The 162,123-nt window shown below is 60.7% G+C and carries 162 protein-coding genes, 2 other RNA genes and 2 pseudogenes; 102 read left to right on the top strand and 64 right to left on the bottom strand.

All coding sequences use genetic code 11. The features are described 5' to 3' along the window. Positions 1–318: 318 nt before the first annotated feature. Positions 319–1,356 carry a patatin-like phospholipase family protein gene (locus HBR93_RS17015; protein WP_057439200.1) on the bottom strand — a complete coding sequence of 346 codons (1,038 nt, stop codon included), beginning with the start codon at positions 1,354–1,356 and terminating at the stop codon, positions 319–321. Between the two features lie 216 nt (positions 1,357–1,572). Between HBR93_RS17015 and HBR93_RS17020 the strand changes: the two genes are divergently transcribed. From HBR93_RS17020 to HBR93_RS17030, 3 genes are all read left to right on the top strand, one after another. Continuing rightward, on the top strand, positions 1,573–1,851 hold the full coding sequence (locus HBR93_RS17020) for a hypothetical protein (protein ID WP_029300795.1): 279 nt from the start codon (positions 1,573–1,575) through the stop codon (positions 1,849–1,851). 95 nt (positions 1,852–1,946) lie between these two features. Beyond that, positions 1,947–2,708: a CHAD domain-containing protein gene (locus HBR93_RS17025; protein WP_057958917.1), complete on the top strand. Its 762-nt coding sequence runs from the start codon at positions 1,947–1,949 to the stop codon at positions 2,706–2,708. A 101-nt stretch (positions 2,709–2,809) separates the two neighbouring features. Continuing rightward, positions 2,810–3,607, top strand: a complete 798-nt coding sequence (locus HBR93_RS17030) for a thioesterase family protein (RefSeq protein ID WP_057439199.1) — start codon at positions 2,810–2,812, stop codon at positions 3,605–3,607. A gap of 7 nt (positions 3,608–3,614) precedes the next feature. On the opposite strand, the gene HBR93_RS17035 is transcribed toward HBR93_RS17030, so the two are convergent. The 3 genes from HBR93_RS17035 to HBR93_RS17045 all read right to left on the bottom strand — a co-directional run bounded on the left by HBR93_RS17035 (position 3,615) and on the right by HBR93_RS17045 (position 6,506). Continuing rightward, entirely contained in the window at positions 3,615–3,977 is a 363-nt protein-coding gene (locus tag HBR93_RS17035) for an Mpo1-like protein (RefSeq protein WP_104911974.1), read from the bottom strand. Positions 3,978–4,121: 144 nt separating this feature from the next. After that, positions 4,122–5,603 carry a methyl-accepting chemotaxis protein gene (locus tag HBR93_RS17040; RefSeq protein ID WP_169960734.1) on the bottom strand — a complete coding sequence of 494 codons (1,482 nt, stop codon included), beginning with the start codon at positions 5,601–5,603 and terminating at the stop codon, positions 4,122–4,124. Between the two features lie 96 nt (positions 5,604–5,699). Beyond that, a complete protein-coding gene (locus HBR93_RS17045) occupies positions 5,700–6,506 on the bottom strand; it encodes a TatD family hydrolase (RefSeq protein WP_169960735.1) in 807 nt (268 codons plus the stop codon). 235 nt (positions 6,507–6,741) lie between these two features. Between HBR93_RS17045 and HBR93_RS17050 the strand changes: the two genes are divergently transcribed. The 3 genes from HBR93_RS17050 (at position 6,742) to HBR93_RS17060 (ending at position 9,258) form a co-directional block, all read left to right on the top strand. After that, positions 6,742–8,163: a transglycosylase SLT domain-containing protein gene (locus HBR93_RS17050; protein ID WP_057439196.1), complete on the top strand. Its 1,422-nt coding sequence runs from the start codon at positions 6,742–6,744 to the stop codon at positions 8,161–8,163. Positions 8,164–8,267: 104 nt separating this feature from the next. After that, a complete protein-coding gene (locus HBR93_RS17055; RefSeq protein WP_057439195.1) occupies positions 8,268–8,702 on the top strand; it encodes a DoxX family protein in 435 nt (144 codons plus the stop codon). A gap of 247 nt (positions 8,703–8,949) precedes the next feature. Beyond that, the gene (locus tag HBR93_RS17060; protein WP_057439194.1) at positions 8,950–9,258 is read left to right on the top strand and encodes a hypothetical protein; all 309 of its coding nucleotides are present in this window, start codon (positions 8,950–8,952) and stop codon (positions 9,256–9,258) included. Between the two features lie 21 nt (positions 9,259–9,279). Here HBR93_RS17060 and HBR93_RS17065 read toward each other — a convergent pair whose 3' ends face one another. Genes HBR93_RS17065 through HBR93_RS17075 form a run of 3 tightly spaced genes read right to left on the bottom strand, consistent with a single transcriptional unit; the run spans position 9,280 to position 12,736 of the window. Continuing rightward, entirely contained in the window at positions 9,280–11,073 is a 1,794-nt protein-coding gene (locus tag HBR93_RS17065) for a Gldg family protein (protein ID WP_169960736.1), read from the bottom strand. A 14-nt stretch (positions 11,074–11,087) separates the two neighbouring features. Further along, positions 11,088–11,813, bottom strand: coding sequence for an ABC transporter permease (locus tag HBR93_RS17070; protein WP_057439193.1), 726 nt, complete (start codon positions 11,811–11,813; stop codon positions 11,088–11,090). Next, the gene (locus tag HBR93_RS17075) at positions 11,810–12,736 is read right to left on the bottom strand and encodes an ABC transporter ATP-binding protein (RefSeq protein ID WP_115129376.1); all 927 of its coding nucleotides are present in this window, start codon (positions 12,734–12,736) and stop codon (positions 11,810–11,812) included. The genes HBR93_RS17070 and HBR93_RS17075 overlap by 4 nt, the downstream gene beginning before the upstream one ends. Before the next feature lie 311 nt (positions 12,737–13,047). Between HBR93_RS17075 and HBR93_RS17080 the strand changes: the two genes are divergently transcribed. Continuing rightward, complete coding sequence (locus HBR93_RS17080; protein ID WP_169960737.1) at positions 13,048–14,211, top strand: hypothetical protein; 1,164 nt, start codon at positions 13,048–13,050, stop codon at positions 14,209–14,211. 137 nt (positions 14,212–14,348) lie between these two features. After that, positions 14,349–14,822: a transcription elongation factor GreB gene (gene greB / locus HBR93_RS17085; protein ID WP_057439191.1), complete on the top strand. Its 474-nt coding sequence runs from the start codon at positions 14,349–14,351 to the stop codon at positions 14,820–14,822. Positions 14,823–14,867: 45 nt separating this feature from the next. Here the strand turns inward: greB and HBR93_RS17090 are convergent, their stop codons facing one another. Both HBR93_RS17090 and HBR93_RS17095 read right to left on the bottom strand, forming a co-directional pair. Continuing rightward, on the bottom strand, positions 14,868–17,378 hold the full coding sequence (locus HBR93_RS17090) for an ABC transporter permease (RefSeq protein WP_169960738.1): 2,511 nt from the start codon (positions 17,376–17,378) through the stop codon (positions 14,868–14,870). Beyond that, positions 17,378–18,061, bottom strand: coding sequence for an ABC transporter ATP-binding protein (locus tag HBR93_RS17095; RefSeq protein WP_057439231.1), 684 nt, complete (start codon positions 18,059–18,061; stop codon positions 17,378–17,380). The genes HBR93_RS17090 and HBR93_RS17095 overlap by 1 nt, the downstream gene beginning before the upstream one ends. Before the next feature lie 10 nt (positions 18,062–18,071). Between HBR93_RS17095 and HBR93_RS17100 the strand changes: the two genes are divergently transcribed. From HBR93_RS17100 to HBR93_RS17110, 3 genes are read left to right on the top strand one after another with little or no spacing between them, the layout of a single operon-like run. After that, complete coding sequence (locus tag HBR93_RS17100; RefSeq protein WP_115127846.1) at positions 18,072–18,677, top strand: arylesterase; 606 nt, start codon at positions 18,072–18,074, stop codon at positions 18,675–18,677. 56 nt (positions 18,678–18,733) lie between these two features. Next, positions 18,734–19,030: a hypothetical protein gene (locus tag HBR93_RS17105; RefSeq protein ID WP_029297976.1), complete on the top strand. Its 297-nt coding sequence runs from the start codon at positions 18,734–18,736 to the stop codon at positions 19,028–19,030. A 58-nt stretch (positions 19,031–19,088) separates the two neighbouring features. Then, positions 19,089–20,057 (top strand): L,D-transpeptidase family protein, encoded by a 969-nt coding sequence (locus HBR93_RS17110; RefSeq protein ID WP_057439189.1) that lies wholly within the window; start codon positions 19,089–19,091, stop codon positions 20,055–20,057. Between the two features lie 133 nt (positions 20,058–20,190). Here HBR93_RS17110 and oprI read toward each other — a convergent pair whose 3' ends face one another. Next, positions 20,191–20,442 (bottom strand): outer membrane lipoprotei OprI, encoded by a 252-nt coding sequence (gene oprI / locus HBR93_RS17115; protein WP_003172710.1) that lies wholly within the window; start codon positions 20,440–20,442, stop codon positions 20,191–20,193. A gap of 614 nt (positions 20,443–21,056) precedes the next feature. On the opposite strand from oprI, the gene HBR93_RS17120 reads away from it, so the two are divergent. Then, positions 21,057–21,338 carry a GNAT family N-acetyltransferase gene (locus tag HBR93_RS17120; RefSeq protein WP_029297992.1) on the top strand — a complete coding sequence of 94 codons (282 nt, stop codon included), beginning with the start codon at positions 21,057–21,059 and terminating at the stop codon, positions 21,336–21,338. A 56-nt stretch (positions 21,339–21,394) separates the two neighbouring features. Here HBR93_RS17120 and HBR93_RS17125 read toward each other — a convergent pair whose 3' ends face one another. Continuing rightward, positions 21,395–22,471 carry a 3-deoxy-7-phosphoheptulonate synthase gene (locus HBR93_RS17125; RefSeq protein ID WP_029297994.1) on the bottom strand — a complete coding sequence of 359 codons (1,077 nt, stop codon included), beginning with the start codon at positions 22,469–22,471 and terminating at the stop codon, positions 21,395–21,397. A gap of 187 nt (positions 22,472–22,658) precedes the next feature. On the opposite strand from HBR93_RS17125, the gene HBR93_RS17130 reads away from it, so the two are divergent. The 5 genes from HBR93_RS17130 to cysB all read left to right on the top strand — a co-directional run bounded on the left by HBR93_RS17130 (position 22,659) and on the right by cysB (position 26,530). Next, positions 22,659–22,994 carry a thioredoxin gene (locus HBR93_RS17130; protein WP_115127847.1) on the top strand — a complete coding sequence of 112 codons (336 nt, stop codon included), beginning with the start codon at positions 22,659–22,661 and terminating at the stop codon, positions 22,992–22,994. Next, positions 22,991–23,953 carry a putative 2-dehydropantoate 2-reductase gene (locus tag HBR93_RS17135; RefSeq protein ID WP_169960739.1) on the top strand — a complete coding sequence of 321 codons (963 nt, stop codon included), beginning with the start codon at positions 22,991–22,993 and terminating at the stop codon, positions 23,951–23,953. Before HBR93_RS17130 ends, HBR93_RS17135 begins: the two co-directional genes overlap by 4 nt. A gap of 9 nt (positions 23,954–23,962) precedes the next feature. Continuing rightward, positions 23,963–24,880 (top strand): 5'-nucleotidase, encoded by a 918-nt coding sequence (locus tag HBR93_RS17140; RefSeq protein WP_038447487.1) that lies wholly within the window; start codon positions 23,963–23,965, stop codon positions 24,878–24,880. Positions 24,881–24,950: 70 nt separating this feature from the next. After that, positions 24,951–25,451, top strand: a complete 501-nt coding sequence (locus tag HBR93_RS17145; protein WP_057439186.1) for a universal stress protein — start codon at positions 24,951–24,953, stop codon at positions 25,449–25,451. Between the two features lie 104 nt (positions 25,452–25,555). Next, on the top strand, positions 25,556–26,530 hold the full coding sequence (gene cysB / locus HBR93_RS17150) for an HTH-type transcriptional regulator CysB (RefSeq protein ID WP_057439185.1): 975 nt from the start codon (positions 25,556–25,558) through the stop codon (positions 26,528–26,530). 5 nt (positions 26,531–26,535) lie between these two features. Here the strand turns inward: cysB and HBR93_RS17155 are convergent, their stop codons facing one another. Both HBR93_RS17155 and HBR93_RS17160 read right to left on the bottom strand, forming a co-directional pair. Beyond that, positions 26,536–27,018, bottom strand: coding sequence for a GreA/GreB family elongation factor (locus HBR93_RS17155; RefSeq protein ID WP_057444675.1), 483 nt, complete (start codon positions 27,016–27,018; stop codon positions 26,536–26,538). 14 nt (positions 27,019–27,032) lie between these two features. Further along, positions 27,033–27,401 (bottom strand): hypothetical protein, encoded by a 369-nt coding sequence (locus HBR93_RS17160; protein ID WP_057444674.1) that lies wholly within the window; start codon positions 27,399–27,401, stop codon positions 27,033–27,035. Positions 27,402–27,533: 132 nt separating this feature from the next. Here HBR93_RS17160 and earP point away from each other — a divergent pair, with 132 nt between their 5' ends. Beyond that, positions 27,534–28,667, top strand: a complete 1,134-nt coding sequence (gene earP / locus HBR93_RS17165) for an elongation factor P maturation arginine rhamnosyltransferase EarP (protein WP_169960740.1) — start codon at positions 27,534–27,536, stop codon at positions 28,665–28,667. Between the two features lie 49 nt (positions 28,668–28,716). After that, positions 28,717–29,289, top strand: coding sequence for an elongation factor P (locus HBR93_RS17170; RefSeq protein ID WP_003172723.1), 573 nt, complete (start codon positions 28,717–28,719; stop codon positions 29,287–29,289). A gap of 61 nt (positions 29,290–29,350) precedes the next feature. Here HBR93_RS17170 and HBR93_RS17175 read toward each other — a convergent pair whose 3' ends face one another. From HBR93_RS17175 to HBR93_RS17185, 3 genes are all read right to left on the bottom strand, one after another. Beyond that, on the bottom strand, positions 29,351–29,770 hold the full coding sequence (locus HBR93_RS17175) for an organic hydroperoxide resistance protein (protein WP_057439183.1): 420 nt from the start codon (positions 29,768–29,770) through the stop codon (positions 29,351–29,353). Positions 29,771–29,899: 129 nt separating this feature from the next. Beyond that, complete coding sequence (locus HBR93_RS17180; protein WP_057439182.1) at positions 29,900–30,343, bottom strand: MarR family transcriptional regulator; 444 nt, start codon at positions 30,341–30,343, stop codon at positions 29,900–29,902. 77 nt (positions 30,344–30,420) lie between these two features. Next, positions 30,421–31,371, bottom strand: coding sequence for a LysR family transcriptional regulator (locus tag HBR93_RS17185; RefSeq protein WP_169960741.1), 951 nt, complete (start codon positions 31,369–31,371; stop codon positions 30,421–30,423). 111 nt (positions 31,372–31,482) lie between these two features. On the opposite strand from HBR93_RS17185, the gene HBR93_RS17190 reads away from it, so the two are divergent. Continuing rightward, on the top strand, positions 31,483–32,232 hold the full coding sequence (locus HBR93_RS17190; RefSeq protein WP_169960766.1) for a sulfite exporter TauE/SafE family protein: 750 nt from the start codon (positions 31,483–31,485) through the stop codon (positions 32,230–32,232). Here HBR93_RS17190 and HBR93_RS17195 read toward each other — a convergent pair. Next, entirely contained in the window at positions 32,222–33,103 is an 882-nt protein-coding gene (locus HBR93_RS17195) for a LysR family transcriptional regulator (protein ID WP_057439228.1), read from the bottom strand. The two genes, HBR93_RS17190 and HBR93_RS17195, sit on opposite strands and share 11 nt — an antisense overlap. Before the next feature lie 357 nt (positions 33,104–33,460). After that, positions 33,461–34,180, bottom strand: coding sequence for a helix-turn-helix transcriptional regulator (locus tag HBR93_RS27160; RefSeq protein ID WP_169877211.1), 720 nt, complete (start codon positions 34,178–34,180; stop codon positions 33,461–33,463). A 156-nt stretch (positions 34,181–34,336) separates the two neighbouring features. On the opposite strand from HBR93_RS27160, the gene HBR93_RS17205 reads away from it, so the two are divergent. The 49 genes and pseudogenes from HBR93_RS17205 (at position 34,337) to HBR93_RS17445 (ending at position 68,200) form a co-directional block, all read left to right on the top strand. Then, a complete protein-coding gene (locus HBR93_RS17205) occupies positions 34,337–34,681 on the top strand; it encodes a helix-turn-helix domain-containing protein (protein ID WP_169877210.1) in 345 nt (114 codons plus the stop codon). Continuing rightward, the gene (locus tag HBR93_RS17210) at positions 34,674–36,707 is read left to right on the top strand and encodes a Mu transposase C-terminal domain-containing protein (protein ID WP_169877209.1); all 2,034 of its coding nucleotides are present in this window, start codon (positions 34,674–34,676) and stop codon (positions 36,705–36,707) included. Before HBR93_RS17205 ends, HBR93_RS17210 begins: the two co-directional genes overlap by 8 nt. 60 nt (positions 36,708–36,767) lie before the next feature. Next, positions 36,768–37,490, top strand: coding sequence for an ATP-binding protein (locus tag HBR93_RS17215; protein WP_034112594.1), 723 nt, complete (start codon positions 36,768–36,770; stop codon positions 37,488–37,490). Further along, a complete protein-coding gene (locus HBR93_RS17220; protein ID WP_169877208.1) occupies positions 37,490–38,227 on the top strand; it encodes a hypothetical protein in 738 nt (245 codons plus the stop codon). Before HBR93_RS17215 ends, HBR93_RS17220 begins: the two co-directional genes overlap by 1 nt. Further along, positions 38,224–38,601: a hypothetical protein gene (locus HBR93_RS17225; RefSeq protein WP_262377312.1), complete on the top strand. Its 378-nt coding sequence runs from the start codon at positions 38,224–38,226 to the stop codon at positions 38,599–38,601. Before HBR93_RS17220 ends, HBR93_RS17225 begins: the two co-directional genes overlap by 4 nt. Continuing rightward, a complete protein-coding gene (locus tag HBR93_RS17230) occupies positions 38,585–38,767 on the top strand; it encodes a hypothetical protein (RefSeq protein WP_169877207.1) in 183 nt (60 codons plus the stop codon). The genes HBR93_RS17225 and HBR93_RS17230 overlap by 17 nt, the downstream gene beginning before the upstream one ends. Further along, on the top strand, positions 38,767–39,258 hold the full coding sequence (locus HBR93_RS17235; RefSeq protein ID WP_169877206.1) for a hypothetical protein: 492 nt from the start codon (positions 38,767–38,769) through the stop codon (positions 39,256–39,258). The genes HBR93_RS17230 and HBR93_RS17235 overlap by 1 nt, the downstream gene beginning before the upstream one ends. Beyond that, positions 39,251–39,634 carry a hypothetical protein gene (locus HBR93_RS17240; RefSeq protein ID WP_169877205.1) on the top strand — a complete coding sequence of 128 codons (384 nt, stop codon included), beginning with the start codon at positions 39,251–39,253 and terminating at the stop codon, positions 39,632–39,634. Before HBR93_RS17235 ends, HBR93_RS17240 begins: the two co-directional genes overlap by 8 nt. 4 nt (positions 39,635–39,638) lie before the next feature. Further along, positions 39,639–40,280 carry a DUF3164 family protein gene (locus HBR93_RS17245; protein WP_169877204.1) on the top strand — a complete coding sequence of 214 codons (642 nt, stop codon included), beginning with the start codon at positions 39,639–39,641 and terminating at the stop codon, positions 40,278–40,280. Positions 40,281–40,339: 59 nt separating this feature from the next. Next, entirely contained in the window at positions 40,340–40,585 is a 246-nt protein-coding gene (locus tag HBR93_RS17250; protein WP_169877203.1) for a hypothetical protein, read from the top strand. Beyond that, positions 40,584–40,655, top strand: an RNA gene (locus HBR93_RS17255) — hammerhead ribozyme type II. The genes HBR93_RS17250 and HBR93_RS17255 overlap by 2 nt, the downstream gene beginning before the upstream one ends. Positions 40,656–40,660: 5 nt before the next feature. Continuing rightward, positions 40,661–41,332, top strand: coding sequence for a DUF2786 domain-containing protein (locus tag HBR93_RS17260; protein WP_169877202.1), 672 nt, complete (start codon positions 40,661–40,663; stop codon positions 41,330–41,332). Next, an RNA gene (locus tag HBR93_RS17265) (hammerhead ribozyme type II) lies at positions 41,331–41,400 on the top strand. Before HBR93_RS17260 ends, HBR93_RS17265 begins: the two co-directional genes overlap by 2 nt. 21 nt (positions 41,401–41,421) lie before the next feature. Continuing rightward, positions 41,422–41,841, top strand: a complete 420-nt coding sequence (locus HBR93_RS17270; protein WP_169877201.1) for a regulatory protein GemA — start codon at positions 41,422–41,424, stop codon at positions 41,839–41,841. Continuing rightward, a complete protein-coding gene (locus HBR93_RS17275; RefSeq protein ID WP_169877200.1) occupies positions 41,838–42,281 on the top strand; it encodes a Mor transcription activator family protein in 444 nt (147 codons plus the stop codon). Before HBR93_RS17270 ends, HBR93_RS17275 begins: the two co-directional genes overlap by 4 nt. Positions 42,282–42,440: 159 nt before the next feature. Then, positions 42,441–42,779 (top strand): hypothetical protein, encoded by a 339-nt coding sequence (locus HBR93_RS17280; RefSeq protein ID WP_169877199.1) that lies wholly within the window; start codon positions 42,441–42,443, stop codon positions 42,777–42,779. A 122-nt stretch (positions 42,780–42,901) separates the two neighbouring features. Then, positions 42,902–43,219 carry a hypothetical protein gene (locus HBR93_RS17285; protein ID WP_169877198.1) on the top strand — a complete coding sequence of 106 codons (318 nt, stop codon included), beginning with the start codon at positions 42,902–42,904 and terminating at the stop codon, positions 43,217–43,219. Then, a complete protein-coding gene (locus HBR93_RS17290) occupies positions 43,219–43,506 on the top strand; it encodes a putative holin (protein WP_262377313.1) in 288 nt (95 codons plus the stop codon). The genes HBR93_RS17285 and HBR93_RS17290 overlap by 1 nt, the downstream gene beginning before the upstream one ends. A 2-nt stretch (positions 43,507–43,508) precedes the next feature. Continuing rightward, a complete protein-coding gene (locus HBR93_RS17295) occupies positions 43,509–44,144 on the top strand; it encodes a transglycosylase SLT domain-containing protein (protein ID WP_169877197.1) in 636 nt (211 codons plus the stop codon). Continuing rightward, positions 44,141–44,779, top strand: a complete 639-nt coding sequence (locus tag HBR93_RS17300) for a DNA-packaging protein (RefSeq protein WP_169877196.1) — start codon at positions 44,141–44,143, stop codon at positions 44,777–44,779. Before HBR93_RS17295 ends, HBR93_RS17300 begins: the two co-directional genes overlap by 4 nt. Continuing rightward, positions 44,766–44,981, top strand: coding sequence for a TraR/DksA C4-type zinc finger protein (locus tag HBR93_RS17305; protein ID WP_169877195.1), 216 nt, complete (start codon positions 44,766–44,768; stop codon positions 44,979–44,981). Before HBR93_RS17300 ends, HBR93_RS17305 begins: the two co-directional genes overlap by 14 nt. Beyond that, positions 44,978–45,289, top strand: coding sequence for a hypothetical protein (locus tag HBR93_RS17310; RefSeq protein ID WP_169877194.1), 312 nt, complete (start codon positions 44,978–44,980; stop codon positions 45,287–45,289). The genes HBR93_RS17305 and HBR93_RS17310 overlap by 4 nt, the downstream gene beginning before the upstream one ends. Then, the gene (locus HBR93_RS17315; RefSeq protein ID WP_169877193.1) at positions 45,286–45,597 is read left to right on the top strand and encodes a hypothetical protein; all 312 of its coding nucleotides are present in this window, start codon (positions 45,286–45,288) and stop codon (positions 45,595–45,597) included. Before HBR93_RS17310 ends, HBR93_RS17315 begins: the two co-directional genes overlap by 4 nt. A 3-nt stretch (positions 45,598–45,600) precedes the next feature. Further along, positions 45,601–46,113, top strand: a complete 513-nt coding sequence (locus HBR93_RS17320; RefSeq protein WP_034112617.1) for a DUF3486 family protein — start codon at positions 45,601–45,603, stop codon at positions 46,111–46,113. Next, positions 46,110–47,666 carry a hypothetical protein gene (locus tag HBR93_RS17325; RefSeq protein WP_169877192.1) on the top strand — a complete coding sequence of 519 codons (1,557 nt, stop codon included), beginning with the start codon at positions 46,110–46,112 and terminating at the stop codon, positions 47,664–47,666. Before HBR93_RS17320 ends, HBR93_RS17325 begins: the two co-directional genes overlap by 4 nt. Beyond that, entirely contained in the window at positions 47,666–49,222 is a 1,557-nt protein-coding gene (locus HBR93_RS17330; protein WP_169877191.1) for a DUF935 domain-containing protein, read from the top strand. The genes HBR93_RS17325 and HBR93_RS17330 overlap by 1 nt, the downstream gene beginning before the upstream one ends. Beyond that, positions 49,222–50,508: a PBECR2 nuclease fold domain-containing protein gene (locus HBR93_RS17335; protein WP_169877190.1), complete on the top strand. Its 1,287-nt coding sequence runs from the start codon at positions 49,222–49,224 to the stop codon at positions 50,506–50,508. Before HBR93_RS17330 ends, HBR93_RS17335 begins: the two co-directional genes overlap by 1 nt. 103 nt (positions 50,509–50,611) lie before the next feature. Then, positions 50,612–51,166 carry a phage virion morphogenesis protein gene (locus HBR93_RS17340; RefSeq protein ID WP_169877189.1) on the top strand — a complete coding sequence of 185 codons (555 nt, stop codon included), beginning with the start codon at positions 50,612–50,614 and terminating at the stop codon, positions 51,164–51,166. A gap of 255 nt (positions 51,167–51,421) precedes the next feature. After that, the gene (locus tag HBR93_RS17345; RefSeq protein ID WP_169877188.1) at positions 51,422–52,390 is read left to right on the top strand and encodes a phage protease; all 969 of its coding nucleotides are present in this window, start codon (positions 51,422–51,424) and stop codon (positions 52,388–52,390) included. 25 nt (positions 52,391–52,415) lie between these two features. Beyond that, the gene (locus HBR93_RS17350) at positions 52,416–53,309 is read left to right on the top strand and encodes a Mu-like prophage major head subunit gpT family protein (RefSeq protein ID WP_169877187.1); all 894 of its coding nucleotides are present in this window, start codon (positions 52,416–52,418) and stop codon (positions 53,307–53,309) included. A 9-nt stretch (positions 53,310–53,318) separates the two neighbouring features. Further along, the gene (locus HBR93_RS17355; RefSeq protein WP_169877186.1) at positions 53,319–53,858 is read left to right on the top strand and encodes an HI1506-related protein; all 540 of its coding nucleotides are present in this window, start codon (positions 53,319–53,321) and stop codon (positions 53,856–53,858) included. Next, positions 53,855–54,346: a phage protein Gp36 family protein gene (locus HBR93_RS17360; protein ID WP_169877185.1), complete on the top strand. Its 492-nt coding sequence runs from the start codon at positions 53,855–53,857 to the stop codon at positions 54,344–54,346. The genes HBR93_RS17355 and HBR93_RS17360 overlap by 4 nt, the downstream gene beginning before the upstream one ends. Next, a complete protein-coding gene (locus tag HBR93_RS17365) occupies positions 54,346–54,912 on the top strand; it encodes a phage protein Gp37 (RefSeq protein WP_169877184.1) in 567 nt (188 codons plus the stop codon). The genes HBR93_RS17360 and HBR93_RS17365 overlap by 1 nt, the downstream gene beginning before the upstream one ends. Continuing rightward, a complete protein-coding gene (locus HBR93_RS17370; protein ID WP_169877183.1) occupies positions 54,912–55,106 on the top strand; it encodes a hypothetical protein in 195 nt (64 codons plus the stop codon). Before HBR93_RS17365 ends, HBR93_RS17370 begins: the two co-directional genes overlap by 1 nt. Next, positions 55,103–56,206, top strand: a complete 1,104-nt coding sequence (locus tag HBR93_RS17375) for a phage tail sheath C-terminal domain-containing protein (protein WP_169877182.1) — start codon at positions 55,103–55,105, stop codon at positions 56,204–56,206. The genes HBR93_RS17370 and HBR93_RS17375 overlap by 4 nt, the downstream gene beginning before the upstream one ends. A 13-nt stretch (positions 56,207–56,219) precedes the next feature. After that, positions 56,220–56,591, top strand: coding sequence for a phage tail protein (locus HBR93_RS17380; RefSeq protein ID WP_169877181.1), 372 nt, complete (start codon positions 56,220–56,222; stop codon positions 56,589–56,591). A gap of 5 nt (positions 56,592–56,596) precedes the next feature. Further along, positions 56,597–56,983 carry a hypothetical protein gene (locus tag HBR93_RS17385; RefSeq protein WP_169877180.1) on the top strand — a complete coding sequence of 129 codons (387 nt, stop codon included), beginning with the start codon at positions 56,597–56,599 and terminating at the stop codon, positions 56,981–56,983. Positions 56,984–57,160: 177 nt separating this feature from the next. Beyond that, positions 57,161–59,389 carry a phage tail tape measure protein gene (locus HBR93_RS17390; RefSeq protein ID WP_169877179.1) on the top strand — a complete coding sequence of 743 codons (2,229 nt, stop codon included), beginning with the start codon at positions 57,161–57,163 and terminating at the stop codon, positions 59,387–59,389. Then, positions 59,386–60,711: a DNA circularization N-terminal domain-containing protein gene (locus HBR93_RS17395; RefSeq protein WP_169877178.1), complete on the top strand. Its 1,326-nt coding sequence runs from the start codon at positions 59,386–59,388 to the stop codon at positions 60,709–60,711. The genes HBR93_RS17390 and HBR93_RS17395 overlap by 4 nt, the downstream gene beginning before the upstream one ends. Further along, positions 60,695–61,822, top strand: a complete 1,128-nt coding sequence (locus HBR93_RS17400; protein ID WP_338126068.1) for a phage baseplate assembly protein — start codon at positions 60,695–60,697, stop codon at positions 61,820–61,822. Before HBR93_RS17395 ends, HBR93_RS17400 begins: the two co-directional genes overlap by 17 nt. 44 nt (positions 61,823–61,866) lie before the next feature. Further along, positions 61,867–62,382: a phage baseplate assembly protein gene (locus tag HBR93_RS17405; RefSeq protein ID WP_262377315.1), complete on the top strand. Its 516-nt coding sequence runs from the start codon at positions 61,867–61,869 to the stop codon at positions 62,380–62,382. Positions 62,383–62,440: 58 nt separating this feature from the next. Further along, complete coding sequence (locus tag HBR93_RS17410; RefSeq protein ID WP_169877176.1) at positions 62,441–63,154, top strand: hypothetical protein; 714 nt, start codon at positions 62,441–62,443, stop codon at positions 63,152–63,154. A 113-nt stretch (positions 63,155–63,267) separates the two neighbouring features. Next, a complete protein-coding gene (locus tag HBR93_RS17415) occupies positions 63,268–63,585 on the top strand; it encodes a phage GP46 family protein (protein ID WP_338126070.1) in 318 nt (105 codons plus the stop codon). Between the two features lies 1 nt (position 63,586). Continuing rightward, positions 63,587–64,657, top strand: a complete 1,071-nt coding sequence (locus HBR93_RS17420) for a baseplate J/gp47 family protein (RefSeq protein ID WP_169877174.1) — start codon at positions 63,587–63,589, stop codon at positions 64,655–64,657. Beyond that, entirely contained in the window at positions 64,654–65,229 is a 576-nt protein-coding gene (locus tag HBR93_RS17425; RefSeq protein ID WP_169877173.1) for a YmfQ family protein, read from the top strand. The genes HBR93_RS17420 and HBR93_RS17425 overlap by 4 nt, the downstream gene beginning before the upstream one ends. Further along, complete coding sequence (locus HBR93_RS27020) at positions 65,229–66,299, top strand: hypothetical protein (RefSeq protein ID WP_262377317.1); 1,071 nt, start codon at positions 65,229–65,231, stop codon at positions 66,297–66,299. The genes HBR93_RS17425 and HBR93_RS27020 overlap by 1 nt, the downstream gene beginning before the upstream one ends. Then, on the top strand, positions 66,299–66,718 hold the full coding sequence (locus HBR93_RS17435; RefSeq protein WP_262377318.1) for a tail fiber assembly protein: 420 nt from the start codon (positions 66,299–66,301) through the stop codon (positions 66,716–66,718). Before HBR93_RS27020 ends, HBR93_RS17435 begins: the two co-directional genes overlap by 1 nt. Positions 66,719–66,813: 95 nt before the next feature. Then, positions 66,814–66,924, top strand: a pseudogene (locus HBR93_RS27165) (DUF1127 domain-containing protein); the annotation flags it as partial. Positions 66,925–66,967: 43 nt separating this feature from the next. Further along, a complete protein-coding gene (locus HBR93_RS17445; protein ID WP_169960743.1) occupies positions 66,968–68,200 on the top strand; it encodes a winged helix-turn-helix domain-containing protein in 1,233 nt (410 codons plus the stop codon). Between the two features lie 88 nt (positions 68,201–68,288). On the opposite strand, the gene HBR93_RS17450 is transcribed toward HBR93_RS17445, so the two are convergent. Next, a complete protein-coding gene (locus tag HBR93_RS17450) occupies positions 68,289–69,635 on the bottom strand; it encodes a 3-deoxy-7-phosphoheptulonate synthase class II (RefSeq protein ID WP_057958936.1) in 1,347 nt (448 codons plus the stop codon). A gap of 142 nt (positions 69,636–69,777) precedes the next feature. Here HBR93_RS17450 and HBR93_RS17455 point away from each other — a divergent pair, with 142 nt between their 5' ends. After that, entirely contained in the window at positions 69,778–70,533 is a 756-nt protein-coding gene (locus HBR93_RS17455) for a spermidine synthase (protein ID WP_169960744.1), read from the top strand. Between the two features lie 334 nt (positions 70,534–70,867). On the opposite strand, the gene HBR93_RS17460 is transcribed toward HBR93_RS17455, so the two are convergent. Beyond that, complete coding sequence (locus HBR93_RS17460; protein WP_057439178.1) at positions 70,868–71,659, bottom strand: crotonase/enoyl-CoA hydratase family protein; 792 nt, start codon at positions 71,657–71,659, stop codon at positions 70,868–70,870. A gap of 422 nt (positions 71,660–72,081) precedes the next feature. Here HBR93_RS17460 and HBR93_RS17465 point away from each other — a divergent pair, with 422 nt between their 5' ends. After that, complete coding sequence (locus HBR93_RS17465; protein ID WP_017136163.1) at positions 72,082–73,755, top strand: DEAD/DEAH box helicase; 1,674 nt, start codon at positions 72,082–72,084, stop codon at positions 73,753–73,755. Between the two features lie 97 nt (positions 73,756–73,852). Here the strand turns inward: HBR93_RS17465 and HBR93_RS17470 are convergent, their stop codons facing one another. Continuing rightward, positions 73,853–74,620, bottom strand: a complete 768-nt coding sequence (locus tag HBR93_RS17470) for a class III extradiol ring-cleavage dioxygenase (RefSeq protein ID WP_115127853.1) — start codon at positions 74,618–74,620, stop codon at positions 73,853–73,855. A 103-nt stretch (positions 74,621–74,723) separates the two neighbouring features. Between HBR93_RS17470 and HBR93_RS17475 the strand changes: the two genes are divergently transcribed. Continuing rightward, positions 74,724–75,380, top strand: coding sequence for a thiopurine S-methyltransferase (locus HBR93_RS17475; protein ID WP_057439175.1), 657 nt, complete (start codon positions 74,724–74,726; stop codon positions 75,378–75,380). A 57-nt stretch (positions 75,381–75,437) separates the two neighbouring features. Here HBR93_RS17475 and htpX read toward each other — a convergent pair whose 3' ends face one another. Both htpX and HBR93_RS17485 read right to left on the bottom strand, forming a co-directional pair. Then, positions 75,438–76,325: a protease HtpX gene (htpX, locus tag HBR93_RS17480; RefSeq protein ID WP_029298042.1), complete on the bottom strand. Its 888-nt coding sequence runs from the start codon at positions 76,323–76,325 to the stop codon at positions 75,438–75,440. Positions 76,326–76,629: 304 nt separating this feature from the next. Further along, positions 76,630–77,841, bottom strand: coding sequence for a pyridoxal phosphate-dependent aminotransferase (locus tag HBR93_RS17485; RefSeq protein WP_029298044.1), 1,212 nt, complete (start codon positions 77,839–77,841; stop codon positions 76,630–76,632). Positions 77,842–78,044: 203 nt separating this feature from the next. Between HBR93_RS17485 and msrB the strand changes: the two genes are divergently transcribed. From msrB to HBR93_RS17500, 3 genes are all read left to right on the top strand, one after another. After that, positions 78,045–78,437, top strand: coding sequence for a peptide-methionine (R)-S-oxide reductase MsrB (msrB, locus tag HBR93_RS17490; protein WP_115127855.1), 393 nt, complete (start codon positions 78,045–78,047; stop codon positions 78,435–78,437). A gap of 149 nt (positions 78,438–78,586) precedes the next feature. Continuing rightward, a complete protein-coding gene (locus HBR93_RS17495) occupies positions 78,587–79,072 on the top strand; it encodes a glutathione peroxidase (RefSeq protein WP_057439173.1) in 486 nt (161 codons plus the stop codon). Next, positions 79,069–79,530 carry a MarR family transcriptional regulator gene (locus tag HBR93_RS17500; protein WP_057439172.1) on the top strand — a complete coding sequence of 154 codons (462 nt, stop codon included), beginning with the start codon at positions 79,069–79,071 and terminating at the stop codon, positions 79,528–79,530. The genes HBR93_RS17495 and HBR93_RS17500 overlap by 4 nt, the downstream gene beginning before the upstream one ends. On the opposite strand, the gene HBR93_RS17505 is transcribed toward HBR93_RS17500, so the two are convergent. Beyond that, complete coding sequence (locus HBR93_RS17505; RefSeq protein ID WP_169960767.1) at positions 79,514–81,838, bottom strand: response regulator; 2,325 nt, start codon at positions 81,836–81,838, stop codon at positions 79,514–79,516. The two genes, HBR93_RS17500 and HBR93_RS17505, sit on opposite strands and share 17 nt — an antisense overlap. A gap of 166 nt (positions 81,839–82,004) precedes the next feature. On the opposite strand from HBR93_RS17505, the gene HBR93_RS17510 reads away from it, so the two are divergent. Together HBR93_RS17510 and HBR93_RS17515 are read left to right on the top strand one after the other, a co-directional pair. After that, the gene (locus tag HBR93_RS17510; RefSeq protein ID WP_029298058.1) at positions 82,005–82,895 is read left to right on the top strand and encodes an ATP-binding protein; all 891 of its coding nucleotides are present in this window, start codon (positions 82,005–82,007) and stop codon (positions 82,893–82,895) included. Then, positions 82,892–83,374, top strand: a complete 483-nt coding sequence (locus HBR93_RS17515; RefSeq protein ID WP_169960745.1) for a GAF domain-containing protein — start codon at positions 82,892–82,894, stop codon at positions 83,372–83,374. The genes HBR93_RS17510 and HBR93_RS17515 overlap by 4 nt, the downstream gene beginning before the upstream one ends. Before the next feature lie 130 nt (positions 83,375–83,504). Here the strand turns inward: HBR93_RS17515 and HBR93_RS17520 are convergent, their stop codons facing one another. The 8 genes from HBR93_RS17520 to HBR93_RS17555 all read right to left on the bottom strand — a co-directional run bounded on the left by HBR93_RS17520 (position 83,505) and on the right by HBR93_RS17555 (position 92,470). Further along, complete coding sequence (locus tag HBR93_RS17520) at positions 83,505–87,131, bottom strand: transporter substrate-binding domain-containing protein (RefSeq protein ID WP_169960746.1); 3,627 nt, start codon at positions 87,129–87,131, stop codon at positions 83,505–83,507. 8 nt (positions 87,132–87,139) lie between these two features. After that, positions 87,140–87,766, bottom strand: a complete 627-nt coding sequence (locus HBR93_RS17525; RefSeq protein ID WP_057439169.1) for a response regulator transcription factor — start codon at positions 87,764–87,766, stop codon at positions 87,140–87,142. 352 nt (positions 87,767–88,118) lie between these two features. After that, a complete protein-coding gene (locus tag HBR93_RS17530; RefSeq protein ID WP_115127859.1) occupies positions 88,119–88,520 on the bottom strand; it encodes a response regulator in 402 nt (133 codons plus the stop codon). Positions 88,521–88,767: 247 nt separating this feature from the next. Continuing rightward, entirely contained in the window at positions 88,768–90,099 is a 1,332-nt protein-coding gene (locus tag HBR93_RS17535) for a deoxyguanosinetriphosphate triphosphohydrolase (RefSeq protein WP_057439167.1), read from the bottom strand. A 72-nt stretch (positions 90,100–90,171) separates the two neighbouring features. Further along, complete coding sequence (locus HBR93_RS17540) at positions 90,172–91,335, bottom strand: EAL domain-containing protein (protein WP_169960747.1); 1,164 nt, start codon at positions 91,333–91,335, stop codon at positions 90,172–90,174. A 93-nt stretch (positions 91,336–91,428) separates the two neighbouring features. Further along, positions 91,429–91,770 (bottom strand): hypothetical protein, encoded by a 342-nt coding sequence (locus HBR93_RS17545; RefSeq protein WP_057439165.1) that lies wholly within the window; start codon positions 91,768–91,770, stop codon positions 91,429–91,431. Next, on the bottom strand, positions 91,767–92,153 hold the full coding sequence (locus HBR93_RS17550; RefSeq protein WP_057439164.1) for a phage holin family protein: 387 nt from the start codon (positions 92,151–92,153) through the stop codon (positions 91,767–91,769). The genes HBR93_RS17545 and HBR93_RS17550 overlap by 4 nt, the downstream gene beginning before the upstream one ends. Before the next feature lie 2 nt (positions 92,154–92,155). Further along, positions 92,156–92,470: a YqjD family protein gene (locus HBR93_RS17555; RefSeq protein WP_057439163.1), complete on the bottom strand. Its 315-nt coding sequence runs from the start codon at positions 92,468–92,470 to the stop codon at positions 92,156–92,158. Positions 92,471–92,825: 355 nt separating this feature from the next. Between HBR93_RS17555 and HBR93_RS17560 the strand changes: the two genes are divergently transcribed. After that, positions 92,826–94,034 carry an ammonium transporter gene (locus HBR93_RS17560; protein WP_057439162.1) on the top strand — a complete coding sequence of 403 codons (1,209 nt, stop codon included), beginning with the start codon at positions 92,826–92,828 and terminating at the stop codon, positions 94,032–94,034. On the opposite strand, the gene HBR93_RS17565 is transcribed toward HBR93_RS17560, so the two are convergent. Continuing rightward, positions 94,021–95,751, bottom strand: coding sequence for a monovalent cation:proton antiporter-2 (CPA2) family protein (locus HBR93_RS17565; protein WP_169960748.1), 1,731 nt, complete (start codon positions 95,749–95,751; stop codon positions 94,021–94,023). The genes HBR93_RS17560 and HBR93_RS17565 overlap by 14 nt on opposite strands. Before the next feature lie 154 nt (positions 95,752–95,905). Between HBR93_RS17565 and HBR93_RS17570 the strand changes: the two genes are divergently transcribed. From HBR93_RS17570 to HBR93_RS17580, 3 genes are all read left to right on the top strand, one after another. Further along, a complete protein-coding gene (locus HBR93_RS17570) occupies positions 95,906–96,142 on the top strand; it encodes a glutaredoxin family protein (protein WP_057439227.1) in 237 nt (78 codons plus the stop codon). Between the two features lie 76 nt (positions 96,143–96,218). Further along, positions 96,219–96,554, top strand: a complete 336-nt coding sequence (locus HBR93_RS17575; RefSeq protein WP_029298086.1) for a hypothetical protein — start codon at positions 96,219–96,221, stop codon at positions 96,552–96,554. Positions 96,555–96,605: 51 nt separating this feature from the next. Further along, positions 96,606–97,496 carry a pseudouridine synthase gene (locus tag HBR93_RS17580; RefSeq protein ID WP_057439160.1) on the top strand — a complete coding sequence of 297 codons (891 nt, stop codon included), beginning with the start codon at positions 96,606–96,608 and terminating at the stop codon, positions 97,494–97,496. A gap of 68 nt (positions 97,497–97,564) precedes the next feature. Here HBR93_RS17580 and HBR93_RS17585 read toward each other — a convergent pair whose 3' ends face one another. Both HBR93_RS17585 and mobA read right to left on the bottom strand, forming a co-directional pair. Then, complete coding sequence (locus HBR93_RS17585; RefSeq protein ID WP_029298091.1) at positions 97,565–97,786, bottom strand: YgdI/YgdR family lipoprotein; 222 nt, start codon at positions 97,784–97,786, stop codon at positions 97,565–97,567. Between the two features lie 80 nt (positions 97,787–97,866). Continuing rightward, the gene (gene mobA, locus HBR93_RS17590; protein WP_057439159.1) at positions 97,867–98,469 is read right to left on the bottom strand and encodes a molybdenum cofactor guanylyltransferase MobA; all 603 of its coding nucleotides are present in this window, start codon (positions 98,467–98,469) and stop codon (positions 97,867–97,869) included. A 76-nt stretch (positions 98,470–98,545) separates the two neighbouring features. Between mobA and moaB the strand changes: the two genes are divergently transcribed. The 3 genes and pseudogenes from moaB to yegS all read left to right on the top strand — a co-directional run. Further along, positions 98,546–99,085: a molybdenum cofactor biosynthesis protein B gene (moaB, locus tag HBR93_RS17595; protein WP_029298095.1), complete on the top strand. Its 540-nt coding sequence runs from the start codon at positions 98,546–98,548 to the stop codon at positions 99,083–99,085. A gap of 22 nt (positions 99,086–99,107) precedes the next feature. Continuing rightward, a complete protein-coding gene (gene glp / locus HBR93_RS17600) occupies positions 99,108–100,295 on the top strand; it encodes a gephyrin-like molybdotransferase Glp (RefSeq protein WP_262377321.1) in 1,188 nt (395 codons plus the stop codon). Positions 100,296–100,382: 87 nt separating this feature from the next. After that, positions 100,383–101,307 (top strand): annotated as a pseudogene (gene yegS / locus HBR93_RS17605) (lipid kinase YegS); the annotation flags it as partial. On the opposite strand, the gene HBR93_RS17610 reads toward yegS, so the two are convergent. The 3 genes from HBR93_RS17610 to HBR93_RS17620 all read right to left on the bottom strand — a co-directional run bounded on the left by HBR93_RS17610 (position 101,269) and on the right by HBR93_RS17620 (position 103,601). Continuing rightward, on the bottom strand, positions 101,269–101,928 hold the full coding sequence (locus HBR93_RS17610) for a response regulator transcription factor (protein WP_057439157.1): 660 nt from the start codon (positions 101,926–101,928) through the stop codon (positions 101,269–101,271). The pseudogene yegS and the gene HBR93_RS17610 sit on opposite strands and share 39 nt — an antisense overlap. Next, positions 101,925–102,818: a sensor histidine kinase gene (locus HBR93_RS17615; RefSeq protein ID WP_057439156.1), complete on the bottom strand. Its 894-nt coding sequence runs from the start codon at positions 102,816–102,818 to the stop codon at positions 101,925–101,927. The genes HBR93_RS17610 and HBR93_RS17615 overlap by 4 nt, the downstream gene beginning before the upstream one ends. A 333-nt stretch (positions 102,819–103,151) precedes the next feature. Further along, a complete protein-coding gene (locus HBR93_RS17620; protein ID WP_057439155.1) occupies positions 103,152–103,601 on the bottom strand; it encodes a hypothetical protein in 450 nt (149 codons plus the stop codon). A gap of 554 nt (positions 103,602–104,155) precedes the next feature. On the opposite strand from HBR93_RS17620, the gene HBR93_RS17625 reads away from it, so the two are divergent. Both HBR93_RS17625 and HBR93_RS17630 read left to right on the top strand, forming a co-directional pair. Continuing rightward, positions 104,156–105,091 carry a chemotaxis protein CheV gene (locus HBR93_RS17625; protein WP_057960227.1) on the top strand — a complete coding sequence of 312 codons (936 nt, stop codon included), beginning with the start codon at positions 104,156–104,158 and terminating at the stop codon, positions 105,089–105,091. 105 nt (positions 105,092–105,196) lie between these two features. Then, positions 105,197–106,003, top strand: a complete 807-nt coding sequence (locus HBR93_RS17630) for an MOSC domain-containing protein (RefSeq protein ID WP_057439154.1) — start codon at positions 105,197–105,199, stop codon at positions 106,001–106,003. 63 nt (positions 106,004–106,066) lie between these two features. On the opposite strand, the gene HBR93_RS17635 is transcribed toward HBR93_RS17630, so the two are convergent. The 8 genes from HBR93_RS17635 to HBR93_RS17670 all read right to left on the bottom strand — a co-directional run bounded on the left by HBR93_RS17635 (position 106,067) and on the right by HBR93_RS17670 (position 115,320). Further along, positions 106,067–106,351 (bottom strand): pyrimidine/purine nucleoside phosphorylase, encoded by a 285-nt coding sequence (locus HBR93_RS17635; RefSeq protein WP_032862771.1) that lies wholly within the window; start codon positions 106,349–106,351, stop codon positions 106,067–106,069. A gap of 48 nt (positions 106,352–106,399) precedes the next feature. Then, positions 106,400–106,942: an exonuclease domain-containing protein gene (locus tag HBR93_RS17640; RefSeq protein WP_057439153.1), complete on the bottom strand. Its 543-nt coding sequence runs from the start codon at positions 106,940–106,942 to the stop codon at positions 106,400–106,402. Positions 106,943–107,012: 70 nt separating this feature from the next. Further along, complete coding sequence (locus tag HBR93_RS17645; protein WP_169960751.1) at positions 107,013–108,947, bottom strand: acetyl/propionyl/methylcrotonyl-CoA carboxylase subunit alpha; 1,935 nt, start codon at positions 108,945–108,947, stop codon at positions 107,013–107,015. A gap of 132 nt (positions 108,948–109,079) precedes the next feature. Beyond that, a complete protein-coding gene (locus tag HBR93_RS17650; protein ID WP_115127864.1) occupies positions 109,080–109,862 on the bottom strand; it encodes an enoyl-CoA hydratase-related protein in 783 nt (260 codons plus the stop codon). Beyond that, complete coding sequence (atuD, locus tag HBR93_RS17655; protein WP_057439150.1) at positions 109,859–111,016, bottom strand: citronellyl-CoA dehydrogenase; 1,158 nt, start codon at positions 111,014–111,016, stop codon at positions 109,859–109,861. The genes HBR93_RS17650 and atuD overlap by 4 nt, the downstream gene beginning before the upstream one ends. A gap of 20 nt (positions 111,017–111,036) precedes the next feature. Beyond that, entirely contained in the window at positions 111,037–112,653 is a 1,617-nt protein-coding gene (atuC, locus tag HBR93_RS17660; RefSeq protein WP_169960752.1) for a geranyl-CoA carboxylase subunit beta, read from the bottom strand. A 3-nt stretch (positions 112,654–112,656) separates the two neighbouring features. After that, positions 112,657–113,529: an SDR family oxidoreductase gene (locus tag HBR93_RS17665; protein ID WP_057439149.1), complete on the bottom strand. Its 873-nt coding sequence runs from the start codon at positions 113,527–113,529 to the stop codon at positions 112,657–112,659. 12 nt (positions 113,530–113,541) lie between these two features. Beyond that, on the bottom strand, positions 113,542–115,320 hold the full coding sequence (locus tag HBR93_RS17670; RefSeq protein ID WP_169960753.1) for an acyclic terpene utilization AtuA family protein: 1,779 nt from the start codon (positions 115,318–115,320) through the stop codon (positions 113,542–113,544). Positions 115,321–115,477: 157 nt separating this feature from the next. Between HBR93_RS17670 and HBR93_RS17675 the strand changes: the two genes are divergently transcribed. From HBR93_RS17675 to HBR93_RS17685, 3 genes are all read left to right on the top strand, one after another. After that, entirely contained in the window at positions 115,478–116,101 is a 624-nt protein-coding gene (locus tag HBR93_RS17675) for a TetR/AcrR family transcriptional regulator (protein WP_057439148.1), read from the top strand. Between the two features lie 99 nt (positions 116,102–116,200). Next, on the top strand, positions 116,201–116,998 hold the full coding sequence (locus HBR93_RS17680) for a transporter substrate-binding domain-containing protein (RefSeq protein ID WP_169960754.1): 798 nt from the start codon (positions 116,201–116,203) through the stop codon (positions 116,996–116,998). A gap of 81 nt (positions 116,999–117,079) precedes the next feature. Next, on the top strand, positions 117,080–118,093 hold the full coding sequence (locus HBR93_RS17685) for a GNAT family N-acetyltransferase (protein ID WP_169960755.1): 1,014 nt from the start codon (positions 117,080–117,082) through the stop codon (positions 118,091–118,093). A gap of 160 nt (positions 118,094–118,253) precedes the next feature. Here the strand turns inward: HBR93_RS17685 and HBR93_RS17690 are convergent, their stop codons facing one another. Next, on the bottom strand, positions 118,254–118,805 hold the full coding sequence (locus tag HBR93_RS17690; RefSeq protein WP_029298131.1) for an RNA polymerase factor sigma-70: 552 nt from the start codon (positions 118,803–118,805) through the stop codon (positions 118,254–118,256). Positions 118,806–119,117: 312 nt separating this feature from the next. Between HBR93_RS17690 and HBR93_RS17695 the strand changes: the two genes are divergently transcribed. The 3 genes from HBR93_RS17695 to HBR93_RS17705 all read left to right on the top strand — a co-directional run bounded on the left by HBR93_RS17695 (position 119,118) and on the right by HBR93_RS17705 (position 136,491). Further along, complete coding sequence (locus HBR93_RS17695; RefSeq protein WP_169960756.1) at positions 119,118–119,876, top strand: alpha/beta fold hydrolase; 759 nt, start codon at positions 119,118–119,120, stop codon at positions 119,874–119,876. Between the two features lie 70 nt (positions 119,877–119,946). Then, positions 119,947–132,891, top strand: coding sequence for a non-ribosomal peptide synthetase (locus HBR93_RS17700; RefSeq protein ID WP_169960757.1), 12,945 nt, complete (start codon positions 119,947–119,949; stop codon positions 132,889–132,891). A 177-nt stretch (positions 132,892–133,068) separates the two neighbouring features. Further along, the gene (locus HBR93_RS17705) at positions 133,069–136,491 is read left to right on the top strand and encodes a hypothetical protein (protein WP_169960758.1); all 3,423 of its coding nucleotides are present in this window, start codon (positions 133,069–133,071) and stop codon (positions 136,489–136,491) included. Between the two features lie 129 nt (positions 136,492–136,620). Here HBR93_RS17705 and dsbG read toward each other — a convergent pair whose 3' ends face one another. The 3 genes from dsbG to dsbD are packed head-to-tail and all read right to left on the bottom strand — an operon-like array spanning position 136,621 to position 139,957. Next, on the bottom strand, positions 136,621–137,382 hold the full coding sequence (dsbG, locus tag HBR93_RS17710; RefSeq protein WP_057439145.1) for a thiol:disulfide interchange protein DsbG: 762 nt from the start codon (positions 137,380–137,382) through the stop codon (positions 136,621–136,623). Then, the gene (locus HBR93_RS17715; protein ID WP_057439144.1) at positions 137,358–138,227 is read right to left on the bottom strand and encodes a TlpA disulfide reductase family protein; all 870 of its coding nucleotides are present in this window, start codon (positions 138,225–138,227) and stop codon (positions 137,358–137,360) included. The genes dsbG and HBR93_RS17715 overlap by 25 nt, the downstream gene beginning before the upstream one ends. After that, on the bottom strand, positions 138,227–139,957 hold the full coding sequence (dsbD, locus tag HBR93_RS17720) for a protein-disulfide reductase DsbD (protein ID WP_169960759.1): 1,731 nt from the start codon (positions 139,955–139,957) through the stop codon (positions 138,227–138,229). Before dsbD ends, HBR93_RS17715 begins: the two co-directional genes overlap by 1 nt. Positions 139,958–140,128: 171 nt before the next feature. Between dsbD and HBR93_RS17725 the strand changes: the two genes are divergently transcribed. The 5 genes from HBR93_RS17725 (at position 140,129) to HBR93_RS17745 (ending at position 144,894) form a co-directional block, all read left to right on the top strand. Continuing rightward, positions 140,129–140,809: a response regulator transcription factor gene (locus HBR93_RS17725; protein WP_057439143.1), complete on the top strand. Its 681-nt coding sequence runs from the start codon at positions 140,129–140,131 to the stop codon at positions 140,807–140,809. Beyond that, positions 140,809–142,128 carry an ATP-binding protein gene (locus tag HBR93_RS17730; RefSeq protein ID WP_057960212.1) on the top strand — a complete coding sequence of 440 codons (1,320 nt, stop codon included), beginning with the start codon at positions 140,809–140,811 and terminating at the stop codon, positions 142,126–142,128. Before HBR93_RS17725 ends, HBR93_RS17730 begins: the two co-directional genes overlap by 1 nt. 123 nt (positions 142,129–142,251) lie before the next feature. Next, complete coding sequence (locus HBR93_RS17735) at positions 142,252–143,025, top strand: N-acetylmuramoyl-L-alanine amidase (RefSeq protein WP_169960760.1); 774 nt, start codon at positions 142,252–142,254, stop codon at positions 143,023–143,025. Positions 143,026–143,177: 152 nt separating this feature from the next. Beyond that, positions 143,178–144,590: an aspartate aminotransferase family protein gene (locus HBR93_RS17740; protein ID WP_169960761.1), complete on the top strand. Its 1,413-nt coding sequence runs from the start codon at positions 143,178–143,180 to the stop codon at positions 144,588–144,590. 79 nt (positions 144,591–144,669) lie between these two features. Beyond that, complete coding sequence (locus tag HBR93_RS17745) at positions 144,670–144,894, top strand: MbtH family protein (protein WP_032862749.1); 225 nt, start codon at positions 144,670–144,672, stop codon at positions 144,892–144,894. A gap of 942 nt (positions 144,895–145,836) precedes the next feature. On the opposite strand, the gene HBR93_RS17750 is transcribed toward HBR93_RS17745, so the two are convergent. The 9 genes from HBR93_RS17750 to HBR93_RS17790 all read right to left on the bottom strand — a co-directional run bounded on the left by HBR93_RS17750 (position 145,837) and on the right by HBR93_RS17790 (position 152,838). After that, positions 145,837–146,760: a zinc ABC transporter substrate-binding protein gene (locus HBR93_RS17750; RefSeq protein WP_169960762.1), complete on the bottom strand. Its 924-nt coding sequence runs from the start codon at positions 146,758–146,760 to the stop codon at positions 145,837–145,839. Next, positions 146,760–147,659 (bottom strand): metal ABC transporter permease, encoded by a 900-nt coding sequence (locus HBR93_RS17755; RefSeq protein WP_057441446.1) that lies wholly within the window; start codon positions 147,657–147,659, stop codon positions 146,760–146,762. Before HBR93_RS17755 ends, HBR93_RS17750 begins: the two co-directional genes overlap by 1 nt. Continuing rightward, positions 147,656–148,402 carry a metal ABC transporter ATP-binding protein gene (locus HBR93_RS17760; protein WP_057441447.1) on the bottom strand — a complete coding sequence of 249 codons (747 nt, stop codon included), beginning with the start codon at positions 148,400–148,402 and terminating at the stop codon, positions 147,656–147,658. The genes HBR93_RS17755 and HBR93_RS17760 overlap by 4 nt, the downstream gene beginning before the upstream one ends. Further along, entirely contained in the window at positions 148,399–149,319 is a 921-nt protein-coding gene (locus tag HBR93_RS17765; RefSeq protein ID WP_057960209.1) for a metal ABC transporter substrate-binding protein, read from the bottom strand. The genes HBR93_RS17760 and HBR93_RS17765 overlap by 4 nt, the downstream gene beginning before the upstream one ends. Positions 149,320–149,353: 34 nt before the next feature. Continuing rightward, the gene (locus tag HBR93_RS17770; RefSeq protein WP_057441451.1) at positions 149,354–149,920 is read right to left on the bottom strand and encodes a DUF6162 family protein; all 567 of its coding nucleotides are present in this window, start codon (positions 149,918–149,920) and stop codon (positions 149,354–149,356) included. A gap of 5 nt (positions 149,921–149,925) precedes the next feature. Further along, the gene (locus HBR93_RS17775) at positions 149,926–150,255 is read right to left on the bottom strand and encodes a hypothetical protein (protein WP_057441453.1); all 330 of its coding nucleotides are present in this window, start codon (positions 150,253–150,255) and stop codon (positions 149,926–149,928) included. Further along, positions 150,252–150,791: a thiamine pyrophosphate-binding protein gene (locus tag HBR93_RS17780; protein WP_169960763.1), complete on the bottom strand. Its 540-nt coding sequence runs from the start codon at positions 150,789–150,791 to the stop codon at positions 150,252–150,254. Before HBR93_RS17780 ends, HBR93_RS17775 begins: the two co-directional genes overlap by 4 nt. Next, positions 150,791–151,999: a PepSY domain-containing protein gene (locus HBR93_RS17785; protein ID WP_115127881.1), complete on the bottom strand. Its 1,209-nt coding sequence runs from the start codon at positions 151,997–151,999 to the stop codon at positions 150,791–150,793. The genes HBR93_RS17780 and HBR93_RS17785 overlap by 1 nt, the downstream gene beginning before the upstream one ends. Positions 152,000–152,382: 383 nt before the next feature. Next, entirely contained in the window at positions 152,383–152,838 is a 456-nt protein-coding gene (locus tag HBR93_RS17790) for a VOC family protein (protein ID WP_057441459.1), read from the bottom strand. A 192-nt stretch (positions 152,839–153,030) separates the two neighbouring features. Here HBR93_RS17790 and HBR93_RS17795 point away from each other — a divergent pair, with 192 nt between their 5' ends. Then, entirely contained in the window at positions 153,031–153,396 is a 366-nt protein-coding gene (locus HBR93_RS17795; RefSeq protein ID WP_115127882.1) for an antibiotic biosynthesis monooxygenase, read from the top strand. Here the strand turns inward: HBR93_RS17795 and HBR93_RS17800 are convergent. Then, positions 153,385–154,488, bottom strand: a complete 1,104-nt coding sequence (locus HBR93_RS17800) for a sigma-54 dependent transcriptional regulator (protein ID WP_115127883.1) — start codon at positions 154,486–154,488, stop codon at positions 153,385–153,387. The genes HBR93_RS17795 and HBR93_RS17800 overlap by 12 nt on opposite strands. A 315-nt stretch (positions 154,489–154,803) precedes the next feature. On the opposite strand from HBR93_RS17800, the gene HBR93_RS17805 reads away from it, so the two are divergent. The 3 genes from HBR93_RS17805 to HBR93_RS17815 all read left to right on the top strand — a co-directional run bounded on the left by HBR93_RS17805 (position 154,804) and on the right by HBR93_RS17815 (position 158,313). Continuing rightward, positions 154,804–155,073: a hypothetical protein gene (locus tag HBR93_RS17805; RefSeq protein WP_169960764.1), complete on the top strand. Its 270-nt coding sequence runs from the start codon at positions 154,804–154,806 to the stop codon at positions 155,071–155,073. A 233-nt stretch (positions 155,074–155,306) separates the two neighbouring features. Then, entirely contained in the window at positions 155,307–156,467 is a 1,161-nt protein-coding gene (locus HBR93_RS17810) for an aminotransferase class V-fold PLP-dependent enzyme (protein ID WP_115127885.1), read from the top strand. A gap of 37 nt (positions 156,468–156,504) precedes the next feature. Beyond that, a complete protein-coding gene (locus tag HBR93_RS17815) occupies positions 156,505–158,313 on the top strand; it encodes an aminopeptidase P family protein (RefSeq protein WP_169960765.1) in 1,809 nt (602 codons plus the stop codon). Positions 158,314–158,357: 44 nt separating this feature from the next. On the opposite strand, the gene HBR93_RS17820 is transcribed toward HBR93_RS17815, so the two are convergent. Both HBR93_RS17820 and HBR93_RS17825 read right to left on the bottom strand, forming a co-directional pair. Further along, a complete protein-coding gene (locus HBR93_RS17820; RefSeq protein WP_057441468.1) occupies positions 158,358–158,948 on the bottom strand; it encodes a 2-hydroxychromene-2-carboxylate isomerase in 591 nt (196 codons plus the stop codon). A 36-nt stretch (positions 158,949–158,984) separates the two neighbouring features. Beyond that, the gene (locus HBR93_RS17825) at positions 158,985–159,716 is read right to left on the bottom strand and encodes an SDR family oxidoreductase (protein WP_057441470.1); all 732 of its coding nucleotides are present in this window, start codon (positions 159,714–159,716) and stop codon (positions 158,985–158,987) included. A 90-nt stretch (positions 159,717–159,806) separates the two neighbouring features. Here HBR93_RS17825 and HBR93_RS17830 point away from each other — a divergent pair, with 90 nt between their 5' ends. Continuing rightward, positions 159,807–160,367 carry a TetR/AcrR family transcriptional regulator gene (locus tag HBR93_RS17830; protein WP_115127889.1) on the top strand — a complete coding sequence of 187 codons (561 nt, stop codon included), beginning with the start codon at positions 159,807–159,809 and terminating at the stop codon, positions 160,365–160,367. A gap of 4 nt (positions 160,368–160,371) precedes the next feature. Here the strand turns inward: HBR93_RS17830 and HBR93_RS17835 are convergent, their stop codons facing one another. Beyond that, complete coding sequence (locus HBR93_RS17835) at positions 160,372–160,653, bottom strand: hypothetical protein (protein WP_057445083.1); 282 nt, start codon at positions 160,651–160,653, stop codon at positions 160,372–160,374. A 169-nt stretch (positions 160,654–160,822) separates the two neighbouring features. After that, on the bottom strand, positions 160,823–161,710 hold the full coding sequence (rhtA, locus tag HBR93_RS17840; RefSeq protein ID WP_057441473.1) for a threonine/homoserine exporter RhtA: 888 nt from the start codon (positions 161,708–161,710) through the stop codon (positions 160,823–160,825). Positions 161,711–162,123 lie beyond the last annotated feature (413 nt).

A 162,123-nucleotide genomic window follows, 5' to 3' on the forward strand; every position in this document is an offset into this window, starting at 1 on the left:
CAGGTCGGCTGTCAGGCCGCCTCGCTTTGCTTGTGATTTTGATCTTAGGCGTCCCGTTAAACCACGCTGCCCCCCAAATCAATGTCGGATGACGGGCACACCGAGCCTAGGCGAGGTGCCGAGTGGTGGGGTAAGAGCCCTTTTGGTTACTTTTGGCTGGGCCGGCACTCCGGGCTCTTTTCCAAAAGTGAGCCGCCGTAAGGGCGGAACCAATAGCCGCCGTGACCGCAGCAACGGATATGTACACAACCCCAAGAACCACGAAAGAGTTGTGTAGATACCTATGCCGCGATAGCGCCTCAAGCCCCAGCGAAGATCTCAACTCTGCTCACTCTCATACCGATCCAGCGTATCACTGGCAATCTCCCGCCCCAGCGCGATCAATTCCGGCGCCTTGTAGAACTCGAAGAACCGGCACACGCGCTTGGGTACGTTGATCAGCACATCCGGCGGGTAGCCGGCAATTTTGTACTGGGCCAACGACGTCTGCATCACCTCGAAACTCTGGTTGATCAAATCCAGCAGCGACGCCGGCCCGACGTTGTCGATGATGAACGAACCGGTTGCCGACTTGGGGGCGCCAGCGGTTTCCGGGGCTGCGGCCGGTTGCTGGGCTTCCGGCTCGGCGCCTTCGAGCCAGGGGTTGATATCGGCGGCCTGCGCCTGCAGCGCTTCCTGTTCCAGCAACAATAATTGTTCGGCCTGCTTGCGCCGAAACGGCAGATGGGAACCCAGTGAACGTACCAGGTTGTCGAAGCGGCTCTTGAACGCCGGCGGGCGCTGGATTACCGGCAGGGTGTAGTGTTTCTGGTTGGTGGCGTTGAGGTTGACCGCAATGATCAGGTCGCAATGACTCGACACCACCGGCACGATAGGCAGCGGGTTGAGCAGGCCGCCATCCACCAGCATGCGGTTGCCTTGCATCACCGGGGTGAAGAGGCTGGGGATCGCTGCCGAGGCGCGCATCGCCTGGTGCAGGCAGCCTTCCTGGAACCAGATTTCCTGCTGGTTGGTCAGGTCGGTGGCGACCGCCGTGTAGGGAATGCGCAGGTCTTCGATATTGATCTCGCCGACGATCTTGCGGATCTGCCCGAAGACTTTTTCGCCGCGTATCGCCCCCAGGCGAAAGCTCACATCCACCAGGCGCAGCACGTCCAGATAGTCCAGGCTTTCGATCCAGTTCCGGTAGTCCTGCAGTTTGCCCGCAGCATAGATCCCGCCCACCACTGCTCCCATGGAGCAGCCGGCGATACAGGCGATTTCATAACCGCGTTTTTCAATCTCTTCGATCACCCCGATATGGGCGTAACCCCTTGCTCCGCCTGAGCCCAGGACCAATGCAACGCGTTTTTTCATGACTGGATCCTTCGTAAAACAGCTGTCCACAATGCACCCAAGCAGGGGGCTGCTTCAATCCTAGCGGAGCAGAACGATAATTTTCGTAAGCCGAGCTATTTGCTCGGGTATGCTTTGGCTATCAGCACTGGGCATTTCAGGCTGTGTGATAAGGCACTTTTCGATGTAGGCAACGTCTACATCCCACGACTGTTTTCTTTTCTTGAGGTGTCATTGATGAAAGCCTGGATGTGTTTGCCTGTGATTGTGTTGGCTCTGGCCGGTTGTGCCGGCAAAACGGCCTATCGTGATAGCTGCGGCAGCCAGCTGGATGCCGCCTGGCACGAGCTGGACCTGGCCAAGGCTGAAGGTTTTGCCGGTACGGTCAGCTATTCCAAGGCCCTGTCGTTGCTGACTGGCGCCAAGACCCAGCAGCAATTCGAAGCGTTCGAAGGCTGTGCCAGCAAAGCGGAAAAAGCCCGTTTCTATATTCGTGAGTCGCGCGCGGGCCGTTGATCCGCGTCAGCGTAACGCGTTGTTGGAGTGGTTAAGGTGGTCCCAGGCGCCTGTTTTGTGCGGGTGTATGGCGGTTGTTTGACAGGGGAAACAGCATGTCGGCGTTGGTGGATCAGTTAGTCGCCCAGGTCATCGGCCTGGAAGTCGGATTGTTGAGTTGTCAGGCGCGCCTGGCGGCGGTGACCGATGACGAGGCGCTGCACGACCTGCGCACCACCGTGCGCCGCCTGCGCAGCCTGTTGCGCCCTTTGCGCGGGCTGCCCGGCGTCGAGCAATTGGAGGCCGCCGCCAGCGCGGTCGGCCAATTGACCACGCCGCTGCGCGACCGCGAAGTGCTGGCGGCCTACCTGCAGCAACATGGCCATCACGAAGCGGCGGCCCGGCGTCTGCGCCAGCAGCCGCAGACTTATCGGCAGGTGGCCCAGAGCGCGGAATTGGCGCAGCTGTTGCAGATCATGGCCGCCTTTCCGCGATTTATCCGCGCCTCCCAGCATCAAAAACTACTCAAGCGCCTGCGCGCCCGTATCGAAAAACGCCTGGGCAAACAATGGCAGGCTCTCGAGGTGGCGTTGCACGATCCCGACCACGACCGCCATCGCCTGCGTTTGTTGATCAAGCGCGTGCGCTACGCGGCCGAGGCCTATCCGCAATTGGGCCAGGTACCGGCCAAGGCCATGTCCCGTCTCAAGTCCGCCCAAGGCGCCCTGGGCGATTGGCACGACTGCTGGCAATGGTTGGCGCAAGCCAGGCTCCAGGCAGACTTGCAACCTTGCGTTGCAGTCTGGCATCGCACCATGGCCGAAGCTGAAGGCAAAGCCGATCGGGTACTCGACAAGCTGGCGGCGGATTGTTTCTGAGCCTGCGGCTTATCTGTCTGGGTATTTGGCCGGAATAAGTGCTGTACCGGGCTGGCGCGCTGGTTAAGATCGCTCATCGGTTTTCTTGATGTGAGGTCGCCATGCGCTTTAGTGATTTGCTCGACGCTGCCCGTAACAACCCGTTGGACGTGTCTATTCCGGCCGAGTGGGCCCAGGGGCGCGCCACGTTTGGCGGGCTGGTTGCCGCCTTGCAATACGAAGCGTTGCGTGCCCAGGTGCCGGCTGATCGCCCATTGCGTTCGTTGGCCGTGACGTTTGTCGGGCCCGTGGCGCCCGACGTATCCGCCCGTTATCAAGTCGAAGTACTGCGCGAAGGCAAGGCCGTCAGCCAGTTGCTGGGGCGGGTGGTGCAGGACGGTGAAGTGATGACCCTGGCCCAGGCCAGCTTCGGCGCATCGCGGCCTTCAGAGATCGACGTGCCGGCCTTGCCCGCGCCGACTTTCAAACATTGGGACGAGTGCCAGGAACTGCCCTATATCAAAGGCGTGACGCCTGAGTTCATGCGCCACTTGGCGATGCGCTGGAGCGTCGGTGGCTTGCCGTTCACCGGCAATAAATCCCGGGAAATGGGCGGCTGGGTGCGCTTGCGGGGGGATGTGAAAGAAGAGCCTTTGACCGAAGCCCATATCCTCGCGCTGGTGGATGCCTGGCCGCCGGCGCTCTTACCGCACCTGAAGAAGCCGGCACCCGGCAGCACCCTGACCTGGACCATCGAATTCATCCAGCCCCTGGCACAGTTGACGACCCTGGACTGGTGCCAGTACCACGTCCAGATCGAGCATGCTCGCGACGGCTATGGCCATGCTGCTGCGATGTTGTGGGGGCCTGACGGCCAGTTGATCGCTATCAGCCGCCAGACCGTGGTGGTCTTCGCCTGACCCGGCCTCAGTGGCGGTGGCGCTGACGCCAGGCCTGCCACCAGCCACCGCTGAGGACAAAACGCGGAAAGGTTACGAACTGCTCGACCACCAGGCGCTGCACTGCATCTTTACGATCACTGAACGGCTCGCTGGCCTGGGCTTCCAGGCTATGGCCGTGGCGTTGCAGCGCCAGGCCGGCGAGTACGCCGACCACACCGATGGCGAAACTGGCCAGGCTCAGGCTGAACACGCCGGACACAATCAGCAGAAACCCGACGATGAACAGCGGCACGGCAATCAGGTGCAACACCAGGTTGGTCGGGTGCTGATGATTCTGCGGGTAGGCGCGCCATTGCCAGGCCGGGAGATTGGGGTGACGTTTGCCCATGATGATAAATCCTCTGTCCATTGAAACTCGATGGACAGAGTTTAGGTCGGGCGGGCAGGGGCGGCGAATTGGGGTTGGCTATGGGGGTTATAGCGTTTTGATCGATCCGCCAGCGGCAGGCGCTGGCGGATCGGCGGGCAACCGTCACAGTTTGAGTTGGCCGATGGCCTTGCTCAACTCGCCGGCCAGGGTTGCCAGTTCATTGCTGGTGGTCGCCGAATCCACGGTCTGTTGCACGGTGTTTTCCGTGACATCGCGAATACTCACCACCGCGCGGTTCATCTCCTCGGCCACATGGCTCTGCTGCTCGGCAGCCACCGCAATCTGCGTGTTGCTCTCGCGCATCTGCGCCACGGCGCTGGTGATTTCGGCCAGTGAAGCGCCGGCTTCCTGGGCCTGCTGCACACAGTTGTCGGCCTTGAACGAGCTTTCCTGCATAAAGTCCACCGCATCCCGGGTGCCGGCCTGCAAGGCCGAGACCATGCGGGTGATCTCATCGGTGGAGCTTTGCACGCGCTTGGCCAGGTTGCGCACTTCGTCGGCCACCACCGCAAAGCCGCGCCCCATTTCCCCGGCGCGGGCCGCTTCGATGGCGGCGTTGAGGGCCAGCAGGTTGGTCTGTTCGGCAATGCTGTGGATCACGCCAACCACGCCATTGATTTTCTGGCTGTCCTCGGCCAGCTTCTGGATCATTTCTGCGGTTTGCTGCACACCGGTGGACAGCCCGGCAATCGAGCGCTGAACCCGGGTTACCACTTCCTGACCGCTGCCGGCCAGGGTGTCGGCGGTCTGGGACAAGTCGCGAGTGGCGCCGGCGTGTTGGGCGATGTGATACACGGTGGCGGTCATTTCATTGATCGCGGTCGCCGCCTGATCGGTCTCGCTTTGCTGGCCGAGCATGCCGTGCTGCACTTCATTCATGCTGCTGGCCAAGCGTGCCGCGCCGTCATCCAACAGTTTGGCGGTGCGCGCTACCGTACTGACCACCCGCTGGTAGCCGGCCTGCATGGCGTTGAAGGCACTGGCCATCTGCCCGACCTCGTCCTTGCACGCCAGGGGCACGCGGGCCGAGAGGTCGCCGGTTTTCTCTACGTGCAGCATCACGTCTTTCAAGGTGTTGAGTTGGGCGAGCAAAAAGCGGATCAACAGTTGCGAGGCACAGAGCATGGCGAGCATCAGGATCAGCACCGCCACCGCGTAGTTGGTAAAGCGCTCGGTAAACACCTGGCTCAGGCTCGGCGCATAGGCCAGCACGGCGACTTGTTGGCCACCGGCGCGGGAGATGACTTCGGCGCCCAGCAACGGGTTTTCGCCGAACAGCGGCATATGATTGAACTCGACCCAACCGTTGGCTTCGCTCAGGGCTGACAGGTCCTGGTCCGCCAACTGGGGCGCCTGGCCCCGGGCAAACGCCAGCCAGTGCTCGCCCTGGGGCAGCGGCTGCCCGGCCGGCCAGGCGCTGAGCAAGCGGCCCTGGGCTTGTGCCGAGGCTTGGGCGGCATGGCTGCGGGCCTGTTGTTCAAGCTGCACGGCATACAGCACCAGCAGCAGCGTGGTGATGAAAGCGACCGCGTTCACGGCCCAGAATTTGTACTTCAGCGAGATATTGCTAAGCCAGGCACCCATGGAAGGTTTTCTCTGATAGCGGAAACAGTATTGGCAAGGTGCCAGTATTGTGCCGCTATCCGGAAAAGGGGTGTTGATATGGGTCAATGCACCGCGTCAATCCGGCACAGGCAGGCCGAAAAACGCACGGGCGCAGGCGGTGCTGTGCTGGGCCAGGTCTTCCAGGCTTTCTTCTCGGTGCAGGGCCACTTCGCGCAAGACTTCCGGCAGATAGGCCGGCTCATTGCGCCCGTTCTTCGGTTTGGGGCGCAGGGTGCGTGGCAGCAGGTAGGGCGCATCGCTTTCCAGCATCAAGCGGCCCCGGGGGATTTCCCTGACCAGTGGGTGCAGGTGCGTGCCACGCCGTTCGTCACAGATCCAGCCGGTGATGCCGATATGCAGGTCCAGATCGAGATAACTGAACAGCGCGCGTTGTTCGCCGGTGAAGCAGTGCACCACGGCGGCGGGCAGTTGATCGCGGTAATCGCGCAGGATCTCCAGCAGGCGCTGGTTGGCGTCCCGTTCATGGAGAAACACTGGCAGTTGCAATTCGACGGCCAGTGCCAGGTGGGCTTCGAGGACCTTTTCCTGCTGGGGGCGGGGCGAGAAGTCACGGTTGAAGTCCAGCCCGCATTCACCCACGGCACGTACCCGCTCCTGGCTGAGCAGGTCGCGCAGTTGCCGGGCGCTGTCGGCGTTCCAATCGCTGGCGCTATGGGGGTGGATACCGGCGGTGGAGAACAGCCGTCGGGCGCTTTCGTCCCAACGCTGGCACAGCTCCAGGGCCTGTTCGCTGCCTTGCACGCTGGTGCCGGTGACGACCAATTGGCCCACGCCGGCATCATAGGCGCGGTCGAGCACGGCCTGGTGTTTGTCGTCGAAACTGGAGTTGGTCAGGTTGACGCCAATATCAATGAGTTGCATGGTGCTATCTCCGCCTGCGGCCGGAAAGTCTATCAGAGCTGTAGATTTATAATAAAAACCAAGAACTACAACGAGTTATCGCTGTCTTTGAACGTCGCAAGTCACACCGTGGTTGGCCGAAGGCCTGCTGCTGTGCCACCCTTGCGCCCAAAGTCTGCGCCTCTGGCGCTCTGTTTCTGTCCCCCAATGCGGCGTTTTTCGCGGTGCATGGGGCCTTGTTCTTTCCGGAGAGCGGATGATCCGACCCTCGGCATTGCTTATGGTGTGCCTGACGCTGCTGCTGCCCACGGCGGCGGTTGCGCGCCTGGACGGGCCGCTGGAAGTGACCAAGTCGGGCAAAGTCCGTGACCTGGCAGAAATCCGCAGCAGCCGCACCTTGCGGGTGCTGGTCAACCAGAGCCGCAACAGCTCCGGTGAAGTCCAGGGCCAGTCGATTGGTGTTGAGTACCACCGCCTGCGCGCCTTCGAACACTACCTCAACGGCCGCGCCCGCGACGGCCAGGAAATCAACCTCAAGATCATTCCCAAGGCCAAGGATCAGTTGCTGGGGGCCTTGGCCCGCGGCGAAGGTGACCTGGTGGCGCCCGGCGAACTGCTGGATACGACGGGGGCGCACAAAATCAGCAGCAGTGATCCGATTGCCAGCGACGTGCCGCTGTGGCTGGTGGGCCTCAAGGGCGAGCGGCGGTTTACCCGGCTCGAGCAGTTGTCTGGGCGCACCCTGGCCCTGACCACGGGCAGCGCAGCGGGGGAGGCGGTCAACCAGATCAATCAGAAGCTGGCACTGCGCAAGCTGCCGCCGGTCAAGGTGGAATGGGTGGACCCCAGCCTGGCGGTGGAAGATGTGCTGGAGATGGTCCAGGCGGGGATCTTCCACCTGACCATTGTCGAGCGGCCGATTGCCGAGCGCTGGTCAAAGATCCTGCCCAAGCTGCGTTTCGACAAGCAAGTGGCGATCAGCGAGCCGGGCGAGGAGTACTGGTTCGTGCGCCAGGATGCCTCGATGCTGCGGGCGAGCATCGACCGCTTCCTGAAAACCTACAAGACTCCGTCGGACCAGGACGTGGCCTTCCAGCGCATCTATCGTCGTCTCTATCAGGTGCGCTACCCCTTGGCGCGGGCTGATCGCCAGCGCCTGGAGAAACTGCGCCCGGTCCTGCAGAAACACGCCCGGGAACAAGGCATGGACTGGCTGAACCTGGCGGCCCTGGCCTTCAAGGAATCGTCCCTCAACCCCGCCGCGAAAAGCGGCAGCGGGCCGACGGGCTTGATGCAGATCACCCCTTCAGCGGCCCAGCGGGTGGGGGTCAACAATATCCAGACCCTGGACAGCAATGTGCAGGCAGGGGCGCGTTACCTGGCATTGATTCGCCGCAAGTTCTTCGCCAGCCCCAAGCTGAACGAGCGCGAGCGTATGGCGTTCGTCCTGGCGGCCTACAACATGGGGCCGGAGCGGGTGCAGGGCATGCGTGCCGAGGCGCGCCGCCGGGGTTTGAACCCTAATCAGTGGTTCTTCCAGGTCGAGCGCATCGCCATGGAGCAGGTCGGAATGGGCGGCGTCAGCTATGTTAATAGCGTGAACAAGTACTACTTGGCCTTTGATCGGGAACGGGACTCCCTGGAGCCGGTGACGTCCAAGATCGTCTCACGCAAATAATCTAATTATTAGATATTGATTAGCGCTTTTTTCGGCTTTTATCATTATCTAAACTGATTAATATAGCGGCCAACCAACCCCCTTCATCGAAAAGGATTAGCAATATGAGCCCAATGATCAAAAACCTCCTGTCCACCCGTGCCGGCTATGGCCTGACTGTCCTGCGGATTTTTGTCGGTATCATTTTTGCCGCCCATGGTTCGCAAAAACTCTTTGGCTGGTTTGGCGGCGGCGGCCTGGCGGGCACGGCGCAGTGGATGGAGAGCATCGGCCTGGCCCCGGGTACCCTGATGGCATTGTTGTCGGGCGGTACTGAGTTCTTCGCCGGCCTGGCGCTGATCATTGGCCTGCTGGCACGTCCGGCGGCGCTGGGGTTGACCATCGTGTCGCTGGTGGCGATTTTCTCGGTGCATATCAGCAACGGTTTGTTCATGGCCAACAACGGCTATGAGTTCGCCCTGGCACTGCTGGGCGGCACAGTGGCGGTGCTGTTTGAAGGTGCTGGCAAGCTGTCTGCCGACCGCGCCATCGCCAACTGATCGCGCAGCTCACCTGTTAAAGGCCCGCCTCGCGCGGGCCTTTTTCGTTGTACGGGATTCTTGACACTGCCCCACCGGCTTCTCTAGGATGCTGCATGCGCCGATTTAAACAGCTAATTGCGGGGCGCCACAGGGACTCGCTGCAGTCCCGACAGAAGCCTGCTCCAGGTTTCGAAATACCGCTAAAGCGCTGGTTCGGTGTTGCCTCTCACCTGCCCGCAGACTTTTGAGGCAGAGACACGACACGATGAATGCACTACGACCTCTTGTACGCCTGGCCCCGATCACTGCGGGCCTGACTCAACGCAATCCGAAAATTCTCCTTGGCGGCAAGCACCAGCCGACGTTGCTGCGTTACCTGGATGGCTGGCCCCGGCGGACTGGCCGACCTTCGGCGTTCCTGATCCAGTTTGTCGAAGATGGCGAGTCCCTGGCGCGCTTTGCCACAAACAGCTTTGACCTGGCGGTAATCCAGGCGCCGAACGCTGAGGATGCCAACGAGTTTATTCACCACCTGACCCGCGTGGCGCGCCAGGGTTTGATTACCCGGCGTTAATCGAGGCTGAGAGAACCACGTTCAGTAGAACGCTGCGGCAGGTGGATGTTGGCGACGGCGACGCGAGATAAAGATCCCCAGGCCCAGCAGGCTCACTATCAGTGGCACGGTGATCGTCGTGAGTACCACCACAGCGAGTTCCAACCGGCGGACGCTCTTGTAGGCTTCTTTTTGCAGGGTGTGAAGCTCCATGCGTAATCGCAGGCGCTCTTTGTTTAGCGCTTGCAACAGCGTATTTGAAGAGATGGCCTGAGTCTCCAGCATGGAGGGCGGCGTGTTCAGCAACCGCCATTCCTTTTCCGTCTGGGCCAGCCGTTGCTCCATCAGGGCAGCCTTTTTTCGGTAGGATTGCGCAGCCTCGTGGCGCAGCCTGTCCAGCAACCCGGGCTGTTGCCGGTCGCTTGCACGAGGGCTGATAGCACTCAGGGTGTCGGGTGCTGACAGGTTATCCAATGTATTCAAGACAAACCGGGCATTGCCCGGGCGCCGCGCTTTCTGTCCGTTGGCATTGCGTGCGGCCAGCCAGACGCGGTCGCTGAGCATGTCAATATCGGCGACCACCACTACATGGATATTGGTCGCCTTTTGCAGTGTGGCCTTCTGGCCGTTGCTGCCGTCAGGGAATGCGGAGTAGGCGGGCCCTTCGATACGGGCTGCGATCACATTCGGCCGGCCACGACTGACGGCCTCGCCAATCATGGAGGCGAATTCGTCCGGTTGAGTGAAGCGTACCCCATCGAACGTACTGGCCTGCCCGGAACTCTGGAGCAGCGGGGTGAATGTGGTGCGGCTTTTTTTCAGCGGCACGAGTGTGCCTGGATTCAACAGTGTCACGCTGTCAACGCCCCAGGTGCTGACGTCCTGTTGCGCCATCGCTTCTCGGGGCAGGGTGAGCGCCCCGGGATGACGCACGGGCGGCTGGCCGCTGGTCACGACCACCGGGGTTGCATAGAGGTTGTCCGCCAATACCTTATTCGCCGGCATCTGCACGCCCCAGGCGGCGAGCAGGGTTTGCAGGCCGGTGGTGTCGGCGGTTGAGTCCTGATCGTTCAAGGGGTCGACAAACATCATCAGCTTTCCCCCCGCCAGGACAAATTGGTCAATGGCAAATAGTGCCTGTTCCGGCAGCCGAGAGGGCTGGACCACCATCAGGGTCTTGATGTGAGCGGGGATGCGCGAGGTGTCGCTGCCCAGGGTCATCAGATTGAACTGGCTGCGTATTTCCTTGAATAACTGCCACGGCGGCGTGGCTTCCTGGGGGCGTCCATTCAGGTTGCCGTCCATGGCTAATTCGTAGATCAGGCCGATGGTGGGTTGCTCCTCGCGGGCGACGTTGTGGATCAGGCGACTGATCTCATATTCCAGGAAACTCGCCTGGGCGGGGTCGAATCGTTCGATTTTCTGCGGCTCATGGTTGGCACGGGTGCCGATGAGTCCAAACAGTCCTTGCTGGCTATCCAGGCCCAGTAACTCAGCCTTGTACTCGTCCTCTGAAAAGGGGGCTGGATCAATCAGGTGCAGCGTAACGTTGCCTTTCGACGCACTTTCATAGGCCTTGAGCAGCAGGGCAATGTACTCGCCATGGTTGTTCAGGGCGTCACTTTTGCGGGGATGGCTGCCATTGAAAAAATACAAATCCATGGGGGTTTCAAGTGCCGCGAGCAGGGCGTCGGTCGAAGGTGACAGGGTGTGGATTTTTTTCTCTGAAAGGTCCAGTCGATAGTTGGGCAGTTTCAGTACCCATACCAGATTGAAGGCGAGAAAAAGCAGGGCGATGACGCTCAACGTCACGCCGAAGTTTATAAGGTTCCTCATGGGGATTTCCTTTCTCAGCCTTTTCTGAAGTTTAAAGTTAGGGTGGTTGCGGTGAGGAAAGCGATGATCATGCTTATGAAGTACGACGTGTCATGCAGGGTCAGGAGGCCACTGTCTATCGCGCTGAAACGTACCCGCGGGTTGAGTGAAATCAAGCTGTCGATCACCCAGATAGGGGCCTGATGGGTCAGCATGTCCAGCACTGACGATAAAGTGCTGGTGAGCAATAATAACGCGAGTGTGATGCCGAAAATAATCAGGCGATTATAGGCCACTACACAGACAAGGCAGGAGAATGAGAGATAAGCGCCTGCCAGTAACCAACTCCCTATGAATTGGCCGAGGATGGTTGAGTTGTCCGCCATGGCCAGATAGTTAATGATGATGACCAGTGGGAAGTCCAAGGCGAGTGTGAGTGCGCAAACGGTCCAAGCGGCCAGGAACTTGCCCAATGTCAGTTCGAGGGCCGAGACCGGCAAGGTATTTGTAAAGGAGCGTGCATTTTCGTTGTGCTCATCCGACCAGAGCAGTGTGGAAATAAATGGAATGAAAAAAAGATAAAGCCAGGGGTGAAACTGGAAGAAGGCGTGAAGGTCTGTCGGATTTCCGTTTAAGAAGTTTCCTACATAAAAGCCTAGTGTGGTGTTAGTAATCAGAAACATAGCGACGCCAAAATAGGTGGCCGGGCTCGACAAGTAGTTGTTGAGTTGCCGTTTGAATATCACGGGTAGACGTTTCAATTGGGTGCCTCCTGGCTCAAGTGGTGGATGACGTCGCTCAGGCGTCCCGGCTCAAGGCTCAAGGTATTGATCTTCCAGCGACGGTTGGCGACCAGGGCATTGATGTGGGGATAGATGACCTGCCCTGGCATCGCGAGTACCGTCACGCTGCCGTAGGCGTGCCGGTCTTCTTCGATGCCAGCCACCCCCGGAAGCACGGCCAGCGCCAATAGGTCCAGGGGGGTATCGGCGGCCAGGGTGATTGCCTGGTAATGGCGCGAGCTACGCTGCAGCTCGGTGACAGGGGCGTCGGCGAGCAACCGGCCCTCGGCCAGGACCAGCGCCCGTTGGCAGATGCAGGAGAATTCCTCGGGGTTGCGCGAGGCGACAATGACCGTCATGTCTTCGGTCAACGACTGGATGAGGGTGCCGACCTTCTGTTTTTGCAGGGTGTCCAGGCCCTCTGTGGGTTCATCGAGCAGCAGCAGCTTGGGGTCATGCAGGATGGCCTGGGCCAGCGCGACTTTGCGCCGGTGCCCTGGGGGAAGGGCTGCGACAGGTGAGTCAAGTACTCGCCAAAGTTCCAGGCGGGTGATGGCGCGGTCAACCATCTTGCGCTTTTCCAGGCCACGAAGTCCGCGAACTTCGGCCATGAAACCCAGAAAGCTTTTTACCTTCATATTGCCGTGGCTGAGGGCGAATTCAGGCTGGTAGCCTATTATTTTTTTTGCCCTTATCGGATGGGTCGCGATATCTATGTCATGTATTTTTATATTGCCGGAAGTTGCGGGAGTTGCGCCTGAGAGCAATTTCAGTAGTGTGCTTTTGCCAGCGCCATCGTGTCCGAACAACCCCAGGCATTCCCCTGGGCGGACACTGAATGTCATATTGTCGATGGCAATCGCTCGTCCCGTTTTTTTTGTTAGATTGGTTATTTCGATCATTAGGCTTTTCTGCTTGGTTGTTTGCCGGGGCATGCTGAATATGCAGGGGGCTCAATAAGCCTGTGTGTTCAGGTTGAGAATTGCCGAGGGTGGAAAATGAAAAGTATTGATCAAGTGTTTCAGGTGCGGCTTTGTTAAAAAATGGTACGTTCAATAGGGGCGCTTGGAAACGCTAAAGCGCTTGAATAAGGTAAGTCCTACATGTGCCTCAATCACTCGCTGAAACAATTGCGTTGTTTTTGCAGGATTGTTGATTTTGATTTGAAAAATGGCGTGTATATGAAGTACTACGGTAATGGAGTCCGACACTCATGATGCTTCTACGTACTCTTGTTCTTGAACACTCTGGTCATGATTCCCCCGTTAACGGTGCGTTGCTCTGTTGTTTTGCGATACCGCAAATTGCTTCGAACTTTCTTGTCTACAGTCTGGACGAGGAGGTTGAGCCCGGAAGCTCTCGGGTCTACATCGCCGCGTTGCGCAAAAAGTCCGAGCGGTATTTTCTTGGAAGCATCGAGTCCAAGGAGAGCCTGCAACTGGCAATGAGCGTCCTCAAGCAGATCATCACCCTTGCCACGGCATCTGGGGGCAATGCCGCCGGGCCCCAGGTGCCTTATCATTTCATTGACCTGAAGGGCAGCAAGCTACCGACGGCCCGACCGGAGGATCACCACTCGCTGATGATCAAGAAGGCATTGGTGATGAAGGTGATCACCCTGGGCACTTCAGTCATTGGTCTGCCCGCGATAGAGAGCACCGAGTTGATTGTGCCGTCTATTCGCTTCTCGTCAAAAATGGTATCGCCACCCGGTACGGCAAATCGTGAGGATATGACGCAGGAGCTCCATGAGGAGCCAGTGGTCGTCTTGCCTGAGCCATTGCCTCCGCCGCCGAAGGAACCGGAGGCACAGGAGGTACCTGCACCGCAGGCCCCGGAGCCGCAGCCTGTTGCACCGCCCGCAGTCGTCCCGCCAGTCGTGGCGGCGGATCAGTCGTCCCTGCATGAAGTAGACACCACGCTGACCAATCTTGCCCGTGTGGCGCATGAGTTGACGCAACAGAAACGCGCAGTGCTCCAGCAGCAGGAGGCGCTTGAACTGCAAAGGGACCAGCTACTACGGGAAAAGGCCACATTGGAGCAGGCCAATCAACAGTTGGCCGCGCAGGAGCTTGCTTTGCAGCAGCGAGCCGAAGCGTTGAATAGCCGTGAGGAGCACCTGGCCCGGGATGCGCAGTTGCAGCAGGCAGAACAACGCCGCCTGGAGGGCTGGGCTCAACAGATGGAAGACGAGTCGTTCAGGCTACAGGCGCAGGACCGGGCATCCCAGCAACAGGCTGAGCAACTGGCGACCGGGCTGGGGCAGTTGTCGGGCTTCAGGGGCGACTTGAAGGCACTGCTTTATCGCCTGGATGGCACCCTGTTTCCTGTGGAAAATGTTGAGCAGCAATCCAGTAAATTGCTTGGTGCCGATTGACCGGGGAATCAGGCCTGGCTACTTTCTGGCGTTCATTTATCATCAGACCCGGCCGATTGCCGTCAGGCAGCCAATGCATCCTTGGCTGATGCAGAGGGGGTTTGAACCAATGGATATTTCCTGGGGATGTGACGCTTTTGAGTACCAAGCTGATTACCAAAGAAGGTCATGAGGCACTGAAAAAAGAGCTCGATTACCTGTGGCGAGAAAAACGTCCTGATACAACGCGCAAGGTGACGTGGGCTGCTTCGCTGGGAGACCGCAGCGAGAACGCCGACTACCAGTACAACAAGAAGCTGCTGCGTGAAATTGATCGCCGGGTGCGTTACCTGCGCAAGCGCCTGGAAGATATGCGGGTGGTGGAGTACATGCCCGAGCAGGAGGGCAAGGTATTTTTCGGCGCCTGGGTGGATATCGAGAACGAGCAGGGCGAGACCAAGCGTTTTCGCATCGTGGGTTATGACGAGATTTATGAGCGCATGGACTACATCTCCATCGACTCCCCCATGGCCAGGGCCTTGCTGCGCAAAGAAGTGGACGATGAGGCCATTGTGCAGACGCCAAATGGCGAAATGTGCTGGTGGATCACAGGTATCGAATACATCAAGTAACTGTGAGTGGCCCGCTCCTCAAGGAGGAAGCGGGCCATTTTTGTTTCAGCCTTCGCGCAGTACCGCCAGTGGGCTGGCGTTCAGCGCGCGGCGTGTACCGAACACCCCGGCACCACCGATCAGCACTGCACCGATCACTGGCAGCACCAGCAGCCATGGGTGAGGGTGCCAGACCAGGTCGAATGCGTAGCGATACAGCACCAGGGTCACCAGCTCGGTACCCAGTGCCGCCAGCAACCCGCTGACCGCGCCCAGCAGCCCGAACTCGATACGACGGGCCTTGACCAGCAACTTGCGCTCCGCGCCCAGGGCGCGCAACAAGGCGCCCTGGCGGATGCGTTCGTCCAGGGTGGCCTGCAGGCCGGAGAACAGCACCGCCATGCCTGCCGCGAGGACAAACAGCAGCACGTATTCCACGGCCAGCGTGACCTGGGCCAGGATGCTGCGCAGTTGGGCCAGCAGCGCCTCGACCTGCAGGATGGTCACGGCCGGGAAGGCCCGGGACAGGTCGACGATCTGCTGGTCATGGCCGGCGGCCAGATAGAAGCTGGTCAGGTACGTGGCCGGCAGGTCCTTCAGGGTGCCAGGCTGGAAGATCATGAAGAAGTTGGGTTGGAAATTGTCCCAGTTGATCTCCCGCAGGCTGGTGACCCGGGCTTCACGGTTTTCCCCGCCAACGGTAAAGATCAGGTGGTCGTTGAGCTTGAGCTTGAGGCTTTCGGCGACCTTGGCTTCGACCGAGACCCCCGGTATTTCATCGCTCGGCTGATCCGCCCACCAGGTGCCCGATGTCAGGGTATTGCCAGGGGGCAGGTTGGCCGCCCAGGTCAGGCTCAGGTCTCGCTGTATCGCCCGATCGCCACTGGAGTCCTTGCTGACAATTTCCTGCACCGGTTCGCCGTTGATGCTGATCAGGCGTCCCGGCACCACCGGATACAAGGGCGCGGCCTGTGCCTGCAGTGCAAGCAGGCGGGCACCGAAGGCGTCCTTGTCGGCCGGCAGGATGTTAAGCGCGAAATAGTTGGGGGCATCCTTGGGCAGTTGGTTCTGCCAGGTGTCCAGCAACTCGCCACGCAGCAGGGCGATCAAACCCATCGACAGCAGGATCAGGCCGAACGCCAGGGACTGGCCCGCCGCCGCCAGCGGGTGGCGCAACAGTTGGCCCAACCCCAGGCGCCAGGGCAGGGCAGCACGCGCCAGCAGGCGGCGCAGGCTTTGCAAGAGCAACAGCAGCAGGCCACCGAGGAGCAGCGCGGCGATCACCCCGCCGCCCAGCAGGGCGAAGGTCAGCACCAGATCCAGGCTCAGGCGCCACATGATCAGGCCCAGGGCAAACAGCGCCGCGCCATACACCATCCAGGTGCTGGAGGGGATCGGCAGCAAGTCGCGTCGCAGCACCCGCAACGGCGGCACTCGGCCCAGGGCTGCAAGAGGGGGCAGGGCAAAGCCGGCCAGGGCCACCAGGCCGGTACCGATGCCGGCGACGGCCGGTAGCAATCCGCCGGGTGGCACGTCTGCCGGCAGCAGGTCGTTCAACAGGTAAAACAGGCCCAGTTGGGCGAACCAGCCCAGAGCTGCACCGGCGAGGCTCGCCAGCAAGCCCAGGACGGTCAGTTGCAGGCTGAACAGCAGCATGGTTTCCCGTCGCGACAGACCCAGGCAGCGCAGCAGCGCACTGGCGTCGAAGCGGCGGCTGGCAAAGCGGTTGGCCGACAGGGCCACGGCCACGCCGGAGAGCAACACGGCGACCAGACTGGCCATGTTCAGGTAGCGCTCGGCCTTGCCCAGGGCACCACCGATCTGCTGGTTGCCGTCCCGCGCATCCTGCAGGCGCTGGTTGGCGGCCAGCCCTGGGGTGATCTGGTCGCGGTAGGTTTGCAGCGCGACACTGGCTGGCGGCGCACGCCACAACTCGCGGTAGCTGACCCGGCTTCCCGGCTGCACCACGCCGGTGGCCTCAAGGTCGGCCAGGTTGATCATCACCCGCGGGGTGAGGCTATAGAGGTTGCCGGCCCGATCCGGCTCATAGGTGAGTACGCGGGCCAGGCGCAGGGTCTTCATGCCGACGTCGATACTGTCGCCGATTTTCAGGTCCAGTGCGGTCAGCAGGCGGGCCTCGACCCAGGCTTCGCCGGATTTCGGCCCGCCGCCCGGGGTGTCTTCGGCGAACGGTTCGGCCGCGCTTTTCAACTGGCCGCGCAGCGGGTACTGCTCGTTGACCGCCTTGATGCTCGATAACTGAATACCGTTGTCGGTGGCGATGACGCTGGAAAACTCCACCACCCTGGCATGTGCCAAGCCCAGTTGCGTGCCACTGGTTATCTGCTCGGGCCGGGCCGGGGAACTGCCCTCCAGCACCAGGTCGGCGCCAAGGAACTCGGTGGCGCGCAACAGCATCGCGCCGTTGAGTCGTGCGCCGAAGTAGCCGATGGCCGTGCTGGCGGCTACGGCCACCAGCAGGGCGAAGAATAGGACGCGCAACTCACCGGCGCGGGCATCGCGCAGCAATTGGCGCAGGGCAAGGCTGAACAGGCGCAACAGCGGCAAACGTGCCATCAAGGCTCCAGGGGCTCGACCATCTGGCCGGCTTCAAGGCGGATCAGGCGTCGGCAGCGATGGGCCAGCCGCTCGTCGTGGGTCACCAGCACCAGGGTGGTGCCGTTCTCTTTGTTGAGCTCGAACAGCAGGTCGCTGATGCGCTCGCCGGTGTGGCTGTCGAGGTTGCCGGTGGGTTCATCGGCAAACAGTACGTCCGGCTCGGCGGCGAATGCACGGGCAATGGCCACTCGTTGTTGCTCGCCACCAGAGAGCTGGCGGGGCGAGTGAGTCAGGCGCTGGCCCAGGCCGACCCGTTCGAGCAAGTGCCGGGCGCGTTCGCGGGCGTCTTTGCGACCGTCCAGCTCCAGGGGCAGCATGACGTTTTCCAGGGCATTGAGGCTGTCGAGCAATTGGAAAGACTGGAACACAAAGCCGACGTGTTCGGCGCGGATGCGTGCCCGTTGATCTTCGTCCAGGACACTCAGGGCCTGGCCGGCGAGGGTGACTTCACCGCTGCTGGGCAGGTCGAGCCCGGCCAGCAGGCCAAGGAGCGTGGATTTTCCCGAGCCGGAGCTGCCGACGATAGCCAGGCTATCGCCCTTGTTCAGTTCCAGGCTCAGTTCGTGCAGGATGGTCAGTTCACCTTCCGCGCTGGGAACCACTTTGCTAAGGTTCTGCGCGGTGAGAATGCATGCGCCCATGGAGAATCCGATGCGAATATGGTTTTTGAGTGCTGGCCTGGCCCTGATGTGCATGGCCCAGAACGCAGCGGCGGGTACTGTCCTGATCGTTGGCGATAGTATCAGTGCCGGTTTCGGCCTGGATACCAGCAAAGGGTGGGTGGCACTGCTGGAGCAACGGCTCAAGCAGGAGGGTTTCGACGATAAAGTGGTCAACGCCTCCATCAGCGGCGACACCAGTGCCGGAGGCTTGGCGCGGCTGCCGGCGGCGCTTGCAGAGCATAAGCCGGACGTGGTGGTGATCGAGTTGGGCGGCAACGACGGCTTGCGTGGACAGCCCCCGGCACAATTGCAACAAAATCTTGCGTCGATGATCGACCAGTCCAAGGCCGGTGGCGCCAAGGTGTTGCTGCTGGGGATGCAGTTGCCACCCAATTATGGCCCGCGCTACACCACGGCATTTGCCGAAGTCTATGGCGTGCTGGCCAAGGAAAAAAACGTTCCCCTGGTACCGTTTTTTCTTGAAGGGGTGGGGGGGCATCCGGAGATGATGCAGGCGGATCAACTGCACCCGGCAGTCGGCGCCCAGGCGAAGTTGCTGGAAAATGTCTGGCCGACGCTAAAACCGCTGTTATGACGCTTTTCTAGCAGCGGTCTTTCGGCTAAGGTGGCGCCCCCGATTTGGAGCCCCCGATGTCGTCGCGTCCTGCCTGGTCCCTATTTGCCTACCAACTGATCGAGCCTGACGAGCAGCTGGATCTGTTCGCCTGCCAGGAAGTGAAGGTGCACCTGGTAACACGTCAGCTGGAGCTGGGCGGCACGATCGACCGTACGCTCTGCGGCACATTGCTGCCGGCCCAGCCACGCTGGTCTTCGGTGGATCGCTCGATCTTCCAGGACCAGCGCCTGTGCCCCTTGTGCCGGGCGATTCTCGAATCGCAAAAGCGTGGCACACCGCCTATCTGGCCTGAACTGCGCTTCGAGCTTTAAGGGCTGCTACACGCTACAATCGCCATTTACCCCCGTCGATCTGCGAAGGATTTTCCGGATGTTGTCGCGTCTGCCTGTCGTCACCCGTTGCCTGTCTCTCGCTGCCTTATGTGCAGCCGGTCCTGTTGCGGCTCTGCAACTGCCCCTGCCACCGCCGGGTGAAGACATTGTCGGCGAGGTCCAGGTGATCAAGGCCAAGTACGAAGACACCTTTGCCGACCTGGGCGTGACTTACGACCTGGGCTATTCGGAGATGGTCGCGGCCAACCCCGGCGTGGATGCCTGGCTACCGGGCACCGGCGCGGAGATTGTGCTGCCGACCCGTTTCATCCTGCCGCCGGGGCCCCGCGAAGGCATCGTGATCAACCTCGCCGAGTACCGTCTGTACTACTACCCCAAGGGCCAGGACGTGGTGTACACCTTCCCGCTGGGGATCGGTCGCGAGGGTTGGGGTTCGCCGATTGCCCACACCAGCATCATTGCCAAGACACCCAACCCGACCTGGACTCCTCCTGCGTCGATCAAGGCCGAACACGCAGCAGACGGTGACCCGCTGCCCAACGTGGTGCCGGCAGGTCCGGACAACCCCCTGGGGCCATTCAAGTTTACCCTGGGCACGCCGGGCTACCTGATTCATGGCTCCAACAAGAAGTTCGGTATCGGTACCCGTACCAGTCATGGTTGCTTCCGCATGTTCAACAACAACGTGCTGGAGATGGCCAAGATGGTTCCGGTGGGCACGTCGGTGCGGATCATCAATGACGCCTACAAATTCGGCATCAGCGGCGGCAAGGTCTATCTGGAGGCGCATGCGCCGTTGAACGACGATGGCACGCCGTCGGTGGTCGACAAGCACACGGCAGTCATCAATGCGATGCTCAAGCGCGAAGACCTGGCCAATAACCTGCGGGTCGATTGGGATCAAGTGCGTGATGTGGTGGCGGCCGAAGATGGTTTGCCGGCGCAAATTGGCGAACCGGGCGCGGCGCCGATGGTCAGCAGCATGCCGGTCGATCTGCAGCAGTAACGCCTGTCTCCCATCGAAGCCCGCCACGGATTGCCCCTGGCGGGCTTTTTATTGCCTGGGATCCGTAGCCGAATCCCAGGCAATAAAAAGCCGATCCAAAATGGATCGGCTAGATAACAACCCCGAAGGATTATTACTTGCGGCTAGCTTTTTCAAGCATGCGCAGAGCGCGCTCGTTAGCTTCGTCAGCAGTCTGTTGTGCTTTTTGAGCAGCAGCCAGAGCTTCATCAGCTTTACGGTAGGCTTCGTCTGCACGAGCCTGGGAGCGAGCTGCTGCGTCTTCAGTTGCAGTCAGACGAGCTTCGGTTTCTTTGGAGACGCTGCTGCAACCGGTAGCCAGAACTGCGGCCAGAGCCAGAGCAGAGAATTTCAGAACGTTGTTCATCGTGTTCCCCTTCAAGGACTTTCTAATTAATGGCTAATTTCTCAGAGTGAGCTAATAGCCGGCGTACATACTACCCATTACTTGTAGTAAGTAAACTGACGTAGCGCAAGAAGCAAAAAAAATTCTTGTGCTGAATCTGTTTTGGCTAATCTTTAGAGGGTCTGTATAAAAAATATCCAGTTTTTGACGCTTGGTCAAAGATTGGATCCAGGCTGAAAGCGCCGCCTGGCAAGTGTTAAACGTTGTAAGCCGATGTCAATTTATATATCTGCCCCCATACTATTGTTCAGATTGTCCCGGGGTTGCCGGGCATCTTTCGCGCATGTAGAGGTGACTTTAAAAGCGCGGGTTCGTCTCACGCTTCAACTGCCGGCAATGTTCAGGCTATCGACCACAGGATGTTCGATCAGCCCTTTCTATGTTCGCGAGCCAAATGGATGACGAGTGTCCCTTGAGCAATGACAGGATTGGTGCCTACTATTCCTGCGTGCGGGGCGTGAGTGCTGTAGGGCTTTTCTCGTTGTCGAAACCGGCACGGGGTGGCGTAGATGTTCCTTCGCCGGAAAAACATCGGTAAGGTAGGGGTCAGAAACCAAGACCCGCGAGGAGTAGTGATGAGCGAGGCGTTGTCCATCCACCATGACCAGGCTGGTCATCAGTTCGAGACCAATGTGGACGGTCATCGTGCCTATCTGACCTACATGGACCTGGGGAAGCAGACCCTGGATATTTACCGCACGTTTGTGCCCAATGCCCTGCGTGGGCGCGGCATTGCCGCTGCGCTGACCGAAGAAGCGCTGCAATACGCCGAGAGCATGGGCTACACGGTGATTCCGTCCTGCTCCTACGTCGAGCGCTACATGGAGCGCCACCAGCGCCATGCCGCGAAGCTGTGAAAGCAAACAGGCAGGCATAAAAAAACGCCGGGCTTAGCCCGGCGTTTTTGTGTGCGTCAGGTACGTTTGCGCTTGGGCAATACGTCCTTGAGCTTGGCGTGCATGCTGCGCAGGGTGGTCTCGGTGGCGGACCAGTCGATGCAGGCGTCGGTGATCGAGACGCCGTATTGCAGGTCGGCCAGATCCTTTGGAATCGCCTGGCAGCCCCAGTTCAGGTGGCTTTCGACCATCAGGCCGATAATCGACTGGTTGCCTTCCAGGATCTGGTTGGCCACGTTCTCCATCACCAGCGGTTGCAGGGCCGGATCCTTGTTGGAGTTGGCGTGACTGCAATCGACCATGATGTTCGGCTTGATCTTCGCCTTGGTCAGTGCCTGTTCGCACAGGGCCACGCTGACCGAATCATAGTTGGGCTTGCCATTGCCGCCACGCAGGACCACGTGGCCATAGGCGTTGCCCTTGGTGGTGACGATGGACACGCCACCTTCCTGGTTGATCCCCAGGAAACGGTGTGGGCTGGAAACCGACTGCAGGGCGTTGATCGCCACGGTCAGGCCACCATCGGTACCGTTCTTGAAACCCACGGCCGAGGACAGGCCAGAGGCCATTTCGCGGTGGGTTTGCGATTCGGTAGTGCGCGCGCCGATCGCCGACCAACTGATCAGGTCCTGCAGGTATTGCGGGGAAATCGGGTCCAGGGCTTCGGTGGCCGTTGGCAGGCCCATTTCAGCCAGGTCCAGCAGCAGCTTGCGGCCGATATGCAAACCATCCTGGATCTTGAACGAGTCGTCCAGGTACGGATCGTTGATCAGACCTTTCCAGCCCACGGTAGTGCGCGGCTTCTCGAAGTACACGCGCATCACCAGGTACAGGGTGTCGGACACTTCCGCAGCCAGCACTTTGAGGCGTTCGGCGTACTCGTGGGCGGCCTTGAGGTCGTGGATCGAGCAGGGCCCGATCACCACGAACAGGCGGTGGTCAGTGCCGTCGAGGATGTCACGAATGACTTCGCGGCCCTTGGTGACGGTCTGCAATGCAGCGTCGCTCAGAGGGATTTCGCGCTTGAGCTGATCGGGCGTGATCAGGGTCTCGTTGGATTCGACGTTTAGGTCGTTGATCGGTAAATCAGCCATCGTGTTACTCGTCAGGGTCACGGGTGCCGGCCGCCAGCGAACCCCGTGCGGCGGAGCACAGCATGATTTAAATGCAGCGGGGAGCCGAACCTTAGCGCGTACAAGCCGGCTCGACAATGGGCAATTGCGCGCGGTGTCGTGCGGCCTGATAGTGTGTTGCCTGGTTAAAGGGTGTGGTGCAGATCGAGTGAAAGCGTTTGAATTGACGGATTTGGATATCGACCAGCAGTTGCTGGCGTTGCCGGGTGCTTCGCTGCTGGTGTTTACCAGTGTCGGCTGTTCCAGTTGCCGCTGGGCGCGCCAGCAGTTGCCCGGCTGGGAGCTGCCGGTTGCGCGCATCTGCTGGATCGACGCCGGGCACAATGGCGGCGCGGTGCAGCGCTACGGGATCTTTCATTTGCCGGCGCTGTTTGTGGTGTGCGAGGGGCAGTTCCACGGCGCATTGCAGACGGGTCTGAATGCCGGCGACCTACGTGAGGCTATAGAAGAAGCGCTCAAACGAGAACCAGAGGAGTTGCCATGACGAGTGCAGTTGAGCCAGGGCCACGCATTGGGATTATCGGTGCCGGTGCCATTGGTGGTTTTTACGGGTTGATGCTGGCGCGCGCCGGTTTCGATGTGCATTTCCTGCTGCGCAGTGAATTTGCGGCGGTCAGTGAGCGTGGCTTGCAGCTCAATAGTGCGGTGCATGGCGCCTTGCGCCTGCACCCGGTCAAGGCCTATGCCAGCGCGGCCGACATGCCGCCTTGCGACTGGCTGCTGGTGGGCACCAAGACCACCGGTAACGTTGAACTGGCGCCCACCATTGCCCAGGTCGCGGCGCCCGATGCCAAGGTTGTATTGCTGCAAAACGGCCTCGCCGTCGAGGACAGCCTGCGCGAGTATCTGCCCGAGTCCCTGCACCTGCTTGGCGGGCTTTGTTATATCTGCGTGCACCGTTCCGGGCCGGGGATCGTCGAGCACCAGGCCATGGGCCGGGTCAGCCTTGGCTATCACAGCGGCACTGCCATCGCTGATGCTGCACGCCGCCAGGCGATTGTCGAAGAGGGCGCCGGGCTGTTCCGCCACGCCGGGATCGACGCCCAGGCCATGCCCGACCTGGATCAGGCACGCTGGCATAAGTTGGTGTGGAATGTGCCGTACAACGGCCTGTCGGTGCTGCTCGGTGCCAATACCTCGCAGTTGATGGCCGACGCATCCAGCCGGGAATTGATCCAGGGCCTGATGGCCGAAGTGGTGCAGGGCGCCCAGGCGTGCGGCCATGAGATCGCGCCCGGCTACCCCGAGCAGATGTTCAGCATGACCGAGCGTTTGACGGATTACTGGCCCAGCATGTATCACGATCATCTGCACCGGCGACCCCTGGAACTGGCCGCGATCTACGCTCGCCCGCTGGCTGCTGCCAGGGCCGCGGGCTGCGAGTTGCCGCGGATGCAGGCGTTGTACCAGGCCTTGAGTTTTATTGATCGACGCAACGACTGAGGAACACACATGGCCAAAGGGATGAGCGACAAACTGGTGCTGGCGATTTCCTCGCGTGCCCTGTTCGACCTGGGTGAAAGCCATAAGGTTTATCTGGCCCAGGGCGTCGAGGCCTACCGCAAATATCAGATCGACCACGAGGAAGAAATCCTCGAGCCGGGGGATGCCTTCCCCTTGGTCAAGAAACTCCTGACCCTGAATGCCAGCCTCGGCCGCGCACGGGTCGAGGTGGTACTGGTGTCGCGCAACAGCGCCGACACCGGGTTGCGTGTGTTCAATTCGATCCAGCACTACGGCCTGGATATTTCCCGCGCCGCCTTTGTCGGTGGGCGTAACCCCCACCCTTATCTGGCGGCGTTTGGCAGCCACCTGTTCCTCTCGACCCACGCCGAAGATGTGCGCAGCGCGCTGGATGCCGGTTTTGCGGCAGCGACCATTTTGTCCGGCGGCGCTCGTCGGGCTTCCAGCGCTGAGTTGCGGATTGCCTTCGACGGTGACGCGGTGCTGTTTTCCGACGAGTCAGAGCGCGTCTACCAAAGCGGCGGCCTGGAAGCGTTCCAGGCCAGCGAGCGGCAAGCGGCCCGCGAGCCGTTGCGCGGTGGGCCATTCAAGGGCTTCCTGGCGGCCCTCAATCTGCTGCAGCGCGAGTTCCCCGATGAGTCTTGCCCGATCCGCACCGCGCTGGTGACGGCGCGTTCGGCACCGTCCCATGAGCGAGTGATCCGCACCTTGCGTGAGTGGGATATCCGCCTGGACGAGTCGCTGTTTCTCGGCGGCCTGGAAAAATCGGCGTTCCTTGAAGCGTTTGCCGCCGACGTGTTTTTTGACGACCAGGCCGGCCATTGCGAGAAAGCCAGGGAGGTGGTGGCCACCGGGCATGTGCCCCATGGCGTGAGCAATGAGCCGAAAGTCCAGGTCGAGAGCTAAGTTCATCGCAGTCGCGGAGGCGCTGCTAAGCTGAAACAATCCCCGCCATCCTGGCAGTCCAGGAGGTTCTATGATTCGGTCGATGTTGTATGCCTCAGACCTGGGTGTATATGCGCCTTACGTGATGCAACATGCGCTGGCGATGGCGCGCACATTCAAGGCGGAGCTGTATGTGATTCATGTGGTCGAGCCGATCGGGCTGTTCGCAGAATCGGTGCTGCAAACCTATCTTGATGAACAGGCCCTGAGCGAATGGCAGAGCCAGGGCCTCAATACAGTGATGGCAAACATCGAACAGCGGGTGCTGGACAGTTTTCGTGAAGAGTTGCAGGACGGCGAGCAGGACTTGCAGGCGATTCGTTCGGTGCGGGTGATCCAGGGGGATCCCGCCCAAGTGATTCTCGACCAGGCGCAGAAACTCTCGGTGGATTTGTTGATCGTAGGGAGTCATAGCCAGGGCGAAGGAGCCTCGACCCCGTTGGGGCGTACGGCGGCGCGGGTGTTGCAGTTGTCCCAGGTGCCGGTCTATCTGGTGCCTTTGCTGCAACGTCGACGCAGTGATGATGTGTGATGGGGTGTAAACGATAAAAAGTTCTAGATTTATCAATCCAACCTTTAATATAGTTATATACCGTCGCTGATATCCGTGGCGTCTATCTGCTTTGAGGGACACATATGAAGCTTCAACAACTGCGCTACATCTGGGAAGTGGCGCACCACGACCTCAACGTTTCCGCCACGGCTCAAAGCCTCTACACCTCGCAACCGGGTATCAGTAAGCAAATCCGCCTGCTTGAAGACGAATTGGGCGTCGAAGTGTTCGCCCGCAGCGGCAAGCACCTGACCCGCGTCACGCCTGCCGGTGAGCGCATCATTACCACCGCCGGCGAAATCCTGCGCAAGGTAGAAAGCATCAAGCAGATCGCCCAGGAATTCTCCAACGAGAAAAAAGGCACCCTGTCGATCGCCACCACCCACACCCAGGCCCGTTATGCGCTGCCGCCGGTGATCAGCTCGTTCATCAAGCAGTACCCGGACGTGGCCTTGCACATGCACCAGGGTTCGCCGATGCAGATCGCTGAAATGGCGGCTGACGGCACCGTCGACTTCGCCATCGCCACCGAAGCCCTGGAGCTGTTCGGCGACCTGGTGATGATGCCGTGCTATCGCTGGAACCGCTGCGTCGTGGTACCCCAGGGCCACCCGCTGGCCAAACTGCCGAAGCTGACCCTGGAAGCGCTGGCGGAATACCCGATTGTCACTTACGTGTTCGGCTTCACCGGCCGCTCCAAGCTCGACGAAGCCTTCAGCCATCGCGGCCTCACGCCCAAAGTGGTGTTTACCGCAGCTGACGCCGACGTGATCAAGACCTACGTACGCCTGGGCCTGGGCGTCGGTATCGTGGCCAAGATGGCCGTCGATGCCAAGCTCGACAGCGATCTGGTGGTACTGGATGCCAGCGAGTTGTTCGAGTCCAGCGTGACCAAGATCGGCTTCCGTCGTGGCACGTTCCTGCGTGGCTTCATGTGCGATTTCATCGAGAAGTTCGCCCCGCACCTGACCCGTGAAATCATGGCCAAGGCGATCCAGTGCCATAACAAGCAGGAACTGGAAGAGCTGTTCGACGGCGTTGAACTACCGGTTCACTGATCGGCCTAGCGGGCCTCGGTCACCACGAATTGTTGCCGGGCGCCCGCCACCGTAATCTCCACCTCATCTCCCTCGAATTTGCCCAGCAGGCTTTTGCCCAGCGGCGAGCGGGGGGTGATGACGGTCACCAACTGCCCCACCACATAGACTTTCAGGCCTGCCGCGTCCGGCGCCAGGAACAGCCATTGCTGGCGGCCGTCGTCATCTTCCAGGCCGAGCAGGGCGCCCACCTCGATACCCCGTTGTTCATCGTAGGGGCGCAGGTTGAGGTTCTGGCACAGCGCCAGTGATTGCTTGATCTCCTCGACGCGTTTGGCTTGCCCGGCAGCCAGGTAAGACGCTTCCAGGCCCAGGGTGTCGTACTTGTTTTCGGCGATGTTTTCTTCGTGGGTTGCGGTCTCGTAGGCAGTTTGCGCGGCGCGTTGTGCCACATCCAGATCGGCGACGAGTTTTTCCAGGATCAACTGGAGGACGGCGTGTTTATTCATGGGCGGTTTTCGGCTCAATCACAAAATTGCAGGACGTTGGCCCGGCTCTTGTCGCTGGGGGCGTTCTGGTCCTGCTGGAGCCAGAACTGGCATTTGGGGTTGGACAGGTTGCGCGGGTTGTCCCGGGCCTGATCCAGCGCCTGCTGCTGTTCCTGCTTGTGCAGGTTTTGTTGGTATTGCTCAAACATACGGTTCGGTGGCTCGGGCGTCACGGCAGGCGGTTTGCCCAGTTGCTGCACGGCCTGGGTGACGGCGGCCACGGGTTGTTCAAGCAGGTAGCGCGAGGCCAGCCAGCCGGTCAGGGCGATGGCGACAAAGCCCAGCCACAGGCCCAGGGCCACGGCAATACTGAGTTTGAACATCGACAACGGGCGATCGGACATGGTGGCCTCCTGGCGGGCGTTTGCGGCGAGCTGGGGATTGTCGCATAGCCGGCGTGCAGAATAATCGCGATCAACCCTTCTGCATGGCGGCAATTATGCGGACAATCGAGCCTTTGACTGATGGAGCCCGGAATGAAAGCCCGCTGGGATATTTTTTGCAGCGTCGTCGATAACTACGGCGACATCGGCGTGACCTGGCGCCTGGCCCGGCAATTGGTGGCTGAACAGGGCTGTGCGGTGCGGTTGTGGGTCGATGACCTGCGGGCGTTCGAGCGCATGTGCCCTGAGGTTGATGTGCAGGCGGCGCAGCAGTGGCAGGAGGGCGTGGACGTGCGCCACTGGCCGGCGCACTGGCCCACCACACCGGCGGCGGACGTGGTGATCGCCGCCTTTGCCTGCCAGTTGCCCCCGGACTATATGGAAGCCATGGCCGCTCGCGAGCGCACGCCGCTGTGGATGAACCTGGATTACCTGAGCGCCGAGGAGTGGGTGGTCGGTTGCCATGGCTTGCCGTCGGTCAAGTTCAAGGGCGTGCAAAAGTACTTCTTCTTTCCGGGATTCCGTCCTGGGACCGGGGGCTTGCTGCGTGAGGCCGGGTTGATCGAGCAGCGTCAGGCGTTTCAGCGTGATTCCCAGGCTCAGCAACAATTCCTACAAGACTTGGGCGTTGTTCCTGTGGCGGGCGCACGATTGATCTCGCTGTTTGCCTACGAAAATGCCGGCCTGGCCAGTTGGCTGGAGGTGTTGGCGGCCGACGGGCAGCCCACCCATCTGCTGGTGCCGGAAGGGCGCATCCTTGGTGATGTGCAGCGCTGGCTGGGCGTCGAGGCGCTGGGCGTGGGGCAGGTACACCTGCGTAGCGCGCTGACGGTGCAGGTGCTGCCGTTCGTGCGCCAGGAGCAGTACGACCGCCTGTTGTGGTGCTGCGACTTCAATGCGGTGCGCGGCGAGGATTCCTTCGTCCGTGCGCAATGGGCCGGGCGCCCGCTGTTGTGGCATATCTACCGTCAGGATGAAGACATTCACCTGGACAAGCTAGATGCATTCCTTGAGCGCTACACCGAGGGCCTGTCCCCCGCAGCCAAAGGTGCACTGATTGCCCTTTGGCAAGCCTGGAACACGGACGCTGACATGGCCGCCAACTGGAAAATGCTCCTTGAGCATTGGCCTGAGGTGACCGCACATGCCGAAAAATGGTGTCTGGAACAGGCCTTGCAGGCCGATCTTGCGACGGCGCTGGTACACTTTTATGAAAATTGGATATGATACGCGACCTTGATTTTTGTAAATCCCATCCAAATTTCGGATATTCGTAATGAAAACTGGTAAAGAACTGAAACCCGGTACAGTGATCCGTCTCGAAAACGACCCTTGGCTGGTTCAGAAAGCTGAGTTCACCAAGTCTGGTCGTAACAGCGCAATCATGAAGACCAAGCTGAAGAACCTGCTGACCGGTTACAAGACCGAGATCGTCTACAGCGCCGATGACAAACTGGATGACGTGATCCTCGACCGCAAAGAAGCGACCCTGTCGTTCATCAGCGGCGACACCTACACGTTCATGGACACTACCGACTACACCATGTACGAGCTGAACGCTGAAGATATCGAAGCTGTTCTGCCGTTCATCGAAGAAGGCATGGAAGACGTCTGCGAAGCCATTTTCTTCGAAGAGCGCCTGGTTTCCGTAGAGCTGCCGACCACCATCGTGCGTAAGGTTGCCTACACCGAAGGTTCCGCTCGCGGCGACACTTCGGGCAAAGTGATGAAGCCTGCCAAGCTGTCTAACGGTACCGAACTGCAAGTTGCTGATTTCATCGAAATCGACGACCTGATCGAAATCGACACCCGTGAAGGTGGTTCGTACAAAGGTCGCGCCAAGAAGTAATTCTGGTGTTACCAATAAAAAACCCGACCAAGAGTCGGGTTTTTTTATGCCTGTTTACCTGTCACACCGTGACATGCAAGCGCACATCCACATTGCCACGGGTAGCGTTGGAGTACGGGCAGACTTGATGTGCAGCGTCTACCAGGCTCTGTGCTTCATCTTGCGCCAGGCCGGGCAGGGATATGTGAAGGTCGATGTCCAGGCCAAAACCACCGGGAATCTGGCCGATGCCGACGTGGGCGGTGATCGAAGCATCATCGGGGATTTTGCGTTTGCTCTGGCTGGCGACGAATTTCAGGGCGCCGATAAAGCAGGCCGAGTAGCCAGCAGCGAACAGTTGTTCCGGGTTGGTGGCCTGGCCGCCCGCGCCGCCCAGCTCTTTAGGGGTAGAGAGCTTGACATCGAGGATGCTGTCGCTGGAAACGGCACGACCATCTCGGCCGCCGGTGGCGGTGGCTACTGCGGTATAGAGGGTTTGCATCAGGGATTCCTCGCTGGTGTTTGCGCTAAAGGTTTGCGCGCAAAGTAAGTGGCGAGATGAATGTATCGCGCAAATGTTTAGCGCGCAATATAAATTTTGAAGTGATCGTCATCACCTTTGGGGGGGCGGCTAGACGCTGGCCTGTAGATTCCTGCGCAGCTCCAGCAAGTCGGCTTGCAGCTTCTGCAGTTGCTCCATCTGCAGGCCGCTGGCGCCAAGGATGCAGGGGGGAACATCCATGGCCTTGTCCCGCAGTGCTCGGCCAGCCTCGGTCAACTCCACCACAACCACACGCTCATCGGCGCGGCTGCGGGTGCGGCTTAACAGGCCTTCGGCTTCCAGGCGCTTGAGCAGTGGGGTCAGTGAGCCCGGATCGGTGAGCAGGCGATTGCTGATTTCACCCACGGTCAAACCATCTTGTTCCCACAACACCATCATGGCCAAGTACTGCGGGTAGGTCAGGCCAAGGGCCTGCAGCAGGGGTTTGTAGACCTTGGTCATCAACAACGAGGTGGAGTGCAGGGCGAAGCACAGTTGGTTGTCGAGGAGCAGGGCGTCGCAAGAGTGGGTCATGGCAGTGCCTTAAAGCGTATTTGATCTGGAATCTAGCGGCCAAACCTTTAACGCGCCAGACAATTCTGCAGGCGCAGTCAGCCCCAGCCGCTCTGCAACGCCAGATCCCACGGCGGGACGGGGCTGAAACGGCTCTTGAGGTACTCCAGCAGCAGACGGCTGCGAGCATTGGCTTGCTGTTCCAGGCGCAGGGCGTAGATGCCGGCGGTTTCTGCGGTCGGCAGGCCGTTTTCGCAGAATAACGGCACCAGTTCGCCGCGCACCAGGTACTCACTGGTCAGCCAGGTGGGCAGGTGAGCGATGCCCAGTCCGGCCAGAGCGCCCGATAGCAGGGCTTCGGCATTGTTGGCGCTCATGCGGATGCGCTGTGGGCGGTAGGTGTTCTTGCGACCATCCAGTTCAAAACGCCAGGCGAACATCGGCGCCAGACCTTCCCAGTCCAGGCCGTCGTGTTCGTTGAGTTGGCTGGGATGGGTCGGCATGCCACGGTTTTTCAGGTAGGCCGGGCTGGCGCAGGCGATTCGCACGATGCTGGCCAAAGGCGTGGCGATCAGCCGTGTGTCGACGATATGTCCGGCCCGCAGCACCAGGTCGACCTTGCCCAGGTGCTCGCCCTGCATGTCGACAAAGCTGTCGATCAGATGCAGGTGCACGTCCAGGCCCGGATAGACCGTTAGAAAGTCCGCGATTGCCGGTGCCAGGTGTCGCCGGCCAAAGGCGGCGGGCGCGTCCACGCGAATCAGGCCCTCGGGCGCATGGCTGAGTGATACCGCCTCGGCTCGCGCCAGTTGCAATTCCCGGACAATCCGCCGCGCCCGCTCGGCAAATGCCAGGCCGGCAGGGGTAGGCAGCACCGCATGGGTACTGCGCAGGAACAGCTGGCTGCCCAGGGCGCTTTCCAGGCTGTCGATCCGCCGGGCCACGGCCGAGGGCGTCAGCGGATGGCGCCGCGCCGCTGCGGAAAAGCTTCCGGCCTCCAGCACGTCGAGGAACAGGCCCAGTTGATCGGTCAAGGTCGTGGGGTTCATGGGGGGATTCGCTTGTGCGGATTTGGCATAGCCATTGTGCGTTGCTGTGCGTTCCCATACCAGAGTGGACTGCGTAGCATGCAGGGCTTGAGACGGTGCAGGGGTACGGTTGTGGTGGATATGGCGATGTATGTGGTGCTGGGCATAGCCCTGGGTACCGTCGGCGGGCTGTTTGGCATTGGTGGCGGGCTTATCGCGATTCCGGTCCTGGGCGTCTTGTTTGGCCTGGATCAGCAAATCGCCCAAGGCACTGCGCTGGTGATGGTCGTGCCCAATGTGATGTTGGCGCTGTGGCGTTATCACCAGCGCAACCGCATTGAGCTGCGCCATGCCTCGCCGCTTGGCATCACGGGGTTTTGCTTTGCCTGGCTGGGTTCGATCTGGGCGGTAGGCATTGATGCGGGCGTGATGCGCATTGGTTTTATCGCATTTTTGGTGGCCCTGTCGGCGTACAACCTGGTGCGCATGGTCACCAGCAATGCGCCACCTTCGGCGCAGATGCGCTATTCCTGGCCGTGGCTGGGGGTATTGGGCGCGGCGTCGGGATCCATGGGTGGCCTGTTTGGTGTTGGCGGCGCGGTGGTTGCCACACCGGTGTTGACCAGCGTGTTCGGCACCACCCAGGTGGTTGCACAGGGCTTGTCCCTGGCACTGGCCTTGCCCAGCACCGGCGTCACCCTGGTGACTTATGCCTGGCACCAGGAAGTGGATTGGCTGATCGGCGTGCCCTTGGCGGTCGGCGGGCTGCTGAGTATCAGTTGGGGGGTGAAAATCGCCCACGCGTTGCGGGAGCGTCTGCTGCGCGGTTTGTTCTGCGGCTTCCTGGTGGTATGCGCGGTGATGTTGACCTTTAAAGTCTGAAGCCTTCGAGGATGTACTCGGCCAGGCACTCGGTGATGGGCGAGGTCATATTCGGGTTGCGCAGCAGGCGCAAGTTGACCGTGTGCAGTGGGCCGAAACCTTCGTCACTGCCGAGTATCCGCAGATCGTCGGGGACCAGGCTTTCCATCATCACCGTCACCGCCAGCCCCGCACCCACCACGGCCTGGATCGCCGCACCGTTGGAGCTGTGGTAGGCCAGGCGATACTCGCGCCCCACGGCCTCCAGCGAGGCGCGCGCCCATTGCGTGCAAAAGCTGTCCAGGCCGGCGATCGCCAGGGGCAGGGTCTCGTGTTCATCCACGCAGAAGCACGGTGACGCCACCCAGACCATGCGCTCGTTGCGCAGCTGTTCGCCGATTTCATTCCCCGGTTCACGGCTGACCACGGTCAACGCGAGGTCACGTCGCTGCATCAACACGGGCGTACCTTCGCAGTGCATTTCGATCTGGATCAGCGGGTAGGCCTTGGAAAAGCGCTTGAGGATACCGGGCAGGTAGCGCATCACGTAGTCGTCCGGGGTGCCGATGCGCACCAGCCCGACCATATGCGGCTCGCGCAAGGTATTGAACACCTCGCTGTGCAGCTTCAGGATGCGCCGCGCATACCCCAGCAACACCTGCCCCTCCGGCGTAAGCCTGACCTGCCGGCCATCACGCTCGAACAACTTGCGCTGCAACACGTCCTCCTCCAGACGTTTCATTTGCATACTGACCGCCGATTGGGTGCGGTTGACCTTCTCGCCGGCGCGGGTGAAACCACCCTGGTCGGCGATGGCGACGAAGGTGCGCAGCACGTCGGTATCAATGCTCGGGTAGTTGTTCAATTGATCAATCTCTGAGATGTGTTGCATAAAAAACATTCGTTGGATTGATCATAGCCCCAGGCCCAGACTTTAGTCATCCCCACTGGAGGGCGAGATGATGAAGGGTCAAAGAGGTTATGTGTTGTTGGTGAAACGCCCGTTGGCCGGGGTGTTTCAAAGGGTTTGCCGTTGGTACGCCGTGCAGCGCGAGCGTCAGTGTGAGGCTGTGGGAGATATGGCACTAAGGAAACTGGTGGGAAGAAGAGGGAAGAAAACGGGCAAGCCAGGAAAGGCGGGCTCTGAATGGGCCAGGTAGCCCTAACCGGTGCCAAAAGGGGCGCTAAGTGTAAAAAAACGGATTCCAACAAAAAGCCCGCATTTAGCGGGCTTTTTGGCACTTGGGATTTAGATCATCCATCCGCCAGACCAGACCACCCGTCCTACCACTTGCAAACGTTCTAGGCGATCTGCCGGGACATTGATAGACGGATAGGCCGTATTGGCGCTGATAACCAGGACGCCACCGTCGAGCTGCCGCTGCAACCGCTTGGCGTAGAGCAGATCGTCCAGGCGGATCACATAGAAAGCCTCCCCCTGGATTAGGTTACGGGACAGGTCAACCATCACCGTGTCGCCATCCTTAAGGAATGGCTCGTTGGAATCCCCGTCAACGCGCACGGCGGCGAGCTGTGATGCCTGCAAGCCTTTCTTGTTGAGGCTGTACTTAGTGAAGGCAAGCATCGTTAGAACGCGTGCGCCGTCGCTCCAGGCCCCATGGCCCTGACTGATGCGTGCGTCATATAGCGGCACGTAGGCATAAGAAAGCTCGTCGCCTGGTTGTGCCGGGCTTCCCTCGGTCGGGTACATCTCCCCTCGACCCGATGCGATCCAGTCGAGAGATACGCCTACAGCGGCAGCTAGCAGCGCGAGCGAATTGAACGCGGGCATTCCTTCCCCGGCGATCCACCTATGAAGTGACGACAGTCCGACTTGAGCAGCTTCCGCAGCCTGTTTTCGGGATTCAAAAAGGCCCGCCACTGTTGCTATTCGGGTTTCTATTCCCGGATTCGGAAAAGAAACTGCGTTTTCGCCAAGCTGTGGATGTTTCTTTTCCGTGTAAGTCACTGATTCCACGTGCCTTTTCTCAATACGATCATTGCTAAGCCCGAAAACGGGAATAAAAACTCCCGCATTCGGTTTACCTAATCCCGTATACGGGATATATTGTGCTGAACCGGCCGTTAGAAAGCCAAAAAAACCACCCTGACTGATGGTTATGTAATGGAAACCTTCGACATACCGCTCGATTTAGAACGCCGCTGGGAATGGATCAAATTCCAACTCCGTGTTCGCGGAACCAATCTTGCCGAGCTGGCGAGAGACCAAGGGCTCAGCGACAGCGCCGTGCGTAACGCCAAGAAGCGTCCGTACCCGAGCGTAGAGCGTGAAATTGCTAAGGCTCTCGGGCTCCAGCCGGTCCAGCTTTGGCCCGAGCGCTGGAACCCAGATGGTTCGCCAATTCGTCAGCGGCCCAATCGTGCAGAGTCCAATACGGTATCCCCAAAGCATACCGAAAAAGGTCCGGTTGGTCACAGTAAAACCCAGCGGAAAGAGACCGATGCGTAACTGGTATACATCTCAAGAACTTGCAGGCCTTCCGGGGCTTCCAGGCTCGGTGCCGGGCATTCGTAAGCTTGCTGCGCGCCTTGAGTGGGAATGCCGGAAACGTGCTGCAAGTAAAGCGGTTGAGTATCCATTCGCCTGTCTACCAGTTGAGACTCAAGCCGCGCTGATGGCGAAGTCGGTTGCCGAGGTCATGCCAGCAGTTGTGGTGCAGCCTGAACAGGCTGTTGCTATCAAAAGTGACCAGCCAGAGATCCGTTCGTCCGCTCGACTGACTGACGCACAGCGGGAAGTCATGGTGGCGCGGTTGTGCTTCATTCGTGAAATTGAGCGGATGACCACGGTAGGCCCTCAAAGCCGAGCAATTGAGATCCTGGTTAAACAGGCGCATGACGGAGCCCTGAGCCCCTATCTGATGGAGCGGGTTGAGCTGGCGAACCATAAGAAAGCCGGTGGCCGGGCACTATCCGAGCGGACCCTCAAGCGTTGGATTGCCGCATACCGTGAAGGTGGAGAAGTTGGGCTTGCCCCGCTGCGTCGGCGGCCAGATCTGACCGTACCTGACTGGGCAAAAGACTTTCTGCGGTGCTATCAGCGCCCAACAAAACCAAGCGTTGTTGCCAGCTATTCGGAGTTTGCCCGCAACTACACCGGCAAACTGCCCAGCATCCACGCAGTTCAGCGTTTCTTGAAAAAGCTGTCGCCGGAGGCTCTACAGGCGGGGCGCATGAGCCCTCAAGAGCTTAAATCGCTCCAGCCGTTCAGACGGCGGACTACCAAGAACATGTTCCCAGGTGATGTTTACACCGCCGATGGGCACAAGTTTGACGCCGAAGTCATCAACCCGATCACTGGCAAGCCTTACCGGCCGGAAATCACCACAGTCCTGGACGTGGCAACACGTCGAATTGTCGGCGTCTCCGTAGGTGAAGCGGAGTCGGCTATCGGAGTATTGGATGCACTGCGTGATGCCGTTCGTCGCTGCATGTTCGGAATCTTCTACGTCGACAACGGTTCCGGCTTCGACAACGACATGGTGCGGGAGGTTGTGGACCGCCTCGGTGGGACCATGCAGCACTCGATTCCTTATAACAGCCAGGCACGCGGTCTTTCCGAGCGTGGGCACAAGACCGTTTGGGTTCGGGCAGCCAAGAAGCTGACCAGCTACATCGGCGCCGACATGGATAAGCACGCGGGGACCAGGGTTCACCGGCTTGGCCGCAAGCAGCTCAAGGAACTGGGCACTACCCGGTTAATGCCGACTTTCGGAGAGTTCATGGCAGGGGTCGAGGATGAAATAGCGACCTATAACCGAACCCCACATCGCGGTCTCCAAAAGATCAGGGACCCGTTCACTGGCCTTCAACGATACCCAAGCCCCGACGAAGCATGGCAATTAGCACTGGATCAGGGTTGGGAGCCAGTGGTGGCTACACCCGAGCTAGTTGAATCGCTGATGCGGCCGCAAGTCATCCGCAAGACCCATCGTGGGGAAGTTCAGTGGATGAACAACACCTATTTCATGGATGCGCTGAGGTCCTTGCACGGGCAAGAAATACGGTTGGCCTACGACGTTAGAGATGCTGCACGTGTCTGGGCATACACGTTAGACGGGGAAATGGTTGGGGAGGCGCTTTTGGATGGTAACGCCTCGGACTATATGCCGATGAGCCTACTGGAGAAGAGCCGCGCCAAGCGTGAGCAAGGCCAGGTCAAGCGCTCGATGGACAAGCTGGAGACGCTGACTGGGCACCGGGTGGAGATGATCGCACCGTCCACCCGTCCTTCGGCAACGCTTAGTAGTGAGGCCCTGACGCTCGCACAAGAGTACGCCTTAGAGCTGGATGCTGAACGCCCGCAATTCACTGTTCCAGGGGATGACGTAGCCCGATATCGGCTTTGGATAAAGCTCGATGAGCGCGTTAAGTCAGGAGAAGAATTGAACGCTGATGAAGCCAGGTGGTGGGAGTTGTATCCCTCCCACCCGGACTTCACAGCGATGCAAGAAGTGTTTCAACGCGCGGGGTGAGTCTCGCGTTTTACAGCAGTAAACGAGCCTGCCAGCTCGTTCTTAAGGAGAGACAACACAATGAGTGTAACCAAAATCGTTCCATTGACCAATGTGGGCTTGCTTGCCGGTGCCATGAAGCGCGCACAGGTGCGTCCGGCTGGACTTCCTGGCCTGGTCACCATGTACGGCCCTAGCGGTTTCGGGAAGAGCGCAGCTGCTGCCTTTGCGGCGAATATGCACCGCGCCTATTACGTGGAATGCCGGGACACCTGGAGTAAGAAAGCCTTTCTACAGTCGGTCCTTCGTGAGATGTCGGTACACCCGACGCGCACAATGTCGGAAATGGTTGATCAGATTGCCGTCCAACTCACTGCATCTAACCGTCCTTTGATTATTGATGATGTTCAGTACCTGCTAGATAAAGCGGCAGCGAACGTATTGACGGATATCTACAACGCCAGTCAGGGAACCATCGTTCTGATTGGCGAAGAGCGAGTGCCCGCGTCTTTGTCCAGGCTGGAGCGCCTGCACAATCGGGTGCTTGAATGGGTTCCGGCCCAAGCAGCCACGCTGGAAGACCTGAAACAGCTCGCTACCGCCAGTTATCCGAAATTGCATATCGCTGACGATCTGCTGGAAGACCTGAATCGTGCCACTAGTGGTTGCCTGCGCCGTGCGGCGGTGAATCTTTACAGGGTTCAGTCCGAAGCCGCAGCCCAGATGCTTGATCGAATCGACCTTTCCGCGTGGGGCAAGCGTGGCTGGGACAATGGCGAAGCTCCTGCCCGGAGGACTCGCTAATGGCTAAGGCAACTCAGCTTCGCTTGGTCGGCGGCAAAGAGCCTCGCCAATTCATGTGGGAGGCAGTTCGCGATAATCGTAAAGGCTTCACCACACGGCAAATTGTGCAGTTGTCCGGCCAGTCCGACGGCAGCGTCAAGAACTACATTCGCGCCCTCAATAAAGCCGCACTTATTGAGCTGGTTGATGGGGCTGGTGAGTTTGCTGATCACCGATGGCGTCTCGTAAGGGACGAAGGCGCCGAGCACCCAAAGGTAACGCTATCCGGGGACCGCTCGCTCCACGGTGCTGGCGCGGAAAATCTTTGGCGTAGTCTGCGCATTATTGGCGAAATGACTGCCGCACAAGCTGCGGAAATGGCAAGCATCGGAGATGTGAGAGTTTCGCAGGCATACGCGCTTAATTACTTCGCTGCGTTGACCAAGGCCGGATATCTCATTGCAAGCGAGTATGACTATCAGGGGCCTCAAACTTTCAAGTTTGCGCCAGGGATGTCTACCGGCCCACGTCATCCCATTATTCAGAAATCGGTATCGCTCCAGGTATTTGATCCAAATCTGAACAAGGTGGTTTTTTCCAACGTCGAGTCGGGTGGCGTATCGGGAGAGTCTTCTCCCTCCAACGATATGCAGGAACAAAACACCAGGCTGAAAAAGTTGCTGGCGGAGTTTGTTGCAGCCGGTGTTTCCGGGCCAGGAGTCAGCCTTCTCCAGCGCGCTCAGTTGGAGTTGGCATGATGAACCAAGTTGATATTTCAAAGTGGGGCAACCAGCCGCCGTTATTTGTACGCCTGCTAGCGGCGGAAGTCGGAGAAACCAATCGTACACGTGCAGCTGAGCGCGTCGGGATCAGCCGCACTGCCGTCAGCCTTGTACTTAACAATAAGTATTCCAGCCCCAGCACTAAGGGGGTGGAGCGCCGCGTGCTAGACGCACTTGGACGCATTGACTGCATCGCGGTTGGCGAGGTTCTGACAATCGAACAGTGCCAAACCTACCGTGAAAAAGCGCCACCAACGCATAACCCTCAATCAATGCAGCTTTGGCGAGCCTGCCAGCACTGCCCCAACAACCCCAACTGCGCAGGTGCCGGAAATGCAACTGTCCACTGAGATTGTTCAACCACAAGTGCCGGTCGTTCAAATTTATATCTCTGGCCGCAGCCTTATTCGGCTGTACCAGGGCGAGAAGTGCGTCGGGTTTTCTGAAACTTACAAGTTCGCCTGCATTCGTGCGGAAGAACTTGAGAAGACTGAACAAAAGCGGGAGGTGCATTAATGCGCACTCGATGCCCAAATTGCGGAACGACTATCAGCCTTGATGCTTTGATTGCGCATGACGGTGCCCGCGAAGCGCTCGGAGTTGCGTTCAAGCTGTCCGGTCCACTCGGTAACGCCTTGATTCGCTATGTAGGCCTGTTCCGGCCGGAGACGCGGGAACTGACCATGGATCGGGTGGGCAAGCTTCTTACCGAAGTGTTGCCGGATATCCAGGCCCAGCGCATTGAGCGTAACGGCGTTGTATTCAACGCCCCGGCCGCTTGTTGGGTCTGGGCCATTGAACAAACGCTTGGGGCTCGCGACTCGGGACGCCTGGCGACGCCACTTAAAGGGCACGGTTGGTTGTACCAGGTGATGAGCCAGTGGCAAGGCGAGAGCACTTCTAATGCGCTGGTTCCTGTAGTGGCTGCGGCTAAGCCTGCCGCAATGGTCCGGCCCAGCCAGACCTCCTATGCATTGCAAGCTTTGCAGGAACGATTGAATGGCTGATGACTGGCTACAGCGCGAGGTCATCGCGGGGCTTATGGGGCTGGTCGCCTTACGCCTGGATGGCGCGCCCGCTGCCGACGCCGTTACCCACACCCTGGACGTTTGGATGGTCGCCTTGAGAAAGGCCCAGCGATGGGACGAGAAGACAGACGCAGTGCGGGTTCGGTCAGCGTTTGAGGCTTTGTTTGCAAGCTGTGAACGATGGCCCGCACCGGCAACATTGATAAGAGCGATACCGGGTAGGCCAAGCCTCCAGGCGCCACCTAAACCGGTTCTTACAGACCAACAACGTGCGAACGGCCGTATGAGGATCAGCGAGATCATCGACGTCCTTAAGCACCGCAACACCAAATCAGACACGAATATGGAGCAGTAAAGAAATGATCACTCAAGAAGGATATCGCCAAGACGCCAAAGGCCATTTGGTCCCGGTCGAACTTATCAAACCCATTGATCTGGCTCGCGATGAGCTGGTTACTGAGCTTGTTAAGAAGGCAAAGAGCGTTTCCGCACTGTTGGGCGAATTCAAAGCGGCCGCATTCGGCGACATCAAGGCATTTGTGGAAATGTCAGCTGAGCAGTACGGCGCCGCCATCGGCGGAAAGAAGGGGAATGTCACGCTGCTGACGTTCGACGGCCGCTTCAAAATTATTCATGCAGTTCAGGACTCTATCAAGTTCGACGAACGCCTCCAGGCAGCCCGGGCATTGATTGATGAGTGTGCGGCGGAATGGACTCAGGACGCTCGTAGTGAGGTGCGCGTCCTGGTCAACGAAGCGTTCCGCACAGACAAAGCCGGAGAGATCAGCACCGGCCGTGTGCTGGGCCTTCGCAGGCTGGAGATTCAGGACGGGCGATGGCAACGAGCGATGCAGGCCATCGGTGAGGCAGTCCAGGTGGTTGGTTCTAAAAGCTATCTGCGGGTGTATGAGCGGATTGGAGACTCGGATCAATACGCGCCTATCCCTCTGGATATCGCAAGCATCTTCGTTGCGGAACCTCCGCCGCCGAAGCTGCATTGATCTGACATCAAGCCTCAAACACCACCAGACGCCCCACACCTATTGCGAGTACAGCCCACATGGCCAAGATCCATATCACTATCGAAGACAACAACACCGATGGCGTGTCCATCTCCGTAAACAGCCCGAACAGCCCCAGCCAAGTCAGCGGCAGCAAAGCCGCCCTGATCGCCAGCGCGATGGTCCGTGGTGGAAAAGTCATTGCCCGTATTCCATTTGAAGCGACCGGGATGCACGTCTCCTGCGACTGCGAGATATGCCAGGCAATGATTGAAAAAGTCCTGACGAAGCCAACCATTCACTAAGCGAAACCGCTCCGGGAATTCCGGGGCGGTCTGCTCGGCGCGGTGGCCGGGTACTGATGAGCAGCCGAGGAAGCAATGGACCACGCAAAAGCCCTGGAAAAGATTAAAAAGTGTTTACGGCTCGCCGGTAGTGCGAACCCTCACGAGGCGGCTGCGGCAATGCGCCAGGCGCGTGCCTTGATGGAAAAATTCCGTATTGAGGAGGGCGATGTTTTGCTTTCTGAGGTGCTGGAGTGCGCGGCCCGTAGCGGGTCGAAAATTACGCCAGTTCAGTGGGAAGCGAATCTGGCCGGGGCAGTTATGAAGGCGTATGCATGCAAAGTGTTGTTCATGGCAGGGCTCGGGGAGTGGCGCTTTATTGGTGAACTCGCAGAGATCGCGAGTTACACGATGACGATTCTTCTGCGACAGGTACGCCAAGCTCGACGCGACTTCATCACCCAGCACCTCAAACGCTGCAAGCCCGCAACGAAAACAAAGCGAGCGGACGTGTTTTGCAGTGCGTGGGTCTGGGAGGTCCGTGACAGGGTGATGGAGTTCGCCGGAAATGATGAGCCGTCCCTGGCCGCAAATGCCTACATGCTCAAGCATCACCCTGAAACTGAGAAGGGCAGCGCACGGAACCGGAGCGCGGGAAAAGGGACAGGCGTTCGGTCTCTAACCGATGCGATGCACGGCATCCGGGCCGCGAGCGATGTTCGTTTGAATCACGGGGTCGATGGTCAAGATCAGCTAGCGCTTCACTGAGCGAAACCGCTCCAGGTAACTGGACGGTCTATCCGGTGTGGCGGCCGGATACTGATGAGCTGCCGAGGAAGTGAAGGAGAAAGGAGAAAATGAATCGACGTAATTTACAGCTATCAAAGATCCACATCGCCAAGAAGGACTTGGGCCTTGATGACGATACATACCGGGCGCTGCTCAAGCGTGTCGCAGGCGTCACGTCTTCAAAGGACATAACTCCGATGCAGGCAGTGGCAGTGCTGGCCGAATTTAAGCGGCTGGGGTGGGAGCAGAAGGCGAAGCCAAAAACCAAGGGACGCGCAGTGCCAAATGTCGCGCCAGATCGGAAAAAGCTTGTTGGGAAAATTCAGGCCTTCTTGGCTGAGGCTGATCGCCCTTGGGAATATGCCGATGGTATGGCGCTGCGGATGTTCAAGGTCGAGCGCGTAGATTGGCTGGACGCTAAGCAACTGGGTGGCCTTATCACTGCGTTGGCCTACGACGCGAAACGCCATGGGAGGCCGACACAATGAGCAACGATCAGTTATTCGAGGATGACTCCGACAGGTTGGACCCGCTCAAGGTGCTGGCCCACATGGAGAATCCCACGGTTATGCGTCGTTGGGAGGGTACGATCAAGGAAATGGTGGGGATTGCTGAGGCGGAGTTGAAGGTGAGACTCCTGGATCGGCCGGACGTGGTGCCTGAAATTGCCCGCTCAGTGGTTTTTGCGATCTGCGACACGATGGGGGGCGCGGTGGTTTACCTCCCCCGAGGTGATGCACTCAAGAAGGCCATGCGAGACGCTGCGATCTTCCAAGACTGGCACGATAGCAACATTCAGCCCCCTGAGCTGGTGCGTAAGTACAAGCTTGCGTCACCTACCATTTATGAGATTATCTCCCGCCAAAGGGCCTTGCACCGTCGCAACGAGCCTGACTTATTTGGCTACGACGAAGGGACAGTCCATTAAATGATGGTTTTGAGAGCGGTATTAGTGGCTTCTGCCTTGTATGCATCGACGGCTTACTCGGATACAACCTCTAGTGCTGCTCTCAAGGATGACCTGAGCCAAGCCAAGCTCACTCGGTCTCTAGCTCAAGAACTTTGGGCGAAAAACCAGGATGCTTGTGTGACCCGTGATACGTCTGCGCTTGCCGACGTGATGCGCTCCGCGAACGATAGGATTCGCGCCCGAGCCGTTTATTCAGCATTCCCAGCGTGCCTGCAAATGTTGACGGACATCACCTACATCAACGGTGGTTGCTACACCGGCAAGCTGTCACAGGATGAGCTGAACCACTCTCGCGGTAACTGGGAAAAAGACAGCGCCGAGTGCGATGCACAGATTGCAAATCCGTCTGCTGACTCTCTCAAGGAACAATCGGACGCGGAGTGGGAAGCCGAGCAGCGTAAAGGCGGAGCCTCAGACAGCGATATCGAAATGATGAAGACGCTCAGACGTTTGTAATTCCTCACCTACTTCTCAAAGCCTCGCCCCGTGCGGGGCTTTTTCTTGTGCGTTTAAGAAACACAGCGGCGCACCCGCCCAGGCGAATCTAGACCGGACATACACTCCGGCAGGGTTCGCCAATGGCTTCCGCACCTCGATCATCCAGGCAGTACGCCCAGCTCGTCATCGACGCGCCCTTTGAGGATGAGGTGCGGGCGCTCTTGGACAAATGCCCCCCGGAGTGGCGTGTAAGCGTTGAGTTGATCGTGGCAAGCCACGAACGCCGTGTTGCCGAATTTGTGCGGCAAAAGGAAAAGCTGCGCCCAAAGCACCTCACCACATCGCCAGTATTTGGCACCTACCAAGAGCAAGCGCCAATCCGGGGCAATCCCGTTGTTGCTGCGCGCTCGATGGCGGAAATCCGCTCCGTACTCAAACCAATGAAGGAAGCTCGTTGATGGCCCCTTTCCATCGGCGCCCCCGTGCGCCACGTATGACCGACTGGACCTTGATCACCATTGCACTTCTGTTGTGCCTGGCAATCGTTGCTCCCACCAAACTCCCGGTTGTTCTCTATAAATGCGGCCTGGTCACTTTGGGCGGTGTACTCGGTTACTGGATCGACCGGGCGCTGTTCCCGTATGCCCGGCCGAACCAGGTTCGACGCTATGACCGCTCGATGGCAGGTATCCGGCGCGCTCTGGTCGTGCTGGCTTGTGTCCTCGGCCTGACGTTGGGGCTCTGACTATGCGCTCGCGTGTTCTTCTATATATGGGGGCCGTAGCTTTGGGGTTGGCTGTGATAGCCACCTTTAGTACGCCTGCCAAGGCTGAGATCCCCGACCAGGCCGAGCGCTACCGCCGAGACCTGACCCGAATCGCCCAGGCGGAATGGGGCCTTGATGCTCCGGTGGCAACGTTCGCCGCACAGATCCACCAGGAAAGCCGCTGGCGGTTCGATGCCAAGTCGCCTGTTGGTGCGCAAGGCTTGGGCCAGGTGATGCCCTCGACCGCCACCTGGTTGGCTCAACTTTTCCCAAAAGCCCTCGGTAAGGTCGAGCCTTTTAATCCTGTCTGGTCCATGCAAGCCCTGGTCAGCTACGACCGCTGGCTGGCAAGCCGCATTCAGGCGCGCAATGCCTGCGAGCAAGGGGCGCTGATCCTGTCCTCCTACAACGGTGGGCTGGGCTGGGTTATTCGCGACCGTAAGTTGGCATCGGCTAAGGGAGCCGATCCGCTGACCTGGTTCGGATCTGTCGAGCGGTTCAATGATGGCCGCTCGGCCGCAGCCTTCAAGGAAAACCGTCAATACCCGCAGCTCATTCTCCGTCGCTGGGAGGCTTTGTATGTGACTGCTGGTTGGGGCAAGGGGGTGTGCCAATGAAAGGCTTACTCGACTTGATCAGCCCGGTTGCCTGGTATCTCGCTTTGATTGGTGTGGTGGTCTTCGGTCTACACCTCAACCGCCAGGAGGGATATGACGAAGGCCTCGCCCGTGGCCGGGCCGATGGCGCCGCAGCCGTTGCGGCTGTCGAGAAAAAGCACGCCCAAGAGAAACAGGGGCTCGCTGAGGCTGCCGTCGAGGCGGCGAAAAAGGTAGTTGCCGAACTCCTGGCTGAAAAGGCCAGGGGGCGAGCGCTTGAAACTGAGCTTGCTGAGACCAAAGCCAGCTATCGCCGCACCACTGACAAACTCCAGGGAGAGATAGCCCGTGTCACGACTCTTTACCGCCGCAGCCTTAAAGCTGAACCCGAAGCGCTTCCTGTTGGCGTGTTCACTACTGGCTTTGTCCGCGTGTGGAACGAAGCCCTCAATCCCGTCACCGCTGTGCCTGCCACCAGCCAGCCCCCCGGCGGGACTGCTGATTCTTCCGGAACAGCCGGAGCCGCTGACCAGCTCGACTCAAGAGTGAGCCAGCCAGACATCCTCAAAAACCACGTGCGCAACAGCGAGGGATACGCCTCCTGCCGCGTGCAGCTTAAAAGCCTTATCGAGTGGTACACCCATGGACGTATTTGATCGCGCATCTGTAGTAGAGGAAGCGACCCGAGAGGCTGCAATAGCGGCTCATTTGGCACAGGCCCGCCAACTGGTTGGCGTGTCTGCCACCCACTGTGGGGATTGCGGCACCGTGATCCCTGAAGCCCGACGGCTCGCACTGCCCGGCGTTCTGTTGTGTGTGGACTGCAAGTCCGTTCACGAAGAGATGAACCGTAAATGACGACTATCGAAATGCCGGTATGGCAGTTGGTCGGAACGGCCGTGACCTTGCTCGCGATGTTCGCGGGCATGGTCAAGGTTCTGCTGGCTCAAATGGAAAGCCGACTGGATGACCGCTTTGCGGCGGTTGCCAAAGACTCCGAGCGACTACGCCAGGTTGAACTTGGCCTTGAGCGCCTGCGGGGTGACATGCCGCTGCACTACGTCCGTCGTGAAGACTACGTGCGCAACCAAACAGTAATTGAGGCCAAGCTCGATGCCTTGGCCTTGCGTCTCGAAAATGTACGGCTCAAAGGAGCGCGTGAATGATCCCTGACCCAGCCAAGGTACGGCGCGAATCTCTGCGCTGGTACATCCTTCTTACCCTCAACACTTCCCGGCCGGTGGACCCACATGAGGCCGTCGTGCTTTCCACCATCCAGGGCATCTATCCCGACGGCACCCAACTGGAGCTGCGCCGCGAACTGGATTACCTGGCCGACCGTTCCCTGGTCACGCTGAACAAGTCGCCTTCTGGCACCTGGATCTGTGGCTTGACCCACTACGGCGTCGATATCGCCGAGTACACCATCGAATGCCGACCAGGTATTGCTCGCCCTGAAAAGTATTGGTCGTGACCCATGCCGCCCCGTAGCAAAGTGGCCGCGCTTCCGGCCAAGGTAAAGGAGTGGCTTGATAACTCCCTCATGGAGTCGAACTTTTCCGGCTATGAGGCATTGGCTGCGGAGTTGGAGCGCCGTGGCTTTTCCATTGGGAAAAGTGCCCTGCATCGCTATGGCTCGGAGTTCGAAGACAAGCTGGCGTCGCTCAAGATGGCTTCTGAACAGGCAAGGGCCGTTGTTCTGGCTGCGCCAGATGATGAGGGTTCAGTCAATGAAGCGTTGATGCGGTTAGTCCAGGAACGGCTGTTCACTTTGCTGATGAGTGACGGCGGCAAGATGGACTTAACAAAAGTCGCCAAAGCTGTGGCCGAGCTGGGTAAAGCCTCTGTCGTCCAGAAGAAATGGCAGGCGGAGTATCGCGAGAAGGCCGAGGCGGCAGCATCCCGTGTTGAAAAGATCGCCAAAAAAGGCGGCTTGAATCAGGCAACGGTTGACGAGATCCGCCGTGAGATCCTGGGGATGGCGTCGTGAGCCTGCCGCTTGTCCTGGACAGCACCCATGCCTTGAGCGCTCCAGCCGTCCTGCTCGAATACCAGAAAGACTGGATCGGCATCCGTGCGCCGCTCAAGGTCGGGGAAAAGTCCCGCCGTATAGGCCTCACCTGGGCCGAGGCAGCGGACAACGTACTGGTAGCCGCTGCCGAAAAACCAGCGGGAGGCCAGACTGTCTATTACCTGGGCTATAACCAGGACATGACGGTCGAGTACATCCAGGCCTGCGCCATGTGGGCTCGGGCCTTCAACTATGCGGCCGAAGAGATCGAAGAAGGCATATGGCCGGATAGCGATCCAGATAAGCACATTAAGACGTACACCATCGTGTTCCCTAGTGGGCACCGCATTGTTGCGCTCACCAGCCGCCCGTCCAACCTTCGGGGGCGTCAGGGCGTGGTCGTGATTGATGAGGCGGCGTTCCACCAGGACTTGGCCGAGCTGCTGAAAGCCGCGCTCGCGCTATTGATCTGGGGCGGGGAAGTCCATGTGATCAGCACTCACGACGGCACCGAGAACGCATTTAATGAACTGATCAATGACATCCGGGCAGGCAAGCGTAAGGGCAAGCTGTTCCGTTGTTCATTCCGTGAAGCTGTCGCCGATGGGCTTTATAAGCGGGTGTGTCTGCGTAAGGGCATCGAGTACAAGCCCGAAGAAGAAGCCGCGTGGGTGCAGGACGTGTACGACTTCTACGGTGATGCCGCCGATGAAGAGCTTGATTGCGTTCCATCTCAAGGCGGAGGCGCTTTTCTTAGCATGGCCTTGGTCGAACAGCGAAGTAACCGTGCCGTGCCGGTGGTGCGCCTGGAGTATCCGCAGGGCTACGAAACAATCTCTGAACACCTGCGTCTAGCTGAGTCACTGGAGTGGTGCGAAGAACATTTGCTCCCGCTGCTTTCAGCCATTCCGCTGGACGTTCAAAGCTTTTACGGAATGGACTTCGGGCGTACCGGCGACCTTTCGGTCATCTGGCCGTTGCTCAAGGAACAGAACCTGCGCAAGCGCACGCCCTTTGTGGTGGAGCTGCGTAATGTCCCGTTCAAGCAACAGGAACAAGTCAAGTTTTACATCCTTCGGCGCCTGCCCAACCTGCTCAAAGGTGCCGATGACGCCAGGGGTAACGGTTCGCAATTGTCGGAAGCCACTGCCATTGAGTTTGGCTTCAACCGCATTGAGCGCGTGATGCTTACCGAGGGTTGGTATCGCGACAACATGCCGCTTTTCAAGGCGGCACTGGAGGACGACACCTTCTACGACATCCCGGCCGACAAGGATGTGGTCAGCGATGTGCGTGCGTTTCGGATGGTCAAGGGCGTGGCCCGTATTCCAGAAAAACGCACCAACGAGAAAGGCGAAAAGTCCGGACCCAAGAAGCGCCACGGCGACGCCGGTATTGCTGCGGCACTGGCTGACTATGCGTCACGCCAGGAAGTAGAGATCATCGAATATCACCGAGTTCAGCCCGCGTCCCAGCATGATCGTGAGATCCAGACTGGCGCCGGGTGGCGCTCCAAAAAAGGCATTTGGTAATGGCCCAATCCAAAATCGTCGACCAGTACGGTCGCCCGATCCAGTACGACCTACTCACGGAAGAGCTGGCTGCAGCTCGTACCACCAGCATTCGCCAGGTTTGGCACCAGTCGGTAGCGAATGGCCTGACACCTGGTCGCCTTGCAAGCATTCTGCAAGCCGCTGCGGACGGCTCGGCTCATGACTATCTGACCCTTGCAGAGGAAATGGAGGAACGGGATCTGCATTACGCCTCGGTATTAGGCACCCGTAAGCTCGCCGTTTCTGGCTTAGAAATTCGTGTGGAGGCTGCGAGCGATGATCCCGAGGATGTACGTCGAGCTGACCAACTCAAGGAAATTGTGGGAGCCCCTGAGTTTGGCGAGCTGCAAGCAGACCTGACCGATGCCATGGGCAAAGGCTATGCCGTTTCGGAAATCATGTGGGACCGTAGCGGCAAGACCTGGAACCCGCTACGGTTTGAGCCGCGTGACCAGCGCTTTTTCCAGTTCGACCGCGATACCGGCCGGGAACTGCGGCTGCTCGATGAGGCAGATCCGGTCAATGGCATCGCTTTGGCGCCTTGCAAGTTCATTCTGCATCTGCCACGTATCCGTTCAGGGTTGCCGATCCGGGGCGGTCTGGCCCGCCTGGCCGCTGTTGGCTATATGTGCAAGGCATGGACCTGGAAAGACTGGATGGGCTTCGCGGATATCTTCGGTATGCCGATGCGCGTGGGACGTTATGGGCCTGGTGCCAGTAAGGAAGATATCTCGACTCTGATGTCGGCAGTCGCCAACCTGGGCAGCGATGCCGCAGCTGTGATCCCGGACAGTATGCGTATCGACTTCACCCAGGCCGCGAACGTAACCGGTGCCGGAGACTTCTTCAAAGGCCTGGCCGAGTGGTGGGATAAGCAGGTCAGTAAGGCGGTGGTGGGTCAGACCATGTCTACGGACGATGGCTCCAGCCAGGCGCAGGCGACGATTCACAATGAGGTGCGTCTTGATCTGCTCCAGGCTGATGCCAAGGCCGAATCTAATACGCTGAACCGCTACTTTGTTCGCCCCTGGTGCGACCTGAACTTTGCACCTGGTCGACCGTACCCGCGTTTGATCATTGATGTCCCGCAGCCGGAAAACACCAAGATCCTCATCGAAGCGCTCAAGGAATTGGTGCCGCTGGGGTTGAAGGTCGAGCAGTCGGTTATCCGTGACAAGCTCAATCTCCCTGAGCCCGCAGAGGGTGCCGAGCTGTTGGGCGTACCTTCACCGGTTGCAGACCTACCACTGGCCCGAGCCGCGAATCGGGAGCAGGTGAAAGCCAGGCCAGCCGCAGTGCGGGACATTGTGGATAACCAGGTTAACGTCTTGGAGGCCGCAGCCGGTCCGTACATGGATGACATGGTCGACCGTCTTAAAGAGCTGCTGGACTCGGTCGGTAGCCTGGAAGAGTTCCGGGATAGGCTGATCGAAACCTATCCTGAAATGAGTACAAACCAGATGGCCGATGTCATGGCGGATGGTCTGGCAGCGGCCAGCCTGGCTGGTCGTGCCGATATTCTGAGGGGGCTTTAATGGCGGTATCCCATGGCTCCTTGCCGTTCCAGGAACAGATCGACTATTTCCGGGGTAAGACAGATATCCCCACTCGGGCGTGGACCGACATCTATAACGTCGAGCATGACTGGGCTTTTGTGGTGGCCGGAGCCACTAAGAGCGATCTGTTGAGCGACATGCGCGGCGCTGTCGAGAAGGCGATCACCAAGGGGCTGACCCTGGATCAGTTCAGGAAAGACTTTGACTTGGTCGTTGGCAAGCACGGCTGGCAGTACAACGGCGGTCGTGGATGGCGCTCCCGCGTGATCTATGAAACGAACTTGCGGCAGTCCTACAACGCCGGTCGTGAAACTCAAATGGCCGACCCGGAATTGCGTAAGCGTCGGCCGTATGGCGTCTACCGGCATGGCGACAGCGCCCACCCCAGGGCTGAACATCTTTTCTGGGATGGCACCACGTTGCCACTTGATGACCCCTGGTGGGCGACACATACGCCGCAGAACGGCTGGGGCTGCAAGTGCAAGAAGTTTATGGCGAGCCAGCGGGATGTTGATCGCATGGGGCTGACAGTCGGCCCGGCGCCTGCTGTGGAATACGAGAATCGCACTATCGGCATGAACAGCCCCAACGGACCGCGTGTCGTCCGTGTACCTAAAGGTATTGATCCGGGTTTTGACTATGCACCTGGTCAATCGCGCCTTAATGCCGCCGTACCGCCCTTGCGTGCATACGATCCGCTACCCGATCCAGGGGCGCGGGCCAGTAGCGTGCAAGGTGCTGGTCTACCAAACCGCCGCGCACCTGGTGCATTACCAGCAGCCCGCGAGATGTCTGCAAATCGTCTGTTGCCCACGGGCCTGACTGACTCCGAGTATGCGGGCCGCTTCCTGGCGGAGTTCGGTGCGACTGAGGCAGCGCCTGTAGTGTTTAAGGACGTGACGGGCGATGCCGTGGTGATCGGGCGGGAGCTATTCACCAATGCCAAAACCGGCGCGTTAAAGATCAGGAAGCGCGGGCACGCAAGGGAACTGTTGTTGCTGGCCGATGCGATCAAAGACCCGGACGAGGTATGGGTAAGGTTGGAATGGCTCTATTCCAGGAACAAGGCTGTGGTCCGGCGTCGGTACATCTCGCGCTACCAGATCGACGGCGAGCCAGTACCAGCGCTGTCTGTATTTGAAGTGGGTGACGATGGGTGGGACGGGGTAACGACGTTCTCCCCGGAGTCAAGTGATCCTGACTACCTGGAACAACTGAGGATCGGTGTTCGGCTGTACCGCAGGCCGCAGATCGATAAGAAGTGATGAAACCGCGCGCCGCCACACGCGATTAAACCCTGAGTGTAGGCCTGGAGGTCCTGGCGGGGACTGCTCACTCAATGGGGTAACTGGATAGTAGGAGGTGAGAGTGGCAGGTGCAATGCTAAATGTTGGACTAGACGACAGCCGGGCAGGTGCAGCGCTCAACGAGCTGGCTGACCGGCTGGAGGACTTGAGCGTCCCGCTGCTTGATATTGCCGAATATCTGCATCAATCAACCGACAATCGCTTTCGTCAGCAGGTCGCGCCAGACGGCTCGCCATGGGCGCCACTGGCTGCGTCAACCATTGCCAAGAAGGGCAATAACAAGATCCTGCGTCAGGGTGGCGACTTGCAAGACACCATCCGGCACCAGGTCAGCGGTAATACGCTGGAGTTCGGTACGGACCGGCCCTATGGTGCTATTCACCAGCTCGGCGGCAAGGTCGACCATGCAGCACGATCCCAGCAGGTTTATTTCAGCGCCAAGAACGGCACAGTGGGCAATCGCTTTGTGAAGCGCAGTAAGTCCAACTTTGCCCAGTGGGTGACTCGCGGGGCACACTCTACGGAGATGCCAGCCCGTCCATATTTGGGGCTGTCATCTGAGGACGACGCTGAGATCCTCGCCATCATCTCCGACTACCTTTCGGAACCTCTATAAGTCGAGTTCAGAGAAAGCCCGCTGACGGCGTTTTAGGGGGCTTGCAGGTACAACCATGGCGGGCAGTCTGACGAACTACCGTTAGAGATGCGTTAGATTTGGCCGTAGGGCTAAAACTGCATGGGGGCTGCGCAGTAATTCGTTCTATGCGTATAGAATGGGCTCCCCTGAAACATCGCCCCCCATTTTTCAGCGGCTATAACCTTAAGCCGTCCTGAAACTCTCCGCTTGATCCTGGCCGCCCAAACTGGCGGCATGAAAAAGACACTTCTCGCACTCAATACTGACCTCTCCGCTACCGTCTCTGACGGCAAAGCGCCGGAGTGGGTCGAGCTGATTCCAGCAGGTCCGACTGTTTCCGGTCGCGACGGCCGTCAGTGGCTGTTCGATGAACAGGGCCAGGCCCTGGTGCTTTCCAGCTTCACTGATCGGGCCATTGATCTACCGATTGATTGGGAACACTCCACCCAGCACCGCGCAACGAAAGGTGAAGACGCCCCGGCCGGTGGCTGGATCAAGCAGTTGGAAACCCGCGACGGTGCCTTGTGGGGCCAGGTCGACTGGACGCCCCGTGCCTCGCTCCAGGTCATCAACCGCGAGTACCGCTTTCTCTCTCCCGTATTCGACTACGACGCTGTGACCATGCGCATTGCGCGCCTGGTCAGCGCGGGCCTGACCAACAAGCCGAATTTCCTCCTGACAGCACTCAACCAAGAAGACCCGGAGACCACGCCAGTGAAACTTTCACCTGCGCTTTTGGCACTGCTCGGCCTGCCTGAGACCGCCACCGAAGAAGACGCCATTGCGGCTATCAACAAACTCAAGACCGCCCAGGCGGCCAACTCCGAACAGCCGAACTTGGCTCTGTTCGTTCCGCGTGCCGACTACGACGCCTTGAGCGGTCGAGCGACCAATGCGGAGCAAGCACTGGTCAAGCTTCAAAGGGCTGACCACGACAAGGAAGTGGACGCCGTCCTCACCGCAGCCACCCAGGCCGGGAAGATAGTTCCAGCGACTTTGGAATACCACCGCGCTAGCTGCCAGGACGCCGAAGGTTTGAAGCGTCTGAAAGACTTCGTGGCGGCGGCGCCATCGGTGGGCGATCCGACGGACCTGGGCAAGCGTAAGCCCGATAACACCGAAACCGCGCTCAATGCCGAAGAGCAAAAGGTCGCTTCGCTGCTGGGCATGAGCGAATCGGAATTCATCAAGGGCAAGGCGTAACTCCCCTCTATATAGGAAGCGTTTCATGATTATCACTACCGCCGCCTTGCAGGCGCTGTTCACAGCGTTCAAGGCAGAGTTTCAAAATGCGCAGGCCGCAACCCCTACTGACTGGCAGCGCATCGCCACTCTGGTGCCGTCGTCTTCGGCCAGTAACACCTATGGTTGGCTGGGCCAGTTCCCGACTTTCCGTGAGTGGATCGGCGACCGCGTACTCAAGGACATGGCAGCGCACAGCTATTCCATCGCCAACAAGAAGTTTGAGTCTTCTATCGGCGTTCCACGCGATGCCATCGAAGACGACGAGATCGGCGTCTACAAACCACTGTTCCAGGAAATGGGCCGAGCATCTACGGCTCACCCTGACGAGCTGGTGTTTGGTCTGCTGAAAAAAGGGCTCGCCACTCTCTGCTACGACGGCCAGAACTTCTTTGACGTGGACCACCCGGTCTATCCAAATACCGACGGCACCGGCACGGCGGTCTCTGTCAGTAACTATCAGGCTGGTGAAGGCCCGGCCTGGTATCTGCTCGATGTCAGCCGCGCAATCAAGCCGATCATCTTTCAAAAGCGCCGCGACTACGCACTGAAAGCGATGACCAGCATGGATGACGAACAAGTGTTCATGCGCGACGAATACCGTTATGGCGTCGATGCTCGCGCCAACGTCGGGTTTGGTTTCTGGCAGTTCGCCTTCTGCTCGAATGCGCCACTGACGGCGGAAAACTACGGTGCCGCTCGGGCTGCTATGAAGAACTTCCACGCAGACGGTGGCCGCCCTCTTGGTGTTAATCCCGGCCTGCTGGTCGTTCCGTCCCAGTTGGAAGGTGCGGCCCGCAAGATCCTGGTTAAAGACGCTGATAACGGCAACGAGTGGGCAGGCACCGCCGAGGTTCTGTCGCCTAGCTGGTTGGGCTAAGGGGGCGTTATGACCATCGTTATCAAGGCAAGGCATAACGGTTTTCGCCGTTGTGGTATCGCGCACCCAAGCCAGCCGACCAAGTACGCGGACGACTTCTTCACGGAAGAGCAGCTGAAAGCTCTGATCAAAGAGCCTCAATTGATCCTTGCCTATGAGGAGGATGAATTCGACCAGGTACAGGACGAGCCAAATGAAGACATCTCGCAAGCTGCGCTTTCGCAAGCGACCGACTCCGCTCCAGCTTCCCAGTCGCAAGCGTCTGAAACAGTCATTGCGCCTGTGGCTGCTCCAGTGGTCAGCATCCCCGAGTCAGTCCTGGTCGACAACGTGCCTGGAATTGCAGGTGCAGAACCCGTGCTGGACGGCACCAGTGACGATGCCACTGGGCCATTGACCGGCCAAGCGGCTGAGGTGGTGGTTGCTCCGGTTGTCAGCGGTGTTGAGCCGGTCCAGGGCGATGCAAGCGAGCCTGCGGAGAAGATTGTCCCGGTGGTTGCTAGGCCTGAAAAGGCCCGTGTAGCCAAGCCAAAGGACGCCACTAAATGAACCTGTCCCTGCCGTCTGCTAGCCAGCTCCTGATTCGCTTCGGTGCCCGGGACATCACGCAAGTCTCCGTGCCTGACAACAAGCGGCTCATTGAGCCGGAGTTGCTGACAGCGGCGGCGGCAGGTGAGCCCCTGGACGGCTGGGATGCCGAAGATGTGGCGATTGCAGTCATGGCGTTGGCAAGGATCGCCGACGCAGTGACTCGGGCGCGAAGTGAGGTTTCGTTTTATCTGCGCTTTCGCCCGGCTGGAGAGGACGCCCCGGAATGGGTGACGGCCGACCTAGCCGAGATCGCCCGGTATCACCTCTACGACGACGCAGGCAAGGAAGAGTCGACCGTGCGGGTGCTTTACAAAGATGTCTTAAAGCGCCTGGAAACCTTGGCTTTGGAGGACAAAGAACGTGGTGCGGCCGAGGCTGGACGGTCTGGTATGCAGATCGTCAGTCAGCTCCGGTTGATGGATCGCCGCACACTGAGGGGGCTTTGATGCTGGGCGAACTGGAGGACTTGATCGAGGCCCGCTTGAAAGAGCTGGCTGCCAAGCTTCGAAGCCTCAAGGTTGAGAGCTACGGCGGCGAACTGAGCGACCCAGACCTGTTATCCGATTTGCTCAAACGTTGCCCAGCGGTACTGCTGACGGTCCCAAAGGCGACGTTTAAACCGCGCAGCCAGGACCGCTACACGATGCCAATTACCTTTCGCCTGATCATCGTCACTCGCCATCCCCGAGGTGAGCGGGAGACTCGACGCGGCAGTGGCCCCAATGACATCGGCAGCTATGACCTGTGGCAGGCCTGCATGCACAAACTCGTCGACTGGCAGCCCTGGGAGGGCCGCGCAGCCATCAAACCAACTGAGCTTTCCAACCTGGTCACCGGCAAGTTTTCCAATGACCACTTATCAGTCCTGGGCCAGTCGTTCGTGATTGAGCTGGATTGGGTGAAACCAAAAGAGGATCTGCCGGACTTCCTGGGTATGTCCCTGGAGTACCACACCCCATCGGAAAACCCCGAGCCGGTGGTAACAGACCGTATCGAATTGAGGGACGTGTAATGCGCGTAATCGCTGCACCTGGTCATCGGGTGCCAATGGAAAAAGATCCATTCAAATACATCGAGGGGGAAGAGGCAGTCGAAGTGCCGGATACCTCCTACTACCGCCGCCGTCTGGCTGCGGAAGAACTTTTAGTGCCCGCGAAGCAATCGCCCGGCAGTGCCAAAAAAGCCGCAAAGGAGTCCGATCAATGAGCAGTATTGAATTCGACACGATCCCGGCGTCCATTCGTAAGCCTGGCGTTTACATGGAGTTCAACCTTCGCCTGGCTGTACGAAATCTGCCGACCAACAAACAGAACGTATGCCTGATCGTTCCGCTTGGCGAGGGTGCGACCGTTGAGGCAAATGTGCCAACACCGTTCTACAGTTCGCCGGAGGCCAAGGACTTGTTCGGTGGCACCGTGGCCGAAGAAATGGCCGCTGCCTTTATCGGTGCGTATCGGTACGCTTCTATCTCTGCGGTGGGTGTGGCTGTTCAAGGCGATGTCGAGCCCGATATCAAGGCGGCGCTGGACGCCACGGCCATGGGTGGTTTTACGATCCTGGTTCCGGCCTGGTACAGCCAGACAGCCCTTACTGCGTTGCGTACGCATATTGAGACCTGGACCAACTCGATGGAGCAGCAAGGCATCATCGGGGTGGCAGCCAATACCACCAGTCTGTCCGCTGCTACCACCCTGGCTGCGTCCTTGAACAACGGCGCAATCAGTCTGGCGTCGTTGCCTGGCACTCCATCGACTGCCCGTCAGGTCGCTGCGGCCTATGCTGCGATGATCGCTTCTGAGGAAGACCCAGCGCGGCCGCTGAATACGCTGATTCTGGCAGGCATCAAAGTGCCGCCTATGGCTAAGCGTCTCGGGCGCGTCGAGCAAGAAACGGCCCTGGCAAACGGTGTAACCCCATTGGAAGTCGGTGCGGGTGACGTCATCCAGATCGTCCGGGCAGTGACGACCTATACCAAGTCTGCGGCGGGTGCGACTGACGTGTCGTTGTTAGATCTGACCAGCATTCGCACCTTGTACTACGTGCGTACAGCTTGCCGCGACCGAATCCGCTTGCGTTTTCCTCGCTCCAAACTCTCCAGCAAAACTCCTCCGGCTGTCCGTGGCGAATTGCTGGATGTACTGAAAAAGCTGGAAGAGTTGGAGATCGTGGAGAACGTCGATGAGAACGCCGACGGGCTCGTTTGTGAGCGCTCGCTCCAGGACGCGAATCGCATCAACTCGTCCATTCCTGTCGATATCGTCAACGGCCTGCATGTGTTCGCCGGTCGCATTGACATGCTCTTGTAAGAGGTGATTTGAGATGTCTGATAATTACGTAGGGCAGATCGTCCTGGAGATCAACGGCACCGACTACGAGGTCACGAGCGTAGAGCCGAGCCTCAAGACTGGTCGCAAGATCGTCAAGACGATGAACCGCACCGGTCGGCCTACCGGGACCGCAAAAGGTATCGAAGAGCACGACCTGAAAATCTCCGTGCCTATCCCGAAATCCGGCGAGCCCGACTGGCGCGCCTTGCTGGACGCCAAGCTCACCATTTATCCCCAGGACGGCGGCAGCAAGCGTCAGACCTGGACCGGCTGCTCTTTGATGGAGATGGGCAGTAAATACCAGGTGGAGGGTGAGGCAACCCGCGATCTGACCATTGCCGCCTTGAACTACTACACGGAGTAAAGGCAATGACCGAGCAACAGCTAAAGCAATGGAAAGGCCTGACCATCACGCGTGAGTTGAATGTGGGGGTGTATTACGCCGGAGTGTTCCACAAGACATTCACTCTGCGCGTTCCTGTGACTGGCGACCTTATTTCCGCCCAGGAAGAACATCCGAACGGTCCGCTTCAACTGGTAACGGTTGAGGTCTATCGCCGCCAGTTGCTCTCTCTTGGCGACATTCCAGAAGAGGCGCTGACGACTGACCTTCTGCGGGCGTCCCTCACAGAGAGCGACCTGGGCGTCATCGCTGACGCTGATGAGGAACTGGAAAAAAAGCTCGAGCCGCAGAACGCGGCCTTACCGACTGGCGACGAATCGAACACGGACTTGTCCAGCGCGGTTACCGCCTAGAGGAAATCAGGCGGATGACCAAGCCTGAGATCGACGCGCGTATCGACCTTATTGTCGGCAAGACCACTACCACGCGCTATGTCGCAAAACGTAAGCGGACGCCTCTCCCAAAACCCAAGTAACGCGAGGCTCATTTATGGGCCTTTCTTGTACCTCTAAGCCTTTCGGGAGTAACCCATGAGTTCCGACCTGCGCGTCGCACTACGTTTTCAGGCCCATGCAGGCAACAGTCGACGTGAGATCGCACAACTTACCGGCGACCTTCGCAAGGCTGGTAAGGACGGCGCGAAGTCTCTGGCGGATGAGAGCTGGAAAGCCAGCTCGGCAATCACTAAGGTCGGCCAGGCCGGTGCCAGCAGCTACAAGACTATTCGCAGTGCCATGCGGGAAACTGCAAAAGCGGGTGGTGAAACTCGGTTGGTAGTCAGCAAGACCGCCGAAGAGTTAAAGGTGATGGCTAACGCTGCCCGCAAGGCTGCCCGCGATACCAAAACTGAACTTGCCAGTGCGGACAGACAGGGCGTGCAGCCGCTGCGCCAAAGCGTTGAAAGGACTGAATCTGCGTTCCGGCGCCTGGCACAGAACGGCGGGCGGAATCTTCGCGTGCTTAAGACAATTGCGACCGGTGTTCGCCAGGAATTCGACCGAATCAAGGGCCTGGGTAGCAGTGCCCAAGGGCAGCTTGCCGGGCTGGGGCTCGGTATCGGCGTTGTATCCGGTTTGACCGGTAACGCTCGCTTGGACCGTCAACTGATCCGCACCAAACAAACCGCCGATATGACACCCGATCAAAAGGATGAGTGGCGTGACGAGGGGTGGCGGATCGCGAAGGCCTATGGCGTCAATCGTGAAGACGTAGACAGTGGCTTCAATACCTTGATTGCTTCGGGTGTGAAGTATGACGCGGCGAAGAAAACCGCCGACGCTATCGGCCAGTCGACATCAGTCACAGGGGCCGACTCCGCAGTGTTGGGCAAGGCGGTGGTCGCGGGTGCAAGTGCGTTCAACATTGACCTGAACAAGGAAGGTGCGGCACTGGATCTGCTCCAAAAAATGACGGTGGCCGGGCGACTCGGTAACGCTGAACTTGAAAACCTTGCCGACCTCTTTCCTAAAATTGGTGGTGCCGCTGCGGCCGCGGGCATGTCCATGGCCCAAGCGTTGGCATTCACGGAAACCCTCTCCACGGTTGAGATGCAGCCAGACCGCCTCGGCACGTTGGCCGAGTCCACGTTGCGAGTGTTCAGTACCAAGCAGTATCGGGACCAGGTCACCAAAACCAGTGGCGTGACATTCTTTAACAAGGACGGCAGCTCGCGGAACCCGCAGGACGTTTTCGGCGATCTGAAAGGCAAGTACGCCAAGATGAAAACCGATGAGCAGCGCGCCAAGTTCATGGGCGTTGTATTCAAGGGGATGGACCAGGACACCGTGCGAGGGATGCGCATCATGTTGTCGGGGGACCGGCTGAACACCATGGGTGAGCAAACTAAGACAATCGGTGGCTCAGACGCCGTTATCGGCCGGGACCTCAAGGAAAACACCGAGAGTGCCAGCGGCACGGCTGCCAGGATGAAAGCGACGCTCGGGCAGGCAATCGACCGTATGGCGACCCCCTTGAACAAGGGCTTTGCCGATATGGGTAGCTACTTACTTGATGACTTGAATTTGTCTGGTGAGCAGATGCTGGCCGGTGGTGCAGCGTTGGGTATTGGCGGCTACTACGCCGGGCGCGGTGCCAAATCGGGTGCAGGTGCTTTGCTCAATAAGTTCATGGGCGGGCCTGAGACCCTAAAAAACATCGCCGTGGGAAAGGTGCTGGAAGAGGCCACGGGCGTTACATCTGTGTTCGTTACCAACTGGCCGGCCGGTGTACCGCTCGGTGGTGGATTGCCTGATCTGCCCAACGGCACAACAGCTGGTAAGGGGAAGCCTGGTGGTTTCGTGGCTCCCTGGCTGGGACCTATAGCTATCGGCGCGACAGCCACGCAAATCAGCGGTGCAAGTACGACTGGCACAGATGCGGGTCGGTTAGACGCCGCCATGCGAAGCAAGCTTTTGAACGATGGGGAGCGAACCTATCAGACGGCGTTCTACCGGAACCGCCTTGACCTGGCTGGGCAGAACCCCAACCAGAGTTCGGACTGGTTGTCGTCCCAGGCTCAACGCCTGTCGCACCAGCAAACCGGCATGACGGCCGCAGGACTTCCCGTTGATGGCGCCAACCAATGGGCCGCAGGTATCGCAAACCGCGCTGTCACCGCCGGGGCAGAAACTCCAGCGGCCGCAGCTCGATTACAACGCCTGCTTGATCAGCCGCTGGTCATTGAGTTGCGTATGGACTCCAACATGATCCAGGCCGAAGTCGAGCGACGAACTGACATCCAAATGAGGCGCGGCCGATGAGTTGGGCAGAAACCCTCCTGGACGCATCCTTTCGAGGCGTGCCGATCCAAGTCGTAAGTGAAAACCTTCAATGGCAGCGGGCGCTGTCCGAGCATGGAACACCGTTCAAAGATGGCGATAGTGTGGTCGACCTGGGCCGTGGGGCTCGGCGGCTCCCGATGCAGATCATCGTCTACGGCGTTAACTACGAGATCGAACTACAGAACCTATTGGCTGCTCTTGGGCAGCGTGGCCCTGGTGAACTGATCCACCCGATCTATGGCAGCCTGAGCGTCGTCTCACACAACGTTGATGTGAAGCACGACGCTGACAATCCAGACTCCGCCCAGGTCAGCCTTGTGTTTGTTGAAGACACGCCGGACCTGCCATTTTTCGCACGGCAGTTTGAGTTCGTCGACATTGGCGTCCTGGAGCAAGAGGACGCCTACCGCTGGCAAGACGGGGTCTTTGATCTATTCGGCCGGATCGACTCCCTGGTCAGCGAGATTCAATCGTGGATTGGTGGCGGGTGGGTGGGCCTGATCGAAAAGGCACTGGGCTTGCCGGGCATCTTCCTGCGCGTGCAGCAGCTGCGCTCCCAGATTCTCGGTGTAGTGTCCGGCGTAATCGCCATGGCGAAAAACCCATCGGCCGCATTCGATCCCCTGGTCGACCTGTTCCGCACGCCTTCGCAGATCCGCAGCTCCATCCAGGACAACACACCCAGCACCTCGGCGGCGCTGCTGTCTCGCGCTGGTGTTCCTGCATCCATGCCGGGCGGCGACAGCTTGACCACCGAACCGGCGCGCGCGGCCAACGCCTTTTTGATCAGTGCCCGCCAGGGCGTTGCGCCGGACGCGAGCCTGTTGCCCGACCGCATGCCAGACGATCCCGTCGAGGCCAGTGGTTTTGCCCTGGTCGTCCTGGTCATCACCGAACTAGCCGTCTCCCATGCCCAGGCGGTTGCCATCGTGATCGAGGACGAAAGCAAGAAACCAACCTTGAGCCCGGATGAACTGGAGGGCCTGGTTAACCTGGTGCGCTCGTTGGTGCAGGGCGCAATCCTGTTGCATCGCCGTTTGTTCGACGTGGAAGCGTCTCTGCCGGTGATCGAAGCACTGCGCAACACTGCCGCCATGATCCAAGCCCGTGCCCGCCAGGTCATCCTGTTGAGTCCGCCGATGATTGAGCGGGAAGTTGAGTCGCCTGCCAGCCTGCGTTTATTGGCCCATCGTTGGTATGGCGACCATGAGCGCGCTATCGAGTTGATCCGGCTCAATCCTGACTTGAAAACGCCGCATAACATTCCTACTGGGAGGATGCTGCGTGCTTACGCTGAATGATTCTGTTCCGTCCATCCGACTTGCCATTGGTGGCCTGGCGCATGACACCTGGGACGGTTGGTCGATTGAATCCGATTTACTGACTCCGGCTGATGCTTTTGAACTTGAGCTGCACACCAAGAACGCTACACGCTTACCGGACGTCATCAAGGAAGGCGCGCCATGTTCGCTGACCCTGGATGGCGACCGGGTACTCACCGGCCAGATCGATGAGTTTGAACACGATATTTCCCGCAGGGGCATCTCCATGCGCATTAATGGCCGCGACCTGGCGGCGCCCCTGGTGGATTGTTCGTCGCCTTTCGTGTCCATGCGGGAGGCAACCCTGGCGCAGATTCTGGACCAGGTGGTTAAGCCTTTGGGAGCCTACAAGGTCGAGATCCGCGCCGACCAGGCTAAGACCCGTCGACGCGTACAGATTGAACCAGGGCAAACCGCCTGGGAGGCTCTGCTCCAAGTGTCCGAGGCCAACGGCCTCTGGCCCTGGGTGGAGCCGGATGGCCGTCTGATCATCGGCGGGCCTGATTACACGACCCCGCCCGTAGGGGCGTTGGTGATGCGTGAGGATGGCGTAGGTAACAACGTAGAGCGCTTAGCCGTGCGCCGCTCTATTGCTAACAGATACAGCCAAATCACGGTGCTCGGCCAGCATGGGCAGTACGCCAATGACGGGCTGGACACCAAGCGTTCCCATCTGCGCTCCCAGGTCCAGGACGAAACGCTGGCCCGTCGTGGGATCTTTCGCCCCAAGGTGGTGGTGGATAGCTCCAGCGAAAGCCAGGACATGGCGACAACCCGCGCTCGTAAGCTCTTGGCCGATAGTCGCTTGGAGGGTTTCGAGATCCGCGCTGTAGTCAAAGGCCATCGGGCCGACAACGGGCAGGTCTGGACCCCAGGCCAGCGTGTTTACGTGCGCAGTGAGCCCCATGGCCTGAATGACATCTACTTTCTGATGTCTCGCACATTGCGCCTGGCCCGTGGCGAAGGGGCTATCACTGAGCTGCGCTTGCGTGAAGACAAAATGTGGGTGCTGGACGGTAACAAGGTGAAGAAACACAAAGGCAAGTCCAACCCGGACGCTGCGTTCATCCAGATGATTAAGGGGCTCTAATGAGTGTCATGGCGCAGCTTGTGCGTGACCAAGTGTGGAGGGCGATGAGCAAGGTCCGCCAGGCGTTTCGTGCCACTGCGGTTAGCAACACCCATGGGCCGTTGATTGGCGTCGAAATGCAGGGGCTGGCGGGTGAGTCCGTGTCGGCTGAGTTAGCACAGCACTATGGTTTTAGCTCGGCGCCATTAGCTGGTGCCGAGTATGTGGTGATCCCCATCGGAGGTAACAGTAGCCATTGTGTCGTGGTCGCCAGTGAGGATGGCCGGTATCGGCTCCAGCTTAAGGACGGTGAGGTATCGCTCTATACCGACGAGGGCGACTACGTGCATATGAAGCGTGGCAGGGTCATTGAGGTCGTGACTGACGAACTGTTGTTCAAGGTCAAGAACAAGGTGCGGTTTGAGACGCCCATGGTGGAGATATCCGGCGATCAGCATGTTGAGGGCGGTATCAAGGCTGATGGGGAGATCGAAGACCATACGCGGTCGATGCAGGGCGGGCGCGATATCTACAATGCACATGACCATGGGGGTGGTCCGAAGCCGTCGCAAATGCAGTGACTTTCTGATATTTCTGTTACTCGTATGAACCGTAATGTCTTTAGGAAAGTAGGCGCCCATGGCAAAAAAGATCATCGTGTTAGTCCGCTTCTTTAAAAAAGAAATGCATCGTGACGCTTTTTTGCGCGGTGATCTGTACATGAACCGTTTGAAGTTCTTTAAGGCGTATGAGGAACAGGACGGATGTAATATCGGGGATGTGCATGAGGGGACGTCAAGTTGGCATCAGCCAGGTAGCGTAAAGCTAACCATCATGAATAATGATACTGGGGAGGAGCGGGAGTTAACGGATTTTGCGGGTCCAATATTAATGGGGCTCACGCGCCATAATGACTACCACGTTTACTGTATGTCTGCCGTCTACGGGGACGATGAGTTGTCTTTTGACACGTTCGAGGACCTTAAGTCCTACATGATGTTAGATGTCGATAAAGGCGATTTAGGTGAATACTGCGCGATAGTTCCCGCAGTAGAGCTGATCAACCGCATAGACACGGCGCTGAAAACGGAGGTTCAGTTAGGGCATATTGTTGGGCGTGGATTAGTTGAGTATTTTGATCCGGAAACCTTCAGTGGCTCTTTCGAAGAAGATCAGGCGATCATGCGAAAGAAAAACACCTTTAGCCATCAAAAGGAATATCGGATTTTCGTCTACAACGGAACATCGGGTGATGATGCAAGAATCCTTAAGCTTGGCGACTTATCAGATATTGCTCATTGCTGCGACAAAAAAGACTTTCATAAAACGTTTGTTATCAGTCAGAACAATTAGAAAGACAGCCCGGCAAGCGTCAAAACCTTAAGCCCTCCCGAAATAAACTTCCCCCGCGTGCCCCTGCACCATGCCTCCCCATGGACGCAGGCATAAACCCAACTACAGGCGACTTGACGGGCCAGCGTATTAAAACGCTGGCAAACGCCGTTTACGTGCGCCTTATGACCCCCCTCGGCACCTGGTGGAAAGATCCCACCCTGGGCTCCCGCCTGCACGAACTTCGCCGCGCAAAAGACCTCCCTCGGGTGGGCATCCTTGCCAAGCAATACGCCGAGCAATCGCTCAAACCCCTGCTGGATGACGGCCGCTCCAAGACGATCACCGTCACTACTGAGCAGCCCCATAACGGCTGGCTCACGCTGCAAATCGACATCATCGACGCCACCGGCAATCCGCAGGTGTTTCGCCAACCTGTAAGGGTGATTTGACATGGCCTTTTCCGCTCCCAATCTTGAGACCGTTCTCGCTGGCATTTTGCGGGATATCAAAGCGCTCAACGACGAAGCCGACATCGGCACCGACAGCGACCATTACATCCGTTCAGTGGCAGTTGCTGCTGCAATCGAAGGCATCTATCAGAAGCTGGCCTGGATTTATCGCCAGATCTTCCCAGACACCGCCGACGAGGAAGAGTTGGTGCGCAGTGCTGGCATCCGAGGAGTACAACGTAAGGCTCCAGTGGCGGCAACGGCTCCAGTGGCCTTGAAAGGCACTGCTCGGGTAGAGCTATTGCAAGGCTCGACATTGACGCACCGTACAACCGGCGAGCAGTTCGACAGCCTGGCTAGCGCGACAATTGGCACCGATGGCACCGCCACCGTTCAGGTCAGGGCGCAAATCGTGGGTGCATCGCTCAATGGCTTGACCGGTGACCTGGTTCTCACCAGTCCGCCTCTGGGAATGGACGCCAATGCGAGTTTCGTCAGTGCGACCACTGGGGGCGAAGATCAGGAAAGTTTGGATTCGCTACTGGCCCGCTACCTCGATGTTATTCAGGAGCCACCAGCGGGTGGAAACCTTGCGGACTACAGACGCTGGGCCAAGGAAGTAGATGGCGTTTCAGATGTCCTGGTATTGCCCAAGCGTCGTGGTGGGGGCTCTATAGACCTGGTGCTGACAGCAAGCACCGGCAACCCCTCGGCCGAGGTCATAACCCGTTGCCAAGAACACGTGAGCAGTATGTGTTCAGTTATTGCTGACGTACTAGCGTATGCCCCGACCATTCGTAAGGTCGATGCGGCAGCCTTGGTTGAAATTGCAGAGGGTTACGACCTGGCGGACGTGCAAGTCGCAGCCCAGGCCGGTTACGACGCCTTGCTAGGCGCCTTGCTGCCTCGCCAGACGCTCAAACGTTCGCAGATAGAGGCCATGATCAACAACCTTGCGGGTGTCGTTGACCGGGAAGTCACTGCGCCCATGGGCAACGTCCTGGCGTCAGACGATCCGCAGTTGGTCGGCTGGATTCGCCCCGGCGCTCTGGTACTGGGGCTACTGGAATGACCCAGCTCGCCGATCAGTTGCGGTTGCTGCTTCCTCCCGTCTCCTACGACGGCAACGCACCGCAACTTTCCGCCACCATTGAGGCCGAGGCGAACGCCCTGACGCAGTCCGACGCCCAGGCCGAGGCTGTCTACAGCGCGATCTTTGCCGACTCAGGCATGGGGCTGGCTGACTGGGAGCGCGTGCTTGCACTGCCGGACCCATGCCTGGTCGATGTGTCTCAATCAGTGCGTCAGCGTGTACAGGCTGTTGTCAGCAAGCTCCAGGCACGTGGGGGACAGAGCCGACCATTCTTTATCGCTCTGGCGAAAGCCCTCGGCTACGACATCACTATCACCACTTTTCGTCCTGCGCGTGCGGGCATAGCGCGGGCGGGCGACCGGCTCTATGGCGGTGATTGGGACTACGCCTGGCGGGTCAATGCCCCGTCCGTGACCGTCAACTATGCCAGGGCGGGACTCACCGCCGCAGGCGATCCCCTGGCGTCCTGGGGTAACAAAATACTTGAATGTCGACTTAGCCAAATGAAACCGGCCGAGTCCACTTTGCTATTTGGCTACGGAGACAACTGATGCAGAAAATCGGGAGTAGCACCTCAACTGCGAATGGCGCTGGTGAATTCACCTCGGGCCAGCCGGGTTCAGGTATTGATGCAACTATGATCATGGCAGCCTGGCTGAATACGATTCAGCGGGAGCTGGTAAACGTAGTGCAGGCGGGCGGCCAGGTCTTAGACCCAGCGGATGACGCACAGGTGTTGAAAGCCATCAAGGCCTTGCAAGAGCTTGCAAGTACCTGGGCCAAAATCAGCGGAAAGCCCACTACCATCAATGGTTTTGGAATCACTGACGCCTTCACTAAAACGGAAACCAGCAACGCAATTCATCTGGCTGTAGCAGACTTGGTCGGGTCCTCGCCTGATGCACTCGATACGTTGAAAGAGCTTGCTGATGCCCTTGGGAACGATCCCAACTTCGCTACCACCATGACGAACGCCCTTGCGGGAAAGGCTGCCAAAGCTACGACGTTGGCCGGTTACGGTATTTCAACAGCGTTGGGTTCCGAGGTTATCGCTGGCTCGAACGATACTAAACCAATCACCCCGGCTGGATTCGCAGCGGGTGTTGCTGCGGCAATCGCGGCGATTGATCCGTGGGCGATGCAGCAGATAGGCGTGCCTATTGCCATCTTTGATCATATAAACGGCGTGGCAATCCCTCCCACGACGAATGGCTATCGCTACATCAAGCTCACAGCCAGTGATGCTTACAACGCGGGTGTATTGACCTCAGAAAGCGTAACTGGCACCGCACCACTCGTTAATGCCACGGCACTCATCAACCTTGCTGGAAGCCCGATAAATGGACAGGCCGTTCGCCTGATAAATACTGAGCGTCGAGGTCTGCGCGCTGGTAGTAGTGGTGTAGCCCAGGATGACCAGTTTCAGGGCCACTCTTTTGGGGACGGCAGCAGAGCCATGAGGTCCGCGCCAGCTGGGGTAACCGATGGCGGGGAGTTCCTCAGATTGAGCTCGGGCGGCCTGCTGTCAATTATGACTGACGGGGTGAATGGCACACCACGAATCGGCAACGAGACCCGCTCCCGGAACGTCGGTGCTACCTACTATATGAGGATCAAATAATGCCTTATGCAGCCAACGGCTTAGTCCAGCAAGACCCCATCGATGGGGGCGTAGAAATTACTGAGGACCAGTATCTTGAAGCTGTGGAGGGGATGTGCGCGGGGCTAATGGTCACAATTGATGGTGGGTTTAAGGTTGTAGCGGTCCCTGAGCCCGCGCCAATCGTCCCCCCCGTACCGACACTGGCAGAACTGTCCAGCATAGCGCTACGTCAGCGTGACTATTTATTGTCGGTTGCCGCTATTCGTATTGCCCCTTTACAAGACGCCGTGGACCTCCGTAGAGCGACAGAGACCGAGATAGCCAGCCTCACGCGGTGGAAGGACTACAGAATCGACCTTAATCGCATCGACCAGCAAACAACGTTTCCGGTGACTATCGACTGGCCGTTGGCACCCGGAGCGGCAGTAGCGGAGTAGATGCCAAACAAAGCGCTAAGTTGGTGGCAGTCCTTGTGTTTTGCTTATGCCAACTATCGCGCAACGCGGTGCCAAATCCGGCGCTCGCTTACAGTCAGGTCCTGGCAGAAATGAGTGATGACTCACTCAAGGATATTGGCTTGACCCGGGCGGATGTCGAGCATGAACGCCACCGGTCTGTGTGGAATGACCCGTTGGGTAAATGACGGCCACCGCGCTACAGTCTGCGGGCGTAATCAGGAGATGCACATGCCCGCAGAACTGCGCTTTTCCCTCAAGCAAGCACGCCGCCTGGCACTGGCGGCCCAAGGCTTTTCCGGGCGCCAGCCGCCCGCACAGATCAAGGCAGCCCAGGTCAATCGTCTGATCGAGCGCCTGGGTGTGTTGCAGATCGATTCGGTCAATGCCGTGGTGCGCTCCCACTACCTGCCGCTGTTTTCCCGCCTGGGTCATTACTCGCCGTTGCTGCTGGAACAGGCGGCCTGGAGCCAGGGGCGCAAGCGTACGCTGTTCGAGTATTGGGGGCATGAGGCCTCGCTGCTGCCGATGGCGCTGTATCCGCTGATGCGCTGGCGCATGCAGCGGGCGTCCGAGGGGCAGGGGATCTATCAGCAGATGGCGCGTTTTGGGCGCGAGCAACAGGCGACCATCCGCCGCGTGCTGGCCATCGTCGAACAGCAGGGTGCGTTGGGGGCGGGCAGCCTGTCGACCCGTGAAGAGCGCGCCGGGCCGTGGTGGGACTGGAGTGATGAAAAGCAGGCCCTGGAATGGCTGTTTGCCGCAGGGCTGGTGACGGTGGCCGGGCGCCGTGGTTTCGAGCGGCTGTACGACCTGCCGGAGCGGGTTATCCCGGCAGCTATCCTGCAACAGGCACCCTTGAGCGAGCACAGTGCCCAGCGTGGCCTGTTGCTGCATGCCGCGACGGCGCTGGGTATCGCCACGGAAAAGGACCTGCGCGATTATTTTCGCCTGACCCCGGCAGAGAGTCGTGGGCGCCTCGCCGAGTTGGTCGAGGATGGGCAATTGCAGGTCTGCCAGGTCCAGGGTTGGAAACAGCCGGCGTATTGCCTGCCCGAGCCAACGGTCCCGCGCAAGGTGACAGCCAGTGCCTTGCTGTCGCCCTTCGATTCATTGATCTGGGAGCGTAGCCGTACCGAGCGTCTGTTCGACTTTCGCTATCGGCTGGAGATCTACACCCCGCAGGACAAGCGGGTGTACGGCTATTACGTGCTGCCGTTCCTGCACAACGAACGCATCGCCGCACGGGTGGACCTGCGCGCCGAGCGTGCCAATGCGCGGTTGGCAGTGCATGCCGTGCATGAGGAAGAGCCAGGGTTGGATGAGGCGGGGATGTTGGCGCTGGCGTTGAGCCTGCGGCAGATGGCGGATTGGCTGGGGTTGGAGCAGGTGCAGATCAATTGTCAGCGGCACAGCGCAGCCCGGTTGCGGGTGGCAATGCTGGCAATGGAGGCTGGCAGATAGGACGCTATCGCGGGCAAGCCCGGCTCCCACATTGACCGTGGTGGGAGCCCGGCTTGCTCGCGATAGCGTTGGTTCAGGCCACACCTGCCTAGCGTTTGACCTGCTTCAACGTCTCGGCAATCAGGAACGCCAGCTCCAGCGACTGATCGGCATTCATCCGCGGGTCGCAATGGGTGTGGTACCGGTCCGACAAGCCATCCTCGGTAATCGGCCGCGCACCGCCGATGCACTCGGTGACATTCTGCCCGGTCATTTCAATATGAATCCCGCCAGCATAAGTGCCTTCGGCTTCATGGACCTGGAAGAATTCCTTCACTTCACTGAGGATTTGTGCGAAGTCCCGGGTCTTGTAGCCGCTGCTGGCCTTGATGGTGTTGCCATGCATCGGGTCGCTGCTCCACAACACCTGCTTGCCTTCGCGCTGCACGGCGCGAATCAGGTTGGGCAGGTGGTCGCCGACCTTGTTGGCGCCCATGCGTGCGATCAGGTTCAGGCGGCCGGGATCGTTGTCCGGGTTTAGAATGTCGATCAGGCGAAGCAGATCCTCGGGGTTCATGCTCGGGCCGACCTTGACCCCGATCGGGTTGTTCACCCCGCGCAGGAACTCGACGTGGGCACCATCGAGCTGGCGTGTACGGTCGCCGATCCACAGCATATGGGCCGAACAGTCGTAGTAGTCGTTGGTCAGGCTGTCACGACGCACAAAGGCTTGCTCGTAGTTGAGCAGCAGCGCTTCGTGGGCGGTGAAGAAACTGGTCTCGCGCAGTTGTGGCGAGCTGTCCATGCCGCAGGCGCGCATGAAGGCCAGGGTTTCGTCGATGCGGTTTGCCAGTTGGCTGTACTTGTCGGCCAGCGCAGAGTTGGCGATAAAGTCCAGGTTCCACTTGTGCACTTGGTGCAGGTCGGCAAAACCGCCCTGAGCGAAGGCTCGCAGCAGGTTCAGGGTCGCGGTGGACTGGTGGTAGGACTGCAACAGGCGGTCCGGATCCGGGACGCGGCTTTTCTCGTCGAAGCCAATACCGTTGACGATATCGCCACGGTAGGCGGGCAGGGTGATGCCGTCGATGGTTTCATCGTTGGCCGAGCGCGGCTTGGCGAACTGGCCGGCCATGCGCCCGACCTTGACCACCGGGCAGCCTGCGGCGAAGGTCATGACAATGGCCATCTGCAGCAGCACTTTGAAGGTGTCGCGGATTTTTGCGGCGGAGAACTCGGCAAAGCTCTCGGCGCAGTCGCCACCTTGCAGCAGGAACGCGCGACCCTGGGTCACTTCGGCAAACTGGCGGCGCAACTCCCGGGCTTCACCGGCGAACACCAGCGGCGGGTAACTGGCCAGGCTCTGCTCGACCTGCAGCAAGTGCGCGGCGTCAGGGTAGTGGGGTTGTTGCTGGATCGGCAGGGCGCGCCAGCTGTCGGGGCTCCAGGGTTGGCTCATCGTGAACTCGAATGAATGTCGGGAACGTGCATGTTATCAGCAATTAGTGCGTGACCTGCTGGCGCCGCTTGGCCGACAATCGCGCCTTTCCCGCTTGCTACCAGGCGGCTTGAACCCGTGCCCGGGCCCATTAGGAGATGAAATGACTGAGGAGCGCGTCGAGCGCCTGTTGGCTGAGGTCCATGATGACTTCGGCATGATCCGTGTGCTGGAAGTGGCCGATTACCGCTTTCTCGAGTTTGGCGATGCCATCGAGCAGAGCTGTGTGTTCACCGCCGATCCAAGCTGGCTGGAGTATGACTACACCCGTGCCATGTTGATTGGCGCCTTGTGCCACGAGCATCCCGAAAGTGCGCTGTTCCTTGGCCTGGGGGCGGGGACGCTGACCCAGGCCTGCCTCAAGTTCCTGCCCCTGGAAGATGTCGAAGCCATTGAACTGCGCCCGGATGTACCGCGCCTGGCCATCGAATACCTGGGGCTGGATGATGATCCGCGGCTGTACATCCGCGTGGGCGATGCGCTGGAGTTGCTGGAGACGGCGGAGCCGGCGGACCTGATTTTCGTCGACTTGTATACCGATGTGGGGCCGGGGGTTGGCCACCTGGCCTGGACCTTCCTGGAGAACTGCCAGAAGAAGCTCAACCCTGGTGGTTGGCTGGTGATCAATCAATGGGCCACCGATGATGGCAAGCCCCTGGGCGCTGCGTTGTTGCGTGGGCTTTATCATCGGCATTACTGGGAGCTGCCGGTGAAGGAGGGCAATGTGATCCTGATCGTGCCGGCGGACCTGGACCAGACGCTGGACCTGGCGGCGGTGTCTGCGCGGGCCGAGGCGCTGGCGCCGCGCCTGGGGTATTCGTTGCAGGCCTTGATCAAGGCGGTTCGTACGGCGACTTAGTTGCCTGGACTGGCCGCATTGCGGCCCAGGTCTCTGCACATCTCTTTAGTGCTTCTCAGGTTTGTGTACATATCTGTTGCTGCGGGCATGCCGAGCCTAGGCGAGGCACCGAGTGGTGGCAAAAGCGCTTTGGTTATTTTCGCGCTTTTCGAAAGTGGCCCGCCGTCAGGGCGGAACCAATAGCCGCCGTTACCGCAGCAATGGCTATGTACACATACCGAGAAAAGAGTTGTGTAGAGACCTATGCTCATCGCGGGCAAGCCCACAGATGTACGCGGTCAAATGGGACGGTGCGCCGATTCGACTTGCCCACGAGGAGGCCATCACTGTCTGCTCACAACCCCTTGAATACCCCCGGCCGCTTCTCCAGCATCGCCCGCACCCCTTCCTTGGCATCCTCGCTGTTAAGCAGTTTTTCGACCAGCACCGGCAACCCGGCCGCCGCAGCGGTCTCGCCTTCATCCCGCGCCTGGCGCGCCGATGTCAACGTCGCCTGCACGCCCAGCGGTGCCTGGCTGGCAATCCGGTTGGCCAGGGTCAGTGCTCGAGGCAGCAGGTCCTCGCTGGCCATGACCTCTTGCACCAGTCCCAGTCTTAAAGCTTCATGGGCATCGAACTCATCGCCCGTCAGCAGCCAGCGCATGGCGTTGCCCCAGCCGGCGATCTGGTGCAGGCGCAGGGTGGCACCACCAAAAGGAAAGATCCCGCGCTGCACTTCCATCTGCGCAAAGCGCGTATTGCTGGCACACAGGTTGATATCTGCCGCGAGCATCAATTCGATACCGATGGTCAGGCAATAGCCCTGGGCGGCAACGATCACCGGCTTGCTGACCCTGGGCCCGGCGAACACGCCCCACGGGTCGCAACCGCCCAGCGGCGGCTGCCAGCCTTGGGCCATGGTGTGGGCGACGTTGATCAGGTCCAGTCCGGCGGTGAAATGCTCGCCATGCCCGAACACCACGGCCACCCGCGCTTCTTCATTACGATCGAATTCGCCATAGGCCAGGCTCAGTTCGTTGAGCAGATCGAGGTCAAAGGCGTTGCGCTTGGCTACCCGATCGAGCCCCAGCAGCAGGACATGCCCTTGTAGTTCACGGCTGACGCGGCTGCTACTGGCTTGACTCATGGGGGCATCCTCGGGCGCGAAAGGCAGTTTCGGACCGAAGGGCCCACTGCAAAAGGTGAAGCGTTTAAGCGCAATGACCAACGGGGCCGGGCCTTTGAAAAATAGACGTTCCTGCGAAGATGCGCAAAGCCAGTGACACAGAGCAGTGGAATGGCCTTTTCCGATAAAAAAAGCTCCCTTTTTCAGGGATTTCCGGTATAGTGCGCGCCGGCCTTTAACCGGGCCGCGTTTAGGTAGCGCAATTCCCCGAAGTCAGCTTCGGCTGCACGTCCGCACAGCGGACTCTCCCTTGACGAATCTTTTTCATTCATTCGTTTTCGCAAATCCCCGCCGACAAAGCAGCCAGGGCGACTCTTGAGTCTCAACACGGCATGCGCAGCTTTGGAGCATGGGTCTTTGCGGATGCACTTAGAGGCAGACCCATGACCCAGGAAACCGGCGGCTTCGCCGCTTTTAATCTTAACCCGAACATTCTTGCTGCCGTCATTGCGACCGGCTACGAAGAACCTTCGGCTATTCAGCAGCAATCGATCCCGATCATCATGGCCGGCCAAGACATGATTGGCCAGGCGCAAACCGGTACCGGTAAAACCGCCGCGTTCGCCCTGCCAATCCTGCACTGCATCGATCCTGCCAAGCGCGAGCCGCAAGCCCTGATCCTGGCGCCAACCCGTGAGTTGGCGCTGCAAGTAGCAACCGCTTTCGAAACCTACGCCAAGCAAATGCCGGGCGTTACCGTTGTGGCCGTTTACGGCGGCGCGCCTATGGGCCCACAACTGAAAGCAATCCGTAATGGCGCACAGATTGTTGTCGCCACGCCGGGCCGTCTGTGCGACCACCTGCGTCGTGACGAAAAAGTCCTGTCGACCGTGAACCACCTGGTTCTCGACGAAGCTGACGAAATGTTGAAGCTGGGCTTTATGGATGACCTGGAAGTCATCTTCAAGGCGCTGCCACCGACCCGTCAGACCGTACTGTTCTCGGCTACCCTGCCACAGTCGATCCGTGCCATTGCCGAACGCCATCTGCGCGATCCGCAACATGTGAAGATCCAGACCAAGACCCAGACCGTTACCGCGATCGAACAGGCTCACCTGTTGGTTCACGCTGACCAGAAGACCTCGGCTGTATTGAGCCTGCTGGAAGTCGAAGATTTCGACGCCCTGATCATGTTCGTGCGCACCAAGCAAGCGACCCTGGACCTGGCCAGTGCCCTGGAAGCCAAAGGCTACAAAGCCGCTGCGCTGAACGGTGACATTGCCCAGAACCAACGTGAGCGCGTCATCGACTCCCTCAAGGATGGTCGTCTGGACATCGTTGTGGCGACCGACGTAGCTGCCCGTGGTCTCGACGTTCCACGTATCACCCACGTGTTCAACGTTGACATGCCGTACGACCCAGAGTCCTACGTTCACCGTATCGGCCGTACCGGCCGTGCCGGTCGCGAAGGTCGTGCACTGCTGCTGGTGACTCCGCGTGAGCGCCGCATGCTGCAAGTGATCGAGCGTGTAACCGGTCAGAAAGTTGCCGAAGTCCGCCTGCCGGATGCCCAGGCCGTTCTCGATGCCCGCATCAAGAAACTGACCAACAGCCTGTCGCCGCTGGTGGCTGACGCTGAATCGACCCACGGCGACCTGCTGGACCGCCTGACCGCCGATATCGGTTGCACCCCACGTGCCCTGGCAGCAGCCCTGCTGCGCAAGGCTACCAACGGTCAGGCCCTGACCCTGGCGGCGATCGAGAAAGAGCGTCCACTGGTGCCGAACAACGCCCCGCGCGGTGATCGTCCAGAGCGTACTGGCGACCGTCCGGACCGTGGTGATCGTGAGCGTCGTGCGCCGGTTCCATTGGCCGAAGGCCGTGCTCGCTGCCGTACCGCGCTGGGTGCGCGTGATGGCATCGCTGCCAAGAACCTGCTGGGCGCTATCCTCAACGAGGGTGGCCTGGCACGTGAAGCGATCGGTCGCATCCAGGTGCGTGACAGCTTCTCTCTGGTTGAGCTGCCGGAAGATGGCCTGGAGAAGTTGCTGGCCAAGCTGAAAGACACCCGCGTTGCCGGCAAGCAGCTCAAGCTGCGTCGCTATCGCGAAGATTGATCAGCCCTTGGGTTGATTGATCGAACATAAAAAATCCCCGACTGGTTCGGGGATTTTTTTTGCCTGGGTTTCCCCGGGGCCCTACAAAAAACCGTGGCTAAGCAAAACGATAGATATCCATCCCCAGCGCCCCCAGGGTGAACCCCTGGTGGACCACACTGAACTGCCCGCCCGCACCGCGCGCGAAATACAGTGGCAACAAGTGCTCATCGCTGGGATGGCTGCGTACTGCATGGGGTGCCTGGCGGCGGTAGTCGTGCAAGGCAGCTTCATCCTCGGCGCCGAGTTGGTCGACGACCCAGTCGCGGAACTCCCGTGCCCAGGGCTCGATGCTTTGCGGCCCGGCCTGCCAGTCCAGTTCGCCGAGGTTATGGGTGATGCTGCCCGAGCCGATCAACAGCACGCCCTGTTCGCGCAAGCCGCGCAGTGCCTGGCCGATGCGGGTTTGCAGGGCGGGGCCCATATGGCTGGGCAGGGAGACCTGCACCACAGGGATGTCGGCCGCCGGGTACATCAGCGACAGCGGCACCCAGGTGCCATGGTCGAACGGGCGCTGGTGATCGAGGCGGGCTTGCAAGCCATCGGCGATGAGCAACTCGACGATCTGCTGGGCCAGTGCCGGATCACCCGGGGCCGGATACTGCACGGCAAACAGTTCGCGGGGGAAGCCGCCGAAGTCGTGCCAGGTCTCTGGGGCGGGGCTGGCGCTGACCAGCAGTTCACGGCTTTCCCAGTGTGCGGACATCACCACGATTGCCTTGGGGCGTGGCAAGTCCGCCGCCAGGCGTGCAAGGGCCGGCCCGCTGGCGCCGGGTTGCAGGGCAAGCATGGGCGAGCCGTGGGAAATAAACAGGCTGGGCAGCATGAGTGGGGTCCTCAAGGTTAAGATGGGACCATCTTCAATCAGATCATTGATCTAAATCTAATATAAGTTTTAGCGCTATTTGATCGAATTTTCAGGATTATTCATGGACTCCACCTTTTGGCATGACCGCTGGGCACGTAATCAGATCGGCTTTCACCTGCCCGAGGTCAATCCCTATTTGCAGCGACACTGGCCGGGCCTGGGGTTGGCCGGCGGGGTGGGGGTGCTGGTGCCGCTATGTGGCAAGAGCCTGGATCTGGTCTGGCTGGCGAACCAGGGGCATCGAGTCCTGGGGGTGGAACTGTCGGAAAAGGCCATTGAAGAGTTTTTCCAGGAGCAGCGCCTGGTTGCGCAAGTCAGCCAACGGGGTAGCTTCAAGGTGTATCAGGCAGGCGCTATCGAGCTGTGGTGCGGTGACTTCTTCGAGTTGAGCCGCGAAGATGTGGCGGGCTGCACGGCCGTCTACGACCGGGCGGCGCTGATCGCCTTGCCGCCGTTGACGCGCGAGCGTTATGCCGCGCATTTGCAGGCGATTGCGCCGCAGGTGGACAGTGGCCTGCTGATCAGCCTGGACTATGAGCAGGCCCTGAAGGGAGGCCCGCCGTTTGCCGTGAGCGACGATGAAGTCCGTGGGCTGCTGGGAGTGCACTGGCGCCTGAGCGTCCTGGAGCAGCGGGATATCCTGGCCGAGAGCCCGAAGTTCGCCCAGGGCGGTGTCACGCGGCTGGAGGAGCGGGTTTACCGGTTGGCGCCGCTGTAAATCACGCGCCCACAAAAAAGGGGCGATTCAATCGCCCCTTTTTTTACCCGCTGGCTGTCAGCCGCGACGACGCAGTGCGTCGATCCGCTCTTCCAGTGGCGGGTGGCTCATGAACATCCGCGCCAGGCCTTGCTTGACGCCACCGTTGATGCCGAAGGCATTCAGGGTGTCCGGCATATGCACCGGCAGGCCCTGTTCGGAGCGCAGGCGTTGCAGGGCGCCGATCATGGCGGCAGTACCGGCCAGTTGCGCGCCGGCTTCGTCGGCGCGGAATTCGCGTTTGCGCGAGAACCACATCACGATGGAGCTGGCAAGGAAGCCCAGTACCAGTTCGGCAAAGATGGTCGCCACGTAGTAGGCGATACCCTGGCCGCCTTCGTTCTTGAAGATCACCTTGTCGACAAAGTTGCCGATGATCCGTGCAAAGAACATCACGAAGGTGTTCACCACGCCCTGGACCAGCGCCAGCGTGACCATGTCACCGTTGGCGACGTGGCCGATCTCGTGGGCCAGCACGGCCTTTACTTCGTCGGGCGAGAAACGCTCCAGCAAACCCTGGCTGACGGCAACAAGAGCATCGTTCTTGTTCCAGCCAGTGGCGAAGGCGTTGGCCTCGTAGGCCGGGAAGATCCCGACTTCGGGCATCTTGATCCCGGCTTCGCGGGACAGTTGCTCGACGGTCTGCAGCAGCCATTGCTCATGCCGGGTGCGTGGCTGGGTGATGATCTGGGTGCTGGTGCTCATCTTCGCCATCCACTTGGAGATGAACAGCGAGAAGATCGAGCCGGCAAAACCAAAGACGGCACAGAAAACCAGCAGCTGATTGAGGTTCAGATCAACCCCGTTGGCCGCCATGAACCCGTTGAAGCCGAAAAGGCTCAGGGTGATGCTGGCAATCAGCACGACCGCCAGGTTAGTGGCCAAGAACAGCAGGATGCGCATCATGGTTGTAGAGTTCTCCTCATGCTTAATATGTCGCGTACTGCGGGGTATATAAGGTGCGGCAGTGGGCTATTCAACCGGGCGACTATTTCAAACTGTGTCCTACAGCATGAATGTAGAGGCTTGCAGGGATTTTCCGAGGCTTCGGACCCGTGAAAATTGCCCTTGGCTGGCGTCTGCGCCCCACGATTGCGGGTAAGTACAGGGTAGAGGGGAAGCGGGCGGAGCAGAAGGTGTATCTGGGTACAGAATGTGTTGCCAGATACTCGCTGTACGACCTTTTGCGGGCCGTACAGCGAAAGCCGGGTTACTGGCGATAGGACTTCAGGAAGTTGCCAATGCGCCCGATGGCCATGTCCAGGTCATCCACGCGCGGCAGGGTCACCACGCGGAAGTGGTCGGGCCACGGCCAGTTGAACGCCGTGCCCTGGACCACCAGCAGCTTTTCCGACAGCAGCAGGTCGAGGACGAACTTCTCGTCGTTGTGGATCGGGCAGACCTTCGGGTCAATCCGTGGGAACGCATACAGGGCGCCCATGGGTTTGACGCAACTGACGCCGGGAATGTCGTTGAGCAGTTCCCAGGTACGGTTGCGCTGCTCCAGCAGGCGGCCGGCCGGCAGTACCAGGTCGTTGATGCTCTGGTAGCCACCCAGCGCGGTCTGGATCGCGTGCTGGCTCGGCACGTTGGCGCACAGGCGCATATTGGCCAGCATATCGATGCCTTCGATGTAGCTCTGGGCATTGTGCTTGGGCCCGGAGATGGCCACCCAGCCGGAACGGAAACCCGCCACCCGGTAGGACTTGGACAGGCCGTTGAAGGTCAGGCACAGCAGGTCCGGGGCCAGGGAGGCGGTGCAGATGTGCACGGCGTCGTCGTAGAGGATCTTGTCGTAGATCTCGTCGGAGAACACCACCAGGTTGTGCTGGCGCGCCAGTTCCAGCATGCCCAGCAGCACTTCCTTGGAATACACTGCGCCCGTCGGGTTGTTCGGGTTGATGATCACCAGCGCCTTGGTATTGGGCGTGATCTTGGCCTTGATATCAGCCAGGTCCGGCCACCAGTTGGCTTGCTCGTCGCACAGGTAATGCACCGGATGGCCGCCCGCCAGGGTCACGGCCGCCGTCCACAGCGGGTAGTCAGGCGCCGGCACCAGCACTTCGTCGCCGTTGTTGAGCAGGGCCTGCATGGCCATCACGATCAGCTCGGAGACGCCGTTGCCCAGGTAGATATCTTCGATACCGACCCCTTCCACCTGCTTTTGCTGGTAGTACTGCATCACGGCCTTGCGCGCGCTGAACAAGCCTTTGGAGTCGCTATAGCCTTGGGCGGTGGGCAGGTTGCGGATCACATCCTGGAGGATTTCGTCCGGTGCTTCGAAACCAAAGGGCGCCGGGTTGCCAATGTTCAGCTTGAGGATGCGATGGCCTTCCTCTTCCAGGCGTTTGGCGTGCTTGAGCACTGGGCCGCGAATGTCGTAGCAGACGTTGGCGAGCTTGTTCGATTTGCTGACCTGCATGGCGATGTGATCCCGAAAATGAACGATCCAGACGATGTGAAGACTACCGTGCTGGGAATCCTGCGTGTGGCCTGACCCATAAATACGTTTGAATGCCGATAACGCGGGTGCCAGACTGGCGCTTTGAAGAGGCGCAATCATACGTGCCGCCTGATCCATGGAAAAGACACAGATCAGGCTTTTTCAGTTGTCGAGGTGGATTGATGGAAAAGTTGGATAAGACCCTGGATGAATGGCGGGAAATGCTCGACCCGGCGCAGTATCAAGTGTGCCGTCTCAAGGGCACCGAGCGGCCGTTTTCCGGCAAGTACAACGCGACTACGACCGATGGTGTGTATCACTGCATTTGCTGCAATGAGCCACTGTTCGATTCAAAGACCAAGTTCGATGCCGGTTGTGGCTGGCCCAGTTTTTATGAGCCGATTGCTGATAGCGCGATGATTGAGATTCGTGATGTCAGCCACGGGATGATCCGTACTGAAGTGACCTGTGCCAGGTGCGATGCGCACTTGGGGCATGTGTTCCCGGATGGTCCGCCGCCTACTGGCTTGCGTTACTGCATCAACTCGGTGTGCCTGGACCTGGTTCCCCGCTGAAATCCCCTGTAGCGAGGGGCTGTGGTGATGAGGGGGCAAGCCCCCCTCGTCACACGCTGATGTCGGGTTATCAGTCTGGTCAATTAAATTGCATACAATTTAATTGCTCGCTATGTTTTCACAACCTTCTCTGCATCTGAGGCGTTCTCATGAGCAACAACCTGCTGACCATCCCCTGCACCACCATCAAGGGTGAGCAAAAGACCCTGGCGGACTTCGCCGGCAAGGCGATCCTGGTGGTCAATACCGCCAGCAAGTGCGGTTTCACCCCGCAGTACAAAGGCCTTGAACAGCTTTGGCAGCAGTACAAGGACCAGGGCCTGGTGGTATTGGGCTTTCCGTGCAATCAGTTCGGCAAGCAGGAACCGGGTGACGAGGGGGCCATTACAGAGTTTTGCGAGCTGAATTTCGGCGTCAGTTTCCCGTTGTTCAAGAAGGTCGATGTCAACGGCGGCGAGGCCCACCCGCTGTTTGTGCAATTGAAACAGCGCGCACCGGGTCTGCTGGGCTCCAAGGGCATCAAGTGGAACTTCACCAAGTTCCTGATCGGTCGCGACGGTCAGGTGGTCAAGCGTTTTGCCCCCACCACCAAACCTCAGGAACTGACCCAAGAGATCGAAGCGTTGCTCAAATGACCGACTTGCCTGCCGTATCCCTGGCCCTGGATGACCAGTTGTGCTTCAAGCTGTACGCCGCCTCCCGGGCGGTGACGCGGGCCTACAAACCGATGCTCGACGAGTTGGGCCTGACGTATCCGCAATACCTGGTCATGTTGGTGTTGTGGGAGTGGCACGCCGTTGCGCCGCCCCAGCCGACGGTCAAGGCGCTGGGGGAGCGCTTGTTGCTCGACTCCGGCACGTTGACGCCGTTGCTCAAGCGCCTCGAACAGCTGGCGTTGATCACGCGCCGGCGCAGTACCCGGGATGAGCGCGAAGTGCACTTGTGTCTTGCCGACGCGGGCCAGGCGTTGCGTGAGCGCGTCCAGCCGCTGAAGGCCCGCCTGTTGTGTGACAGTGGTGTGGACCTGAGCCAGGCGGACGCCTTGCGCCATGGCCTCGACCAGTTACTCCGGCAGATCACAGACTTGTCGTAGTCGGCACCCAGAGGTCGAGCAGGGCGTTGAGTTCTTCGCGGCGGAAGGGTTTGGCCAGGTAGTCGTTCATACCGGCGGCCCGGCACCGTTCGCGCTCCTCGGCCAGGGCATTGGCGGTCAGCGCGACAATCGGCAGCTCCGGCCAGCGCCCGCTACGGCGAATCTGCCGGCTCGCCTCGTAGCCATCCATCACCGGCATGTTGCAGTCCATCAGCACCATATCGAAGCGCTGTTCTTCCAGTTGCTTCAGTGCCTCGCCGCCATGGGCCGCGACCACCACCTCGCAGCCCAGCTTGCCGAGCATGCCCTTGGCCACCAGTTGATTGACCGGGTTGTCCTCCACCAAAAGGATGCGCGCCCGATGCGCGACCGGGCCGGTTTCCAGTTGGGCCAGGTCGAGGACGATTTCGCTGTCGGCGCGCAGGGTGCGGTGCAGGACCTGATACAGCGCAGCGCGGCTCAGCGGGCGAGCCTGCTGTTGCAGGGGGGCCAGGGCGGCCACTTCTTCGCTGGGCATGAAGTTGCCGTAGGCGGTAATCAGCAGAATCGGTGCGCTGACGGTCGGGCGCAGGCGGAACAGGCACTCGGGGCAGTCGGTGATCAGGATGTCCGGCGCCAGGCCGGTCAAGTCGTCGTCGATGGTGTAGCACTGCGGCGTCAATCCCCAGTGCGGCAGCAAGGTCAGCAGCAGTTCTGCCAGGCCACTGCTGGCCCCGGTAATCACCGCGACCGCGCCGGTCAATGGTCCCAGCCGCGCCGCCGGTGTGTGGGCGGGCAGTGGCAGTTCGGCGCAGAACTGACTGCCGAAGCCGGTTTCCGAGCTGATGGTCAGCCGCCCGCGCATGGCCTCGCAAAGGTTGTGGGTCAGCGCCAACCCCAGGCCAGTCCCGCCAAACTGACGGGTAATGCCGGCGCCCGCTTGGGTGAAAGGTTTGAAAATCCGCGTCTGGGCCTCCTGGGCAATGCCGATGCCGGTGTCGCACACTTCGATGCGCACGCCATCGGGTTGTGCACTGAGGCGTACGTCGACGCGGCCGAAACGGGTGAACTTCAAGGCATTCGACAGCAGGTTACTGACGATCTGCCGCACCCGGGTCGGATCACCCACGACCTGGGCGGGAAACTGCGGGTCGATCAGGCAGGTCAATTCGACGCTGGGGGCGGCGTTCTGCGACAGCAGGTTGGCGGTGTCTTCCACCAGGGAGCCGAGATCAAAAGGGATGCTCTCCAGTTCCAGTTGCCCGGCATCGAACTTGGACAGGTCGAGAATATCGTTGAGCAGTTCTACCAGGACCTTGCCGGAGTCATGGGCAATCGACAATTGTTGGCGCTGCTCGGCATTCAGTGTGCTGTCCAGGGACAGCGCGATCATGCCGAGCAGGCCGTTGAGCGGGGTACGGATTTCATGGCTCATGTTGGCGAGGAAGGCCGCACGCGCCTGGGCCATGCCCAGGGCAGTCATTTTCGACGCTTCCAGTTCCTCGTTGGACTGGCTTAGCCGCTGGTTGATCGCCTTGAGCTCGGTGGTACGCGCCGAAACAATATCTTCCAGTTGGCCGAGGTACTCGGTCAGGCGGTCCTCGGCGTGGCGCCGTTGCTGGATTTCGGTCTCCATGTTCTCGAACTGTTGGTTGGCGACATTGACCAGTACACCGATCTCATCGTGTTCGTGCCCCGGCGGGCAGTCCAGGCGAGCCAGGGGCGCATTGCCGGGGCTGCGGGTGCTCAGCTCGCGGATGATCCGCACCAGGGGTTGGGTCAGCATCACGTAGAACAGGCCTAGAAGGATGCCGGTCAGGATCAGGCTGCGAGCAAAGCCATTGAGCAGGGTGATCTCCGCTCGGCGTAGGAATCGGCTGCCAAACGCGTACGTATCGACGTCAAGGCGCAATACGCCGAGGGATTCGCCGGGCATATGGGTAAGATACAACCGGTTTTCGAACTGGCGGTTGGCGCCGAACAAAAAGTCGCTGATGGGGCGGTAGCTGCTCTCTGTGCGCGGCCGATTAACGTCAGCCAGCACCAGGCCATTGTTGTCGACCAACTGTGCCCGCGTGATGGCGGGGGAGTGCAGCAGGCCCAGGGTCAGTTCCTGGGCCAGTTCGGCGTCGATGTTGTAGGCGATGCGTGAGGCGGGGTTATGGCTGATTTCAATCAGCGCGTGTATTTCACGGTTGATGGACGCGTCTTCGCTGGCATAATCAATGCCGATTTGGATCAGGCTGAGCAAGGTTCCCAATACGAAACCGACCAGCACAGTCAGTCTGGCTTGTTTATAAGACAAGCGGTGGGCGAACTTGATATCCATTGGGTGCTGAGCCACTTTACGTTTCCCTTCGCCTGGCAAGCATAGCTGAACATCTTCAGCGTCCGCCTTGCCCGGTATGAATCGTTTTTTCAGGTGCAGCCGTCTGGCAACTGCGTCAGGGTTGCCAATACGCCATCTTTTACAAGAACTTGCCACAGGAATAGTCATGGATTCTCGATTGAATGCCTTTCTTGAGCGGGCCGATGCGGTGCTTGCTCGTCTGGAACCCCTGTTGCCAGCACCTCGCGCGGTGATTGACTGGAACCACTGCCTGGCGGCCCGCTGGCAGCGTGAGGGGCGCAGCGGTTTTCTGCTGCCCCTGGAAGTCAGCCTGGATATGCGCCTGTCCGACCTGATTGGAGTCGACAAGCAGCGTGAGCAATTGGCCCGCAATACCCAGCAGTTTCTCGACGGCCTGCCCGCCAACCACGCGTTGCTCTGGGGCTCGCGTGGCACTGGCAAATCGTCCATGGTCCGCGCCTTGCTGGCCCAGCATGCCAAAGCCGGCTTGCGCCTGATCGAAATCGAGCGTGACCACCTGGCCGACCTGCCGCGGGTGGTCGAGCAACTGCTCAAGCTGCCCCAGCGTTTTATCCTGTTCTGCGACGACCTGTCGTTCGAGGCCGGCGAAGGCGATTACCGTGTGCTCAAGAGCGTGCTCGACGGTTCGCTGGAGCAGGCCCCGGAAAACGTGCTGCTGTACGCCACCTCCAACCGTCGTCACCTGGTACCGGAAAACCAGAGCGACAACGACAATTGGAAACGCGTGGACGGTGAACTGCACCCCAGTGAAGCGGTGGAAGACAAGATCGCCTTGTCCGACCGTTTTGGCTTGTGGCTGTCGTTCTATCCTTTCACCCAGGAGCACTTCCTGGACGTGGTGGAGCACTGGATCGGCGAGTTGGCCAACAAAGCGGGTTTGCAGTGGCAGCGCGATGAAGCACTCGACATCCTTGCGGTGCGCTGGGCCACCGGCCGTGGCAATCGCAACGGCCGTTGCGCCTACCAGTTCGCCCGCTACTGGGTGGGGCTTAAATTGCTGGAGCGTCAGCCATGATTGATTTGCAACAGTCGGGCAGCGGCCTTAATGGGTACGCCATGCTCTGTGCACAGCTGGAATCGCTGCTGGCCGATGAGCGCGACTTTATCGCCAACGCGGCGCAGTTTTCGGCGTTCCTGTTCAACCAACTCGATGACTTGAACTGGGCGGGCTTCTATCTCAATCGTGATGAGGAACTGGTGCTGGGGCCTTTCCAGGGGCAGATCGCCTGTGTGCGGATCCCGTTTGGTCGAGGGGTGTGTGGTGCGGCGGCGGCTTCACGGCAAACCCAGCGGGTGGAAGATGTGCATGCCTTTGCCGGGCATATTGCTTGCGACAGTGCTTCCAACAGTGAGCTGGTGGTGCCATTGATCAAGGATGGACGGTTGATTGGGGTGCTGGATCTGGATAGCCCGAAACTGGCGCGTTTCAGGCTTGAGGATCAGATGGGGATTGAGCAACTGGCGGCAATCTTCCTGCGGTTGACTGACTGCTGAGTGAGCGCAGCTGCATTCCTTGTGGGTGCTGGCTTGCCTGCGATGGCGCCGGGAAGAACACTGGGGGGCGGGCCCCCCACGTCTACGTTAACGACCATCGCCGCGATGCGGCGACCCGACAAGCCCGCCCCTACAGTGGCGCCATATTCTCCAACTGCTCTTGCAGCACGTGCTCAAGGTCGAGCATGGCTTGTTCTATGGCCTTGATCCAAATTTCGACCTGCACCGGGTCGGCTGCCTCGCCAGCCTGTTCCAGCACCTCACATTGCTTGGCCAGTGTGCGGGCCTGGACGATCCTGGCAGCGCCCTTGATCTTGTGGGCCTGGTCGACCAGGTCCTGAAGCGTGCCTTGTCCGAGCATTGCCATGAGTTCCTCGCGATCACGCCGGCTGCTGCTCAACAATTCTTCCAACAGACGCTGGCTTAACAGTGGATCACCACCGGTGAGGGTGTTCAGGCTATCGAGATCAAAGATCCGCCCTGGTGACAGTGGGGTGATCTCGGCCAGATGGCGCTCCAGTGTGGTAAGGCTGATGGGTTTGAACAGGCAGTCGTTCATGCCTGCATCCCGGCAGCGCTGTTTTTCCTCCGGCTGGGCATTGGCGGTAAAGCCCAGGATGATGCAGGGCGTGATGTCCTCCCGTTGCTCATGTTCGCGGATCGACCGTGCCAGTTCATAGCCGTTCATGATCGGCATATTACAGTCGGCAATGATCAGGTCGAAGTGCTCCTGGCGCCAGGCCTGGAACCCCGCCGCGCCATGCTGGACTGCAGTGAACCGGTGCCCGAGGAAACCCAGTTGCTGACACATGAGCAGGCGGTTGGCCGGATGGTCGTCCACCACCAGCACATTGAGCACCGCCGCAGCATCCTGGGTCGCAGGCTTGAGCTCGATCAGCGGGTAGGCAGGTGGCAGGCTGGTCATCTGCAGCGAGACAAACACCTGGGTGCCGACCCTGGGCACGCTGCTCAGGGTCAGTTGCCCTCCCATCATTTCGCATAGGCTACGACAGATGACCAGCCCAAGACCGGCGCCGCTCCTGGCCAGGTGCCCGGAATTGTCGGCCTGGGAAAACGGTTCGAACAGGCGCTGCTGATCGTCCCGGCTGATCCCGATGCCGGTGTCCTCGACCACCAGTTTCATCTCGATTTGCTGTGGCTCGCCGGTGGTCTGGATATCCACCCTGATCTTCACTTCGCCCTGCTCGGTGAACTTGATGGCATTGCTCACCAGGTTCGACAGGACTTGTTTGAAGCGCAGGGGGTCGATCTGCACATCACGTTCTTCAACGCCGGGATTGAACTCCAGTAGCAAATTGAGACTCTTCTGGCGTGCCAGCCCATCGAACACACGCACCACCGACTCGATCAGTTCCCGCAGGTTGACGCGTTCCGGCGCCAGGCTCAGGCGACCCGACTCGATGCGTGCGATGTCGAGGATGTCGCCAATCAACTCCAGCAAATCCTTGGCCGAGTTGTAGGCCACCTCGATGGCCGGACGATCCAGATGCCCATGATCGGCACGCTTGAGAGTCAACTCCAGCATGCCGATCACCGCGTTCATGGGGGTGCGGATCTCATGACTCATGGTCGCCAGGAATGTGCTTTTCGCGCGATTGGCCTCATCGGCACGGTCCTTGGCGCTGCGCAGGTCATCGAACAATTGGCGGCGTTCGCTGATATCAATCCAGCCGCCGATGATGCCCTGGACCTTACCGACCGAATCGCGGTACGGCAGGATCCAGTGATAGATCGTCAGGTGCTGCCCATGAATATGCAGGGCGCGATCCAGGATCAGCGGCTTGCCTTCGGCGACTACCCGCAGATAGTCGGCATGGTACTGACGGGCTTGTGCTTCGTTTTCCAGGTTGATCTGCATGACACTCTTGCCGATGACGTCCTCGCGCTTGACGCCGAAGACCTGCAAGTAACTGTCATTGCAGGTCTGTAGCAAACCGTTGCGATCACGCACGTAGATCGGATGAGGGGTCTCATTGACCAGGGCGCGCATGAATTCGTATTGATCGCTCAGGGCCCGTTCCGCCATCTGCCGCTGCTTGATCTGCCGGCGCATGTAGCCGTTCCAGGCCAGGGATGTAAGTAGCAGCAGCCCGGCGGCACTGACGATCTGGATAATCAGACGGTGGTAGTTGCGCCAATAGCTGTCGGAGGCGGCCGTGTAGCCACGCCAGCGGTTGTTGATGACCCCAAGTTCGTCCGGCGCGATGCTGAGCAGGGCCTTGTCAAGAATGGAGGCCAGTTCGGTGGCGCTGCGTGATGTCGCCAGGGAAAAAGAGGCCAGTTGCGTGCCGATACTCGAACTGACCTGCAACCGGCCCTGAAAGAAGTGGGATGAGAGGAAGTAGTTGGCAACCACCAACGAGTTGACGGCCCCATCTACCTGCCCCTGGGCCAGCATTTCCGAGGCTTTGAAGGTGTCGCTGGCCTCTACTAGGGTGATCTGCGCAAATTCGCGGCGCAGGTACTCCACCAGTGGGTTGCCTTCGGTGATTGCCAGTTTTTTTCCCGCCAGTTGCTCAAGACTCGAGGGTGCCCCAGGTTCCTTGCGTGTCAGCAGGACATAGGAGTTCTGCAGGTACGGGCGGCTGAAATTGAGCTTGGCTTCGCGTTCGCGGCTGGGGCTGATGGCGGCAATGATGTCGGCATTGCCGTTCTCCACCTGTTCGATCATCTGGTTGACGTTGCGGGTGTTCTGGAACTCCAGACGCAAGCCCGTACGGAGCCGGATCAACTCCAGCAGGTCGGCGGTCATGCCCCGCAGTTGGCCATCTGAATCGGCGAACGTCAGTGGCGCGAAGGTTTCGTTGATGACCACTTTCACCACTGGGTGATCCTTGATCCAGCGCTCTTCACGCTGGCTCAACTGCAACTTATGGTCGGTCAGCAGGATATCGCTGCCTGCACTCCAGCGTTTGGCGATATTCTCCCGCTCGTAGGTCCCGACACCGGCGAGGACCGTATCGACGATGTCCAGCAGGGTCTGCTGGTCGCGGTGTACGGCAAAGCTGAAACCGTATGCTTCGTGCTTGCCGAAATTGGCCATGCGGATGTTCTTCAGGTAGCCCTTGTTGATCATGTAATGGGTGGAAATGGTATCGCCGAGAAACACATCGGCCTGGTCGAAGGCCACGGCATTCAGCGCATTCAAATAGGACGGATAGACCTGGATGATCGCATTGGGGTACAGCGCTTCGACTTCCTTCAAGGGCAGGTAGTGGTAGACGAGGCTCAAGCGCAGGCCCGCCAGCCCGTCATCGAGCGGGCGGGTTTCTGTATCACGGGTGACCAGTACCGGCTGGTCGACCGCATAGGGTGTTGACAGGACGATGTCGGCGTTGCTCGCTTCAAATCCGTTGGCGCTGCCCAGCAGGTCGATTTTCCCCTCTTCCAGTGCCTGGATTGCCGCCTCCCGCGAGGGGTAGCGCACCACCGTGACTGGCAATGCCAGGGCTTTGGCGAGGATGCCCGCGTAATCGGCAGTAATACCTTCATAGTCATGACCGCTGGCGGTGATGTCGAAAGGTGGGTAGTCGGGTGTCGAGGCTCCCAGCAGCAGTTCCCGTTTGTTTTGTAGCCAATGGCGCTGCGTGGGGGTCAGTTGAGTGTCCAACTGAACGATGCCGGCACGACTCAGCAGTGCGTAGCGTTCTGGAGCGGTTTGAGCGGCTGGCACGGCTGTACTCAAGCACAGCCCGGTACTCAAAATGATTAGATAGTCCTTTAAACGCCTTGGCATCCTGTTTCTCACACTAACGCGTTGCGTTTTGCCATCTCGATAAGTTCTACCAAGGACTTGGCCTTAAGTTTTTGCATAAGTCGTTTTTTATAAGTGCTAACAGTTTTATTGCTAAGGAACATGCCTTTGGCGATTTCCTTGTTTGTACGGCCTTGCGCAAAAAGTTGTAGGACCATAAGTTCTCGGTCATTAACGGCTTTGAAAAGATTCAATTCTTCGTTTTCGCCCACATCGGTGCCAGTGCTGTTTAATGCCTGGCTTGGGAAATAGTTGTAACCTGAAAGTACAGCTCTGACGGCACTTAGCAGTTCACTTAGGTCGCCTTCTTTGCAAACATAGCCATCAGCACCGGAACGCATGCAGCGTGTCGCAAAAAGTGTCGGGGATTGGGCCGTCAAGATCAGGGTTTTCATTGGCGTGCTCATTGCATTGAACCTGCAGAGAACCTCCAGCCCGTCAAGTTTTGGAATGCTGATGTCAAGAATTATGAGGTCTGGGAGGCATTCGCGGACCATTTGTATTGCATCACAACCGTTATCTGTTTCGCCGACTACTTTGTAACCTTCATGTTCCAGCAACATTCGGATTGCAAGTCGAATGACCGGGTGGTCGTCAATAATAAAAACTGTATTCATGAGCCAATTCCATACTAGTGCAAATAAGCGCGCACATTAGCTCAGAAGGTAGGGCAGGAGCATGAAGGGAAGGCTGAGTAGATATAAAACAGGAAAATTCCTACGTCCAAAAAGGTATTGGACTACGACCTGCTAAGGCTTTATTGGCCGTATTGTAAGAGTTTCTTAGGTGAAAGGTTTGAAAGTTGTGCGGTGTTATTTGTCACTTGGATGGAGGTAATATTTCAGTTGCAAGAGTGTTTAATGTCCTACATTAATATTTGAAAAAATACTTTGGCTGGGCTCGGTGTGTTGATGTAGTGGGGGAACAGTTTGGTCAGATGGTTTCTGGGCAAGTGCAAGGGCGCACTCTTTAATCATCGGCAAGCCCCGATTGGCTGATCAATTCGATCCAGGCTTCTTTATTCAAGGGCTTAGCCAAATATCCAAGCAGGCGCAAGTCACGTTGTATTGCCAGGGTTTTCAAATACTCCAGTTCGAGGGCGGGCAGTCCACTTAGCAATACCGCACTTTTGACGAAGCCCGTATGGCAGGCTATCTCCACCAGCTCCAACCCGGTGAGGTCCGGCAGGCATTGATCGCATAACATGATATCGAAGGGGGCCTCGGTTGTTCTCATCAACTTGATCGCCTGCTCCGCACTCTCGGCAGGGGTCAGTTGGTTGAAGCCGAAACTCTTGAGCAGGCACTGAATGGCCAGGAGTTGAAAAGGGTGATCTTCCACCAACAGGATGCGCAATTTTCGTTCGGGCATAGGAGTTTCCGTGGAAGTAGCAGCGGTCGGAAACACGTCGGCCGATGCCTGTGTCTGTTTGCTCGGTGAGCCAGGCGCTGGGCTATCGTGGGGTTGCGTGAATGTAGGAGCTGATCGCTGGAGCGGATAAGAGAGGGGTGATTATTCATCGGGTGTTGGGGCGAATTCGATCAGGCTGCTCTGGTGCCTGCGTAGGTCGATTCTTTGAGGTAAGCGCCCAGGCAGGAAAACCTGCCCGGGGTGTGGGTCATTGAGGGTTTGAGTGGCCGGTCATCTCCCGGGCCATTTCGCTGGCGTAGCTATCGGTCATGCCGGCGATGAAGTCGATCATGCGCAGGAATGAACGATGCAGTGGCCAGTCAGGATGGGGGGCGCTGTTGCCCAGCAGATCCAGGACGCGTCGATTCTTGAAGGATGGTGTACGGCCGCCATGTTGCTCCAGGGCCGCGCCGCAGAACGTGTTCAGGAGGATTTCCAGGGTGGTGTAGGCGCCGATCTCATGCAGGGTCTTGCGCTTGTCCTGGAAGATTTTCTTGCGGGCCATGTCCTTGGCATTCAGTACGCAGCGCTTGGCCGGGCCGTGCATGTGTTCCACCAGGTCGCCTTGCAGGGTCCCGGCCAGTAGCGCAGGCTGTTGTTCGACGAACGCCCGCGCGGCGGCGTTGGTCAGGTGCTCGATCGCCTTACCCCGCAGGATCGCGAGTTTGCGTCGCCTGGAATCCTCGGGCCCCAGCTGCCGATAGGTTTCCGGCAGGTCATCACCGACCAGGTTCAACAGCAACGACTCGACCTCGGCGTATTCCAGCAACTCCATTTCCAGGCCATCTTCCAGGTCGATCAGGGCGTAGCAGATGTCGTCGGCCGCCTCCATCAGATAGACCAGTGGGTGGCGCGCCCAGCGCTGTTCCTCGAGTTGTGGCAGGCCGAGCTTCTGGGCGATCTGCTCAAGGATCGGCAGCTCGCTCTGATAGCAGCCGAACTTATGTTTCTTGTAGCCCAGGGAGTCGGCGTGGCGGGCGGTCCACGGGTACTTCAGGTAGGTGCCCAGGGTGGCGTAGGTCAGGCGCGTGCCGCCGTCGAACTGGTGGTATTCCAGCTGTGTCAGCACGCGGAAGCCTTGCGCGTTGCCTTCGAAATTGAGGAAGTCATTGCGTTCGGCGCTGCTCATGTCATCCAGCCAACCACGGCCGGCTGCCTGCTGGAACCAATGGCGAATGGCATCTTCGCCGGAATGACCGAACGGTGGGTTGCCGATGTCGTGGGCCAGGCAGGCCGATTGCACGATCATCCCCAGGTCACTGGGGTCGCACCAGTCGGGCAGGGCGCTGCGAATGGTCTCGCCGACGCGCATACCCAGGGAACGCCCCACACAACTGACTTCCAGCGAGTGGGTCAGCCGGGTATGGATATGATCGTTGCTGGTCACCGGGTGAACTTGCGTCTTGCGGCCCAGGCGGCGAAAGGCCCCGGAGAAGATAATCCGGTCATGGTCTTTGTGAAACGGGCTGCGGCCCAGTTCTTCCGGGCTGTGCAGGGGTTTTCCAAGGCGTTCGCGGGTAAGCAGGGTAGGCCAATCCAAGGCGAGTGCTCTCCGTAGGATGAATGTCGACCCCCAGCTTCCCGGTTCGGCGTGCCGGGAGCAAGCGAAAAACTACAGTCCGGCGGCGTCAATATCGATTAACAGCAAGCGCTGACCGTTATCGAAGAATTGTCCTGCTGTCAGGCAGTGTTGATTGGTCGTGGCGTCACGGTAGGTGTTGGAAAGAATCAGGCGGCGCTCTTCCCAGCCTTCGGCCAGCAGATGATAGAAGTAGGGGCGCCATGACCAGTTGTGGCCCAGGTAGCGGCTGTCGGCTTGCCAGGCATCCTGGCGCCATTCGAAGTTGGGGGTCAGTTGGGTGCCGTGGCTATCGCACTGATAAAACCGCAGTAACCGGGGAAAACCCGGCAGCCATGGCAGTTGGCTCAGGGGGGCCTGGGCCAGGGCCCAGCCTTGCAGGATCTGCATCAGTTCGATCAATTGCTGGCGCAATTGCATGATCCGTCCGCGCTCCGTCAGTTTCAGCTGCACATAAGCCTGGCGCAGCACGGCAAAGCGCGGGACGAAGGCATCGGCGGCGAACCAGTCCCGTTGCGCCTGGGCAAACAGATAGCCTTGGACATAACGTGCGCCACACTCAAGGGCAAAGCTCAGTTGCGCTTCGGTTTCCACGCCTTCGGCGATGATCCAGCATCCGGTTTTTTCCGCCATTTGCGCCAGGGCGCGCACCACCTCGCCGCTCGGGCCACCCAGTGCCGCGGCCTGGAACAGGCGCATATCCAACTTGAGGATATCCGGGCGCAGGGCCAGGACCCGATCCAGTTGCGAATAACCGGCGCCGAAATCATCAATGGCAATTCGTGCGCCCGCCTCACGATAGCGGGCGACGACTTCGGCCAGGCGCTGGCTGTCGCCACCCAGCTCGGTGATCTCAAACACGATGCGTTTTGGATCGACGTCATGGGCCTGCAACTGTTTCAGGCTGGGCAGGGCTTGTCCGGGTCGCAGCAACGTGATCCAGCGTGGCGAGATATTAAGGCTCAGAAACCAGTCTTCAGGTGCTTCATGCAGGCGGCTCAGGGCATTGTCGCGGATCTTGCGGTCCAGGCGGCGTAACGCCGAGGTGGGCGTGCGTGCATCGGCGAACAGTGGGCCTACCGAGTGCAGTTGCCCATCTGTCTGGAGCAGGCGGCCCAGCGCTTCCACCCCGGCGATGCGTCCGGTGGCGGTGTCGATAAACGGTTGAAAACAGGCGAGCGGTTGCCCGTCAATCACAGAGCCTCCTTAGGTGCTTCGGCATGAAAAAGGCCCGGCCCCTACAGAGAGGGCGCCGGGCCAGATCCGTTTGCAAGAATGCAGCCAGTTACGTCAGGGCTTGCGGGACGCACCCTGCATGGCGAGCTTGATCAACGGGATCAGGCCCGCACCAAGCCGTACCAGGCGGGTCATGGTGCCGATGCCGCCACCCTTGGCGCCTTTGCCGGTGAAGAATCCCAGCAGGGTCACAGCGGCGACGCCCCACAGCGGCGCATGCTTGATACCAAACCCGTCCTGCCAGCTTTGGCCCATGTTGCGCACCTTTTGCAAGGGCAGCAGCAATTGCTGGGACTCGTGGCGAATTTCCTGGCGGTGCATTTCCATGCGCAGGCGGATCAAGGCCTTGCGCATTTCTCGCCGGGAGTTGGTGTGCGGCAATTCAGTCAGGCTCATGGCAGCAGGCGCTCCCGATCATTGGCCAACTCTTCGAGGGTGGCGTGGAAAGGCGTGGATTCATCGAATACCGCCGCCTTCAAGCGCAACCCGCAGAACCCTGCGGCCAGAACGTAAAATACGCAAAGGCTGATGATCCCGGTCAGGCGGTAGGTATCCCAGACCAGGATCATGACCAGCGCCGATAACCCCACCAGCAGCAACAGGGCGAACACCAGTGCCAGCCCGGCAAACAGCAACAGGCTGACGGTGCGTGCTTTCTGTTCCTGCAACTCGATGCCGAACAGCTCGACATGGCTGTGCAGCAAGCCCAGGACAGCCGCGCCGAGGCGCCGCGATGTGGAACTTGGGCCCGCGGACGAGCCGGTTTCGCCGATAGACATGATTAGCGCCTTGTAGCCAGCAGACCGATCAGGAAGCCCACGCCGGCAGCGATGCCAACGGATTGCCAAGGGTTGGCCTGCACGTAGTCCTCGGTGGCAGTGACTGCTGCCTTGCCGCGTTCGCGCAGGGAGTCCTCAGTCAACTTCAGTGTTTCCCGGGCCTGCAGCAGGCTGTCATGGATCTTCGAGCGCAGCTCGTCAGCCTGGTCACCGGCCAGAATCGCGGTGTCGTCCAGCAGCTTTTCGGTATCGCTGACCAGGGTCTGGAAATCTTCCATCAATATTTCTTGAGCAGTCTTTGCCGATTTTCTGGCCATGGTTATCTCCGTGAGTGGCTGTCTGGTGCTTTTACAGGGTTTTGCTTGAGAGTCACCGGTATTGGTGAAGGTTCACTGCAATTGTCTGGTACAGCTTTTGCTTTGCCTTGGTGCGTCAGCCGCAAGGCTTGCGCGCAATGTGGGCGGTTTCGGCCAACGCCTTGAAAAACCTTACCCTAAATCCCTAAAACCCGTGGAAAAACCCGCAAGTCACTGCCTTATTCAATGGTCGTCGCGCCAAAGCGGTTCATTCCCTCTGAAGAAGGGTAGAACGCGCAGTGCCAATTTAGTGCGCGATTGTTGGGCAATGAACTGCTTTGGTGCTTTTTCCTGAACTGCAGGCCTGCCAATCCCCATGGAAAATGTGCAAAGCGCGGTGGACACTCTCGTCCATAGCTCCAATACGCTGTTTATTCTGATTGGCGCGGTGATGGTCCTGGCGATGCATGCCGGCTTCGCGTTTCTGGAAGTCGGTACGGTACGGCAGAAGAACCAAGTCAACGCGTTGTCGAAAATCCTCAGTGATTTTGCGGTTTCGACCCTGGCCTATTTCTTTATAGGCTATTGGATCTCCTACGGGGTCAGCTTTATGCAGCCGGCCGCAGTGCTCAGTGCCGACCATGGTTATGGCCTGGTGAAGTTCTTTTTCCTGCTGACCTTCGCAGCTGCCATCCCGGCGATCATCTCCGGGGGCATTGCCGAGCGTGCACGCTTTGTTCCACAACTGTGTGCCACGGCGCTGATCGTGGCATTCATCTACCCGTTTTTCGAGGGCATGGTGTGGAATGGCAACTTTGGCCTGCAAGCCTGGTTGTTGGCGACCTTCGGCGCATCCTTCCATGACTTTGCCGGTTCGGTGGTGGTACATGCCATGGGCGGTTGGCTGGCGCTGGCGGCGGTGTTGCTGCTGGGGCCGCGTCAGGGGCGTTACCGCGACGGGCGTCTGGTGGCGTTTGCGCCGTCGAGCATTCCGTTCCTGGCACTGGGCTCGTGGATATTGATCGTCGGCTGGTTCGGCTTCAACGTGATGAGTGCGCAGACCTTGTCCGGGGTGAGCGGGCTGGTGGCGGTCAACTCGTTGATGGCCATGGTCGGTGGGACCGTGGCGGCGCTGGTGATCGGGCGTAACGACCCGGGCTTCTTGCACAATGGCCCGTTGGCCGGGCTGGTGGCGATCTGCGCGGGCTCCGACCTGATGCATCCGGTGGGCGCGCTGGTCACCGGCGTGGTGGCCGGTGGCCTGTTTGTGTGGTGCTTTATCGCCGCCCAGAACCTGTGGAAGATCGACGATGTGCTGGGTGTCTGGCCGTTGCATGGCTTGTGTGGTGTGTGGGGCGGGATTGCCTGCGGGATTTTCGGTCAGAGCGCCTTGGGTGGACTGGGCGGCGTGAGCCTGATCAGCCAGTTGATCGGTACCGCCCTGGGGGTGGTAGTGGCCCTGGCGGGCGGGTTGCTGGTGTACGGCGTGCTCAAGCGCCTCTGCGGCCTGCGCTTGAGCCAGGAAGAGGAGTACTACGGCGCGGACTTGTCGATCCATAAGATTGGTGCAGTCAGTCAGGATTGATCGGGGCTTCACGGTTGTCGTCGGTATGCTGGTAGAAACCGTGGAGCAAGCGGTAGCGATTGCGCCGTACTTCGTCGACGCGGTCGCGCACCTGCTGGTCGGGCAGGCCGAGCATGATCATTGCGTGCGACGCGAGCATCAGGCTCGACTCCAGTAGTTCGGGCACCACCTCGCTGGCCCCGGCGGCCTTCAGTTCAGTCAACTGGCTGTCGTCGCGGGTGCGCACCAGGATCGGCACTTTGTGGTTGATCCGTCGCGCTTCCTTGAGCACCACCAGGGCCACGTCGCTATTGTCCACGGCAATCACCACCAGGCGTGCTCGCTCCAGGCCGACTGCGCTGAGCAGGGCGCCGCGCCGGCAATCGCCATAATGCACGCTGCTGTCCTCGGTGGCGGCTTCCTGCACCCGTTCGGGGTCATCGTCCAGGGCAATGAACGCCTGTTGTTCACGGCGCAGGAAACGCCCGATGGATTGGCCGACCCGGCCATAACCGCAGATCAGCACATGCCCGCGCAGCTCGGCGTTGAGCGCGGTGATTGCCTCCAGCTGCACTTGCTGGTTGGGCTTGCGGTGCAGGCGCAGGGCAATAGAGGGAGCGGCTCGCAGCAGCAGGGGCGTCAGCAGCATGGAGCAGAACGTCGCGGCCAGCAGCAGGCTGCTGATTTCGCCGGGCAGCATATTGCTCAACTGCATTTGCGCCATCAGTGCAAAACAGAACTCACCGCCCTGGGCCAGGGCCAGGCCGCTGCGCCAGGCTGTCTCGCTGTCGCTGCCGCGCAGCTTGACCAGCGCGGCGACAATGCAGCCCTTGATCAACATCAGTGCCAGGGTCAGTCCGAGGATCTGCAGGGCGTGACTGACGAACAGTTGCAAGTCGATCAGCATGCCGATACTGACAAAGAACAACCCCAGCAGGATGTCGCGAAACGGTCGGATATCCGCTTCGATCTGGTGCCGGTAATGGCTTTCCCCCAGCAGCATGCCCGCCAGGAACGCGCCGAGGGCTGGCGACAGGCCCAGCAGGTGTGTGAGCCAGGCCGTAAGCAACACAATCACCAGGGCCAGCAGCACGAACAGTTCCGCCGAATGCGAGGCGGCTACTTCATGGAACAGGCGCGGCAGCAGCCAGCGGCTGGCGAGCAGCAGGCCGAGGAACAACACCACGGTCTTGCCCAGGGTCAGGGGCAGTGCCCAGTACCAGGCCTGCTCGCTACTGCCGGCGAACACCGGGACCAGGGTCAGCAACAGCACCGCGACCACGTCCTGGAACAACAGCACGCCAATCGCATTCTGCCCATGAGTGCTGAATATCTCCCCGAGGCTGGTCAGCTCCTTGCTCACAATGGCGGTGGATGACAGTGCCAGCCCGGCCCCCAGCAGCAAGGCGGCCACCGGCGACATGCCCATCAACAGCAGCAGGGCACCCAGCACTACCGCGGAGCACAGCACCTGCAGGCTGCCGAGGCCGAACACCACCCGGCGCAGGCTGAGCATCTTGGACAGGGAGAACTCCAGGCCCAGGGAAAACAGCAGGAATACCACGCCCAGTTCGGCGAGGTCTGGCAGGTCTTCGCTGTCATTGACCCAGTCCAGGGCTGTTGGCCCGACGGCCAGGCCCACGCACAGGTAGCCGAGCACCGGTGGCAGTTGCAGCCGACGGAACAGCGCAATGACGACCAGGGATGAGGCAAGAATGATCAGCAGGTTGGCAAACACAGACATCTCCGTCGGGGTGTTGCAGGAAAAAAGCCGCGAGAATCGCTGAATCAGTTATAGGCCATGGTGATCTGGATCAGGTCTTTGGCATGACTCGACGAGGTTTTTCTCGCGGCCTAGAATGGGTACCTGTTTCTTATCGGATCTGTTCGCCATGCCTCCTGAATGCCAGTTGTTCGGCACCCTGGGCTGCCATCTGTGTGAGCTTGCGGAAGCTGAAATCATGCCGTTGGTCGAATGCGGGCTGTTGGTCGAGTTGGTGGATATCGCCGATTCGCAAGAGCTGTTTGAAGCCTATGGCCTAAGTATTCCGGTGCTGCGCCGGGTGGATACCGGGGCGGAACTGGGCTGGCCGTTCGAAACTGAACAGGTGGTCGCCTTTTTAAGTTAGCGCTAATCCCGTGGCAGGTTGCTGATTATTCGGTTACTGTATGTTTGTACAGCGATTTGAGTGAGAGGGAACGCCCGTGGTGAATGTCGAACAACTGAAAAGCAGCGTCAACCGCATGTCCGTCGATATCGTACGCGATGCGGTGAATGAGCTGCGGCTCGATGGCCTGGTCACGGAAGGCAAGACGCCGTTCAACAAAGTGCATTTCAATACCTGCTTTGCCGAAATCGAAGCCTTGTTCCAGCGCGCCGGTTATCACAAGCAGTTGGATGTGGTCGGGTATCAGGGCTTGCTGTATGCGCTGTACGATCCCGGCCGCTGGGAAGCGGTGGACGTCCTGCGTTGGCTCAAGGAGTTTACCGAGGCTGCCAGTGCCTCGCCGGTGCTGCGGGCCGAATTGGTCAGGGCTTGAGATTCTGGGGGATAATGCCCCCTTAGTATTTCCAGGCCCTTGAGTGTACGCATGTCCGATACCGGTTTTTCCGCTGCCCAGAACCAAGCCAGTACGCTGTACCTGCCGCCTGGGCCCTGGGCGACGGTGCTCGACTGCCTGTGCGAGCACTTTCGCGCCATCGGCCGCGAGCAGTGGCTGGACCGCATCGCCCGTGGCCGGGTGCTGGATGGCAATGGCCAGCCCATCGCCGTGGATCTGGCCTACAAGGAAGGTTTGCGCATCCACTACTTTCGCGAAGTGCCGGATGAGAAGCCGATCCCGGTGCAGGAGTCCATCCTGTATGCCGATGAGCATCTGGTGGTGGCCGACAAACCACACTTCCTGCCAGTGACGCCCGCCGGCGAATATGTCGAGCAGACTTTACTGCGCCGCCTGATCCGCCGCCTGGATAACCCGTCGCTGGTGCCGCTGCATCGCATTGATCGCCATACTGCCGGGCTGGTGCTGTTCTCTGCCAACCCGCAAAGCCGCTCGGCGTATCAACAACTGTTCCCCACCCGCCAGATTGATAAGTTCTACGAAGCCATTGCCCCGGCCTTGCCCGCGCTGACATTCCCGCTGGTGCACAAGAGTCGCCTGGTGGAGGGCGAACCGTTCTTCCGCATGCAGGAAGGGCCTGGTGCAAGCAACACGGAAACGGCGGTGCAGGTGCGCGAGAAGAATGGCGACCTATGGCGCTATGGTCTGTTTCCAGTGACAGGCAAGAAGCATCAACTGCGCGTGCATATGACGGCACTGGGGGCGAGCATCTGCAATGACCCGTTTTATCCCGAGGTCATCAAGGATGCCGTGGATGACTACGCCAACCCGCTCAAGTTGCTGGCCCAGGGCGTACGGTTTATCGACCCGGTGACCGGCGAGCAGCGCGACTTCAGCAGCCGGATCGTGCTTGAGTGGTGATGTTTCCCATGCGCCAGATACAACAAAGCCCGCTTAAGAGCGGGCTTTGTTGTATCTGGCGTTAAGACTTACAGGTCTTTAACGGTGCGAACCTGATCCTTGTTGATGCGGGTACGCTTGCCATCCAGTTGTTCGAATTCGTAGAAGCCCGAATCCTGATCGAATTTAGGGGTATCGACAGCCTGGATTTCGCGACCGTCATTCAGGGTGATCACTGTAGGCGAGGCGCAACCGGCGAGGGTAGCAAGGCCCAGTGCAAGCATGAGAGCGGCGATGGTCCGTTGGGTCATGAGTCTTCTCCGAGAGTAATACTGTGTTGAGTTCTGACCTTGTGACGTATGCAACGTCGGCAAAGTTCCTTGTCTAGCGCTCATTCTGACACGCCGGGGCGTGGGTGCAACAACTCTGGTGTATTGAGGTTGGCCAGGCGCGGGTCGTTCTCGGCGCAATCGAGCGCCTGCGCCCCCAGTTTCAGCAGGATCTGGCGCGGGCTGCGCTCTGCAGCCAGCCAGGCGTCCTCCACCGCGTCGCGCAGGCGCGTCGGTATGACGCAGAGCAAAGGCTCCCAGAACGCCCCGTGGCGGATCATCACCGGCACCTGGGGGTGCTGCCGCGCGGTTTCGAGCAGGTCTGCCAGCAGTTGCCCGTCGATATGCGGCACATCGCAGGGCAAGATCAATAGATGTTCATGGCGCGCGGCGGCCAGGCCGGCGCGGATACCGGCCAAGGGGCCCGGGAAGTCAGGACTGTCGTCGCTCACCAACTGGTCGCCGTACGGGGCGTACTGCGCCTGGTTGCGGTTGCAGGAGATGATCAGGTCGTCGGTCAACGGCCGCACCAGTTGGTGCAGGTGAGCAATCAGCGGCTGCCCGTGCCAGTCGAGCAGCCCCTTGTCCAGGCCGCCCATGCGCTGGCCGCGACCGCCGGCCAGCAACAGGATCGAGCAGGGCAGGGGCGAAGAATTGAGTGGCATGACGGCTCCGCAGCGGCAGTGAAATAGGGGGCTGTGATATAACATCGGGCTGTTCCTTCGACAACCGGACCGAGCCATGAAAGCCAAGGCTGATGCGCCTTTCGTACCTCTTAATATTGCTGTACTGACCGTCAGCGACACCCGCACCCTGGAAACCGACACCTCCGGGCAGGTCTTTGTTGACCGCCTGCTCGCTGCTGGGCATCGCCTGGCCGAACGGGTATTGCTCAAAGATGACCTCTACAAAATCCGTGCGCAAGTCGCCCACTGGATTGCCGAGGATGTGGTGCAAGTGGTGCTGATTACCGGTGGCACCGGCTTCACTGGCCGTGACAGCACCCCCGAAGCGGTCAGTTGCTTGCTGGACAAGCAAGTGGACGGCTTTGGCGAGCTGTTCCGGCAGATTTCGGTCGCCGATATCGGCACCTCTACCGTGCAGTCCCGTGCCCTGGCCGGCCTGGCCAATGGCACCCTGGTGTGCTGCCTGCCGGGTTCCACCAATGCGGTGCGTACCGGTTGGGACGGGATTCTCGCCGAACAGCTGGATGCCCGCCATCGCCCATGCAATTTTGTGCCGCACCTCAAGCTGGCCGAGCCGTGTGAATCCCGTGGATAAGCCGGGCAAGACCGGCGCCCTGATGCCGGTGGAAGAAGCCCTGGAACGGCTGCTGAACATGGCCGAGGCCGCGCCGATCCGTGAGCAGGAACACCTGCCATTGGCCGCGTGCGATGGGCGTGTATTGGCCGAGGCATTGGTTTCCACCCTCGACCTGCCGCCGTGGCCCAACAGCGCCATGGACGGCTACGCCCTGCGCGCTGCCGATTGGACCGGCGAGCCGCTGCGGGTGAGCCAGCGTATTTTCGCCGGCCAGGCCCCTGAGCCCTTGGCGGCGGGTACCTGTGCGCGGATCTTCACCGGCGCTCCGGTACCCGACGGGGCCGACTGCGTGGAAATGCAGGAAAACGCCGAGCTGCAATCCGATCAGCGCGTGAGCTTTACCCAGGCGCTGCGCGTAGGGCAAAACATCCGACCCAAGGGGCAGGAGACTACAGTCGGTGAGGAAGTCCTGGCTGCCGGTACACGGCTCGGCCCGATTGAACTGGGCCTGGCGGCGTCCCTGGGGCGCGACCGGTTGGCGGTGGTGCGCCGCGTGCGTGTGGCGGTGCTGTCTACGGGCGACGAGTTGATCGAACCGGGCCTGCCACTGGGGCCGGGACAGATCTACAACAGCAACCGGCGGGTGTTGTGCAGTTGGTTGCAACGCCTGGGCTGCGAGGTGATCGACGCCGGTATCTTGCCCGATGACCTGGAATTGACCCGCACCCGCCTGGGCGCACTGGGTTCGGTGGACTTGATCCTGTCTACCGGTGGAGTCTCGGTGGGGGAAGCGGATTTCCTCGGTATCGCATTGCGCGAGGAGGGTGAGCTGGCCTTGTGGAAGCTGGCGATCAAGCCTGGCAAACCTTTGACATTCGGTCATTTCCGCGGCGTACCGGTGATCGGCCTGCCGGGGAATCCGGCGTCCACCCTGGTTACGTTCGCCTTGCTGGCGCGCCCGTATCTGTTGCGCCGTCAGGGTGTCGCGGTGGTGCAGCCGTTGCGTTTCGAGGTGCCGGCAGGGTTCGTGTGGGCCAAGCCGGGCAACCGTCGCGAATACCTGCGCGGGCGCCTGGAGCAAGGACGGGCGGTGATCTACCCGAACCAGAGTTCCGGTGTATTGCGCAGTGCCGCCTGGGCCGAGGGTTTGGTGGAAGTCGTGGAGGGCAGCACCTTGGCCATCGGTGATCGGGTGAATTTCATTCCCCTGAGTGAAGTGTTGGGCTGAAGAATTTATTTACAGCCCAATGGCTTTTTTCTGACTGCCGAAGGTCAACATCCCTCAGGTCCCCTCCAACAATAGGAGCTTCACCCCATGAGTAAACCCAAGGCACTGTTGATTCTGCACGGCAAGCAAGCCCTCAACGAAGACGTGCGGGCGGCAGTGCAAGGCAAGCGCGAGCAGGGGTGGGAGCTGGCGGTGCGCGTCACCTGGGAGGGTGGCGATGCCCAACGCCTGGTGGGTGAAGCCCTGGATGCCGGCTACACACGCCTGATCGCGGGCGGCGGCGACGGCACGCTGCGTGATGTGGCCGAGGCCATGGCCCGCGCCAAGACCGACGCGAGCCTGGTGCTGATGCCCCTGGGCACTGCCAATGACTTCGCCCGTGCGGCCGGCGTGCCGTTGGAGCCGCGTGAGGCCCTGGCGCTGCTGGACGTTGCGCCGCGCGCTATCGACCTGGGGGAGGTTGGCGGGCAGGTGTTTCTCAATATGGCCACCGGCGGTTTTGGCAGCCAGGTTACGGCCAACACTTCCGAGGATCTGAAAAAGGTGCTGGGCGGTGCGGCCTATCTGTTTACCGGTTTGTCGCGTTTCAGCGAGTTGCGGGCGGCTTATGGGGAGCTGGTGGGGCCGGACTTTCACTGGCGCGGCGAGTTACTGGCCCTGGGCATCGGCAACGGTCGCCAGGCCGGTGGCGGGCACGAGCTGTGCCCGGGGGCAATGGCCGATGATGGCTTGCTGGATATCAGCATCCTGCCGGCGCCTCAGGAAGTGGTCGGCACCTTGCGCAGCCTGATGACCGACGGCTGGGGCCTGGACAACCTGTTTGTGCGGGCACGCCTGCCGTGGGTGGAAATCAAGGTGGCCGAAGGACTGGATATCAACCTGGATGGCGAACCGCTCAAGGGCAGTGACCTACGCTTCAGCGCCTTGCCCAAGGCCTTGCAGGTGCACTTGCCGGTGGATTCACCGTTGCTGGCTAATCGTCCAGGCTGATGATCTGTTCGCGCACGGCGAACAGGACCAGGCCGGCCACATCAAAAATCTGCAGGCGCTTCATGATCTGCGAGCGGTGAGCTTCCACAGTCTTGATGCTCAGGCCCAGGCCGTGGGCGATTTCCCGGGTGGATTTGCCGCGTACGATCAGGCGCAGGATTTCCAGCTGGCGCGCCGTCAGGTTGTGGCGCTGCACGGGCGCCTCCGGGTGGGACTGGCTGTGGATCAAGGCCTGGTTGATCACGGTGTGGGCGATGGCCGGGCTCAGGTAGCGCTCGTTGTTGCGCAGTGCCAGCAGCGCATGTTCCAGCTCGTTGGCGGTGGTGTCCTTGAGCAGGTAGCCGTGGGCGCCTGCCTCCAGGGCACGCATGATCAATTGCGGGTCGGTGTGCATCGACAGGATCAGCACTTTGCTCTTGGGGTAGGCGTGCTTGAGTTGCTGCAACGCATCCAGGCCGCTGGTGTGCTTCATCGACAGGTCCAGCAGGACGATATCGGGCTGCAGGGCATTGAATTGTGCGAGTACCTGCGCGCCGTCGGTGGCCTCGCCAATCACCGCATAGCCGGGGATATCCAGGATCAGTGCGCGCACACCCGCGCGGATCAGGGCGTGGTCATCTACCAGCAGTAAATTGCAGGTCACTCTAAAACCTCAGGGGAATTGGCCCGTTCGAGGGTACGGGGCGCCCAGGGGAACAGCGCTTCGATTCGCGTGCCAAAGCCGGGTTGGCTATTGACCGTCAGCATGCCGCCCAGTTGATCAATGCGCTCGCACATGCCTGACATGCCCCGTTGCCCCGCAAGGGCCGGGTCGGTGGCGGGGGAGAACCCCCGGCCGTCATCGCTGATAAACAGCGACAACCCCTGTGGCAAACGTTGCAGGCGCACCAGCAGGTTGCGCGCCTGGGCATGGCGCAACATGTTCGTCACGGCTTCCTGGGTGATACGAAAGGCCGCCACCGCCATCTCTTCGGGAATCCCGGTCAGGCGTTGCTGGCATTCCAGGCTCCAATGCACCGGGGTGTTTGCCAGGGTCTTGAGCAGGTGCGCGCGCAGGCTCGCCTCCAGGCCCAGGCTGGTCAGTTGCCGGGGATTGAGAATGGCCGATACGTCCCGCACCTTGGCCAGGGTTTCGTTGAGGGTGTTGCACAGTACGCCGCACTGGTCCTGCAACTCTGCCGGCGAGCGGCGTTGCAGCCAGTCGCTTTGCAGTTTGGCAGCGGTCAGCAGTTGGCCGATATCGTCATGCAGCTCGCGGCTGAGACGATGGCGCTCGTTTTCCTGGACTTGCAGCAGGCGGTCGGCCAATTCCTGGGGCTGGAACTTGATCGACTTGCGCGAGCGCCAACGCTGCAGGCCGGCGGCGGTCAGGGCGGCGAGGTTGAGCAACAGCAAAAACAGCGGCAGCGGTGCTTTGTGGGCATAGACCCAGAGGCTGACCAGAGTCGCGCACAGGCAAAGACCCAGGGTGATCCAACGGGTATTGCCCGAGAGGACGAACCTGGTGATGAGTGACTTGGGGCTGGCGTACATAGCAGATGGAGCCGATGGGTGTTCGCTGCGGGTAGACCGGTCATGACCGCTGGCCGGGCTCTGTTTGGAAAGCGATTGGGTTTAGTGTTGGTTCGAGGCGCTTCTCAGATTTATTACGTCTTCACGGGCAGCCACTTCGAGCGCGCTAATAGTACCACCAACAATTACCGTTGGTCGCCTGCTACAAGGCTTAGTTCAGCGGTGTCTAGTTGTACTATTAATTTTGTTTTGTATCGCTATTACCCATATTGGGTTATTGATAGTTGGCTGGCTAAATATTTGACGGGTATTAGTTGGGCGCCCGCCGGCGGCCTGGTTAACCGCACGGCAGGTTCAGGAAGCGTAGGGCATGGAGTGGCGATGGTGAGCGCCAACATCCTTCTGGGGGATCTGCTGGACAACCGTTTCAATCAACGTGGTTTGCTCGGCGTCATCCAGGCTCAGTTTGCCGGTCTTGATGTCGATCAGTTCCAGTTGCCAGGCCAGCAGCGTCAGGCAGTCATGCAGGGCTGCAAGTGCCGCATCGTGAAGCTGCATCGGGCTTTGGGCGTTGCTGATCAGGTCCTGGATATGCCGGGAAAAGCTGCCAATGGCTTCCAGCGCCATGGCATCGGCCTTTTCCGCCAATTTGACCAGGCTGTTCTTCATGCAGTCGATGGCATCGTTATCGTTGCGGATCAAATGCAGATGGCTCAGGCATTCCTCAGACTTGGCCAGCAGCATTTCTGCCTCCAGGAGGAACTCGGGAAGTGCGTCTTGCCACTCTTTACCGTCGTTCATCATGAAAGTCTCCACAACGTACGGTCAGACAATGAGATGTAATACCGGAGCAACGGCTTAAAACTAGCGCCGAAATATGACCGAGATCTGTAGTTCATTTCTGAATTTTGAGTAGTACTTTTATTTGAATGACCAGCGTCGCGACTGCTGGCGCTGCTTGCAGTGGAAACAACCAGAGGCATTCGCATTACTTCGATTGCCCAGGCGTTAATGCCTGGAGGGCCCTTGGGCCGTGGGCTTGCGATAGCAAACAAAAGCCTGACTCCGTTCATGCAATGAGAATGGCGTCACATTAATGGCTATTGGATATCGGGAATATCAGGTTGGACCTGATTGCGACTAGGGGAATCCCTTACGCGGTGGAACCTTATGCCCGTTTGAGGGTCCTGCGGCGTGGCTTGACGACCGGACGGTAAGGTGAGGCCAGTAAAGCATGATGTCAGTGTGACATCAATGCATTTACGTGGCATTTTACCGGGGGGTCAAGGTTTGGCACTGTCTGCCGATATCTTTCTCCAGTAAGCAGCAAATCTTTCAGCACACCCCAGGAGTCTTCAATGGCTGGCATTCTCGACACGGTAGATCAACGCACGCAATTGGTGGGTGAGAATCGCCTGGAGATCCTTATGTTTCGCCTGGCAGGGCGCCAGTTGTTCGCAATCAACGTGTTCAAGGTGCAGGAAGTCCTGCAGTTGCCCAAGCTGACCCTGATGCCCCAGCGTCACCCGTTTGTCTGCGGCGTGGTCAACCTGCGCGGCCAGACCCTGCCGGTGATCGACCTGTCCCAGGCCATTGGCATGCGTCCGCTGGTACCGGGGCCCAACAGCACCATTATCGTTACCGAGTACAACCGCTCGGTACAGGCGTTCCTGGTGGGCGGCGTCGACCGCATCGTCAACATGACCTGGGAGTCGATCCTGCCACCGCCGGCGAGCGCCGGCCGCCAGCACTACCTCACGGCCATCAGCAAGGTGGATGAGCAGTTGGTGGAAATCATCGACGTGGAAAAAGTCCTCGCCGAGATCGTGCCCTACAACGCCAAGGTCTCCCGGGAAAAACTCGAGGATCCGGTGCTCGAACGTGCCCGTGGTCGCGAAGTGCTGTTGGTGGATGACTCCAACGTGGCCTTGTCGCAACTGCGCGACACCCTGGGGCAACTGGGGGTGAAGATGCATATCGCCAGTGACGGCCTCAAGGCCTTGAACATGCTCAAGGCATGGGCGGACAGCGGCCAGGTAATGACCGACAAGCTGTTGATGATCTTCACCGACGCCGAAATGCCCGAGATGGACGGCTACCGCCTGACTACCGAGATCCGCAACGACCCGCGCCTGCGCGGCCTCTATGTGGTGCTGCACACATCCTTGTCGGGCAGCTTCAACGACTCGATGGTGAAGAAGGTCGGTTGCGACAACTTCCTCTCCAAATTCCAGCCCGACAAGTTGGTGGATGTGGTGCGCCAGCGCCTGATGCTGGACGAAGTGCCGGCCTGATTCCGGCCTGTGACGAGGGGGCCTCTAATTGCCGGACTGGGGAAATTTTGATTCTGTCGGCGTGCTCGTATAGGGTGACGCTTTTGCTCACAGGAACCCACGCTCATGCTTCGTCTCAGCGCGTTGTATCGGTACCCCTTGAAGTCGGGCAAGGCAGAGACCTTGTCGCATATCGGCCTGGATAAACTCGGGCTGGACGGGGACCGACGCTGGATGCTGGTGGACGAGGCCAGCGGGCGATTCCTGACCCAGCGTGCCGTGGCGCAGATGAGCCAGCTGTCGGCGTTATGGAATGCCGCCGGTGGCCTGACCTTGAGCGCTGCAGGCCTGCCCACCCTGGATGTGGCGTTGCCCGGCGCGGATGCCGAGCTGCGCGGTGTCACCATCTGGCGCGACACCCTGCGGGTCCCGGACGCCGGTGCAGAGGCCGCCGATTGGGTCAGCCAGTTCATCGGCAAACCGACACGTTTGGTGCAAGTCCCGCTGGAGCGCGCGCGCACCACGGCGGCCGGCTACGGCAAGGACGATGACCAGGTGGCGTTCGCCGACGGTTTCCCCTTGTTGCTGATAGGCCAGGCGTCTCTCGACGACTTGTCGCAACGCGTCGGCCGGCCCATGGAAATGCTGCGCTTTCGCCCCAACCTGGTGATCGAAGGCAGCGAGGCTTTTGCCGAGGATGGCTGGAAGCGCGTGCGCATTGGTGAGGTGGAGTTCCGGGTGGTCAAGTCCTGCTCGCGGTGCATCCTCACCACCATCGACCCGGCGACCGGGGAGCGCAGTGCCGATCGCCAGCCGCTGGCGACCCTGGAAACCTACCGCAAACAGCCCGATGGCGTGATGTTCGGCCAGAACCTGGTCAATGACGGCGCGGGCCGCCTGGAAGTCGGCATGCCGGTGACGATCCTCGAATAACTGTCGCCCATGAAAAATGCCCGCCTCTTGGGAGGCGGGCATTTTTTTGTGCGCGGGAAAAGCTTAGCCGCGGTATTCGCAGAGGTAGGCAGTGTCCACGGCCACCTTGAGCTGGAACTTGCTGTCGGCAGGCACATTGAACTGGCTGCCGGCGGCGAAGGTTTCCCACGCGTCGCTGCCTGGCAACTTGACGGTGAGCGCGCCCGAGACCACGTGCATGATTTCACGCTGGGCCGTGCCGAATTCGTATTCACCCGGAGCCATCACGCCGATGGTCGCCGGACCTTCAGGGGTGCCGAAGGCGATCGACTTGACGGTGCCGTCGAAGTACTCATTGACTTTGAACATGGGCGAATCCTCGAAAAAAGGGGCAAGAAAGGTCGGCCAGTATGCCTTCTACACGGGCAAAATCAACGGCAGCAAACGTGCGGTATTGCGCGCATCTTCCAGTGCCCGGTGTTGCTGGCCGTTGAACTGCATGCCCGCCAGTTGCAAGGCGCCATTGAGCCCCAACGGCTTGTCCAGGCGTCGGGCCTTGGCGAAGCGTTGCTTGAGGTTCACATGGGGTGTCTGGCTTAGCGCGCTGGCCAGGCCATGGCGCTGCCACTCCAGCTCCAGTTGCTGGCGATCATAGTCGCCCCAGCTGGCCCAGCCTTCCAGGCGCGGATGATGCTGGCCCAGCCAGCGTTCGAACAGCGGCCAGACCTCGGTCAAGGGCGCTGCGCTGTCGATACTGGCCTGGCTGATGTGCGTCAGCTGGCGGCAGAACGGCGTCAACAACGGGCGGCGCAAGGGCCGCACGAAGCGCTGGAAATGGTCCAGCTCGCGGCCCTGGCGGTTGACCAGGCTCACGCCGATTTCGATGATTTCCATCTCCGACACGGGCCAGCCGCCGTCATCCGTTGTGGCTTCAAGATCAATAATCAGCCAATGAGGCATCGCAGGTTCCCGTACTCATCCCTTTCTGATGGGGATAGAGCGTAGCCAAGCCTGGTAGTTCCGCCCAGGGCTACTCGATCTGCAGCAATACCTGGCGATTGCGCACTTGATCACCGGCGCTGACGTGAATGGCCTTGACCACCCCGTCGATGCCCGCTTTGAGCGGATGCTCCATTTTCATCGCTTCGAGCACCAGCAGCAGTTGGCCCTTGCTCACCACATCCCCTTCGCGCACCTGCAGCAGGGTAATGGCACCGTCCATCGGCGCCTTGACCGTGCCGCTGCTGACGGGCGCTTCACGACTGGCCACGGTTTGCGTCTGGTTGCTCACGCACAGGCTGGTGCCGGCATTCAACAGCCAGAGCTGGGAGCCTTGCAGGTGATAGGCAATCCGCCGCCGAATGCCGTTGATCACCAGGCTGGCCCAGCGTCCGTCGCTGTCGAGGAGGTGGATGTCGATGTTGCCGACTTGCAGATGATCCTCCGCCAGTAAGCGGGCGCTGACCTCATGGCGGTGCTCATCGACGCCCAGGCGGTAGGTCCAGGGCACGCTGGCATTGTTGCGCCAGCCTGCCAGGGCCGGGCCATGCACTGCCGCGCTGTGCCGATAAAACAGGGCGGCGGCCAGAGCCAGGTCTTCTTCGCTGACGGCAGGGCGGGCAATATCACTGAAGTGTTCGGCAATAAATCCGGTGCTGAAATCCGCCGCGACAAATTGCGCATGCCCCAGCAGGTCCACCAGTAACCGCTGATTGCTGGGGATCCCCAGCAGCACGCAGTCCTGCACCGCCCGCAGCAGCTTGCGCCGTGCCTCTTCGCGGGTAGCGCCATGGGCGATGATCTTGCCCAGCATCGGATCATAAAACGGGCTGATGCGCTGCGGGGCTTGCAATCCATGATCGACCCGCACCCCGGCTGCCGGCTCCCAGCGCAACACCTCGCCAGTTTGTGGCAAGAAACCCTGGGCCGGGTCTTCGGCGTATAGGCGCACTTCCATGGCATGCCCGCTCAGCGTCACCTGGTCCTGGCGCAAGGGCAGGGGCTGGCCGGCGGCGATTTGCAGTTGCCAGTCCACCAGGTCCAGGCCGGTGATCAGTTCGGTGACCGGGTGCTCCACCTGCAGGCGGGTGTTCATTTCCAGGAAATAGAACCGCCCGCTCCGGTCCAGCAGGAACTCCACAGTGCCCGCGCCGACATACGCCACTGCGCGTCCGGCCTTGAGCGCCGCTTCGCCCATGGCCTGGCGCAGTTCGGTAGTCATGACCGGGCAGGGTGCTTCTTCGATGACCTTCTGATGGCGGCGCTGGACCGAGCAATCACGTTCGCCCAGGTAGATCAGGTTGCCGTGGGCATCGCCGAACAGCTGGATTTCCACATGGCGCGGTTCGATCAGCGCCTGCTCCAGAATCAGTTCGTCGCTGCCAAAGGCATTCAGGGCCTCGGAGCGTGCGGTGTGCAGTTGTTCGAGCAACTGCGCCGGCGCGTGTACCAGGCGCATGCCGCGTCCGCCGCCGCCGGCACTGGCCTTGATCATCAGCGGGTAGCCGATGCGCTCGGCTTCGCTCTGCAGGGTGGCGTCGTCTTGCGCGCTGCCCTGGTAGCCGGCGATGCACGGCACCCCGGCGTCGAGCATGGCGATTTTTGACAGGCGCTTGCTGCCCATCAACTCGATGGCGTCGGCGCTGGGGCCGATAAATACCAGGCCGGCGGCAATGCAGGCCTTGGCGAACTCGGGGTTCTCCGAGAGAAAGCCGTAGCCGGGGTGGATCGCATCGGCGCCGGTCAGGCGTGCGGCATAGAGGATCGCCGGGATGTTCAGGTAGGACTGTTGCACCGGGGCGGGGCCGATGTTCACCGCTTCGTCGGCCATTTGTACGTGCAGGGCGTTGGCGTCGGCTGCGCTATAGACCGCCACGGTGCGGTAGCCCAGGGCTTGGGCGGTGCGCTGGATTCGGCAGGCGATTTCGCCGCGGTTGGCGATCAGTATTTTATTGAAACTGGGCATTTTGGGTCCCTGTTTGATTGGTTGCGCAGGCGCTGGCTTGCCTGCGATTGCATCACCTCGGTATCCCTGACAGACCCAGGTGCCCGCATCGCAGGCAAGCCAGCTCCTACAGGGGATGTGGCGTTTTCAAGATCAACTCACCCACCTGGCCTTGCGTTTCTCGACAAACGCCCGCGTCCCCTCAATGCCTTCTTCCCCGGTCACCGCCTCGGCAAACCAATCGGCAGCCTGATCCAGCAGCAGCTCCAACGGCTGATCCAGGCTCTGGAGCAACAACGCCTTGGTTCGCGCATTGGCGCGCGGTGCACAGCGCAATACCTGCCCCAACACCTCATCCAGGCGCTGCGCCAATCCTTGGGGGTCATGCTCGACAAAATGCACCACCCCCAGGCGCTGCGCCTCGACCCCGTCAAACCGCGCTGCGGTCAACGCCAGGCGCCGGGCCTGGGTCAGGCCGATGCGCCGCACCACAAACGGCGCGATCTGCGCCGGCAGCACGCCGAGGCTGGTTTCCGGCAAGCCGAACTGTGCCTGGTGGTCGGCAATGGCGATGTCGCTGACACACGCCAGGCCAAAACCGCCGCCCAGCACCGCGCCCTGCAACACCACAATCACCACCTGGGGCAGGGCTTCGACTTCTTGCAACAGCGCGCCAAACACCCGGTTCAAATCACGCAAGCCTTCGCGGCTGCCTGCGCGGCTCATGTCCTTAACATCGCCGCCCGCACAGAAGTGTCCGCCAGCGCCACTGATCACCAATGCCCGCACCTGCTCGTCACGGGCGACATCCGTCAGCACGGCGCGCAGTTCGCTGACCATCTGCACGCTCATGGCATTGCGGTTCTGCGGGCGGTTGAGGGTGATGTGCAGCACGCCGTTGTGCGGCTCCAGCAGCAAGGTTTCACAGGCGTTCACGACTTTTTCCCCGGCAGCGTACCCATCAGTTTGCAGATGATCCCCAGCATGATCTCGTCGGCGCCGCCGCCAATCGACACCAGGCGCACATCACGATAGGCACGGGCCACCGGGTTGTCCCACATAAAGCCCATGCCGCCCCAGTACTGCAGGCAGCTGTCGCTGACTTCGCGGCCCAGGCGCCCGGCCTTGAGCTTGGCCATTGAGGCCAGCCGCGTCACGTCCTGGCCCTTGAGGTATTGCTCGGTGGCCTGGTAGACCAGGGCGCGTAGGCACTCGATCTCGGTGGACAGCTCGGCCAGGCGAAAGTGGATCACCTGGTTGTCGATCAGGGCCTTGCCGAAGGTCTGGCGCTCCTTGCAGTAGGCGATGGTGCTGTCGACGCAGGCCTCCAGGCCCTTGATCATATTGGCCGCGCCAAACAGCCGTTCTTCCTGGAACTGCAGCATCTGCATCATGAAGCCCGCGCCTTCGTGGCCGATGCGGTTGCGCTGTGGGATACGCACATCATCGAAAAACACCTGGGCGGTTTCCGAGCTGTGCATGCCGAGCTTTTCCAGGGGAGGGCTGACGCTGATCCCGGGGGTGTTCATCGGCACCATGATCAGTGACTTGTTGATATGCGGCTTGCCGTCCGAGGTGTTGGCCAGCAGGCAGATAAAGTCGGCGCTGGGGGAGTTGGTGATCCACATCTTGCTGCCGTTGATCACGTAGTCGTCGCCGTCCTTGCGGGCGTGGGTTTTCAAGCCGGCCACGTCGGAGCCAGCGCCGGTTTCCGAGACGCCGATGCAACCCACCTGTTCGCCGCTGATGGCCGGGCGCAGGAATTCGTCGCGCAGTTCATCGGAGCCAAAACGTGCGAGGGCCGGGGTGCACATATCAGTCTGCACGCCGATGGACATCGGGATGCCGCCGCAGCGGATGGTGCCGAATTCTTCGGCGGCGACAATCGAGTAGCTGTAGTCCAGACCCATGCCGCCGAACTTCTCCGGCTTGGAAATACCCAGCAGACCGAGATCGCCGGCCTTGCGGAAGATCTCGTGGATGGGAAAGCGCCCGGCTTTTTCCCATTCGTCGACGTGGGGGTTGATCTCGCGCTCGACAAAACCCCGTACGGTACGGCGCAGCTCTTCGTGTTCCTGGGTGAAGATCATTTTTATTGTTCTCCTGATCGTTAAAAGCGCGCGGCGCCAAAGCTGTTGGGTTGCAATTGGCGCACCTGGGCTTGCTGGCAGATATCCAGCAGGTAGCCCAGCAGCGTGCGGGTGTCCCGCGGGTCAATCAGCCCGTCGTCCCACAGGTTGGCACTGCCATACAGGGCCGTGGACTGGCTATCGAGTTTCTGCGCGGTGACGTGTTCGAGCATGTCGAGCACCTTGGGGTCGGGCACCAGGCCGTCTTTCAACTGCTTGGCCTCGGTGACAATGCGCAGCACCTTGCCGGCCTGGGCGCCGCCCATCACGGCGGTGCGGCTGTTGGGCCAGGCGAAGATAAAGCGTGGGTCCAGGCCACGGCCGCACATCGCATAGTTGCCGGCGCCGTAGGAACCGCCGACCACCACCGTGAGCTTGGGCACCCGGGCATTGGCCACCGCCTGGATCATCTTCGCGCCGTGCTTGATCACGCCTTGTTGCTCGGATTCGGTGCCCACCATAAAGCCGGTGGTGTTGTGGAAAAACAGCAGCGGCGTCTGGCTCTGGTCGCACAGCTGGATAAATTGCGCGGCCTTGCTCGCGCCCTTGGGCGTGATCGGGCCGTTGTTGCCGATAAACCCGCAGGCCCGTCCCTGGATGTGCAGGTGGCCGCAGACGGTGTGGGGATCGAACTCGCCCTTGAACTCCAGGAAGTTGGAGCCATCGGCGATACGCGCGATGATTTCCCGTACGTCATAGGGCTTTTTCGGGTCCGAGGGGATCAGGCCCAGCAGCTCTTCAATCGGATACAGCGGCTCTGTATAGGCCCGCGCCGGCTGGGGTGGCAGCCGGTCGTCCCAGGGCAGCAGGCTGACAATCTCGCGCACGATGCGCACGCCGTCGGCGTCATTTTCCGCCAGGTATTCGGCGGTGCCGGCGGTTTGCGCATGCATCTGGGCGCCGCCCAGTTCCTCGTCCGTCGCCACTTCGCCGGTGGCGGCCTTGAGCAGCGGCGGGCCGGCCAGGAACAGCTTGGCCTTGCCGCGCACCACCACCACGTAATCCGAAAGCCCCGGCTGATAGGCACCGCCGGCGGTGGCCGAGCCGTGCACCACGGTGATCTGCGGCAGGCCCATGGCTGACATCCGCGCCTGGTTGGCGAAGCTGCGCGCGCCTTCGACGAAAATCTCCGCCGCGTAATTAAGATTGGCGCCGCCGCTTTCGGCCAGGGTCACCACCGGCAGTTTGTTCTCCATGGCGATCTGTTGCAGGCGCAGGGATTTTTTTAAGCCGCTGGGGGAAATCGTCCCGCCCTTGATTGCGCTGTTGTTGGCCACCACCAGCAGGCGCACGCCGCTGACATAGCCGATACCGGCAATCAGCCCGCCGCCGGCCGCGCTGCCATCCTTGTCGTCGTGCAGCTTGTAACCGGCCAGGCTTGCCAGTTCGAGGAAGGGCGCACCGGGGTCGAGCAACAGGTTGAGGCGCTCACGGGGCAGCAGTTGGCCGCGTTTGTCGAACTTGCCCTTGGCCTCGGCGGCCTTGTCCAACAGGTTCTGTTCCAGTTGGCGCAGATGATGGATGGCGGTGAGCATGGCCTCGCGGTTCTGTGCGAACTGCGGGCTGTGGGTGTCGAGTAGGGAGTCGATGACCGGCATGGTTTATTGGCCCTCCTTGAGCACATCCGGCAGGTAGGCGCGGTGAAAACCATTGAACGACGGGCTCGGCGGCTGCGCCTTGTGCAGCGGCCAGGCGCGGCTGCCCAGGCTGGCGGCGCCGTCGATGCGCAAGGTGCTGCCGCTGACGAATGCGGCGGCGGGGCTGAGCAGGAACACAATCGCCGCACTGACTTCCGATTCGGTGCCAATGCGCTTGAGGGGCACATGCTCGCGCAAGGTCGGGATCACCGCCTTGAACGCGCCTTCGTAGGTGTCCATGCCACTGGAGGCGATCCAGCCCGGCGCCACTGCGTTGACCCGCACCCCGGCGTAACCCCATTCGAACGCGGCGGTCTTGGTGAAGTTGTCCATCCCCGCGCGCGCTGCGCCCGAGTGGCCCATGCCGGGCATGCCGCCCCACATGTCGGCCAGCATGTTGACGATGGCACCGCCGTGCTTGCTCATTGACTGATTGAACACTTCCCGCGCCATCAGGAAACCGCCCACCAGGTTGGTGCGCAGCACGGTTTCAAAGCCTTTTTGATTGATCGACGCCAGGGGCGAGGGGTATTGGCCGCCGGCATTGTTCACCAGACCCTGGATCGGCCCGTGTGCCTCGATGATCTGGCTGACCAGCGCCTTCACCGCTTCTTCATCGCGGATATCACAGGCGTGCCAGCTGGCGTGGCCGCCGTCTTCGGTAATTTCCTGGGTGACCCGTTGCAGCTTTTCCGGCTTGCGCCCCACCAGCACCACATGGGCGCCGAGTGCCGCCAGTTCATGGGCGGTGCAACGGCCAATGCCGCTGCCGCCACCGGTGACGATAAGGGTCTGCCCCTGGAACAGGTCGGCTTTGAAGATCGAGTCGAAGGCCACGGCGAGAGTCCCTTAGGTGAGTTGATCGGCGATGTGGCGGGGCACGGCAATCGGGATTTCCAGCAGTTGCTGGGCGAAAGCCTTGCCTTGTGGGTCGATGCGCAGGCTGGCGATACCGCCGCCGCCCAGGGCGTTTTCGAGGAGGAAGTTGAGGCTGTGGCTGCCCGGCAGGTACCAGCGCTCGACGCGCCCGTGCAGTGGGTCGAGTACATGGCTCATCCAGTCGACGATCACCTCTGGGGTCAGTGCTTCGGCAATCCATGGCAGGTATTCGGGCTGGCGCGCGATTACGCCAATATTGCTGTGATTACCCTTGTCCCCGGAGCGCGCCACGGCCAGCTTGACCAGAGGCACACTGGCCTCGGCGTGGCCTTCGGGTTTGGGCGGGTCGAGGGGCGCGTGGGGCGTGCTCAGGGCGGCCGTGGCAGGCAGTTCGCAAGGGTGGGATTGCCCCTGGAAGTCGACGCTCAGGCGGCACGCGCTTTTGTCGATCAGGAACGAAAACAGGCGGATCAGTGGATACACCGTGGGCCTGCCGCCGACAATGCCGGTCAGGCCCGGCGTCATGCCGGTGGCCGCCTGGGCGATTTCCCGGGCGAACAGCACCAGGGCCTGTTTGCTTGGGTGACGCACCGCCAGCTTGAGCACCACTTCGCGACAGTCCTGGCGCTGGGCATGGGCGCCGTAGGTGGCCTCACTGCCGAGCAACTCGATGCTGACCTCGGTATAGGGTGCCCAGCCGCGCTGGCTGAACAACTGCGAGGTCTTGTTGATGATCGCCTGGCCGACCCGTTCGGCCTTGGCCACCGCGTCGATGCCGGCCAGCAGGCAACTGGCGGTACAGCGGAAACCGTCGGGGTAGGTGGCACTGACTTTGTACTGGTCGGTGGGTGCTAGCCCTCTGGCACCGCGCAGACGCACGCGGTTTTCGCCTTGTTGCTCCAGCGTGACCTGGCTGAAGTCGCAGATCACATCCGGCAGCAGGTAGGCGCGTGGGTCGCCGATCTCATACAGCAGTTGTTCGGCGACGCTCAGTTCGCTGATCAGGCCGCCTGTGCCCGGCACTTTGCTGACGGTGAACTGGCCGTCGGCACTGACCTCGACAATCGGGAAACCGATGTGCTCGTAGTCCGGCACCTCGCGCCAATCGGTGAAATTGCCGCCGGTGCACTGCGCGCCACATTCGATGATATGCCCGGCCAGTGCGGCCTGGGCCAGGTGGTCGTAGTCCTGCCACCCCCAGTTGAATTCATGCACCAGGGCCGCGCTGACCACTGCGCTGTCCACCACGCGCCCGGTAATAACGATATCGGCGCCCAGTTGCAGGGCCTGGACGATGCCCGGCGCGCCGAGGTAGGCATTGGTCGACACGCACATCGCCGGCAAAGGCGCGCCGCTGAACATATCGCTGATGCCCTGCAGTTGTTTGAACTGCGGTTGCAGGTCATCGCCCAGCACTACGGCGATTTTCAGCGGCACCCCGGCCTGGTCGCAGGCGGCCTGCAAGGCGGCGGCGCAGGCCTGGGGGTGGATGCCGCCGGCGTTGCTGATCACCCGGATGCCCTGGCGCTGGATATCACCGAGCAACGGCGCCAGGACTTCGACGAAATCCGGGGCGTAGCCGGCCTGGGGGTCTTTCATGCGCGCCCCGGCGAGGATCGACAGGGTGACTTCGGCCAGGTAGTCGAACACCAGGTAGTCCAGCGCGCCGCCTTGCACCAACTGCGCGGCGGCGGTGCAGGTGTCGCCCCAGAATGCACTGGCGCAGCCGATACGAACGGTCTTGTTCATGGGACGTCCTTCTCTGCAAAATCGCTGGGTCGAGACTACCAAGCAAGCGCTTGGTTTGTAAACTGCGTACACAACTTATGCCCAAGCGCTTGCTTGGGTGGCTGCCACGGCCTAAATTGCCGGCCATGACGCAATCAAAGTAGTTGAGGAGAGCAGCATGGATGAGCAAAAAGCCCTGGAGGTGATGCGCACCATGGTGGACGGCGGGCAACTGACCGACCCCGACAGCGCCCGGGGCAAGCTGCTGCAGACCGCGGCTCACCTGTTTCGCAACAAGGGCTATGAACGCACCACCGTGCGCGACCTGGCCAGTGCGGTGGGAATCCAGTCCGGCAGCATTTTCCACCACTTCAAGAGCAAGGATGAAATCCTGCGGGCGGTGATGGAAGAAACCATCCATTACAACACCGCGATGATGCGCGCCTCCCTGGCCGAGGCGAGCAGCGTGCGCGAACGGGTGCTGGCGCTGATTCGCTGTGAGTTGCAGTCGATCATGGGCGGCAGCGGCGAGGCCATGGCGGTGCTGGTGTATGAATGGCGTTCGCTGTCGGCAGAAGGGCAGGCCCAGGTGCTGGCATTGCGCGATGTCTACGAAGAGATCTGGTTGCAGGTATTGGGGGAGGCCAAGCAGGCTGGGTATATCAAGGGTGATGTATTTATCACTCGGCGTTTCCTGACCGGGGCGCTGTCGTGGACCACGACCTGGTTCCGCGCCCAGGGCAGCATGACCCTCGAGCAATTGGCCGATGAAGCATTGCTGCTGGTGCTGAAGGCGGATTAGGCGGGTAAAGCAAGCGATTTAATTGTCGGGCCGGAAGTTGTCTCCCCAGACAAAAACGCCTAGCTTAGCGAGATCCAGATTTTGAACGGTGCGTGCCTGATGTTTTCGCCATTGCGGCTGGCTGCAGGATTAACAGTATTGGCAATGGGCACCTTGTGGCAGGCGCAGGTTTCGGCGGCCCAATTGGTACGGGTCGGTGCTGCGCATTTTCCACCGTATACGGTGCGCCCGGAGCAGGGCGCCGACAGCGGGCTGCTCCCGCAATTGCTGGAGGCGCTGAACCGTGCGCAGCGCGAGTACCAGTTTGTGCTGGTACCCACCTCCATTCCCCGGCGTTTTCGTGATTTCCAGCAGGGCCGGGTCGATATGGCCATCTTCGAGAACCCGCATTGGGGTTGGCAGGATATCCCCCATACCAGTGTCGACATGGGCCTGGAGGACGCCGAGATATTCGTCACCCAGCGCCAGACCGGCCGCGACCAGGGCTATTTCACCGATCTGGCGGGCAAGCGCCTCGCGGTGTTCAGCGGTTATCACTACGCCTTCGCCAACTTCAACCCCGACCCCAAGGCCATGGCCACGCAGTTCAACGCCACCTTGACCTATTCCCATGACAGCAACTTGCTGATGGTGACCCGTGGCCGCGCGGATATCGCCCTGGTCACGCGTTCCTACCTCAGTGACTTTATGGTGCGCAATCCCGACACCGCCGGGCAGTTCCTGGTGTCGGAGCGCATTGATCAGGTGTACCACCACTACGCCTTGCTGCGGCCCAAGGCGGCGATCAGCGGCCCGGCGTTTGCCGCATTGCTCAAGGATCTGCGCGACAGCGGCGAGCTGTTGAAGATCTTCGAACCGTACCGCATTGATGTGCTGCCGGTAGCTGACGCACCCTGATCCGGGTAACGCCCGCTTAAATTTTTGCTGCTGGTTCACGTCACTTCGTCTAACTGTCGACGATTATCGTGAGCCCCCTCCATGCCCAATCCCCAAGACTTGTCAGTCCTGCCACTCCCGGCAGGGCCTGCCCTTAACGCAGACGAAAGCGATGGCCGCCTGACCCTGACTCTCGCTGGCCAGCCGCTGGTGCGCCTGCGCCTGGCGCGCGGCGAAGAGCTGCACCTGCAGTTGCAAAGCCCCGGTGAGGTGCCGTCGGTGCAGGCCTTGTGGGCCGCTTGTTACTGGCTGTTTGCCCGTGAGCCTGAGCGCCAGCAACTGGTCTGGCACCTCGAACACGCCCCTGACGAGGCCCTGCGCAGCGGCCTGCTGCTGGCCACGGATGTGGCAGGGCAGTTCCGTTGCGAGCGCACTCTGTTCTGGCAATTGCCACAGCCGTGGTTGGGCCAGCCTGTGAGTGGCGCTTATCCGCAGCAAATGATCCTCAGCAATGGCAAGCGCCATCCGGTGCGTGCGCCCAAACCGTGCGGCGAAGTCTACCGACGTTTCGACGCGCGCCTGGGCGCGTGGATTTCACTGCGTACGCTGGAGATCGACGTGGACCTGGCCCGCTTCAATCGCTGGCAGAACAGCGCGCGGGTCGCCAGTTTCTGGCAGGAAAGCGGCAGCCTGGAGCAGCATCGGGACTATCTGGAGAAGCTTGCAGCTGACCCACATGCCTTGACGCTGATCGGCTGTTTCGACGATGAGCCGTTTGCCTATTTCGAGGCGTATTGGGCCAGGGAGGATCGCATTGCGCCGTTCTATGAGGTGGACGATTACGATCGGGGCATCCATATGCTGGTGGGGGAGGAGCACCACCGCGGGCCGCACAAGGTGGCCAGTTGGCTGGCGGCGTTGGTGCACTACCTGTTTCTCGACGACCCGCGCACCCAGCGGGTGGTGGCGGAGCCCAGGGCCGACAACGCGAAGATGATTGGGTATATGCAGAACCAGTGTTTCCACTGCGAGAAGGAGTTCGATTTCCCCCACAAGCGCGCGGCGCTGATGATGCTGGGGCGGGAGCGGTTTTTTGAGCGGTGTGGCTTGGCCTGAGACCTTGGGGGCAATGAAGATCAACTGTGGGGGGCTTGTGTGGGAGCGGGCTTGCCCGCGATAGCGGTGTGTCAGCCACTGGATTGACTGGCTGATCCAATGCCATTGCGGGCAAGCCCGCTGCCACACAAGCTCATGCCTCATTGCAATGGCGTGGTGGTCAGACCCGTCGGGCAAACGTATCGCTATGGGTCCCCGAAACCTTACGGCAGTGCACCAACGCATCACGGATCATAAAGTTGACCAGCGTTGGCGACACCCCCAGTTCCTTGGCGATGTCCTTTTGCGGCACGCCATGCAGACGGTACATCTCGAACGCGTAGCGCGTGCGCTGGGGCAGTTCGGTCAGGGCGTCGGCGATGTTTTCCAGGGTGGAAAAATTGATGTGCGAGGTTTCCGGTGAAGCGCCATGAATAACCACATTCAAGCCTTCCTCTTCCGTCCCGGAGTACTTCAGTTCCAGGGCCTGTTTACGGTAGTGGTCGATAGCCAGGTTACGCACGATCTGGAACAGGTAGCTCAGTTGAGCCTTGAACGATGAGGTGATCTGCGGGGCCGATTGCAGTCTGAAGTAGGCGTCCTGCACCACGTCTTCGGCACGGGAACGGCAGCCGGTAATGCGCGCCGCGATCTTGACCAGGATCAGTCGATTATCGACAAACGCCTGGAGTAACGGTGAATCGCACCTGCTTGTGGATACTTGTTCCGTCATGGAAATCACCTTGCTGCAAATATGGTTAGTGGAGGGCATCCCTGCTGAGGCCTCCTACACATCGGGCAACAAATTATGCTTAATGATAATGATTGTCAAATGAGAAGTGGAACTAATCTTATACCGAAATACAAACTGTGAGGCGCTTCTCTTTGTGTGCCGGCCCTGGCAGGCAGACTAATTATTTTGCCGGGCCATCCGTTCTCATTGGTGACAGGCCAGCCAACACGCCGGCCATGGATTTGCACCCGGAGGAGGACGACATGCGTTTCTATCGCGAGAACCCAGCGATCCAGGCAGGGGTGGTCTGAGATGAGCACGTCGACCCGCTTGCACCTGTTTTGCCTGCCCTATTCGGGCGCCAGCGCCATGTTCTACAGCCGCTGGCGTCGGGCACTGCCGGAGTGGTTGCAAGTGCGCCCGCTGGAGTTGCCGGGGCGTGGCATGCGCATGGACGAGCCCTTGCAGCGCGATATCAAGGTGCTTGCCGCGCAGTTGGCGGATGAGATCAGCGCCGAACTCGACGGCCCTTACGCCTTGTTTGGCCATAGCCTGGGCGGTTTGCTGGCTTTCGAGCTGGCCCATGCCCTGCGCGAACGCGGGCTGCCTGCACCCCTGGCGCTGTTTGCTTCGGCCACCGCCGGCCCGGCGCGACGGGATGTCAGCGAATACGCCATTGAAAAAGACGACACCCAACTGATCGAGCGCCTGCGCAAGCTCAAGGGCACGCCCGAAGACGCGTTGACCAACCACGAATTGATGCAATTGACGCTGCCGATCCTGCGCGCCGACTTCCTGTTGTGCGGCAGTTTCCAGTACGGCGAGCGCGAGCCGTTGTCGATGCCGATCCATGTGTTTGGCGGCAAGCAGGACGACGTGCGCGCCGACGAATTGCTCGACTGGCAGGAAGACACCGCCAGTGGTTTCTCCCTGGACATGTTCGAGGGGCACCATTTCTTTCTGGTGCAACAGGAAAGCTCACTGTTGCGCTGCCTGCGCCGCTACGCCGACGAACACTTGACCCGCTGGCGCCATAGCGCTGCACGGCGGGCGGCCCTGGCGACCGGCTGAACACGCCGCCGCGCGCCCATGCCCTCTATCCCCGATTTCCCCGTAAGCCGATTTCAGGCAGGAACCCCTCATGATGGACGCCTTCGAACTTCCCCGCACCCTGGTCCAGTCTCTCCAGCGCCGCGCCGCGCAGACCCCGGACCAGGTGGCCCTGCGCTTTCTGGCTGAGTCTGCCGCCGAGACCGTGGTGCTCAGCTACCGTGACCTGGACCTGCGCGCCCGCACCATCGCTGCCGCCTTGCAGGCCTCGGCCGGGCTGGGTGAGCGTGCGGTGCTGCTGTTCCCCAGCGGCCCGGATTATGTCGCGGCGTTCTTTGGCTGCCTGTACGCGGGGGTGATCGCGGTGCCGGCCTATCCGCCGGAGTCCACTCGCCGGCATCACCAGGAGCGGTTGCTGTCGATCATCGCCGATGCCGAGCCCAAGCTGTTGCTGACCAGCAGTGGTTTGCGCGACGCCCTGGGGCAGATCGAGCAAGCGCCGCCCTTGCTCTGCGTGGATGAACTGCACAGCGAAATCGCCGCCGGCTGGGTCGCGCCAAACCTGCAGGACGACGGTATCGCCTTCTTGCAATACACCTCCGGCTCCACCGCCTTGCCCAAAGGTGTGCAAGTCAGCCACGGCAACCTGGTGGCTAACGAATTGCTGATCCGTCGCGGCTTTGGCATCGACCTTAACCCCGATGACGTGATTGTCAGCTGGCTGCCGCTGTACCACGACATGGGTTTGATCGGCGGCCTGTTGCAACCGATCTTCAGCGGCGTGCCCTGCGTGTTGATGTCGCCAGCGTACTTCCTTGGCCGCCCGTTGCGCTGGCTGGAAGCGATCAGCCAATACCGCGGGACCATCAGCGGTGGCCCGGACTTCGCCTACCGCCTGTGCAGCGAGCGGGTCAGCGACTCGGCCCTTGAGCGCCTGGACCTGAGCCATTGGCGCGTGGCCTATTCCGGTTCCGAGCCGATCCGTCTCGACACCCTGGAGCGCTTCGCCGAGAAGTTCGCCCCGTGCGGTTTTACCCCGAACAACTTCTTCGCCTCCTATGGCTTGGCCGAAGCGACCCTGTTTGTCGCCGGCGGCACCCGTGGCCAGGGCATCCCGGCGTTGCGCCTGGACGAACAGGCGCTGGCCGCCAACCGTGCCGAACCAGGGCAGGGCACTGCGATCATGAGCTGTGGCACGAGCCAGCCCGAGCACGCGGTGCTGATCGTCGAGCCGCAGACTCTCGCCGAGCTGGACGACAACTGCGTCGGCGAGATCTGGGCCACCGGCCCGAGCATTGCCCACGGCTACTGGCGCAACCCCGAAGCCACCGCCGAGACGTTTGTACAGCACGCCGGTCGCACCTGGTTGCGCACCGGTGACCTGGGCTTTATCCGCGACGGCGAGGTGTTTATCACCGGGCGCCTGAAAGACCTGCTGATCGTGCGCGGGCACAACCTGTACCCGCAGGACATCGAGCAAACCGTCGAACGCGAAGTGGAAGTGGTGCGCAAGGGGCGTGTCGCGGCATTTGCGGTGAATGACCAGGGCCTGGAAGGTATCGGCATCGCCGCAGAAATCAGCCGCAGCGTGCAGAAGATCCTGCCGCCGGAAGCCCTGATCAAAGCTATTCGCCAGGCAGTGGCCGAGGCCTATCAAGAAGCGCCCTGCGTGGTGGTGCTGCTCAACCCCGGCGCGTTGCCGAAAACCTCCAGTGGCAAGGTCCAGCGTTCGGCCTGCCGCACCCGCCTGGCCGATGGCAGCCTCGACAGCTACGCGCAGTTCCCCGATCAGCGCGCGCAGGCGGGCGATGGGGCACTGGTGTCAGACCTGCAACAGCAGATCGCCGCGATCTGGTGCGAACAGTTGCAGGTGGCGCAAGTGGCTGGCGATGATCACTTCTTCTTGCTCGGCGGCAACTCCATCAGCGCCACCCAAGTGGTTGCCCGCCTGCGCGAAACCCTGGGCCTGGAACTCAATCTGCGCCTGCTGTTCGAGGCGCCGGTGCTGGCCGATTTCGCCGTCAGTGTCGGCCAATTGCAGGCGGACGGGGGCGTGGCCCAGGGCGCAATCAGCGCCTTGTCACGCCAGCAGGATATGCCGCAATCCCTGGCGCAAAATCGCCTGTGGATCACCTGGCAACTGGACCCGCAGAGCAGCGCCTACACAATCCCCGGTGCCCTGCGCCTGCGCGGCGAGCTGGATGAAGACGCGCTGCACGCAAGCTTCGCGCAACTGATCCAGCGCCACGAAGCGCTGCGTACGCGGTTCTATGAGCGCGACGGCCAGGGCTACCAGCGCGTGGATGCACAGCGTGAGTTTGCCGTGCAAGTCATCGACCTGCGCGACCTGCCGCTGGCCGAGCGTGAAGCCCGCGCCGCGCAGATCCGCGAGGACGAGGCACGCACCCAGTTCGATCTGGAGCAAGGCCCGTTGTTGTGGGTCACGCTGTTGCGCCTGGACGATGAAGATCACCAGTTGCTGGTGACCCTGCACCACATCATCGCCGATGGCTGGTCGCTGACTGTATTGCTCGACGAGTTCTCGCGCCTCTACGCTGCTGCGTCCCAGGGCCAGCGCCTCGAGTTGCCGGCCCTGGCTGTGCAGTACGCCGACTACGGCAGTTGGCAGCGCCAATGGCTGGCCGCAGGCGAGGGCCAGCGCCAGTTGGCCTACTGGCAGCAGCAACTGGGTGACGAACATCCCATCTTGAGCCTGGCCACCGACCACCCGCGCTCGGCCCAGCAACGGCGCAGCGCTTCACGCTACAGCGTGCGCCTGGACGCCAGCCTGGGCGAAGCGATCCGCCAGACCGCCCAAGCGCACCAGGCCACGCCGTTCATGCTGTTGCTGGCGGCGTTCCAGAGCCTGCTGTACCGCTACAGCGGCCAGCGCGATATCCGCATCGGTGTGCCCAACGCCAACCGTGGGCGCCACGAAACCCAGGGCCTGATCGGCTTCTTTATCAATACCCTGGTGATGCGCGCCGAAGTGGATGCGCGCCTGCCCTTCAGCGAGCTGCTGGCGGCGACGCGCCTGGCCGCCACCGAGGCCCAGGCCCATCAGGACTTACCCTTCGAACAACTGCTGGAAGCCTTCCCCCAAGCCCGGGAGCAAGGCCTGTTCCAGGTCATGTTCAACCACCAGCAGCGTGACCTGAGTGCCTTGCGCCGCCTGCCGGGCCTGCTGGCCGAAGAGCTGCCGTGGCACAGCCGCGAAGCCAAGTTCGACCTGCAACTGCACAGCGAAGAAGACCGCAACGGGCGCCTGAGCCTGTCATTCGACTACGCTGACGAGCTGTTCGACGCCAGCACCATCGCGCGCCTGGCCACGCATTTGATCAACCTGTTGCAAGCGGCCTGTGCGCAACCGCACCAAGCGGTGGGCGACCTTGCGCTGCTGCAGGCCGCCGAGCACACCGAGCAACGCAACTGGAGCGAGGCCCCGTGCGCCCCGGCGCAGCGCCTGGTGCCGGAACAACTCAACCAACACAGCGACGAGCGCACCGCCCTGGTCTGGCAGGACGCCAGCCTGACCTTCGGCCAACTGCACACCCAGGCCAACCGCCTGGCCCATTACCTGCGCGACAAAGGCGTCGGCCCGGACGTGTGCGTGGCGATTGCCGCCGAGCGTTCGCCGCAACTGCTGATCGGCTTACTGGCGATCCTCAAGGCCGGCGGCGCCTATGTGCCACTGGACCCGGACTATCCCGCCGACCGCCTGGCCTACATGCTGGCCGACAGTGGCGTGCAATTGTTGCTGACCCAGACCCATCTGCTGCAACAGCTGCCGGTGGCCGAGGGGGTTTCGTTGATCGCCATGGACAGCCTCAAGCTTGACAGCTGGCCGACCCAGGCGCCGGGCCTGCACTTGAATGCCGACAACCTCGCCTATGTGATTTACACCTCCGGCTCCACCGGCCAGCCCAAGGGCGTGGGTAATACCCATGGCGCCCTGGCCGAGCGCTTGCAGTGGATGCAGGCCACTTACCAGTTGGATGAAAGCGATGTGCTGATGCAAAAGGCACCGATCAGTTTTGACGTGTCGGTGTGGGAGTGTTTCTGGCCACTGATCAGCGGTTGCCGCCTGGTACTGGCCGGCCCCGGCGAGCATCGCGACCCCCATCGCATTGCACAGTTGGTGCAGGAGCATGGCGTGACCACCCTGCATTTTGTGCCGCCGCTACTGCAGCTGTTTGTCGATGAACCGCTGGCGGCCGAATGCACCAGCCTGCGCCGGGTATTTTCCGGTGGCGAAGCCTTGTCCGCCGAGTTGCGCAATCGGTTGCTCGCGCAATTGCCGGCGGTGCAGTTGCACAACCGTTATGGCCCGACCGAAACGGCAATCAACGTCACCCATTGGCACTGCCAGCGCACCGACGGCGAGCGCTCGCCAATCGGCCGCCCATTGGGCAACGTGCTTTGCCGGGTGCTGGACGAGCAGTTCAACCTGCTGCCCGCAGGGGTGCCGGGTGAGCTGTGCATCGGCGGGATTGGCCTGGCCCGTGGTTATCTGGGGCGTGCCGGGCTGACCGCCGAACGTTTTGTCGCCGACCCACTGGGCGCGGCGGGCGCCCGTTTGTACCGCACCGGCGACCGCGTGCGCTGGACGGCTGATGGCGTGCTGGAGTACCTCGGGCGCCTGGATCAGCAGGTCAAGCTGCGCGGGTTTCGGGTCGAACCGGAAGAAATCCAGGCGCGGCTGCTGGCCCAGGAGGGCATCGCCCAGGCACTGGTGTTGATTCGCGAGACCGCCGGCGGTGCGCAGTTGATCGGTTACTACACGGCCAGCGGCGAGCTGGATGAGCTGGACGTGAAAGCCGCACTGGCCGCCGAGTTGCCGGAGTACATGGTGCCGGCGCAACTGATCCGCCTCGATGTCATGCCCCTGAGCCCCAGCGGCAAAGTCGACCGCCGCGCCTTGCCGGAGCCGGTGTGGCAGGTGCGTGAGCATGTCGAGCCGCAGACCGCCCTGGAACAGCAGATCGCCGCGATCTGGCGCACAGTGCTGGGCCTGCCGCGTGTCGGCCTGCGCGACGACTTCTTCGCCCTTGGCGGCCATTCACTGCTGGCCACGCAAATCATCTCCCGCACACGCCAGGCCTGTGATGTGGAGCTGCCCCTGCGTACCTTGTTCGAAGCCAGTGAGCTGGGGGCGTTTGCCGAACAGGTGCGCCTGATCCAGGCCAGCGGCCAACGCAACCAACAGAGCGCGATCGGCAAGGTGGATCGTCGCCAGCCGGTGCCGCTGTCCTATTCCCAGCAGCGCATGTGGTTCCTCTGGCAAATGGAGCCGGACAGCCCGGCCTATAACGTCGGTGGCATGGCGCGCTTGCGCGGGGTGCTGGATGTGGGGCGTTTCGAGGCGGCGTTGCAAGCCTTGATCATGCGCCACGAAACCCTGCGCACCACCTTCCCGAGTGTCGATGGTGTGGCCCGGCAGAACGTCGCCGCGCAAAGCAGCGTGCGCATGAACTGGCAGGATTTCTCGGCGTTTACCGAAGCCGAGCGCCAACTGCGCGTGCAGCAATTGGCCGACCAGGAAGCCCACCGCCCGTTCAACCTGGAAACCGGACCGTTGCTGCGCGCCTGTCTGGTCAAGGCCGGCGAGCAGGAACACTACCTGGTGCTGACCCTGCACCACATCGTCACCGAAGGCTGGGCCATGGACATCTTTGCCCGTGAACTCAGCGCGCTGTACGAAGCCTTTATCGACGAGCGCGAATCACCCCTGGAACCGTTGCCGGTGCAGTACCTGGACTACAGCGTGTGGCAGCGCCAATGGCTGGAGGCCGGTGAACGCCAGCGCCAGCTCGACTACTGGACCACGCAACTGGGCAACGAGCATCCGCTGCTGGAACTGCCCAGCGACCGGCCACGCCCGGCGGTGCAAAGTCATCAGGGCGAGCTGTACCGTTTTGACCTTGGCGATGAACTCGCCGCCAAGGTGCGCGCCTTCAATGCCGAACATGGCCTGACCCTGTTCATGACCATGACCGCGACCCTGGCGACGCTGCTCTACCGCTACAGCGGCCAGACCGACCTGCGCATCGGTGCGCCGGTGGCCAACCGCATCCGTCCGGAAAGCGAAGGGCTGATCGGCGCGTTCCTCAACACCCAGGTGCTGCGTTGCCAGCTCGACGGGCAGATGCGCGTTGCTGAGCTGTTTGAGCACGTGCGCCACACCGTAATCGAAGGCCAGTCCCATCAGGACCTGCCGTTCGACCACTTGGTGGAAGCCCTGCAGCCGCCGCGCAGTGCTGCGTATAACCCGCTGTTCCAAGTGATGTGCAACGTGCAGCGCTGGGAGTTCCAGCAAAGCCGGCAGCTGGCCGGGATGACCGTCGAGTACCTGGCCAACGATGCGCGTGCCACCAAGTTCGACCTCAACCTGGAAGTCACCGACCTCGATCATCGCCTGGGTTGCTGCCTGACCTACAGCACCGACTTGTTCGACGAGCCGCGCATTGCGCGCATGGCCGCCCATTGGTGCAACCTGCTGGAGGCGCTGATTGCCGATCCGCAACAGCGCTTGAGCGAGTTGGCGATGCTCCAGGCGCATGAGCAACGCGCCCTGCAAGACGGCCTCGGTATCGAGACTGGCGAGCACCGTCTCGACCAGTGCATCCATTCGCTGTTCAGCGCCCAGGTGCAGGCCCGTGCGGATGCGCCCGCGCTGACCTTCGCCGGGCAAACCCTGAGTTACCGCGAGCTGGACAGCCGCGCCAACCGCCTGGCCTGGATGCTGCGAGAGCGTGGGGTGGGCCCACAGGTGCGGGTCGGCCTGGCGCTGCCACGCTCACTGGAAATGGTCATCGGCCTGCTGGCGATCCTCAAGGCCGGTGGCGCCTATGTGCCGTTGGACCCGGAATACCCGCTGGACCGCCTGCACTACATGATCGAAGACAGCGGCATCGGCCTGTTGCTCAGCGATGCGGCGATGTTCGACGCCCTTGGTGAGTTACCCGCCAGCGTCAGTTGCTGGTGCCTGGAAGATGACTTGCCGGTGCTCGCCAACTACCCGGCCAGTGACCTGCCGGCGATCAGCCTGGCGCAGCATCAGGCGTACCTGATCTACACCTCCGGCTCCACCGGCAAGCCCAAGGGCGTGGTGGTGTCCCACGGTGAAATCGCCATGCATTGCCAGGCGGTGATCGAGCGCTTTGGCATGCGCCCCGACGATTGCGAGCTGCACTTCTATTCGATCAATTTCGACGCCGCCACCGAGCGCCTGCTGGTGCCGCTGCTCAGTGGTGCGCAGGTGGTGTTGCGCGCCCAGGGGCAATGGGATGCCGAAGAAATCTGCGGGCTGATCCGTGAGCATCGGATCAATATCCTCGGCTTCACCCCTAGCTATGGCAGCCAGTTGGCCCAATGGCTGGCCACGCAAAACCAGACCCTGCCGGTGCGCATGTGCATTACCGGTGGCGAGGCGCTGACTGGCGAGCACCTGCAGCGCATCCGCGCGGCGTTCCAGCCGGCGCTATTCTTCAATGCTTATGGGCCGACCGAAACGGTGGTCATGCCCCTGGCCAGCCTGGCCCCTGAGGTGTTGGAGGAGGGCGCCGGCAGCGTGCCGATCGGCAGCATCATCGGCGCGCGGGTCGCCTATATTCTGGATGCCGACCTGGCGCTGGTGCCCCAAGGCGCGACTGGCGAGCTGTACGTGGGCGGTGCCGGCCTGGCCCAGGGTTATCACCAGCGTGCGGGCATGACCGCCGAACGTTTTGTGGCCGACCCGTATGCCGATGGCGGGCGGCTCTATCGTACCGGCGACCTGGTGCGCCAGCGTGCCGATGGCCTGGTGGAGTACCTGGGGCGGATCGACCATCAGGTGAAAATCCGTGGTTTCCGCATCGAACTGGGCGAGATCGAAACCCGCCTGCTTGAGCACGAGGCGGTCCGTGAGGCGGTGGTCCTGGCCCTGGATGCGCCGAGTGGCAAGCAACTGGCGGCGTACCTGGTCAGCGATGCCCGCGATCACGCCGCCTTGCGCGAGGCACTCAAGACCCACCTCAAGGCGCAACTGCCGGACTACATGGTGCCGGCGCACCTGATGGTGCTCGACAGCATGCCGCTGACCGCCAACGGCAAGCTCGACCGCCGCGCCTTGCCGCAACCGGACCCCGAGGCCAATCGGCAGCAGTACGTGGCGCCGAGCAATGCGCTGGAACTGAGCCTGGCCGCGATCTGGTGTGCGGTGCTCAATGTGCAGCAGGTCGGGCTGCACGATAACTTCTTCGAGCTGGGTGGCGACTCGATCCTGTCGATCCAGGTGGTCAGCCGGGCGCGGCAGGCGGGGATTCACTTCAGCCCCCGCGACCTGTTCCAGCACCAGACCGTGCAGGCCCTGGCCGCAGTGGCCACGTGCAGTGAGCAGGTCACTGCCGAGCAAGGGCTGTTGACCGGCCCCTCGGGCCTGACGCCGATCCAGCATTGGTTCTTCGACAGCGAAATCCCGGCGCGTCAGCACTGGAACCAGGCATTGGTGCTGGCGCCGGTGCAGGCCCTGGATCCGCACCGCCTGGAACAGGCGCTGCTGGCCGTGCTGGAACACCACGACGCCTTGCGCCTGAGCTTCACCCAGCACGACGCGCAATGGCACGCCGAGCATCTGGCCGTGCCGGAAGGCGGCGTGTTGTGGTTGGCCCAGGTGGCGGATATGGCGCAGTGCGAGGCGCTGTTCGCCGATGCCCAGCGCAGCCTCGACCTGGAGCACGGCCCGCTGCTGCGCGCCTTGCTGGTGGACGGGCCGCTTGGCCAGCAACGCTTGCTGATCGCGATCCATCACCTGGTGGTGGATGGCGTGTCCTGGCGCGTATTGCTCGAAGACCTGCAAAACGTCTATCGCCAATTGAGCGACGGCCAGGCCGTCAGCCTGCCCGCCAAAACCAGCGCCTTGCGCGACTGGGCCGCGCGTTTGCAGGCCTATGCCAGTAGCGAGTCCCTGCGTGAAGAACTGAGCCTGTGGCAGCAACAGTTGGCGGGCCCGCCGGTTGAACTGCCGGTGGACCGGGCGGACGGCAGCCTGCGCAACCGCGACGCCGAGATTGTCAGTGTGCGCCTGGATGCCGAGCGCACCCGGCAGTTGCTGCAACAGGCACCGAGCGCCTACCGCACCCAGGTCAACGACCTATTGCTGACTGCACTGGCCCGCGTGCTGTGCCGTTGGAGCGGCCACGCATCGACCCTGATCCAGCTGGAAGGCCACGGCCGCGAAAGCCTGTTTGACGAGATCGACCTGACCCGCAGTGTCGGTTGGTTCACCAGCGCTTACCCGCTGCGCCTGACCCCGTTGGATATCGAGGAGGCCAGCGGCCAGGGCGCGTCGATCAAGGCGATCAAGGAGCAACTGCGCGCGGTGCCGCACAAAGGCCTGGGCTATGGCGTGCTGCGCTACCTGGCCGACAGTACCTGTCGCCAGGCCATGGCGGCGTTGCCGAACGCCTCGATTACCTTCAACTACCTCGGGCAGTTCGACCAGAGCTTCGACAGCCAGGCGCTGTTCCACCCGCTGGACGTGTCTGCCGGCCCGGCCCATGACCCGGATGCGCCACTGCCCAACGCCTTGAGTGTGGACAGCCAGGTGTACGGCGGCGAACTGCTGCTGCGCTGGACCTTCAGCCGCGAGCGTCACGACCACCAGACCATCAGCGAGCTGGCCGAGGCCTACCTGGGCGAGTTGCAGAGCCTGATCGCCCATTGCCTGCGCGATGATGCCGGCGGCCTGACGCCGTCCGACTTCCCCCTGGCGCACCTGACCCAGGTGCAACTGGACGCGTTGCCGGTGCCGGCCAGCGCCATCGAGGATGTGTATCCGCTGACGCCCATGCAGGAAGGCCTGCTGTTGCATACCCTGCTGGAGCCGGGCACCGGCCTCTATTACATGCAGGACCGCTACCGCATCAGCAGCGAGCTCAACCCCGAGCGCTTTGCCCTGGCCTGGAAAGCCGTGATCGCCCGGCATGAAGCCTTGCGTGCGTCGTTCTGCTGGAACGTCGGCGAAGCGATGTTGCAGGTGATCCACAAGCCCGGCAGCACGCCGATCGAATACCTGGACTGGACCGGCACCCCGGCCGAGCAACAGGAGCCGCGCCTGCAAGCGTTGCTCAAAAGCGAGCGCGAGGCCGGTTTCGATCTGCTCAATCAGGCGCCGTTCCACCTGCGCCTGATCCGCGTCGGCGAGGCCCGTTACTGGTTCATGATGAGCAACCACCACATCCTGATTGATGCCTGGTGCCGTTCGTTGTTGATGAATGATTTCTTCGATATCTACACCGCCCTGGGTGAAGGTCGCGAAGCACAACTGGCCGCGCCGCCACGCTATCGCGATTACATCGCCTGGCTGCAACGTCAGAACCTGGCCGAGGCGCGGCAGTGGTGGCAGCAGAACCTGCAAGGGTTTGAGCGCACCACGCCGATCCCCAGCGACCGGCCATTCCTGCGTGAACACGCCGGCCACAGTGGCGGCATGGTGGTGGGGGATTGCTATACCCGTCTGGATGCCCGTGATGGTGCGCAATTGCGCGAGCTGGCCCAGGCGCATCAACTGACCGTCAATACCTTCGCCCAGGCGGCGTGGGCCTTGGTGCTGCGGCGCTTGAGCGGCGAGCGTGACGTGTTGTTCGGCGTCACGGTGGCCGGGCGCCCGGTGGACATGCCGCACATGCAGCGTACCGTCGGCCTGTTTATCAACAGCATCGCCCTGCGGGTCAAGTTGCCCGAGGACGATCAGCCGTGCAGCGTGCGCCAGTGGTTGAGCGCCTTGCTCGACAGCAATATGCAGCTGCGCGAGTACGAATACCTGCCGCTGGTGACAATCCAGGAACACAGCGAACTGCCCAAGGGCCAGCCGCTGTTCGACAGCCTGTTTGTATTTGAAAACGCTCCGGTGGAAGTCTCGGTACTGGACCGTGCGCAAAGCCTGAACGCCACCTCGGACTCGGGCCGTACCCACACCAACTTCCCGCTGACCGCCGTGTGTTACCCGGGGGATGACCTGGGCCTGCACCTGTCCTACGACCAGCGTTATTTCGATGAAAGCACCGTGCAGGGCATGCTTGCTGAGTTCAAGCGCCTGCTGCTGGCGCTGGTGCAGGGCTTCCATGGCGATATGGCCGACCTGCCGCTGATTGGCGAGCAGGAGCGTGAGTTCCTGGTGCACGCTTGCAACCAGAGCGCCCACGACTACCCGCTGCAAAGCAGCTACGTTGAACTGTTTGAAGCGCAGGTGGCGCAGCATGGGCAGCGCATTGCCGCCAGTTGCCTGGAGCGGCAATGGAGCTATGCCGAGCTGAACCAGCACAGCAACCGCCTGGGCCATGCCCTGGTCGCGGCAGGTGTCGGCCTGGATCAGCCGGTGGCGCTGCTGGCCGAGCGCGGCCTGGAACTGCTGGGCATGATCATCGGCAGCTTCAAGGCCGGTGCCGGTTATTTGCCGCTGGATCCCGGCCTGCCGGCCCAGCGCCTGAGCCGGATCATCGACCTGAGCCGCACGCCGCTGCTGGTGTGCACGGCAGCTTGCCTTGAACAGGCGCAGGTGTTGCTCGAAGACTTTGCCTGCGGCGCGCGGCCGAAGTTGCTGGTGTGGGAGGAGTTGGCGGGCGCGGATAGCAATCCGGGGATCTACAGTGCCCCGGACAACCTCGCCTACGTGATCTACACCTCCGGCTCCACCGGGCTGCCCAAGGGCGTGATGGTCGAGCAGCGCGGCATGCTCAATAATCAGTTGAGCAAGGTGCCGTACCTGCAGTTGAGCGAGCAGGATGTGATCGCCCAGACCGCGTCGCAAAGCTTCGATATTTCGGTGTGGCAATTCCTCGCCGCGCCGTTGTTTGGCGCACGGGTGGACATTGTGCCCAACACCATCGCCCATGATCCGCAGGGCCTGCTGGCCCATGTCCAGGCCCAGGGCATCACGGTGCTGGAAAGCGTGCCGTCGCTGATCCAGGGCATGCTTGCCCAGGAGCGCATCAGCCTGCAGGGCCTGCGCTGGATGCTGCCGACGGGGGAGGCCATGCCGCCAGAGTTGGCGCACCAATGGCTGCTGCGTTACCCGGATATCGGCCTGGTCAACGCCTATGGTCCGGCGGAATGCTCGGATGACGTGGCGTTCTTTTGCGTCGACCTGGCCTCGACCCGTGGCACCTACCTGCCGATCGGCACGCCGACCGACAACAACCGTTTGTACCTGCTCGACGGCGCGCTGGAGTTGGTGCCGCAAGGGGCGGTGGGTGAGTTGTGTGTGGCGGGCACCGGGGTAGGGCGCGGGTACGTCAGCGACCCGCTGCGTACTGCGCAAGTGTTTGTGGCGGATCCATTTGGTGCGCCGGGAGAACGCCTGTATCGCACCGGCGACCTGGCGCGGCGGCGCAGCGATGGGGTGCTGGAGTACGTCGGGCGCATCGACCATCAGGTGAAGATTCGCGGTTACCGCATCGAGCTCGGTGAAATCGAGGCGCGCCTGCACGAGCAGCCCGAGGTGCGCGACGCGGCGGTGGGTGTGCAGGAGGGCGTGAATGGCAAGCACTTGGTGGGTTACCTGGTGGCGAGCGATACCAGCCTTAACCCTGGCGAACGCCTGGACCGCATCAAGCAGCGCCTGCGTAGCGAACTGCCGGAGTACATGGTGCCGTTGCACTGGCTGTGGCTGGAGCGCCTGCCGTTGAACGCCAACGGCAAGCTCGACCGCAAGGCCTTGCCGGCTCTGGAGATCGGTCAGTTGCACAGCCAGGATTACCTGGCGCCGCGCAGCGAGCTGGAGCAGACCCTGGCCACAATCTGGGCCGAGGTGCTGAAGGTCGAGCAGGTGGGCGTGCTGGATAACTTCTTCGAGCTGGGCGGGCATTCGTTGCTGGCCACGCAAATCGCCTCGCGGGTGCAAAAGAGCCTGCAACGGGATGTGCCGCTGCGGGCGATGTTCGAATGCAGCACGGTGGCGGAGTTGGCGACGTACATCGAGGGCTTGGCCGCCAGTGACATCAGTGCCGGCACGGTGGACCGCCTGAGCGATTTGATGGCGGAGCTGGAGGGGCTTTGAGTCGGCGAACGGGCCGCCATACAGGCGGCACGCCATTGGTCGGTTTTGCACATTTTTGGGGTGCCTACTGTCAATTCTGACAGTAGGCAAACCTCCTGTTTCCGGGGCTAGATAACTGCAGATTTGGGCCTGCCCAGCAGGCTTGCTGGTTATCTTTCCCAGACAGGAGGTCGCATCATGGTCAAAAAAACCACCCCCCAAAACCCGCCGTTGGCGGCTACCCAGGCACCTGCCGAGGTTGCTGTCGAATTGCCCTATCCGCAGATTCGCTACGCCGTCAATAACAACACCCTGGACCCCATCAAGGCGAAAAACGGCACTGTCGCGACCGTCGCTTTTACGGGGATGGGCACGGGTCCTATCACCTTGTACTGGGCGATCAAGGGCCAGGACGAGCCGGTGTTTGAACCTGTTGTGCAACCGGGCAGTACCAGCGGCAGTATTGATATTCCGGTTCCCTGGCAATCGGTCAGCACCAGCATTGGGCATACGGTTTTGGTCTGGTACACCGCGCGGGTGGCGGGCCAGTTGAAGGAATCGCTGGTGCTGGAGTTGGAGGTCCAGCAGATCAGGGAGGCGGACCTCAAGGAGTCGCTGCCGAAGTTTGAGCATGCCCAGTATGTCCATAGCACCTGGCAACTGGATATGAAGACATTCAGGGGCGATGAGACCATCCGCCTTAACGCCTGGCCCATGATTCAGGCCGGGCAGCGCCTGTTTATCAATGTGGCCGGTGATCAGCACAAGCCGCCGTTCGCGTTTAGCTGGGTGGCGCGGGACCATGTGGTCATGGAGACCGAAGCCCATGACGATCATGTCTTTGAGTTCAAGCTGTCACGGGACTGGATGGCGCGACGGGAAGACTATTCGGCACTGACCCTTCATATCGCCGTGATCTTTGATGGCTCCGATCCCAAGCCGCCGGTACCGGTCGATCCGATCTACGAAACCCGACTGCCCGAAAACGCCCACGAGTTTCATCCTCGTAACACGGCGCTGTTGTTTGTCGATACCTCCCTGCATTTGCAAGCCCCGATATTGGTCGAGGCGCAAGGCCAGGGCCAGGTTGATCCCCTCAAGTTGTTGGAGGGGGCCACGGTACGTGTTTGTTACGAGGATATGCAGAGCACGGACCATATTGCCCTGTGCTGGGAATCCACCTTCGGTGATTGCGCGCCGATTGCACCGCAGTATGGCGTAGAGGAGGGGTGCATCGACTTCCATGTGCCGCCGGAATACGTGGGCATGCGCCTGGATAACTTCGCGCATTTCTCCTATACCGTGACCCGGGATGGGGAGCCGTACACGTCGCCTGAAGGTGTGGTCAGGATCCCACTGCCGGCCAACCTGCCCCAGCCGCAGATTTTCGAAGCGCCGTTCAATACCCTGGACCTTGGAGGGATGTGCTGTGATGACCCGGTGACTGTTCATGTCGCGCCTTGGCCGTTTATCGGCACCAGCCAGGTTATTCAGTTGTTTATCGGTGGTGTTTACCCGGATGGCTCGAAAGCCCGGCTGCTCCCTTTTGATGACGCGCCGATTACTGAAGAAGACGTGCGTAGCGGTTGGACCAGAACCTTGTCTCGGGCCCAACTGGCGGCGCTCAAACATGACAGCGAGTTGTATGTTCTCTTTAGTGTCGAGTTTCTTCCGCGTAAGGATTCAAGGCCGGTCTACAGGTCTTTTCCTTCACTGCTGGTGAATCTGCTCACCGAGCCCCACTTGGAGTTGACGGCCCCCCATCTCGTCGAGTCCGTAGACTGCGGCGCCGACGGCTGGCTACTCAACCCGGTGAACACGGTGGAGGGCGCGCATCTTCAGGTGGCGTACGGGCATATGTGTCCGGGGGATTGGGTGTGCCCGACGTTTACCGGCACACCAGGGCTCGGTTCGCCGGCGTTGGAGTGTCGTACTGTCGGTATAGATCAGCGAAACATGGTGTTCCCGATTCCGGCCTCTGCGATCAGCGCCAACCTGTGTCAGAAAATATCGGTTTCTTACAATGTATCGCGTGCCTGCGGTGGCTTCTGGGAGTCGCCGGTGAAAGAGGTGCAGGTCCTGGATCTCAGCGGCCTGCCCGCGCCTGCGGTGGAACAGGCCACGGGCAGCACGTTGGACCTTAATACCTTCGGGGGCGATGCCACGGCGATGGTGGCTACCTGGTTCTATCTGGCCCTGGGCCAACCTTGCTGGCTGTGGGTGACGGGTGAGTTGGAGGATGGCAGCCCCTACCGTTTTGAGGTGCTGGAAGGTCAGGCGGTAACCGAGGAATGGCTGGCCGGTGGCGTCACCGCGGCACTGGCGCGCAACGAACTGCAAAAACTGGCGGATTGCAGTGCCTTTGAAGTGCATTTCGCGGTGAACTTCAATGGCGAGTCCGACAAGGCCAGCGCCAAGGAATTTGCATCGCTGACCCTCGAAATTGCCCAGGAGGACCTGGTACTCAAAGCGCCCACGGTGCGCGAAGCGGTAGGCTCGCAGCTCACGGTATACAACGGCCGCGATGGCGTGACGGTGCGAGTGGCCTATGACCTGATCAGCCCCGGCCATGCAATCAGCGTGTGCTGGAAACGCGCAGACGGTACCTGCCTGCCGCTGGCCTCGAAGCCTGGCAGCAATGACCCGGATTACGTGGATTTCCATATCCCCCGGGAGGCGGTGATTCGTGGGATTGGCAAGACGGTGAAGATCAACTACACCGTTACCAGCCTGTGCAAAGTGGCGACTTCCCCGGACCTCGATCTGCAAATCAGCGATCCGATACGTTTGCCGGTGCCGGTGGTGCCGCAGGCAACCAACAATATTCTGGACTTGCGCACCTTTAATGGGAACGCGGATATCACCGTTGAACCCTGGTGGTTTATCTTGCCGGACCAGAAAGTATGGTTGCGGGGCGTCGGTACCCAAAAGAATGGCAACCCTTATACGATCAACGTTTACTTGGGTCAGGGGGTGACAGCAGGTGAAGCGAGTACAGGTTTGAAAAAGGCGTTACAGCGTTTCGAACTTGAGCTCTTGAAGGACCTCAGCCGCCTGATGTTTACCTGTAAGGTGACCGCCGATGGCAGTACCCATGAAAGTGAAGCGCTGGCGTTTCCGATTCTGGAGCTGATTATCCGGGCCAATTTCTTAACCGATTTTGATGATTTTGAGAGTTATCCGAGCCAGGAGTATCTGGGGGCAGGGACTATCATCAATACGCGCTTATTGGATTTTGAATTACCAGCCTCATCTCCCCCTGGAATTGGGCTTCATCCAGTCAGAACTGCCGGAGAACTGGTGCCGGGAATGATTGAGGGCAAGGCATTGGCAGTGCGCTGCGGTAGCGCTAATACAATGCAGCTATCACGTCTGAAGTTTAAGTTCAGATGCGCACGGGTGAGATTCGGTTATGCAAATACCGGCACCGATATCGCGACGTTCAGGTTCTTTGGTGAAAATAATCAGCTACTTGGGACACGTGAGGCAGCGACTAGGACCTGGGTCGATTTCGAGGCTGAAAACGGAGCAAAAATAGTCCGTATTGACGTTTTGTGTCTGGTGCATGGAGCGATTGATTCGCTAACCATCTGGCATGGTGGCGAGACTTATCGTCATTGAGCTAATGCCCGCCCTGCAGAAAAGGGGTGAGCAAACGCTCGGGGTCGGCCGTTAGGTATTGGACCAACGAGATACAAGAATGCCCGCTTTGTGCGGGCATTCTTGTTAGTGGCGTGGGGTTAATCCGAGTCACTTGGGCCCGAGGATTTTCCCCAACTTATCCGGTGACGGCGCCCCCTGCTGTTGCTGCAACTGGCCCTTGTCATCCAGATAGAAAATCGCCGGCGTGGCCGACAACTCCAGCTCTTCCATCAACTTCATATTGGCATCGAGCTTGGCCTGGATCTGGGCCGGAATCTTGGTCAGGGCCTTGAGCTTGCTGGCTTTGCCGGCAGACTCATGTTCTTCCAGGGCCTGGGCTGTGTCCTTGCTTGCCAGCAGCGCCGCCGATTTGCCCGGGCTGTCTTCGCGAATAATCCCGACCATGATGTGGCGCAACTGTACCTTACCCGCCTTGACCCAGGGCCGTGCCTGTTCCCAGAACATGTTGCAGTACGGGCAGTTAGGGTCGCTGAACAGGTAGACGGTGCGCGGCGCGTTTTTATCGCCGTCCTGGATCCAGCTGCTCTGTTCCATCTTGGCCCAGATTTCCTTGGCCATTGGGGCGTAGACCAGTTTTTCCAGGGGCGCGGTGCTCAGGTCATTGCCCTTGGCGTCATACAGATTGCCGGCGATCACGTGTTGGCCGTCGGCGGTCAGGTACAGCGCCATGCCGCGGTTCTGGTATTGCGCGGCATAACCCTTGAGCCCGCCCGGCGCGTCGAAGCTGCCGATGATCTTGGCGCCCTTGGCTTCGATCTGTTTGATCGGCGCCGGCCATTCTTCGGCGTGGACGAGGCTGGCAGCCAGGGTCAGGGGCAGCAGGGTTAGCAGGTGGCGGAGGCGGGGCATAAGGGTTTCCTTGCAGGGGCCGTCTTGGCGGCAGTCTTGTCCGTGGGGTCGAAATATTCCATGGCGCGGGCCAGGCTGGCCTGGGACAGTTCGCCCAGGTGGCTGTTGATCAGCCGGCCATCGGCTTGATAGAAGAGGGTGGTCGGCAGGGCCATGGACCCCACGGCCTGGCCCAGGCGGCCACTGGCGTCGAACAGCACGTTGTCCAGGTTCAGGCCCTGGGTAGCCAGGTAGGTGCTGACGCTTTGCATGCTTTCGGCCTGGTTGACGAACAGGAAGGTCACGTCCGGCCGCTGCTTCTGGGCGTTTTCCAGCACCGGCATTTCCCGCCGGCAGGGCGGGCACCAGGTGGCCCAGAGGTTGATCACCAGCGGGCCGCCCTGGTAGTCAGCCAGTTGCACGGTTTCGCCATCGGCATTGCGCAGGGCGATGTCCGGCAGGCGCGTACCTTTTTCGTAGATGTTCAACGAGAAACTGGCCAGTGCCCAGAAGGCCAGGCCGCTGACCACACCGGCGCTAAGCGGTTTGCGCAGGGCCGGGCGGCGCCAGCTCCACAGCAGGGCGGCGATGATCAGCACGATCACCCCAGGCCAGGCCAGGAAACCGCCGTCGCGCAGGTCGACGATCTGCAACGGGTCGTCGCGGTAGTACGACCAGTACATCAAGACAAAGCCGATACGCGCACTGAGCATGCCCAGCAGGAACAGGCTGAACAGCACCGATTCGGGGTTCTCGCCGCCCCGCTTGGCCACGCGCCAGCCCACGACTGTGGCGAGGATCAGCGCACTGATCAGCAGCAGATGGTTCAAGGCAATGGCAAAGGTGCCGATGGTCAAGGTCAGCATCAGAGTGCTTCCCGGGTCTGGGTCCAGCGTTGCAGGAAGGCTGCGGCATCCACTTCGCCGGTGATGCGTTGGGCGCGGCGCTCTGCACCGTCGGGGCCGATCCAGACGAAGCTCGGTGGGCCAGGGACTTTGTAGCGACCGAGCAGCTCACGGCTGGCGGCGTTGTCGGCGGTAACGTCCAGGCGCAGCAGGCGCACGTCCTTCAGGGCGTCCATCACTTCGGGTTTGCCGAACACCTGTTTTTCCATGATTTTGCACGACACACACCAGTCGGCGTAGTAGTCCAGCAGCACCCATTGGCCCTGGGCCTTGGCGCTGTCGAGCTGGGCTTGCAGGGCTACCGGGTCGTTGAGGGTGATAAAGCTGTCATGGGCAGTCGGCGCGCCGGCCACCGTCGAGCCACCGAAGACCTTGAGCGGCTGCCACAGATCGTCGCTGCCACCGGCGGCGCCGATCACCAGGATCGCGCCCCACAGCCCCAGGACCAGGGAGCCGGCACCCAGTGCCTTGGCGATCAGCCCGTACTCACGGGCCAGGCTCCAGCCGCAGTAGGCCATGACCAGTGCCAGTATGCCCCACAAGCCGAGCCACAGGCTTTCGTCGACGACCGGGCGAATCATCAACACGGCGGTCGCGAGGAACAGGAAGCCAAACACGCCCTTCAGCACGTTCATCCAGGTGCCCGGCTTGGGCAGGAAGCGATTGCCCACGGTCACCAGCAATAGCAAGGGCACGCCGATACCGATGCCCATGGCAAACAGGATCAGGCCGCCGTGCAGGGCATTGCCGCTTTGCGCGATATACAGCAGGGCGCCGGCCAGGGGCGCGGTCATGCAGGGGCCCACCAGCAGGCCGGACAAGGCGCCGAGCACCCCGGCGCCGACCAGGCTGCCGCCGTTTTGCTGGCGGCTGGCGTTATCCAGGCGATCGCGCAGGAAGGCCGGCAGTTGCAGTTCAAAGAAGCCGAACATCGGCAGGGCGAGGATCACAAACAACCCGGCGAAACTGCCGAGGATCCACGGGGTTTGCAGCAGCGCGGCGAGGTTGCTGCCGGCCAGCGCGGCCAGCACGCCGAGGGCGGCATACACCAGGGCCATGCACACCACATAACTGCTGGCCAGGGCAAAACCACGGCGTGGGCTGGCACCGCTGCCTACCACCAGGCCAGCAAGGATTGGCAGCATCGGCAGCGAGCACGGGGCGAACGCCAGCAGCAGGCCCAGGCCGAAGAACACCAGCAGGCTCCAGCCCAGGCTGCGTTGCTGCAGGCCACTGGCCAGGCTTTCATCCTGGGCCTCGGCGGTGGCGGCCACGGCGGGGTTACCACCCAGGTCCACGGTGAGCGATTGCGGTGGGTAGCACAGGCCGGCATCGGCACAGCCCTGCCAGCCCAGCTTGACCTTGCCGGTGGCACCGGCCGGAAGCTTCACTTCCAGACCCTGGCGGTACACCTGTTGCTCGCCGAAGAACTCGTCGCTATGGGCTTCGCCCTGGGGCAGCACGGGCTGTTCGGCCAGGCCTTCGAATTTCATGCGTTGCTGGTACAGGTAATAACCGTCGGCAATCTGCCAATACAGCTGGGTTTCACCGGAAGCCAGGCGCTCGGAGGTAAAGGTGAAGGCCTTGCCTACCGGGAGGAACTCGGCCTTGGTCTCGAACGGATTGTTGCCAGGCGCGGCCTGGGCCAATCCGGTGAACAACACCAACAGGAAGATAAACAGATGCCGCATGGTCAAGCCTTAGTTCGATGCAAGTGGGGCACACAATGTGGGGTGCTGATTAACCGATGATTAACCGGGCTATTCTAGAGTGTCGGGATTTTCGAAGCGCGCCTCTTTTGCCGGCATAATGCGCGCTTAATCCGCCCTCCTTTAAATCAGCATTTTTGCAAAGGGTTCAGCATGCACGTACTGGTCTGTGAAGACGATGACCTGATTGCCAGTGGCATCGTTGCCGGTCTCGGCGCCCAGGGCTTTACGGTCGAGCGCGTAGCCACGGCAGCAGCCGCGCGGGCGATGCTCAAGGCGGCGGAGTTCGACATCATGGTGCTCGACCTCGGCCTGCCGGATGAAGACGGCCTGAAACTGCTGCAACAACAGCGCAGCGCAGGCCTGGAGATTCCGGTGCTGATCCTCACCGCGCGGGATTCGGTGACCAACCGGGTCGACGGCCTGCAGGCCGGCGCCGACGATTACCTGCTCAAGCCCTTCGACTTGCGTGAACTGGCGGCCCGCCTGCAAACCCTGCTGCGCCGGGTGGCCGGGCGTAGCGTCAACCTGATCGAGCATGGCCGGCTGACCTACAACCCCAGCAGCCGGGAAACCCTGTTGGGCGGCCAATCGGTGGACTTGTCCCGCCGTGAACAGGCGTTGTTGCAGGCACTGCTGCACAACCGTGGCCGGGTGCTGTCCAGCGAGCAGCTCAAAGACAGCGTCTACGGCTTTAACGACGAGTTGGAAAGCAACGCCCTCAACGTGCATATCCACCACCTGCGCCGCAAATTGGGCAATGGCATTGTCGAGACCGTGCGTGGCCTGGGCTACCGCCTGGGCCCGGCGGACGGTGGAGAGGACGCTTCGTGATGAGCCTGCGTCTGCGCCTGACGTTCAAGCTGGGCGCCGCTTTTGTGCTGATCTGGGTGCTGGCAGCGACCTGGATGCTCAACGACCTGCGTAACCAGATGATGTTTTCCCTGGATCAGCGGCTGGTGGCGTCGGCGCGCATGGTGGCCGGGCTGATGGAGCAGATGCCCGGCCTGGCCAGTGTGGGCGAGGGCAAACGCTTTGGCGCCGAGCAATTGAATGTGCCGGGGGGCATGGCGTGCCAGGTCAGTTCGCTGCGTGGCGAAGTCCTCGCGCGCAGCCATACCACCCCGGATCAGGGCCTGGAATCCCGGCAGAGTGGCTTTCGCGACCAGATCATCGACGGCGCCGCCTGGCGCAGCTTTACCCTGGCCCGGGGCGATTTGTTTATCACCACCGCTGACCGCCAGGTGGAGCGCGAGGCGCTGAATATGTCGATCCTGCTGGCGGCCTCGGTGCCGGTGGGCGTGGCCCTGCTGGGCTGCCTGTGCCTGTTGTGGCTGGGCATCGGCCAGAGCCTGGTGCCGCTCAACCGTATGCGCGATGCCTTGATGCGCCGCAGCGCCGACTCCCTCGAGCCCTTGCAGATTCACCCGTTGCCCAGCGAGCTCAAGCCGTTGCTCGACACTCAGAACCAGCTGTTGCAACGCATCGCCAAGGCCATTGAGCGCGAGCGCCGGCTGACGGGCGATGCCGCCCACGAACTGCGCAGCCCCCTTACGGCGATCAAGACCCACCTGCAAGTGGCACGCATGACCGACGGCGCGGCCCGCGACCAATCCCTGGCCCATGCCGAGGAGGGCGCCGACCGCCTGCATCGCACCCTTGAGCAATTGCTGCTGCTGGCGCGGGTCGAGGGCAGCCTGTCGTTTGATGACGGCTTGCAGTCCAGTGCCGAGCAGGTGGCGCGTCTGGCGATCCAGGACGCCAACGCCGGCGACAACCGGCGCATCGACCTGATCTTGCCGGACAACCTGCCCGATAATCCGGTGGAAATGCCCGTGGGCCTGGCGGTTGCCGCCTTGCGCAACCTGCTGGATAACGCCCTGAGCCATACCCCGGCCGATACGCGGGTGGAATTGAGTGTGTTTACCCAGGGCAATCAGGTGGTGTTCCGCGTGCGCGACCATGGCGCGCCGATCTCCAGCGAAGACCTGCAACATCTGACTCAACGTTTCTGGCGCAATGGCAACAGCGGTGGTTGTGGCCTGGGCCTGGCCATCGTGCAGGCGATTGTCCAGCGCTGTTCCTGTTCCCTGGCCTTCGACAGCCAGCCCGACGGCCTGCGGGTCGACCTGGGGATGCCGTTGCGACGCTGATCTTTCCTTGCACCCACATAACTACCGCCATCCTCAGGCCCGACGCTTCAGGATGGCGTTAATTTTTGTGTTTGCAGGTTTGCCGGCTGAATGACTCAGCCTGTATTGAAAAGGACAGCGCCTATGTTGGTCATCGACTCCACTTATCCCGCCCAGGATTTTAATCAACGCAATGGCGAAGCCGTGCGCCAGTTGGTGGTGCATTACACCGCCGCGCCCTTCGCCTCTTCCCTGCGCACCCTGACGCAGCAGGGTGTCAGTGCCCATTACCTGCTGCCCGACCCCCTCGAGGCGGGTTATCGAGACGCCGGCTACGACGAGTTGCGGGTATTCCAACTCGTGGATGAACATCAGCGCGCCTGGCATGCGGGGGCCAGTCATTGGGCGGGCCGCGATAACGTCAACACGCGCTCCATCGGCATCGAGATCGTCAATCTGGCTCGCGACGATGGTGGGGTTTTTACCTTTCCTGCCTACGGGGCGGAGCAAATCGAGGTACTGATCGCGCTGATCCACGACATTTGCGCCCGTCATCCGCAGATCGGCGCCACCGATATCGTCGGCCATTCGGATGTGGCGTTCTGGCGCAAAAGTGACCCGGGTCCACGGCTGCCCTGGCACGGCTTGTTCGAGGCGGGCATTGGCGCCTGGTTCGATGAAGAGGTCAAAAACGCCTATGTGCGCCGCTTTCGCATGGGCTTGCCCCAGGAGGTGGAGATCGAACGGGCCTTTCAGCGCTACGGCTATGTCCCGGCACGAAACCGCCAGGCGTTCCAGCAACGGGTGCGTGCGTTCCAGATGCACTTCCGGCCAGCCGACTATCGTGGGCAACTGGATATCGACACCTGCGCGATTCTCTATGCGTTGAACGAAAGGTACAGCAGTGCCGGCGAGTGAGCCATTCGCCGTTTTTTCAACGACCCAGGTGTAAATCCTCACGCCGCTGAAGCGTTTCCAGAACAGGAAATCCGTGCGCATGCCCTTTGGGGGCCAGACGTCAACGGGTTGGCAGTTTGGTCACCATCATCCGCGTATTGAGGGATCTAGAGATGTCAGTCGCTACCAGTCGCATTGACGATTTGCAGGTGTCGGCCAGCCCGACGCCGGCGGAAACGCTTTACCAGTTCGATGAATCACCGCTGCTGGCCCGCCAGCGCCTGCAGGAGTCCAATGCCCGCAGTTACCCACGGCGTATCCCCCTGGCACTCAAGCGGGCCAAGGGCATTTATGTCGAGGACGTCGAGGGGCGCAGTTTTATCGACTGCCTGGCCGGGGCCGGTACGTTGGCCCTGGGGCATAACCACCCGGTGGTGATCGAGGCGATCCAGCAGGTGCTGCAGGACGAGTTGCCCCTGCATACCCTGGACTTGACCACGCCGGTCAAGGATCAGTTTGTGCAGGACCTGTTCGGCCTGCTGCCTGCGGAACTGGCGCGGGAGGCGAAGATCCAGTTTTGCGGGCCCACCGGCACCGATGCAGTGGAAGCCGCGCTGAAGCTGGTACGCACCGCCACGGGGCGCAGCACGGTGTTGTCGTTCCAGGGCGGTTATCACGGCATGAGCCAGGGCGCGTTGAGCCTGATGGGCAGCCTGGGGCCGAAAAAGCCATTGGGTGCCTTGCTGGCCAACGGCGTGCAGTTCCTGCCTTTCCCCTATGACTACCGGTGCCCGTTCGGCCTGGGTGGGGCAGAGGGGGTCAAGGTCAACCTGCATTACCTGGAAAACCTGCTCAACGACCCAGAGGCCGGCGTATTGCTACCGGCGGCGGTGATCGTCGAAGTGGTGCAGGGCGAGGGCGGCGTGATCCCGGCCGACCTCGACTGGCTGCGCGGCCTGCGGCGGATTACCGAGCAGGCCGGGGTGGCGCTGATCGTGGATGAGATCCAGAGCGGTTTCGGGCGCACCGGCAAGATGTTTGCCTTTGAACATGCCGGCATTGTTCCGGATGTGGTGGTGTTGTCCAAAGCCATTGGCGGCAGCCTGCCGCTGGCGGTGGTGGTCTATCGCGAGTGGCTCGACACCTGGCTGCCGGGCGCCCATGCCGGCACCTTCCGGGGCAATCAGATGGCCATGGCGGCGGGGTCGGCGGTGATGCGCTACCTCAAGCAGCACAACGTGGCCGACCACGCCGCCGCCATGGGTGAGCGCTTGAGTGAACATCTGCGCATCCTGCAGCGGGACTTTCCACAACTGGGGGATATCCGCGGGCGCGGCCTGATGCTGGGCGTGGAACTGGTGAACCCGAGCGGCACGCCGGATGTCCAGGGGCACCCGCCGGTCCATCGACAATTGGCGCCGCTGGTACAGCGCGAGTGCCTCAAGCGCGGGTTGATTCTGGAGCTGGGCGGGCGCCATGGCAGCGTGGTGCGTTTCCTGCCGCCGCTGGTCATCACCGCCGCAGAAATCGACCGCGTGGCAGAGATCTTCGGCCGGGCTTTGGCGGCGGCCGTGGCCAGCCTCTAATTTTCCTGCGCCGCTATACGTTCCTACATACATCAGCCACGCGCAGTGCGTGGCAGCCTTTGAGTGACGGAGAACCGCAATGACCTCAGTATTTGACCGCGAAGACATCCTGTTCCAGGTGGTGGTCAACCATGAAGAACAGTATTCCATCTGGCCTGACTACAAGGCCGTGCCAGAGGGCTGGCGCACCGTGGGTAAAAGCGGGATGAAGAAAGAGTGCCTGGCTTACATCGAAGAAGTCTGGACTGATATGCGCCCGCTGAGCTTGCGCCAGAAGATGGATGCGCAGGTTGTTGCTGGCTGAACACAAGCAAATGTGGGGGCGGGCTTGCCTGCGATGAGTTACACATCTCTTTAGTGATTCTTAGGTATGTGTACATATCCGTTGCTGCGGTCATGGCGGCTATTGGTTCCGCCCTTACGGCGGGTCACTTTTGGAAAAGAGCCCCAAAAGTAACCAAAAGGGCTCTTGCCCCACCACTCGGCACCTCGCCCAGGCTCGGTGTGCCCGTCATCCGACATTGATTTGGGGGGCCGCCGCGATGGGCCATCCATGGCCCAGCGCGGCTAACCCGGCGTCCTGCCGGGTTACCCCCCAAATCAAAATCGGATGACGGCCAGCGTGGTTTAACGGGGCGCCTAAGATCAAAATCACAAGCAAAGCGAGGCGGCCTGACAGCCGACCTGATCGTCGAAGCGTGCGCGTACCCCTGTGGGAGCAGGCAAGCCAGCTCCCACAGGGGAATGCAGCTTCGCACCCCGGCTTTGCTGTTGCTCTGCTTGTGATCTGGCTTTTGATCTTGATCTCAGGCGCCCCGTTAAACCACGATGGCCGCAGGCAGGTATTGCGCAGTGGGCACCCCGGCATGGATGCCGGGGTAGCCGCGACACGGCCATGGATGGCCGATCGCGGCGGGCCCACGGAGCAATGCCTGACTGCGGGCATGCCGAGCCTAGGCGAGGCACCGAGTGGTGGGGCAGGAGCCCTTTTGGTTACTTTTGGGGCTCTTTTCCAAAAGTGACCCGCCGTAAGGGCGGAACCCTAAGTGGCCGTGACCGCAGCAACGGATATGTAAACAAACCCAATAAGCACTAGATAAAAGAGTTGTGTAGATACCTATGCCGCGATGGCTAAGTGTCAGTCGATACATTAGTTGACTGATACACCGCCATCGCGGGCAAGCCCGCTCCCACACAACCCCGCTCCCACATAAGCTCGCACACACACAGGGGTATTGCCTTGCTTTCAGGGCACCAAGGCCTTGATCACCTGATCCACATTCCCTTCCAGTTCCGCGACCGGGTCCGCGCCGTCAGTAGCCAGCACCAGCAACTTCGCCCCCCCTGCACTGATAGCCGCTTTCACCGCCTCAGCCGGTTGGCGATGGTGCAGCACTAACGCCACGTCGTTGTCCTTCAGGCTGGTCGTCAGCGCCTGTAGCGCCTCGGCGGACCACTCGGCGTCCGGCCGCGGATCGGTGCTGACCAACTCCAGATTCAGCCCACTTATCAGATAAGCAAAATGATCACTCAGGCTGACCACACTCAGGTTATCGGCCTGGGCCAGGCGGGCTTCGCTGTCGGCAGTCAGCTTGAGCAGGCGTTGCTTGAGGCTGGCCAGGTTGCCGTCGATCTGGGCCTTGGCGCCGGGCGCCAGCCTGCTCAGGTCGGCAGCCATGACATCGGCCATGCGCCCCAGGTTGTTGCTCGACTGCCACGGCTGGCTATTGAGGCCATCCACAGTCCCCGGTTGCAGGGCCACGCCTGGCAGACCGCCGTCTACCGGGCGCGCCGCGTCTACTTCGACGATGCGGATATTGCTGCGCCGGGCCACTGGGTACAGCGGGTCATCCGGCCACAGCGAGCGCAGGCCGATCGCCGCATCGGCGTCCAGCGCCAGGCTATGCAAGGCGGGCGCGCCACGCCCGGTAAAGTACGAGGTCTGGCGCGAACCCGGTAGGTTGGCCGGTGCCGCACGCTCCAGCTTGACCGCAGTGCCCTTGAGCAGGGCGGCGGCCAGGCCGTAGGTCACGGGCAAGGCTGCGAGGACTTTGACCGGTTTGGCGGCGTGGGCGGCGACCGGCAGGGGTTTGGTCGTTTCGGCTGCCAGCAGCGGGGTGCTGATCAGGCAGGCGATGGCCAGGGCGAGGGGGCGTAGAACGGGGCGCATTATCCGAGATTCCCTTTCAGGCTGGGGACCGTGCCGCGCGCGATGGCGGCCAGGGCGAAGGCGATGCCGGCGACGAGGATGATCGCGGCACCGGACGGGATAGGCAGGTCGAAGATGATTGGCAACAGAATCCCGCACAGGGTGCTGAGCGTGGCAATCACCACCGAGATCCAGAAGAAGCCCTTGAGTGACTGGCTCAACAGCCGAGCCGCGGCGGCCGGGATCACCAGCAGTGCGCCTACCAGGATCGCACCGATGACCTTGACCGCCGCCACTGTGATCAACGTCACCAGGATCACGAACAGGTAGTCCAGGGTCTTCACCGCCACGCCACGCACGGCAGCCAGTTGCGGGTTGAAGCTGGCCAGCATGATGCGGTTGTACAGCGGCAATGCCAGGGCCATCACCAGTGAGCCGACCACCGCCAGCACCGCCAGGTCATTGCCGTTGACGGTCAGGACCGAACCAAACAGCACGTTTTCCAGGATATGCACGTTGATCTTGCCCGCCAGGATCAGCAACAGGCTCGCGCCCAGGGCCAGGGACACCGAGAGGAACACGCCGATCAGCGTATCGGGAGCCAGGCCGGTGCGGTTGCGCAGGTAATTGAGCAGGATGCCGAACAACAGGCAGTAGCCGAACAGGCTGCCGTAAGGCCCGGTGTAGGGTTCCCCCAGCAGAATGCCCACGGCCACACCGGTCAGCGCAGCATGGCCGACGGCTTCGGAGAAAAACGCAAAGCGCTTGACCACCACCAGCGTGCCCAGGCCACCGAGTACCGGGCCGATCAACAGGCCGGCGAGCAAGGCATTGACCACAAACCCATAGGCCAGGGCTTCCGGCAAGTAGCCGGAGGAAGCCCAGCCCTGGACCATCAAGCGAAAGGCTTCGTAGCTCATTGGGCTGCGCTCCGTGGGTGAGTGGAAAACAGCGTCAGCAGGCGTTCCGGGGTCAGTGCCTCCTTGGGCGTGGCATCAAACAGCAGGCGGCGGTTCAGGCCGGTGACGCGATCCGCCAGGCGGCCCACGGCCTCCAGGTCGTGCTCGATCCACAGCACGGTAATCCCGGCCTGGCGCCAGTCGCCCAGCAGGCGTTCGAACACCTGGATTCCGGCTTCATCGAGGGCCGACATCGGTTCATCGAGTACCAGCAGTTGCGGCGCCGGGATCAAACCCTGGGCCAGCAGCACACGCTGGCGCTCGCCGCCGGACAGCGCACCCATGCGGCGCTTGCGCTTGTCTTGCATGCCCACGCGCTCCAGCGCCTCGCCAATCGCCCCGGCGTAATGCCGGGACAAGCCGAGAAACGCCGGGCGCCGCTGGCACATGGCAGCCATGAAGTCGTCGACGGTCATCGGCAGGCCACGGTCGAACTCCAGGGCCTGGGGCACGTAGCCGATGGTGCCGGGAGTGTTCGGCCAGTGCAGGCTCAATTGGCCCTGGTGTGGCGTCTGCCCCAGCAGGGTCTTGATCAGCGAGCTCTTGCCGCCGCCGTTGGGGCCGACCAGGGCGTGGATGCTGCCTGGTTGTACCTGGAAGCTGACGCTATCGAGGATCGCGGTACGGCCCAGGGTCAGCGAGACGTTATCGAACTCAATCGTCGGGCCGATGCTGGCCACATTCAGGTGTTCAGCCGCGGTCATGCCCCCGACTCCTGGATCGCCCGGACCACGGTATTGAGGTTGCCGGTCATTTCCACTTCGTACTTCTCGGCGCTGTATTCACCGTAGGAAATATGCGACAGCGGGTACAGTTTGACCCCCGACTCACGCTGGATGGTATCGACGTAGGAGGACGGGAAATCCATCTCCGAGAAGATCACCTTGACGTCCAGCTCGCGCAGTTGGTCGATGGTTTTCTTCAATTGGCTCGGGCTTGGCTCGATGCCGTGGGCCGGTTCGACCACGGCGGTCACTTCGAGGCCGAACTCGCGCAACAGGTAGTCGTAGGCGGCGTGCACCGTGGCCACCCGCAGATCGGCGTTGGGCGCGCTGGTGAGCTTGGCCAGGGCGTCGGCGCGCATCTGGCGCAGGCGCTTGCCGTAGGCACGGGCGTTCTGGGTATAGGCCTTGGCGTTGTCCGGGTCGAGCTTGCCCAGTTCCCGGGCGATGTTGTTGACCTGGGCGATGGACGCGCTGATGGACAGGAAGGTGTGCGGGTTCACCACCTTGCCGGCGCCACGGGCCGCATTGCCGGTGGCGGCCAGCAGCGGCACATTGGCGTTGGCCTCGATCACCGGGATGTCCGGGCGCTCGCTAGTGGCGATCATGCGGTCGGCAAAATCGTCATGGCCGACGCCATTGAGCACGATCACGTCCAGGGTGCCAATGCGCTTGATGTCTTCGGCGCGCGGTTCGTAGGCATGGGGGTTGAAGCCGGCCGGAATCAGCGGCACCACTTCGGCTTTGTCGCCGACGATATTCGCCACGTAGCTGTAGTAAGGGTGCAGGGTGATACCGATACGCAGGCGCTTGGCCGCCTCGGCATTGGCCAGGGGGCTCAGCAACACGCTGAACAGGCCCACCAGCAGCAGGCGGAGCAAGGGAGATGACATAGACATGGGTAATCGATCTTCTCTCGGAGACAGCATGAATTCAGTGGCGATGCTGGCGGGTGACGCCAGCGTCGAATTGCGCAACGACCTGCTGCCAGCCAGCGGCGATCAGCCCCTGGTCGCTCAGGTCGGTGGGGGCGGCCAGGTTGGCGCTGCGGTTGAGCCAGATATCCGGCTCGGCGCCGTTGACGCGCATCAGCAGTGAACCGCTGGTGTCGTTGGCCTGGCTCAGGCCCAGGTACGCCGCTGGCGCCAGCAACTGCCAGTGGTGGTCGCCACGGCTGACCGAACTGGCGTCCTGGGCGAAGGGCGCGAAGCCTTCTTCGGCCAGTTGCGCCGGCGTCGGCAGGGTGCTTTGTTCCTGCGCCAGCAACTGGATTTCATCCAGGGTCACCCGCAGGTCGGCATAGATGCCTTGCTCGGCCGCGCTCAGGTCGCGGCGGGCGTCCAACTGGTGGCTGGCCACGGCCTCGACTGCCTGGGTTTCGCCGTGCAGGGACACCACCGTGCCGGCGACGGCCAGGATGATCAGGCACAGCAGCAGGACGTAGAGGGTTTCGTGCCCGGCACCGGCGGGCCGGACCACCTGGGTGCTGCCTGGGTTCATGGGGGTCATGGCGCCTGGATATCCGCTTGGTCGATCTCGACAACGTGGCCGGGACCGGCGTCAAACAGCACATAGAATTCGGCGGCAGGTTTTTTGAAGGTCAACGTCGAGTCGGGCCCCAGCTTGCCGGGCACCAGAATGGTCTCGTCGTAGCCGATCACATCCAGGGTCACGCCGGGCGCGCCGCTGCCGTCGGAAAAACCACCGGTGCACTGGATCTGTTCGCCGGGGATCTCCTTGCATTCGCACATCGGGTTGTGGGCCAGGGCGTAGTTGCTTGCACCCAGGCTGAGGATCAGCACGGCGCAGGCGCGGGTCAGGCGCAGTAAAGTCATGGTTTAACTCCTTGCTTGTTCAACCAGGCGACGGTGGCAGGCGAAGCCTGACTCAAGGGAATGGAGGCCTGCTGCATGCTGCCGTCCCAGCCTTCCATGGTGATCCACAGTTCGGCGTCGGGCGGGGTGCGTTCCGGGATCGGCAGCACAGCGCCCATGCGGTACGGGGTGCCGAAGAAAATCACCCCGGCGGCCCGCAGGCTGCGGGGCTTGCCGATGCGCAGGTAGGTGGCCTTGACCTGGTCGCCACAGGTGGCGCACAGGGCGGCGTTGAAGGATTTCATCGGGCCGGCCGGGTCGGGGCGGGGCGCTTCATTGCGCAACTCGGCGAGGGTAATGCTCCACGGGCCGACCTGCACTTCACCGACCTCGCGCTCGCCCAGGCCGGCGTCGCCGCGAAACAGTGCGACGTCGGCAAAGTACTTGGGCATAAAACCCAGGGGCACCAGCAACAGCAGGATATTGATATGAAAGCGCCATTTGAGCCACAAGGCGCGCAGTGGCGAGGGCGCTTGAACGGTGGTGGCCTTGCTCATTATTTGCCCTCCGAGGTTTCAGCCTGCATGGCGCCGATGGGGTTGGCCGGCGCCGTATTGCGCGTGGCCTTGGTGCTGCGCTTGAGCGCGTGCAGCGTGGCCAGGGCCGTGCGCTTGCTCCAGATCAACAGACCGCTGAGGACCATCATGCTCAGCAACAGGCCGAAGAAGAACCAGACCAGCTTGATCCAGATCCCGCCAAAGTCGCCGGTGTGCAGCGGGCGCATGGACTCGGTGACGAACTCCAGGCCCGTGCGGTCGGACAGCAGGTGCGTGGCGGCGATTTCACCGTTGTAGGGGTTGATGTCGGCCGTCTGGAACATCAGCGGGTACCAGCCGCGGCCGCCGATGCTCAAGTGACTGTAGGCATTGCTTGGCAGGCCGACGAAGCTGACGTCGAAGCCGGGGATACGCTGGGTGGCAATGTTGATGGCATCGTCCAGGGCGATCATCGGTGCCGGTACACCGGGGGCCGACAGCGGCACCTTGTCCCGGGAGATCACCGGCACGATCGGCTGGCTGGAGATGGTGATCTGGTTGTCCGCGAGAAGCGCCTGGATCAAGAACCAGGTGCCGGTGATGGAAATCACCGCGATAAACCAGATCGACCAGATGCCGCTCAGGCGGTGGAAGTCGCCCCAGAAAATCCGCGCCCCATGCTTGATGCGCAGGGTTGGCTTGAAGAACCCTTTCCAGAACCGTTTGTACACCACCAGGCCTGTGACCAGCGACGCGAGCATCGGCAGCCCGAGAAACGACACCAGGTACCAGCCCCAACTAAAGCCATTGGTAAACGGCACCAGCCACCAGCCATGCAGGGCGCGGGTGAACTGGGGGAAATTGAACGATGGGCTGATGCCCTGGATGACCCCCGTGTACGGGTTGACGTAGGCCGCCACGGAACGGCCGTCGGGGTAGCTGATGTCGACGTTGAGCGCAAAGTGCGACTCGTCTGGGCTGACGATGGCTTCGACAATGGCCGTGGGCTCGGCCTGCTTGATCGCGGCGAGGACCTGATCGTAACTGAGCAGTTCGGCATCGTCCGATGGCTTGCTGGCGCGCATTTCCGGGTTGGCCAGCCAGACGATTTCCTGGCTGACCACCGCCAGGGTCCCGGTGACGCAGACGATCAGTACGAAGAACCAGATGGGCAATGCCAGCCAGCTGTGGACGAGAAACCAGAGTTTGGAGCGTGACTTCTTCGACATGTCTATGGGGGTCTTGATCGGAGGAGGGCAGAAAAGGCCCGGGAAAGGCCGGTCGTAGCTTTTGCTTACGCGACGGGCTGTATCTAAGTTAAGACGGATGAGAATCGCAAAACCCTAAGGCAGAAATGAAAGCAAATGTTTCAGGTGCGCGGGAAACCCCTGTTGGGGCTCATTGCTGTTCAGTTAGTCAGCACAAAAAAGTGTGGCGAGGGGGCTTGCCCGCGTTGGGCTGCGCAGCAGCCCCAAAACCTGGCTACTCGATGTTTCTGCAAGAGTCAGGTGGTCTTGCTGGTCGGGGCTGCTACGCAGCCCAGCGCGGGCAAGCCCGCTCGCCACTGGGGGCGGTTGCACCTTGTGGCGAGCGGGCTTTAGGGGATTGGGGCTTATGCAAACAGCTCTTTGGCGCGCTTGTGAATCTGTTCCTCGGTCAGCTCTTCTATATGAGTGGCGAGGAACCAGACGTGTCCGAAGGGATCCCTCAACGTGCCGGAGCGGTCGCCGTAGAATTGATCCTTGGGTTCGGAAATAGCCGTGCCGCCTGCCGCGATCGCCTGTTTGTACTGTGCGTCGACGTCCTTCACATACAGGTGAAGGCCAACGCTGGTGGGGTGCGCTCCAGGGCTGCCGAAGGCCATTTCATCACAGGGCGAGGCCAGCATGATCGGCGAATCGCCAATGCGCAGTTCGGCGTGGCCGACCTTGCCGTCCGGCATGTCCAGGCGCATGAAAACGGTGGCATCGAAGGCTTTTTGGTAGAACTCGATGGCTTCAGCTGCCTTGTCGATGCCCAGGTAGGGCGTGATGCTGTGGTAGCCATCGGGAATGGGTTTAACGCTCATTTCGCTCTCCTTGAGGGGGGTGAGGGGCCGGGTCTTCCGGTCTTTTCACTATAGGTCAGGCCTTTCGTGGCCTGCGGGCAACCGACGACTGTCCTGTAACGGTGCATTCAACAGTTTCTCAAACAGAGGCTTGACCTTAACTTAACTAGAGGTTTTACCCTGCGTGGCACCTACAGCTAAAGGGGATTTGTCATGCAAGCTTCAGCGAAAAGTCATGGTTTTACCCAAGTGATCGAGTTTCAGATCGAGCCCCGGCAGCAGTCCGCGCTGGTGTTGGCGCTGTCCGAGCAGAGCGAGCGCCTGGCCCAAGGCCATGAGGGGTTTCTGAGTGCCAGTGTGCTGGTCAGTGATGACGGGCGGCGGGTGCTCAACTACCTGCAATGGCAGGCCCGCGAAGACGGTGCCACGGCGTTCCAGCGGCTGGAGAGCGAGGGCGAGAACTTCTGGGCATTGATTCGTGCCCATCAGGCTACTGCCGTGACCTTCGGTTCATTCCAGGTGCTGCGCAGTATCGAGCGCAGCGCCGACAACGCGTTGGCGTGCAGCCTATATCGATAGATGCAGCATGCGCTCACCTTGCAGGCTTCCCTCTGGGCGCCGCTTGTTGACCGCCAGTTCGCCGATCTTGATCAGGCGCGTACGCGTGATATTGCGGCTCAGGCCCAGCAGGTTGGCGGTGTGTACCTGGTTGTAGTGGCTGAAGCGGTAGGCGGCGCGTAGCAATGCGTCCTCGACTTTCTCATGCAAGGCACCGGCCTGTTCGTCAAACAGTTTCTGGAAGGCACGCTCCAGCAAGGCTTCGGCACTGTGGTCGAGGCTGTGCTGGCTATCATCCTGGCGCTCGATGCGCATGTTCGACAGGCGCAGGTCATCGCGTTCAATCAGGCCATTGCGGCAAATCAGCAAGGTGTGATGAATGACGTTTTCCAGCTCGCGGATATTGCCCGGCCAGCTGTAGCCTTTGAGCTTGTGCTCGGCTTCGGGGCTGAGGGTGATGGGGCCGTAGCCCAGGCGCTGGCTGTAGGCGTCGATAAAGTGCCGGGTCAGGGGCAGGATATCGCCGGGGCGTTCGCGCAAGGGGCTCAGTTCCAGGCTGACCACGTCCAGGCGGTAGTACAGGTCTTCACGGAAATGCCCGGCATTGATGGCTTTTTCCAGTTGCACATTGGTCGCCGCCAGCACCCGCACATCAATCGGAATGCTCTTGCGTGAGCCCAGGCGCACCACTTCGCGTTCTTGCAGGACGCGCAGCAGCTTGACCTGGATGGCCATGGGCAGATCACCGATCTCATCGAGGAACAGGGTGCCGCCGTCGGCCTCCTCGAACCAGCCAGCCTTGGCGCCGAGAGCGCCGGTGAACGCGCCTTTTTCATGGCCGAACAACTCCGCTTCCACCAGGGATTCGGAAAACGCCCCACAATTCACCGCCACGAACGGTCGGTTGCGCCTGGCGCTGAGGTTATGGATATGGCGGGCCACCAGCTCTTTGCCGGTGCCGGTTTCGCCGATGATCAGCACGCTGGCTTCGCTGGGCGCCACTTGCTGGATATGCGCGAGCAAGGCCCGGGATTTGGGGTCTTCGAAGACTTGCGCGGTGGCGCGAATCGACGTGGCGAGTGCGGGCGAGGGCGCAAGGGTCAAAAGCTGCATGGGCACCTCAAGGAATAGGACGTGGATGTCGGCAGGGGCTGGCCCAACGCGGTGCGCCACCTCGTACCAGGCCTGCGCCGCTTGCAGGCGTTCAGTGGCGAGGCCGAGCGGCTCGTGGAGGCAGTTGCGACGCTGGGAGTCTGTTATAGAGGGTCTTTTTTATTCCGTAAACAAATGTGTTTGTATATTTATAGAACAAAAAGAAATATGAAGGATTGACTGATAGCGACTATCACAGAGGATGATTTTTCCCGATGCAAAGGCGGGAGTAGCCTGTGTCCATTGCCTCAACGCCCAATTCGCAGGACCTTCGTCATGAACCATTCACTTTCTGTTGCCTTGTTGCTGGTCGCCTCTTTTCTTGCTGGTTGTGCGACCCGTCCGGCGCCTGAATTGCGCCCGTACTCCGTCGAGGAGAGCCGGCAATTGGCAATGGAAGGGCTGAACCGGCGGGGTTTGTCGTTTGATGAATATCAACAGAAGAAAACTGAACTCGCAGCCCGGCCACAGGCGCCAATGGGCTTTGATCGCCAGGGTGCAATGAATGCCGAGCGCAACGTCACCCTGCATGACCGTCCGAGCTGAGACAAACTGCGGCGTCCCAGAGCCCGAGGTTCCGTACAGGAACTTCGGGCTTTTTGTTTTCCATCCTTTTCGTCGAGCCTGTTAAGCTCAATTTCAGGAGCGTTCCTACGCACTTTTAAATAAAGTGGTCTTTCTTTAATGGCATCCGATCAGGTTAACCTGACGAACTCTGTACTGGTCGCTGCCCCTGAGACGCTGATCTCGGGAACATGCTCTGCGGGTCTCTAAACGTCATGAATAAACGTCCTCTGTATTTTGACTACGCCGCCACCACCCCGGTGGATGAGCGGGTCATCCAGGTCATGGTCGAGTGCCTGGGTTTCAACGCCAATTTCGGTAACCCTGCGTCCAGCTCCCATGCGTTTGGCCAACAGGCCCGGCACACGGTCGAGCAGGCGCGCCGTCAGGTGGCGGAGTTGGTCGGCGCCCAGGCCGAGCAGATCGTCTGGACCTCGGGTGCTACCGAATCCAACAACCTTGCGCTCAAGGGTGTGACCCAGGCGCGGGGCGTGGCCGGTGGCCATATCATCACCAGTCAGATCGAGCACAAGGCAACGCTGGACACCGCCCGCCAATTGCAGCAAGCCGGGATTGCGGTGACCTACCTGGTGCCGGATGCCGATGGCCTGATTACCGTCGAGGCGGTCAGCCAGGCGCTGCGCGAAGACACTTTTTTGGTGTCGTTGATGCTGGTCAACAATGAGTTGGGCACGCTCAACGACATCCCGGCCATTGGTGCGCGGGTGCGTGAGCATGGTGCGCTGCTGCATGTGGACGCGGCGCAAGGGGCGGGCAAAGTCGAGATCGACCTGGCGCACTGGCCGGTGGACCTGATGTCGTTTTCGGCGCATAAACTGTATGGCCCCAAAGGTATCGGTGCGCTGTATGTCGGGCCGCGGGCGCAGCAGAACGTCACGGCGCAGATCCATGGCGGTGGTCACGAAGGCGGGCTGCGCTCGGGAACCCTGGCGACTCACCAGATTGCAGGCATGGGCAGTGCCTTCGCGTTGGCCGCGCAATCCTTTGCCGAAGAGTCGGCAGGTATTGTCGCCCTGCGCCAGCGTTTGCTTGAGCAATTGCTGGACATTCCCGGCGTGCGCCTGAACGGCAGCGCCACCCAGCGGATCCCCCACACCTTGAGCCTGACCTTCAGCGAAGGCGAGTTCAATTCGGCGGCCTTGAGCGCCGGGATCGCTTTTTCGGCGACCTCTGCCTGCAATTCGGCCAGCAATGCGCCCTCCCATGTACTGCTTGCCCTGGGGCATGATGCGCGCAGTGCCGGTCGCACCATTCGCTTGAGCCTGGGGCGGTTTACCACCGGGCAGGATATCGATCAGGCGGTGCAATTGATCAAGAACTCGTTGGCCAGTGCACCGGCCTTTTGGGCGGTTTGAAATACATAACAATTATGAGTGCTTAGCAGGAGAGATGATGAGTACGCAGCCTTTGCCCCATGGAACGGTTCCCCAGCGCCTGGCGCGCACCCGCGAGTTGATGAAGCGGGAGGGCATTGATGCCCTGCTGGTGCCATCGGCCGACCCGCACCTGTCCGAATACTTGCCGGGCTACTGGCAGGGCCGGCAATGGTTGTCGGGGTTTCATGGCTCGGTCGGCACGCTGATTGTCACGGCTGATTTCGCCGGCGTCTGGGCAGACAGCCGTTACTGGGAGCAGGCGACCAAGGAACTCAACGGCAGCGGCATTGAGTTGGTGAAGTTGCAACCGGGGCAGCCCGGCCCGCTGGAGTGGCTGGGGGAGCAAACCCCGGAAGGCGGGGTGGTGGCCGTGGATGGCGCGGTGATGGCTGTTGCGTCGGCCCGTACCTTGGGCGGCAAGCTGGCTGAGCGAGGCGCGCGCCTGCGTACCGATATTGATTTGTTGAGCGAGGTCTGGACCGACCGCCCAGCGCTGCCCAACCAGCCGATCTACCAGCACCTGCCGCCCCAGGCCACCGTCAGCCGAGGCGAAAAACTCGCGGCACTGCGCGCCAGCCTGAAGGAAAAGGGCGCGGATTGGCATTTTATTGCCACCCTGGATGACATCGCCTGGCTGTTTAACCTGCGCGGCGCAGATGTTTCGTTCAACCCGGTGTTTGTCTCGTTCGCCCTGATCAACCAGCAGCAGGCCACGCTGTTTGTTGCCCTCGGCAAGGTCGATGCCCAGTTGCGTGGGGTGCTGGAACAGGATGGCGTGACGCTGCGGGACTACAGTGAAGTGGCCGCGGCCCTGGCTGAAGTGCCGGACGGGGCCAGCCTGCAGGTGGACCCTGCACGCGTGACGGCGGGGCTGCTGGAGAATCTGGCCAGTGGCGTGAAGCTGGTCGAAGGCCTCAACCCGAGCACATTGGCCAAGTCCCGTAAAAGCCTGGCGGATGCCGAGCATATTCGCCGGGCCATGGAGCAGGATGGCGCGGCGTTGTGCGAGTTTTTCGCCTGGCTGGACTCGGCCTTGGGCCGCGAGCGCATCACTGAGCTGACCATTGATGAACACCTGACGGCCGCGCGTACCCGTCGCCCGGATTATGTGTCGTTGAGCTTCAATACCATCGCCGCGTTCAATGGCAATGGCGCGATGCCCCATTACCATGCCACCGAAGAAGAACACGCGGTGATCGAAGGCGATGGCCTGCTGCTGATTGATTCGGGCGGCCAGTACCTGGGCGGCACCACAGATATCACGCGGATGGTGCCCATCGGCACGCCGAGCGAGGAACAAAAGCGCGATTGCACGCGGGTGCTCAAGGGCGTGATTGCCTTGTCGCGGGCGCAGTTTCCCAAGGGCATCCTCTCGCCATTGCTGGACGCCATCGCCCGCGCACCGATCTGGGCTGAAGGCGTGGATTATGGTCACGGCACCGGTCACGGGGTGGGCTACTTCCTTAATGTCCATGAAGGCCCGCAGGTGATTGCCTACCAGGCGGCGGCCGCGCCGCAAACTGCGATGCAGCCGGGCATGATCACCTCCATTGAACCGGGTACCTATCGCCCAGGGCGTTGGGGGGTGCGTATCGAGAACCTGGTGTTGAACCGGGAGGCGGGTAAGACCGAGTTCGGCGAGTTCCTCAAGTTCGAAACCCTGACACTGTGCCCGATTGATACCCGTTGCCTGGTACCGTCCCTGCTGACGATCGAGGAGCGACAGTGGTTCAACGACTACCATGCCCAGGTGCGTCAACGCTTGAGCCCGTTGCTCAGCGGCGCCGCGCTGGAATGGTTGCAGTTGCGCACGGCAGCTATATAAGGCCTGGCCGCTCGCAGGCGTGGGCCGGCGAGCGGCTTGCAGGCTTAACTCAAAGCTTCGCGGACAAAGTCCAGGCGATCCTGGCCGAAGAACAGTTGCTGGCCGACAAACATGGCAGGCGCCCCAAACATGCCACGGGCAATCGCCTCTTCGGTCTTGTGCTTGAGGGCGTCCTTGACCTCCTCATCCTGGGTCAGCTCCAGCACCTGGGCAGGGTCGAAGTGGTGTTGCGCCAGCACCGCCGCTACGACTGCTGGATCCCCCATGTTGCGCCCTTCCACCCATATCGCCCGGAACAGGCAGTCGATGAAGTCGATAAAGCGTTCTGGCTGGCGTAGTTGAATGCCGGTGACGGCGCGCATCAGGGTCAGGGTATTGATGGGGAAGTGCGGATTGAACTTGAGGGGGACCCCGTAACGCTTGGCGTAGCGTGCCAGGTCTTGCAGCAGGTAGCGGCCCTTGGCCGGGATGGTGACGGGCGAGGCATTGCCGGTGGCCTTGAAGATGCCGCCCAGCAGGATGGGCTGATACACCAGTTGGCTGCCGGTTTCGGCACAGATTCCGGGCAGTTGGGTGTAGGCCAGGTAGGTGGTGGGGCTGCCGAGGTCGAAGAAGAATTCCAGGGTTTTGCTCATGTTGGATGCTCGCTGCTTATTGTTATGTTGGCGTGCTTACCAGGTTTCGTTCCAGGGGCGCAGGTCCAGTTCGAAGGTCCAGGCATCCCGTGGCTGGCGGTGCAGGTGCCAATAGTTGTCGGCGATATGCTCGGGATCCAGAATGCCGTCCTGGTCCTTGAGCGCGTATTTGCTTGGGAAGTTGTCGCGGATGAAGTCCGTGTCGATGGCGCCATCCACGACCACGTGGGCCACATGGATGTTCATCGGGCCCAGCTCGCGGGCCATACTTTGGGCCAGGGCGCGAATGCCGTGTTTGGCCCCGGCAAAGGCGGCAAAGCCTGCGGCACCGCGTAACCCGGCGGTGGCCCCGGTAAACAGAATCGTCCCGCGCTGGCGGGTCACCATGCGCTTGGCCACTTCACGGGCATTGAGGAAGCCTGAGAAGCAGGCCATCTCCCAGATCTTGAAATATTTGCGGGCGGTTTCTTCGAGGATGCTGCACGGCACGTTGGCGCCGATGTTGAACACGAATGCCTCAATCGGACCCAGCTCGCTTTCGATCTGCTCGATCAGCGCGATCACCTCGTCCTCTTTGCGTGCATCGCAGGCAAAGCCGTGAGCCTCGCCGCCCGCAGCCTGGATACTGTCCACCAGGGGTTGCAGCTTGTCGGCACTGCGTCGGGTGACGCAGGCCACATAACCTTCGCGGGCAAAACGCTTGGCAATGGCGCCGCCTGTAGCGTCGCCTGCGCCGACGACCAGTACGATTTTCTTATTCTCAGTCATGGCAAGTCCTTGGGTAAACGATCGTTAACTAAACGAACGTTATGCTACGATTCGGCAGGCGTCAAGGTGGTGTCTTCAAGGGGAGAGGCGATGCGCTATTCAGTCAGTCACAAGCAGCAAACCAGGGACAAGCTCCTGCACAGCAGTGCGGCCCTGGCGAAAAAAGAAGGGTTTGCCAGCGTTGGCGTAGATGGGCTGATGAAAGCCATTGGCCTGAGTGGCGGGGCTTTTTATAGCCACTTTTCGTCCAAGGACGCGCTGTTCAGCTCCATCGTCGAGCATGAGTTGAGCCAAAGCCTGGAGCGTTTGAGTGTGGGCGAGGTGCAGAGTCGGGAGCGCCTGCAGCGCTGCCTCAAGTTCTATCTGAGCATGGCCCATGTGGAGCAAGTGCAAGACGGTTGCGCCTTGCCGAGCATGGGCGCGGAAATTGCCCGTGCGGATATCGCGGTACGCCAACACGCCCAGGAGTGGATTTGCCGGCTGCAGGCCAACTGGGCGCGGATCTTGGAGAGCGAAAGCCTGGCCTGGGCGATCTTATCCCAGTGTGTGGGTGCACTGGTGGTGGCCAGGATGATGGTCGACCCGCAGGTTCAGGCGCAGGTACTTGCATCGAGCTATGAAGAGCTCAGTCAGAGAATTTCGCAGGAATGAGCGCTTACTTGCAGAGCACGATCATGCTACGGCTGGTATAGCCGGCCGGGTTGATGCCGAAGGGGTAGTCACCCGGCTCCTCGCTGTTGTCGCCGGATTTGGCGATCACTCTGTAGCCTTTCTTGCCGCACGAGTTGGCTGCGCTGGTGTAGCACTGGTCCCAAGAGGAGGACAGGCCAGAGCAGTTGATATGCAGCCCTTTCTTTCCGCGTTTGACTTCTGTCTTGGTGGTTGCGGCACACCCAGCCAAGGCGATGACGACAAGCAGTATCAAAATTCGCTTCATTACCATCCTTAATAGCCGCGCCGTTGGAATGCCCGATGCTGGCTTTGCTCGCTCTCAAGTGTAGGGTCGGTGGATGTCCTTATTCGAAAATCTCCATGACTGACACTGAGTTACAGCCTAAACATGGCCTAATTGAGCGGCAAATGCCAGAGCTTCGTTAAATCCTGTCTCAATCTGCCGCGATGATTGGCTTTGACTGGCTACGCATGGTCAGCGTTGCGCCCACGGAGGCCAGGATAATGCAGGCGATCGCCAGCCATTGCGCCAGGGACAGGTATTCCTGGAGGAAAAACAGCCCGGAAAGCGCACCGAACGCGGGCTCGATACTCATCAGCGTGCCGAAGGTGCGCGCGGGCAGGCGGGTCAGGGCGACCATCTCCAGGGTGTAGGGGAGGGCGGTGGAAAGAATCGCCACGCCAATGGCGATCGGAATCAGCGCGGGTGTCAGCAGCGCGCTACCGGCATGGACGATACCGATGGGGGCGACGAACAGTGCGGCGATCATTACGCCGAGAGCCGCGGTTTGCACGCCATTGTCCGCGCCAGCCTTCTGGCCGAACAGAATATAGAGGGCCCAGCAGATCCCCGCACCCAATGCGTAGGCGGCGCCGGTCAGGTCGATGCCTTGGCTTGCTTCACCGACGGGTATTAATAGCAGCAGGCCGATAATGGCCAGGGCTATCCACAGGAAGTCGACGGCACGCCGGGAAGCATAGATGGCAACGGCTAGTGGGCCGGTGAATTCCAGGGCTACCGCAATACCCAGGGGCACGGTGCGCAATGACATATAGAAGAGGAAGTTCATGCCGCCCAGCGCCATGCCGTAAACGATGACGGTACGCAGTGACCTGGCGGTGAGTTTGGCGCGCCAGGGGCGCAGCAACAGCAGCATTATGATGCTGGCGAAAACCAGGCGCAGGGTGGTGGTGCCTTGGGCGCCCACAATCGGGAACATGCTTTTGGCCAGTGAAGCGCCCGACTGGATAGAGGCCATGGCAATCAGCAGTAGGCCGACAGGAAACAGCGCCGAGCCCAGGCTGCGGGATGAAGTGGTCATTGGGGGTGTTTGTCCAGGTTCATATAGAGGCAGAGGGCACTATGATGATCAACTGCTGGCAATTGAGCAATATATTGCTCAATTTCTTGGGCCTTCTATATAGAAGGCGAGGTTTTTGAGAGTTGCTGGGCCCTTCGATAGAAAAATGAAATTAAAGGTTGACGGCAGATTCTGGAAGTCTATAATTCGCCCCACTTCCGGCGCAGTCGAAACGGAAAACTCCTTGGTAAACAAAGAGTTACGCAGAATTCGACAGCGAGTTGCTTCAGTTCATCGAAGCCCAGAAGGAGTTGGTAGAGCAGTGTTGTTTGGCTCTATTAACGTTTCGATCCTCTCGGTCGAAAGCGGAGAAAAAGAGGTGTTGACAGCAGCGTGTAACGCTGTAGAATTCGCCTCCCGCTAACGAGAGATCG

It is taken from the genome of Pseudomonas sp. WS 5411 (assembly GCF_012985595.1).
Taxonomy (GTDB): domain Bacteria; phylum Pseudomonadota; class Gammaproteobacteria; order Pseudomonadales; family Pseudomonadaceae; genus Aquipseudomonas; species Aquipseudomonas shahriarae.

Excerpts from the sequence above, each read along its gene's own strand:
- HBR93_RS17485 (WP_029298044.1), bottom strand. The coding sequence starts at position 77,841 with ATGCAGGTCAGCAAATCGAACAAGCTCGCCAACGTCTGCTACGACATT.
- HBR93_RS17295 (WP_169877197.1), top strand. The coding sequence starts at position 43,509 with ATGCGCTCGCGTGTTCTTCTATATATGGGGGCCGTAGCTTTGGGGTTG.
- HBR93_RS17175 (WP_057439183.1), bottom strand. The coding sequence starts at position 29,770 with ATGCAAACCCTCTATACCGCAGTAGCCACCGCCACCGGCGGCCGAGAT.
- HBR93_RS17505 (WP_169960767.1), bottom strand. The coding sequence starts at position 81,838 with ATGGATATCAAGTTCGCCCACCGCTTGTCTTATAAACAAGCCAGACTG.
- HBR93_RS17250 (WP_169877203.1), top strand. The coding sequence starts at position 40,340 with ATGGCCAAGATCCATATCACTATCGAAGACAACAACACCGATGGCGTG.
- HBR93_RS17640 (WP_057439153.1), bottom strand. The coding sequence starts at position 106,942 with ATGCCTCATTGGCTGATTATTGATCTTGAAGCCACAACGGATGACGGC.
- HBR93_RS17765 (WP_057960209.1), bottom strand. The coding sequence starts at position 149,319 with ATGTCTATGTCATCTCCCTTGCTCCGCCTGCTGCTGGTGGGCCTGTTC.
- HBR93_RS17030 (WP_057439199.1), top strand. The coding sequence starts at position 2,810 with ATGCGCTTTAGTGATTTGCTCGACGCTGCCCGTAACAACCCGTTGGAC.
- HBR93_RS17680 (WP_169960754.1), top strand. The coding sequence starts at position 116,201 with ATGTTTTCGCCATTGCGGCTGGCTGCAGGATTAACAGTATTGGCAATG.
- HBR93_RS17245 (WP_169877204.1), top strand. The coding sequence starts at position 39,639 with ATGATCACTCAAGAAGGATATCGCCAAGACGCCAAAGGCCATTTGGTC.
- HBR93_RS17615 (WP_057439156.1), bottom strand. The coding sequence starts at position 102,818 with ATGTACGCCAGCCCCAAGTCACTCATCACCAGGTTCGTCCTCTCGGGC.
- HBR93_RS17220 (WP_169877208.1), top strand. The coding sequence starts at position 37,490 with ATGGCTAAGGCAACTCAGCTTCGCTTGGTCGGCGGCAAAGAGCCTCGC.
- htpX (WP_029298042.1), bottom strand. The coding sequence starts at position 76,325 with ATGATGCGCATCCTGCTGTTCTTGGCCACTAACCTGGCGGTCGTGCTG.
- HBR93_RS17095 (WP_057439231.1), bottom strand. The coding sequence starts at position 18,061 with ATGGGCGCATGCATTCTCACCGCGCAGAACCTTAGCAAAGTGGTTCCC.
- HBR93_RS17705 (WP_169960758.1), top strand. The coding sequence starts at position 133,069 with ATGGTCAAAAAAACCACCCCCCAAAACCCGCCGTTGGCGGCTACCCAG.
- HBR93_RS17510 (WP_029298058.1), top strand. The coding sequence starts at position 82,005 with ATGGATTCTCGATTGAATGCCTTTCTTGAGCGGGCCGATGCGGTGCTT.
- HBR93_RS17240 (WP_169877205.1), top strand. The coding sequence starts at position 39,251 with ATGGCTGATGACTGGCTACAGCGCGAGGTCATCGCGGGGCTTATGGGG.
- HBR93_RS17355 (WP_169877186.1), top strand. The coding sequence starts at position 53,319 with ATGACCATCGTTATCAAGGCAAGGCATAACGGTTTTCGCCGTTGTGGT.
- HBR93_RS17045 (WP_169960735.1), bottom strand. The coding sequence starts at position 6,506 with ATGCAACTCATTGATATTGGCGTCAACCTGACCAACTCCAGTTTCGAC.
- HBR93_RS17210 (WP_169877209.1), top strand. The coding sequence starts at position 34,674 with ATGCGTAACTGGTATACATCTCAAGAACTTGCAGGCCTTCCGGGGCTT.
- HBR93_RS17225 (WP_262377312.1), top strand. The coding sequence starts at position 38,224 with ATGATGAACCAAGTTGATATTTCAAAGTGGGGCAACCAGCCGCCGTTA.
- HBR93_RS17330 (WP_169877191.1), top strand. The coding sequence starts at position 47,666 with ATGGCCCAATCCAAAATCGTCGACCAGTACGGTCGCCCGATCCAGTAC.
- HBR93_RS17695 (WP_169960756.1), top strand. The coding sequence starts at position 119,118 with ATGAGCACGTCGACCCGCTTGCACCTGTTTTGCCTGCCCTATTCGGGC.
- HBR93_RS17770 (WP_057441451.1), bottom strand. The coding sequence starts at position 149,920 with ATGAACCCAGGCAGCACCCAGGTGGTCCGGCCCGCCGGTGCCGGGCAC.
- HBR93_RS17675 (WP_057439148.1), top strand. The coding sequence starts at position 115,478 with ATGGATGAGCAAAAAGCCCTGGAGGTGATGCGCACCATGGTGGACGGC.
- HBR93_RS17820 (WP_057441468.1), bottom strand. The coding sequence starts at position 158,948 with ATGAGCAAAACCCTGGAATTCTTCTTCGACCTCGGCAGCCCCACCACC.
- HBR93_RS17305 (WP_169877195.1), top strand. The coding sequence starts at position 44,766 with ATGGACGTATTTGATCGCGCATCTGTAGTAGAGGAAGCGACCCGAGAG.
- HBR93_RS17275 (WP_169877200.1), top strand. The coding sequence starts at position 41,838 with ATGAGCAACGATCAGTTATTCGAGGATGACTCCGACAGGTTGGACCCG.
- HBR93_RS17815 (WP_169960765.1), top strand. The coding sequence starts at position 156,505 with ATGAGTACGCAGCCTTTGCCCCATGGAACGGTTCCCCAGCGCCTGGCG.
- HBR93_RS17015 (WP_057439200.1), bottom strand. The coding sequence starts at position 1,356 with ATGAAAAAACGCGTTGCATTGGTCCTGGGCTCAGGCGGAGCAAGGGGT.
- HBR93_RS17550 (WP_057439164.1), bottom strand. The coding sequence starts at position 92,153 with ATGTCTATCGGCGAAACCGGCTCGTCCGCGGGCCCAAGTTCCACATCG.
- HBR93_RS17285 (WP_169877198.1), top strand. The coding sequence starts at position 42,902 with ATGGCTTCCGCACCTCGATCATCCAGGCAGTACGCCCAGCTCGTCATC.
- HBR93_RS17185 (WP_169960741.1), bottom strand. The coding sequence starts at position 31,371 with ATGAACCCCACGACCTTGACCGATCAACTGGGCCTGTTCCTCGACGTG.
- oprI (WP_003172710.1), bottom strand. The coding sequence starts at position 20,442 with ATGAACAACGTTCTGAAATTCTCTGCTCTGGCTCTGGCCGCAGTTCTG.
- HBR93_RS17810 (WP_115127885.1), top strand. The coding sequence starts at position 155,307 with ATGAATAAACGTCCTCTGTATTTTGACTACGCCGCCACCACCCCGGTG.
- HBR93_RS17635 (WP_032862771.1), bottom strand. The coding sequence starts at position 106,351 with ATGTTCAAAGTCAATGAGTACTTCGACGGCACCGTCAAGTCGATCGCC.
- HBR93_RS17110 (WP_057439189.1), top strand. The coding sequence starts at position 19,089 with ATGTTGTCGCGTCTGCCTGTCGTCACCCGTTGCCTGTCTCTCGCTGCC.
- HBR93_RS17585 (WP_029298091.1), bottom strand. The coding sequence starts at position 97,786 with ATGACCCAACGGACCATCGCCGCTCTCATGCTTGCACTGGGCCTTGCT.
- HBR93_RS17780 (WP_169960763.1), bottom strand. The coding sequence starts at position 150,791 with ATGAGCAAGGCCACCACCGTTCAAGCGCCCTCGCCACTGCGCGCCTTG.
- HBR93_RS17785 (WP_115127881.1), bottom strand. The coding sequence starts at position 151,999 with ATGTCGAAGAAGTCACGCTCCAAACTCTGGTTTCTCGTCCACAGCTGG.
- HBR93_RS17830 (WP_115127889.1), top strand. The coding sequence starts at position 159,807 with ATGCGCTATTCAGTCAGTCACAAGCAGCAAACCAGGGACAAGCTCCTG.
- moaB (WP_029298095.1), top strand. The coding sequence starts at position 98,546 with ATGAAAGCCAAGGCTGATGCGCCTTTCGTACCTCTTAATATTGCTGTA.
- HBR93_RS17545 (WP_057439165.1), bottom strand. The coding sequence starts at position 91,770 with ATGAGCCTGACTGAATTGCCGCACACCAACTCCCGGCGAGAAATGCGC.
- HBR93_RS17685 (WP_169960755.1), top strand. The coding sequence starts at position 117,080 with ATGCCCAATCCCCAAGACTTGTCAGTCCTGCCACTCCCGGCAGGGCCT.
- HBR93_RS17495 (WP_057439173.1), top strand. The coding sequence starts at position 78,587 with ATGAGCAACAACCTGCTGACCATCCCCTGCACCACCATCAAGGGTGAG.
- HBR93_RS17235 (WP_169877206.1), top strand. The coding sequence starts at position 38,767 with ATGCGCACTCGATGCCCAAATTGCGGAACGACTATCAGCCTTGATGCT.
- HBR93_RS17120 (WP_029297992.1), top strand. The coding sequence starts at position 21,057 with ATGAGCGAGGCGTTGTCCATCCACCATGACCAGGCTGGTCATCAGTTC.
- HBR93_RS17050 (WP_057439196.1), top strand. The coding sequence starts at position 6,742 with ATGATCCGACCCTCGGCATTGCTTATGGTGTGCCTGACGCTGCTGCTG.
- atuD (WP_057439150.1), bottom strand. The coding sequence starts at position 111,016 with ATGATCTTCACCCAGGAACACGAAGAGCTGCGCCGTACCGTACGGGGT.
- HBR93_RS17795 (WP_115127882.1), top strand. The coding sequence starts at position 153,031 with ATGCAAGCTTCAGCGAAAAGTCATGGTTTTACCCAAGTGATCGAGTTT.
- rhtA (WP_057441473.1), bottom strand. The coding sequence starts at position 161,710 with ATGACCACTTCATCCCGCAGCCTGGGCTCGGCGCTGTTTCCTGTCGGC.
- HBR93_RS17670 (WP_169960753.1), bottom strand. The coding sequence starts at position 115,320 with ATGAACAAGACCGTTCGTATCGGCTGCGCCAGTGCATTCTGGGGCGAC.
- HBR93_RS17570 (WP_057439227.1), top strand. The coding sequence starts at position 95,906 with ATGCCTCCTGAATGCCAGTTGTTCGGCACCCTGGGCTGCCATCTGTGT.
- HBR93_RS17180 (WP_057439182.1), bottom strand. The coding sequence starts at position 30,343 with ATGACCCACTCTTGCGACGCCCTGCTCCTCGACAACCAACTGTGCTTC.
- HBR93_RS17135 (WP_169960739.1), top strand. The coding sequence starts at position 22,991 with ATGACGAGTGCAGTTGAGCCAGGGCCACGCATTGGGATTATCGGTGCC.
- mobA (WP_057439159.1), bottom strand. The coding sequence starts at position 98,469 with ATGCCACTCAATTCTTCGCCCCTGCCCTGCTCGATCCTGTTGCTGGCC.
- HBR93_RS17105 (WP_029297976.1), top strand. The coding sequence starts at position 18,734 with ATGTCGTCGCGTCCTGCCTGGTCCCTATTTGCCTACCAACTGATCGAG.
- HBR93_RS17315 (WP_169877193.1), top strand. The coding sequence starts at position 45,286 with ATGATCCCTGACCCAGCCAAGGTACGGCGCGAATCTCTGCGCTGGTAC.
- atuC (WP_169960752.1), bottom strand. The coding sequence starts at position 112,653 with ATGCCGGTCATCGACTCCCTACTCGACACCCACAGCCCGCAGTTCGCA.
- HBR93_RS17790 (WP_057441459.1), bottom strand. The coding sequence starts at position 152,838 with ATGAGCGTTAAACCCATTCCCGATGGCTACCACAGCATCACGCCCTAC.
- HBR93_RS17470 (WP_115127853.1), bottom strand. The coding sequence starts at position 74,620 with ATGCTGCCCAGCCTGTTTATTTCCCACGGCTCGCCCATGCTTGCCCTG.
- HBR93_RS27020 (WP_262377317.1), top strand. The coding sequence starts at position 65,229 with ATGCAGAAAATCGGGAGTAGCACCTCAACTGCGAATGGCGCTGGTGAA.
- HBR93_RS17690 (WP_029298131.1), bottom strand. The coding sequence starts at position 118,805 with ATGACGGAACAAGTATCCACAAGCAGGTGCGATTCACCGTTACTCCAG.
- HBR93_RS17125 (WP_029297994.1), bottom strand. The coding sequence starts at position 22,471 with ATGGCTGATTTACCGATCAACGACCTAAACGTCGAATCCAACGAGACC.
- HBR93_RS17465 (WP_017136163.1), top strand. The coding sequence starts at position 72,082 with ATGACCCAGGAAACCGGCGGCTTCGCCGCTTTTAATCTTAACCCGAAC.
- HBR93_RS17825 (WP_057441470.1), bottom strand. The coding sequence starts at position 159,716 with ATGACTGAGAATAAGAAAATCGTACTGGTCGTCGGCGCAGGCGACGCT.
- HBR93_RS17735 (WP_169960760.1), top strand. The coding sequence starts at position 142,252 with ATGTTGGTCATCGACTCCACTTATCCCGCCCAGGATTTTAATCAACGC.
- HBR93_RS17380 (WP_169877181.1), top strand. The coding sequence starts at position 56,220 with ATGTCTGATAATTACGTAGGGCAGATCGTCCTGGAGATCAACGGCACC.
- HBR93_RS17290 (WP_262377313.1), top strand. The coding sequence starts at position 43,219 with ATGGCCCCTTTCCATCGGCGCCCCCGTGCGCCACGTATGACCGACTGG.
- HBR93_RS17715 (WP_057439144.1), bottom strand. The coding sequence starts at position 138,227 with ATGCTGACCTTGACCATCGGCACCTTTGCCATTGCCTTGAACCATCTG.
- HBR93_RS17455 (WP_169960744.1), top strand. The coding sequence starts at position 69,778 with ATGACTGAGGAGCGCGTCGAGCGCCTGTTGGCTGAGGTCCATGATGAC.
- HBR93_RS17080 (WP_169960737.1), top strand. The coding sequence starts at position 13,048 with ATGATGCTTCTACGTACTCTTGTTCTTGAACACTCTGGTCATGATTCC.
- HBR93_RS17140 (WP_038447487.1), top strand. The coding sequence starts at position 23,963 with ATGGCCAAAGGGATGAGCGACAAACTGGTGCTGGCGATTTCCTCGCGT.
- HBR93_RS17475 (WP_057439175.1), top strand. The coding sequence starts at position 74,724 with ATGGACTCCACCTTTTGGCATGACCGCTGGGCACGTAATCAGATCGGC.
- HBR93_RS17645 (WP_169960751.1), bottom strand. The coding sequence starts at position 108,947 with ATGCCCAGTTTCAATAAAATACTGATCGCCAACCGCGGCGAAATCGCC.
- HBR93_RS17370 (WP_169877183.1), top strand. The coding sequence starts at position 54,912 with ATGCGCGTAATCGCTGCACCTGGTCATCGGGTGCCAATGGAAAAAGAT.
- HBR93_RS17700 (WP_169960757.1), top strand. The coding sequence starts at position 119,947 with ATGATGGACGCCTTCGAACTTCCCCGCACCCTGGTCCAGTCTCTCCAG.
- HBR93_RS17630 (WP_057439154.1), top strand. The coding sequence starts at position 105,197 with ATGCTTCGTCTCAGCGCGTTGTATCGGTACCCCTTGAAGTCGGGCAAG.
- HBR93_RS17620 (WP_057439155.1), bottom strand. The coding sequence starts at position 103,601 with ATGATGAACGACGGTAAAGAGTGGCAAGACGCACTTCCCGAGTTCCTC.
- HBR93_RS17040 (WP_169960734.1), bottom strand. The coding sequence starts at position 5,603 with ATGGGTGCCTGGCTTAGCAATATCTCGCTGAAGTACAAATTCTGGGCC.
- HBR93_RS17020 (WP_029300795.1), top strand. The coding sequence starts at position 1,573 with ATGAAAGCCTGGATGTGTTTGCCTGTGATTGTGTTGGCTCTGGCCGGT.
- HBR93_RS17320 (WP_034112617.1), top strand. The coding sequence starts at position 45,601 with ATGCCGCCCCGTAGCAAAGTGGCCGCGCTTCCGGCCAAGGTAAAGGAG.
- HBR93_RS17170 (WP_003172723.1), top strand. The coding sequence starts at position 28,717 with ATGAAAACTGGTAAAGAACTGAAACCCGGTACAGTGATCCGTCTCGAA.
- HBR93_RS17075 (WP_115129376.1), bottom strand. The coding sequence starts at position 12,736 with ATGATCGAAATAACCAATCTAACAAAAAAAACGGGACGAGCGATTGCC.
- HBR93_RS17560 (WP_057439162.1), top strand. The coding sequence starts at position 92,826 with ATGGAAAATGTGCAAAGCGCGGTGGACACTCTCGTCCATAGCTCCAAT.
- HBR93_RS17155 (WP_057444675.1), bottom strand. The coding sequence starts at position 27,018 with ATGAATAAACACGCCGTCCTCCAGTTGATCCTGGAAAAACTCGTCGCC.
- HBR93_RS17740 (WP_169960761.1), top strand. The coding sequence starts at position 143,178 with ATGTCAGTCGCTACCAGTCGCATTGACGATTTGCAGGTGTCGGCCAGC.
- HBR93_RS17035 (WP_104911974.1), bottom strand. The coding sequence starts at position 3,977 with ATGGGCAAACGTCACCCCAATCTCCCGGCCTGGCAATGGCGCGCCTAC.
- HBR93_RS17730 (WP_057960212.1), top strand. The coding sequence starts at position 140,809 with ATGAGCCTGCGTCTGCGCCTGACGTTCAAGCTGGGCGCCGCTTTTGTG.
- HBR93_RS17435 (WP_262377318.1), top strand. The coding sequence starts at position 66,299 with ATGCCTTATGCAGCCAACGGCTTAGTCCAGCAAGACCCCATCGATGGG.
- HBR93_RS17445 (WP_169960743.1), top strand. The coding sequence starts at position 66,968 with ATGCCCGCAGAACTGCGCTTTTCCCTCAAGCAAGCACGCCGCCTGGCA.
- HBR93_RS17530 (WP_115127859.1), bottom strand. The coding sequence starts at position 88,520 with ATGCCCGAACGAAAATTGCGCATCCTGTTGGTGGAAGATCACCCTTTT.
- HBR93_RS17060 (WP_057439194.1), top strand. The coding sequence starts at position 8,950 with ATGAATGCACTACGACCTCTTGTACGCCTGGCCCCGATCACTGCGGGC.
- HBR93_RS17410 (WP_169877176.1), top strand. The coding sequence starts at position 62,441 with ATGGCAAAAAAGATCATCGTGTTAGTCCGCTTCTTTAAAAAAGAAATG.
- HBR93_RS17055 (WP_057439195.1), top strand. The coding sequence starts at position 8,268 with ATGAGCCCAATGATCAAAAACCTCCTGTCCACCCGTGCCGGCTATGGC.
- HBR93_RS17365 (WP_169877184.1), top strand. The coding sequence starts at position 54,346 with ATGCTGGGCGAACTGGAGGACTTGATCGAGGCCCGCTTGAAAGAGCTG.
- HBR93_RS17270 (WP_169877201.1), top strand. The coding sequence starts at position 41,422 with ATGAATCGACGTAATTTACAGCTATCAAAGATCCACATCGCCAAGAAG.
- HBR93_RS17750 (WP_169960762.1), bottom strand. The coding sequence starts at position 146,760 with ATGCGCCCCGTTCTACGCCCCCTCGCCCTGGCCATCGCCTGCCTGATC.
- HBR93_RS17145 (WP_057439186.1), top strand. The coding sequence starts at position 24,951 with ATGATTCGGTCGATGTTGTATGCCTCAGACCTGGGTGTATATGCGCCT.
- HBR93_RS17835 (WP_057445083.1), bottom strand. The coding sequence starts at position 160,653 with ATGAAGCGAATTTTGATACTGCTTGTCGTCATCGCCTTGGCTGGGTGT.
- HBR93_RS17160 (WP_057444674.1), bottom strand. The coding sequence starts at position 27,401 with ATGTCCGATCGCCCGTTGTCGATGTTCAAACTCAGTATTGCCGTGGCC.
- HBR93_RS17375 (WP_169877182.1), top strand. The coding sequence starts at position 55,103 with ATGAGCAGTATTGAATTCGACACGATCCCGGCGTCCATTCGTAAGCCT.
- HBR93_RS17775 (WP_057441453.1), bottom strand. The coding sequence starts at position 150,255 with ATGACTTTACTGCGCCTGACCCGCGCCTGCGCCGTGCTGATCCTCAGC.
- HBR93_RS17755 (WP_057441446.1), bottom strand. The coding sequence starts at position 147,659 with ATGAGCTACGAAGCCTTTCGCTTGATGGTCCAGGGCTGGGCTTCCTCC.
- HBR93_RS17420 (WP_169877174.1), top strand. The coding sequence starts at position 63,587 with ATGGCCTTTTCCGCTCCCAATCTTGAGACCGTTCTCGCTGGCATTTTG.
- HBR93_RS17460 (WP_057439178.1), bottom strand. The coding sequence starts at position 71,659 with ATGAGTCAAGCCAGTAGCAGCCGCGTCAGCCGTGAACTACAAGGGCAT.
- dsbD (WP_169960759.1), bottom strand. The coding sequence starts at position 139,957 with ATGCGGCATCTGTTTATCTTCCTGTTGGTGTTGTTCACCGGATTGGCC.
- HBR93_RS17100 (WP_115127846.1), top strand. The coding sequence starts at position 18,072 with ATGCGAATATGGTTTTTGAGTGCTGGCCTGGCCCTGATGTGCATGGCC.
- HBR93_RS17065 (WP_169960736.1), bottom strand. The coding sequence starts at position 11,073 with ATGAGGAACCTTATAAACTTCGGCGTGACGTTGAGCGTCATCGCCCTG.
- HBR93_RS17395 (WP_169877178.1), top strand. The coding sequence starts at position 59,386 with ATGAGTTGGGCAGAAACCCTCCTGGACGCATCCTTTCGAGGCGTGCCG.
- msrB (WP_115127855.1), top strand. The coding sequence starts at position 78,045 with ATGGAAAAGTTGGATAAGACCCTGGATGAATGGCGGGAAATGCTCGAC.
- HBR93_RS17230 (WP_169877207.1), top strand. The coding sequence starts at position 38,585 with ATGCAACTGTCCACTGAGATTGTTCAACCACAAGTGCCGGTCGTTCAA.
- HBR93_RS17385 (WP_169877180.1), top strand. The coding sequence starts at position 56,597 with ATGACCGAGCAACAGCTAAAGCAATGGAAAGGCCTGACCATCACGCGT.
- earP (WP_169960740.1), top strand. The coding sequence starts at position 27,534 with ATGAAAGCCCGCTGGGATATTTTTTGCAGCGTCGTCGATAACTACGGC.
- HBR93_RS17580 (WP_057439160.1), top strand. The coding sequence starts at position 96,606 with ATGTCCGATACCGGTTTTTCCGCTGCCCAGAACCAAGCCAGTACGCTG.
- HBR93_RS17215 (WP_034112594.1), top strand. The coding sequence starts at position 36,768 with ATGAGTGTAACCAAAATCGTTCCATTGACCAATGTGGGCTTGCTTGCC.
- cysB (WP_057439185.1), top strand. The coding sequence starts at position 25,556 with ATGAAGCTTCAACAACTGCGCTACATCTGGGAAGTGGCGCACCACGAC.
- HBR93_RS17525 (WP_057439169.1), bottom strand. The coding sequence starts at position 87,766 with ATGAATACAGTTTTTATTATTGACGACCACCCGGTCATTCGACTTGCA.
- HBR93_RS17025 (WP_057958917.1), top strand. The coding sequence starts at position 1,947 with ATGTCGGCGTTGGTGGATCAGTTAGTCGCCCAGGTCATCGGCCTGGAA.
- dsbG (WP_057439145.1), bottom strand. The coding sequence starts at position 137,382 with ATGCCCCGCCTCCGCCACCTGCTAACCCTGCTGCCCCTGACCCTGGCT.
- HBR93_RS17805 (WP_169960764.1), top strand. The coding sequence starts at position 154,804 with ATGAACCATTCACTTTCTGTTGCCTTGTTGCTGGTCGCCTCTTTTCTT.
- HBR93_RS17310 (WP_169877194.1), top strand. The coding sequence starts at position 44,978 with ATGACGACTATCGAAATGCCGGTATGGCAGTTGGTCGGAACGGCCGTG.
- HBR93_RS17335 (WP_169877190.1), top strand. The coding sequence starts at position 49,222 with ATGGCGGTATCCCATGGCTCCTTGCCGTTCCAGGAACAGATCGACTAT.
- HBR93_RS17625 (WP_057960227.1), top strand. The coding sequence starts at position 104,156 with ATGGCTGGCATTCTCGACACGGTAGATCAACGCACGCAATTGGTGGGT.
- HBR93_RS17195 (WP_057439228.1), bottom strand. The coding sequence starts at position 33,103 with ATGCAACACATCTCAGAGATTGATCAATTGAACAACTACCCGAGCATT.
- glp (WP_262377321.1), top strand. The coding sequence starts at position 99,108 with ATGCCGGTGGAAGAAGCCCTGGAACGGCTGCTGAACATGGCCGAGGCC.
- HBR93_RS17405 (WP_262377315.1), top strand. The coding sequence starts at position 61,867 with ATGAGCAAGGTCCGCCAGGCGTTTCGTGCCACTGCGGTTAGCAACACC.
- HBR93_RS17090 (WP_169960738.1), bottom strand. The coding sequence starts at position 17,378 with ATGGCACGTTTGCCGCTGTTGCGCCTGTTCAGCCTTGCCCTGCGCCAA.
- HBR93_RS17760 (WP_057441447.1), bottom strand. The coding sequence starts at position 148,402 with ATGACCGCGGCTGAACACCTGAATGTGGCCAGCATCGGCCCGACGATT.
- HBR93_RS17360 (WP_169877185.1), top strand. The coding sequence starts at position 53,855 with ATGAACCTGTCCCTGCCGTCTGCTAGCCAGCTCCTGATTCGCTTCGGT.
- HBR93_RS17345 (WP_169877188.1), top strand. The coding sequence starts at position 51,422 with ATGAAAAAGACACTTCTCGCACTCAATACTGACCTCTCCGCTACCGTC.
- HBR93_RS17500 (WP_057439172.1), top strand. The coding sequence starts at position 79,069 with ATGACCGACTTGCCTGCCGTATCCCTGGCCCTGGATGACCAGTTGTGC.
- HBR93_RS17390 (WP_169877179.1), top strand. The coding sequence starts at position 57,161 with ATGAGTTCCGACCTGCGCGTCGCACTACGTTTTCAGGCCCATGCAGGC.
- HBR93_RS17425 (WP_169877173.1), top strand. The coding sequence starts at position 64,654 with ATGACCCAGCTCGCCGATCAGTTGCGGTTGCTGCTTCCTCCCGTCTCC.
- HBR93_RS17745 (WP_032862749.1), top strand. The coding sequence starts at position 144,670 with ATGACCTCAGTATTTGACCGCGAAGACATCCTGTTCCAGGTGGTGGTC.
- HBR93_RS17350 (WP_169877187.1), top strand. The coding sequence starts at position 52,416 with ATGATTATCACTACCGCCGCCTTGCAGGCGCTGTTCACAGCGTTCAAG.
- HBR93_RS17515 (WP_169960745.1), top strand. The coding sequence starts at position 82,892 with ATGATTGATTTGCAACAGTCGGGCAGCGGCCTTAATGGGTACGCCATG.
- HBR93_RS17260 (WP_169877202.1), top strand. The coding sequence starts at position 40,661 with ATGGACCACGCAAAAGCCCTGGAAAAGATTAAAAAGTGTTTACGGCTC.
- HBR93_RS17555 (WP_057439163.1), bottom strand. The coding sequence starts at position 92,470 with ATGGCCAGAAAATCGGCAAAGACTGCTCAAGAAATATTGATGGAAGAT.
- HBR93_RS17800 (WP_115127883.1), bottom strand. The coding sequence starts at position 154,488 with ATGCAGCTTTTGACCCTTGCGCCCTCGCCCGCACTCGCCACGTCGATT.
- HBR93_RS17450 (WP_057958936.1), bottom strand. The coding sequence starts at position 69,635 with ATGAGCCAACCCTGGAGCCCCGACAGCTGGCGCGCCCTGCCGATCCAG.
- HBR93_RS17520 (WP_169960746.1), bottom strand. The coding sequence starts at position 87,131 with ATGCCAAGGCGTTTAAAGGACTATCTAATCATTTTGAGTACCGGGCTG.
- HBR93_RS17205 (WP_169877210.1), top strand. The coding sequence starts at position 34,337 with ATGGAAACCTTCGACATACCGCTCGATTTAGAACGCCGCTGGGAATGG.
- HBR93_RS17300 (WP_169877196.1), top strand. The coding sequence starts at position 44,141 with ATGAAAGGCTTACTCGACTTGATCAGCCCGGTTGCCTGGTATCTCGCT.
- HBR93_RS17725 (WP_057439143.1), top strand. The coding sequence starts at position 140,129 with ATGCACGTACTGGTCTGTGAAGACGATGACCTGATTGCCAGTGGCATC.